General features: G+C 72.6%; 178 protein-coding genes and 3 pseudogenes. 80 read left to right on the forward strand and 101 right to left on the reverse strand.

All coding sequences use genetic code 11. From position 1 onward, the window contains the following. Window positions 1-330: 330 nt before the first annotated feature. Window positions 331-951, forward strand: coding sequence for a dihydrofolate reductase family protein (locus BSB02_RS19190; protein WP_143590884.1), 621 nt, complete (start codon window positions 331-333; stop codon window positions 949-951). Between the two features lie 176 nt (window positions 952-1,127). On the opposite strand, the gene BSB02_RS19195 is transcribed toward BSB02_RS19190, so the two are convergent. Beyond that, window positions 1,128-3,167, reverse strand: a complete 2,040-nt coding sequence (locus BSB02_RS19195; RefSeq protein WP_084960379.1) for a cellulose binding domain-containing protein — start codon at window positions 3,165-3,167, stop codon at window positions 1,128-1,130. A gap of 223 nt (window positions 3,168-3,390) precedes the next feature. Between BSB02_RS19195 and BSB02_RS19200 the strand changes: the two genes are divergently transcribed. The 3 genes from BSB02_RS19200 (at window position 3,391) to BSB02_RS19210 (ending at window position 5,942) form a co-directional block, all read left to right on the forward strand. Then, a complete protein-coding gene (locus BSB02_RS19200) occupies window positions 3,391-3,990 on the forward strand; it encodes a hypothetical protein (RefSeq protein ID WP_084960380.1) in 600 nt (199 codons plus the stop codon). A gap of 81 nt (window positions 3,991-4,071) precedes the next feature. Then, window positions 4,072-5,265, forward strand: coding sequence for an aspartate aminotransferase type Ic (locus tag BSB02_RS19205; protein WP_084960381.1), 1,194 nt, complete (start codon window positions 4,072-4,074; stop codon window positions 5,263-5,265). A gap of 68 nt (window positions 5,266-5,333) precedes the next feature. Continuing rightward, complete coding sequence (locus tag BSB02_RS19210; RefSeq protein WP_240506539.1) at window positions 5,334-5,942, forward strand: Uma2 family endonuclease; 609 nt, start codon at window positions 5,334-5,336, stop codon at window positions 5,940-5,942. Window positions 5,943-5,946: 4 nt separating this feature from the next. On the opposite strand, the gene BSB02_RS19215 is transcribed toward BSB02_RS19210, so the two are convergent. Then, on the reverse strand, window positions 5,947-6,456 hold the full coding sequence (locus tag BSB02_RS19215; RefSeq protein WP_084960383.1) for a hypothetical protein: 510 nt from the start codon (window positions 6,454-6,456) through the stop codon (window positions 5,947-5,949). Window positions 6,457-6,557: 101 nt separating this feature from the next. On the opposite strand from BSB02_RS19215, the gene BSB02_RS19220 reads away from it, so the two are divergent. The 10 genes from BSB02_RS19220 (at window position 6,558) to BSB02_RS19265 (ending at window position 19,619) form a co-directional block, all read left to right on the forward strand. Further along, entirely contained in the window at window positions 6,558-7,919 is a 1,362-nt protein-coding gene (locus tag BSB02_RS19220) for an FAD-binding oxidoreductase (protein ID WP_240506515.1), read from the forward strand. Then, a complete protein-coding gene (locus BSB02_RS19225; protein WP_240506516.1) occupies window positions 7,916-8,431 on the forward strand; it encodes a chloramphenicol phosphotransferase CPT family protein in 516 nt (171 codons plus the stop codon). Before BSB02_RS19220 ends, BSB02_RS19225 begins: the two co-directional genes overlap by 4 nt. 86 nt (window positions 8,432-8,517) lie before the next feature. Continuing rightward, window positions 8,518-10,419: a serine/threonine protein kinase gene (locus BSB02_RS19230; protein WP_158088676.1), complete on the forward strand. Its 1,902-nt coding sequence runs from the start codon at window positions 8,518-8,520 to the stop codon at window positions 10,417-10,419. 95 nt (window positions 10,420-10,514) lie between these two features. Continuing rightward, window positions 10,515-12,200 (forward strand): serine/threonine-protein kinase, encoded by a 1,686-nt coding sequence (locus BSB02_RS41525; RefSeq protein WP_084960386.1) that lies wholly within the window; start codon window positions 10,515-10,517, stop codon window positions 12,198-12,200. 45 nt (window positions 12,201-12,245) lie between these two features. Further along, window positions 12,246-12,899, forward strand: a complete 654-nt coding sequence (locus tag BSB02_RS19240; RefSeq protein WP_206184780.1) for a TetR/AcrR family transcriptional regulator — start codon at window positions 12,246-12,248, stop codon at window positions 12,897-12,899. A 29-nt stretch (window positions 12,900-12,928) separates the two neighbouring features. Then, window positions 12,929-14,461 (forward strand): acyl-CoA carboxylase subunit beta, encoded by a 1,533-nt coding sequence (locus BSB02_RS19245; protein ID WP_084960580.1) that lies wholly within the window; start codon window positions 12,929-12,931, stop codon window positions 14,459-14,461. Further along, window positions 14,458-16,413 carry an ATP-binding protein gene (locus BSB02_RS19250; protein WP_084960387.1) on the forward strand — a complete coding sequence of 652 codons (1,956 nt, stop codon included), beginning with the start codon at window positions 14,458-14,460 and terminating at the stop codon, window positions 16,411-16,413. Before BSB02_RS19245 ends, BSB02_RS19250 begins: the two co-directional genes overlap by 4 nt. After that, entirely contained in the window at window positions 16,410-17,180 is a 771-nt protein-coding gene (locus tag BSB02_RS19255) for an enoyl-CoA hydratase-related protein (protein WP_084960388.1), read from the forward strand. Before BSB02_RS19250 ends, BSB02_RS19255 begins: the two co-directional genes overlap by 4 nt. A gap of 7 nt (window positions 17,181-17,187) precedes the next feature. Beyond that, window positions 17,188-18,975, forward strand: a complete 1,788-nt coding sequence (locus BSB02_RS19260; protein WP_084960389.1) for an acyclic terpene utilization AtuA family protein — start codon at window positions 17,188-17,190, stop codon at window positions 18,973-18,975. Between the two features lie 17 nt (window positions 18,976-18,992). Beyond that, complete coding sequence (locus BSB02_RS19265; RefSeq protein ID WP_084960390.1) at window positions 18,993-19,619, forward strand: GNAT family N-acetyltransferase; 627 nt, start codon at window positions 18,993-18,995, stop codon at window positions 19,617-19,619. A 13-nt stretch (window positions 19,620-19,632) separates the two neighbouring features. Here BSB02_RS19265 and BSB02_RS19270 read toward each other — a convergent pair whose 3' ends face one another. From BSB02_RS19270 to BSB02_RS19290, 5 genes are all read right to left on the reverse strand, one after another. Continuing rightward, window positions 19,633-20,754, reverse strand: a complete 1,122-nt coding sequence (locus BSB02_RS19270) for a hypothetical protein (RefSeq protein WP_084960391.1) — start codon at window positions 20,752-20,754, stop codon at window positions 19,633-19,635. A gap of 101 nt (window positions 20,755-20,855) precedes the next feature. After that, window positions 20,856-21,209 carry a DUF6406 domain-containing protein gene (locus BSB02_RS19275; RefSeq protein WP_084960392.1) on the reverse strand — a complete coding sequence of 118 codons (354 nt, stop codon included), beginning with the start codon at window positions 21,207-21,209 and terminating at the stop codon, window positions 20,856-20,858. Continuing rightward, a complete protein-coding gene (locus tag BSB02_RS19280; RefSeq protein ID WP_143590886.1) occupies window positions 21,206-21,442 on the reverse strand; it encodes a DUF6406 domain-containing protein in 237 nt (78 codons plus the stop codon). Before BSB02_RS19280 ends, BSB02_RS19275 begins: the two co-directional genes overlap by 4 nt. Continuing rightward, on the reverse strand, window positions 21,439-22,860 hold the full coding sequence (locus tag BSB02_RS19285) for a C2 family cysteine protease (RefSeq protein ID WP_084960394.1): 1,422 nt from the start codon (window positions 22,858-22,860) through the stop codon (window positions 21,439-21,441). The genes BSB02_RS19280 and BSB02_RS19285 overlap by 4 nt, the downstream gene beginning before the upstream one ends. After that, complete coding sequence (locus BSB02_RS19290; RefSeq protein WP_143590888.1) at window positions 22,857-23,207, reverse strand: hypothetical protein; 351 nt, start codon at window positions 23,205-23,207, stop codon at window positions 22,857-22,859. Before BSB02_RS19290 ends, BSB02_RS19285 begins: the two co-directional genes overlap by 4 nt. Before the next feature lie 140 nt (window positions 23,208-23,347). Here BSB02_RS19290 and BSB02_RS19295 point away from each other — a divergent pair, with 140 nt between their 5' ends. From BSB02_RS19295 to BSB02_RS19310, 4 genes are all read left to right on the forward strand, one after another. Then, window positions 23,348-24,352: a phosphotransferase family protein gene (locus tag BSB02_RS19295; protein WP_206184781.1), complete on the forward strand. Its 1,005-nt coding sequence runs from the start codon at window positions 23,348-23,350 to the stop codon at window positions 24,350-24,352. Window positions 24,353-24,448: 96 nt separating this feature from the next. Beyond that, complete coding sequence (locus BSB02_RS19300) at window positions 24,449-24,655, forward strand: hypothetical protein (protein ID WP_084960397.1); 207 nt, start codon at window positions 24,449-24,451, stop codon at window positions 24,653-24,655. 65 nt (window positions 24,656-24,720) lie between these two features. Then, window positions 24,721-25,572, forward strand: coding sequence for a helix-turn-helix domain-containing protein (locus tag BSB02_RS19305; protein ID WP_084960398.1), 852 nt, complete (start codon window positions 24,721-24,723; stop codon window positions 25,570-25,572). A gap of 73 nt (window positions 25,573-25,645) precedes the next feature. Next, window positions 25,646-25,909 carry a hypothetical protein gene (locus tag BSB02_RS19310; protein ID WP_084960399.1) on the forward strand — a complete coding sequence of 88 codons (264 nt, stop codon included), beginning with the start codon at window positions 25,646-25,648 and terminating at the stop codon, window positions 25,907-25,909. A 31-nt stretch (window positions 25,910-25,940) separates the two neighbouring features. On the opposite strand, the gene BSB02_RS19315 is transcribed toward BSB02_RS19310, so the two are convergent. The 7 genes from BSB02_RS19315 to BSB02_RS19345 form a co-directional block, all read right to left on the reverse strand. Continuing rightward, the gene (locus BSB02_RS19315) at window positions 25,941-26,555 is read right to left on the reverse strand and encodes a TetR/AcrR family transcriptional regulator (RefSeq protein WP_084960400.1); all 615 of its coding nucleotides are present in this window, start codon (window positions 26,553-26,555) and stop codon (window positions 25,941-25,943) included. Between the two features lie 56 nt (window positions 26,556-26,611). Beyond that, window positions 26,612-28,495 carry an ArnT family glycosyltransferase gene (locus tag BSB02_RS19320; protein WP_084960401.1) on the reverse strand — a complete coding sequence of 628 codons (1,884 nt, stop codon included), beginning with the start codon at window positions 28,493-28,495 and terminating at the stop codon, window positions 26,612-26,614. Continuing rightward, complete coding sequence (locus BSB02_RS19325) at window positions 28,492-29,661, reverse strand: bifunctional glycosyltransferase family 2/GtrA family protein (protein WP_084960402.1); 1,170 nt, start codon at window positions 29,659-29,661, stop codon at window positions 28,492-28,494. The genes BSB02_RS19320 and BSB02_RS19325 overlap by 4 nt, the downstream gene beginning before the upstream one ends. 81 nt (window positions 29,662-29,742) lie before the next feature. After that, a complete protein-coding gene (locus BSB02_RS19330; RefSeq protein ID WP_084960403.1) occupies window positions 29,743-31,155 on the reverse strand; it encodes a sensor histidine kinase in 1,413 nt (470 codons plus the stop codon). After that, complete coding sequence (locus tag BSB02_RS19335; protein ID WP_084960404.1) at window positions 31,152-31,844, reverse strand: response regulator transcription factor; 693 nt, start codon at window positions 31,842-31,844, stop codon at window positions 31,152-31,154. Before BSB02_RS19335 ends, BSB02_RS19330 begins: the two co-directional genes overlap by 4 nt. A gap of 51 nt (window positions 31,845-31,895) precedes the next feature. After that, window positions 31,896-33,380, reverse strand: a complete 1,485-nt coding sequence (locus BSB02_RS19340) for a phytoene desaturase family protein (protein WP_084960405.1) — start codon at window positions 33,378-33,380, stop codon at window positions 31,896-31,898. Between the two features lie 19 nt (window positions 33,381-33,399). Next, entirely contained in the window at window positions 33,400-34,290 is an 891-nt protein-coding gene (locus BSB02_RS19345; protein WP_084960406.1) for a LysR substrate-binding domain-containing protein, read from the reverse strand. Between the two features lie 11 nt (window positions 34,291-34,301). Here BSB02_RS19345 and BSB02_RS19350 point away from each other — a divergent pair, with 11 nt between their 5' ends. The 4 genes from BSB02_RS19350 to BSB02_RS19365 all read left to right on the forward strand — a co-directional run bounded on the left by BSB02_RS19350 (window position 34,302) and on the right by BSB02_RS19365 (window position 39,155). Beyond that, the gene (locus tag BSB02_RS19350) at window positions 34,302-35,366 is read left to right on the forward strand and encodes a YeiH family protein (RefSeq protein WP_084960407.1); all 1,065 of its coding nucleotides are present in this window, start codon (window positions 34,302-34,304) and stop codon (window positions 35,364-35,366) included. A 69-nt stretch (window positions 35,367-35,435) separates the two neighbouring features. Further along, on the forward strand, window positions 35,436-36,353 hold the full coding sequence (locus BSB02_RS19355; protein ID WP_084960408.1) for a pseudouridine-5'-phosphate glycosidase: 918 nt from the start codon (window positions 35,436-35,438) through the stop codon (window positions 36,351-36,353). Next, window positions 36,350-37,279: a carbohydrate kinase family protein gene (locus tag BSB02_RS19360; protein WP_084960409.1), complete on the forward strand. Its 930-nt coding sequence runs from the start codon at window positions 36,350-36,352 to the stop codon at window positions 37,277-37,279. Before BSB02_RS19355 ends, BSB02_RS19360 begins: the two co-directional genes overlap by 4 nt. Window positions 37,280-37,343: 64 nt before the next feature. Continuing rightward, window positions 37,344-39,155: a hypothetical protein gene (locus tag BSB02_RS19365; protein ID WP_084960410.1), complete on the forward strand. Its 1,812-nt coding sequence runs from the start codon at window positions 37,344-37,346 to the stop codon at window positions 39,153-39,155. A gap of 13 nt (window positions 39,156-39,168) precedes the next feature. On the opposite strand, the gene BSB02_RS43040 is transcribed toward BSB02_RS19365, so the two are convergent. From BSB02_RS43040 to BSB02_RS19395, 6 genes are all read right to left on the reverse strand, one after another. After that, window positions 39,169-42,102 (reverse strand): ATP-binding protein, encoded by a 2,934-nt coding sequence (locus BSB02_RS43040; RefSeq protein ID WP_084960411.1) that lies wholly within the window; start codon window positions 42,100-42,102, stop codon window positions 39,169-39,171. A 95-nt stretch (window positions 42,103-42,197) separates the two neighbouring features. After that, the gene (locus tag BSB02_RS19375; RefSeq protein ID WP_084960412.1) at window positions 42,198-42,632 is read right to left on the reverse strand and encodes a GNAT family N-acetyltransferase; all 435 of its coding nucleotides are present in this window, start codon (window positions 42,630-42,632) and stop codon (window positions 42,198-42,200) included. Window positions 42,633-42,695: 63 nt separating this feature from the next. Beyond that, the gene (locus BSB02_RS19380) at window positions 42,696-43,844 is read right to left on the reverse strand and encodes an acyl-CoA dehydrogenase family protein (RefSeq protein ID WP_084960413.1); all 1,149 of its coding nucleotides are present in this window, start codon (window positions 43,842-43,844) and stop codon (window positions 42,696-42,698) included. 2 nt (window positions 43,845-43,846) lie between these two features. Continuing rightward, a complete protein-coding gene (locus tag BSB02_RS19385; protein ID WP_084960414.1) occupies window positions 43,847-44,755 on the reverse strand; it encodes a hydroxymethylglutaryl-CoA lyase in 909 nt (302 codons plus the stop codon). Further along, complete coding sequence (locus BSB02_RS19390) at window positions 44,752-46,680, reverse strand: acetyl/propionyl/methylcrotonyl-CoA carboxylase subunit alpha (RefSeq protein WP_084960415.1); 1,929 nt, start codon at window positions 46,678-46,680, stop codon at window positions 44,752-44,754. Before BSB02_RS19390 ends, BSB02_RS19385 begins: the two co-directional genes overlap by 4 nt. 7 nt (window positions 46,681-46,687) lie before the next feature. Beyond that, the gene (locus tag BSB02_RS19395) at window positions 46,688-48,256 is read right to left on the reverse strand and encodes a carboxyl transferase domain-containing protein (RefSeq protein WP_084960416.1); all 1,569 of its coding nucleotides are present in this window, start codon (window positions 48,254-48,256) and stop codon (window positions 46,688-46,690) included. A 47-nt stretch (window positions 48,257-48,303) separates the two neighbouring features. Here BSB02_RS19395 and BSB02_RS19400 point away from each other — a divergent pair, with 47 nt between their 5' ends. Together BSB02_RS19400 and BSB02_RS19405 are read left to right on the forward strand one after the other, a co-directional pair. Then, entirely contained in the window at window positions 48,304-48,897 is a 594-nt protein-coding gene (locus BSB02_RS19400; RefSeq protein WP_143590891.1) for an SACE_7040 family transcriptional regulator, read from the forward strand. Between the two features lie 92 nt (window positions 48,898-48,989). Then, window positions 48,990-51,902, forward strand: a complete 2,913-nt coding sequence (locus tag BSB02_RS19405; protein ID WP_084960418.1) for an ATP-binding protein — start codon at window positions 48,990-48,992, stop codon at window positions 51,900-51,902. Here BSB02_RS19405 and BSB02_RS19410 read toward each other — a convergent pair. Continuing rightward, window positions 51,790-53,100, reverse strand: a complete 1,311-nt coding sequence (locus tag BSB02_RS19410; protein WP_084960419.1) for an MFS transporter — start codon at window positions 53,098-53,100, stop codon at window positions 51,790-51,792. The two genes, BSB02_RS19405 and BSB02_RS19410, sit on opposite strands and share 113 nt — an antisense overlap. Before the next feature lie 150 nt (window positions 53,101-53,250). Between BSB02_RS19410 and BSB02_RS19415 the strand changes: the two genes are divergently transcribed. From BSB02_RS19415 to BSB02_RS19425, 3 genes are read left to right on the forward strand one after another with little or no spacing between them, the layout of a single operon-like run. Beyond that, window positions 53,251-53,754 carry a PadR family transcriptional regulator gene (locus tag BSB02_RS19415; RefSeq protein WP_084960420.1) on the forward strand — a complete coding sequence of 168 codons (504 nt, stop codon included), beginning with the start codon at window positions 53,251-53,253 and terminating at the stop codon, window positions 53,752-53,754. A gap of 5 nt (window positions 53,755-53,759) precedes the next feature. Then, window positions 53,760-54,734: an ATP-binding cassette domain-containing protein gene (locus BSB02_RS19420; protein ID WP_084960421.1), complete on the forward strand. Its 975-nt coding sequence runs from the start codon at window positions 53,760-53,762 to the stop codon at window positions 54,732-54,734. Then, complete coding sequence (locus BSB02_RS19425; protein WP_084960422.1) at window positions 54,731-55,585, forward strand: ABC transporter permease; 855 nt, start codon at window positions 54,731-54,733, stop codon at window positions 55,583-55,585. The genes BSB02_RS19420 and BSB02_RS19425 overlap by 4 nt, the downstream gene beginning before the upstream one ends. Window positions 55,586-55,651: 66 nt before the next feature. Here the strand turns inward: BSB02_RS19425 and BSB02_RS19430 are convergent, their stop codons facing one another. Then, on the reverse strand, window positions 55,652-57,010 hold the full coding sequence (locus BSB02_RS19430; RefSeq protein ID WP_143590895.1) for a hydroxyisourate hydrolase: 1,359 nt from the start codon (window positions 57,008-57,010) through the stop codon (window positions 55,652-55,654). A 193-nt stretch (window positions 57,011-57,203) separates the two neighbouring features. Between BSB02_RS19430 and BSB02_RS19435 the strand changes: the two genes are divergently transcribed. Together BSB02_RS19435 and pulA are read left to right on the forward strand one after the other, a co-directional pair. Beyond that, a complete protein-coding gene (locus BSB02_RS19435) occupies window positions 57,204-59,423 on the forward strand; it encodes a thiamine pyrophosphate-dependent enzyme (RefSeq protein WP_206184782.1) in 2,220 nt (739 codons plus the stop codon). Between the two features lie 194 nt (window positions 59,424-59,617). Then, complete coding sequence (gene pulA, locus BSB02_RS19440; protein ID WP_240506517.1) at window positions 59,618-65,185, forward strand: pullulanase-type alpha-1,6-glucosidase; 5,568 nt, start codon at window positions 59,618-59,620, stop codon at window positions 65,183-65,185. Here the strand turns inward: pulA and BSB02_RS19445 are convergent. The 7 genes from BSB02_RS19445 to BSB02_RS19475 form a co-directional block, all read right to left on the reverse strand. Continuing rightward, the gene (locus BSB02_RS19445) at window positions 65,180-66,226 is read right to left on the reverse strand and encodes a dienelactone hydrolase family protein (protein WP_084960426.1); all 1,047 of its coding nucleotides are present in this window, start codon (window positions 66,224-66,226) and stop codon (window positions 65,180-65,182) included. The two genes, pulA and BSB02_RS19445, sit on opposite strands and share 6 nt — an antisense overlap. Before the next feature lie 49 nt (window positions 66,227-66,275). Further along, complete coding sequence (locus tag BSB02_RS19450) at window positions 66,276-67,544, reverse strand: Gfo/Idh/MocA family protein (protein ID WP_084960427.1); 1,269 nt, start codon at window positions 67,542-67,544, stop codon at window positions 66,276-66,278. 57 nt (window positions 67,545-67,601) lie between these two features. Next, window positions 67,602-68,858, reverse strand: a complete 1,257-nt coding sequence (locus BSB02_RS19455) for an ABC transporter substrate-binding protein (protein WP_158088677.1) — start codon at window positions 68,856-68,858, stop codon at window positions 67,602-67,604. 35 nt (window positions 68,859-68,893) lie between these two features. After that, window positions 68,894-69,664, reverse strand: a complete 771-nt coding sequence (locus BSB02_RS19460; protein WP_240506541.1) for a carbohydrate ABC transporter permease — start codon at window positions 69,662-69,664, stop codon at window positions 68,894-68,896. Window positions 69,665-69,752: 88 nt separating this feature from the next. Continuing rightward, on the reverse strand, window positions 69,753-70,718 hold the full coding sequence (locus BSB02_RS19465) for a carbohydrate ABC transporter permease (RefSeq protein ID WP_084960583.1): 966 nt from the start codon (window positions 70,716-70,718) through the stop codon (window positions 69,753-69,755). 200 nt (window positions 70,719-70,918) lie between these two features. Next, a complete protein-coding gene (locus BSB02_RS19470) occupies window positions 70,919-71,860 on the reverse strand; it encodes an aldose epimerase family protein (RefSeq protein ID WP_084960430.1) in 942 nt (313 codons plus the stop codon). Further along, a complete protein-coding gene (locus tag BSB02_RS19475; RefSeq protein WP_084960431.1) occupies window positions 71,857-72,819 on the reverse strand; it encodes a LacI family DNA-binding transcriptional regulator in 963 nt (320 codons plus the stop codon). Before BSB02_RS19475 ends, BSB02_RS19470 begins: the two co-directional genes overlap by 4 nt. Window positions 72,820-73,010: 191 nt before the next feature. On the opposite strand from BSB02_RS19475, the gene BSB02_RS19480 reads away from it, so the two are divergent. The 5 genes from BSB02_RS19480 (at window position 73,011) to BSB02_RS19500 (ending at window position 79,405) form a co-directional block, all read left to right on the forward strand. Beyond that, window positions 73,011-73,898, forward strand: a complete 888-nt coding sequence (locus BSB02_RS19480; protein WP_084960432.1) for an NAD-dependent epimerase/dehydratase family protein — start codon at window positions 73,011-73,013, stop codon at window positions 73,896-73,898. Window positions 73,899-73,905: 7 nt separating this feature from the next. After that, window positions 73,906-74,781 carry a 5-dehydro-4-deoxyglucarate dehydratase gene (locus BSB02_RS19485; RefSeq protein WP_084960433.1) on the forward strand — a complete coding sequence of 292 codons (876 nt, stop codon included), beginning with the start codon at window positions 73,906-73,908 and terminating at the stop codon, window positions 74,779-74,781. A gap of 5 nt (window positions 74,782-74,786) precedes the next feature. Beyond that, on the forward strand, window positions 74,787-75,830 hold the full coding sequence (locus tag BSB02_RS19490; RefSeq protein WP_084960585.1) for a mandelate racemase/muconate lactonizing enzyme family protein: 1,044 nt from the start codon (window positions 74,787-74,789) through the stop codon (window positions 75,828-75,830). Further along, the gene (locus BSB02_RS19495) at window positions 75,827-77,689 is read left to right on the forward strand and encodes a DUF6807 family protein (protein WP_084960434.1); all 1,863 of its coding nucleotides are present in this window, start codon (window positions 75,827-75,829) and stop codon (window positions 77,687-77,689) included. Before BSB02_RS19490 ends, BSB02_RS19495 begins: the two co-directional genes overlap by 4 nt. A 90-nt stretch (window positions 77,690-77,779) precedes the next feature. Beyond that, the gene (locus BSB02_RS19500) at window positions 77,780-79,405 is read left to right on the forward strand and encodes an RICIN domain-containing protein (RefSeq protein ID WP_206184783.1); all 1,626 of its coding nucleotides are present in this window, start codon (window positions 77,780-77,782) and stop codon (window positions 79,403-79,405) included. Between the two features lie 67 nt (window positions 79,406-79,472). On the opposite strand, the gene BSB02_RS19505 is transcribed toward BSB02_RS19500, so the two are convergent. Genes BSB02_RS19505 through BSB02_RS19525 form a run of 5 tightly spaced genes read right to left on the reverse strand, consistent with a single transcriptional unit; the run spans window position 79,473 to window position 86,925 of the window. Then, on the reverse strand, window positions 79,473-82,418 hold the full coding sequence (locus tag BSB02_RS19505; protein ID WP_084960436.1) for an endo-1,4-beta-xylanase: 2,946 nt from the start codon (window positions 82,416-82,418) through the stop codon (window positions 79,473-79,475). Between the two features lie 26 nt (window positions 82,419-82,444). After that, window positions 82,445-83,809: a glycoside hydrolase family 5 protein gene (locus tag BSB02_RS19510; RefSeq protein WP_084960437.1), complete on the reverse strand. Its 1,365-nt coding sequence runs from the start codon at window positions 83,807-83,809 to the stop codon at window positions 82,445-82,447. 2 nt (window positions 83,810-83,811) lie between these two features. Further along, window positions 83,812-84,636, reverse strand: coding sequence for a carbohydrate ABC transporter permease (locus tag BSB02_RS19515; protein WP_084960438.1), 825 nt, complete (start codon window positions 84,634-84,636; stop codon window positions 83,812-83,814). Further along, entirely contained in the window at window positions 84,633-85,613 is a 981-nt protein-coding gene (locus BSB02_RS19520) for a carbohydrate ABC transporter permease (RefSeq protein ID WP_084960439.1), read from the reverse strand. Before BSB02_RS19520 ends, BSB02_RS19515 begins: the two co-directional genes overlap by 4 nt. A gap of 7 nt (window positions 85,614-85,620) precedes the next feature. Next, the gene (locus tag BSB02_RS19525) at window positions 85,621-86,925 is read right to left on the reverse strand and encodes an extracellular solute-binding protein (protein WP_084960440.1); all 1,305 of its coding nucleotides are present in this window, start codon (window positions 86,923-86,925) and stop codon (window positions 85,621-85,623) included. A 177-nt stretch (window positions 86,926-87,102) separates the two neighbouring features. Between BSB02_RS19525 and BSB02_RS19530 the strand changes: the two genes are divergently transcribed. The 7 genes from BSB02_RS19530 to BSB02_RS19560 all read left to right on the forward strand — a co-directional run bounded on the left by BSB02_RS19530 (window position 87,103) and on the right by BSB02_RS19560 (window position 93,617). Further along, entirely contained in the window at window positions 87,103-88,128 is a 1,026-nt protein-coding gene (locus tag BSB02_RS19530; protein WP_084960441.1) for a LacI family DNA-binding transcriptional regulator, read from the forward strand. 98 nt (window positions 88,129-88,226) lie between these two features. Beyond that, a complete protein-coding gene (locus BSB02_RS19535; RefSeq protein WP_084960442.1) occupies window positions 88,227-89,630 on the forward strand; it encodes a glycoside hydrolase family 30 protein in 1,404 nt (467 codons plus the stop codon). Window positions 89,631-89,718: 88 nt separating this feature from the next. Continuing rightward, a complete protein-coding gene (locus BSB02_RS19540; protein WP_084960443.1) occupies window positions 89,719-90,762 on the forward strand; it encodes a Gfo/Idh/MocA family protein in 1,044 nt (347 codons plus the stop codon). Between the two features lie 29 nt (window positions 90,763-90,791). After that, window positions 90,792-91,622, forward strand: a complete 831-nt coding sequence (locus BSB02_RS19545) for a DUF6807 domain-containing protein (RefSeq protein WP_084960588.1) — start codon at window positions 90,792-90,794, stop codon at window positions 91,620-91,622. Next, complete coding sequence (locus BSB02_RS19550) at window positions 91,619-92,290, forward strand: cupin domain-containing protein (protein ID WP_240506519.1); 672 nt, start codon at window positions 91,619-91,621, stop codon at window positions 92,288-92,290. The genes BSB02_RS19545 and BSB02_RS19550 overlap by 4 nt, the downstream gene beginning before the upstream one ends. A gap of 33 nt (window positions 92,291-92,323) precedes the next feature. Beyond that, window positions 92,324-93,220, forward strand: coding sequence for a DUF4351 domain-containing protein (locus BSB02_RS19555; protein ID WP_240506520.1), 897 nt, complete (start codon window positions 92,324-92,326; stop codon window positions 93,218-93,220). A gap of 34 nt (window positions 93,221-93,254) precedes the next feature. Continuing rightward, window positions 93,255-93,617 (forward strand): hypothetical protein, encoded by a 363-nt coding sequence (locus BSB02_RS19560; RefSeq protein WP_084960444.1) that lies wholly within the window; start codon window positions 93,255-93,257, stop codon window positions 93,615-93,617. Here BSB02_RS19560 and BSB02_RS19565 read toward each other — a convergent pair. Genes BSB02_RS19565 through BSB02_RS19575 form a run of 3 tightly spaced genes read right to left on the reverse strand, consistent with a single transcriptional unit; the run spans window position 93,595 to window position 96,112 of the window. After that, complete coding sequence (locus tag BSB02_RS19565) at window positions 93,595-94,722, reverse strand: magnesium and cobalt transport protein CorA (protein WP_084960445.1); 1,128 nt, start codon at window positions 94,720-94,722, stop codon at window positions 93,595-93,597. The two genes, BSB02_RS19560 and BSB02_RS19565, sit on opposite strands and share 23 nt — an antisense overlap. After that, the gene (locus BSB02_RS19570) at window positions 94,710-95,186 is read right to left on the reverse strand and encodes a nuclear transport factor 2 family protein (protein WP_084960446.1); all 477 of its coding nucleotides are present in this window, start codon (window positions 95,184-95,186) and stop codon (window positions 94,710-94,712) included. Before BSB02_RS19570 ends, BSB02_RS19565 begins: the two co-directional genes overlap by 13 nt. Window positions 95,187-95,233: 47 nt before the next feature. Next, window positions 95,234-96,112, reverse strand: a complete 879-nt coding sequence (locus tag BSB02_RS19575) for an amidohydrolase family protein (protein ID WP_084960447.1) — start codon at window positions 96,110-96,112, stop codon at window positions 95,234-95,236. 34 nt (window positions 96,113-96,146) lie between these two features. Between BSB02_RS19575 and BSB02_RS19580 the strand changes: the two genes are divergently transcribed. Continuing rightward, window positions 96,147-96,866 carry a M50 family metallopeptidase gene (locus BSB02_RS19580; protein WP_084960448.1) on the forward strand — a complete coding sequence of 240 codons (720 nt, stop codon included), beginning with the start codon at window positions 96,147-96,149 and terminating at the stop codon, window positions 96,864-96,866. A 52-nt stretch (window positions 96,867-96,918) separates the two neighbouring features. Next, window positions 96,919-98,910 (forward strand): serine/threonine-protein kinase, encoded by a 1,992-nt coding sequence (locus tag BSB02_RS19585; protein WP_084960449.1) that lies wholly within the window; start codon window positions 96,919-96,921, stop codon window positions 98,908-98,910. A gap of 9 nt (window positions 98,911-98,919) precedes the next feature. On the opposite strand, the gene BSB02_RS19590 is transcribed toward BSB02_RS19585, so the two are convergent. The 5 genes from BSB02_RS19590 to BSB02_RS19610 all read right to left on the reverse strand — a co-directional run bounded on the left by BSB02_RS19590 (window position 98,920) and on the right by BSB02_RS19610 (window position 106,538). Next, a complete protein-coding gene (locus BSB02_RS19590) occupies window positions 98,920-100,329 on the reverse strand; it encodes an MFS transporter (protein ID WP_084960450.1) in 1,410 nt (469 codons plus the stop codon). Window positions 100,330-100,387: 58 nt separating this feature from the next. Further along, entirely contained in the window at window positions 100,388-101,476 is a 1,089-nt protein-coding gene (locus BSB02_RS19595; protein ID WP_084960451.1) for a winged helix DNA-binding domain-containing protein, read from the reverse strand. Between the two features lie 4 nt (window positions 101,477-101,480). Next, window positions 101,481-103,553, reverse strand: coding sequence for a transglutaminase TgpA family protein (locus BSB02_RS19600; protein WP_084960452.1), 2,073 nt, complete (start codon window positions 103,551-103,553; stop codon window positions 101,481-101,483). A gap of 146 nt (window positions 103,554-103,699) precedes the next feature. Next, complete coding sequence (locus tag BSB02_RS19605) at window positions 103,700-104,800, reverse strand: DUF58 domain-containing protein (protein WP_084960453.1); 1,101 nt, start codon at window positions 104,798-104,800, stop codon at window positions 103,700-103,702. A 1-nt stretch (window position 104,801) separates the two neighbouring features. After that, window positions 104,802-106,538: a fibronectin type III domain-containing protein gene (locus tag BSB02_RS19610; RefSeq protein ID WP_084960454.1), complete on the reverse strand. Its 1,737-nt coding sequence runs from the start codon at window positions 106,536-106,538 to the stop codon at window positions 104,802-104,804. 195 nt (window positions 106,539-106,733) lie between these two features. Between BSB02_RS19610 and BSB02_RS19615 the strand changes: the two genes are divergently transcribed. The 3 genes from BSB02_RS19615 to BSB02_RS19630 all read left to right on the forward strand — a co-directional run bounded on the left by BSB02_RS19615 (window position 106,734) and on the right by BSB02_RS19630 (window position 112,309). Continuing rightward, window positions 106,734-107,936 carry a hypothetical protein gene (locus BSB02_RS19615; RefSeq protein WP_084960455.1) on the forward strand — a complete coding sequence of 401 codons (1,203 nt, stop codon included), beginning with the start codon at window positions 106,734-106,736 and terminating at the stop codon, window positions 107,934-107,936. A gap of 32 nt (window positions 107,937-107,968) precedes the next feature. Then, window positions 107,969-109,171, forward strand: a complete 1,203-nt coding sequence (locus BSB02_RS42360; RefSeq protein WP_240506521.1) for a hypothetical protein — start codon at window positions 107,969-107,971, stop codon at window positions 109,169-109,171. A gap of 87 nt (window positions 109,172-109,258) precedes the next feature. Beyond that, on the forward strand, window positions 109,259-112,309 hold the full coding sequence (locus tag BSB02_RS19630; protein ID WP_240506522.1) for a coiled-coil domain-containing protein: 3,051 nt from the start codon (window positions 109,259-109,261) through the stop codon (window positions 112,307-112,309). Between the two features lie 106 nt (window positions 112,310-112,415). Here the strand turns inward: BSB02_RS19630 and BSB02_RS19635 are convergent, their stop codons facing one another. Next, window positions 112,416-113,738 (reverse strand): citrate/2-methylcitrate synthase, encoded by a 1,323-nt coding sequence (locus BSB02_RS19635; protein WP_084960457.1) that lies wholly within the window; start codon window positions 113,736-113,738, stop codon window positions 112,416-112,418. A gap of 56 nt (window positions 113,739-113,794) precedes the next feature. Here BSB02_RS19635 and BSB02_RS19640 point away from each other — a divergent pair, with 56 nt between their 5' ends. Next, window positions 113,795-115,009 (forward strand): LeuA family protein, encoded by a 1,215-nt coding sequence (locus tag BSB02_RS19640; protein ID WP_084960458.1) that lies wholly within the window; start codon window positions 113,795-113,797, stop codon window positions 115,007-115,009. Between the two features lie 41 nt (window positions 115,010-115,050). On the opposite strand, the gene BSB02_RS43605 is transcribed toward BSB02_RS19640, so the two are convergent. The 3 genes and pseudogenes from BSB02_RS43605 to BSB02_RS19650 form a co-directional block, all read right to left on the reverse strand. Continuing rightward, window positions 115,051-115,596, reverse strand: a complete 546-nt coding sequence (locus tag BSB02_RS43605) for an SbcC/MukB-like Walker B domain-containing protein (protein ID WP_420855869.1) — start codon at window positions 115,594-115,596, stop codon at window positions 115,051-115,053. Between the two features lie 2,343 nt (window positions 115,597-117,939). Further along, a pseudogene (locus BSB02_RS43610) lies at window positions 117,940-118,521 on the reverse strand (AAA family ATPase); the annotation flags it as partial. Then, window positions 118,522-119,643, reverse strand: coding sequence for an exonuclease SbcCD subunit D (locus BSB02_RS19650; RefSeq protein ID WP_084960460.1), 1,122 nt, complete (start codon window positions 119,641-119,643; stop codon window positions 118,522-118,524). It abuts the pseudogene before it with no gap. 188 nt (window positions 119,644-119,831) lie between these two features. Between BSB02_RS19650 and BSB02_RS19655 the strand changes: the two genes are divergently transcribed. Beyond that, window positions 119,832-121,322 carry an alpha/beta hydrolase family protein gene (locus tag BSB02_RS19655; protein WP_084960461.1) on the forward strand — a complete coding sequence of 497 codons (1,491 nt, stop codon included), beginning with the start codon at window positions 119,832-119,834 and terminating at the stop codon, window positions 121,320-121,322. On the opposite strand, the gene BSB02_RS19660 is transcribed toward BSB02_RS19655, so the two are convergent. Further along, complete coding sequence (locus tag BSB02_RS19660) at window positions 121,295-122,218, reverse strand: alpha/beta hydrolase (protein ID WP_084960462.1); 924 nt, start codon at window positions 122,216-122,218, stop codon at window positions 121,295-121,297. The two genes, BSB02_RS19655 and BSB02_RS19660, sit on opposite strands and share 28 nt — an antisense overlap. Window positions 122,219-122,389: 171 nt before the next feature. Between BSB02_RS19660 and BSB02_RS19665 the strand changes: the two genes are divergently transcribed. Beyond that, window positions 122,390-123,886: an LCP family protein gene (locus tag BSB02_RS19665; RefSeq protein ID WP_240506523.1), complete on the forward strand. Its 1,497-nt coding sequence runs from the start codon at window positions 122,390-122,392 to the stop codon at window positions 123,884-123,886. 13 nt (window positions 123,887-123,899) lie between these two features. Here BSB02_RS19665 and BSB02_RS19670 read toward each other — a convergent pair whose 3' ends face one another. Beyond that, a complete protein-coding gene (locus BSB02_RS19670) occupies window positions 123,900-124,889 on the reverse strand; it encodes an enolase C-terminal domain-like protein (RefSeq protein WP_084960464.1) in 990 nt (329 codons plus the stop codon). Window positions 124,890-124,969: 80 nt separating this feature from the next. Continuing rightward, window positions 124,970-125,707, reverse strand: a complete 738-nt coding sequence (locus BSB02_RS19675) for a TetR/AcrR family transcriptional regulator C-terminal domain-containing protein (protein ID WP_084960465.1) — start codon at window positions 125,705-125,707, stop codon at window positions 124,970-124,972. 80 nt (window positions 125,708-125,787) lie between these two features. Between BSB02_RS19675 and BSB02_RS19680 the strand changes: the two genes are divergently transcribed. After that, on the forward strand, window positions 125,788-127,230 hold the full coding sequence (locus tag BSB02_RS19680; RefSeq protein ID WP_084960466.1) for an MFS transporter: 1,443 nt from the start codon (window positions 125,788-125,790) through the stop codon (window positions 127,228-127,230). 7 nt (window positions 127,231-127,237) lie between these two features. On the opposite strand, the gene BSB02_RS19685 is transcribed toward BSB02_RS19680, so the two are convergent. The 6 genes from BSB02_RS19685 to BSB02_RS19710 all read right to left on the reverse strand — a co-directional run bounded on the left by BSB02_RS19685 (window position 127,238) and on the right by BSB02_RS19710 (window position 135,627). Then, window positions 127,238-128,380 carry a VWA domain-containing protein gene (locus BSB02_RS19685; protein WP_084960467.1) on the reverse strand — a complete coding sequence of 381 codons (1,143 nt, stop codon included), beginning with the start codon at window positions 128,378-128,380 and terminating at the stop codon, window positions 127,238-127,240. Beyond that, complete coding sequence (locus tag BSB02_RS19690) at window positions 128,373-130,610, reverse strand: DUF5682 family protein (RefSeq protein WP_084960468.1); 2,238 nt, start codon at window positions 130,608-130,610, stop codon at window positions 128,373-128,375. Before BSB02_RS19690 ends, BSB02_RS19685 begins: the two co-directional genes overlap by 8 nt. Continuing rightward, window positions 130,607-131,674 carry an ATP-binding protein gene (locus BSB02_RS19695; RefSeq protein WP_084960469.1) on the reverse strand — a complete coding sequence of 356 codons (1,068 nt, stop codon included), beginning with the start codon at window positions 131,672-131,674 and terminating at the stop codon, window positions 130,607-130,609. Before BSB02_RS19695 ends, BSB02_RS19690 begins: the two co-directional genes overlap by 4 nt. Further along, a complete protein-coding gene (locus BSB02_RS19700; protein WP_240506524.1) occupies window positions 131,671-133,023 on the reverse strand; it encodes a DUF5691 domain-containing protein in 1,353 nt (450 codons plus the stop codon). Before BSB02_RS19700 ends, BSB02_RS19695 begins: the two co-directional genes overlap by 4 nt. Continuing rightward, the gene (locus BSB02_RS19705; RefSeq protein ID WP_240506525.1) at window positions 133,020-134,363 is read right to left on the reverse strand and encodes an SWIM zinc finger family protein; all 1,344 of its coding nucleotides are present in this window, start codon (window positions 134,361-134,363) and stop codon (window positions 133,020-133,022) included. Before BSB02_RS19705 ends, BSB02_RS19700 begins: the two co-directional genes overlap by 4 nt. 148 nt (window positions 134,364-134,511) lie before the next feature. Next, complete coding sequence (locus BSB02_RS19710; protein WP_084960471.1) at window positions 134,512-135,627, reverse strand: RNA-guided endonuclease InsQ/TnpB family protein; 1,116 nt, start codon at window positions 135,625-135,627, stop codon at window positions 134,512-134,514. 204 nt (window positions 135,628-135,831) lie between these two features. Here BSB02_RS19710 and BSB02_RS19715 point away from each other — a divergent pair, with 204 nt between their 5' ends. The 3 genes from BSB02_RS19715 to BSB02_RS19725 are packed head-to-tail and all read left to right on the forward strand — an operon-like array spanning window position 135,832 to window position 141,111. After that, a complete protein-coding gene (locus BSB02_RS19715; protein ID WP_084960472.1) occupies window positions 135,832-139,128 on the forward strand; it encodes an NACHT N-terminal Helical domain 1-containing protein in 3,297 nt (1,098 codons plus the stop codon). Between the two features lie 9 nt (window positions 139,129-139,137). Further along, window positions 139,138-139,542 carry a cupin domain-containing protein gene (locus BSB02_RS19720; protein WP_084960473.1) on the forward strand — a complete coding sequence of 135 codons (405 nt, stop codon included), beginning with the start codon at window positions 139,138-139,140 and terminating at the stop codon, window positions 139,540-139,542. 33 nt (window positions 139,543-139,575) lie between these two features. Next, entirely contained in the window at window positions 139,576-141,111 is a 1,536-nt protein-coding gene (locus BSB02_RS19725; RefSeq protein ID WP_084960474.1) for an aldehyde dehydrogenase family protein, read from the forward strand. A 68-nt stretch (window positions 141,112-141,179) separates the two neighbouring features. Here the strand turns inward: BSB02_RS19725 and glnII are convergent, their stop codons facing one another. The 5 genes from glnII to BSB02_RS41530 all read right to left on the reverse strand — a co-directional run bounded on the left by glnII (window position 141,180) and on the right by BSB02_RS41530 (window position 147,778). Then, complete coding sequence (glnII, locus tag BSB02_RS19730) at window positions 141,180-142,199, reverse strand: glutamine synthetase (RefSeq protein WP_084960475.1); 1,020 nt, start codon at window positions 142,197-142,199, stop codon at window positions 141,180-141,182. 96 nt (window positions 142,200-142,295) lie between these two features. Next, a complete protein-coding gene (locus tag BSB02_RS19735; protein ID WP_084960476.1) occupies window positions 142,296-143,387 on the reverse strand; it encodes a calcium:cation antiporter in 1,092 nt (363 codons plus the stop codon). Window positions 143,388-143,455: 68 nt separating this feature from the next. Beyond that, window positions 143,456-146,416 carry an AAA family ATPase gene (locus BSB02_RS19740; RefSeq protein ID WP_084960477.1) on the reverse strand — a complete coding sequence of 987 codons (2,961 nt, stop codon included), beginning with the start codon at window positions 146,414-146,416 and terminating at the stop codon, window positions 143,456-143,458. An 11-nt stretch (window positions 146,417-146,427) separates the two neighbouring features. After that, window positions 146,428-147,084, reverse strand: a complete 657-nt coding sequence (locus BSB02_RS19745; protein ID WP_084960478.1) for a hypothetical protein — start codon at window positions 147,082-147,084, stop codon at window positions 146,428-146,430. Between the two features lie 163 nt (window positions 147,085-147,247). Next, window positions 147,248-147,778 (reverse strand): hypothetical protein, encoded by a 531-nt coding sequence (locus tag BSB02_RS41530; protein ID WP_206184785.1) that lies wholly within the window; start codon window positions 147,776-147,778, stop codon window positions 147,248-147,250. Window positions 147,779-147,831: 53 nt separating this feature from the next. Between BSB02_RS41530 and BSB02_RS19755 the strand changes: the two genes are divergently transcribed. Further along, on the forward strand, window positions 147,832-148,107 hold the full coding sequence (locus BSB02_RS19755; RefSeq protein ID WP_084960480.1) for a carboxymuconolactone decarboxylase family protein: 276 nt from the start codon (window positions 147,832-147,834) through the stop codon (window positions 148,105-148,107). On the opposite strand, the gene BSB02_RS19760 is transcribed toward BSB02_RS19755, so the two are convergent. Both BSB02_RS19760 and BSB02_RS19765 read right to left on the reverse strand, forming a co-directional pair. Further along, the gene (locus BSB02_RS19760; protein ID WP_084960481.1) at window positions 148,094-148,549 is read right to left on the reverse strand and encodes a flavodoxin family protein; all 456 of its coding nucleotides are present in this window, start codon (window positions 148,547-148,549) and stop codon (window positions 148,094-148,096) included. The two genes, BSB02_RS19755 and BSB02_RS19760, sit on opposite strands and share 14 nt — an antisense overlap. Further along, window positions 148,546-149,703 (reverse strand): PQQ-dependent sugar dehydrogenase, encoded by a 1,158-nt coding sequence (locus tag BSB02_RS19765; protein WP_240506526.1) that lies wholly within the window; start codon window positions 149,701-149,703, stop codon window positions 148,546-148,548. Before BSB02_RS19765 ends, BSB02_RS19760 begins: the two co-directional genes overlap by 4 nt. Window positions 149,704-149,741: 38 nt before the next feature. Between BSB02_RS19765 and BSB02_RS19770 the strand changes: the two genes are divergently transcribed. From BSB02_RS19770 to BSB02_RS19780, 3 genes are read left to right on the forward strand one after another with little or no spacing between them, the layout of a single operon-like run. Next, the gene (locus BSB02_RS19770) at window positions 149,742-150,497 is read left to right on the forward strand and encodes an SDR family NAD(P)-dependent oxidoreductase (protein ID WP_084960482.1); all 756 of its coding nucleotides are present in this window, start codon (window positions 149,742-149,744) and stop codon (window positions 150,495-150,497) included. Between the two features lie 24 nt (window positions 150,498-150,521). Then, a complete protein-coding gene (locus tag BSB02_RS19775; protein WP_084960483.1) occupies window positions 150,522-151,004 on the forward strand; it encodes an RrF2 family transcriptional regulator in 483 nt (160 codons plus the stop codon). A gap of 53 nt (window positions 151,005-151,057) precedes the next feature. Next, entirely contained in the window at window positions 151,058-151,519 is a 462-nt protein-coding gene (locus tag BSB02_RS19780) for a carboxymuconolactone decarboxylase family protein (RefSeq protein ID WP_084960484.1), read from the forward strand. Window positions 151,520-151,652: 133 nt separating this feature from the next. On the opposite strand, the gene BSB02_RS19785 is transcribed toward BSB02_RS19780, so the two are convergent. Further along, window positions 151,653-152,870 (reverse strand): ABC transporter ATP-binding protein, encoded by a 1,218-nt coding sequence (locus tag BSB02_RS19785; RefSeq protein ID WP_084960485.1) that lies wholly within the window; start codon window positions 152,868-152,870, stop codon window positions 151,653-151,655. A 155-nt stretch (window positions 152,871-153,025) separates the two neighbouring features. Between BSB02_RS19785 and BSB02_RS19790 the strand changes: the two genes are divergently transcribed. Next, window positions 153,026-154,111, forward strand: coding sequence for a LacI family DNA-binding transcriptional regulator (locus BSB02_RS19790; RefSeq protein ID WP_084960486.1), 1,086 nt, complete (start codon window positions 153,026-153,028; stop codon window positions 154,109-154,111). Here the strand turns inward: BSB02_RS19790 and BSB02_RS19795 are convergent. The 3 genes and pseudogenes from BSB02_RS19795 to BSB02_RS43045 form a co-directional block, all read right to left on the reverse strand. Further along, window positions 154,108-154,302, reverse strand: a complete 195-nt coding sequence (locus BSB02_RS19795; protein WP_206184786.1) for a hypothetical protein — start codon at window positions 154,300-154,302, stop codon at window positions 154,108-154,110. The two genes, BSB02_RS19790 and BSB02_RS19795, sit on opposite strands and share 4 nt — an antisense overlap. Before the next feature lie 21 nt (window positions 154,303-154,323). Beyond that, window positions 154,324-154,434: pseudogene (locus BSB02_RS43615) on the reverse strand (hypothetical protein); the annotation flags it as partial. A 107-nt stretch (window positions 154,435-154,541) separates the two neighbouring features. Further along, a pseudogene (locus BSB02_RS43045) lies at window positions 154,542-154,634 on the reverse strand (glutathione peroxidase); the annotation flags it as partial. 429 nt (window positions 154,635-155,063) lie between these two features. Between BSB02_RS43045 and BSB02_RS41535 the strand changes: the two are divergent. Then, window positions 155,064-155,612 carry an aggregation-promoting factor C-terminal-like domain-containing protein gene (locus BSB02_RS41535; protein ID WP_206184787.1) on the forward strand — a complete coding sequence of 183 codons (549 nt, stop codon included), beginning with the start codon at window positions 155,064-155,066 and terminating at the stop codon, window positions 155,610-155,612. Window positions 155,613-155,667: 55 nt separating this feature from the next. On the opposite strand, the gene BSB02_RS19810 is transcribed toward BSB02_RS41535, so the two are convergent. Next, window positions 155,668-156,306: a TetR/AcrR family transcriptional regulator C-terminal domain-containing protein gene (locus BSB02_RS19810; protein WP_240506527.1), complete on the reverse strand. Its 639-nt coding sequence runs from the start codon at window positions 156,304-156,306 to the stop codon at window positions 155,668-155,670. A 73-nt stretch (window positions 156,307-156,379) separates the two neighbouring features. On the opposite strand from BSB02_RS19810, the gene BSB02_RS19815 reads away from it, so the two are divergent. The 5 genes from BSB02_RS19815 (at window position 156,380) to BSB02_RS19835 (ending at window position 163,675) form a co-directional block, all read left to right on the forward strand. Continuing rightward, window positions 156,380-157,495, forward strand: a complete 1,116-nt coding sequence (locus tag BSB02_RS19815) for a ferritin-like domain-containing protein (RefSeq protein ID WP_084960489.1) — start codon at window positions 156,380-156,382, stop codon at window positions 157,493-157,495. Between the two features lie 127 nt (window positions 157,496-157,622). After that, a complete protein-coding gene (locus BSB02_RS19820; RefSeq protein ID WP_084960490.1) occupies window positions 157,623-158,264 on the forward strand; it encodes a hypothetical protein in 642 nt (213 codons plus the stop codon). Window positions 158,265-158,400: 136 nt separating this feature from the next. Then, entirely contained in the window at window positions 158,401-160,095 is a 1,695-nt protein-coding gene (locus BSB02_RS19825) for an ABC transporter ATP-binding protein (RefSeq protein ID WP_206184788.1), read from the forward strand. Next, window positions 160,092-161,921: an ABC transporter ATP-binding protein gene (locus BSB02_RS19830; protein ID WP_084960492.1), complete on the forward strand. Its 1,830-nt coding sequence runs from the start codon at window positions 160,092-160,094 to the stop codon at window positions 161,919-161,921. Before BSB02_RS19825 ends, BSB02_RS19830 begins: the two co-directional genes overlap by 4 nt. Window positions 161,922-162,088: 167 nt before the next feature. After that, window positions 162,089-163,675, forward strand: coding sequence for an ABC-F family ATP-binding cassette domain-containing protein (locus tag BSB02_RS19835; RefSeq protein ID WP_084960493.1), 1,587 nt, complete (start codon window positions 162,089-162,091; stop codon window positions 163,673-163,675). Window positions 163,676-163,678: 3 nt separating this feature from the next. Here BSB02_RS19835 and BSB02_RS19840 read toward each other — a convergent pair whose 3' ends face one another. From BSB02_RS19840 to BSB02_RS19850, 3 genes are read right to left on the reverse strand one after another with little or no spacing between them, the layout of a single operon-like run. After that, window positions 163,679-163,990, reverse strand: coding sequence for a hypothetical protein (locus tag BSB02_RS19840; RefSeq protein WP_143590897.1), 312 nt, complete (start codon window positions 163,988-163,990; stop codon window positions 163,679-163,681). Window positions 163,991-164,046: 56 nt separating this feature from the next. Continuing rightward, a complete protein-coding gene (locus BSB02_RS19845; RefSeq protein ID WP_084960495.1) occupies window positions 164,047-164,376 on the reverse strand; it encodes a DUF202 domain-containing protein in 330 nt (109 codons plus the stop codon). A 13-nt stretch (window positions 164,377-164,389) separates the two neighbouring features. Further along, window positions 164,390-164,725, reverse strand: a complete 336-nt coding sequence (locus BSB02_RS19850; protein ID WP_084960496.1) for a YidH family protein — start codon at window positions 164,723-164,725, stop codon at window positions 164,390-164,392. Window positions 164,726-164,790: 65 nt separating this feature from the next. Between BSB02_RS19850 and BSB02_RS19855 the strand changes: the two genes are divergently transcribed. Then, window positions 164,791-165,699 carry a DUF3500 domain-containing protein gene (locus BSB02_RS19855; RefSeq protein ID WP_143590915.1) on the forward strand — a complete coding sequence of 303 codons (909 nt, stop codon included), beginning with the start codon at window positions 164,791-164,793 and terminating at the stop codon, window positions 165,697-165,699. A 60-nt stretch (window positions 165,700-165,759) separates the two neighbouring features. Here BSB02_RS19855 and BSB02_RS19860 read toward each other — a convergent pair whose 3' ends face one another. The 3 genes from BSB02_RS19860 to BSB02_RS40650 all read right to left on the reverse strand — a co-directional run bounded on the left by BSB02_RS19860 (window position 165,760) and on the right by BSB02_RS40650 (window position 167,397). Beyond that, window positions 165,760-166,140 carry a hypothetical protein gene (locus BSB02_RS19860; RefSeq protein ID WP_240506528.1) on the reverse strand — a complete coding sequence of 127 codons (381 nt, stop codon included), beginning with the start codon at window positions 166,138-166,140 and terminating at the stop codon, window positions 165,760-165,762. A 39-nt stretch (window positions 166,141-166,179) separates the two neighbouring features. After that, a complete protein-coding gene (locus BSB02_RS19865; protein ID WP_084960499.1) occupies window positions 166,180-167,040 on the reverse strand; it encodes a class I SAM-dependent methyltransferase in 861 nt (286 codons plus the stop codon). A gap of 171 nt (window positions 167,041-167,211) precedes the next feature. Further along, window positions 167,212-167,397: a hypothetical protein gene (locus tag BSB02_RS40650; RefSeq protein ID WP_084960500.1), complete on the reverse strand. Its 186-nt coding sequence runs from the start codon at window positions 167,395-167,397 to the stop codon at window positions 167,212-167,214. Between the two features lie 254 nt (window positions 167,398-167,651). On the opposite strand from BSB02_RS40650, the gene BSB02_RS19875 reads away from it, so the two are divergent. After that, on the forward strand, window positions 167,652-168,893 hold the full coding sequence (locus BSB02_RS19875) for an MFS transporter (protein ID WP_084960501.1): 1,242 nt from the start codon (window positions 167,652-167,654) through the stop codon (window positions 168,891-168,893). Further along, the gene (locus BSB02_RS19880) at window positions 168,890-169,615 is read left to right on the forward strand and encodes a PIG-L deacetylase family protein (RefSeq protein WP_084960502.1); all 726 of its coding nucleotides are present in this window, start codon (window positions 168,890-168,892) and stop codon (window positions 169,613-169,615) included. The genes BSB02_RS19875 and BSB02_RS19880 overlap by 4 nt, the downstream gene beginning before the upstream one ends. Here BSB02_RS19880 and BSB02_RS19885 read toward each other — a convergent pair. After that, on the reverse strand, window positions 169,602-172,445 hold the full coding sequence (locus BSB02_RS19885; RefSeq protein WP_084960503.1) for an AfsR/SARP family transcriptional regulator: 2,844 nt from the start codon (window positions 172,443-172,445) through the stop codon (window positions 169,602-169,604). The genes BSB02_RS19880 and BSB02_RS19885 overlap by 14 nt on opposite strands. Before the next feature lie 181 nt (window positions 172,446-172,626). Here BSB02_RS19885 and BSB02_RS19890 point away from each other — a divergent pair, with 181 nt between their 5' ends. Next, window positions 172,627-173,673 (forward strand): class I SAM-dependent methyltransferase, encoded by a 1,047-nt coding sequence (locus tag BSB02_RS19890; protein ID WP_084960504.1) that lies wholly within the window; start codon window positions 172,627-172,629, stop codon window positions 173,671-173,673. 116 nt (window positions 173,674-173,789) lie between these two features. Then, window positions 173,790-174,146 carry a tryptophan 2,3-dioxygenase gene (locus BSB02_RS19895; protein ID WP_084960505.1) on the forward strand — a complete coding sequence of 119 codons (357 nt, stop codon included), beginning with the start codon at window positions 173,790-173,792 and terminating at the stop codon, window positions 174,144-174,146. Here the strand turns inward: BSB02_RS19895 and BSB02_RS19900 are convergent. The 8 genes from BSB02_RS19900 to BSB02_RS19935 form a co-directional block, all read right to left on the reverse strand. Continuing rightward, window positions 174,124-174,561, reverse strand: coding sequence for a PIN domain-containing protein (locus tag BSB02_RS19900; protein WP_240506529.1), 438 nt, complete (start codon window positions 174,559-174,561; stop codon window positions 174,124-174,126). The genes BSB02_RS19895 and BSB02_RS19900 overlap by 23 nt on opposite strands. Beyond that, the gene (locus tag BSB02_RS19905) at window positions 174,558-174,758 is read right to left on the reverse strand and encodes a hypothetical protein (protein WP_240506530.1); all 201 of its coding nucleotides are present in this window, start codon (window positions 174,756-174,758) and stop codon (window positions 174,558-174,560) included. The genes BSB02_RS19900 and BSB02_RS19905 overlap by 4 nt, the downstream gene beginning before the upstream one ends. A 113-nt stretch (window positions 174,759-174,871) precedes the next feature. After that, window positions 174,872-176,161 (reverse strand): ABC transporter substrate-binding protein, encoded by a 1,290-nt coding sequence (locus BSB02_RS19910; protein WP_084960508.1) that lies wholly within the window; start codon window positions 176,159-176,161, stop codon window positions 174,872-174,874. 9 nt (window positions 176,162-176,170) lie between these two features. Then, a complete protein-coding gene (locus BSB02_RS19915; RefSeq protein ID WP_084960509.1) occupies window positions 176,171-177,319 on the reverse strand; it encodes a branched-chain amino acid ABC transporter permease in 1,149 nt (382 codons plus the stop codon). After that, window positions 177,316-178,203 carry a branched-chain amino acid ABC transporter permease gene (locus BSB02_RS19920; RefSeq protein ID WP_084960510.1) on the reverse strand — a complete coding sequence of 296 codons (888 nt, stop codon included), beginning with the start codon at window positions 178,201-178,203 and terminating at the stop codon, window positions 177,316-177,318. Before BSB02_RS19920 ends, BSB02_RS19915 begins: the two co-directional genes overlap by 4 nt. Next, window positions 178,200-180,044, reverse strand: coding sequence for an AMP-dependent synthetase/ligase (locus tag BSB02_RS19925; RefSeq protein ID WP_084960511.1), 1,845 nt, complete (start codon window positions 180,042-180,044; stop codon window positions 178,200-178,202). The genes BSB02_RS19920 and BSB02_RS19925 overlap by 4 nt, the downstream gene beginning before the upstream one ends. Next, a complete protein-coding gene (locus tag BSB02_RS19930; protein WP_084960512.1) occupies window positions 180,041-180,805 on the reverse strand; it encodes an ABC transporter ATP-binding protein in 765 nt (254 codons plus the stop codon). The genes BSB02_RS19925 and BSB02_RS19930 overlap by 4 nt, the downstream gene beginning before the upstream one ends. Next, window positions 180,793-181,578, reverse strand: coding sequence for an ABC transporter ATP-binding protein (locus tag BSB02_RS19935; RefSeq protein ID WP_084960513.1), 786 nt, complete (start codon window positions 181,576-181,578; stop codon window positions 180,793-180,795). Before BSB02_RS19935 ends, BSB02_RS19930 begins: the two co-directional genes overlap by 13 nt. Window positions 181,579-181,704: 126 nt before the next feature. Between BSB02_RS19935 and BSB02_RS19940 the strand changes: the two genes are divergently transcribed. Further along, window positions 181,705-181,962: a ubiquitin carboxyl-terminal hydrolase 14 gene (locus BSB02_RS19940; RefSeq protein ID WP_084960514.1), complete on the forward strand. Its 258-nt coding sequence runs from the start codon at window positions 181,705-181,707 to the stop codon at window positions 181,960-181,962. Window positions 181,963-182,137: 175 nt separating this feature from the next. Here the strand turns inward: BSB02_RS19940 and BSB02_RS19945 are convergent, their stop codons facing one another. From BSB02_RS19945 to BSB02_RS19965, 5 genes are all read right to left on the reverse strand, one after another. Then, on the reverse strand, window positions 182,138-186,073 hold the full coding sequence (locus tag BSB02_RS19945; RefSeq protein WP_143590899.1) for an SGNH/GDSL hydrolase family protein: 3,936 nt from the start codon (window positions 186,071-186,073) through the stop codon (window positions 182,138-182,140). A gap of 372 nt (window positions 186,074-186,445) precedes the next feature. Beyond that, window positions 186,446-186,964 (reverse strand): RICIN domain-containing protein, encoded by a 519-nt coding sequence (locus BSB02_RS19950; protein WP_158088679.1) that lies wholly within the window; start codon window positions 186,962-186,964, stop codon window positions 186,446-186,448. Window positions 186,965-187,349: 385 nt separating this feature from the next. Beyond that, window positions 187,350-187,721: a transposase gene (locus tag BSB02_RS39790; RefSeq protein WP_143590901.1), complete on the reverse strand. Its 372-nt coding sequence runs from the start codon at window positions 187,719-187,721 to the stop codon at window positions 187,350-187,352. 26 nt (window positions 187,722-187,747) lie between these two features. Continuing rightward, window positions 187,748-189,301 (reverse strand): Na+/H+ antiporter, encoded by a 1,554-nt coding sequence (locus BSB02_RS19960; RefSeq protein WP_084960517.1) that lies wholly within the window; start codon window positions 189,299-189,301, stop codon window positions 187,748-187,750. 199 nt (window positions 189,302-189,500) lie between these two features. Continuing rightward, complete coding sequence (locus BSB02_RS19965; protein WP_143590903.1) at window positions 189,501-190,412, reverse strand: hypothetical protein; 912 nt, start codon at window positions 190,410-190,412, stop codon at window positions 189,501-189,503. Window positions 190,413-190,669: 257 nt separating this feature from the next. On the opposite strand from BSB02_RS19965, the gene BSB02_RS19970 reads away from it, so the two are divergent. Further along, complete coding sequence (locus BSB02_RS19970; protein ID WP_084960519.1) at window positions 190,670-192,658, forward strand: ATP-dependent DNA helicase; 1,989 nt, start codon at window positions 190,670-190,672, stop codon at window positions 192,656-192,658. 128 nt (window positions 192,659-192,786) lie between these two features. Here BSB02_RS19970 and argG read toward each other — a convergent pair whose 3' ends face one another. After that, window positions 192,787-194,235: an argininosuccinate synthase gene (gene argG, locus BSB02_RS19975; protein ID WP_084960520.1), complete on the reverse strand. Its 1,449-nt coding sequence runs from the start codon at window positions 194,233-194,235 to the stop codon at window positions 192,787-192,789. 152 nt (window positions 194,236-194,387) lie between these two features. On the opposite strand from argG, the gene BSB02_RS19980 reads away from it, so the two are divergent. Further along, window positions 194,388-194,852, forward strand: coding sequence for a GNAT family N-acetyltransferase (locus tag BSB02_RS19980; RefSeq protein WP_084960521.1), 465 nt, complete (start codon window positions 194,388-194,390; stop codon window positions 194,850-194,852). A 10-nt stretch (window positions 194,853-194,862) separates the two neighbouring features. On the opposite strand, the gene BSB02_RS19985 is transcribed toward BSB02_RS19980, so the two are convergent. From BSB02_RS19985 to BSB02_RS20010, 6 genes are read right to left on the reverse strand one after another with little or no spacing between them, the layout of a single operon-like run. After that, window positions 194,863-195,621: an SGNH/GDSL hydrolase family protein gene (locus tag BSB02_RS19985; RefSeq protein ID WP_084960522.1), complete on the reverse strand. Its 759-nt coding sequence runs from the start codon at window positions 195,619-195,621 to the stop codon at window positions 194,863-194,865. Then, window positions 195,618-196,052, reverse strand: a complete 435-nt coding sequence (gene aroQ, locus BSB02_RS19990) for a type II 3-dehydroquinate dehydratase (RefSeq protein ID WP_084960523.1) — start codon at window positions 196,050-196,052, stop codon at window positions 195,618-195,620. Before aroQ ends, BSB02_RS19985 begins: the two co-directional genes overlap by 4 nt. Continuing rightward, window positions 196,049-197,119, reverse strand: a complete 1,071-nt coding sequence (aroB, locus tag BSB02_RS19995) for a 3-dehydroquinate synthase (protein ID WP_084960524.1) — start codon at window positions 197,117-197,119, stop codon at window positions 196,049-196,051. Before aroB ends, aroQ begins: the two co-directional genes overlap by 4 nt. Next, window positions 197,116-197,613, reverse strand: coding sequence for a shikimate kinase (locus tag BSB02_RS20000; protein ID WP_084960525.1), 498 nt, complete (start codon window positions 197,611-197,613; stop codon window positions 197,116-197,118). The genes aroB and BSB02_RS20000 overlap by 4 nt, the downstream gene beginning before the upstream one ends. Beyond that, the gene (gene aroC, locus BSB02_RS20005; protein WP_084960526.1) at window positions 197,613-198,794 is read right to left on the reverse strand and encodes a chorismate synthase; all 1,182 of its coding nucleotides are present in this window, start codon (window positions 198,792-198,794) and stop codon (window positions 197,613-197,615) included. Before aroC ends, BSB02_RS20000 begins: the two co-directional genes overlap by 1 nt. A gap of 48 nt (window positions 198,795-198,842) precedes the next feature. Then, window positions 198,843-199,490 (reverse strand): prepilin peptidase, encoded by a 648-nt coding sequence (locus BSB02_RS20010; RefSeq protein WP_084960527.1) that lies wholly within the window; start codon window positions 199,488-199,490, stop codon window positions 198,843-198,845. Window positions 199,491-199,695: 205 nt separating this feature from the next. Here BSB02_RS20010 and BSB02_RS41095 point away from each other — a divergent pair, with 205 nt between their 5' ends. After that, window positions 199,696-199,836 carry a hypothetical protein gene (locus tag BSB02_RS41095; protein ID WP_169729407.1) on the forward strand — a complete coding sequence of 47 codons (141 nt, stop codon included), beginning with the start codon at window positions 199,696-199,698 and terminating at the stop codon, window positions 199,834-199,836. A gap of 8 nt (window positions 199,837-199,844) precedes the next feature. On the opposite strand, the gene BSB02_RS20015 is transcribed toward BSB02_RS41095, so the two are convergent. Together BSB02_RS20015 and BSB02_RS20020 are read right to left on the reverse strand one after the other, a co-directional pair. Next, complete coding sequence (locus BSB02_RS20015; protein ID WP_084960528.1) at window positions 199,845-200,423, reverse strand: SseB family protein; 579 nt, start codon at window positions 200,421-200,423, stop codon at window positions 199,845-199,847. A 74-nt stretch (window positions 200,424-200,497) separates the two neighbouring features. Next, on the reverse strand, window positions 200,498-201,970 hold the full coding sequence (locus BSB02_RS20020) for an AAA family ATPase (protein ID WP_240506532.1): 1,473 nt from the start codon (window positions 201,968-201,970) through the stop codon (window positions 200,498-200,500). A gap of 144 nt (window positions 201,971-202,114) precedes the next feature. Between BSB02_RS20020 and BSB02_RS20025 the strand changes: the two genes are divergently transcribed. After that, the gene (locus tag BSB02_RS20025; RefSeq protein WP_084960531.1) at window positions 202,115-202,510 is read left to right on the forward strand and encodes a hypothetical protein; all 396 of its coding nucleotides are present in this window, start codon (window positions 202,115-202,117) and stop codon (window positions 202,508-202,510) included. A gap of 48 nt (window positions 202,511-202,558) precedes the next feature. Here the strand turns inward: BSB02_RS20025 and bar are convergent, their stop codons facing one another. Both bar and BSB02_RS20035 read right to left on the reverse strand, forming a co-directional pair. Further along, on the reverse strand, window positions 202,559-203,656 hold the full coding sequence (gene bar, locus BSB02_RS20030) for a barbiturase (RefSeq protein WP_084960533.1): 1,098 nt from the start codon (window positions 203,654-203,656) through the stop codon (window positions 202,559-202,561). Then, on the reverse strand, window positions 203,640-204,584 hold the full coding sequence (locus tag BSB02_RS20035; RefSeq protein WP_240506534.1) for a carbamate kinase: 945 nt from the start codon (window positions 204,582-204,584) through the stop codon (window positions 203,640-203,642). The genes bar and BSB02_RS20035 overlap by 17 nt, the downstream gene beginning before the upstream one ends. 117 nt (window positions 204,585-204,701) lie before the next feature. Here BSB02_RS20035 and BSB02_RS20040 point away from each other — a divergent pair, with 117 nt between their 5' ends. Next, entirely contained in the window at window positions 204,702-205,673 is a 972-nt protein-coding gene (locus tag BSB02_RS20040) for a GNAT family N-acetyltransferase (protein ID WP_158088680.1), read from the forward strand. Between the two features lie 189 nt (window positions 205,674-205,862). On the opposite strand, the gene BSB02_RS20045 is transcribed toward BSB02_RS20040, so the two are convergent. Then, window positions 205,863-207,008 carry a pyridoxal phosphate-dependent aminotransferase gene (locus BSB02_RS20045; protein WP_420855870.1) on the reverse strand — a complete coding sequence of 382 codons (1,146 nt, stop codon included), beginning with the start codon at window positions 207,006-207,008 and terminating at the stop codon, window positions 205,863-205,865. Between the two features lie 67 nt (window positions 207,009-207,075). Between BSB02_RS20045 and BSB02_RS20050 the strand changes: the two genes are divergently transcribed. Genes BSB02_RS20050 through BSB02_RS20065 form a run of 4 tightly spaced genes read left to right on the forward strand, consistent with a single transcriptional unit; the run spans window position 207,076 to window position 209,547 of the window. Continuing rightward, window positions 207,076-207,957: a DUF418 domain-containing protein gene (locus tag BSB02_RS20050; protein WP_084960541.1), complete on the forward strand. Its 882-nt coding sequence runs from the start codon at window positions 207,076-207,078 to the stop codon at window positions 207,955-207,957. Next, a complete protein-coding gene (locus tag BSB02_RS20055; protein ID WP_084960542.1) occupies window positions 207,917-208,708 on the forward strand; it encodes a carbon-nitrogen hydrolase family protein in 792 nt (263 codons plus the stop codon). The genes BSB02_RS20050 and BSB02_RS20055 overlap by 41 nt, the downstream gene beginning before the upstream one ends. Window positions 208,709-208,717: 9 nt before the next feature. Beyond that, window positions 208,718-209,164: a hypothetical protein gene (locus BSB02_RS20060; protein ID WP_240506535.1), complete on the forward strand. Its 447-nt coding sequence runs from the start codon at window positions 208,718-208,720 to the stop codon at window positions 209,162-209,164. Next, entirely contained in the window at window positions 209,161-209,547 is a 387-nt protein-coding gene (locus BSB02_RS20065) for a hypothetical protein (protein WP_084960546.1), read from the forward strand. Before BSB02_RS20060 ends, BSB02_RS20065 begins: the two co-directional genes overlap by 4 nt. On the opposite strand, the gene BSB02_RS20070 is transcribed toward BSB02_RS20065, so the two are convergent. Then, window positions 209,544-211,028: a carboxyl transferase domain-containing protein gene (locus BSB02_RS20070; protein WP_084960548.1), complete on the reverse strand. Its 1,485-nt coding sequence runs from the start codon at window positions 211,026-211,028 to the stop codon at window positions 209,544-209,546. The two genes, BSB02_RS20065 and BSB02_RS20070, sit on opposite strands and share 4 nt — an antisense overlap. Continuing rightward, on the reverse strand, window positions 211,025-212,185 hold the full coding sequence (locus BSB02_RS20075; RefSeq protein WP_084960550.1) for a CaiB/BaiF CoA transferase family protein: 1,161 nt from the start codon (window positions 212,183-212,185) through the stop codon (window positions 211,025-211,027). The genes BSB02_RS20070 and BSB02_RS20075 overlap by 4 nt, the downstream gene beginning before the upstream one ends. Window positions 212,186-212,240: 55 nt before the next feature. Here BSB02_RS20075 and BSB02_RS20080 point away from each other — a divergent pair, with 55 nt between their 5' ends. Further along, window positions 212,241-212,780, forward strand: coding sequence for a uridine kinase family protein (locus BSB02_RS20080; RefSeq protein WP_084960553.1), 540 nt, complete (start codon window positions 212,241-212,243; stop codon window positions 212,778-212,780). The last annotated feature ends 48 nt before the right edge of the window (window positions 212,781-212,828 follow it).

Genomic DNA, 212,828 nt, shown 5'->3' on the forward strand with positions numbered 1-212,828 from the left:
AGGACTTCGGCATCCAGGCGCACGCGGCCGGTCCAAGCCGCCGTCGTCCTGGCCTACGAGACATGCCTCGTCCGTCCCGGCGATGCGGTTCCCTCTCGATTGCCGGCAAAAGACCGGAAATGTCCGGTCGCCGTCCTGGACAGGGTGTATTTCCGGGCTGAGAATCATGAGCTCTTGGCGCTTCGGCCGATGAGTAATTCCACTGTGCCGGGTCTGCTGCAGTGACCGGTTCGGACCGAGACCACCGGAGCCGGAGGTCGAGGTGTCCACATCATTGGAGGTCGTCCGGGTGATCGACACACCGGAGGCCGCCACGAGGAGAAGAGAGCAATGACCAATCGCATGGGCAGCGTGATCTGCGACATCACGATCTCGGCCGACGGGTACGTGGCCGGGCTCAACCAGACCGAGGAACGCCCGTTCGGCGACGACGGCGGTGACGGCTTTGGCGACAAGCTGCACGCCTGGATGTTCGACAATCCCGATGAGAACCGGGCTGAGGTTGAACAGCTTTCCGCCGCGAAAGCAGTCATCATGGGGCGCAACATGTTCGGCCCGGTGCGTGGCGCGTGGGATCGGCAGTGGAACGGCTGGTGGGGCGACAATCCGCCGTTCCACGCCCCGGTCTTCGTGCTCACCCACCACGCGCGTGACCCGCAGCCGATGGACGGCGGCACCACGTACTTCTTCGTCACCGACGGAATCGAGTCGGCACTGGCACAGGCACGCGCGGCGGCCGGCGACGGCGATGTCATGATCCTGGGCGGCGCGATCACCATCAACCAATACCTCGCCGCCGGCCTGGTCGATGAGCTGCGGCTGCACATCGTGCCGCTCACGCTCGGCGGCGGCGCGCGGCTGTTCGAGGGCGTCCCGCCGCTGAAACTCGACCAGGTGAAGTCGCGAGCCGCGACCTCGGTTACGCACGTGACCTACCGCGTGCTGTCCTGAGCTGGAGGGCGGTGTTCCACACACCTGCCGCGGGGCTTGCACCCCGCGGCAGATCAGCGCGGCCGGCTACCAAGCGTCGCCGTCCCACCAAGTCGCGTCCCCGGGCACCGGCAAGGTCGGCGAGGCCCTGCATCCGGCTCCGCTCCGAGTTTCCTGAAGAAGCGGTCAGAACCCCGTCACCGCGCCGAGCACACGCTCCCGTTGAGCGTGAACACCGAAGGCAGCACGTTCGGCCCGCTGTAGGAGGCGACGAAGCCGACCGTGGCCGACGCTCCCGTGGCCAGCGAGCCGTTGTACGACTCGTTGACGACCTTCACATCCCTGCCCGTCTGCGTCCAGATCCCGCTCCACCCACTGCCCAGGCTCTGCCACGGCCGGGGCCAGGCGAAGGTGAGCGTCCAGCCGTCGACCGGCGCCCCGTTGTTGGTGATCTCGATGGCGCCGAGGTAGCCGTTGCCCCAGTCGGACTGGTTGCTGAGCCGTACCGTGCAGGAGCTCGACGCGGGCGTGCCGGTCGTGAAGGTCAGCGGGGGCGAGGCCCACGAGACGCCGCCGCCGCTGTCGCGGGCGATGACGTTGACCGTGTAGCGGGTGCCCGGCCTGAGGTTGGCGACGTCCAGCGAGGTGCCCGCGGTCTCCCCGAGCTGCTCGCTGGTGGCGCCGTGCTGGCGGTGGACCTCGTACTTGACGATCGGGCGGGCGCCCGGGGAGGCGGCGGGCCAGGAGATCGTGGCCGTCCTGTCGGTCACGTCGGAGGCGGTCGGCAGGCCCGGCGCGCCCGGCTGTCCCGCCGGGGCCGAGGCGGGGTGCACGACGAGGGTGGTCAGCGAGAGCGGCGGCAGGGTCTGGCTGGTCGCGCTGCCCGTGGCCGAGCTGGAGATGCTCGTGGCGCCGTTGGTGTGGGTCAGCACGGTGGGCGCGCCGGAGGCCGGGCTGAAGCCGGAGTAGCCGATGGCGACGGGGTAGGACGTGTCGGCCGAGGTGTTGACGAGCAGCACCGCCAGGTCGCCGTTGGGGCGGCGGACGGCGTGCGCGGCGACCTTCGGCTGGTCGGTCGCGGCGCGGACGAACTGGTCGCCGGGGCGCGCGAACCTGCTCATCATCTGCAGGGCGTAGTACGGCGCGAAGGGGGTGTTCAGCGGCGGCTCGCAGACGCTGCCGTCGGAGGTGCAGGCGGCGCTGGACAGCAGTCCGAAGTCGCCGTAGTCGGTGTGGCCCGCCACCTGGGTGACGTTGCCGATGCCGTTGTGGACGTTCCACCAGTCGACCGTGAACACGCCCTGCGCCAGCAGGGTCGCGTAGGCGTCGGCGGCGGCCAGCGCGCCGGGCTGGGTGGTGGTGCCGCCGCTGCTGGTGCCGGTGTTGAACTCGGTCATGGCGATGCCGATCCGCTCCGCCCCCGGCCCGGCGTACTGGGCGATCTGCCGCCGGGTGAGGAAGATCATGTCCTCGACGTGGGCCGCCTTGTCGAGGGCGCCGGGGTACCAGTGCAGGATCACGAAGTCGATCTTGGGTCCGGCGATGGAGAGGACGACCCGGTTCCAGGTGCCCTGGTCGCCCTCGGCGACCAGCCCGTCGGGCCAGTTGGCCGCCGTGGTCAGCACCGCACCGATCTTGATGGTGGGGTCGGCCGCCTTCATCGCGTCGGCGTAGGCCACGACGTGGCGGGCGTACTCGGCCGGGCTCTTGTCGGCGTGGTCGTCCGCCTCCCAGGCGACGCCGTAGTGGCCGTTGCCGTAGTTCTCGTTGCCGATCTCCCAGTACTTCACGCCGTAGCCCTTGGTGACGTTGGCGTGGCGCACCCAGGCCGCTGCCTCCTCGGCGGTGCCGGTGCCGTAGTTGGCGGTCACCATCGGCTCGGCGCCGGTGCGCCGCACGCCCCGCATGAAGGTGTCGAAGTCGGTGCCCGGTGCCACGTAGCCGCCGGGGGCGGTGTGGTCGGCCCAGTGGTAGATGTCGGAGTAGGAGCCGCCGGGGTAGCGCAGCAGCTTCACGCCCGCATCCCTGAGCAGGTCGGCGGTCTGGTCGGTGCCGAGGTTGGCGTCCCAGATGGCATGGTTGGCGCCGATGCCGGTCTCGGGGACGGTGGCGAGGGCGGCGCGTACGTTGACGGTCACCGCGACGGGGGCGGTCTCGTCGGCGTACGCCGGGGGGACGGTGAGGGCGGCGAGCGTCAGCAGGACGCCGCAGACCGCTCGTGACAGGGTTTTCGGCATCGGCGCACCTCGGCGGGGACGGCGGCAGCAGGGAACGCCCCCTCCTGACCAGGCGGCACCCGCGATCATGATGGGCGGCGTGACGCCCGTCAACCGAGGTTGAAACTTTCAGCCCACGTCCGGCCGCGCCGCGGGCTCGTCCACCCCATTGAACGGAACCTTTCGCGCCGGCCGGACATCCAACCCTCCGAATGATCGACAACGGGGGAAGGACACACCGCCCATGCGCCGCCCGCTCACCGCACTCGCCCTCGCCGCGGTCCTCACGGGAGCCCTCGCCGCGCCCGCCGCCGCCGAGCCCGCCGGGATCCCGAGGGACTTCCTGCTCTACGAGAAGGCCGCCCGCCAGGACCCGCGGCACTGGCACTGGAGCGACCACGTCACCGAGCTGTGGAACATCCAGTGCTCAAGCAGGCAGCCGACGGGCTGGGTGGCGGCCCGGGAGGTGAGCTACGACCGGCGCCCCGGCGGCGGCGAGGCCGCCAACGCCCTGCGCGGCGAGCAGGTCCTGCTCTTCGCCGACCAGACGAAGGCCGCCGAGGTCATGCGGCAGTTCCGCGACCGGCTCGCCGAATGCGGCACCCAGGTCAAGAGCCGCACCCCGAAGCTCGGCGACGAGGCCGTCGGCGCCACGAGGAGGATCGAGCCCACCAGGGCCGCCCCGATCCCGCAGACCCAGCGCTTCGTGGCGGTACGGCGGGGCGCCGCCGTCGCCCTCTACTGGGACATGCACAACGACGCCCCCGCGCTGCGCACGATGGCGCGGCACGAGCGGGACGCCAGGCGCATGGCCGCCAAGCTCTGCGACATCGGCGGCTGCTGAGACACGCCCGGGGGCGTGGCCAGGCGTCCATACTGTGGAATCGGGCCTGGCCGGTCCCCCGTATCTCATATCCTGGCCGGCATGACCGCCCAGCGAGACTACGAGGCCCTTGTCAGTCGCGGACTGAAGCTGGACCTGACCCGGGGCAAGCCCTCGCCCCGCCAGCTCGACCTGTCCAACGAGATGCTGAAGCTGCCGACCTCCTACAAGGCCGCCGACGGCACGGACGGGCGCAACTACGGCAACCTGCAGGGCCTGACGGAGCTGCGGGAGCTGTTCGCCGGGCCGCTGCAGGTCCCGGCCGAGCAGCTGGTCGTGGGCGGCAACTCCAGCCTCGCGCTCATGCACGACACGGTCGTGTTCGCGCTGCTCGGCAGGGTGCCCGGCGCCGAGCGCCGGTGGGTGGAGCAGGAGGTGACGTTCCTGTGCCCGGTGCCCGGCTACGACCGGCACTTCGGCGTCTGCGAGCGGTACGGGATCAAGATGGTCCCCGTCCCGATGACCGCCGAGGGCCCCGACATGGACGTCGTCGAGCGCCTGGTCGCCGAGGACGCGAGCGTCAAGGGCATGTGGTGCGTGCCCAAGTACAGCAACCCGTCGGGCATCACCTACAGCGAGGAGGTGGTCCGCAGGCTCGCGTCGATGCCGGCCGCCGCCCCCGACTTCCGGATCTTCTGGGACAACGCCTACGCCGTCCACCACCTCACCGACCGGCCCGACGAGCTGGCCGACCTGCTCCGGTTGTGCCGGGAGTACGGCAACGCCGACCGCGTGTTCGTCTACGGCTCCACCTCCAAGGTGACGCTCGCGGGCGGCGGCGTGTCGTTCTTCGGCTCCTCCCCGGCGAATGTGGAGTGGTTCCTGTCCCACACGGTCAAGCAGTCCATCGGCCCCGACAAGATCAACCAGCTGCGGCACGTGGAGTTCCTGCGCGACGAGGCGGGCCTGGCCGCGCACATGCGCCGGCACGCCGAGCTGATCCAGCCGAAGTTCGAGGTCGTCGACCGGGTGCTGACCAAGGAGCTCGCGGGCCTGGCCGGCTGGACCGCGCCGAAGGGCGGCTACTTCATCAGCCTGGAGGTGCCGCGAGCGAGCGAGGTCGTCGCCAAGGCCAAGGCCGCGGGCATCGCGCTCACCCCGGCGGGCGCCACCTACCCCTACGGCAAGGACCCGGACGACCGCACGATCCGCATCGCGCCGACCTACCCGGACCTGGACGAACTCGAGCAGGCCATCCAGGGTCTGGCGATCTGCGCAAAGGCCGTGAACTGCTGAAACGCCTGCTGAGCGCATGGCGAATCGATAGCCTGGGCGCCCCGCCGTCTACAGTGAGGGGTGTGAAGATGTCGCTCCCGGCTTGGGTTACCGATCCATCCAGCTTCGTCATCACGGAGGAGCAATACGAGGCTCTCCCCTCGGAGATAGCGCGCAGCATCGAGGTGGTCGACGGGCGGGTGATCTTCTGCGAGTCGCCGACGCGCGCCCACCAGCGCGTGGTCGGCAATCTCTTCATTGCTCTCAGGGACGCCCGGCCTCCCGATCCCTGTCTAGAGGTCGTATCCGAGATGGATGTGCGCTTCGATTACACTCACTCCCAAGCCACGGACGAAGGACGTCGTTTCACCTTCCGCCGCCCGGACATCACTGTGCACCGCTGCCTGGATCTGGAAGCACGGCTGACGTCCTCCAGCGTGGTCACTGTCATCGAGGTCACATCCTCCAATGCCCAGACCGACGTCATCGACAAGAAGGGCGAGTATGCGGCCCAACGCATTCCGGCATATCTCATCGTCGTTCTCGCGGGCACCAAGGTCGACTCGGTCGAGGAGTACCGCTTGGACTGGTCCGGGCGGAACTATCAACTGGCAGCCATCCACCGCGAGGAGCTTGACGTCGAACTCCCGGAAGGCGTCAAGCTGAAGATCCCATTGGTCGAGCTGACCCAGATCTGACGGCTCAGCGCCGGAAGCCGAAGATGTACTCCCGCGTCTCGCTCGGGTGGAACGACACCCCGACTCCCGGCTCGAACACGACGTTGTCCCGCGCGCAGTAGACGAGCCTCTCCCACACCTCCAGAGCCCGCTCCCGCGCCGGGGCCTCGGCGACGTCCCGCTTGCGCGCGCCGTACGAGCCGATCACGAACAGCAGCCCGAACCCCCAGAACACGCCCGTCAGGCAGAAGGGCGCCAGCAGCACCTCCGCCCAGTTCGACTCGCGCGCCATCGCCAGCACCAGCGCCACGACCAGGTGTGCCAGGGCCGCGACGCCCAGCATGATGTACCCCTGGTTGCGCGCCCAGGGCGTGTAGTGGCGGCTGGGGAAGGACAGCCAGATGGCCAGCTGGGTGCGGCTCATCATGTGCTTGCGCGTCACCGGCACGGCGGGCAGGTCGGCGACGTCCCGGTCGCGGGGCATGCGGACCCGGCCGATCCGGTAGGTGGTTCCCGCCGCGACGACGCCAGGCACCGATGCCACCTGGTCATCGAGCTTGCACACCGGGCACGTCAGATCCATCCCGGCAAGTCTGGCCGGATCAGACTGTCAGCGCAAACCGTAAAGTTGCTGGCGTGAGCCCGATTGACGCACTTGCCGAAAAACTCCCCACGGGACGGCTGCTGACCGATCCCGACGTCGTCGACTCCTATGCCCGGGACCGCACGTTCCTGGAGCCGGGCAAGGCCCTCGGCGTGGTCCTGGCCACCACGCGGGACGACGTCGTGGCGACGATGCGGTGGGCGAGCGAGCACCGCGTGCCGGTCGTGCCGCGCGGGGCGGGCACCGGCCTGGCGGGCGGGGCCACCGCCACCGAGGGCTCCGTCGTGCTGTCGCTGATCAGGATGAACGCCATCAGGGAGCTGTCGCCGGCCGACGAGATCGCGGTCGTCGAGCCGGGCGTCATCACCGCCGACCTGGACCGCGCGGCGCGCGAGCACGGGCTCATGTACGCGCCCGACCCGTCCTCCTACGAGATCTCCACCATCGGCGGCAACCTGGCCACCAACGCGGGCGGGCTGCGCTGCGTCAAGTACGGCGTGACGCGCGACTCCGCGCTGGGCCTGGAGGTCGTCCTGGCCGACGGGCGCGTGCTCAACACCGGCCGCCGCACCGTGAAGGGCGTCACCGGCTACGACCTGACCGGCCTGTTCGTCGGGTCGGAGGGCACGCTCGGGGTGATCACCGCGGCCACCGTACGGCTGCGCCGCGCGCCCCTCGCGCCGCCCGCGACGTTCGCCGCGGAGTTCGGCTCCCTGCGCGAGGCCGCCGCCGCGGTGTCGGCGATCATCGCGGCCGGGTGCCAGCCGTCCCTGATGGAGCTGCTGGACCGCGCCACGCTGGAGGCGATCGACGACTGGCGCCACATCGGCCTGGAGCCGGCCACGCGGGCCATGCTCATCGGCCAGTCCGACGCGGCCGACGGGCAGGCGGTGGCGCTGCGCATGCAGGAGCTGTGCGAGGCCAACGGCGCCACCTTCGTCGCCGTGTCCTCCACCCCCGCCGAGGCTGAGGAGCTCATCGCCGTGCGGCGCATGGCCTACCAGGCCAAGGAACGGCTGGGCGCCTGCCTCGTGGAGGACGTGTGCGTGCCCCGCTCGGCCCTGCCCGAGATGATCACGGCAATCGAGGCCGCGGCCGCCCGGCACGACGTGAAGATCTGCACGGTCGCCCACGCCGGCGACGGCAACCTGCACCCGGTGTTCATCTTCGAGCACGGTACGGCCGAGCCGCCCGCCGAGGTGTGGGCGGCGGCGGACGAGGTGTTCACCAAGGCGCTGGAGCTGGGCGGCACGCTCACCGGCGAGCACGGCGTGGGCCTGCTCAAGCGGCGCTGGCTGGACCTGGAGGCCGGGCCGGTGGTGTCGGAGGTGCAGCGCGGCATCAAGGCCGTCTTCGACCCGCTGGGCATCCTCAATCCAGGGAAGGCGATTTGACCCAGATCATCGTGCTCAACGGCGGGTCGTCGAGCGGCAAGACCTCCATCGCGCGCGAGCTGCAGGCGATCCTGCCCGAGGTGTGGCTGACCTTCGGCGTGGACACCCTGGGCGAGGCGCTGCCGCCGGACCGCGTGATCGTCTTCGAGCCCGACGGCACGGTGGTCGTGCGCCCGGAGTACCGCGCGCTGGAGGCGGCCTGGATCTCCGGCATCGCGGCCATGGCCCGCGCCGGGGCGAGGATCGTCGTCGACGAGGTCTTCCTCGGCGGCGCGCGATCCCAGAAGCCCTGGCAGGACGGGCTGGCGGGGCTGGAGGTCCTGTGGGTGGGGGTCCGCTGCGATCCCGGGGTGGCCGCCGCACGCGAGCGGGCACGCGGCGACCGGGTCACCGGCATGGCGGCCTCGCAGGCGGTCGCGGTGCACGAGGGCGTCACCTACGACCTCGAGGTCGACACCGGCCACGCGGACGTCCGGGAGTGCGCGGCGAGGATAGCGGCGGCCGTCCGCTGAGTTGAATGCCCCAACTGTCACACTGGTAGCGTTTTGCCCCAACCGTTGGTGATTTCAGGGGGTCAAGGGTGAGTCAGGTCCAGTCGTTGGCGGCTGACGACCCGCGGCGGCTGGGCGCGTACGACATCGTCGCCCGGCTGGGGGAAGGCGGCCAGGGCGTGGTCTTCCTGGGACGGGGGGCGTCCGGTGAGCAGGTCGCGGTCAAGCTGCTGCATCCGGGGCTGGTCGCGGACCCCCAAGCCCGCTCGCGCCTGGCCCGCGAGGTCGCCGTGGCGCAACGGGTCGCCCGCTTCTCCACCGCACCCGTCCTCCACGCCGACCTCGAAGGCGGCCGGCCGTACATCGTCAGTGAGTATGTGCCCGGCCCCTCGCTGCGGGAGCTGGTGCAGCGCGAGGGGCCCCGGCGGGGGGCGGCCCTGGAACGCATCGCCATCAGCACCGCCACCGCCCTGGCCGCCATCCACCGCGCCGGCATCCTGCACCGCGACTTCAAACCCGCCAACGTCCTGATGGGCCCCGAAGGCCCCGTCGTCATCGACTTCGGCGTCGCCCGCGCCCTGGACTCCCCCGGCCTGACCGCCACCGGCCTCGCCATGGGCACCCCCGCCTACCTGGCCCCCGAACAACTCACCGGCGCCCCCATCACCGAAGCCGCCGACGTCTTCGCCTGGGGCGTCACCATCGTCTACGCCGCCACCGGCAAACCCGCCTTCGGCGCCGACACCATCCCCGCGGTCATGCACCGCATCCTCCACCAAGACCCCGACCTCGACGGCCTCGACGGCCCCCTGCGCGACCTCGTCACCGCCTGCCTGGCCAAAGACCCCACCCAACGCCCCACCGCCGACGAACTGATCCTGCGGCTGACCGGCCAGCGGCTCCCGAGCGTCGCGCCCGCCGACCCGACGGTGCCGCACACCGCCCCCGCCTCCGGCACCGCGGGGCCTCCGGCCGACCCGGCGGCCCGGCCCGAGCCCGGCGTGGCGGAGCCGCGCGCCACGGACGTTTCCGGTACGGCGGAGCCGCGGGACGCCTCCGGTGCGGCCCAGCCGTACCCCCGGTCCCAGGGGGCGGCGCCCGTCCCGCCGCCGGTGCCGAACCGGCTGACGCGCGCCCCGGCGGGCCGGCCGGCCGCGGCCAGGCAGGGCCGGACGCTGGTGCTGGCCCTGTCCGGCGTCGCGGTGGCCGCCGTCCTCGGCACGGGCACCACCCTCTACCTCACCGGCGGCGACGACACGCCCGTCCCTCCGGCGGTCGCCCAGGGCACCGGCGGCACCGGCGCCGACCCCGCGGACGGGCAGGGCGCGGGCCAGCCGGGCGAGCCGCCCGCCGGAGAGACCGGCTCCGAGGCGACGCCGAGCGCCACGCCGAGCCTCACCCTGACGCTCACCCCGCCCGGGAAGGCGCGGACCGCCGACCCGGCGGGCACGGGCCACCACCCGCGCCCCACGGCCAAGCCGACCGCCCGGCCGTCCGGCAAGCCTGCCCCCAAGCCGACGCCCAGCGCGAGCAAGACCCCGGACCGGACCCCGACGCCGAGCCCCTCCAAGAAGCCGACGCCGACCAGGACGCCCACGCCGTCCAAGACTCCGACGCCGACCAGGACACCCACGCCCAGCAAGACCCCGACCCCGAGCAACAAGCCGACGCCGACGCCCATCCCGAACCCCTACAAGCCCGCCGCGCTGTGCGGGTCGGGCCACAAGGTGATCGACTCCCGGGCCCTGGGCACGGCGGCGACCGTCTACCTCACCTACAACGCCGCCACGGGCGTCAACTGCGTGGTGACGATCTCCAGGTACGTGCATCCGGCCAAGATCCCGGCCAACGCCGTGCTCCAGGTGAAGGGCGGGGCCACCAAGAGCAACCCCGGCTCCTTCACCTCCTACGCGGGCCCGGTGCGCCTGCCCGCGGCCGGCAAGTGCGTCATCTGGGGCGGCACATGGGGGTCCCAGACGTGGAAGAGCGGCTGGAGCCACTGCCGCTGACCGCATGGGTGATAGATCGGCAGATGTGCGCTACACACCATCCACCACGCTGGTAGCGTTTTGCCCCAACCGTTGGTGATTTCAGGGGGTCAAGGGTGAGTCAGTTCCAGCCGTTGGCGGCTGACGACCCGCGGCGGCTGGGCGCGTACGACATCGTCGCCCGGCTGGGGGAAGGCGGCCAGGGGGTAGTCTTCCTGGGACGGGGGGCGTCCGGCGAGCAGGTCGCGGTCAAGCTGCTGCATCCGGGGCTGGTCGCGGATCCGGAGGCGCGCAACAGGTTCCTGCGCGAGGTCGCGGTCGCCCAGCGTGTGGCGAGGTTCTCGACGGCTCCGGTGCTGCATGCCGATCTGTCCGGGAGCCAGCCGTACATCGTCAGTGAGTATGTGCCCGGCCCCTCGCTGCGGGAGCTGGTGCAGCGGGAAGGGCCCCGGCGGGGGGCGGCCCTGGAACGCATCGCCATCAGCACCGCCACCGCCCTGGCCGCCATCCACCGCGCCGGCATCCTGCACCGCGACTTCAAACCCGCCAACGTCCTGATGGGCCCCGAAGGCCCCGTCGTCATCGACTTCGGCGTCGCCCGCGCCCTGGACTCCCCCGGCCTGACCGCCACCGGCCTCGCCATGGGCACCCCCGCCTACCTGGCCCCCGAACAACTCACCGGCGCCCCCATCACCGAAGCCGCCGACGTCTTCGCCTGGGGCGTCACCATCGTCTACGCCGCCACCGGCAAACCCGCCTTCGGCGCCGACACCATCCCCGCGGTCATGCACCGCATCCTCCACCAAGACCCCGACCTCGACGGCCTCGACGGCCCCCTGCGCGACCTCGTCACCGCCTGCCTGGCCAAAAACCCCACCCAACGCCCCACCGCGGATGAGCTGGTGGTGCGGCTGACGGGCCAGCCCGTGCCTCCGGCCGTCCTGGACCCGGCCCCACCCGCTGCCGCCCCACCCGCTGCCGCCCCGCCCGTGTCGGCCGCACCCGCTTCGGCGCCACCCATTCCCGCACCGGGTCCCGCCCCGATCCCGCCCGCCCCGATCCCGCCCGTGTCGGCCCCTTCCGCGGCCCCGGCGCCCTTCCCGGCCCTCCCCGGCGCGCAGGCGCCGAACCCCTTCTCGCCCGAGGCGTCGCGGTCGTCCGCCCTGCCTCACTTCGGCGGCCCCGGGAGCGCGCCCGGCGCGCCCACGGCGCCGGGCGACCCCCTGACCGCACCCTCCCCCGTGCCCTCCGCCGGGGGCGGCGGGCACGGCCCCGGCCCGCAGCACACCGCCCCCGTACCGCCCCCGGTCCCCAGCCGGGGCCTCACCCGGGCGGCCCCCGGCCGCCGCCCCACGGGCAGGCCCCGCCGTACCGTCATGCTCACCCTGTCCGGCCTCGCCGCCGCGGTGGTGCTGGCCACCGGCGGCGCCATCGTCATCACCAACGCCAAGGACCAGACGGTGAAGCTGGTGGTGGACGCCAACGACCCCACCCCCAGCGACACGGCGGCCAACGAGCCTGCCGAGCCCTCGGACACCCCCAGCCCGGAGCCGACGGTGGAGCCCACGACGGTCCCGGTCCTCACGCTCACGCCCACCCCGACCAAGACGAAGCGCACCAAGCGGCCCACCGTCGTCGTCCCGACCTATCGCCCCAAGCCGACGCCGACGCGCAAGCCCACCCCCAAGCCGACGCCGACCAAGACGAGGAAGCACGGCCTCATCGACCCCTCTCCGGCGCCCACCACCAGCCCGACGTCGGTGATGAGCCCCAGCCCCAGCCGCACGCCGACGAAGCGCTGAGCGCGGGCCTTCCGGAGCGGCGCCGGGCGGCGTACATTTGTTGACGTGATCGTCAAGTCGTCGCCGGAGCCGTTGACGGCGCGTGGCAGGCGGACGCGGGCCGCTCTGGTCCAGGCCGGGCGGGAGGCGTTCGAGGAGCACGGGTTCGACGGCGTGCGGATCGACGACGTCTGCGCCAGGGCCGGGGTCTCGCACGGCACGTTCTACACCTACTTCGACTCCAAGGAGGCGCTGTTCGCCCACGTCGTCTCGGCGGCGGTGGGCGAGATGTTCGCCGCCAGCGTGGTGGGGCGGTCGGCGCCGGAGGACCCGCTGGCCAGGATCGAGGCCGCCAACCGGCTCTACCTGCGCGCCTGGGCGGCCAACTCGCGGCTGGTCAGGATGCTGGAGCAGGCCGCCGTGGGCGACGACCGCTTCCGCACGCTGCTGCTGGAGGTGCGCGAGGTCTTCGTCCGGCGCGGCGCCGAGGGCCTGCGCCGGCTCCAGGAACAGGGCCTGGCCGACCCCGCCCTGGACCCCAGGCTGACCGCCGTCATGCTGGGCGGCATGGTGGAGCACTTCGCCCACGTGTGGCTGGACCTGGGCGAGGAGGCCGACGAGCAGACGGCGGTGCGGCTGCTGACCACGCTGTGGGCGCGGGCGATCGGCCTGACGTCGGCGTCAACTTCCGCGGGCCCGGCGGCGAGGGAGGACACGTGACCGGCGACCACTCCGAGCGGCGCGCCTCGATGCTCGCCAAGCTCGCCGACCTGGAGGCCGAGCTGCGCAAGGCCGTGGCGGGCGGCGGCGAGAAGTACGTCGAGCGGCACCGCAAGCGCGGCAAGCTCCTGGCGCGGGAGCGGATCGAGCTGCTGGTCGACCCCGACTCCCCCTTCCTGGAGCTGTCGCCGCTGGCCGCCTGGGGGACCGAGTTCCCGGTGGGGGCCAGCGTGGTGACCGGCATCGGGGTCGTCGAGGGCGTGGAGTGCGTCATCACCGCCAACGACCCCACGGTCAGAGGCGGGGCGTCGAACCCGTGGACGCTGCGCAAGACGCTCCGCGCCGCCGACATCGCCTTCGCCAACCGCCTGCCGTACGTGAACCTGGTGGAGTCCGGCGGCGCGGACCTGCCGACGCAGAAGGAGATCTTCATCCCGGGTGGCCGGATATTTCGGGATCTGACCAGGTTGAGCGCGGCCGGGATCCCGACGATCGCGCTCGTGTTCGGCAACTCCACGGCGGGCGGCGCGTACGTGCCCGGCATGAGCGACTACGTCGTGATGGTCAAGGAGCGGGCGAAAGTGTTCCTGGGCGGCCCGCCGCTGGTCAAGATGGCCACCGGGGAGGAGTCCGACGACGAGTCGCTGGGCGGGGCCGAGATGCACGCGCGGGTCAGCGGGCTGGCCGACTACCTGGCCGCCGACGAGCACGACGCGCTCAGGATCGGGCGTCGCATCATCAGGTCGCTCAACTGGCGCAAGCTCGGCGTGCGCCCGCATGCCGTACAGGAGCCGAAATATCCGGCGGAGGACCTGCTGGGCATCGTCCCCGAGGACCTCAGGATCCCCTTCGACCCGCGCGAGGTGATCGTCCGGATCGTCGACGGCAGCGATTTCGAGGAGTTCAAGCCGCTGTACGGCACGAGCCTGGTCACCGGGTGGGCGCGGCTGCACGGCTATCCCATCGGGATCCTGGCCAACGCCCGCGGCGTGCTGTTCAGCGAGGAGTCGCAGAAGGCGACCCAGTTCATCCAGCTCGCCAACCAGTCGCGCACACCGTTGCTGTTCCTGCAGAACACCACCGGCTACATGGTCGGCAAGGACTACGAGCAGCGCGGGATCATCAAGCACGGCGCGATGATGATCAACGCGGTGTCCAACTCCACGGTGCCGCACCTGACGGTGGTCATGGGCGCCTCCTACGGCGCGGGCAACTACGGCATGTGCGGGCGGGCCTACGAGCCGCGCTTCCTGTTCTCCTGGCCGAGCGCGAAGTCGGCGGTGATGGGACCGGCGCAGCTGGCCGGGGTGCTGTCGATCGTGGGGCGCGCGGCGGCGCAGGCGCGCGGGCAGGTGTACGACGAGGAGGCGGACGCGGCCATGCGGGCCATGGTGGAGGCACAGATCGAGGCGGAGTCGCTGCCGTTCTTCCTGTCCGGGCGGCTGTACGACGACGGGGTCATCGACCCCCGGGACACGCGGACCGTGCTGGGCATCTGTCTGTCGGCGATCAACAGCGCGCCCGTCCCCGAGCCGGCGGGGTACGGGGTGTTCCGGCCATGATCACGCGCTTGCTGGTCGCGAACCGGGGCGAGATCGCCCGAAGGATCTTCCGGACATGTCGCGAGATGGGCATCGAGACCGTCGCGGTGTTCTCCGACGCCGACGCGGACTCGCCGCACGTGGCGGAGGCGGACCACGCCGTACGGCTGGGCGGGGTCAAACCGGCGGAGAGCTACCTGGACATCGGCAAGATCGTCGAGGCCTGCCGGCGGTCGGGGGCGGACGCGGTGCACCCGGGCTACGGGTTCCTGTCGGAGAACGCGGACTTCGCACAGGCGGTGCTCGACGCGGGACTGGTATGGATCGGGCCCCCGCCCTCGGCCATCGCGGCGATGGGCGCCAAGGTCGAGGCCAAGCGCCTCATGGCCGAGGCCGGGGTGCCGGTGCTGCCGTCCCTGCCGGTGGGCGGGCCGCCGCAGGAGAGCGCCGGGCTCCGCCGTACCCCTCCTCACCGGCCCGGCGCGGGAGAGGCTGCGGCTGAGCACCTCACGCCCACCGATGGCGGCGAGTGGGCCTACCCGCTGCTCGTCAAGGCGTCGGCGGGCGGCGGCGGGCGGGGCATGCGGATCGTGCGGGCGCCGGAGGACCTGGAGCGCGAGATCGCCTCGGCGAGCAGGGAGGCGCGGGCGGCGTTCGGCGACGGGACGGTGTTCGTCGAGCCGCTGCTGGAACGGGCCCGCCACATCGAGGTGCAGATCCTCGCCGACGCCCACGGCACGGTGTGGGCGCTGGGCGAGCGGGAGTGCTCGATTCAGCGCCGCCACCAGAAGGTGGTGGAGGAGTGCCCCTCCCCCGGCATCGGCGAGGACACCAGGCGGCGGCTGTTCGACGCCGCGGTCAGGGCCGCCAGGAAGATCGGGTACGTCGGCGCGGGCACCGTGGAGTTCCTGGTCAGGGGCGAGACGGTGGCCTTCCTGGAGATGAACACCAGGCTGCAGGTCGAGCACCCGGTGACCGAGTGCGTCTACGGGGTGGACCTGGTCCGGCTGCAGCTGGAGATCGCCGAGGGGGCGCGGCTGCCGGAGCGGTCCCCGCCGCCCCGTGGCCATGCGGTCGAGGTGCGCCTGTACGCCGAGGACCGCGCCTACGTCCCCCAGAGCGGGAAGATGGGCCGATTCGAGATTCCGGGCGAGGTGCGCGTGGATACGGGTGTGGAGTCCGGCGGCGAGGTCTCCACGCACTACGACCCGATGCTGGCCAAGGTGATCGCCCATGGCGCGAGCCGTACCGAGGCCGTCAGGAGGCTCGCCGCCGCGCTGCGCCGCGCCAGGATCCACGGCGTCACGACAAATCGCGATCTCTTGCTCGACATCCTGAAAAATCGGGATTTTGTGGCGGGGAACACGCACACCGGTTTCCTCGACGAGCAGGACCTCCGCGGCGAGGACCCGCCCCTGGAGCTGCCCGCCCTCGCCGCCGCCCTCGCCACGGCCGCCGCCAACCGCGCGAACGCCCGGGTCCTCGCCACGATCCCCGGCGGCTGGCGCAACGTCCGCTCCCAGCCGGCGACCGCCCGCTTCGCGGAGATCGAGGTCGTCTACCAGCCCCTCCCGCCGGGCGTCACGGTCGTCAGCGCCGCGCCCGACCGCGTGGTCCTCGAACGCGACGGCCTGCGCCACGCCTTCGACGTCGCCCGCTACGGCTCGGCGGTGTACGTGGACTCCGCCCTCGGCTCGGTGCGCCTGACCGCCCTGCCCCGCCTGCCCGAGCCGGTCGTGGCGGCGGCTCCCGGCTCCCTGTTCGCGCCGATGCCCGGTAGCGTGCTGCGCGTCGAGGTGGAGCCCGGCGACCGGGTGACCGCCGGGCAGGCCGTGGTGGTGCTCGAGGCGATGAAGATGGAGCATCGGATCACCGCCCCGGCCGCCGGCGTGGTGTCGGCCGTCGAGGTCGGCAAGGGGCAGCAGGTCGAGGCGGGAGCCGTACTCGTGGTCATCGAGGAGGGGAAGCAGTGACGTCTCGTTTGGTCCACAAGCAGCTCGAGGGCGGCGTCGCCACGATCACGCTGGACTCGCCGCCGAACCGCAACGCGCTGTCGGTGCGCCTGCTCACCGACCTGGAGGACCGCCTGAACTGGGCGCTGGCCGAGCCCGAGGCCAGGGTGATCGTGCTGACGGCCACCGGGACGGTGTTCTGCTCGGGCGCCGACCTCAAGGAGCAGCGCCAGGAGCCGCAGCGCGGGGCGGGCGACGCGCCGGTGACCGCGTCCTTCCCGGAGATCCTGTCGCTGATCTGGGAGAGCCCCAAGCCGGTCATCTGCGCCCTGAACGGCACGGCCCGGGCGGGCGGGCTCGGCCTGGTGGCCGCGTGCGACTTCGCCATCGCGCCGCTGTCGGCGTCGTTCGCCTTCTCCGAGGTACGGCTGGGCGTCGTCCCCGCGATGATCGCCGTGCCGGTGCTCAGGCGCGTCAACCCGCGCGCCGCGGCCGAGTACTTCCTGACCGGCGAGGTGTTCGACGCCCGCACCGCCCAGGAGATCGGCCTGGTGACCAGGGCCGTGGAGGACGTGCCCGCCACGGTCGCCCACTACGCCGAGATGCTGATCAAGGGCGGCCCCGAGGCGCTGGCGATCACCAAGCGGCTGGTGCGCGAGGTGCCGCAGATGTCCTTCGACGAGGGGCTGCGGCAGATGGCGATCCTGTCGGCGCAGCGCTTCACCTCCGAGGAGGGCCAGGAGGGCATCGCCGCGTTCATGGAGAAGAGGCCGCCCAAGTGGTGCTGATGTCCCGATGCTGAGGATCGCCAACTGCAGCGGCTTCTACGGCGACCGCCTGTCGGCCGCGCGGGAGATGGTCGAGGGCGGGCCGATCGACGTGCTGACCGGCGACTGGCTGGCCGAGCTGACCATGCTCATCCTCGCCGGGAACCGGCTGAAGGGGCGTCCCGGGTACGCGCCGACGTTCCTCAAGCAGCTGGAGGAGGTCCTCGGGACCTGCCTGGAGCGCGGCATCAAGATCGTGTCCAACGCGGGCGGGCTCGACCCGGAGGGCTGCGCGCTGGCCGTACGGGACCTGGCGGCACGCCTGGGGCTCACCGTCAAGGTCGCGCACATCACCGGCGACGACCTGACCGGCCGCGACGCCTCCCTCATCGGCGACCTGGTCAACGCCGACACCGGCGAGCGGCTTGACGCCACGCCGCTGACCGCCAACGCCTACCTCGGCGGGTTCCCCATCGCCACCGCCCTGTCGGCCGGGGCCGACGTGGTGGTGACCGGCCGCGTGACCGACGCCGCGCTGGTGACCGGGCCGGGGATCTGGCGGTACGGCTGGCGGCCCGGCGACCTGGACGCGCTGGCCGGATCGGTGGTGGCCGGGCACGTCATCGAATGCGGCTGCCAGGCGACGGGCGGCAACTACGCCTTCTTCGAGGAGGTCCCCGACCTGGCCCACTGCGGCTTCCCGATCGCGGAGCTGCACGCCGACGGCTCCTCGGTGATCACCAAGCACCCGGGCACGGGCGGGCTCGTCTCCGTCGGCACGGTCACCGCGCAGCTGCTGTACGAGATCGCCTCGCCCCGCTACCCCGGCCCCGACGTGGTGGCGCGCTTCGACACGATCACGCTGGCCCAGGAGGGGCCGGACAGAGTGCGCGTCTGCGGCGTCCGGGGCGAACCGCCTCCCGGCACGCTCAAGGCCGCGGTCACCTTCCTGGGCGGCTACCGCAACACCATGACGCTGGTGCTCACCGGGCTGGACATCGAGGCCAAGGCGCGGGCGGCGCAGGAGGCGATCTGGGCCCGGGTGCCGCGGGAGTCGTTCGACGAGGTGCACGTGACGCTGGACCCGCCGCTGCTGCGCATCACGGTGATGGACGCGGACCGGGCGAAGGCCGGGCGGGCGTTCTCCTCCGCCGTCGTGGAGACCGGCCTGGCAAGCTATCCGGGCTTCTACGGGCTCACGCCTCCCGGCGACGCCTCGCCGTACGGGATCTACTGGCCGGTGCTGGTTCCGGCCTTGGACGTGCGCCCGCGCGTCTTCCTCGACGGCGAGGAGATCTCCCCCGCCGACCCACCACCCACCCCGGAGACCCCGCCACCCTCCCCCGCCGGCCCGGAAGGGCTCGGCCCCACAGCCTCCTCCCCCGCGCCGGGTCGGCGGGAGGGGGTACGGCGGGGCCCGGCGCCCTTGGACGGCGGCCGGCCCACCGTGCGCGCTCCCCTGGGCCGGGTGCTCGGCGCCCGCTCCGGCGACAAGGGCGGCAACGCCAACCTGGGCGTCTGGGTCCGTACGGCCGAGCACTACCCCTGGCTGGAGTCCTTCCTCACCGTTGAGCGCCTCAAGGACCTGCTCCCCTCCCTGCGCCCACACCGCATCGACCGCTACGAGCTGCCCAACCTCAACGCCCTCAACTTCGTCGTCCACGGCCTCCTCGGCAGGGGCGTCGCCGCCAGCCCCCGGCTCGACCCGCAGGCCAAGGCGCTCGGCGAGGAGCTGCGCGCCCAGGCCGCCGAGATCCCCGAGGCCGTGCTCCCCCGGGAACCGCCGGCGGCGCCCGCCCATCTGCCGGCGAGCTGATCTGACGAGGTGTCCCCGTGCTGATCCGCCGGCTCGCCCCGGACGACCTCGACGCCTGCGTCGGCCTCGCGATCGACCGCGGCTGGACCCCCGAGCGGCGCAAGTGGCGGCTGCTGTTCGACATCGGCGAGGTCTACGGCGTCGTCGCCGACGACGGCCTGGCCGCGACCAACGTGCTCACCCGCTACGGCGACGACGCCGGGGTCATCAGCATGGTGCTCACGGCCTCCCGCCACGCTCGGCAGGGGCTGGGGCGCAGGCTGATGGACCACGTGCTGGAGCGGGCGGGCGACCGGGTCCTGTGGCTGCACGCGACCCGGTACGGCCGGCCGCTGTACGAAAAGGTCGGCTTCCGCGTGGCCGGCCAGGTCGACTGCACCTTCGGCGAGTTCGCCGGCGCGCCGTCCGGCCTGTCCAGGCCCGCGACGCCGCCGGACCTCGACGGCATCGCCGAGCTCGACGCCGAGGTCTTCGGCGTGGACCGCTCGGCGGTGCTGGCCAGGATGTTCGACTTCCACGAGCAGGTCCGGGTGATCGAGGACGGCGTGCGTGACGCCTCACGCAACGCCCTCATGGTGCGCGGCGGCGACCTGCCGGGCGACCGCAGCCGGCTGTTCCTCCCGACCATGGTGGCCCTGGGGTGAAGACGGGCCTGGGTCAGGGCCCGGTGCCCGCCCGGACAGCGGCACGCTCCGGGCCGCCCGTGGCCAGGCCGGCCGCGATCACCGCGGTGACCAGCGCGACGGGCACGCCCGCCCAGGCCAGCCAGTACGGCTCGGCCTGCGAGAGATGGTCGTAGTGCCTGGAGCCGACCGTCAGGTAGACGGACCACACCAGCAGCGGCCCCGCCATGCCCGCGACGACCCCCGACCCCACGGCGGCGTCCCGGGACGCCGCTCTCGCGGCCACCCAGGCGACCAGGGCCACCGTGACGGCCACCCGCACGACGTCCTCCACCGGCAGGGGATCCCGCAGCCACCTCGCGGCCGGCGACACGGCCGTGAAGAGCAGGACGTGGGCGGCCAGCCCGAGCCTCGTCCCGGCGTGCCGGAGGCCGGCGGCGGCCGCCGCGGCGCCGATGCTGCCTCCGGCGAGCGAGGCCAGCAGGGCGACGGCCGCCGGCTTGGAAGGGACGCCGAGCGCCTGGGCGTACTGCAGCGGCCCGGCGGTCACCGCGCAGCCGAGCCAGGCGCCGAGGGGAAGCGCCAGGAAGCGGCCGCGCCCGCCGGGGAGCGCGCCCGCGAGCATCGCGGCGATCACCACGGCGGCCGCCGGGTACCACAGGGCGCCGGTGAGGTCGCGGTACCAGCCGGGGGCGTCGTACGGGTGGTACTCCTCCCACGACGTGGCGCCCAGCGCCTTCGCGGCGAGGAGCAGGCCGCACCCGAGCGCGGCGGCGGCGAGGGCGGCGACGCAGACGGGCAGGGCGGCAGGACGGGCGGGGCCGTCTGGCCTGCCCCGCCCGCCGGCTTGCCGGAGCCGCCCACCGTCCGCGAGCAGGTAGGTGAGCACGGCGCCGGCGGGCCAGCCCGGCCAGCCCGCCATCTCGTCGGAGAAGTCCGGCCCGGCTTCGGGACGGATGAGCGAGCCGGCGAAGACCGCCGAGGCGCTGCCGCACAGCGTGGCCATGGCCGCCCGCGCGGGCTCCCCGCAGAGGAGCCACCCCGCTCCCACGCCGGTCAGCACGCCGGCCAGTTCGGGCTGCCCTGACGGCTGGAGCAGCACGGACAGGACCGGGGCGGCGAGCAGGGCGAGAGCCAGGACCCGCATGATCGGCATGCGCCCAGAAAACCACGAACGCACGGGCGTTTCAGGCGCTTTCCCCGGAGATCGCCGGACGGGTCAGGAGGCTGCCGGGGATCCGCGGGCGGATCAGGAGATCAGGAGGCGGTCAGCACCGCCAGGCCGTCGGGTCCGGCGTCGATCCTGGTCACCCGCCAGGTCCGGCCGTCGACGTCGATGGTGTCGTCGATGCCGAGCGTGTGCGTCGTCGTGCGGCCGTTGTCGCGCAAGCCGATGACGACCTTCAGCGGGTCCTCCTCGAAGCTCATGATCGCCAGGTGGCGCTTGCGCGTGGCGTTGTCGAGCCAGTGCGGGACGCCCTGGGTGAGCGTGATCTGCTCGGCTCCCGGGGGGACGGAGGAGCTGGCCGCCGAAGGGGGCTTGGCGGCGCATGCCGTACCGCACGCCAGAGCGACCAGGGCCGCGGCCAGGGCGGCGAGCAGGCCTCTCATGGGGTCTCCTCGAGCAGGACCGAGTCGTCCGGCACGATCTCGGTGACCGTCCAGGTGACGCCCTCGACGTCCAGCCGGTCGCCGACGGCCACGGTGCGGGCGGTGTTGACGCCCCTGTCCATGAGCGCCACGACGGCGGCGCCGTCCTCGAAGCTCATGATCGCCAGACCGCGGTCCCGGGTGGCGTTGTCCAGCCAGTACGGCTGGCCGCGGAACAGTCGCATGCGTGTCATCTGTCCACCACCGTCTGGTCCTGGAAGAGGTCTTCGAACTCGTCCTTGGTGACGACGAGCCGCTCGGTGCTGTGCCCCCACGGGTTGCGCAGGACGACCTTGTCGCCTTCGACCTTCTCCACGAAGTAGGCGTGCCCGGTCACGAAGGAGTTCTTGAGGTGGTCGGGCACCTTCTGCTTGCCCGGCGTGGAGACGATGATGCTGTGGCCGTTCTCCCAGGCCTCCTTCAGGTCGTCGAAGTCGGGGTCGTCGACGTCGGAGCCCTTGCCGGTGAGGAACTTGGCGCCCTTCTCGGGGTAGTCGCCCACGATCGCGCCGTAGCTGCCCTGCTTGTCGTCGTTGTCGTCGTTGTAGAACTGCGCGAACGCCTTCTCGTAGTAGGCGGGCCACAGCTCGCCGTCGCCGGTGGCGCCGCGCGGGTTGCCGTTGGCGTCCAGCGGCAGGTCGGGCGTGACCGTCACCCAGTGCTCGCGGCCCTCCTTGTCGAACAGCCGCACCGAGATCGTGCCGTTGGGGTTCCGGCGGATGCCGGAGCGGATGAACTCGGGGTCGCGCTGGGCGACCGCGCCGAGGTTGGCGATGAACCAGCAGTCGCCCACCGCGCCCTGCGAGACGTCGGAGACGTCGACGCCGTCCTTGAACAGCGGCAGGTTCGGCACGCCCCAGGTGATGCTGCCGGGGCTCTGGGTGCGGTTCTGGTCGTCCTTGGCCACGTCGAAGGGCGGCTGCGCGCCGGGGAAGGCGGCCACGAACTTCGCGAAGTGCTCCGGCTGGACCTTCGACAGCAGGGCGTTGACGTGGTCGCTCCACTCCTCGTGCGGCAGGCCGTTCTCGTCGAACGGGGTCAGCCAGGAGTCCTTGCGGTTGTGGATCGCCTCGCCGTACCTCTTGAGGTCCTCGGCGGGCACCTTGCGCATGAACGCGTCGAGCTCGGCCTGGGTGAGGCCCTCGAGCAGCGCCTTGATCTCGCGCAGGTCGTCGCGGTTGCCGTTCATGCCGCCGTCGAGGTTCTTCAGCGCGGCGAGCCTGTCCAGCGCCTCCTGGACCTTCTTGGGGTCCGGCGGCCGCTCGTCGGAGAAGATCACCTTGTCGCTGACCGGGAAGCCCGCCAGCTGCAGCGGGATGATCTTCTCCAGGTGGTCGGACCGCCGGTTGATCGACTCGCCCATCTCGCCCAGCTTCCGCTCCAGGCTGGCGGGCATGGCGGTGGGGCCGAACAGCGGCATGCTCGGCAGGAACACCCCGAGCAGGGCGGGCGACTGGGTGGCCGGCTTCTCCAGCGCGGTCTCGGCTTTGGCCAGCAGCTTGCCGAGGTCCCTGTGGAGGGCGGGCGCCCCGGCCCCGACGTTCTTCAGATCCCTGGCGAACACCCGCAGCCGCGGGATGTCGAAGCCGCGGTAGGCGGGATCGGGGCTCACTTCAGCTTCTCCCTCTCCCGCCGCAGCCCCTCGGCCTCGGCTTCCAGCCGGTCGGCCTCCTTGGCCCAGCGGTCCCGGTCGCCGATCAGGTCCTCGGCCATCTTGCCCATGTCCCGGTGCAGCCGGGCCAGCTCCGCCGTCGACTGCTGGGCGAACGGCCCGCGCCACAGGTCCTTCGAGGCCGCCGTCTTGACCACCGGCTCCAGGTGCGCGCCGAGGCTGCCGGACAGCTTCGTCGCGGCCCCCACGCACTCGCGCAGCACCTGCACGCGCTCGCGGAGCCGTCTTTCTTCTGCTTCCAGGGCGCTCGCTCGGCGGCGAGCCTCAAGCTCGTCGGGATCTGCCACGGTTGGCGAGCATAGTGGTGTTCATGGTGACACGTCCCACCTTGCCGGATCTTCGGCATCCAGGCCGGGATGTATCGAAGGGAGCACCCGGTTCGTGTTACGGTGACTAGAACGTCATTCGGTTTACGATGAGGGCGCCCATGACCTCCACGCACATCGACCTGACCGCGATCGACTTCGCCGCGCTCAGCGAGTGGATGGACGCCCAGGGCCTGCCGGAGGGCGAGATCGCCGGCGTCGCGCCCGTGCTCGGCGGCACCCAGAACGTGATGGTGCGCTTCAGCCGGGGCGGCGTGCCGTACGTCCTGAGAAGGCCGCCGGTGCACGCCCGCCCCAAGAGCAACGAGGTGCTCCGCCGGGAGGCCAGGGTGCTGGCCGTGCTGAAGGACACCGACGTCCCGGCCCCCCGGCTCGTCGCCGCCCAGACCGAGCGGGAGCCGGTGTTCTACCTCATGGAGCCGGTCGAGGGGTTCAACCCTACGGTGGGCCTGCCCGAGCTGCACGCCAAGGACCCGGCGGTGCGCCACAGGATGGGCCTGGAGGCTACGAGCGCCCTGGCCGCCCTCGGCCGCGTGGACCCGGGGCTGCTGCCCGGGTTCGGCAGGCCGGAGGGCTTCCTGGAGCGGCAGGTGCCGCGCTGGCTGACGGAGCTGGAGGGGTACGGCAGGCTCCCCGGCTACCCCGGCCCGGACATCCCCCGGCTCGGCGAGACGGCCGAGTGGCTGGAGCGCACCAGGCCCCGGAGCTTCGTCCCCGGCGTCATGCACGGCGACTACCACCTGGCGAACCTGATGTTCGCCCACGACGGCCCGCGGGTCGCGGCGATCGTCGACTGGGAGATGTGCACGATCGGCGACCCGCTGCTCGACCTGGGCTGGCTGATCGCCACGCTGCCGGCGAGCCGGCTGCAGATCGACGGCCTGCCCTCGGAAGAGGAGATCATCGCCTGCTACGCGGCCCTGTCCGGCCGGGAGCTGACCGACCTGGCCTGGTACGTGGTCATGGCGTGCTTCAAGCTCGGCATCGTCCTGGAGGGCACCCACGCCCGCGCGTGCGCCGGACAGGCGCCCAGGGACATCGGCGACCTGCTCCACCAGACCACCCTGGACCTGTTCGCGAGAGCGCAGACGTGGATCCTCCGCTAGCGGCTTTCATACCGAATGCCGAGATCCGGATGACCGAAGATCCCTCCATCCCCTACGATTGCGCGCAATTGCGACATCGTTCGGGGAAGGACACCCATGCGCATGCGGTTTCTGGGCTCCACCTCGGAGGCGGGAGCCTGCCCGAGCCTCTACGAGACCGACCGGGGCACCATCGTCGTCCAGGGCATGCAGGTCACCGATCCGGAGGCGCTCGCGGATCTGCGCGACGTCCTCGACGGCGAGACGGCCGTGGAGGTCCCCCGGGAGCTCCTGGTGGACATCGCCCGCAAAGTCCTGAGCTGACGCCGGTCACGATTGCGCCACAACCCCTGGCATGATCGTCGCATCGGCGATTAGCCTCTAGCGCCGTGACGTCCTTCCAGCAGGCCCGCATCGAGCTGGGCACCCTGTTGCGCCGATTGCGCGAGGGCGCCGGGCTCACGGGCAAGGAGCTGGCCGACCGCCTGCAATGGCAGGCATCCAAGGTCTCCCGCCTGGAGAACGCGCGCCAGACGGCCAGCGAGGAGGACGTCCTGTCGTGGGCCGCGGCCGTCCAGGCCGACAGCGAGACCACCCGCCGCCTGGCCGAGCAGGCCGCCACGCTAGGCGCCCGCCGCCTGGACTGGCGGCAGCTGACCACCGGCGGCCTGGCCGCCTCCCAGGAGGACATCCGGGAGCTGGAGTCCAAGAGCCGCAGGTTCCGCGTGTTCGAGCCGGGCGTCATCCCCGGCCTGCTGCAGACCGCCGAGTACGCCAGGAACATCTTCCTGACGCTCAAGACCGAGTACGGCGCGGCCGGCGAGATCGAGGCGGGCGTGCGGGTCCGCATGCAGCGCCAGGAGATCCTCTACGACCTGACCCGCAGCTTCCACTTCGTGCTGCCGGAGAACGCCCTGCGCACCAAGCTGGCCCCCAGCCACGTCATGCAGGGCGTGCTGGACCGGCTGATGGCGATCAGCACGCTGCCCACGATGAGGCTCGGCATCATCCCCTTCGAGCAGCAGCTGCCGTGGGTGCCGCTGACCGGCTTCTGGATCTTCGACGACGCCGAGGTGATGGTCCCCACCCGCACCAGGGAGCTGCGCCTGCGCGACCGTCAGGACGTCGAGTTCTACGTCAAGGTCTTCGACGGCTACGCCGAGGCCGCCGCCTACGGTGAATCCGCGCGATCCATCATCATGCGGGTAAATGACGAGTACGCGAAACAATCGGAAAATTAACCCACGGCAATTGCTTGCTCCCGCCAGCAAGATCGTGCAATCCTGTCGCGAGACGTTGCGGAGGTGACGCACGATGCTGGACACCACGACCTGCCTGGAGCAGTTCGCGTGGTACGCAAGTCGGCACGCCGACCTCAGAGTCCAGACCATTGCCCTGGCCAGCGAGCCGGCCTACGTGCAGGTGCGCAACCGCTTCTCCGCCACCCTCGCGGAGACGGTCACGTGCTCGGAGGAGGGGGCGTTCATCACCTCGTGGGGCTACCGCCTGGGCACCACCCACGATGTCGAGTCCGCCGCCGCCCGCCTCGCCTACCTGCTGGCCGCCCTGCCGGCCTGACACCCGCGCCGGACCGGGCCGGGACGAGCCGTCAGCCGAAGACCGCGGGGTCGACGCCGACCTCGCGGGCGGCGGCCATCCGGGCGTGCCGGAGCAGCTGGGCGCGGGACAGGACGTTCGGGTGGAGGGTGTAGCGGATGATCAGCCCGTCGAGCATGGCGTCGATCCGCTCGGCCGCGCCCGCCGGGTCCTCGCAGGCGAACTCCTCGGCGGCCACGCCGTCCCTGATGACCCGCTCCAGCGCGGCCAGCCACGTGGTCTCCACCTGCAGCACGATCTGCCGCACCGCCGGCTCCCGCAGCGCGGTGTTCCAGGCGTCCAGCCACAACAGCCAGCTCTGGTCGGAGCGCGACTCGGGGATGTAGGAGCGCAGCACCCGGTCCAGCCGCTCCGAGGCGCTGCCCGGGCCCTCGACGATCGAGTCGAGCCCGGCCTTCTCGATGTCGAGCGTGGCCCGGAGCATCGCCGTGATCAGCTCGTCCTTGGTCGCGAAGTGGTAGTGGATCAACCCGCCGCTGACGTTGACCGCCTTGGCGATGTCCGCCACCCGGGTGTTGGCCAGTCCTTTCTCCAGCACCACCCGCCGGGTGGCCTCCAGGAGCTCGGCTCGACGCTGGTCGGCCTGCTCGGCCCTGCTGTTGCGCACCGGCGCATCCTATCCCGGCCGCGTTCCCAGGCAATCACGAGGCAATCATGAGCAGATCATGAGCAATCGTAGAGGCCGTCCTGACCTGTCACCGCCGGGCAGTTCGCCTGCACCCAGGAGGTGACCTCGGAGGAGGCCCCGCCGGGGCCGCCGCCGCCCGTGAGGACGTAGCGGAGCCGGCCGGAGGCGACGAGCTCGCGCAGCCTGTCCACGGTCATCGCCGGGTCCCGGCCGGTGAAGCCGCCCATCGCGATGACCGGCCTGCCGGTGGCCAGGATGATCGAGGAGGCCTGCTGGGCGCTGGGGACGGCGGCGAGCCAGGTCGCGCCGCCCTGGTGGGCCGTCAGGTAGGAGACGAGCCCGCTGCCGGCCTCCCGGCCGGACCGCTGCGGCGGCCCCTCCCCGCCGCGCATCCCGCCGGGGAGGCCCGTCTGCCCGCTCGCCGGGCCCGCCAGCGGGTTGGTGCCGTTGATCGGCTGCCCCACCGGCGTGACCGCGTAGGCCGCGGGCCCCGCCAGCCCCGCGAGGAGCCCGGCGACCGCGCCGGCGGCCGCGAGCCGTACCAGACCTCGCCGGGTCACGCGGGCCGCCACGAGGATCACCACGGCCGCGGCCGTCCCGCCCGCCACGGCCCAGGCCAGCCAGGGCACGAAGTCGGGGGTACGGCGGAGCACCACGAACGCCCACGCCCCGGTCAGCGCCACGCCCAACGGCAGGCCCCACGCCCATGCGCGGGATGCCCGGTAGGCACGCCACAGCTGCACCCCGCCCATCCCCGCGAGCGCCGCGACGGCGGGCGTCATGGCGGTGGTGTAGTAGGGGTGGAAGCCGCCGCTGGAGAAGCTGAACACGGCCAGGTGCACGGCCAGCCAGCCGCCCCACAGCCACCAGGCCGCCCCCGAGCCGGTGACGCGGCGCGTGAGGAGCCACGACAGCGCCGCGACCAGCACGGCCAGCGCGCAGAACGGCAGCAGCCAGGAGATCTGGCCCGCCATGATCTCGTTGAACATGCGCCCGGCCCCGGCCTCGCCGCCGAAGTTGGCGCCGCCGCGCCCGCCACCGCCGGCGCCGAAGATCCGGCCCAGGCCGTTGTAGCCGATGACCAGGTCCCACACGGTGTTGTCGGTCGAGCCGCCGATGTAGGGGCGGGAGGAGGCGGGCCACAGGTCGACGACGGCCATCCACCAGCCGCTGGAGACGGCCAGCACCGCTCCGGCCGCCAGCAGGTGCCCCACGCGCTTCCGCACGCCCGTCCGCGCGCACACCAGGTACGCCAGGGCGAAGGCGGGCAGCACGACGAACGCCTGGAGCATCTTGGTGTTGAAGCCCAGCCCGACGAAGAACGCGCACCACAGCAGCCGGCGCACGCGCCCGGCGCGCACCGCCTCCAGGCAGCACCACGCGGCGGCCACCAGCGTGAGCACCAGCAGCGTGTCGGGGTTGTTGTCCCGGTTGATCGCCACCGTGACGGGCGTCAGCGTCATCGCCACCGCCGCGATCAGCGCCGCGACGTGCCCGGCGACGCCGTCGACGCTGCGCCGTACCGCGGAGTGGACCAGCGCGACGGCGGCCACACCCGCCACGGCCTGCGGCAGCAGCATGCTCCAGGTGGACAAGCCGAAGATCCGCGCCGACAGCGCCATCACCCAGATCGCCAGCGGCGGCTTGTCGACGGTGATGAAGGATCCGGCGTCCAGCGCGCCGAAGAAGAAGGCCTTCCAGCTTTTGGCGGCCGACAGGACGGCGGCGGCGTAGTACTCGTTGGCGTTGCCGCTCAGGCCCCAGGCATACAGGACGAAGGCGGCCAGTAGGACCGCCCACCGGGCGGGACGGGACCAGGCGGGCGAGCCGGTCAGGGCCCGGGTGACGGCACTGGTGAAGGCACGGCGAAGCTTCCCGGCGGGCGCCCGGTGCGCCGGCCGGTGGTCGAGGAGGGTCACCGCACGTGCCTCCGCCTGGGGTTGAACACCCACACGCGCAGCAGCATGAAACGCACGAGCGTGGCCACGGCGTTGGCGACGACCACGGCCAGCAGCTCCACGCCGCGGGAGGCGCCGGCGGGCACCAGGGCCAGGCCGATGGTCGACAGCGTCAGGCCGACGAAGAAGGCGATCGCGCCCTCGAGCTGGTGGCGCAGCGCCCCGGCGGAGCCGATCACGCCGAAGGTGAAGCGGCGGTTGGCCGCGGTGTTGGCCACGGCGGTCACCAGCAGGGCGACCGCGTTGGCGGCGAAGGGGGTCATCATGGCGCGCAGCAGCGAGTAGAGCGCCAGGTAGGCCAGGGTGCTGACGACGCCGACGACCGCGAACCTGGGCAGCTGCCTGGCCATGCCCTGCGGCATGCGGGCCTGCCGCACGCTGTCGGGCATGGGCAGGCGGGCCGCGCCCCACAGGTGCTTGCGCATCACCCGGGCCAGGCCGCGCAGGTCGTCCAGCGCCGTCTTGACGATGTCCACGCGGCTGTCGGGGTCGTCGACCCAGTCGACCGGCACCTCGTGGATGCGCAGGCCGTACCGCTCGGCCAGCAGCAGCAGCTCGGTGTCGAAGAACCACTCCTCGTCCTCGACCGCCGGCAGCAGGGCCTGGGCCACCTCGGTGCGCGCCGCCTTGAAGCCGCACTGGGCGTCGGAGAAGCGGGCGCCGAGCAGGTGCAGCAGGAGGTTGTAGGAGCGGGAGATGAACTCGCGCTTGGGGCCGCGCACCACCCGGGAGGTGCGGGCCAGCCGGGTGCCGATGGCCAGGTCGCTGTGGCCCGACAGCAGCGGGGCGACCAGCGGCAGGAAGGCGTCCAGGTCCGTCGACAGGTCCACGTCCATGTAGCTGACCACGTCGGCGTCGCTGAGCGACCACACGCGCCGCAGGGCGCGGCCGCGCCCCTTCTCCTCCAGGTGGACGGCGCGCACGTGCGGGAGCTCGGCGGCCAGTTCCCTGGCCAGCCGCCAGGTGTCGTCGGTGCTGGCGTTGTCGGCGATCGTGATGCGGAAGCCGTAGGGGAAGGTCCTCGTCAGGTAGTCGTGCAGCCGGGTGATGCTGTCGCGCAGCACCCGCTGCTCGTTGTAGACCGGGACGACGACCTCGACCAGGCGGGTCGTGATGGCTGTCTTCATGGGCTCCACGGTCGCTCCCCGGTCTTCGACGAGGCTAAGTCGATCGTTAACGACGGCTGAGAAATCCTCAAGCGCCAATGGTCACCTCGCCTGCCTGGGCCTGGCCGCCATTGTGCCCGACTCGGGGCCGTGGTGGGACCTGCGCGTGCCGGGAAGCGTGACGGTGGCGACGGCGCCGCCGCCGGGGGCGTTGGCCAGCCGGGCCTGCCCGCCCGCCTCGGCCACGGCCTGCGCGACGATGGCCAGGCCGAGGCCCGAGCCGGGCAGGCTGCGGGCCGAGGGCGAGCGCCAGAACCGGTCGAAGACGTGCGGCAGCTCCTCCTCCGGGATGCCGGGGCCGTGGTCGCGGACGGTCAGCTCGCCGTCGCGCAGCACCACCTCGATGGGGCCCCGGCTGAACTTGGCGGCGTTGTCGAGCAGGTTGAGCACCGCGCGTTCGAGGGAGGCGGAGTGGCCCATGACGTACCAGGGCTCCAGGTCCGCGCTCACCTCGGCGCCGCGCAGCCGGGCCCGGTCGATCGCCGCCTCCACCACCTCGTGGAAGCCCAGCTCGACGTGCGGCTCGTGGTCGGTGTCGCCGCGCGAGAGCTGCAGCAGGTCGCCCACCAGCGTGGACAGCTCGGCGAACTGCGCCTTGACGTTGGCCAGCAGCCGCTGCTTGGTCTCGGGGTCCAGCGGCCGTCCGGTCTGCTCGCTGCGCAGCAGCAGGTCGATGTTGGTGCGCAGGCTGGTCAGCGGGGTGCGCAGCTCGTGACCGGCGTCGGCGACGAGCTGGCGCTGCCGGTCGCGCGAGCCGGCCAGGGCCGTCGTCATGGCGTTGAAGGAACGGCTCAGCCGCGCGATCTCGTCGTCGCCCTCGACCGGGATGGTGGTGTCGAGGTCCTGGGTCTGGGCGATGTGCTCCACGGCGCGGGTCAGGCGGCCGACGGGGCGCAGGGCCGTACGGGAGATGAGCATGCCCGCCGAGGCGGCGCCCACGACGCCCAGCACGGCGACGCCGCCGAGGATGAGGGCGAGCTGGCGCAGGGTGTAGTAGACCTCGTGGGTGGGCAGGCCCATCACCAGCGCGGCCCCGTCGCCCAGGCTGGAGACGCGGACCCACATCGGGGTGCCGGAGTCGGAGACCCCGGGGCGGAACAGGGGCTCCCCGTCCGGGGGCTTGGCCGCCTCCGCGACGTCCTCCGGGGCCACCTTGATGGCGCGCGTTCCGGTGACGCACCGCTGGTTGTCGGCCAGCACGACCTGCCAGACCGGTCCCGGCCAGCGGCGGCCCTCGGCCGAGGGCTCGGGGTCGTGCACGCACCGGTTCGCCACCTCCCGCAGCTCGTGGGGCGGCGGGGTGAAGCCGGTCAGCGAGCGCTCCAGGCTCTCATACAGCTCCCGGCGGACGATGAACCACGAGGCGGCGGCGCACACCGCGATGGCCAGCGCCACGGCCGCCGCCACCAGCAGCGTCAGCCGCGAGTGCAGGCTGCGCCAGCCCAGCCGCCTCATCGGTGGGCCCGCAGGACGTAGCCGACGCCCCTGACCGTGTGGATCAGCCTCGGCTCGCCGCCGGCCTCGGTCTTGCGCCGCAGGTACATCACGTACACGTCCAGCGAATTGGAGGTCGGCTCGAAGTCGAAGCCCCACACGTGGGCCAGGATCTGCTCGCGGGTGAGCACCTGGCGCGGGTGCATGAGGAACAGCTCCAGCAGCAGGTACTCGGTCCTGGTGAGCTCCAGCGGCCGATCGCCCCTGGTGACCTCGCGCGTGACGGGGTCCATGCGCAGGTCGGCGAAGGCCAGCTCGGGCCCGCCGCCGGTGCCGCCGCCCAGCGCGCTGCGGCGCAGCAGGGCGCGCACCCGGGCCAGCAGCTCGTCCAGCTCGAACGGCTTGACCAGGTAGTCGTCGGCCCCGGCGTCCAGCCCGGAGACGCGGTCGCCCACCGCGTCCCGGGCGGTCAGCATGAGCACGGGCACGTGGTTGCCCGCCGAGCGCAGCCTCCTGCAGGCCGTCAGCCCGTCCAGGCGCGGCATCATCACATCCAGCAGGACCGCGTCGTACGGCTCCCGCGCCAGCTCCTCCAGCGCCTCCTGGCCGTCCCTGACGGTCGCCACCCGGTAGCCCTCGAACTCCAGGCTGGACTGCAGGGCCTCGCGCAGGGCGGGTTCGTCGTCGACCACCAGCAGACGTGCGCTCATGGTTGACCACGGTAGGCGGTCAACATGAAAGGCCCATGAACCCCCGGGAGCTCAGCCTCGCAGCACCTTCATCGCGGCGTTGTGGCCGGGGATGCCGCTGACCCCGCCGCCGCGGGCCGCGCCGGCCCCGCACAGCAGGATCCGCTCGTGCTCGGTCTCCACGCCCCACTCGCCCCCCGCGCCGTACGGCCAGGCCAGGTCGCGGTGGAAGATGTGGCCGCCGGGCAGGCCCGCCTCGCGCTCCAGGTCGACGGGGGTCTTGGCCTCCAGGCACGGCTCGGGGGCGCGCAGGAGGCAGTCCTCGATCGGCTCGGCCAGGACGGAGTTGATCGAGCGGAGCGTGGCCTCCAGGGCCTCTTGACGTGATTTATCGGGATTTTCGCGGAAAAGCCGGGCAGGCATGTGGAGGCCGAACAGCGTCATCGTCTCCCCCTCCACGCCGATGATCGACCGGTCGGTGAGCGAGTGGCAGTACACCTCGGCGGGCGGCAGCGACGGGATCCGCCCGGCGGCGGCCTCGCGGTACGCCTGGGCGAGCTGCTCGCGGCTCTCGTTGATGTGGAAGGTGCCGCTGAAGGCGGCCCGGGGGTCCACCTCGGGGTCCTTCAGCCGGGGCAGCCTGGACAGCACCATGTTGACCTTGAGCTGGGCGCCCTCGGGCTGCTCAGGTGCGCGGCCGAGGAGCCGGTCCAGGACGGCGGGCGGCAGGTTGACCAGCACATGGCCCGCGCCGACCGCGTGCTCGCCCCGCTCGTCCCGGAAGGTCACCTCGCCCGAGGGGTCGATGCCGATCACCTCGGCGCCGGTCCTGATCTCGGCGCCCGCCGCGCGGGCCGCCGCCTCCAGCGCCCCCGAGACGGCGCCCATGCCGCCGACGGGGACGTTCCACTCGCCGGTGCCGTCGCCGATGACGTGGTAGAGGAAGCACCGGTTGGCCAGCAGGTCGGTGTCGGGGTCGGCGAAGGTGCCGATCAGCGCGTCGGTCAGGACGACGCCGCGCACGGTGTCGTCGGCGAAGCGCTCGGCGACCGTCTCGCCGATGGGCCGCTCGAACAGGTCCCGCCAGGCCCGCGGGCCGACCAGCTCGCGCATCTCGGCCCGGCCGGGCATGGGCTCCAGCAGCGTGGGCGCCACCTTCGCGGCGACCTGGCCGGTCAGCGCGTAGAACTCGCGCCAGGCCCGGTGGTCGGCGTCGGAGCCGGTGACCTTGCGGAAGGAGGCGGCGGTGCGCTCGGGATCGGCGTTGTCGACCAGCAGGCCGGTGTCGCCGACCGGCGTGTAGGAGGCGTAGCGGCGGCGGCGCAGCTCGATCCCGAGCCCGAGATCCTTGACGATCTTGGAGGGGAGGAGGCTGACGAGGTAGGAGTAGCGCGAGAGCCGGGCGTCCACGCCGGGGAAGGCCCGCGCCGAGATGGCGAGCCCGCCCACGTGGTCCAGCCGTTCCAGCACGAGCACCCGGCGCCCCGCCCGGGCCAGGTAGGCCGCGGCGACCAGGCCGTTGTGCCCCGCCCCGGCAATGACGACGTCGTAGGCCATTCCGGGACCATATCGGACATCACGCCCCGGTCGCGATGGCCAGCAGCGTGGCGGCCGGGCCGGTCGGGGGGCGTCCCCGCCGCCACACCGCGCGCAGGCTCCGCTTCAGGTCCAGGCCGGTCAGCGGCACCTCCACCAGCCGCCCGGTGGCCAGCTCGGCCTCCACGGCCCAGGCGCTGAGCACCGCCGGGGCCACCGCGGCCTGGGCGGCGCCCTTGACCGCGGAGTTGGACCCCAGCTCCAGGCGCGGGCTGGCCTGGTGCAGCCCGCGGAAGGCCAGGTCCAGCGTCTCCCTCGTGCCCGAGCCGCGTTCGCGCACTACGAGCGGGGTGGCCGCCAGCTCCGCTCCCCTCAGCGGCGTACGGCGGCGCGCCCAGGGGTGGCCGGGCGCCACCACCACGACCAGCCGGTCGGCGCCCACGACGCGCGAGGCCAGCCCTTCGGGCACGCTGGGCCCCTCGACGAAGCCCAGCTCCACGTGGCGGCCCAGGATCAGCTCGGCGACCTCCGCCGAGTTGACCACGTCCAGCCCGACCTGCACGTCCGGCTCGCGCGCCTGGAGCTCGCCGAGCCAGCGCGGCACCAGGTACTCCGCCACCGTCATGCTCGCCGCCACCCGCAGGTGGGCCTCCCGGCCGTGCCGTACCGCGGCGGCGCCCTGCATGAGCTCGCGGGCGGCGGCCAGGACGGCCGAGGCCCAGCCCGCGACCATCCTGCCCTGCGCGGTCAGCGTGGAGCCGCGCGGCGTGCGCTCCAGCAGCGGCAGGCCGAGGCGGCGTTCCAGGTGGGCGATCCGCTTGCTCGCCGACGGCTGGGCGATGCCCGCGGCGCGCGCCGCCCGTCCCAGGCTGCCCAGCTCGCCGACGTCGACGAGCAGCTTCAGCGACTCCAGGTCCGGCCAGTCACTCATAGCCGCAGGGTATGACCTGCCAGGCGATCGCCGGCTACCGAGGCAGCGGCGGGGTCACGAGACTCGGCAGCGTGGTCTTCCTCTCGCGGAGCGGCTCGTGGCCGCGCGTGCACCTGCCGGGCGTCGCGGTGGCCGCCGTGGCGGTGGCGGGCGCGCTGGCCGTCAGCCGCGTGGTCCCGGGGCTCAGCCCGGCGGTGGTCGCGGTGGCGGCGGGCGCGGCGCTGGCCAACCTCGGCTGGCTGCCCGCGTGGGCGCGCCCGGGGCTGGGGTTCGTCTCCAGGCGGGTGCTGCGCGTCGCGGTCGTGCTGCTCGGGCTGCAGGTGGCGCTGCCCGAGGTGCTGGCGCTGGGCCCGGCGACGCTGGCGGTCGTCGTCGCGGCGACCGGGATCACGTTCGCGCTCACGCCGGTGATCGGCCGCCGGCTGGGCGTGCCCGAGGGCACCGCGCTGCTGGTCGCCACGGGGGTGGCGATCTGCGGCGCGGCGGCGATCGCGGCCATGCGGGCGTGCCTGGAGGGCGAGGAGCGGGACGGCGAGGCGGGCGAGGCGCTGAGCGTGGTCGTCCTGTACGGCAGCGCCGCGATCGTCCTCGTGCCGCTCCTCGCCTCCTGGCTGGGGCTGCCGGCGCGGGCGCTGGGCGTGTGGGCCGGGGCGTCGGTCCACGAGGTCGCGCAGGTGGCGGCCATTGGAGCGGCCTCGGGGACGGCGGTGCTGACCGTGGCGGTGACGGTGAAGCTCGCCCGGGTGGTGCTGCTGGCCCCGATGGTCGCGCTGACGGCCTATCGCAGGCGCGCCGGAGCCGCCGGGACCGCGGCCTCCGCCGCGCCGCCGCTGCCGCTCTTCGTCGCCGGGTTCCTGGTGATGACGGCCGTGCGGAGCCTGGGCCTGGTCCCGGAGCCGGTGGCGCAGGCCGTCCCCCAGGCGACCGGCCTGCTGCTGGCCGCGTGCCTGTTCGGCCTGGGGGCCGGGGTGGACGTCAGGCGGCTGCTCGCGGGCGGCAGGGTGCTGCTGCTCGGCGGCGTGGCGACCGCGCTGATCAGCGCCGTCGCACTGGCCGGTGCTTGGGTGTTCGTATGATCCTGGAGGAACAAACCACAACAAAAGGGTCGTCCAGCCCTTGCATGTGAGAGAAACGAGATCTCAGTGATGCACAGCACGTTCCTCCAGCCGTCCGACGAGGTGGCGGCGGCGCTGAGCGCGGGCGGGCCGGTCGTGGCCCTGGAGTCCACGATCATCTCCCACGGCCTGCCCAGGCCGCGCAACCTGGAGGTCGCCCGCGAGCTGGAGGAGATCGTCCGGTCCGCGGGAGCCGTACCGGCCACCATCGCGGTCCTGGACGGCGTGGCCCGCGCCGGGCTGACCGACGCGGAGCTGGAGCGCGTGGCGATGGAGGACGGGCTGCGCAAGCTGGGCCAGCGCGACCTGCCGGTGGCGGCGGCGCTGAAGGCGAGCGGCGCGACGACCGTGTCCGCGACGTCCTTCCTCGCGGCCCGGGCGGGCATCCGGATCTTCGCCACCGGCGGCCTGGGCGGCGTCCACCGGGGCTGGACCGAGGACCAGGACGAGTCGGCCGACCTGGACACCCTCGCGCGCACCAGGCTGACCGTGGTGTGCGCGGGCGTGAAGTCGATCCTGGACGTGCCCGCGACCCTGCAGCGCCTGGAGACCCGCGGCGTCACCGTCGTCGGCTACCGCACCGACCGCTTCCCCGGCTTCTACCTGCACTCCTCGGGCCAGCCTGTGGACTGGCGCATCGAGACGCCCGAGGAGGCCGCGGCGATCATGCGCGGGCAGGACGCGCTGGGCGGCCCGCAGACCGCGCTGGTCGTGGCCAACCCGGTGCCCGCCGAGCAGCAGCTCGACCCCGAGCTGCACGACCGCGTGCTGGCCGAGGCGCTGGCCGCCGCCGAGCGCGACGGCGTCACCGGGCAGGCCATCACGCCGTTCCTGCTGGGCTACCTCGTCGAGGCCACCGGCGGGGCGTCGCTGGAGGCGAACCTGGCCGCGGTGCGCGGCAACGCCGCCCTGGCCGCGCGGATCGCGGTGGCCTGGGCCGGGGCATGACCAGGCCGGCCCTCCTGGTGATCGGCGACGTGGTCACCGACGTCGTCGCCCTGCACGGGACGCCGATCGCCGCGGGCTCCGACATCCCGGCCGACATCTCCATGCGGCCGGGCGGATCCGGCGCCAACACCGCCGCCTGGGCCGCGCACCTGGGCGGCGACGTCCGCCTGCTGGCCAGGGTCGGCTCCGACAGCGGCGAGTGGCACACCGCCGAGCTGGCCAGGACCGGCGTGCGTCCGCTGGTCCGGGTGGACCCCGACCACCCCACCGCCGTCGTGATCTCCATGGTGGACGTCACCGGCGAGCGGTCCATGCTGACCAACCGCGGGGCCGGCGGGCTGCTGTCGGTCGAGGACTGGGACGAGCGGGTCCTGGAGGGCGTCGGCCACCTGCACCTGTCGGCCTACACACTGTTCGCCGAACCCGGCCTGCGCCTGGCCCGCCTGGCCATGGCCACCGCGGCCGGGCGCGGCATCCCCATCAGCGTCGACCCGGCCTCCACCGAGCCGCTGCGCGAGTTCGGCGTCGAGCGCTTCCTGGCGGAGACCGCCCCGGCGGGCCTGATCATCCCGAACCTGGACGAGGCGCTGCTGCTCACCGGCGCGCCGACCCCGGAGCGGGCCGCCGCCGCCCTGGGCGAGAGGTACGGCACAGCCGTCGTGAAGCTGGGCGCGCGGGGTGCTCTAGCGGCTTCGCGTGGGCGTGTGGTGGCGCGGGCCGAGGGCGCCGCCGTCCGGGTCGTGGACTCCACGGGCGCCGGGGACGCCTTCGCCGCGGGGTATCTCGTCGCGCGGCTGCGCGGCGCGGACCAGCAGGTCGCGCTGGAGGCGGGGATCGCGGCGGGAGCCGAGTGCGTGGCCCAGGTAGGCGGTCGGCCACGGTACGGTTTGGACAGGAAGCACCTTTACCCTATTCGCACCGATTGATAGCTTGCCTCGTAGGCTGCACCAATAGCCACATGCGCCACATTGGGGAGGGTACAGTCCGCCCATGGACGTCGAGTCATCGATCCGCCTGAGCGACCTGGTCCCGGCCCTGCGCTGGAGCCGACCGCAGCAGGTGGCCGAGGCCCTCGCCGACCCGCGACTCCCGGCGGGCTGGTGGGCCACGCTCGCCCTGTCCCGCGCGCTGGGCACGACCGGCGTGGACTGGCTGTGCGAGCGCCTGGCCCGGCTGGCCGCCTCGCGCTGGGAGCACCTTCCCCTGGCCGAGGTCCTGCCCGCCCTCCAGGTACACCACGTCGACCCCGGCCTGACCGGCTGGCCGGAACCGGTCCGGGCCGCCATCGCCGGCGCCGGGGGGTGGAACCGCCTCAAGCGCCTCAGCCCGGCCGACCTGGCGGGCGCTTCCGAGCAGGTGGTGAGCTCGCTGTTCCGCGAGGTGCTCGGCCGGGCGCAGGGCGCGCCGGCGGCGTTCCAGCCCGGCCCGGTCGCGCAGCAACCCGCCTCGCCCCTCCAGACCGGGCCCGTCGCACAGCCCGCGTCACCCCTCCAAACCGGGCCCGTCGCACAGCAGCCCGCCTCACCCCTCCAGACCGGCCCGGTCGCGCGGCCCGCGCCACCCCTCCAGACCGGTCCGGTCCCGCAGCAGCCCGCCTCGCCTCTCCAGACCGGCCCGGTCGCGCGGCCCGGCGCCGCCGTCCCCGCCCCGTCGCCCGCGCCTGGCCCCGCGCCCGCCCCGGTGCCCGCGGCCTCGCCCGCGCCCGAGCACGTCATGGTGCGGGTCGTCGACGGGCTGTTCAGCAAGTTCGACCGGCTGGAGCTCGCGGTCGCGCGGTACCGCCTGTTCGCCGAGGACCCCGTCAGCCTGCGCGAGCTGGCCCATCGCATGCTCGTCGACCGCGACGTGCTGTCGCTGGCCCAGCGCACCGCCGAGGAGCGGGTGCTGTCGTGGCTGCGCTCCTCGGAGTCGGCCCCCGTCACCGGGCACATGTTCCGCCTCACCGAGTGGCTGGGCGCCGCCGCCACGGAAGACCAGCTCATCGGGGCCGACCCCGAGCACCCGATCATCGTGCCGTCGCTCAACACCCCGCTGTGGCGCGTCCTGGTCACGCTCATGCCCGACCGCCGGCTGCAGGACGGCTGGCTGGTCGTCGGCGACCTGCGCGGGCTGCAACAGCGCACCCGCCAGCTGCTGGCCGCCGCGCCGCGCGACGCCGACCCCGCCGAGCTGCTGGCCGACCTGGGCATCCGGCGGCACTCCGCCCAGGCATGGCTGGAGGCGCTGCCGCCCGAGGCTCCCGCCGCCGCCCACGCCGCCCAGCCCGAGGCCCCCCAGGCGCTGCCCCGCCGTACGCCGGGGGCCAACGGCCACCACCGCGGCGGCCAGCCCATCCCGCAGGTGTCGCCCACCATCGACCCGACGGCCGCGCTCGCCACGCTGTCGGCGCTGTCGGGCGGACGCAACGGCGCGCTGCCCGAACGCACGCCCGGCGCGTCGGGCTTCTCGGGCTCCGGCGTCCCCGGCGGCCTGCACGGGACCCCGCCCGCTCCCCCGGCGCCCCTGCCGAGCCCGGCCTCCGACCCGCGCCGCTGGCAGCGCATCGAGGTCACGCCCGAGCACCTGCGCGGCGGCCCGGTGACCGTCCCGGAGAACTACGCGGCCCAGCTGGGCATGCGCCCCGGCACCCTGCTGTCGGTCACGGGCCCGGGCAACAACGCCGTGGTGCTGGTGTGGCCGGGCGACCGCCAGCCGGTGTTCGACTCGCTGCAGCCGGTGCTGATGCGCCTCAACGCCCGCCCGGGCGACCAGGTCTACGTCACGGTGGACGGCTACCGCCTGGAGGCGCAGCTCACCGCCTAGCCCCGTGCGGCGGTCAGCGGTGCACGGCGTCGGGCGTCACCAGGCGCAGGCGATGGGCCGTCGCCGCCGCCTCGCCCCGGGAGGCGACGCCCAGCTTGGCGAGGATGTTGGACACGTGCACGCTCACCGTCTTCACCGAGATGAACAGCTCCGCCGCGATCTCCCTGTTGCTCCGGCCCGCCGTCAGCAGCTCCAGCACCTCCAGCTCGCGGGCCGTGAGCCCGTGGCGCGAGTCCTGGGGCTGCGGCTCGCGGGCGACCGCGACGCCCGCCCGGCGGGCCAGCTCGGCGATCTCGTTCAGCAGCGGCGCGGCCTCCAGCCGCTCGGCCAGCTCCCGCGCTCTGGCCAGCCGCTCCCCCGCGCCCGTGCGCTGCCCGGACGCGACCGCCGCCCACGCGCCGTCCGTCAGCGCGCGGGCCTCGCCGTACGGCTGGCCGAGCCGGCGCCACGCCTCGGCGGCGGCGTCCCAGGCCGCCACCGGATCCCAGGCCACCCCGGTCGAAGCCGCCCGTTCCCCGGCCGATCCCCCCAGGTCGCCGGTGAGCGCCTCGAAGGTGAGCCTGTGCGCCCGCTGGAGATCCCCGTCGACCTCCAGCCCCTCGGCCATCGCGACGATCTCGCGCAGCGCGCCGGTGTCGCCCGCCGCCCGGCACGCCCGCGCCGCCGCGATCAGCAGGGGCCACGAGTAGCGCGGGTCGTTGCGGAGGTCGGTGTCGCGAAGGTGACGCAACGCCAGCTCGACGGCGTCGCCCAGGCGGCCGTGGGCGGCGGCCAGCTCGATCTCCCGCCGCGCGTGCGGCAGGATCGCCTGCCCCCGGTGGAGCCCGCGCGAGTACACCGCCCGGGTCGCGCCGAACAGCCGGTCCGCCTCCTCCAGCCTGCCCCGGGCCAGCGCGATCTCCATGGCGAAGCCCTGCAGGCTGGCGCGGTTCGGCGCGGGCGGCGACAGCTCCAGGGCGTGCTCGATCACCTCCAGGGCCTCGTCCCAGCGGCCCAGCGACACCAGCGGCTCGGCCAGGTTGATGGACAGGAACGTGCCGGAGGTGCGGGCCAGGCCGTAGCGCTCGGCCTCGGCGACGCCCTTTCCGGCCCGCTCGGCCGCCTGCTCGTGCCGCCCGGCGCCCTCCAGCGCGTCGGTCTCGGAGATGATGGCGCGCATCATGCCGTTGTAGTCGCCGCCCAGGACGGCCAGCCGCCGCGCCTCGGCGAAGGCGGGCAGGTAGGCGTCGATCTCGCAGAAGCGGCAGCTCGCCCAGGTCAGCGTGACGAGGGCGTGCGCCTCGACGTCGTGCTGGCCGAGCCGGCGGGCCAGCTCCATGGCCTCGCGCGCGTTGGCGATCTTCTCCTCCCACATGTCGCGGGAGCTGATCATGACCGCGAGCGTGTGGAGCATCTTGGCGCGCAGCACGCTCGGCTCGTCGGACGGCACGAGCGGGATGGCCCTGCGCAGGTCGTCGAGGTAGCCGGGGCGGCCGAGGTCGAAGCGGATCAGGCCGCGCAGCCGCAGCAGGCGCGCCGCCCTGATCGGCTCCCTGCCGGGGTCGACCTCGTCGATCGCCGTGGAGGCCAGCGCCAGGCCGCGCTCGAACTCGCCCGCCACCCACGCCGCGGTGGCCGCCTGACGCAGCACCTCGACGCGGTCGGCGCCGATCCGCCCGGCCGCGTCGGGCACCTGGTCCCACAGCTCCAGCACGCGCGAGAGCATGGCGAACTGCTCGTCGTAGGCGGCGGCCTTCCTGGCGGCGGCCGCGGCCCGCCAGGCGCTGATGAGCGCCCAGGTGCTGTCGTGGGCGGCGTGCCAGTGGTGGGCCAGCTCGATGGCGCCACGCGGCGCGGGCAGGATCGACAGGTCGCGCTCCAGCGCCTCGGCGAAGCGGGTGTGGAGCCGGGTGTGCTCGCCCGGCAGCAGGTCGTCGTGGAGCGCCTCCCTGATCAGCGCGTGGCGGAAGGAATACCCCTCTCCGTCGACGACCAGGACGTTGCTCGCGACGGCGGGCCGCAGCGCGCTGTCCAGGGCCCCGTCGTCGAGCCCGGCCACCGAGGCCAGCAGCGCGTGCTCGATCCGGGCGCCGCCCGCGCTGGCCACCCGCAGCAGCTCCTTGGTCTCCTCGGGCAGCCGCTCGACGCCGGCCAGCAGCAGGTCCCGCAGCGACTCGGGGATGGCCTGCCCGGCCCCGGCCTCGGTCAGCAGCGCCTCCACGAACAGCGGGTTGCCCTCGCTGCGGGAGTAGATCAGGTCGAGGTCGGCCGGCGACGGCTCGCGGCGCAGGATGCCCGCGGCCTGCTCCACCACCTCCCGCCTGGTCAGGCGGCGCAGCTCCAGGCGCGTCACCCACGCCACCCGGCCCAGCTCGGCCAGGAGCGGGCGCAGCGGATGGGTGCGGTGGAGCTCGTCGGAGCGGTAGGTCACCACCATGAGCAGGCGCGCGTCGGACCGCTGGTAGCGCACCAGGAACGACAGCAGGTCGCGCGTGGACCGGTCGGCCCAGTGGGCGTCCTCGACGACGAGCAGGACCGGCTCGTCCTCGGCCAGCCGTTCGATGAGGCCCAGCATCTGCTCGAACAGGCGCGCCCGCGCCTCGGGCCCGTCGTCGTCGGGCTCGCCGAACTCCGGCAGCAGGCGGGCCAGCCCGCGGGTGGTGCCGCCCGGCACCAGCGCGGCCACCGCGTCGCGCCCCATGTCGCGGACCAGCGCCCGCAGGACCGCGGTGAACGGGGCGTACGGCAGGCCGTCGGTGCCCAGCTCCACGCACCCGCCCAGCAGCACCCGCCAGCCCTCGGCGGCGGCGGCGAACTCCTTGACCAGCCGCGTCTTGCCGACCCCGGCCTCCCCGCCCACCAGCACGGTGGCGGAGCCGCCCGCGCGCGCCCGCTCCAGGGCGCGGCGCAGCGTCGCCAGCTCCTCCGCCCGCCCGACGAACACGGGACTCACCGCATGAACGCTCACGCCCCCAGCATGCCATCGCCCACCGACAGGGATGGGCCGCCGCCCAGCAGGCGAGACGCCGCCGCGGGAGGGCGGCCTTTAGAACGTTCCCAGGCTCAGCGCAGCACCTTCCGGTAGAAGGTGGCCGCCTGCTCATAGCCCAGCGCCCGGTAGAACTCCGGGGCCCGGCGGGTGGCCATCGCGACGTACCCGGCCTGGCGGGAGCGGGCCCACTCCTCGAACTCCTCCAGCAACGCCCGCCCGATGCCCTGCCGCCGCACCCCCGTCTGCACCATGGCCTCCTCCACCCAGGCCACCGGTCCGTTGGCGAACAGCGTCAGGTGCACGAAACCCAGCAGGTACCCGTGCACCCTGCCGTCAACCACGGCGGCCAGCAGCAGGGCGTCCTCGTTCTCCAGCAGCTGGGGCAGCGCCAGGTCGAAGGCCTCCCGCTCGGGCCGGAAGGTCAAGCCGAACTCCCGCGCCAGCGCGAAGATCTCATCGGCGTCGGCCTTCTCGGCCCTCCTGATGAGGAGACTTTCGGAGGTCATGCGTGGGAGCCTAAGCCAGGCCGGATCATCCGGGCAACGCGCCTCATGTGCCGACAAGGTCGCCTACAAGTCGCCCAGGCCCAGCTGGCGGGCGATGAGCATGCGCTGCACCTCGCTCGTGCCCTCCCCGATCTCCAGGATCTTCGCGTCCCGGTAGAAGCGGCCGACCGGGAACTCGTTCATGAAGCCGTAGCCGCCGAAGATCTGCGTGGCGTCCCGCGCGTTGTCCATGGCCGCGTTGGAGGCCACCAGCTTGGCGATGGCCGCCTCCTTCTTGAACGGCCGGCCCGCCAGCAGCAGCTCGGCCGCGTGGTAGTAGGCCAGCCGGGCGGTGTGCGCCCTGGCCTCCATGTCGGCGATCTTGAACTGGATGGCCTGGTAGTGGCCGATCGGGTGGCCGAAGGCGCGGCGCTCGCGCACGTACTTCAGGCACTCGTCCACGCAGCCCTGCGCCAGGCCGACGCTCAGCGCCGCGATGGCGACGCGGCCCTCGTCGAGCGTCTGCAGGAACTGGGCGTAGCCGCGCCCGCGCTCGCCGAGCAGGTTCTCCGCGGGCACCCGGCAGTCGGAGAAGGACAGCTCGCGGGTGTCGGAGGCGTTCCAGCCGACCTTGGAGTACTTCTTGGAGACGGTGAAGCCCGGCGTGCCCGAGGGGACCAGGATCGTGGAGATCTCCCTGCGGCCGTCGTTCTCCCCGGTGATCGCGGCGACGCCGACGACGCCGGTGATGTCGGTGCCGGCGTTGGTGATGAACGCCTTCGTCCCGTTGATCACCCACTCGCCGCCGTCGAGCACGGCGGTGGTGCGCATGCCGCCCGGCACGTCGGAGCCGCCGCCCGGCTCGGTCAGGCCGAAGGCGCCCAGCATCTGGCCGGTGGCCAGCTTGGGCAGCCAGGTCCGCTTCTGCTCCGCCGTACCGAACCGGAAGATCGGCATCGCGCCCAGCGAGACGGCCGCCTCCAGCGTGATGGCCACGCTGGAGTCGACCCGGGCGAGCTCCTCCAGGGCCAGGCACAGGGCGAAGTAGTCGCCGCCCATGCCGCCGTACTCCTCGGGGAACGGCAGGCCGAACAGGCCCATGGCGCCCATCTGGCGCACGATGTCGTAGGGGAACTCCTCCCGCTCGTAGTAGTCGCCGATCACGGGGGCGACCACCTCGCGGGCGAAGGCCTCGACGGTCTTGCGGAGCTCTTCGTACTCGTCGTTGAGCATGACTACCCTTTCCCGGCCAGTGCTTGGACGACGCGGGACGGGCTGGGCCGGCCGAGCAGTCCCGCGAGCCAGGTGCTTGTGGCGATGAGCTTGTCCAGGTCGAGGCCGGTCTCGATGCCCAGGCCGTGGAGCATCCAGACCAGGTCCTCGGTGGCGAGGTTGCCCGTGGCGGATTCCGCGTAGGGGCAGCCTCCGATGCCTCCGGTGGAGGCGTCGACCACGCTCACCCCGGCCTGCAGGGCGGCCAGGGTGTTGGCCAGCGCCTGCCCGTAGGTGTCGTGGAAGTGCACGGCGAGCCGGTCGGGCGCGCCGAAGGCCTCGATGAGGGCGCGTGCGTGGCCGGGGGTGCCGACGCCGATCGTGTCGCCCAGCGACAGCTCGTAGCAGCCCATGTCCAGCAGCCGGCGGCCGACCGTGACCACCTGGTCGATCGGCGTGGGGCCCTCCCACGGGTCGCCGAAGACCATGGAGACGTAGCCGCGGACCTTCAGGCCGTTGTCCAGCGCCCTGGCGACGACCGGCTCGAACATCGCGAACTGGCCCTCCAGGCTGCGGTTGAGGTTCTTGGCGGCGAAGGTCTCGGTGGCGCTGGCGAAGATCGCGATCTCGGTGACGCCGAGCGCCAGGGCGCGGTCCAGGCCGCGCTCGTTGGGCACGAGCACCGGGTAGCGGACGCCGGGGCGGCGCTCCAGGCGGGTCAGCAGCTCCTCGGCGTCGGCCAGCTGCGGGACCCACTTGGGGTGCACGAAGCTGGTGGCCTCGATGACCTGATGCCCGGCGTCGGCGAGGCGGTCGACGAACTCCGCCTTCACCTCCACCGGGATGATCGCCTTCTCGTTCTGCAGGCCGTCGCGCGGGCCGACCTCGTAGACCGTGACCCGCTCGGGCAGGCCGTCGAGCCGGTGCGTCATGGCTCCACCACCGCCAGCACCGCGTCCATCTCGACCGGCTGCCCGGCCCTGACCGGCAGCTCCTTGACCACGCCCGCGATCGGCGCGACCACGGTGTGCTCCATCTTCATCGCCTCCACGACCACGAGCGGCTGGCCCTCGCTCACCTGTTCGCCGAGCTGCGCCTTGACCAGCAGCACGGTGCCCGGCATGGGGCTCCTGACGACGCCGTCGGCGGACCCGGCCGCGCCGGGCCGGTCGCCGGGGTCGCCGATGCGGTGGCGGGTCAGCGCCCAGCTCTCCCCGTCCCTGCCCAGCCACAGCGTGTCGCCGTCGCGGGCGTGGGTGTAGGCGGTCACCTTGCCGTCCAGCGTCACGAACAGGCACTCGCCCGCGAACCGCACCGCCGCGCGCATCGCCGTGCCGTCGTCTGCGACGCGGACCTCGGCGCCCCGCTCCGGCAGCCCTCTGACCTGGACGGCGTGCACGCCGTCGCGCGACTCCAGCCGCCAGGTCGTCCACGCCGGCTCCCCGACGCGCCAGCCGTCCGGCACCTCCCACGGGTCGTCGCCGACGGGCGCGGCGTGGAAGGCCAGCGCCGCGGCGGCCAGCACGTCGCCGGGCACGCCGGTCTCGGGCAGCAGCTCGGGCAGGATGCGCTCCACCAGCCCGGTGTCGAGCCGCCCCTCGGCCACGGCCGGGTGCCTGGCCAGGGCGCGCAGGAACGGGATGTTGGTGGTGACGCCGAGCACGGCGGTCGCGCCGAGCGCCCGGTCCAGCGCGCGCAACGCCTGGTCACGGGTCTCGCCCCAGGCCACGACCTTGGACAGCATCGGGTCGTAGTCGCTGCCGACGACCGTGCCGGCCGCCAGGCCGGAGTCGACGCGCACGTTCAGCGGCTCGCGCAGCGCCATCACCCTGCCGCCGGTGGGCAGGAAGCCGCGCGCGGGGTCCTCGGCGTAGACACGGGCCTCGACGGCGTGGCCGCTGAGCCGTACCCGGTCCTGGGCCGGCGGCAGCGGCTCGCCCGCGGCCACCCGCACCTGCAGCTCGACCAGGTCCAGGCCGGTGACCAGCTCGGTCACCGGGTGCTCGACCTGCAGGCGGGTGTTCATCTCCATGAAGTGGTAGTCGCCGGTGGTGCCGTCGACGATGAACTCGACCGTGCCCGCGCCGACGTACCCGACCGCGCGGGCGGCCTCCACGGCGGCCTGGCCCATGCGGGCGCGCATGTCGGGCGTCACGAAGGGCGAGGGCGCCTCCTCGATGATCTTCTGGTGCCGCCGCTGCAGGCTGCACTCGCGCTCGCCCAGGTGCAGGACCGTGCCGTGGGTGTCGGCGATCACCTGGATCTCGATGTGCCGGGGGTTCTCCACGTACCGCTCGATGAGCAGCGTGCCGTCGCCGAAGGCCGCGGCGGCCGTACGGCGGGCCGACTCCAGCGCCTCGGGCAGCTCGGCGGCCGAGCGCACCAGCACCATGCCCTTGCCGCCGCCTCCGGCCGAGGGCTTGATCAGGGCCGGGAAGTCGTTCCAGGCGAGCAGGTCGTCCCCGGGTTCGGCGCCGCCGGGGACGACCGGGACGCCCGCCGCCGCGACGGTCGCCTTGGCGCGGATCTTGTCGCCCATCGCCTCGATGGCGCCCGGGGGCGGGCCGATGAAGACCAGCCCGGCCTCGGCGCACCGGCGCGCGAACTCCGCGTTCTCGGCGAGGAACCCGTAGCCGGGGTGGACGGCCTGCGCCCCGGCGGAGACCGCGGCGGCCACGATCGCCTCGATGTCCAGATATTTCGGGATCTGGAGGGCGACGTCGGCCTCGACGACGTGGCGCGCGCCCGCGTCGGCCTCGGTGTAGACGGCGACCGCCGCGATGCCCATCGCGCGCAGGGTGCGGATGACCCGGACGGCGATCTCGCCCCTGTTGGCGATCAGGACGCTGTCGAACATCGCTCCCTCACATCCGGAAGACGCCGTAGCCGATGGGCTCCAGCGGCGCGTTGGCCGCTGCCGACAGGGCCAGCCCCAGCACGGTCCGCGTGTCGGCGGGGTCGATCACGCCGTCGTCCCACAGCCGGGCCGTGGAGTAGTAGGGGTTGCCCTGGCGCTCGTACTGGGCGCGGATCGCGTCGGGGTCGGCGTTGCCGACCATGGTGAGCACGGTCGCGGCCTGCTCGCCGCCCATGACCGAGATGCGGGCGTTGGGCCACATCCACAAAAAGCGCGGCGAGTAGGCCCGGCCCGCCATGGCGTAGTTGCCGGCGCCGAACGAGCCGCCGATGATCACCGTGAACTTCGGCACGCGCGCACAGGACACGGCGGTGACCATCTTGGCGCCGTGCTTGGCGATGCCGCCCGCCTCGTAGGCCCTGCCGACCATGAAGCCGCTGATGTTCTGCAGAAACACCAGCGGGACGCGGCGCCGGTCGCACAGCTCGATGAAGTGCGCGCCCTTCAGCGCCGACTCGCTGAACAGGATGCCGTTGTTGGCGACGATCCCGACCGGGTGCCCGTGGATGTGCGCGAAGCCGGTGACCAGCGTCGTGCCGTACTCGGCCTTGAACTCGCGGAAGCGCGAGCCGTCGACGATGCGCGCGATCACCTCGTGGACGTCGTACGGCGTGCGGGTGTCGGGCGGCACGATGCCGTACAGGTCGCGCGGGTCGTACAGGGGCTCTTCCGGCGCGGCCCGCTCCCACGGGCACTCGGCGCGCGGGGCCAGGGTGGAGACGATGTCGCGCACGATCGCCAGCGCGTGGGCGTCGTCCTCGGCCAGGTGGTCGGTGACGCCGCTGACGCGGGAGTGCAGGTCGCCGCCGCCCAGCTCCTCCGCGGTGACCTCCTCGCCGGTCGCCGCCTTCACCAGGGGCGGGCCGCCGAGGAAGATCGTGCCCTGGTTGCGCACGATGACGGCCTCGTCGCTCATCGCCGGGACGTAGGCGCCGCCCGCCGTGCAGGAGCCCAGGACGGCCGCGATCTGCGGGATGCCGCGCGCGGACATGGTCGCCTGGTTGTAGAAGATGCGGCCGAAGTGCTCGCGGTCGGGGAAGACCTCATCCTGCTTGGGGAGGAAGGCGCCGCCGGAGTCGACCAGGTAGATGCACGGCAGGTGGTTGTGCAGCGCGACCTCCTGGGCGCGCAGGTGCTTCTTGACGGTGATCGGGTAGTAGGTGCCGCCCTTGACCGTCGCGTCGTTGGCGACGATCACGCACTCCCTGCCGGACACGCGCCCGACGCCCGTGATGATCCCGGCGGCGGGGGCCTGGTCGTCGTAGAGGCCGTCGGCGGCCAGCGGGGACAGCTCCAGGAAGCGCGAGCCGGGGTCGAGCAGGCCGTCGACGCGGTCGCGGGGCAGCAGCTTGCCGCGCTCGACGTGGCGGCGGCGGGCCTTCTCCGGGCCGCCGAGCGCCGCCGTCGCGAGCTTGTCGCGCAGCTCGGCGGCCAGCCGCTCGTTGACCTCGGCGTTGCTCTTGAAGGCCTCGCCGCCCGGGTCGGCGAGCGACTTCAGGACAGGCCAGGTGCTCATGGCCGAAATGTTAGTCATCATTAACTCGAACGTCTAGCATGGAAGACATGACGACCCCTACCCGGAATCGCGCCAACCGTCGCACGGAAATCCTCGACGCCGCCGCGTCGCTGTTCGCGGCGCGCGGGTTCCACGGCGTGTCGATCGAGGACATCGGCGCGGCGGTGGGGGTCACCGGTCCCGCGCTCTACCGGCACTTCCCCAGCAAGGAGGCCATCCTCGCGGAGACGCTGCTCGCCATCAGCTCCCACCTGCGCGACACCGCCGCCGAGGTGGTCACGCGCGGCGCCGATCCGGCCGCGACGCTGGAGGCGCTGCTGGACCTGCACGTCTCCTTCGCGCTGGACAACCCGGCGCTGATCACGGTGCACGACAGGGAGCTGGGCAATGTGCCCGAGCCGCAGCGGCGGCGGATCCGCCGGCTGCAGCGGCTGTATGTGGAGGAATGGGTCACCGTGCTGGCGGAGCTGGCGCCGAGGTGCCCCTCGGCGCGGCTGCGTGCGGCCACCCACGCGGTGTTCGGCCTGCTCAACTCCACCCCGCACAGCGGCGGGGAGCTGCCGCCGGAGGCGATGCGCGAGCTGCTGCGGTCGATGGCGCGGGCGGCGCTCGAATCGGTGGTTAACGCCTCCTCACTGTGAGCCGCCTGGAGCGGCGCGCCTCTGGCTTCACGGCCTGTCGACGGCGTTAACAGCCATTAACTCATGGTGGATCGCCGCGGACGTGGGCGAGGATGGTCGGCGTGCTGGTGGGCCGGGAAACCGAGCTCGGACGGCTGGCGGAGGCGCTGGAGCGGGCCGCCGCCGGATCGCCGTGCGCCGTGCTGGTCCGCGGCGAGGCGGGCGTGGGCAAGACCAGCCTCGTCGAGGAGTTCCTCGCCCGCCATCCGGACGTGACGCCGCTGGTGGGTCCCTGCCTGGAGCTGGAGGGGCTGCCCTTCGCGCCGGTCACGCTGGCGCTGCGCCACCTCGACGTCTCCCGCCTCCTCCCCTGGGCCGCGGACCTGGCCGCAGTCCTGCCCGAGGTGGGGGTCGAGCCAGGGGTACGGCAGGCCGCTCCGGATCGCGGGCGGCTGTTCCACGCGATCCGGCTCCTGCTCGAACGGCTGGCCGCGGACCGTCCGGTCGTGCTGGTGGTCGAGGACCTGCACTGGGCGGACGGCTCCACGCTGGGCCTGCTGGACTTCCTCGTGCGCGGGCTGCGCCGGTGCCGAGTGCTGATCGTCATGACGTGCCGGACCGACGACGAGCGGGCGCCGCGCGGGTGGCTGGGCGAGCTGGTCCGGGTGCGCGGGGTGCGGCGGATCGAGCCGGCGCGGCTGTCGATGGAGGAGACGGGCGCGCTGATGGCGCACCGGCTCGGCGTCAGGCCCTCGCGTTCCCTGGTGGCGCGGGTCCACGAACGGTCGGGAGGCAATCCGTTCTTCGTGGAGGCGCTGCTGGAGGAGCACGGCGCCGAGGGCCGGGGGTCGGTCGACGACCTGCTGCTGGAACGGATCCGGCGGCTCCCGGCCGCCTCCCGGGCGGTCGTCGCGGCGGCCTCCGTGGGCGGCCGCCGGGTGGGACACCGGCTGCTCGCCGCGGTGACCCCCTCGCTCCCGGGCTCGGCGTCTCCGGCGGACCCCTCGGCGGCGGGTTCCACGGCGGCATCGGCGGAGGTCTCCGCGGCCTGGCCGGTCGCCGGGGGCGCCGCCCAGGCGGTGGAAGAGGCCGTTCGCGCGGCCGTGGACGCCCACGTGCTCGTCGTCGACGCCGACGGCTACGCCTTCCGGCACGAGCTCGTGCGCGAGGCGGCGGAGCTGGCGCTGCTGCCGGGCGAGCGGGCGCGGCTGCACCGGGCCTACGCAGAGGCTCTCGAGCGCGACCCCGGCCTCACCTCGCGGGAGCGGCTGGCCGCCGAGCTGGCCCACCACTGGCACGCCGCCGGGGCGCCGGGCCGCGCCCTCCCGGCGGCGCTGCGGGCGGCCCGGGCGGCGGAGGAGCGCCACGCGCACGCCGAGCGGTACGCCATGCTCCGCCGGGCCCTGGAACTGTGGCCGCAGGCACAAGAGGCCGGGGCTGACCGGCCCACCCTGCAACTGCGGCCGCGAGAGGCCGAGCCGAACCGGCCCACCCTGGAGCCGCGGCCACGGGAGACGCAGGTGGACCTGCCGACCTTGCTGGAGGCCGCGGCCGATGCCGCCTGGCTGGCCGGACGGCAGGAGGAGGCCGTCGAGCTGGTGGACCGGGCGCTGGCGGCGGACCCCATGAGGGCGACGGCGCTGGCCCGAAGGGCCCGCTACCGCCTGGCGCTGGGCACCGGCGACCCGCTGGCCGACGCCGAGCGTGCCGTGCGGGCCCTGCCGGCGGGCCCGCCGACACCCGACCATGCCCAGGTGCTGGCCGTCCTGGCGGCGGCGCGCAACCGCGCGGGCGACGTGGCCTCGGCGCTCGCCGTCAGCGCGCGGGCCGTCGAGGCGGCGCGGTCGCTGGGGGACGTCTCGCTCGAGATCCAGGCCCGTACGGCACGCGGGCTCACCCTCCTCAAGCGCGGCGAGCACGACGCCGCCCTCGCCGACCTCGGCGTCGCCGGGGAGCTGGCGCGCGGCCGGGGCGACCTTCACGCGCTCACGCGCATCCACCTGGCCCTGGCCGCGCTCCACTGGCCGATGAGCCGCGAGGAGACCGAAGCGCAGGCCGTACGCGGGATGCGGGTGGCGGCCGAGGCGGGGCTGGCGCACACGATGGGCGCGCACCTGGCGGCCTTCGCCGCCCTCGCGCTCCTGGCCTCCGGGCGGTGGCGGGAGGCCGAGCGGCGGCTGGAGGAGGCGCTGGAGCCGGACCCGCCTGGCCTGTACGGCGTGCTTCCGCTGGTCGTGAGCGGGGAGCTGGCGCTGCTGCGCGGCGACCTGGTCCGTGCCGGGGAACGGCTGGCTGAGGCCAGGACGGCGCTCGGCGCGCGCGTGGAGGAGGGCGGGCTGCCCATGGCGCGGCTCGCGGCCGAACTCGCGCTGGCCTACGGTGACGTGGAGGGGGCGAGGGCGGCGTGCCGCCCGCTGCTGAACCTCCTCGACGCGCGAGGGGACACGACGGCGGCGTGGCTGCTGCTCATGACGGCCGCCAGGACCGGGGACGGCATCGTCGAGGTGGCGGACGGCCTGCCGGACGGCCTCCCGCTGTGGCGCGCGGCCTCGGCGCACGTCCGGGCCGAGGGTGGCGAGGCCGCCTGGGGCGAGGTGGTGCCGTTGTGGGAGGCGGCGGGGCACGACTACTTCGCGGCGGTGGCCAGGACGCGGACGGCTCAGGCGTCGGGCAGCCGGGCGGTGGCCCGGGAGCTGCTGCCGGTGGCCTGGCGGGAGGCGCGGCGGATGGGCGCGGCGCCGCTCCAGGAGGAGATCGAGGCGACCGCGCGCCGGGCCGGGGTGCCGGTGGCGGGGGAAGCCGCCGAGCGGGGCCGGCCGGAGCGGAAGGCGGGGCTGACCCCGCGTGAGAGCGAGGTGCTGGGGCTGGTGGCGGCGGGCCGTACCAACCGGCAGATCGCGCGGGAGCTGTTCGTCAGCGAGAAGACGGTCGCCGTGCACGTGTCGAGGATCCTCGCCAAGCTCGGGGCGGCCACCCGCGGCGAGGCGGCCGCGCTCGCCCATCGTCTGGGCCTGGTCGGCGACTGAGGGCGCGCACGGCCAGGAGGGCGAGAAGGGAGGCGGCGGCGCCGGCGGCCATGACGGCGGCCAGGCCGCCGCCGGCGGCCAGCAGGCCCGCGCCGGGACCGGCGACGGCGGCGCCCGCTCCCATCGCGACCTCGCCGACGCCTTCGACGGCCGGGCGCAGGCGGCCGGGGACGGCGCCCGCCAGCAGCGTGCTGGCCCCGACCGCGCCCGCGTTCCAGCCCGCGCCGAGGACGGCGAGCACCAGCGTCATCGCGAGCGCGTCGCCCTGGTCGAGCACCAGGCCCAGGACTCCCGCGATCCCGAGAACCACGATGCCCGCGCAGGCCACGGCCGCGCCGCCGTACCGGTCGGCCGCGCGTCCGGTGAGCGGCGAGGGCAGGAACATGCCGAGGACGTGGACACCGATCGCCACGCCGATGAGGCCGGGCCCGTGGCCGTGCGCGCTCAGGTGCACCGGCGCGACGGCCATGACGCCCACCATGACGAGGTTGACCGCTCCCAGCGCCGAGACGCCGGCCACGGCGGCCCGCCCGCGCAGCGCGGGCCCGATCTCGCGCCACGTGACCTGCTCGGCCCGCCCTCCGCGAAGGGGCAGGAGCAGCAGCCCGGCCAGCGCGAAGGCGGGGACCGCGACGAGGTAGAGGCCGGTGGGGTACGGCAGGCCGAGGGCTTGGGCGACCGCCCCGGCCGGTCCCAGCAGGTTCGGCCCGGCCACCGCCCCGACGGCGGCCGCCACGAACACCGCCCCGATCGCCCGCCCCGCCCACGCGTCCCCGCGCCGCTCCCCATGGGTAGGAAAAAAGCCGGGATCCGCGGACCCCCGGCGGGGGGCGGCGAGCGCGGCCGCCGCGTAGCGGGCGAGGAAGACGGCCGCGTTCGCGACGCCCATGAGGAGGCTGCCTGCCAGCACCAGCGGGAAGCTGGCCAGCCACGCCGCCGCGACCACGACGGCCGCCCCCGCCGCGCCCCCGGCGTAGGCGAGTGCGAGAGCCGGCCCGCGGCCCCAGCGGCCGGTGAGGCGCGAGACGGCCAGGGCGCCGGCGGCCGAACCCGCCACGAGCAACCCGAGCGGCAGGCCCGCCGTCTCCGGCCGCCCGGTGACCTCGACCGCCAGCAGGGCGCCCGACACGCCGCCCGCCGCCAGGCCGAAGCTGCCCACGGCCGTCGCGGACGCCAGCCGTACCACGAGGAGATCCATGGCCGCATCGTCCGGCCACGGCCCGGGTCCGGGCATCAGCAATCTTCCTTACATGAGCCGCGAACGATGCGTATGTCGGAGAAAGTCCCTTGCTCTGCCAAATATCTAGATATATCGTTGAGACGTCTCGATAGTTGAAAGGAGCCCGACGTGGACGAGCACCTGCCGTTCTCCGCCGCGCTCCCCCCGGCCGACCTCTCCCCCCGGGTCAGGCGAGGCGACGTCCGCGTCGCCCTGCTGAGCCTGCTCGCCGAGGAGCCCGCGGAGCCCAGGAACGGCTACCAGATGATCCAGGCCATCGAGGAACGCAGCCGCGGCGTGTGGCGGCCCAGCCCGGGGTCCGTGTACCCCGCGCTCCAGCAGCTGGAGGACGAGGGGCTGGTCAAGGGCGTGGAGTGCGGCGGCAGCCGCGCCTACCGGCTCACCGAGGCCGGGCGCGAGGAGTGCGCCCGGCGGGCGGGGGAGGCCGCGCCCTGGGACGAGGTGGCCAGGTCGCTGCCGGAGGACCGGCACGAGCTGCGCCTGCTGTGGGCGCAGCTGAACGACGCCTTCGCGCACCTGGTGCGCACGGCCGACGACCGGCAGGTCGCCGCGGCCAAGCAACTGCTCAGGCAGACGCGCAAGGCGGTTTTCAGGATCTTGGCGGAGGACTGACGTCTATGGCAACAGAACCAGCGGTAGCCGTACATGAGCTGAAAAAGACCTATGGAAAGGTCGAAGCCGTCAAAGGGGTGAGCTTCGAGGTCGCGCCCGGCGAGGTGTTCGGCTTCCTCGGGCCGAACGGCGCGGGCAAGACCACCACGATCAACATGCTCTGCACCCTGGTCAACCCCACCGGGGGCAGCGCGAGGGTGGCCGGCCACGACGTGGTCGCCGAGCGCGACGAGGTGCGCGGGAACATCGGCCTGGTCTTCCAGGACCCGACGCTCGACGGATACCTGACCGCCGAGCAGAACCTCCGCTTCCACGCCGAGCTGTACGGCGTGCCGAAGAGCGTGGTCGGCGACCGGATCCGGCAGGTCATGGAGATGGTCGCGCTGTGGGACCGCAAGGACGCCAAGGTGATGACGTTCTCGGGCGGCATGAAGCGACGCCTGGAGATCGCCCGCGGCCTGCTGCACTCGCCGCGCGTGCTGTTCCTCGACGAGCCGACGGTCGGGCTGGACCCGCAGACCCGGGCCGCCATCTGGGGCTACATCAACAAGCTGCGGCGCAGGGAGGACATCACGATCTTCATGACGACGCACTACATGGACGAGGCGGAGTACTGCGACCGGATCGCGATCATCGACCACGGCGAGATCGTGGTGATCGACTCCCCCGAGGCGCTGAAGGCGAGCGTCGGCATGGACCGCGTGCAGATCCACACCGGCGACGACGAGGCGGCCATCGCCGCGCTGCGGGAGAGGTTCGGCCTGGAGGCGGCCGTCCGCGAGGGCGCGGTGACCTTCGCCGTGGCCGGGGGCGAGCAGTTCGTCCCGCGCCTGTTCGCCGAGCTGGGCCTGCCGATCAAGTCGGTCAGCGTGTCCCGCCCGTCCCTGGACGACGTGTTCATGTCCTACACCGGCACGACCATCCGCGACGCGGAGGCCGGCGGCGGCAACGAGTGGATGAAGGCGATGGCGAGGCGATGACCGGCGAGGCGATTTCCGTACGGGTGCCCCGGCGCAGCGCCGGGCACGACCTGCGCGCGGTCAAGATCGTGCTGCACCGGGAGATGCTGCGGTTCGTCAACGACCGCACCCGCATGGTGTCCATGCTCATCCAGCCGGTGCTGTGGCTGTTCGTCATGGGCACCGGCCTGGGCACGCTGGTGCGGGGCGCCATCCCCGGCGTGGACTTCCGCACCTTCATGTACCCGGGCATGATCTCGATGACCGTCATCATGACGGCGATGTTCTCGGCGGGCTCGATCGTGTGGGACCGCGAGTTCGGCTTCCTGCGCGAGATGCTCGTGGCACCGGTCAGCCGGGGCGCGATCGTCGTGGGCAAGTGCCTGGGCGGCGCCGTCGTGGCGGTCGGGCAGGGCGTCGTCATCCTGGCGATGGCCGGGCTGGTGGGCGTGCCGTACTCGCCGGGCCTGATGCTGACGCTGCTGCTGGAGATGTTCCTGGCCGCCTTCACGATCACCGCGTTCGGCGTGACGCTGGCGGCGCGCATGAAGAACATGCAAACGTTCTTCGGCCTCATGCAGATGGCGATCATGCCGATGATGTTCCTGTCGGGGGCCATGTTCCCCCTCGGCAACCTGCCGAGCTGGCTGCACGTGCTCACCACGGTCAACCCGCTGACCTACGCGGTGGACCCGATGCGGCAGGCGGTCTTCTCCCACCTGTCGGTGCCCGCCGAGGTGAACGCCATGCTGAACCCGGGCGTGCAGTGGTTCGGCTGGCAGGTGCCGGTCGCCCTGGAGCTCGGCCTGGTGGCCGCGATCGGGGCCGTGCTGCTGGGCCTGGCGATCGCCCAGTTCAGGAGGGCCGACTAGGCGAGGAAAGGGGCTTCCCCGCAGGCGGGGAAGCCCCTTCAGCCGGACCGGCTGTGAGCGGACCGGTTACCTCTTGACGCGGACGTAGTCCTTGCGGCTGTAGTCGCCGTAGGCGTCCTCGTCACCCTTGAAGTAGAACCGCCAGGTGCCCGACTTCCAGGCCTTGGCCTTGGTGTGCAGGTACCCGTTGTCGTTGGACCAGGTGGTCTTCACGAAGTACCACTTGCTGGACCCCTTGGGCCGGAAGTACAGGCCGACCTTGGCCTCGTAGCCTTCCCAGCTCCCGTCGTGGACCAGCAGCCTGCCCTTGAAGTGCAGGTACTTGCCGCGCTTGACGGGCTCGGGGTAGGCGTTGAACTTCACCAGCCAGCTCTTCATCTTCTCCGGCGGCGGGGCGGGGGCGACGACCCTGACCCAGTCGGCGTCGCTGCCGGTGCCGCGGACGCCTCTGACGCCCGCGAACTCCGCACGCCACCAGCCGGAGGTCACCGCGGTGGCGCGGGCGGCGTAGTCGCCGTCGCCGTCGGTGGTCGCGCTGGTGACGTACTCCCACCTGTCGGAGCCGTCGGCCTTGAACAGGATGGCGACCCTCAGGCCACCGTGCCCGTCCCAGCCGTGGCGGCCGAGGATCTGCAGGGTGCCCTTGAAGTTGACCTTGTCACCCTTGGTCACCGGCTCGGGGTAGGCGTCGAAGCTCAGCCGGCTCGGGCGCGGCCTGGATCCGACGTCGACCCGGTCGGTGTCGCTGACCGAGCCGTTGGCGTAGGCGGTCTCGGCGAACTCGGCTCGCCAGTAGCCGGTCTCCTCGGCCTTGACGTGCGCGCGGAACCAGCCGTGCTTCCCGGTGGTCGTCTTGGTGACGTGCCGGTAGGCGTCGGTGCCCTTGGCGCGGAAGGTGATCGTGACCGTCTGGCCGCCACGGCCGGTCCAGCCGCCCCTGTCGAACAGGAGCCGCCCCGTCACGGTCAGCGTGTCGCCCTTGTCGGCCCTGTCGGGCCGGGCGTCGAAGTCCACGATCTTGGTGTCGAGCTTCTTGCTCACCGAGACGGTGAAGGTGCCGGTCTCGTGGCTGCCCGCGGCGTCGCCCTTGAAGGGGATCGCGCGGTAGGACCAGGTGCCGACGTCCTCCAGGTCGAAGGTCTTGCTGCCCTTCCAGGTGTTGTCACCCGTCTTGGACAGCGCGAGCGGCGTCCAGACGCTGACGTCGCCCGGCGCCTTGAGGGCGAACTCGACACGGGTCGTGTCGGTGGCGGTGACGGTGAAGGTCACCTCCACCGCCTTGGCTGTCACGTCGGCCGAGGCGGGACTGACGTCGACCTTGGTGACGTCGGGGTCGGCCGCTGCGGTCGCAGCCGTGGGCGCGAGGGCTAATACCCCTGCTCCCACCGCAAGCGCGACGGCGGCGGCCCGGATGCGTCGAAACATCGGGTTCCGTCCTTCCCTTGGGAGATCCCTTGGGTTGAACGCGGCATTGAGGGTGCCACGTCTTTACCTCTAGTAGACGTTCGCTACCCCGATATGGTTGAAAAATCTGACAACCTGTTATTAATCGGTGTCAAACTCAGGCGGACGCAACATGTCACCTCACGAGCACCCTCCGGGGAGGCATAATCGCCCTGTGGCGCGCGACACAGTTGAGACACACTTCATCGAGGCGGTTGAGGCGCTGACCCCGGGCCGGCCCCGGGATCCACGGCAGCCGGTCCGCGACGGCACCACCCTCACCGGCGAGCTGTGCCGCACGCTGTTCCAGCGCCAGCTGGCCAGCCGCCTGCTGGACGTCGCCGCCCGCTGGCTGCGCGAGCAGAACGAGGGCTTCTACACCATCGGGTCCTCCGGCCACGAGGGCAACGCCGCCGTCGCGGCCGTCCTGCGGGTGGACGACCCGGCGCTGCTGCACTACCGCTCCGGCGCCTTCTACCTGACCCGCTCGGCGATGGCCGACCGGCTGCCCGAGCAGGGACTGCGTGATGTGCTGCTGGGCCTGGTCGCCTCGGCGGAGGAGCCGATCGCCGGCGGCCGCCACAAGGTGTTCGGCCACCCCGACCTGGCCGTCATCCCGCAGACCTCGACGATCGCCAGCCACCTGCCGCGCGCCGTGGGCGTGGCCTTCGCCATCGAGCGGGCCCGCGCGCTGGGCCTCCAGTGCGCCTGGCCGCACGACGCGATCACGGTCTGCAGCTTCGGCGACGCCTCGCTCAACCACGCCAGCGCCCAGACGGGCCTGAACACCGCCGCCTACGCCACCTACCAGGGCCAGGCGATGCCGATCCTGTTCGTCTGCGAGGACAACGGCCTGGGCATCAGCGTCAGGACGCCCAAGGGCTGGGTCGCCGCCGCGGCCCAGCGGCCGGGCATCGCCTACTTCGCCGCCGACGGCTGCGACCTGCCCGCCGCCTACGACGCCGCGGCGCGGGCCGCCGAGCACGTCCGCTCCACCCGCACCCCGGCGTTCCTGCACCTGTCGACCGTGCGGCTGATGGGCCACGCGGGCTCCGACGTCGAGTCGGCCTACCGCACCCAGCGGGAGATCCGCGCCGACCTGGAGCGCGACCCGCTGGTCGCCACCGCCCGCGTGCTGGTCGAGGCGGGGCTGGCCACGCCCGAGGAGCTGGTGCGGACGTATGAGTCCGAGCGCGAGCTGGTGCTGCGCATGGCGCTGGAGTGCACGCGCCGCCCGCGGCTGTCCTCGGCCGGCGAGGTGATGGAGCCGCTCGCGCCGCGCGACACCGACATGATCGCCAGGATCAGCCCGGTGGCGGCCGAGACGTCGGTCAGGGAGAGGGCGTTCGGCGGCGCGCTGCCCGAGAAGGACAAGCCGCTGACGCTCTCGCAGGCCATCAACCGCACGCTGGCCGACGCGCTGGCCGTCTACCCGGAGATGATGGTCTTCGGCGAGGACGTGGCCAGGAAGGGCGGGGTCTACGGCGTCACCCGCGGCCTGCAAAAGCGCTTCGGCGGCGGGCGGGTCTTCGACACGCTCCTGGACGAGCAGGCCATCCTCGGCCTGGCGCTGGGCGCCGGGGTGTCGGGCATGCTGCCGGTGCCGGAGATCCAGTACCTCGCGTACCTGCACAACGCGCTCGACCAGATCCGCGGCGAGGCGGCCACGCTGTCGTTCTTCTCGCGGCACGCCTACGTCAACCCGATGGTGGTGCGGGTGGCCGGGCTGGCCTACCAGAAGGGCTTCGGCGGCCACTTCCACAACGACAACGCGGTCGGCGCGCTGCGCGACATCCCCGGCGTGGTGATCGCCGCCCCGGCCCGCCCCGACGACGCCTCGGCGATGCTGCGCACCTGCCTGGCCGCGGCCCGCACCGAGGGCTCGGTGTGCGTCTACCTGGAGCCGATCGCGCTCTACCACACGCGCGACCTGTTCGAGGACGGCGACGGCGGCTGGCTGGCCCCGTACGCGCCGCCCGCCCGCTGGCCGGAGACCCACGTGCCGATCGGCCGCGCCCGCTCCTACGGCGACGGCCGCGACCTGACGATCGTGACCTTCGGCAACGGCGTGCGCATGAGCCTGCGCGCCGCCGTACGGCTGACGCAGGAGGGGTACGGCGTGCGGGTGCTGGACCTGCGGTGGCTGGCCCCGCTCCCGGTCGAGGACCTCATGCGGGCGGCCGAGCTGACCGGCAAGGTGCTGATCGCCGACGAGACGCGGCGCACCGGCGGGGTGTCGGAGGGCATCATGGCCGAGATGATCGACGCCGGGTTCACCGGCGACATCGCCCGCGTCGCCTCCTGCGACAGCTTCATCCCGCTCGGCGACGCGGCGAACCTGGTGCTGCTGTCGGAGGAGGAGATCGAGCAGGCCGCGCGCAAGCTCCTGTCCTAGCAGGTTTGCCGCAAGCTTGCTGAAACCTTCCGGAAAGGATTGCAAAGCGCCCGCGGGATGAGTACCTTCCGGGCATCACCCCCCATCTCATCCCGTGGAGGCCCCCGGTGCTCCGCTGCGCGTCCGTCCTGTTGGCAGGCGTCCTGTTAGCCGCCACCGCGTTGTCCCCCGCTTCCAGCACGGCGTCGGCGTCGGTGCCGGCCCCGGTGGCGGCGCTGAGCCGTACGGCCGAGCCCGGAGACGCCGAGCTGGCCCGCGACGCGCTCCGCGCGGACCTGTCGCGGGAGCGCTTCTACTTCGCCATGACCGACCGGTTCGCCAACGGCGAGGCCGGCAACGACACCGGCGGCCTGGCCGGCGACCGCACCCGCACCGGCTTCGACCCGGCCGACAAGGGCTTCTACCACGGCGGCGACCTCAAGGGCCTGCTGGACAGGCTCGACTACATCCAGGGCCTCGGCGCCACCGCCCTGTGGATCACCCCGGCGTTTCAGAACAAGCCCGTCCAGGGCGACTCGGCCGGGTACCACGGCTACTGGATCACCGACTTCACCAGGATCGACCCGCACCTGGGCACCAACGCCCAGATGAAGCGGCTGGTCGACGAGGCGCACCGGCGCGGGATGAAGGTCTTCTTCGACATCATCACCAACCACACCGCCGACGTCGTCGACTACGCGGAGAAGACGTACTCCTACCGCTCCAAGGCCGCCTACCCTTACCTCGACGCCGACGGCGTGCCCTTCGACGACCGCACGGCCGACCCGTTCCCCAAGGTGAGCGCCGAGTCCTTCCCCTACACGCCCGTCGCGCCCAAGGACGTCAAGACGCCGAAGTGGCTCAACGACCCGACGATGTACCACAACCGGGGCGACTCCACCTTCACCGGCGAGAGCTCGGAGTACGGCGACTTCTTCGGCCTGGACGACCTGTGGACCGAGCGGCCCGAGGTGCGCCAGGGCATGATCGACATCTACCGGACCTGGGTGCGGGAGACCGGCGTCGACGGGTTCCGCATCGACACCGCGCGGCACGTCGACATGGGGTTCTGGGAGAAGTTCTCCCCCGCCCTGCGCGGCTACGCGGCCCAGCTGGGCAACAGCCGCTTCTTCATGTTCGGCGAGGTCTACTCAAGCGACCCGGCCTTCACCAGCCGCTACTCCACGCGCGGCGGCATGAACGCCACTCTCGACTTCCCCTTCCAGGAGGCCGCGCGGGCCTTCAGCGGCGGCACGGCCGGAGCCGCCAAGCTGGCCGCGCTGTTCGCGGCCGACGACTACCACCTCGACGCCGACTCCAACGCCGCCTCGCTGCCGACCTTCCTCGGCAACCACGACATGGGCCGCATCGGCCACTTCCTGGCCCGCGACAACCCCGGCGCGGGCGACGCCGAGCTGCTGCGCCGCGACCTGCTCGCGCACGGGCTGATGTTCCTGGTGCGCGGCCAGCCGGTGGTCTACTACGGCGACGAGCAGGGCTTCACCGGCGAGGGCGGCGACAAGGACGCCCGGCAGGACATGTTCGCCTCCAAGACGCCGGACTACCTCGGCGACGACCTCATCGGCACCGACGCCACCCACGCGGTGGACAACTACACGCCCGCGCACCCGCTCTACCAGGGGATCGCCGAACTGGCCAAGCTGCGCGACGACCATCCGGCGCTGGCCGACGGCGCCCAGATCGAGCGGCTGGCCAGCGGCTCGGTGTACGCGCTGTCCCGCATCAACGCCCGCGAGCAGGTCGAGTACGTCGTCGCCGTCAACAACGCCGAGACCGCCGCGCAGGCGAGCATCCCCACCTACTCGCCGTCCATGGCGTTCACGCAGGTGTACGGCGGAGCGGCCACGGCGACGTCGGGAACGGACGGCAGGCTGGCGGTGACGGTCCCCGCCCTGTCCGCCGTCGTCTACAAGGCGTCGGCCAAGGCCGCGCCGCCCGCCGAGGGCCCGGCGATCTCGATCGCCCTGCCCGGCACGCAGATCCGCGGCACCGCCGAGGACGGCCGCGTCCCCGTCACGGCCACCGTCCCCGGCACCGGCTTCGCCCAGGTGACCTTCGCCGCCAGGGTGGGCGACGGCGGCTGGCGGGTGCTGGGCACCGACGACGCCCCCAACGGCCGCACCTTCCGGATATTTCATGATCTGGCGGGCATCCCGGCGGGCACGACGATCACCTACAAGGCAGTCGTGAAGGACGCCGCCGGCCGGATCGCCTCGGCGAGCGCGCAGGCCACCGTGGGCCCCGACCCCGCCCCCGAGCCGCCCGGCGCGGTCAAGCGCGACTGGCTCGTCGTCCACTACAACCGCCCAGGCGGCGACTACGACGGCTGGGGCCTGCACGTGTGGGGCGACGTCGAGCAGCCCACCGACTGGGCCGGCCCCCTGCCGCTCCGGGGCGAGGACGGCTACGGCCGCTTCGCCTGGATCAAGCTGAAGCCCGGCGCGACCAGCGTCGGCGTCATCGCCCACAAGGGCGACGAGAAGGACGGCGGCGACCGGATCGTCAACCCGGCCAGGACCGGCGAGGTCTGGATCGCCCAGGGCAGGCCCGACACCTACGCCTCGCGGGCCGCCGCCCAGGGCTACGCCACCGTCCACTACAGCCGTCCCGACAAGCAGTACGACGGCTGGGGCCTGCACCTGTGGGGCGAGGCGATCGCCGACGGCGCGGGCACGGACTGGGCCAACCCGCGCATGCCCGACGGCGTCGACTCCTTCGGCGCGTTCTGGAAGGTGCCGCTGAAGAACCCCGACGCCCCGCTGAACTACATCATCCACCGCGGCGACGCCAAAGATCCCGGCCCCGACCAGGCGTTCGTCCCGTCGGCCCAGCCCGAGGCGTACGTCAACTCCGGCTCCGACGTCATCCACCCCACCCTGGCCGCCGCCCAGAACACGGCCGTGCTCCACTACCACCGCCCGGACGGCGACTACGACGGGTGGGGGCTGCACGTGTGGGCCGGCGCCGCCACCCCCACCGAGTGGAACGCGCCGCTGATGCCCGCCGGGAGCGATAGGTTCGGTGTCTACTATCGGGTCCCGCTGGCCGCCGGGGCGAAGAGCCTGAGCTACATCATCCACCGCGGCGACACCAAGGACCTGCCCGCCGACCAGGCGCTCGACCTGGTCACGACCGGCCACGAGGCCTGGCGCCTGGCGGCCACGGAGGGTTACGTGCTGCCCCAGCCCACGGCGACCGGCGCGGACGCCGACCTGTCCAAGGCCCGGGCGCACTGGATCGACCGCGACACGGTGCTGTGGAAGGTCCCCGCCTCCTCACGCCACTTCCTGGCCTTCTCCCCCAAGGGCGACATCGCCTACGAAGACGGCGACCTGACCGGCGACGTGCGCCTGATCCGGCTGGTCCCCGGCACGCTGACCGACGCCCAGAAGGCCAAGTGGCCGCACCTGGCCTCCCACGGCGCGCTCAAGGTCGACCCGCGCGACGCCGAGCTGGTCAAGCAGGCGCTGCGCGGCCAGGTCGTCGCCGTCGAACGCAGCGCCTCCGGCGCGCTGCTCACCGCCACCGGCGTGCAGATCCCCGGCGTCCTGGACGACCTGTACGGCAAGGCCGTCACCGCCGCGCTCGGCCCGACCGGGAAGGCCCTGCCGAGGCTGTCGCTGTGGGCGCCCACCGCCCAGCAGGTCAGGCTCGTCCTGTACGGCGGCGGCCGTACCGAGCACAGGATGCGGCGCGACGACGAGACGGGCGTCTGGTCGGTCACCGGCAAGCCGTCCTGGATGGGCCGCGACTACACCTACCTCGTCACCGTCTACTCCCCCGCCGCGGGCAAGGTCGTCACCAACGAGGTGACCGACCCCTACAGCCTGGCCGTGGCGCCCGACGGCGTACGCAGCCGCCTGGTGGACCTGGACAGCGCCCAGCACAAGCCCTCCGGGTGGGACAGGCTCGCCAAGCCGAGGGCCGTGCCCCAGGACCGGGCGTCGATCTACGAGCTGCACGTGCGCGACTTCAGCGCCTCCGACGCGAGCGTCCCGGCCGCGCAGCGCGGCACCTACGCCGCCTTCGCCGGCGACGGGACCGGCATGCGGGAGCTGCGCGCGCTCGCCAAGGACGGGCTCACCCACGTCCACCTGCTGCCAGCCTTCGACTTCGCCACCGTCCCCGAGCGCAGGGCCGACCGCACCGAGCCCGACTGCGACCTGGCCGCCATGCCGCCCGATTCCGAGCAGCAGCAGGAGTGCGTGGCCAGGACCGCCGCCAAGGACTCCTTCAACTGGGGCTACGACCCGCTGCACTACACGGTGCCGGAGGGGTCCTACGCCACCGACCCGGACGACCGGATCAAGGAGTTCCGCGGCATGGTGGCCGGGCTCAATCGGGCCGGGCTGCGCGTGGTGATGGACGTGGTCTACAACCACACCCACTCACTCGACGTGCTCGACAGGATCGTGCCTGGCTACTACCACCGGCTGCTGGAGGACGGCGCCGTGGCCACCTCCACCTGCTGCGCCAACACCGCGCCCGAGCACGCCATGATGGGCAGGCTCGTCGTCGACTCGGTCGTCACATGGGCCAGGCAGTACAAGGTCGACGGGTTCCGGTTCGACCTCATGGGCCACCACCCCAAGGCCAACATCCTGGCCGTCAGGAAGGCCCTGGACCGGCTCACCCTCGACAGGGACGGCGTGGACGGCAAGTCGATCATCCTGTACGGCGAGGGCTGGAACTTCGGCGAGGTCGCCGACGACGCCCGCTTCGAGCAGGCCACCCAGGCCAACATGGCCGGGACCGGCGTCGGCACCTTCAGCGACCGGCTGCGCGACGCCGTGCGCGGCGGCGGCCCCTTCGACGCCGACCCGCGCATCCAGGGCTTCGGCTCCGGGCTGGCGGGAGCCCCGAACGGCTCGCCCGCCAACGGCACGCCTGAGCAGCAGCTGGCCAGGCTGCGCAGGTATGCCGACATCATCAGGATCGGGCTGACCGGCAACCTGAAGGACTACGTGCTGCCGTCGGGCAAGAAGGGATCGGAGATCGACTACAACGGCCACCCGGCCGGGTACGCTGCCACGCCGGGCGAGGTCGTGACATATGTGGACGCGCACGACAACGAGACCCTGTTCGACGCGCTGGCCTACAAGCTGCCCCAGGCCACGGGCATGGCCGACCGCGTGCGCATGCAGACGCTGTCGCTGGCCACGGCGGTCCTGTCGCAGGGCACGACGTTCGTGCACGCCGGGAGCGAGCGGCTGCGGTCCAAGTCGCTGGACCGCAACTCCTACGACTCCGGCGACTGGTTCAACCGGCTGCTGTGGGACTGCTCGGCGGGCAACGGGTTCGGCTCGGGACTGCCGCCCAAGGCCGACAACGGGCCCAAGTGGGAGTACGCGCGCCCGCTGCTGGCCGACCCGGCGCTGAAGCCGGACTGCGCGGCGATCGGCGCGGCCCGGGCCCGGTACGGCGAGCTGCTGCGGATCCGCTCCTCCTCCCCCGCCTTCGCGCTCGGCTCGCCGGCCGAGATCCAGAAGCGGGTGACCTTCCCGGACTCGGCCGACGGCGTGATCACCATGCACATCGACGCGACCGGCGTCGATGCGCGCTGGAAGTCGATCACGGTGGTCTTCAACGCCACGCCGGTCGCCCACACCCAGGCGATGCCCGCGCTCGCCGGGCAGCGGGTCGGGCTGCACCCGGTCCAGGCGGCCTCGGACGACGAGGTGGTCAAGCAGTCGGCCTTCGACGCGGCGACGGGCACGCTGACCGTCCCGGCCAGGACGGTGGCCGTGTTCGTACGGTCATAGCCAGCGGGCCAGCCAGTCGAAGGCACGCTCCTGCATGGGGACCGTGAAGCTGTGGGGGGCGTCGACGAAGACGCCCTCGTAGGCGCCGGGCGCGTCGCGGTAATGCTCGGCGACGCGCCCATGGGCCCGGCGCATACCGCTTTCCGGGAAGAGGTGGTCGCCCGTGGCGTACTGGACCATGAGCGGGGCGGGCGCGCGGGCGGCGGCCAGGTCGGGCCAGTCGCCCAGCCGCGACAGGCCGGGCGGGTAGAGCATCCAGGTGTGGTTCTCGACGTGGCCGTCGAGCATGTCGCGGGAGGAGGACAGCATCGCGGCGACGACGACGGCTGTGATGCGCGGGTCGAAGGCGCCCAGCATGGCGGCGCGCAGGCCGCCGCCGGACAGGCCGAGGCAGGCCACCGAGGTGACGTCGGGCCTGGAGCGCAGGTAGGCCGCGGCGGCCAGGTCCTCGGCGGCCACCACGCCGGCGAAGGAGGTGCCGAGCAGGGTGCAGTACTTGGCGAGCACGTACTCGTGGGCGGAGGCCGCCTCGTCGTAGGCGCCGGGCGTGGTGGGGGCGATCGGCTCGAAGCGGCGGCTGCCCCAGGCGAACACGTCGTGGGCGAGGACGGCGAAGCCCCGGCGGGCCAGGGCGTTGGCGTAGGCGCGTCCGCCGTAGATCCTCTCGCGCAGGCCCCGCACCTCCGGGGAGGGCGGCTCGGGGCCGTCGGCGATCTTCTCCTTGCCGTGCCATTTCATGCCGGAGTGGCAGTGCAGGGCCACCACGCCGGGGAGGGGTCCGGCGTGGTCGCGGGGGCGCAGGAGGTAGGCGCGGGTGCGGGGGCCGAAGCCGACGGACCACGACAGCTCCTCGCCCGCCAGGTCGCCGTCGGTCCAGGTGCGCTCGACCTTGACGCCGGTGGCCTGGAGGTCGAGGACGCCGATGGCTTCCCTGGCCTGTTCGCGGAAGGCCGGTCCGGGGTCGGGGAAGAGCCCGCGTTGCCTGGTCGCGATGTCCACGAGCCCGGCGAAGGCGCCAAGGCCGCGCGGTATCCCGGTCATGAACCTCCTTGACGTCGCGGCGCCGCCCGCCGCGAAACGCGGCAGCGTGTCAGGCCAGGCGGGTGCCCTCGGCGGCCAGGTGGACGGGAGTTCCCGAGGCGGCGGACATGTTGGCCGCCACGCCCACCAGCACGCTGCGGATCCCGTCACGGTAGCCCGCCTGGCGAGCCAGCGGATCGTCCCCCGGGCCGCGGAAGACGTCGTCGAGCAGCAGGGCGTCGCCCCCGCCGTGGCCGCCGGAGCCGCCCTGGATCGGCACCTCCTCCGGCTCCCGCCAGTGCCGGTGCAGCCGCAGCCGCTCCCAGGCCCCGGCCGCGTGCTCCTTGGCGGCCGCGCTGGGGTCGATGGCCGCGTGCGGCGGGGTCCAGGCGCGTTCGACGACCTCCAGCTCCAGCCGCCCCGCCGTGCCGTTGAAGGCCACGCGGTACCCCTCCCAGGGCGCGTGCGCGTTCAGCGAGTAGGTCAGCAGCGCCCCCTGGGCGTACCGCACCAGCACGGCCATGTTGTCGTCGATGGTCACCCCGGGCGCGAAGACGTCCTGGTCGCGGAGGTAGCCGTCCTCGTGCTCGGCGTCCAGGTAGAGCCGCTTGAGCCGCGGGTCGGCCGAGATGTCCAGCAGGAACGGGTCGGTGCCGAGGCCGGGCGCGCCGTGGGCGCGGGGAGGCCGCGGTCCTGGCGCGTTGTCCGGGCCGTAGAACCGCAGCGAGGTCTGCGCGAACACCAGCGACGGCGCGTCGGCCAGCCACCAGTTGACCAGGTCGAAGTGGTGGGTGGACTTGTGGACGAGCAGCCCGCCGGAGTTGGCCCTGTCGCGGTGCCAGCGGCGGAAGTAGTCGGCGCCGTGGATGGTGTCCAGCGTCCATTCGAAGTGGACGGAGGTGACCTCGCCGATCGCGCCGTCCATGATGAGCCGCCGCACCGCCGAGTTGCGCGGCGCGTAGCGGTAGTTGAAGGTGACGATCAGCCTGCCGGTGCTGCGCTCGGCCGCCTCGGCGATGCGGGCGCAGCTCCCGGCGTCGACGGTGAGGGGCTTTTCGCAGATGACGTCCCGCCCGGCGTCGAGGGCGGCGCAGACGTAGTGGGCGTGCGTGGCGTCCACGGTGGCCACCACGACCGCGTCGGCGAGCTCGAGCATCTTGTCGAACTCCTCGGGCGCGAAGCACGGCACCTCCCGGCCGATGCGCTCGGCGTAGTAGCGCATGCGGGTGCGGTTGGTGTCGCACAGGCCGGTGATGGTCCCGGCGTCGCTCCACTCGCCGAGCAGCGCGTCGACGTACATCTGCGCGCGGTGCCCGAGCCCGACGAAGGCGTATCTCATGTGGTCTCTCCCGAAGGGGCGGGGCCCGGCCCGGGGCCCCGCCGTACCGTGATCAGGTCAGCCGGCGAGCGCGGCGTTGGCCTCTTGCAGGAACTTCTGGGCCCCGGCGTCCGGGGTGGTCTTGCCGAACATGACCTCCTCGGAGTTGCGCTTGAGGATGTCCTCCATCTGCATGGCGCCCTTGGGCGGCACCACGGTCGGGACCAGCTCGCTCTTGACCGAGTCCATGAAGGCGAGCACCTTCTGGTCGGCGGGCGGCAGCTTGTCCTTGATGGCGGCCAGCACCTTGGAGTTGATCGGCAGGCCGCGGTCGGACAGCACGATCGCCCCGGCCTCGGGGTCGTTCAGCATGAAGTCGATGAACTTCTGCGCCTCGGCCGAGTGCTCGGTCTTGGCCGAGATCGCGTAGTGCATCGCGGGCTGCAGGAACATGCCGGAGGTGGTCGCGCCCTGGGCCTTGGGCACCCGCATCAGGTCGAGCTCCTGGCCGGAGCCCTTGGTCAGGGCGCCGAGCTGGTTGCTCCACCACAGGCCCATCGCGCCGGTGTTGGTGGCCAGCAGCGCCTGGTCGACCTTGGTGCCGACCTCGGCCATCTTGGCGGCGTCCGGCGCGCCCTTGGTCTCGATCAGCTTATGGATGACGGCCCACCAGTCCTTCACGGTCTGGGCCGAGACGCCGATCTTGCCGTTGTCGTACAGCTTCTCCCCGCGCTGGGCCGCGAAGATCTGCAGGAAGGCCGGGTTGTAGTTGTACTCGGCGCCGTAGATGGTGCCGCCGCCCTTCTCGGAGATCTGCTGGGCGAGGGAGACGAAGTCGTCCCAGGTCCAGGAGGCGTCGTCGGGCAGCTTCTGGCCGGCCTTCTCGATGGTGGACTTGTTCACCACGAGGGAGAAGGAGTTGACGCCGGTCGGGAGGGCGTACTGCTTGCCGTCCACCTGGCCGGCGGGCAGCACCGAGGCGTCGAGGTCGGCGGTGTCGACCTTGCCCGACAGGTCGGCGAGGGCGCCGCGCCCGGCGTACTCGGCCAGGCCGCGGATCTCGATGGTCATCACGTCGGGCGCGTCGCCCGCGGCGACCTTGGTGGCCAGCTTCTCGTAGTAGCTGTCCCAGTCGGAGAAGTCGCCCTCCACGTCGATGGCCGGGTTCTTCTGCTCGAACTTCTTGATCGCCTCCTCGGTGAGCTTCTGGCGGGCGTCGCTGCCCCAGTAGGAGAAGGTGATCTTGGTCTTGCCTCCGGCGGACTCGCCGTCGTCGCCGCTTCCGCACGCGGTCACGGCCGCCGCGAGCAGGGCGACCGCCAGTATGCGCTTCACTGCGATTACCTCCTGGGATAAGGGGGGTGGGAGGACTACTTGAGGCCGGTGGTCGCCATACCGCGGATGAGGTACTTCTGGCCGGCCAGGAAGAAGCCGAAGATCGGTCCGAGCGACACGATCGACATCGCGAACATGGGGCCCCACGAGGACTCGCCGCTGGAGTCGAGGAACTGGCGCAGCGCGACCGGGACCGTGAGGTTGTCGGAGTTGGTCAGGTACAGGTTCTGGCTGAAGAAGTCGTTCCAGGTCCAAATGAAGGTGAAGATGCCGGTGGTGGCCAGGGCCGGCATGCACAGCGGGATGATGACGCGGAAGAAGGTCTTCCAGTAGCCGGCGCCGTCGATGGCGGCGGCCTCGTCCAGCTCGCGGGGCAGGGTCCTGATGAACTGCACCATCAGGAAGATGAAGAAGGCGTCGGTGGCCAGGAACTTGGGCACGACCAGCGGCCAGATCGTGTTGATCCACTCGAACTTGGCGAACATGATGTACTGCGGCACGACCGTGACGTGGTGCGGCAGCATGATCGAGCCCAGCATGACCGCGAACCACACCTTCTTGAGCGGGAAGTCCAGCCGGGCGAAGGCGTAGGCGGCCAGCGAGCAGGCCACGAGGTTGGCGACGACCGACAGGGCGGTGATCACCGCCGAGTTCCACAGGTAGTAGCCGAAGGAGTGCTTCAGCGCGACCCAGCCCTCGGTGTAGTTGTCCAGCGTCACCTGGCTCGGCCACAGTCCCGGCTCGCGGAAGATGAGCTCCTCCGGCTTGAAGGAGCTGGAGACCATCCACAGCAGCGGGTAGAGCATGACCAGCCCGAAGGCGATCAGCAGCAGGTGCTTGACCAGTCGCGGGGCCGGGCGGAACAGCGGGAAGGCAGCCTTGCCGCGGACCGCGTTACTTGGTGTCGCCATAGAAGACCCAATACTTCGACATGAGGAAGTTGACGCCGGTCAGCCCGGCGATGATGACCAGCAGCACCCACGCCATGGCGGCCGCGTAGCCCATCTCGAAGCTCTTGAAGCCCTTGAGGTAGAGGTAGAGCGTGTAGAAGAGCGTGGAGTCGACCGGGCCGCCGGTGCCGTTGCTGACGATGAACGACTGGGTGAAGGACTGGAAGGACTTGATGACCTCCAGCACCAGGTTGAAGAAGATGATCGGCGTCAGCAGGGGCAGGGTGATCGAGCGGAACTGGCGGAACCTGCCGGCCCCGTCGACCGCCGCCGCCTCGTAGTAGCTCTGCGGGATCTGGCGCAGCCCGGCCAGGAAGATGACCATCGGCGCGCCGAACGTCCACACGTGCAGGAGGATCAGCGTGCCGAGGGCGGTGTCGGGGTCGGTGACCCAGCCGGGGCCCTGGATGCCGAAGATCGCCAGCACGGAGTTGACCAGGCCGTCGGTCCCGAAGATCTTCCGCCACAGGATCGAGATGGCCACGCTGCCGCCCAGCAGGGACGGCAGGTAGTAGATCGAGCGGTAGATGGGCAGCCCGCACAGCCCCCGGTCCAGGGCCAGGGCCAGCGCCAGGGCGAAGGCGAGCTGCATGGGCACCGAGACGACCACGTAGATCGTCGTCACCTTCAGCGAGGTGAGGAAGCGGTCGTCCTCGGTGAACATCTCCGCGTAGTTGGCCCAGCCCACCCACTTGGGGTCCTCCAGGAGGTTGTACTCGGTGAAGGACAGGTAGAGCGAGGCCAGGATCGGGCCGATCGTGATCGCGAACAGGCCGAGGAACCAGGGCGCCAGGAAGACGTAGGCGGTGCGGGCCTCCCGGCGCTTCCACGGCTGCTTTTTCTCCCGGCGGTGGGCCGGTGGGCGCAGCTGCGCCGCCCGCGGCTCCACCGCCACCGAGTCAGTCGTCATCACGTGCCCTTCCGGCAGGTCGTGAACGGATAGCGCTTTCCTATAGCTATCCCGCAGAGGCGTCAACCCTTTGCAAGCCGTTATTTCGCCGTTACCGATATATCGATAACGCATCCACACATGTCAGCGCGGCTTGCTTCAGGATCACGAGCCTAAAGCTCGCGATGCCGGGAAGGCTTGTTTGTACAACCGATTGCAGCTCATCCGAACCGGTAGACCGTGGTCGAGACGTACTCCTCGCCCGGCCGCAGCACGGTCGAGGGGAAGGCGGGCCGGTTGGGCGAGTCGGGGAAGTGCTGCGTCTCCAGGCACAGCCCCGCGAACGGCCCGTACGGCGTGGCCTCGCCGTCGAGCATGTGCCCGGTGTAGAACTGCACCCCCGGCTCGGTGGTGGTCACCTCCATCACCCGCCCGCTGACCGGCTCCTCGACCCGGATGCCGCCGGAGAGCACGAAGCAGTGGTCGTAGCACCCCTCCAGCCGGTCGCCGACCCGCGCGGGCGAGGTGAAGTCGTACGGCGTGCCCGCGACCGGGGCCAGCTCGCCGGTGGGGATCTTGCCCTCGTCCACGGGCAGGTAGCGCTCGGCCGCCATGGTGACCACGTGCCCGAGCACGTCGCCGGATCCGGCCAGGTTGAAGTAGGAGTGGTTGGTCAGGTTGACCACGGTGGGCGCGTCGGTCGTGGCGCGGTAGTCCATGCGCAGCGCGGTGTCCTCCAGCGAGTAGGTCACCTCGGCCGTCAGCGTGCCGGGGTAGCCCTCCTCGCCGTCGGCGCTGACGTACCTCAGCGTGATCGCGGTGCCGGTGACGGCCTCGGCGCTCCACACCCGCTTGTCGAAGCCGCGCAGCCCGCCGTGGAGGCTGTGGTCGCCGTTGTTGACCGGCAGGCGGTACTCCACGCCGTCGAGGGTGAACCGGCCGTAGGCGATCCGGTTGCCGTAGCGGCCCACGACCGCGCCGAAGTAGCGGCTGCGCTCCAGGTAGCCCTCCAGGGTGTCCAGGCCCAGCACGACGTTGGTCCCGTCGGGGACCTGCAGGCTCTGGACGGTCGCCCCGTAGGTCAGCACGGCGACGCGCAGCCGGCCGTTGTCCAGGACGTGGCGCTCGACCGGTTCGCCGGAGGGAGTGGTGCCGAAGTTCACGTGAGGCCTTTCGGAGGTGCGGTGGATTCTCTGACGACGAGCTTGGTCTCGAGGGTGGTGGAGGCGGTGACGGACTGGATGAGCAGCTCGACGGCCAGCCGCCCGGCGTCGGCGGTGGGCATGGCGACGGTGGTGAGCTTGGGCCGGTTCAGCCGGCCGGGGACGATGTCGTCGATGCCGACGACGCTGACGTCCTCCGGCACGCTCACGCCCCGCTCGGCCAGGCCCTCGATGAGGCCGATCGCCACCAGGTCGTTGTAGGCGAGCACGCCGGTCACGCCCGCCTCGGCCACCGCCGCGGCGGCGCGGATGCCGGCCTGCTCGGTGGGGGCGTTGGGGCCGATGACCACGAGCTCCACCCCGGGGACCTCGGCGGCGGCCTGCTTGATCTCCCCGCTGGTCCACGAGCCGGCGGGGCCGGAGACCAGCGCCACGCGGCGGTGCCCGAGCGCGGCCAGGTGCTCCACGGCCGACCGGGCGCCCTGCGCGACGTCCATCAGGACCGTGGCCACGCCCCGCAGCCGCCGGTTGACCAGCACGAACGGCACACGTTCCGCGAGCTTGTCCAGCGCCTTGTTCGACAGGCGGGGACTGCACAGGATCACCCCGTCCACCTGCTTGGAGAAGGCCAGCACGAGCTCCTCCTCCACGGCGGGGTCCTCGTCGGTGTCGGCCACGAACAGGTGGTAGTCCCGCTCGCGGGCCGAGGACTGCGCGGCCTTGATCAACGGGGGGAAGAAGGGGTTGGCGATGTCCGCCACGATCAGCCCGATGTTGTGCGTGCGCCCCGTCGTGAGAGCGCGCGCGGCCCGGTTGGGCCGGTAGCCGAGCTCCTCCGCCACCGCCAGCACCCTGGCGCGGGTCTCGGCGTTGACCAGATGCGGAGCCGAGAAGGTCCGCGACACGGTGGACACATGCACGCCCGAAGCTCGTGCGACGTCCCGAATCGTCACTGTCACGACCTCAAACCCTAGCGCAACCGGTTGCAATGAAATAGGGCCACCTGCTATCGGTTGTATCGGTCATGGCAGACGGTCTGCCAGCAGAATTCCAGATGGGAGCCGGATCGGGAGATCGCCCCTTGACGTTTCCCGGTTTACCCACGAGGGTTTACTGCAACTGATTGCAGCACTCCGAAGGAGTCCACACGGTGAGCAGAGTGCTCGTCACCGGCAGCGCGGGCAGGCTCGGCCGCAGCGTCGTCACCGCCCTCGCGGCCGCCGGACACGAGGTGATCGGCGTCGACACCGCGCCTGGCACCCCGCAGGAAGCGGCCGCCACCCTCCCCGCCGACCTGACGGACCTCGGCGAGGCCTTCGAGGCGGTCACCCGCTTCCGCCCCCAGTCCGTGGTCCACCTGGCCGCCATCGCCACCCCGTTCAGCCGGTCCGACGCGGTGACCTTCCGGGTCAACACGCAGCTGGCCTTCAACCTCTGCGAGGCGTCCGTCTCGCTCGGCGTCGGCAACCTGGTGGTGGCCAGCAGCCCGACCGTGATCGGGTACGGCGCGCCCGGCGGCTGGCGGCCCGCCTACCTGCCCATCGACGAGGAGCACCCCGCCCAGCCGTGGCACGCCTACAGCCTGTCCAAGCTGGTGGCCGAGCAGACCATGCAGGCCTTCGCCCGCACGGCGACCGCCACCCGCATGGCCGCGATCCGTCCCTGCTTCGTCATCGCCCCCGAGGAGTGGGCCGGCGCCCCGACCCAGTCCGGCCACACCGTCGCCGAACGGCTCGAGCGCCCGGAGATCGCCGGGGCCTCGCTGTTCAACTACATCGACGCCCGCGACGCGGCCGAGATGGTGATCGCGCTGCTGGACCACCTGCCCTCGCTGCCGCGCAACGGCGAGGTGTTCTTCGCCGGCGCGGCCGACGCGCTGGCCACCGAGCCGCTGGCCGACCTGCTGCCCAAGACCGTCCCCGGCACCGAGGGCCTGGCCTCCTCGCTGACCGGCACCACGCCCGCTTTCTCCTCCGCCAAAGCTGAACGCCTGCTCGGCTGGCAGGCCAAGCGCAGCTGGCGGACCGAACTCTCGTGAGGAACCCATGAAGCTCAGCGGTGTGCTGTTCTTCCCCGTGACCCCCTTCGCCGCCGACGGCTCGCTGGCCGAGCGGGTGCTCGCCGAGCACATCCGCCAGGGGCTGGAGCACGGCCCCGGCGCGGTGTTCGTGGCCTGCGGCACCGGCGAGTTCTCCGCGCTCTCGCAGGCCGAGCACGCCCGCGCGGTCCAGGTCGCCGCCGAGGCCGTCCGAGGCCGGGTGCCGCTGCTGGCCGGCGCGGGCGGCCCGCTCGGCGCGGCGCTGGAGCAGGCCCGCGCGGCACGCGAGGCCGGCGCGGACGGCCTGCTGCTCATGCCGCCCTACCTGGCGCAGGGCCCCAAGGCGGGCTTCGCCGCCTACGTGCGCGCCATCGCCGCCGAGCTGCCGGTCATCGTCTACCAGCGCGGCTCGGTGGTGCTCGACCCGGCCACCGTGGTGGAGCTGGCGCGCATCCCCGGCGTGATCGGCCTGAAGGACGGCCTGGGCGACATCGACCGGATGCAGCGCACCGTGCTCGCGGTCCGCCGGGAGATCGGTCCCGGCTTCACCTTCTTCAACGGCCTGCCGACCGCCGAGCTGACCATGCCCGCCTACCGCGGCCTGGGCGTGGAGCTGTACTCCTCGGCCGTCTTCGCCTTCGCCCCCGAGATCGCCCTCGCCTACTTCAACGGCGAGGACCGGCTGCTGACGGAGTTCTACGCGCCCCTGGTGGAGCTGCGCAGCAAGGTCCCGGGCTACGCGGTCTCCCTGGTCAAGGCCGGGCTGCGGCTGCGAGGGCTGGACGTCGGCCCGGTGCGCCCCCCGCTGACCGACCTGACGCCCGGGCACGAGGCCGAGCTGGACGCCCTCATCAAGCACGGGCTGTCGCTGGTCGCGGCGTGACCGCCATGATCAAGGACGTGACCACGACCCTGCGGTCGGTGCCGCTGCGCCGGCCGTGGGGGCCGGACGTGCCGGCCAACCACGTGATCTTCGTGGAGGTCACGCTGGAGGACGGGCGGAGCGGCACCGGGATCTCCTGGACCCCGCAGATCGGGGCCGGGGCCGTCCAGGCTCTGCTCGACACCGACGTCCGCGAGGCCGTCGCCGGCCTGCCCGCCCACCCCGAGCTGGTCTGGGACGCCCTGTCCCGGCACCTGAGCGAGGCCGGGCGCGGCGGGCTGGTCACGATCGCGATGGCCGGGATCGACCTGGCGCTGTGGGACCTGCGCTGCGCCGGGCGCTCCCTGGCGGAGGTGCTGGGCGCGCGCCGCGAGAGCCTGCCGGTGTACGGCAGCGGCGTCAACCTCCACTACTCCCTGGAGGAGCTGGTCGCGCAGGCCGGGCGGTGGAAGGCCGAGGGGCTGCCGGCCGTCAAGATCAAGGTGGGCCGGCCGGACCTGGCCGAGGACGTCGAGCGCGTGGCCGCCGTCCGCGAGGTCATCGGGCCGGACACCGTCCTCATGGTCGACGCGAACCAGCGCTGGGACCTGCACCGCGCCCGGCGGGCGATGGCGGCGCTGGAGCCGTACGGCCTGCACTGGATCGAGGAGCCGCTGCCGGCCGACGACGTGGCCGCCCACGTGGAGCTGCGCCGGAGCATCGGCGTGCCGGTCGCGGTCGGCGAGAACGTCTACACCGTCCACGGCTTCCGCGACCTGCTCGTGGCCGGGGCGTGCGACGTGGTGCAGCCCAACGTGGTCAGGGTCGGCGGGATCACCCCGTTCCTGCGGATCGCCGAGCTGGCCCGGGCCTTCGACGTGCCGGTGTACCCGCACCTGCTGACCGAGCTGTCCGGGCAGCTGGCCCTCGCCCTGCCCCATCCCGCGATGGTGGAGAAGGTGGAGGACGCCTCGCTGGCCGAGCTGGGCGTGCTGGCCGAGCCGTACCCGGTGGCGATCGAGGGGGCGCGGCTGCGCGCCACGGGCCATCCGACGAGGTGGGCACGATGAGGATCGTCGTCGCGGGAGTGCACGGCTACGGCCGCCACCACCTGCAGAACATCGGCCGCCTGCCGGGCGCCGAGCTGGCCGGCGTCTGCGACACCCGGCCGCTGGACGGCGTGGACGTGCCGCAGTCGGCCGACCTGCCCGCGCTCATCGAGAAGACCGGCGCGGACATCGCCGTGATCGCCACGCCCATCCACACCCACGCCGGGCTGGCCGAGGCCGCGCTGCGGGCGGGCGCGCACGTGCTGCTGGAGAAGCCGCCCGCGCCCTCGACGGCGGAGTTCGAGCGGATCCTGCGCGCGGTCGCCGAGACCGGGCGCGCCTGCCAGGTCGGCTTCCAGTCGCTCGGCTCGCTGGCCGTGCCCGCCGCGCGCTCGGCCGTCGGGCGGATCCGCGGCATCGGCGTCGCGGGCGCGTGGGAGCGGACGACCGGCTACTTCACGCGCTCGGCGTGGGCGGGCAGGCGGCGGCTGGACGGCGTCGACGTCATGGACGGCGCGATGACCAACCCGTTCGCGCACGCCGTCGCCACCGCGCTGGCCGTGGCCGGCGCGCGGTCCGCCGACGCGATCGAGGACATCGAGCTGGAGCTGTACCGGGCCAACGCCATCGAGTCCGACGACACCTCAAGCGCCCGGCTGCGGCTGGCGGACGGCACGGTCGTCACCGTCGCCGTGTCCCTGTGCGCCGAGCGGCGGTATGAGCCCTACCTGCACGTCCACGGCGAGGACGGCCAGGCGCGGCTGTTCTACACCACCGACGAGATCGAGGTGGACGGCGTGCGGACCGGCTACGGCCGCGTCGACCTGCTGGCCAACCTCCTCGCGCACGTCCGCGACGGGGAGGAGCTGCTGGTGCCGCTGGCCGCGACGGGCGCCTTCACCCGCTTCGTCGACGCCGTACGGCTCGCGCCCGACCCCCGGCCGATCCCCGGCGAGCACCAGGTGATCGAGCCGCACCGCAGGCTGCTGCCCGGCATAGCCGGCCTGGCGGTACGCAGCGCCGCGGAGCTGAAGCTGCTGTCGGAGCTGGGCTTCCCCGGAGCGCGGGCCGACGCCGAGTGGCCGGAGGTCACCCTCGACGGGCCGGCCGCCTACGTCTACCGCGGCGACCTGCAGGCCACCGACGCGCCCCGGCCGTACCTGCATCCGGTGCGCACGCTCGGCGGCACCGTGGTCACCGAGGCCCAGCCCGCCGACCACGTCCACCACTTCGGCGCCGGGGTGGCCGTCGCCGACGTGGACGGCGTCAACTTCTGGGGCGGCTCCACCTACGTGCCCGGCCGGGGCCCGGTGATCCTGCCCAACCACGGCAGCCAGCGGCGCCGCCGCCTGGAGCCGGTGCCCGGCGGCTACGCCGAGCATCTGGACTGGGTCGGCCCCGACGGCCGGGTGGTGGTGCGCGAGGGCAGGAGGCTCACCGCGCGGCGGCTGGACGGCGTCTGGGCCCTGGACTTCGCCTTCACGCTGTCCGGCGGCCCGCTGGACATCCAGAGCTCGGCCTGCAAGGGCCGGACCGGCGCCGGCTACGGCGGGTTCTTCTGGCGCGCCCCCAAGGACTCCCCCGGCCTGGACGCCTTCACCGCCGAGGCGCACGGCGAGCAGGCCGTCCACGGCAGCCGCGCCCCGTGGCTGGCGCTGGTGTCCGACGCCTGGAGCCTGCTGTTCCTCCAGCGCGGCGCGGTCGATCCGTGGTTCGTGCGCGTGGCCGAATACCCGGGCGCCGGGCCCGCCCTGGCCTGGGACACCCCGCTGCGCCTGGACGGCGAGCTGTCCAGGGCCGTCACGGTGGTGGTCGCCGACGGGCGGCTGTCCCCCGAGGCGGCGGCCGAGCTGGCCGCCCGCGCCGGGCGCGCCCGCTGAGAAGCGTACGGCCCGCGCGGACCGGGCGCGGGCCGTACTCCTGCCGCCGGGGGCGGTCCCCGGCGGGACCATCGTATGAGGAGAAACCACATGCGACATGTCGGCAAGGTTTCCGTTGCCGCCGTGGCCGTGCTCGCCGGCGGCCTGTTAGCGGGCGCCGCGCAGGCGGCCGCCGTCCCGGGCCCGGGAACGTACGTGATCAAGAACCTGGCCAGCGGCCTGTGCCTGACCGCCCCGGCGGGCGGCGCCGGTGCGCAGCTCCAGGAGACCGCCTGCGACGGCGGCTCGGACCAGAAGTGGACGCTGGCCTCGTCCGGCGCCCTGACCAACGGCTCGCTGTGCGCCGGGGTGATCGGCGCCTCGACCAGCGCGGGCAAGGCCGTCGTGCAGGAGGCGTGCACCGGGGCGGCCAGCCAGCGGTGGACGGTCCAGGCCGCCAGTACGGCGTACCGGGTCGTCAACGCCAACAGCTCGCTGTGCATGAACACCGGCAGCGGCCTGATCAAGCAGAACTCCTGCGACAACGCCACCACCAAGCAGTGGACGTTCACCTCGTCGGGATCGAACCCTTCCCCGTCCCCCTCGGCGTCCCCCTCGCCGTCGCCGACGGTGACGCCGACCGGCACCCCGACCACGCCGCCGCCCTCGGGCGGCGCGCTGTACGTGGCGCCCAACGGCACCGACGGCGCGGCCGGGACGGTGTCGAACCCGACGACGCTCACCTCGGCGATCACCCGCGTCGCCCCCGGCGGGACGATCTACATGCGCGGCGGGACCTACAACCTCTCCCAGACCGTCACCATCGCGCCGGGCAACAACGGCACCTCCAGCGCCCGCAAGAAGCTGTCCGCCTACCCCGGCGAGACGCCGGTGCTGAACTTCTCGGCCCAAAGCGAGGACCCGGCCAACCGCGGCCTGGCCGTGAACGGGTCGTACTGGCACGTCTACGGCCTCGTCGTGCAGCGGGCCGGCGACAACGGGATCTTCGTCGGCGGCAGCAACAACATCATCGAGCGCACGGTGACCCGCTACAACCGCGACACCGGCCTGCAGCTGTCGCGGATCGCCTCCGACACCCCGCGCGCCCAGTGGCCGGCCGACAACCTCATCCTCAGCGCGCTGTCGCACGACAACGCCGACTCCGACGGCGAGGACGCCGACGGCTTCGCCGCCAAGCTCACCGTCGGCTCCGGCAACGTCTTCCGCTACTGCGTGGCCCGCAACAACATCGACGACGGCTGGGACCTGTACACCAAGACCGACACCGGCCCCATCGGCCCGGTGACCATCGAGGACTCGCTGGCCTACAACAACGGCACGCTCAGCGACGGCAGCCAGGCCGGCGCCGGCGACCGCAACGGCTACAAGCTCGGCGGCGAGGACATCGCGGTCAACCACGTCGTCCGGCGCAACTTCGCCTACCGCAACGGCAAGCACGGGTTCACCTACAACCGCAACCCCGGCACGATGACGGTGTCCGGAAACGTCAGCATCGACAACGCCGAGCGCAACTTCTCCTTCGACGCCGGCACGTCGGTGTTCACCCAGAACACCTCCTGCCGCAGCGGCAGCGGCACCAACGACAAGATCGTCGGTAGCGCGGACGGCACGAACCAGTTCTGGACCGGCTCCAACGGGCCCCGGTGCTCCTCCTACGCCGGCGCCCTGAGCTGGCACTTCGCCTCCGACGGCCGCCTCGTGGTGACCTTCGGCTAGCCTCACCCGCCCTCGGCGTACACCCCGGCATACGCCGAGGGCGGGGTGGCACCCCGGGATGACCGGTTCAACGCGACAGCCTCAGCACTCCCCACCGCGAGGTGTTCAGGTAGGACTGCCCGGTCGGGTCGTTCCAGGTCACGGCGGCGGTACGGCTCGCGCCGGTGGCGTCGTTGACCTGGACGTCGAAGCCGAGCAGGGTCCCGTCGGCCAGCGTGACGGTCGGCAGCTCGATCGCCGCCTCGATCACGTAGCCGCCGTCGACCACCTTGGCCGCACTGGTCAGGTTGTCGCGCACGGCGAAGGCGTCGAAGGTGCCGCCGACGGTCTGCCTGCCGGTGAAGCTGATCCGGTACTGGCCGTCGTCATCGTCGTAGCCCTTGGTCTTGTTGTTCTCCGGGTCGACGAAGATCTCCACCGAGTCCTGCTCCCAGGCGTTGGGCGACTGCTCGCTCAGCTCGGGGTCGGTGACCTGGGCCAGCACGTACAGCGTGCCGGGCTGCCAGAGCGCGCGGACCCGGGCGGTGGCGCCGCCACTCCCGGCGATCTGCGTGGCGGTCCTGATCTCCTGGCCTCTGGCCCAGACGCGGTCCACGACGCCGTCGATCGCCGGGGCGCCGCGGGCGGCCTTGGCGAGCTTGACCGCGGGCACGGCCGTCAGCCTGCCGGTCCACGAGGTCTCGCCGCCCGCGGAGTCCTCGACCTTGACGGTGACGTCGCTGCCCTCCGGACTGTCCGCCGGCATCTCGGCCTCGACCCGGTACCCGTCCGGGGTCCTGCCGACCCCGGAGGCGGTGCGCTTGACGGTCTTGGTCCGGCCGCCCGCGGTGAAGGTCACCGAGTCGCCGGAACTGAAGGTCCGGTCGGTCACCTCGGCCAGCAGGACGAGGCCGCCGTCGCGGGTGCGGGCCTGCAGGCCCGCCGAGACGTCGCCGACCCTGGCCAGCGGGGCGTCGGGGAGCTTGTCCCACTCCAGGTCCCGCCTGCCGTCCACCCTGATCGCGCCTTCCGGCGCGATCAGCTTCCTGACCGGCGGCGGCAGCCGGCTCGGGTCCACGATGCCCCAGTAGGCGGGCTTGGCCTGCAGCTCGTCGTCGAACGGCAGCGGCGGGTTGAGCCGGTTGATCGGGAAGTTGGACAGCCAGGTCTCGTCGTCGGCCACGCCCCAGATCGTCACCGACGACAGGCGCCCGGCCTGGCGGCGGAAGACGTCGAAGATCTCCTTGTAGCGGTGGCCCTGCTCGACGAGCACCTCCTGCGGCACCTCGGGGTAGGAGCTGACGAAGTCGGTGTAGACGCTCACGTCCAGCTCGGTCACCTGCTGGTCGACGCCGAGCGTGGCGAAGCGCTCGATGGTGTCCTCGATGAAGGAGGCCGGGGCCTGCTCGATGTTGACGTGGAGCTGGTGGCCGACGGCGTCGATCGGCACGCCCTCGGCGAGCAGCTGCCTGACCACCTTGTACAGCGCCTCGCGCTTGCGCGGGTACTCGGTGTTGTAGTCGTTGATGACCAGCTTGGCCTGCGGGTCGACCTCGCGGGCGACGCGGAAGGCGGTCCTGATGTAGTCCAGGCCGGCGATCTGGAACCACGGCGAGCGGCGCAGGCCGTCGGGTTGGTTCTCGTCGATGACCTCGTTGACCACGTCCCAGGTGCCGATCTTGCCCTTGTAGCGGCCCATGACCGCCCTGATATGGTTCTCCAGCCGCCGCAGCAGCGTGGCCTTGTCGGCCTGGCCGCCCTCGGCGTCCTCGAACACCCAGTCGGGCACCTGGCTGTGCCAGACCAGCGTGTGCCCGCGGAACCGCAGCCCGCGGTCCAGCGCCCAGTCCACCAGGTAGTCGCCGTCCTCGAAGCGGAACTGCCCTTCGGCCGGCTCGGTGGCGTCCCACTTCAGCGCGTTGCCCGGGGTGACGCTTTCGTAGTGCTTGGTGACCAGCTTGCCGTGCTCGCCCAGCGTGACGGTCCGGTTGACGGCGGTGCCCACGGTGAAGGGCAGCACGTCCTTCAGCGAGGGGATGTCGGTCTGGATGGGCTTGGGCGGGATGTAGGTCAGCGAGAAGTCGTCCAGGTCGTAGTCGAAGGTCCCGGTGTCGGACTCGACGTAGACGGCCAGGAAGTCGGCCTCGTGGGCGAGGGTGTAGGTGGCGCGCAGCCGCACCCACTCCCCCGCGGGAACGGCCTTGGGCGCGACGACCTGCTGGTAGGTGGGCGTCCCGCCGGAGCGGCGCTCGATCGACAGGCCCAGGTTGCCGCCCTGGGCGGTGCGCACCCAGACCGACAGCTCGTACTTCGACCCCAGCGCCATCTTGCCGAGGACCGAGCGCGAGGCGCCGTCCCAGGACGCCTGCCGGCCCGTGACGGCCAGGCCGTAGGAGCCGGAACGGGCGGCCCCGGCCGTGGCCGCGAGCGCAGCGGACGCGCGCGGCGACCAGCCCTGCGTGCTGCCGCTCTCGAAGTCGGTGACCAGGCCGGACTGGGTGGGGTCGGAGTCGGAGGCGATCACGACGTCGTCGACGAGGAACTCGACCGCCGCGCCGGAGCTCTCGACGTACAGGTTCAGCGTGGAGTCCTCGGAGTACAGGTAGGTGCCGGTCAGCTCCACCCAGGCCGCGTCGGTGACCGTCGCCGCCGCGACGCGCTCGTAGACAGCCGACCCGCCGGCCGGGGTGCGCTCCACGGTGAGCGCGACGGTGGAGGACGGCTGCCCGGGCAGTGCCCTCACCCAGCCGGTCACGGTGTAGGTGACGCCCTTCTCGAAGGGCGGGGTGATCGACGCGCCGTGCCAGGTGGCCGTCCGGCCCCGCACCGCGAGGCTGGAGGCGCCGCCGTGCGCGGCGTCGGCGGTCACGGCGACGGTGACGCCCGAGCCCCGGGCGGCCCACCCCTGGGTGGTCCCGTCCTCGAAGTCGTAGGCGGCGATCACGGTCGGCGCCGCCGCGGCGGGCGGCGCCCCCACCAAGGGCGCCACCAGTAAGGAGGCGCACAGCGCCAGGAGGGCGACGAGGGCACGCATCGGGGGGTTCTCCAAGGAGGGTGTGCTCAGCGGAGGTTCGCGCGAAGCAGGTCGATGAGAGGCTCGCGGCGCGCGCAGGACTCGAACGCAAAGGAGTCGGCCAGCGCGATCAGCTCCTCGTCGTCCAGGCCGCGGAACAGCTCGGCGTACTCCGGCAGCAGCGCCTGGGCGATGAGGATGTGCCTGATCAGGTCGTCGGTCTGATAGCGGGCGCCCCACGGGTAGGGGTCCCAGCCGGGGAACTCGGTCTCGATCAGCTCGTGCAGCGGGCGCAGCACGTCGGCGGTCTCCTCCATCGTCGAGCCCCACCGGTCGGCCCCGAGCCTGCGCTTCTTGGCGACGAAGCCGCCGAACCGCTCCATGTACGGCCCGCCCGCCACCAGCAGCCCCTGCAGCCCGACGTCCTTGTAGGTCCACAGCGACCAGCCGGCCTCGTGCTCGTCGTAGATCTCCAGCTGGTCGCGCAGGATCTGGTAGCGCTGCTCGTCGACCTCGGGGTCGCCGGTGTAGACCGGCCCGAACTCGCCCACCCACAGCGGCGTGCCGGTCTCCCGCTGGAAGCGGGTCCGCTTGGCGAAGGTCCGCTCCAGCTGCCCGCGGTCGACCCACTCCCCGCGCGTGTAGCCCGGGTACGGCCCGCCGTGCGCGAACCCGGCCAGCGCGTAGTCGTGGCAGACGAAGACGGTGTTCTCGTACACCTCGCGGAAGACCGAGAAGTCGGTGGAGTAGGTGTTGCCGTCCAGGAACAGCACGTGGTGGGGGTCGGCGGCGCGCACCGCCTTGACCAGCCGGTCGTAGAAGGGCCCGACCACCTTGCCGGTCGGGTCGCCGGGCTCGTTGATCGGGTTGTAGCCGGCCACCCAGGGGTTGTCCTTGTAGCGGTCGGCCATGGCCTCCCACAGGGCGACGACGCGGTCCTGGAAGTGCCGGTGCCGCCAGAAGGAGGCGACGTGGGTGGGGTTGTCGGAGTGCCAGTGCTGGTTCTGCGCCCCCGGCACGGCGTGCAGGTCGATCACGCTGTAGATGCCGTGCCGGCCGAGCAGGTCGATGACGCGGTCCAGATGGCGGAAGCCGCGCTCGATGATCTCGAAGGGGCGGGCGTCGGACTCGAAGTGGCGGTAGTTGACCGGGATGCGCACGCAGTTCATGCCGAGCTCGGCGAGCAGCGCGGCGTCCTGCGGTCCGAAGAACGAGGTCAGCAGCCGGTCGAAGAAGAGCTCGGCGCGGTCCTCGCCCAGGACCTCCTGGACGGCCTCGCGCATCGCAGACTCGTTGGCGGGGTAGCCGGTGATGAAGTTCTCCATGTTCATCCAGCCCCCGAGGCCCACCCCGCGCAGCCGGACCGGGGTGCCGTCGGCTGTGATGAGGCGGGTTCCGGACACGTGCAGCATGTTCACCCTTTCGTAGCGCCTGCGGTGAGCCCGCTGATCAGCTGCCGCTCGGCGACGGCGTAGAAGGCCAGGGCCGGGATCAAGGAGATGACCACGTAGGCCAGGATCTTGGCCGTGTCCGAGCTGTACTCCCCCTGGAACTGCTGGACGCCGAGCGGCAGCGTCCACAGGCCGGGGTCGTTGAAGACCACCAGGGGAAGGAAGAAGTTGTTCCAGCTCGCCACGATCGCCAGCACCGACACCGTGGCGAGCGCCGGTCTGGCCATCGGCAGCAGCACCCGCCAGAAGAAGCCGAACGGGCTGCAGCCGTCGATGATCGCGGCCTCTTCCACCTCTCGAGGGATCTCGCGGAAGAACCCGCGCAGGATGACGATCGTCAAGGGAAGGCCGTAGGCCGCCTGCGGCAGGATCACTCCCAGCGGGTTGTCCAGCAGGCCGTAGTTCCGCAGCAGGATGAACAGCGGCAGGATCGCCACCGCGAACGGGAACAGCAGCCCGACCGTGAACAGCGTGAACAGCAGCTCCCTGCCGCGAAAGGCGAACCTGGCGAAGGCGAAGGCGGCCAGCGCCGACAGCGCGACCGTCAGCAGCGTGGTGAGGACCGCGATGACGACGCTGTTCCACAGCTGCCGGTAGAACGAACCGGCGGCCAGGATGTCGGTGTAGTTCTCCGGCACCCACGGCGCGGGCAGCCCGAACGGGTTGACCGACAGCTGGCCGGTGTCCTTGAACCCGCCCAGCACGGCGTACGCCAGGGGCAGGACGACGAAGATCCCGGCGATCCAGATGAGCACGTGGGTCGGGACGGTGCGGAGCCTGCGGATCATCGGCCTCCTCCCATCGTGGTCAGCGCGCCCTGGACGTCCCGGCGCATGACGGTCCGCTGGTAGCCCAGCGCGAAGACGAGGGCCAGCAGGAACATCAGCACGCTGATCGCGCTGGCGTAACCGATCTGGGTGCGGCGGAAGCCGTAGTCGTACATCGTCACGGCGAGAGTCTCCGAGGCGTGCGAGGGGCCGCCGCCGGTGAGGATCCAGACCAGGTCGAACAGCTGGATGGCGCCGATCACCGACAGGAACACGCTGATCCGGATCGTGGGCGCGAGCAGCGGCAGCGTGACGTGGCGGAACACGTTCCACGGGTTGGCTCCGTCGATGCTGGCGGCCTCGGTGAGCTCCTTGGGGATGCCCTGCAGCCCGGCCATGTAGATGATCATGTGGAAGCCGAAGTACTTCCACGTGATCACGAGGAACAGCGAGATCATCACGGTGTCCGGGTCCGACAGCCAGGGCCACCCCTCCATCCCGAAGGCGGAGAGCAGCTGGTTGGCCATGCCCGACTCAGGCGACAGGATCAGCGAGAACAGCACTGCCGTGATCGCCTCGGAGATCACGTACGGCGCGAAGAACATCACGCGGTAGAAGGCCCGGCCGCGGATCTTCCGGTTGAGGAGCAGCGCGAGCCCGAGCGAGATCGGCAGCTGCACCAGCAGGGACAGCGCCACGATAATGAGCAGGTTGCGCAGGTCGCCGAGGAAGATCTGGTGCCGGAAGGCGCGGAGGTAGTTGTCCAGCCCGATGAAGTTCGTGGGCGGCCCGACACCGTTCCACCGGTACAGGCTGAGGTAGGCCGCGATCAGGATGGGAGCCAACACCAGCAGGACGAACAGCACCAGCGCGGGCAGCACGAACGCGAACGCCGTCAGGAAGCGGCCTCGCGGGGCCGCCGGGCGGCGCCGGCGGCGGCTCGGCGAGGCGGGGAGGGCCGGACGGCGGGCGTCCGGCCCTGTGAAGGTCTTCGTCACGTCCCGGCTACTCCATCTCGGACTTCGCCGTCTCGGTGATGTCCTGGACGACCTCCTGCGGCGTCTTGGTGCCGTTGATCAGCTCCGCCACGCTGTCGTTGACCTGCTGGCCGACCGCGGGCGGGTAGGCCTGGTCGAGGTAGAGCTGGAAGGCGGTCGCCTGGGCGACGGTCTGGGCGACCTGCTTGAGCAGCGGGTCGGCCACGGCCTCCTCCTCGCCCTTGTACACCGGCAGCGCGGCGCCGACCTGGACCATCTTCCGGTGGTTCTCCGGGCCCAGCGCGAACTTCAGGAAGTCGAGCGCCTCCTGCGGGGCGTCCTTGCCGAGGGAGAACCCGCCGCCGCCGCCGAACGCGTCGGTGGCCGCGCCCTTGCCGCCCTCCACGACCGGGAAGGTGAAGAAGCCGAGGTCGTCGCCGAGCCCCTTCTTGGAGGAGTCCTTCTGGACGCTGGGCGCCCACTGGCCCATCAGCTCCATGGCGGCCTTGCCGTTGCCCATGGTGGCCGCCTGGCCGTCGGGCGTGGAGTAGTCGGCGCCCTGGAAGCCCTTCTGGAAGGGCTGCAGGTCGGCCAGCTCCTTGAGCCGCTGGCTGGCGGCGACGAAGTCGGGGCCGGTGAAGTCGGCGTTGTCCGCGGCCTGCTGGAGCCCCGGCACGCCCGCGATCCGCATGGCGAGGTAGGACCAGTAGTAGTGGCCCGGCCACTTGGCCTTGCCGGCCAGCGCGATCGGGGTGACGCCGGCCGCCTTGAGCTTCTTCACCGCGTCGATGAACTCGGTCCACGTGGCGGGCGGCTGCTGGATGCCGGCCTTCTCGAACAGCGCCTTGTTGTACCAGAAGCCCACCATGCCGATGTCGGCGGGCAGGCCCCAGGTCTTGCCGTCGAACTGATAGGCGGTCAACGCGGCGGTCGTGAGGTTCGGGATCAGGTCGCCCACGTCGGCGGTCAAGTCACGCACCAGCCCGGCGTCGACGTGCTGCTTGAGCACGCCGCCACCCCAGTGCTGGTAGACGTCGGGGGCCTTGCCCGACTGGACGGTGGTGGCAAGCTTGGGCTTATAGGAGTCGTTCTCGATGGCGACGTTCTTGATGGTGACGTTGGGGTGCATCTTCTGGTACGCGGCGATCGTGTTCGCCCAGAAGCTCTTGCCCGGTTCGCTCGTGGCCAGGTTCCAGAACTCGAAGGTCACCTTCTTGGGGCCGGCCGGCGCGCTGGACTGGCCCGCCTGGCCCTGGCCGCCTCCTCCTGTGCCGCAGGCCCCCAGGAGGAGGGCGGCGGCCGCGAACGCCACGACACTTCGTCGACTCTGCATGGGGGGTCCCTTCTCGGAGTGGGGTCTGAAAGTTTCGGACCTATCCCCGAATGTTTCGTGACCCGGAGAATAGGAAATCTCCACGTCACGCGTCAATGGCTTCGTTGGGAGCGCAACCAAATCGCGTCCTACGCGGCGCCGCCAGAGGATCCGAAAAGTTTCGGCTAGACTTCCCCCATGCCGAGCTCCACGCCCGCGAGGAAGCGCGTGACGATCGCGCTCATCGCCCAGGAGGCCGGGGTCTCCGTGCCCACGGTCTCCAAGGTCATCAACGGCCGCCCCGAGGTGGCCCCCGAGACCCGCCGCAAGGTGGAGCGGCTGCTGCTCAAGCACGGCTACACCCGGCGCACCACGCTGGGCGACGGCCCGGTCGGCCTGATCGACCTGGTCTTCACCGAGCTGGAGAGCCCCTGGGCCATGGAGCTCATCCGCGGGGCCGAAAGCGCCACGCGCGAGGTCGGGGCGGGGATCGTCATCTCGGTGATGCACACCCACGCCGGCCCGGGGCGCGACTGGTTCGACCGGGTGGCCGCGCGCCGCACCGACGGCGTGATCATCGTCAGCTCGCGGCTGTCGGCCAGCCAGTACGGTCACCTGAACGCCCGCTCGATCCCCTTCGTGGTGGTCGACCCGGAGGGCGAGCCCGCCCCCGACGTGGCCTCGGTGGGCGCCACCAACTGGCACGGCGGGCTGGCCGCCACCCGCCACCTGCTGGAGCTGGGGCACCGCCGGATCGGCATGATCGGCGGGCCGCCCGACATGCTGTGCAGCAGGGCCCGCATCGACGGCTACCGGGCGGCGCTGGAGACCGCCGGGATCCCGGTGGACCCGGCCCTGATCCACTACGGCGACTTCCTCGTCGGCTCCGGCCACGACCGCGCCCACGACCTGCTGTCGCTGCCCGAGCCGCCCACCGCCATCTTCGCCGGCAGCGACCTGCAGGCCTTCGGCGTCTTCGAGGCGGCGCGCCAGCGCGGGCTGCGTGTGCCGGAGAACCTCAGCGTGGTGGGTTTCGACGACATCCCGCTGGCGCGCTCGGCCTGGCCGCCCCTGACGACCGTGCGGCAGCCCCTGCAGGAGATGGCCGCGCTGGCCGCCCGGATGGTGCTGGCGATGTCGCGGGGGGAGCCGCTGGAGACGCGCCGGGTCGAGCTGGCCACCTCGCTCATCGTGCGGGACAGCACGGCGGCCCCCCGGCCGTGACGGCATCCCCGCACCGTTGACGGTCTCCGCCGGAGCATCTACGGTCATGGTCTCGAAACATCTCGGCAATATATCGAAAAGTTTCGGAGGCCCGTGTCATGACCCGGTCCCGAGTGGTGCTCCTCGCCGGCGTTCTGGCGTTACCGCTCCTGGCGGCGCCCGCCCAAGCCGCCTCGGCCACCGTCACCGTCGACTACGGCAAGATCCTGCGGCGGATCGACGGGCTGGGGTTCGCCCAGCCGTTCCGCCGCAACGAACTGGTGCTGGCGCTGCCGGAGCGGCAACAGCAGGAGATCCTCGACCTGTGGCTGAGCCGCGACAAGGGCGCCGGGGCCAGCATCCTGCGCTTCGGGATCGGCTCCTCCCCGGCCGGCGCGCCGTACGACCAGATGGTCTCCATCCAGCCCGAGGACCCCGGCGGGCCCGACGCGCCGCCGAAGTACGTATGGGACGGCCAGGACAACGCCCAGGTGTGGCTGGCCAAGATCGCCAAGGAGCGCTACGGCGTCGACCGGTTCTTCTTCGACGCCTGGAGCGCCCCCGGCTACATGAAGGACAACGGGACCGACTCGGGCGGCGGCACGCTGTGCGGGCTGAGCGGCACCAGCTGCGCCGGCGGCGACTGGCGGCGTGCCTACGCCCGCTACCTCATCGATTACACCCGCTTCTACCGGCGCGAGGGCATCAAGATCACCGACCTGGGGTTCACCAACGAGCCCGACTACACCGCCACCTACGCCTCCATGCGCTTCACCCCCGAGCAGGCCGTGGAGTTCATCAAGATCATCGGACCGATGGCCGGGAAGGAGGGCGTCAAGCTCGTCTGCTGCGACTCCTTCGGCTGGACCGAGGCCAAGGCCTACACCGCCGCCATCGAGGCCGACCCCGAGGCCCGCAGGCTGGTCAAGGTGCACACCGGGCACACCTACGCCAGCCCGATCGACAGCCCGCTGCCGACGGACCGGCCGACCTGGATGTCGGAGATGACGCCCAACGGCAACACCTGGAACGAGAACTGGGACGACGGCAGCGGCTACGACGGCTGGTGGATGGCCAACCACATCCACGACTCCTTCGCCCTGGGCAACGTGAGCGCCTACGTCTCCTGGTTCGGCGCCTCCCGCGGCGCCACCCGCGCCTTCCTCCAGATCGACGAGGTCAACAAGACCTACCGGGTCTCCAAGCGGCTGTGGGCCTTCGCCGCCTACAGCCGGTTCATCCGCCCGGGAGCCGTCCGGGTCGAGGCCGCCTCGGCCGATCCGGCGCTCAAGGTCACGGCGTTCCGCAACCCCGACGGCAGCCGGGTCATCGAGATCATCAACACCGCGGCCACCGCCGTCCAGGCCGAGGTCCCCGGCCACGGCAGGAGGGCGACCGCCTACGTGACCGACACCACGCGGTCGCTGGAGCGGGCCGACATCCTCCGCGGGCACGGGGCCGCGCTGACCGCCGACCTCCCGCCGCGCTCGCTCACCACGATCGTGATCCCCGGCCGGCACTGAACCCGGCCCGGCCCCTGGTGCGAAGGCGGGCTTTGGCCGTACGGTGGGACACTGCGGGAAAGCGCTTACCAACTTCCGAGGAGAACGCATGATCCGCGTAGCGGTCGTCGGGGCCGGCGGCATCGCCGGTGGCTGCCACATGCCCGCCCTGCAGGCCGAGGCCCACCGCGCCCAGGTGGTCGCCGCCGTCGACGTGGACGGGGACAAGGTCAGGGCCTTCTGCGCCGAGCACGGCATCCCGGCCGCCCACACCTCGCTGGAGGAGATGCTCGCGGCCGAGCGTCCCGACCTCGTCCACGTCTGCACTCCTCCCTTCCTCCACGCCCGGCAGGTGATCCGGTGCCTGGAGGCCGGCGCGTGGGTGTGGTGCGAGAAGCCGCTGTGCCTGTCGCTGGCCGAGTTCGACGAGATCGCGGCGGCGGAGGGAGCGGCCGGGCCGTACTGCTCGGTGGTCTTCCAGCACCGCTTCGGCTCCGGCGCCGAGCACCTGCGCTCGCTGCAGGCCGCGGGGAAGCTGGGCCGGCCGCTGGTGGCGCAGTGCGTGACGGCCTGGTACCGGGCGCCGGAGTACTTCGCCGTCCCCTGGCGGGCCAGGTGGACCACCGAGGGCGGCGGGCCGACCATGGGACACGGCATCCACCAGTTCGACCTGCTGCTGTCGATCTTCGGCGAGTGGGAGGAGGTCCGCGCGATGGCCGGGCGGCTGGCCCGCGACACCGAGACCGAGGACGTCTCGATGGCGATCGTGCGCTTCGCCAACGGCGCGATGGCGAGCGTCACCAACAGCCTGCTGTCCCGCCGCGAGGAGAGCTACCTGCGCTTCGACTACGAGGAGGCGACGGTCGAGCTCAGGCACCTGTACGGCTACGCCAACGAGCACTGGAGCTCCACCTCCGAGCTCTGGCAGCCGGGCGAGGACCGGCCCAGCGGCCACCACGCCCAGCTCGCCGTCCTGCTCGACGCCTTCGAGCGCGGCGAGCGGCCCCCGGTGAGCGGCGCCCAGGCCCGCTCCACGCTGGAGCTCGCCGCCGGGCTGTACGCCGCCGCCTTCACCGGCCGGCCCGTCCTGCGCGCCGAGCTGACCCCCGGCCACCCCTTCTACCGGAGCATGAATGGCGGCCACTCGCTGTGAGCGCCCACGACGCCCTATTGGAGATCGACATGAGCACCCTGAAGGACACCGGCACGGAGCTGGTCTGCGAGGCGGGCGGGGTCGAGCTGTTCCGGTACGTCTACCGCCCGGACATGCCCGTCTTCGAGGCGCCGAAGCCGTACTTCCACCCCATGCGCACTTTGGCCGGAAATATCGTGACTTGCTACCGGCCCCATGACCACCGCTGGCACAAGGGCCTGCAGTTCACCGCCTCCTGGGTGTCGGGCGAGAACTTCTGGGGCGGCGGCACCTATGTCGACCCCGAGCGGGAGTACGTGGACCTGCCCAACAACGGCACGATGCGGCACGAGGAGTGGGCGTCGGAGGGCGTGGAGCGGCTCACCTGGCACACCCAGGCGGGCGAGCACTGGATCGACGAGACCCGCGCCATCGGCGTCTCGGTCGCCGACGACCACTGGAGGCTCGACTTCGCCACCTCGCTGACCAACGTCCGGGGCGAGGAACTGGTCTTCGGCAGCCCCACCACCAACGGCCGCCCGATGGCCGGGTACACCGGCCTGTTCTGGCGCGGCCCGCGCGCCTTCACCGGCGGCCGGGTCCTCTCCCCCGGCGGGCCCGATATGATGGGCCGCCAGGCTCCGTGGCTGGCCTTCGTCGGCACGCACGACGAGGTCGACGCCGCCTCGACCCTGCTGTTCGTCTCCGAGCCCGGCCAGGTGTGGTTCGTCCGCAGCGAGCCGTTCGCCGCCGTCAACCCCTCCTTCGCCTTCTTCGAGGAGGTACGGCTCGCGCCGGGCGCCACCATGGACCTGCGGTACCGCCTGGTGGTCGCCGACGGCGCCTGGTCCCGTGAGCGGCTGGAGGAGGCGGCCAGGTGACCCACGCGGGCGCGGTCGGCATCTCCGACCTGCGCGTCTACGACTGGCTCGCCGCCGACGGGCGCTGCGGCGGCTCGCCCCACATGCACCTGGCGTGCGCCGAGACCTACGTCGTGGTGGAGGGTTCGGGCGCGGTCCAGACGCTCACCTGGTCCGGGTACGCCGAGACCCCGCTCTCCCCCGGCTCGGTCGTCACGTTCACCCCCGGCACGATCCACCGCCTCGTCAACGACGGCGGGCTGCGGATCGTGGTGGTCATGCAGAACAGCGGCCTGCCCGAGGCGGGCGACGCCGTCTTCACCTTCCCGCCGGACGTCCTGGCCGATCCGGTCCGGTACGGCGAGGCCGCCGGCGCCCCCGACGAGGAGGCGGCGCGGCGGCGCAGGGACCTGGCGGTCGAGGGCTTCCACCGCCTCCGGCAGGGCCCGCCCGAGCTGCTGGCCGACTTCCACCGGGCGGCGGCGCGCATCGTGGCCGACCGGCTCGACGCCTTCGAGGAGCGCTGGCGCTCGGGCGCCCTGGCCGCGGCCCTGGCCACCGGCGACCACCTGGCCGCCCTGCGCCGGGGGGACGTGTCCCACCTTCGCGCGGCAACGGTGAGTGCGACCCCTTCGGTGCCGCGCCTGGGCATGTGCGGCCACCTGATCGCCTATCCGCCGAATCGGTAGCAGCTCCGTAGTTGATCCGCTACGGTGTGCGACATGCCCACCCTCCCTCATGATCTCGTGACGATGCTGTTCCATCACCAGCCCCGGCTGGCCGTCGAGATCCTCAACGATGTCTTCGGCGCCGGGCTGCCGGAACACATGCCGGTCAACCTGGAGAACGCGACCCTCAACACCCGTCCTTCCGACGATCTCAAGCCCGACGCGATCGTGGTCGTGGGGCCGCAGCCACGCGGCGCCCAGCACTCCATCGTCGTGGAGGTCCAGCGTGACAAGTCGAAGGACCCCCGCCAGTTCGCCCGGTACGCCGCCGCTCAGTGGCTCATGCTCCAGTGCGACGTCACGGTCCTCGTCGTCTGCCAGGACCAGGCTGTGGCCGCCCACTACGCCCAGCCGGTCGAGACCGGCCTGAGCGGCTACCGCTTCCAGGCCCGCGCCCTGGGACCGGCCGACATTCCCGCCATCACCGACGCCGGCTACGCCGCCGCGCACCCCCAGCTGGCTCTCATGTCCGTACTCATACACGGTCATGATCGCGCGGTGGCGAAGGCGTTCATGATGGGGCTCGATAGAGCGGACAACGAACACGCTCCGAAGTACCCTGAATACGCTTACAACACGTCCGCGCCCGAGATCCAGCGCATCCTGGAGGAGTTCATGAACGCAACCGAATGGCCCGTCTACACCCCCTTCGCCAAGGAGCACTTCGGCCACGGCGTGGAAGTCGGCAAGGCGGAGGGCAAGGCCGAGGGCAAGGCCGAGGGCAAGACCGAAGAGGCGGCACGGCTCGTCCTTCGCATCCTGAGGGCCCGCGGCCTGGATGTCTCCGAGGACCTCAGGAACCGCATCATCGCCTGCACCGACCTTGAGCAGCTCGAAGCCTGGGTCGTGCGTGCGGCGACCATCGAGACCATCGACGAGCTGACGGCATGACCTACTCCCCCTCCGGCGCATCCTGGAGGAGTTCATGAACGCGACCGAATGGCCCGTCTACAGCCCCTTCGCCAAGGAGCACTTCGGCCACGGCGTGGAAGTCGGCAAGGCCGAGGAGGCTGCCCGGCTCCTCCTCCGCATCCTTAAGGCCCGCCACCTGGATGTCCCCGAGGATCTCAAAACCCGCATCACCTCCTGCACCGACCTTGAGCAGCTCGAAACCCTGGTGACGCGCGCGGTTCTCGTCCGCTCCGCGGAGGAGATGATCCCCCGCCTCTCCAAGCGGTGGCGGTGGGAAGGACGGCCTCGCGTCCTCGGCGATCGAGGCCGCGACGCCGAGGACGCCCCGGCGGAGGGCCGGTCGCGCGCGTTCTTCACAGCCAGTCGCGGCTCTTGAAGACGAAGTAGAGGACGACGCACACCGCCGCCATGAGCAGCAGGGCGAAGGGATAGCCCCACACCCAGTGCGTCTCGGGCATGTGGTCGAAGTTCATGCCGTAGATGGTGCCGACGAGCGTGGGCGCGAAGAGGATGGCCGCCCACGAGGAGATCTTCTTGACCTGCTCGTTCTGCTGGATGCTGACCTCCGTCATCTTCGCGATCTCCTCGTTCTGCGCCTGGCTGACCAGGGTCGAGTTGACCAGGAGGATGTCCTGGAGGTTCTGGCGGAAGGCCGCGACGCGCTCGGAGACCGTGATGGCGTGGTCGTTCACGTCCCGCAGGTAGCTGCGCAGGTCCTCGTTCAGTCCGTACTTGTCGGCGCCGGCGATGAGCCCGTCGATCATCGGCACGAGCGGCCTGGTGGCGCGCTGGAACTCGATGACCTCCCCCGACAGCTCGTAGACGCGCCGGGACACGCTCGGGTCGCCGCCGAAGACCTGCGCCTCGATCTCGTCGATGTCCTTCTGCAGCCCGGCCACGACGGGGGCGTAGCCGTCGACCACCGCGTCGAGGATGGCGTAGAGCACGGCCTGCGGCCCCTGGGCGAGCAGGTCGGGGTCGGACTCCATGCGCCTGCGCACCACCCCCAGGTCGGGGGACTCCGCGTGCCGTACCGTGATCACATAGTTGGGGCCGACGAAGACGTGGACCTCGCCGAAGGCCACCTCCTCCTTCTCGTCGACGTAGCGCGCGGCGCGCAGCACGACGAACAGCGTGTCGCCGTACCGGTCGGCCTTGGGCCGCTGGTGCCCGACGATCGCGTCCTCAAGAGCCAGCTCGTGCAGGTCGAACTCCTCGGCGAGCTTGGCCAGCTCCCGTTCCCTGGGCCGGTAGAGCCCGATCCAGGCCATGCTGTCGGGGGTGTTCTTCAGCATCTCGAAGGCGTCGGCCAGCGAGGAGGGCGTGGCGACGCGCCGCCCTTTGACGTAGAGGGCGTTGTCGATGACGCTCAGCCGGTACGGCGGAGCCTCCTCGGCCTCCTCCGCGCGGGGGTCCATCGACTCCTCGGGCGACTCCGCCCGAAGCGTGCTCCCGCGCAGGAAGTCTCTCATCCGTGCCATGCCACCTCCTCCAACGCCTGGCGTGCGCGATCTCTGATGGTCTTGCGAAAGCCCGGCATCCAGCCCAGGACGAACCCCACCGGCCTGCCCAGGGCGCGGCGTGACCAGCGGCGGAAGTCGAACTCGTCGCGATGCCCGACGATCAGCCCGTCCTCGAAGCGGAAGAACGACTCGATCTCGCTGTCCACGACGCGGCCGGTCCCCCTGTAAGTGTAGTGAGCGGTCCAGCGGGCGGTCGCGGTGCGATCATCGCCGGTCACCTCGTGGAAGCCGGCCTTGAACTCGCCGCGGCCCCGCAGCTGCGACGTCCACATGGCCATCACGCGATCGCGGCCCTCCACCTCCGGGAAGATCGGATCGGCGAAGCTCACCTCCGGGTGGTAGCAGGCGGCCATGGCGTCGAGGTCCCCGCGGCTCAACGCTTCGAAGAAGGCGCTCACGAGCGCCACGTCGCGGTCTTTCACGGTGTCGCTTTCACGGTGTCGCCTTCACGCGGTCTTTCACGGTCCTATCAGACCATGGCCACGCCGTTGTCCCAGCACACGGCCCGCAGCCAGGCGTCTGCGAGGCCGAGCCGGTCCAGCGCGTCCAGTTGGTGGGCGTAGGGATGGGGGATGTTCGGGAAGTCGCTGCCGAGCACGACCTTCCCCGCCAGGCCCAGGTCAAGCAGGACGGGCGTCAGGGATTGCGGGAACGGCATGCCGAGCTCGGCGAAGTCGGTGAAGGCCATCGTGGTGTCGAGCGCCACCCGCTCGTAGCGCAGGGCCAGGTCGAAGAACTCGGCGTACTCGGGCATGCCGAGGTGGGCGATGACGACGCGCAGCCGGGGGTGGCGGCGGAGCACGCCGCCGATCGGCTCGACGCCGACGCACCCGCCGGGCACGGGGACCGAGCTGGCGTGCACCACGACCGGGATCCCGGCCTCGGCCAGCAGGCCCCAGATCCCGTCGAGCTCGGGCAGGCGCGGGTCGAAGCCGCCGACCTGGAGGTGGACCTTGAACACCCGCGCCCCCGCCTCCAGGGCCCGCCGCACGTAGGCGGGCGCGGACGGCTCCGGATAGAACGTGGCCGACGGCAGGCACTCGGGGGTGCGGCGGGCGAAGTCCAGCGCCCACGAGTTGAGGTCGGCGGCCATGTCGGGCCGGTGGGCGTACGGCAGGGCCGTGAAGTGCCGCACGCCCATGTCGCGCAGGCGCGCCACCCGCTCCTCGACGGGCCACTGGTAGGTCACCTTCCAGCCGTGGCCCATGAGCGGCCCGCCGTGGGCGAAGTGGTGCCACACCCGGCGCTCCATCCGCTCCGGCAGGAAGTGCGTGTGGATGTCGAACAGGCCGGGAAGACCGAGCGCCCGCCACCAGGCCGGAACGTCAGAATCATGTTCTAGTGCCACGCGGGGGACTCTACCCCGCTAAGGTCAAATCACGATGGACAAGCTTTGGGCCTACCTGACGGCGGTCCAGCCGGACCCTGACCCCTGGGTGGGGTTCGCCTCCGCCGCGGCCGCCCTCCTCATCGTCGGCTCCCGCCGTACCTGGGCGGTCACCCGCGGCCTGGTCACCATCGCCCACGAGGGCGGGCACGCGCTGATGGCGCTGCTGACCCGGCGCAAGCTCGAGGGCATCAGGCTGCACTCCGACACCTCCGGCGTGACCGTCACGCGGGGCAGGCCCACCGGCCCCGGCATGGTGCTCACGGCACTGGCCGGGTATCTCGCGCCCTCGCTGCTGGGGCTGGCCGCCGCGTGGCTCACCGCGCAGGGGCGCGTCACGCTGCTGTTCTGGGCGGTCCTGCTGTTCCTGTTCTGCATGCTGCTGCTGATCCGCAACCTGTACGGCGCGCTGGTGCTCCTGGCCACGGGCGGCGCGGTGTTCGCCCTGTCGATGTACCTGCCCGAGCAGGGCCAGCAGTTCGCCGCGCACCTGGGGGTGTGGTTCCTGCTCTTCGGCGGGGTGCGGCCGATCGTCGAGCTGCAGCGCAAGCGGCGGCGGCGCATGGCGCCCGACTCCGACGCCGACCAGCTGGCCCGGCTGACGCTCCTGCCCGGCGGCTGCTACGTCTTCTTCTTCCTGATGGTGGCGGCCGCCTCGGTGCTGGGCGGCGCATGGCTCATGATCGTGCCGGTTTTGGCAACACATTTCCCCTGAGTCCCACACTAAACTCAGCCGGGACAAGGGGGCCGGCACAGGGGGACGTGGAGTGCAGCCAGCCGACGACGCGCCCGGGTACAGGGTTCTCGACGAGGCGGGCCGCGGCGGATTCGCCGTGGTGTACCGGGCCTACCAGGAACGCCTGGACCGCATCGTGGCGCTCAAGGTGCTGTCGGTCGACCGCGTCGACCAGCGGACCATGCGCAGGTTCCAGCGGGAGCTGCAGCTCGCGGGGCGGCTGACGGGCCATCCGAACGTCGTGACGGTCTTCGACACCGGCATGACCCGCTCCGGCAAGCCGTACATCGCCATGGACTACTGCGACGGCGGCTCGCTGCGCGACCGGGTCAGCCGGGAGGGGGCGCTGCCGCTCGCGGACGTGCTGCGCGCGGGGGTGAAGCTGGCCGGGGCGCTGGCGGCGATCCACGAGGCGGGGGTGCTGCACGGCGACATCAAGCCGCAGAACATCCTGGTGTCGCGGTACGGCGAGCCGGCCATCGCCGACTTCGGCGTCGCACGGGTCGTGGACTCCTCGGAGATCTCGGCCACGTCGCAGGCGTTCACGCCGCTGCACGCGGCGCCCGAGGTGCTCAGCGGGCAGCCGCACAGCGCCTCGACGGACATCTACTCGCTGGGGTCGACGCTCTACCACCTGCTGGCGGGGCGGCCCGCCTTCCACGACCCCACCGACTCCTCGATCGCGCCGCTGATGTTCCGCGTGCTCAGCAACGAGCCGCCGCCGATCGGGCGTCCCGACGTGCCGCCGGCGGCGTCGGAGGCGATCCTGCGGGCGATGGCCAAGCAGCCGAGGGAGCGGTACGGCACGGCGCGGGCGTTCGCGCAGCGGCTGCAGCGGGTGCAGGCGGAGCTGGGGCTGCCGGTGACCGACCTGATCGCGGCCGACCGCGGCCCGGGATCGGCCACCGTGCCGCGCAAGGAGGTCTCCCAGCCCCCGACCACCCCCTCCTCACCCGCTCCCACCACCTCTCCCGGCTCCGCCGCCCCCGCCCCACCCACTTCCGGCACCTCTCCCGGTTCGGCTGCCCCCTTCCCATCCACCCCCATCGCTTCCCCGGGCTCGCCCACTCCCTTCCCGGACTCTCCGGTCACCGCCCCCGGTGCGCCGGGGGCACCGGGACGACCGGGAGCACCGCCGGGCTCCTTCGGCGCGCCGGACACCTCGCCGCCGGGCACCTCGCCGCCGCTTACCTCGCCCGCCCAGGCGGCATCCGCCCCTTCTCCACCCCCGGAAACGTCCGCCCCCTCTCCCCAGTCGCCTTGGGGAAGCACAGGAGACCGGATGGCGATGCCCGGCGTGAGGGACGTGCCGGGCACCAGGGCCTCGGACGAGGCCGCCTGGCCAGGTCGCGGCGCGCATGCCCCCCGCGGAGCGGAGCCGCTGCCTGGCGGTGGTGGGCAGCCGCCGGCGAGCGGCGCCTCGCGCGCCGCGGCGGGCGACCCGCTCGGCGCGCCCGTGCCCGTGACGCCCGCGCCTCCCACCCTTCCGCCGCGTGCCTCGCGGCTGGTGCGGGCGACGCCCGGCTCGGCGGGCCCGTCCAGCGGCCGCCTCAAGCTCGTCGTCGGCGCGTCCCTCGCGGCGGCGGGCGTCGTGGGAGCCGCCGCGGTGATCTTCATCGTCCGCCGGCCCGACTCACCCCCGGCGCGGCTGCCGGTCGCGGGCGAGTCCGCCCGGCCCTCGCGAAGCGACCCGGCGGCCGAGGCCACGATCGACCCGCAGACCCTCGCCGCCCTCAAACCCCGCCGGCTCCGCGTGGTGGCCGACCACGGCAGCGTGGTGAGCCTGCGCTGGGCGCTCCCGGCCGCCGCCCGCGAGTACCCCCTGGTCCTCCAGCGCGAGCCCGCCGACGGCCAGCCCCTCACCACCCTGGAGTCGGGCAGCACCACGGCCCGGGTCGTGGGCCTGAGCGAGAAGATGGGCTACTGCTTCGTCCTCGGCGTCCCGCTCAGGATCTCGGAAAGCAGCGCCGTCGCCTGGTCCGACCCGCTGTGCATCCGCGGCGCCGTCCCGAGGCGGAACTGACCGGACCGCTCACTTCCCCAACGGCGTCCGCCGGGGGACGACCATGACCGCGACCACGCCGAGCGCCGCCAGCACCAGCATCGCCAGGAAGACGTTGTGCACCGCCCCGGCCAGCGCGAGCCGTACCTGCTCCACCTCCGCGCCGCCGCGCTCCAGCGCCCGGGCCGCCTCGTCGACCGACGCCCGCCCGTCGAGCCGGGCCGCCAGCGTCAGGTTCGCCACCCCGGCCAGGACGGCGGTGCCCAGCGCCCCGCCCGCGATGCGGAAGAACACCACGCCCCCGGTGACCACGCCGCGCCGGTCCCAGCCGACCGTGTTCTGCGCGCCGACCAGCATGGACATCGACAGCAGGCCGAGCCCGGCGCCGTTGACGAACGAGCACGTCCCGGCGTACCACAGCGACGAGCGCTCGGTCATCAGCGCGAACAGCACCGCCGAGACCGCGATCAGGGCGAGCCCGACCAGCGCCGTGTCGCGGAAGCCGTACCGCATGTAGAGCCGCGGGGCCAGGTTCACCGAGAGCGGCCAGCCGACGGACTGCACGGCCAGCGCGAACCCGGCGGCCACCGCGCCCGCGCCCAGCACGCCCTGGGCGTAGGTCGGCAGGTAGACGGTGGGGCCGACCAGCACCATGCCGACGATCGCGCTGCCGAGGAAGGAGCCGAGCAGCACCCGGTCGCGCCACACCCACGGCGGGATCATGGGCTCGGCGGCCCGCCGCTCCCACCAGGCGAAGCCCGCCAGCAGCGGCACCCCGGCGGCGATCGGCCACCACAGCGCCTCCTGCAGGCCCAGCATGACCGCCACGACGCCGGACACGAGCAGCAGCCCGCCGGGGACGTCCACGCGCCCGGGACGGCGGTCCACCTTCTCGTCGAGGAACACCGTGATCGCGGCGATGGCGGCGGCGCCGACGGGCAGGTTGATCCAGAAGATCAGCCGCCAGGTGGCCAGCTCCGACAGCAGGCCGCCCACCGCCGGGCCCACCACCGCCGACACGCCCCAGACCGACGACAGCAGGCCGCTGATCCGGCCGCGTTCCTCCAGCGAGTACAGGTCGGCGGCGACCACCTGGACGATCGACTGGATCGCCCCGGCGCCCACGCCCTGGACCACGCGGGCCACGATCAGCATCGGCATGCTCGCCGACACCGCCGCCAGCAGGGAGCCGACCAGGAAGACGGCCATGCCGGTGGCCAGCATGGGCTTGCGGCCGTAGACGTCGGCCAGGCGGCCGTAGATGGGCGTGCAGACGGCCTGGGCCAGCATGTACCCGGCGATCACCCACGGGAACAGGGAGAAGGAGCCCAGGTCGCGGACGATCGAGGGGACGGCGGTGGCCACGATCGTCTGGTCGATGGCGGCCAGGGCCATCGCCAGCATGAGCCCGGCGGCGACCGGGCCGCGCCTGCTCGTCATGCGCCCGCCCGCCCCGTGTCTCCCTGTCTTGCGGCTCCCCGTGCTGGATCGTCCCGTCTCATGTCTGCCCACCCTGGGTCTTCCGCCCGGGGTCTTCCCGCTCCGTGTGTCCTCGTCCTGGGTCTCCTTCCCGCCTCGTGTGCCGGCCCAGGAAACGGCGGACATCGGCGATCTCGCGGGCGAGGTGGTCCCGGGCGGGGCCGGCCAGCTCGGCGAAGGCGGTGACCGTCACCTCGTCGCCGCGCCTGGCCCAGGTGCCGCCGATGACGCCGTCGACCAGGACGACGGGGCGCAGGATGCCGCCGCCCGGGAAGACGGCGCGGACGTGCTCGGCGGGCAGGAACGGCTCGCGGCTCTTCCAGCCGAGCAGGTACTCGTCGAAGGACGGCAGCAGCCGTACGGGCACCTCTGGGGCGTGCCGTCCGCCGGGATCCGCGGGACGACCCGTGCCTTCTGAATCCGGCGCGGGCCGGGGGGCGGGGGCGGCGCGCCAGGCCGTACGGGCCTGGCCGAGCGGGAGGCCGGACCAGGCGGCGAGGTCCTCCGGCCCGGCCGGGACATGCGCGCGGCGGTAGCGCACGGCCAGCTCCCGCAGGGCACGGTCCCGATCGGGCTCGAACGCGATCGGCCCGCCCAGCCAGTCGTCGGCGTGGACGTAGGTGGGCTTGCCGTTCCTCGGCGGGCCGAGCACGGCCAGCCCGCAGGCGGCGGCCAGCGCCACCAGGTGGACCACGCCCTGGCCGCGCGCCCGGCCGCCGAGCCGTTCCTCCAGCTCGGCCTTGGTCAGCGGGCCCTGGCCGTGGAGGGCCCGCCCGATCAGGGCCGGCAGGTCGTCGCCGGTCACGCCCTCCTCGGCGAGGCGGCGGAGCGTGCCGGTGCGGCGGGCGGTCAGCGCCAGGAGCCACGGCAGGTCGTCGCGGTGGACGTAGTGGAGGGTGCCGCGCGGCCCCCACGTGCGGACGATCTCCCGGGCCTGGACCGCCGCCTCGACGTCGCCCAGGGTGACGGTCGCGGAGCGGGCGCGGAAGGCCAGCGGGGCGGCGGCGAGGTCCTGGGCCTGGACGGCCAGCAGGTGGCGGACGATCCCACCGGCGCCCGTCCCCGGCGGCCGGTGCAGGAGCTGGGCGGCCATCCGTGCCTGGTTCATGGTCTCATTTCAGCAGCAGGCGGCGCCGCAGCCGGAGGGGGAGGGGGGTGGTGCGGCGTACGGCGTGGCGGACGGCGTCGCTGTGGCGCCATGCCTCCTCCGCCGCCTGCTCGGCCACGCCGTCAGGGGCGTAGCGGACGAAGTTCGAAATATCGGCCAACGGCTGGAGGTGGCGGGAAATGGTGGACGGATGCCGGGCCACGACCTCGGCGGCGGTCAGCGGCGCGGCCTCGCGCAGCCCCAGGTCGTCACAGGTCTGCCGCCACGCGCCCAGCACCCGTCCCTGCGGGTCCGCGGCCCGGCGGCGACGGCGGCGCCGCCACCACGGGAGCACCACGGCCAGCGTCCCATAGCCCGCCGCCAGCAGGCCCGCGCCCGCCACGCCGAGCACCCAGCCGGGCGGCCCGGCGGCCTCCCGCTCCCCGGCGGTCTCGCGCCCGCCCTGCGTGTCCTTCGGCCGGTCGGCGCTCCCCTGGGTGAACTCCCCCTCCAGCTGCTCGCTCTCCTCGATCGCCTGGGAGACCACCTCGTGGTCGTCCTTGGCGCCGCTGCGCCCGGGCGTGGGGTAGAACGGCCGCCAGCCCAGCCCCTCGAACTTGATCTCCGCCCACGCCACCACGTGCCCCGACCTGACGTGGTAGACCCCGTCGCGCAGGTCGCCGGGCCGGAAGCCGACGACCACGCGCGAGGGCAGCCCCAGCGTCCTGGCCATGAGGGCGAAGGCCGAGGCGAACTGCTCGGAGGTGCCCCGGTGGGTGGTCTCCAGGAAGAACTCCAGGCTCTTCAGCGAGTGCCCGGGCGGCGCGGTGACGTCGTAGTCGGCGTTCTCCCGCAGGTACTTCTGCAGCCGGTAGGCCTGCCTGATCGGCAGGTCCGCGCCCCTGGTGGCCTCCTGGGCCAGCTCGCGGAACAGCTTCTCCTGCGGCCCGGCCGGGAAGGCCAGCAGCGCGGGCTCGTCGGCGGGGGCGGCGCCGAGCAGGTCGGCCTTGGACGGCTCGGGCACCTGGGAGGTGACCTGGTACGACGAGCCCTTGGCCGGTTTGGCGGCGGCCAGCAGCGCGCCGCTGGCGGGGTCGGCGCCCAGCCCGGCGACGCCCCGCACCTCGGCGGGCCGGTCCGCCGCGGGCAGCCAGGCGCCGGGCAGGCCGTCGATCGTGATCGTCTGGCGGACGGTCGCCGCCTTGCCGGTCCACTCCCCGGCCGGGACCCGGCCGCCGGTCGGCTGGAAGCGCGCGCTGGAGGTCCAGCGCACCCCGTCGTACCGGTCCAGGACGGCCAGCCGCCAGTTGAGCGGCTTGCCGGCGCGGACGGTGAACAGCGGGCGGTCGGGGATCTGCAGCCAGGCGGAGACCCGGTCCAGCGGGCTGACGCTGTTCACGCGGTGCGGCGGGGGCAGCTCGGCGTCCTTTCTGGGGTCGTACGGCTCGGCCGCCACGGGCAGCAGCGGGGCCAGGCCGTACGCGACGAGGGCGACGACCGCGGCGACGGGCAGGCCCGCCAGGAGCCAGGCGGCGGGGCGGCCGGAGCGCACGAGGAGGAGGGCGGCGATCAGGACGAGGAGGGCGGCGGCCAGCGGCAGGGTGGCGCCGTCGCCGTCCACGCCGAGCGGGAGCGCCACGCCATACAGGACCACGGCCGGGACGGCCGGGGCGGCGGTCGCGGCGGTGCGGGTCAGCGTCTCCGCGGCGGTGAGCGAGGCCGCCCACGTCAGGGCGTGGACCAGGACGAGCAGCCGTGGCTCGGGCTGGGCGGGCAGGAGCGTGGTGAGGAGGGCACGCCAGGCGTTGACCAGGTCGGCGGCCACGCCGGGGGCGAGGCCGCCGTAGAGGGGGACGGTGGCCGCCAGCCACAGCACCAGGTTGAGCAGCAGCGACAGCCACAGGGGGCGTCTGCGGGCCAGCGCGGCCACCAGGACCGGCACGAGCGCGGCCGGGGCGATCACCCGCAGCAGCTCAGGGCCGGGGAAGACGCGGTGGAAGGCCCACGCGCCGGTCGCCGCGAGCGCCGCGGCGAGAAGCAGGCCGACGCCGAGCCGCCACGCCCCCGCCGACGGCTCCGGCCTCCCGGCACCCGTCACACCCGACCCCGGCCTCCCGGCACCCGTCACACCCGGATCCGACGTCCCAGCACCCGTCACACCCGGATCCGGCGTCTCGGGAGGTGCCACCCCGGAGCCGGTCGCGGCACGGCCGGTGGCTGCCGTGCCTCTCGTACGGCGGCGCGTCATCGGCGGCTCCACACGGCTGGCAGCGCCTCCAGGTCGGCGATGCGGGCCATCGTCACACCTGGGGCGCTGATGGGCTGGTCGCCCACGAAGACGCAGATCACGCGGTCGAACCGGCGGCGGGCGGCGGCCAGGCGGCCGGCCTCGGCCGGGTCCGCCGTCACCAGCACGAGCGACCCGCCGCCGCGCGCCAGCCGTACCGTCTCCCCGACGCCCTGCCCCACGCCCGCCTCGGGCGCCGAGGCGGCGGTCACCAGCGCCAGCCGGTCCAGCAGCAGGTCGGCGTCGGCCCTGGTCTCCGCCAGCGGGCCCGCGCCGGTCAGCACCCGCACCGGGAAGCCCGCCCGCGCGGCGGCCACGGCGACCGACGCCGCCGCGTCCACCGCCGGTTCGGTCAGCCCCCGCGTGTCGAGCACGACGGTGGTGGTCGGCAGGCTCGCGTCGATGAGCTGGCGCACCATCAAGGTGCCCGTGCGGGCGCTGGAGCGCCAGTGGATGTGCCGCAGGTCGTCGCCGACGACGTACTCGCGCAGCGTGTGGAAGGTGGCCGTGCCCGCCGGGGCGTTGTCGCTGGTCGGCCCCTCCAGGTGGTGCGCCCGGCCGGAGGGCGGCACGGGCAGGTCGACCGTGCGGGGCCGCACCAGCAGCGTGACGGCCTCGCCGTACTCCCTGACCCGCCGGGTGAGCCCCAAGGGGTCGGCCCGCACCAGGCGCAGCGGCCCCACGGGGATCTCGCCCCGCCGGTCGGTCGGCAGCGGGTAGGAGATCACCTTGGGCGTGTTGCGTGGCAGGCGCGGCAGGTCGACGGTGTGCTCGACGGCGCCGAACCGGTCGTGCGCCCGCACCCCCGACAGCCCGAGCCTGCCGAGGTTGCGCACGTGCAGCACCGCCACGGCGGCCTCGCCGCGCGGCACCTTCAGCGGCGTGACCTCCCGGTGCACCTCCAGGCGCGGCCTGGGCGCCGTCCACGCCAGCGCGAGCGCCAGCGCCAGCAGGCCGCCGGTGGCCAGCACGACCGGCTCGGGATAGCCGAGGAGGAAGCCGGCGGCGTACAGCAGCACGGAGGCGGCCAGCGTCCCCCAGCCCAGCGGGGTGAGCACGCTAGGCCGCCTGCGGGATCGGGAGCCCGGCCAGGATCTCGCCCAGCACGTAGGTGACGTCCTGGCCGGCGTTCTCCGGCGCCTTCCAGGTCAGGTCGGCGCCACGGTTCTTGGGCTTGGCCGCGAAGCCCGACGGCGCACCGGGCGCCACGCACGGCCGGGCCCCGGCGCTGGCCTCGGACTCCACCTCGCCCTTCTCCCAGTGCGCGACCACCGTGAAGGTGTACTCGGTGCCGCAGTCGCCGCCCCTGAACTCGAACTGGAAGGGCCCGTTGGCGTCCACCTGCGACGGCGTCACCTGGCCGCCGGAGGGCGAGACCTTCAGCGTGTAGCGGTCCACCTTGCCGCCGGCCGACGGGCTGAAGCTCACGTCGACCCTGCCGGGGCCTGAGCGGGCGGTGACCGGTCCCGGCTTGCCCGGCGGCGAGGCCGTGGGTGAAGGCGAAGGCGAGGGTGAGGGGGACGGGCTGGGGCTCCGGGTGGGCGAGGCGCTGGGCGTCGGCTCCTGGCTGGGCGTGGGCTTCTTGCCCGGCTTGCCGGTCGGCTGCGTGTCGCCGCCCTTGGTCGGCGCCGGGTCGGGCTCGGGACGGCCGGTCGGGTTCGGGTCGTCCCTGGTCGGCTGGAGCTTGGGCGTCTGCTTGGGCTTGGGGGTGTTCGTCGGCCCCGGGACGTCGGTGTCGTCCTTCTGGATCGGGTGCTTGCGCCCCTCGGGGTCGATGACGACCGCGCGGTCGCCGTTCTGGTCGTTGGCCCACAGCAGGCCGTCCTTGACGAACACCTCCAGCGGCCCGGGGCGCTCGGCGACCTGCAGGGTGGTCGGGCGGCCGGGCGCGGCGCTGTCCCACACGATCAGCCCGCCCCTGCCCTGGTCGGGGACGTACACCTTCGAGCCGAGCACCTGCGGCACGCCCAGCCTGCCGGAGGTCCCGGCGCCCAGCTTGGTGGTGAGCACCTGGTTGGACTGGGTGTCGATGACGACCAGCAGGCCGTCGGGGCCGGGCGCGAGGATCGGCACGAGCGAGCCCTCGGCGGCGGCCGGGGTGAGGACGCCGCCCCTGCCGGCCCGCGCGACCTCCTTGGGCAGGGTGATCTCGCCCGCTCCGCCGTCCGTGCCGATGATGACGGCGGTGGCCGCGCGGGTGTTGACGATGACGGGCAGGCCGCCGGCGATGGTGATCGCCAGCTCCTCGCCGGGCTCGCCGACCTTGACCGGGCGCTCCGCCGTACCGGCCGAGACGGGCACGGCCTCGCCCTTGGCGGTCACCGGCACCCACAGCCTGCCGCCGCCATCGATGCGGGCCGGGCCCAGCGGTCCCGGCAGGGCGAGGGGCTCGCCGACGGAGTTGAGCGTGGCGGGGTCGATCTGCTGGACCTTGCCCGCCGGGTCGACCGCGTAGGCGGCGGTGCCGGAGACGACCAGTTGCAGCCCGGCCGCGCCGAAGTTGCGGGTCTGGGCGACGGTGAGCTGGCTCGGCTCGATGCGGCTGACGAACCCCGTGGCCTCGTCGACGAGCATGACGTTGCCGCCGTCCTGCACGACCTTCAGCGCCTTGCCCGCCGTGTGGTCCAGGTAGCCGTCGACCTCGCCGGACAGGCCGTTGACGTGCACGACCTTGCCCCTGACCTTGGTCCACAGCCACGCGCCCACGTCGGCCAGCTTGGGGTTGGCACTGGAGACCCCCACGCCGAACACCGCGGCGGCCCCCACGAGCGCCGCCACGGCGACAGCGGCGATCACAGCTGTGGCTCGATCGCCACGAAGCACGCGGACGCCCACCCGTCACTCACCCCGTATGCACCGTTACTAGGTGTCTATCCCCCATGTATCGGACATCACGATAGCGCTATTTCGTCCCTCCGGACAGGAAACTCACACCCGTACGGCCTCGCCGCCGGTCCGAGATTGTCGGGCGGAAGCTCTACCTTAGAGCGCGTGTCTGAGGAGCCGCTCACCCTCGACGCCGCCCTGTCCGACGAGGCGGTCCTGTCGACCTACCGCAGGATGTTCGCCGCTCTGGCGCGTGACAGCGGCGCGGTCGTCGACGACCCGGTGCTGGTCGACATCGCCGAGACGCTGTTCACGGCGTTCGCCGAGGCGGGCGAGGAGTGGCTGACGCACGAGCAGATGCGCCACGCCTGCCGGGCCTATCCCACCGACCTGTTCGAGAACAGGCTGCGCGTGCTCAAGGGCCTGGGCGCCATCCGTGAGGTGTTCCCCAAGCCCAACCAGCTGCGCTACCGGGCCTCCTTCACCAGCGTCGTGGGGCTGATGTTCATCCGGCGGATGATGGACGACGGCGGGCAGTCGGAGATGCACCGGCTGCTGGCGCTCGAAGACCTCAACGTGGCCGATCCCCGCACCACCATGGAGGAGGCGCGCCAGTCGGCGGTCAACCTGGCCAGGGCGTTCCGGCTGTGGGCGCTGGAGCTCATCACGCTGACCACCGGCACCATCGAGGAGCTGCGCGAGCAGGCGCCCAAGCTGTGGGGCACCGAGGAGATCGCCCGGCGCGCCCAGGGGCTGCACGCCACGATCCTCACCCGCTGGCCCTCGCTCGACCGGGTGTGCACCGACCTGCGGGCGGCGATCTACGCCTACAGCGACGCCTCGCGCCGCGCCGCCGGGCGGCTGGCCGAGTCGGCGGGCACCACACGCAACCTCACGCTGCTGCCCACCGAGACCTGGCGCACCTTCGCCCAGACCGCCTCGCGCGAGACGCTCGCCTCGGTCCTCGACGGCTTCCTGTTCGACGCGCCCGCGCCGTGGCACGATCCGGCCGCCATCGCGCGGGCCGTCGACGAGGCCCCGCGCCCGGCCCCCGCCCAGCCGACGCCGCCCCGCTCGGCACTGCCCGACCCCGGGCCCTCCAGCGTGCTCGCCGAGCCGCCCGAGGCCGCCGTCCAGCGGCTGCGTGAGGTGGCCGAGTCGGTGCTCGGCGGGGCGGACCGGGTGGCGCTGGCCGACGCCTTCGGCGGCGACTGGCCCGCCGCGCGCCGCCTGCTGGCCGACCTGACGACCATCGACCTGCGTCCGGACCTGCCGTATCGGCTGGTGTGGAGCGAGGAGCTGTCGATCGATCCGGAGCGGGAGCCGGCGTGGCTGTCGCACGGGTTCCTGGTGCGGGAGTGTTCGTGAAGGCCGGCGGTACTGCTGCCGCGGGAAGAGCTGTGGGCGCCGGTGACGCGGCCGTCGCGCACGCGCGGGTCCGGGCGCACGGGCCGTTGCGCCTGCCCGCCGGTGCGCCGGCGCCCGAGGGGATGGCGCGGCTGACCTTCCCCGACTCCACCGGGCTCGCGCTGGGCGTCTGGCCCGACGGGGCGACGCCCGCGCTGCTGGAGGAGCACCAGGTGCCGCCCGTTCCCGTCGAGCGGGCCGGGGAGACCCGGCGGGTGCTCGCGGCGTGCCTGAAGTGCTGCTGGACCGACCTGTCGGCGGACCCGTGGCCGGGCTCGCCGGCGCCGCTGGAGCGCGTGCTCGGCACCTACCGGGCGTTGATCGGGCGCACCGACGACCTGATGCGCAACTGGGCGATCGGCGCGCTGCGGCGGTTGCACGACTCGGCGTGGATCGTGCTGTCCGACGGGCTGGTGCGCCTCGGGCCGCGCTGCGCCCTGTGGCCGGTCTCCGCGCACGCGCAGCTGAAGGAGCTCGTCCGCCGCCTGCCGGAGCCCGCCGGTGACGACCTGACCGTGGTGGCGGACTCCGACCTCGTCGAGACCGCCCCGGATCCCGCGGGCGGGCGCGTCGAGGGCGGCGAGTCGGCGGGCCTGGAGGACCTGCTGGAGGGCTACGACGAGCGCCACCGGGCCGAGCTGGTGGCCGCCTTCATGGCCGTCGAGCACGCCGCCGAGCCGGTGCCCGAGGCGAGGTTCGCGGCGTTGCGCGACCCGGCGCTGCGGCGTGCGCTGGCGCAGATGCTCGCGCGCCGCGGCCGGGTCCTCATCCAGCATCGCGAGCGCTGGATCTCCGGCTACGACGACGGCGTCGCGGCCCGTCTCGACGGGCCGCTCAGCGAGAGCGAGCGTGCCGTGCTGACGCTCGTGCTGGTCCACTCGGTGGCGATCCCGCGAGCCGAGGGCGTGCTGCCCGAGGACACCTGGCTGTCGCCGCACCCCACGCCCGTCGAGGAGCTGCGCCGCCACACCCAGGTGCCGATCGGCGAGCTGGAGGCCGCGCTCAGGTCGCTGCGCCACGCGGGGCTCCTCACGCAGGTCAAGGCCGGCGAGGAGGCGGGCGGCTACGTGCCGGGGCCGCAGTTCCACCGCCTCACGCCCGCGGCGCGGCGGCGGCTGCAGGAGGAGCTGATCCTCGCCGCCGGGCCGCAGACGCCGCTGGCGGCGGCCGTCCGCGCGAGAAGGGCGGCCGGGTGAGCGCGGCCAGCGGTCCCGGCCCGGGCGACCGGTGGACGGACGGGCAGCACACGGACGAAGGACGACGGGGGTAGATCGGTGTCGCAGATGGAGAACATCGTCGGGGATCGGGTGCTGATCGCCGTACAGGCGGTCAACATCTCCCGCTTGTCGACCCACGCGGTGCCGATCGTCCCCGGCACGCTCATCGTGGTCGCCGGGGCGGGACCGAAGGACTCCAACGGCGCCGGCAAGTCGTCGTTCATCGCCGCCATCACCGCGTTGCTGGGCGACGAGCAGTGGCGGTTCGCCTCGGGCGCGAAGGCCGTGTCCGAGCTGCTGTTCAACGCCGAGCTGGCCAGCGGCTCCGGCGCCCGCCAGTGGGCCAGCGCGAGCCACGGCTACATCGTCGGCGTCTTCGGCCCGGCCGCGCCCGGCGCACTGGCAAGCACGACAAGCACGACAAGCGCGGCACCCGCGGCGAGCGCCGCCGACGACGAGCCGGAGCCGCACGACGGCGGCGCGCTGTTCGGCGCCCCGAAGGCCGAGACGGTCACCGTGTGGGTGCGGGTGAACCAGGAGGCGCCGCACCTGGAGATCCGCTGGCGCGAGGGCGTCCACCTGGCCGCCGCGCCGTCCGAGGCCGAGCGGGTGGCCAGGGCGGACGAGCTGTGGGCGGCGATGCCCAGGTCGGCCGGGCGGCGCGACGTCGTGGCCCGCGACCTCACCAAGGTCCTGTACGGCGACCGCGTCCGGTGCGTGTCGTTCCTGTCGACGTCGGTGCGCAGCAAGGTGGCGACGAACCTGCTGTCCCAGCCGCTCAACGAGATCTCGCCGGAGCGGGTGTTCGAGGCGATCGCCGCGCTCACCGGCCTGGACACCGAGCTGGAGCAGGAGCGGGAGGCCCGCCGCGACGAGCACGCCAAGCGGGTGCGCGCGGCCGAGGCGGCCGACCGGCTGGCGGAGTTCGAGGCGGAGTCGCGGGCGTTGCTGGCCGCGTTCGACCGGCGCGACCAGGCCAGGGTACGGCTGGCCGAGGCGTTGCGCTGCTGGCGGGGCAGGCAGACCCGCCGGCTCGCCGACGCGGCGGACCGGGACGAGCAGCTGGCCGCCGAGCTGGAGCGGCACCGGCTGGCGGGCGAGCAGGCGGCCGAGGCGATCGCCATGACGAAGGCGGAGATCGCCTCGCTCAAGGACGACACGCTCGACCGGCGGCTGGCCGAGGCCCGCAGGACCCTGACCGAGCTGCAGGCCAGGGCGGCCAAGCTGGAATCGGACCGGGCGGTGGCGGAGAACTCGGCCGACGAGCTGCGCGGCCTGATCCCCGGCCTGGAGGAGACGCGGCGGCTCGCCGACGGGCGCGACGTGCCGGCCGCCGAGCGCGAGCTGGCCGAGGCCAGGGCGGGCCTGACCGAGGCGCTGAAGGCGCTGGGCGTGGCCGACCGGGAGGTCGCCTCGGCGCGGGCGGCGCTCGACGACGCCGAGGGTGGGCCGGCGGCGGCGCAGCTCAACGCCCTGGCGGCGGGCGGCGTCAAGGCGACCGGGCTGCTCGACGCCCTGGACGTGGCCGAGCAGGCGCGCGACCACTCCCGGGAGCCCGGCGATCCCCCGGCTGCGGGCATCGACCTGGACGGGCTGCGCGGGTGGCCGACCGAGCACGCCGTGATCGTCGACGCCGCCGACCTCGACGCGGCGGCCGCCGCCCTCGCGGACCTGCCCGGGTCGGTCCTGGTCAGCGCGGCCGGCGTGAGCGTGGTGGGCGCGTTCGGGGGCGTGGCGACCGGGCGGGAGGCCCGCATCAAGGCCGCCGAGCTGCGCCTGCATCGCGCCAGGGACGCGCAGGAGGAGGCGGCGCGAGCCGTACGGCAGGCGGAGGAGTCGGTCGCGGAGGCGCAGCGGCGGCTGGAGGGGGCCAGGGCGGCGGTCCAGCTGGCCGACGTCGAGCGGAGGCTGGCCGAGCGCCGGAGCAGGCTGGCGGAGCTGACCGAGGCGCTGGAGGAGCTGGCGCCGCAGGTGGCGGCGGCCGAGCAGGAGGTCGGCGGCCTCGACTTCCGCGCGCGGACACGGAACATGGAGATCGAGCGCCTGGAGGGCCGCCGCCAGCGCCTGGAGGCCGAGCGGGCGCGGGCGCGCGAGCAGGAGGTGCAGGTCGCCAGGGAGCGGGAGGCGCTGAAGCTGGAGGAGCTGGTCCAAGACTGGGGCGGCTCGGTGGAGGGGGCGCGGGAGTGGATCGCCGCGCTGCCCGAGGAGGAGCGCGGGCGCACCGCCGAGGAGTGGTGGCGCATCGCCGAACGCCACCTCGACCAGGCCTACCGCGACACGTTCGGCGAGGACGACGAGGTGCCGGAGGAGCTGCGGTTCCTCATGACCGAGCGGGCCGGGCGCAGCGGCAGGGAACAGGCCACGTTCGCGGCGGTGTGCGCGTCGCTGGCCTCCTACCTGCGGGGACAGGAGGAGTACGAACGCCACCAGCGGCGGCAGATCGAGACCCAGCTGGCCGGCAGGCAGCGTGACCTGGCGGCGGCGGCCAAGGGCGCGGAGGAGGCGGCACAGTCCACGGCGGTGCACCGGGCGGCGCTCACCGCGGCGATCAAGGCCAGGCTGACGCGGGTGGCAGAGGAGTTCGACAAGCTCGACACCTCCTACGGCGGTTACGGCGCGACGCTGGAGTTCCCGGTGCCGCCGGCCCCGGCCGACCCCGAGCAGCGCTGGCAGTGGCGTGTCACGCCCAAGTGGCGGCGCGGCGAGGGGCAGGCGTATGTGCCCTACAACCGCAGGGCCAACACCGCGCTCATGGACGAGAAGGCCGTCAAGCTGGTGTGCGCGGCGGCGATCGCGTCCTCGGGGGGTGGGCACCTGTGCCTGGTGCTCGACGAGCTGGGCCGCAACCTGGGCAAGGAGCACCGGCGGGAGGCGGTGGCGCTGTTCCGCAGGATCGGCGAGACCTACGGCATCACGGTGATCGGCGCGCTGCAGGACGACATGGAGCCCTACGCGATCGACGCCTGCGGGCAGTACATCAAGCTGCGCCGGTCGAGCGACGCCATGCCGTACAACGAGCCGCCGGTGATCGTGGGGCACGACGAGCACGCGGAGCGGGTGAGGATGCTGGCGGCGTACGTGGACCGGACCGCGGCCGCCGCCGCCGAGAGCGGGTGAGCGGGAAGCGCCGGCGCCGATCGGCCGCGGCGCGCTGCGAGCTCGTCCCGCCCGTCCGCCGGCGTCATCCGAAGACGCCGCGAGTTCCCCTGCGCGTCCGCCGGCGTCACCCGGGGGCGGTGGGGCGGGGCGGTGGGCCGGTGTAGGAGGCGCGCGGGCGCAGCAGCGTGCCCTTGGCGTACTCCTCCATCGCGTGCGCCAGCCACCCGGCCGTCCTGGCCACGGCGAAGATCGCCTCTCCCGCGCCGGGCGTCATCCCGCTCACCGCGGCCAGGGTGGCGAGGGCGAAGTCGACGTTCATCGCGGGGAGCCGCCTGCGGGCCATCTCGCGTTGCACGGCCCGCGCCGCGGCGATGCGCCCGTGGCCGGGGGCGGCCGCCTCCACCAGCTCCATGAGCAGGACGGCACGCCCGTCGCCCTTGCGGTAGACCGTGTGCCCGAATCCGGGGACGCGCTCGCCCCGCCGTACCCGGTCGGTCACCACGCGGGAGGCCTGCGCGGGGTCGGCGACCTCGGCCAGCAGGCGTTCCGCGGCGTAGGAGGCGCCGCCGTGCAGAGGGCCGCCGAGGACGCCGAGCCCGGTCAGGACGACCGCGTAGGGATCGGCCTTGGCTGAGGCGGCCACGCGGGCGGCGAGGGTGGAGGCGGCCAGCTCGTGGTCGGCCAGCAGGACGAGAGCGGCCTGCAGGGCCCTCAGCAACGCCGGGGTGGGCGGATGCGGCGACAGTTTCGGCCAGAGCCGTTCGGCGATGGGCCCGGCGGGAAGCGGCGCCCCCGGCCGGATGGACAGGCCGTCCCCCGACTGAGCAGGCGACCCGTCCTCCGGCCGGGCGGGTAGGCCATCCTCCGGCCGGGCGGGCGGTACGTCCTCTGTGCCCTGCGCGGGCGACTCGCCCACGGGCGGCAGCGCGTCGACGAGGCCCGCGATGAGGCGGCGGCCGGTCGCGGCGGCGGAGACCGGGTCGAGCTGGTAGCGCAGCGAGTCGGTGGCGCCCAGGACGGTGACGACCACCTGGAGCCGGTCGAGCGGCAGCAGGCCGGCGGGCAGCCCGCGCTGCGCCTCGGCGGCGGCGCGCAGCGCCTCGGGGTCGCTCTCCCACCGGCCGCCGCCGGAGGCCCCGGTCCCCCACAGCGCCTCGGCCACGCTCTCGAAGTCGCGCGTCCTGGCCAGCTCCAGCGCGTCGGTCCCCCGGTAGTACGGCCGGTCGGCGCCCAGCGCGGTGACGGCCGACTCGATCACCAGCTCCGGCGGGCGGTGGCGGGGACGCCCGCGGCGGGCCAGCCGTTCGACCTCCTCCGCGTCGAACAGGCTGCGCCGCCCGTCCTCGGCGCGCCGCCGCCGCAGCACTCCCCTGCTGACGTACGCATACAGCGTCGCGGGCTTGACCCCGAGCCGCCGGGCCGCCTCGGAGGCGTCGATCCACTCCATGAATGTTGACTATAATCAACATTGATCCATATTGCCAGAAGTGTCAGGGTGGACTCATGCCACGAGTTCACTTCCTCGACGTGACCAACCGCGACGGCGTGCAGACCGCCAGGACCGGCCTGTCGAAGTTCGGCAAGACGATGGTCAACTTCTACCTGGGCAGGCTCGGGGTGGCGCAGTCGGAGATCGGCTTCCCGTTCCTGTTCCACGAGGTGCCCTACGTGCGGGCCCAGGTCGCGCTGGCGGAGGCGGGGGCGTTCGGCGACCTGCGCCTGTCCGGCTGGTGCCGCGGTGTCACCGCCGACGTGGACAAGGCCCTGCCGCTGGGACTGAAGCACTACAACCTGTCCATCTCGACGTCCGACTACATGATCCAGAACAAGTTCCGCGGCAGGCTCGACCGCGACGCGATCATCCGCGAGATGACCGCCGCCGTGCGGGCGGCCAAGTCGGCCGGGGTGGAGACCGTGGGCGTCAACGCCGAGGACGGCTCGCGCACCGACGACGCCTTCCTGCTGGAGTTCGCGCTGGCGGCCAGGGAGGCGGGCGCCGACCGGGTGCGCTACTGCGACACCATCGGCGGCGACACGCCCGAGCGGATCCGCGAGCGCTTCGCCAAGCTGGCCGCCGCGACCGGCATGCCGATCGAGACCCACTGCCACAACGACCTGGGCATGGCGGTGGCGAACTCGGTGTCCGGCGCGCTCGGCGACCTGGAGGCCGGTCAGGACGCCTGGATCAACACGTGCGTCAACGGCATCGGCGAGCGGGCCGGGAACGCCGACCTGCTGTCCACGATCCTGGCCTGCCGGCACGGGTTCGGGCTGGATGTGGAGATCGGCGACCCGCTGGACCTGTCCTGGGCGCGCCGCTTCGCGCTGTGGGCGAGCTACGCGCTCGGCCAGCCCCTGCCGTACAACCAGGTCGGCGTGGGACGCAACGCCTTCGCCCACGAGTCGGGCATCCACGCCGACGGGGCGCTCAAGGACCACGGCAACTACGAGCTGTTCGACGAGGCGACGCTCGGGCCCTTCCCCGACGACTGGCACGCGCGGCGGGGCCGGGTGGTGCTGACCGGGGAGTACGGCGGCAAGGCCGGGTTCCGGCACGTCATGGAGGGGCTCGGCGTCGAGGTCGAGGACGAGGAGCAGGCCTTCAAGCTGGTGCAGCTGTGCAACGCGGCGACGGGACGGCCGCTGACCGACGACGAGCTGCGCCTCATCGCCGCCTACCCCCGCGAGCTGTCGCTGCTGTTCCCCGGCTACCTCTAACCCGGCTACCTCTAACCCGGCTACCTCTGACCCGGCTACCTCTAACCCGGCGCGGACACCGACAGGGTCGAGCCGGTGCGGGTCTTGGTCACCTTCAGCTGGGCCGGGATCCTGGTGCGCAGCTCGCCCACGTGGCTGACGATGCCCACCGCGCGGCCGCCGTCGCGCAGCCCGTCGAGGATGTCCAGGACGCCGTCGAGCGTGTCCTCGTCCAGGGTGCCGAAGCCCTCGTCGACGAACAGCATGCCGATCTCCGCGCCGCCCGACTCGGCGGCGACCACGTCGGCCAGCCCGAGCGCCAGGGCCAGCGAGGTGATGAAGCTCTCGCCGCCCGACAGCGTCGCCGGGTCGCGGTCGACGCCGGTCCAGCCGTCGGCCACCCGCAGCCCGAGCCCGCCGCCGGAGCGTGCCCGGCTGCCCGCGGTCTTGCGCAGGTCGTGCTGGAGCTGGTAGCGGCCGGCCGACATGTGGTCCAGCCGCTCGTTGGCCGCGTCGACCACCTGCCGGAGCCGCTCGCCCAGCACGTACGACGACAGGCTCATGCTCCACTGGTTGTCGGTGGAGGTGCCGCCGGCGAGCGAGGCCATGCGTTCGGCCAGGCGGTGCCGTTCGGCGGCCGGACGCCACCGCTCCAGGCACGCGCCGAGCTCGTCGTGGAGCTCGCGCAGCCGCCGTTCCCGCGCGGCGGCCCTGTCGCGGGCCGACACGAGCGCGGTGTGCTCGCGCTCGGCCTCGGCCAGCGCGGCCTCCAGGGCCTGCAGGTCGGGGGCGGGCCGGGCCGCCGCGGCGGCGAGCTCGAGGTCGGCCAGCGTGGCGGCGACGGCCGCGTGCCGGGCGTCCAGCTCGCGTAGCAGCTCGGCCTTGGCCTCGCGTTCGGCCGGCGTCCTGGCCGCCGCCTCGGCGTGGGCGGCGTCGTCGAAGCCCGCCTCCAGCGCCGCCTCCTCCGCCTGCCGTACGGCTTTCGCGTGCTCCTCGGCCGCCGTGTCCGCCGCCGTCGTGGCCTCGACGGCCTCGCGCAGCAGCTCGGCCTCGTCGCTCAGCCTGGACAGCCGTTCGGCGATCGTGGGGTCGTCTCCCCGGGCGGCGTCGAGCCTGGCCGTGAGCCGGGCGACGTCGCCGCTCAGCTCCTCCCGCCGGGTACGGCAGGCGGCCAGCCGGGCGGCGATCCGCCTGGCCTCCTCCTGAAGGCGGGTGCGCTCGGCGTCCAGGCGCGCGGCCTCGGCCGCCAGGTCAGGCTCGGCCGAGGCGGCCTGCCGCAGCCGGTCCAGCTCGGCCCGCGCCGCGGCCAGCAGCTCGTCCGGCCCGCCATCCGTACCCCCGGGCAGCGCCTCCAGCAGGCGGGACACCAGGCGGTCGCGCTCGGCCCCCAGCTGGGACCGGCGGGTGCGGCAGGCGGCCAGCGCCTCGCCGAGCTCGCGCGCCTGCTCGCGGGCCTCCTCCCGGCGCCTGTCCACGCGCTCGGCCTCGGCCGCCAGCGACGGCTCCAGCGCCGCCGTCGCCTCCAGGGCCGCGAGCTCCTCCTCGGCGGTCCGCAGCGCCGCCTCCGCCGAGGCCACGTCGAGCCCGCCCGCCGCCGCCTCGGCGTCCGTCAGCCGCGACTCCAGGGTGGCGGCCAGCCGTTCGGCCGCCTCGCGTTCGGCGAGCGCCGCCTCGTGCGCCGCCTCGGCGGCCCTCTCGTCGTCGGCGGAGGGCGCGGCGGGCGCCGGGGTGGCCGGTCTGGGGTGCTCGGCCGAGCCGCAGACCGGGCAGGGGGCGCCGTCGGCCAGCTCCCGCGCCAGCTCGGCGGCCATGCCCTCCAGCCGCGCCTGGCGGATGTCCAGCCAGCGTTCGCGGGAGGCCTGGGCGCGGTCGACGAGCGTCCGCAGGTCGGCGGTGGCCGCCGCGAGCTCGGCGGCCAGCGTGTCGCGGCGCCGGGCGGCCTCGAGCACGGCCTGCGCCGAGGAGCGGGCGGCGGCCGCGGCGGGCACGGCGGCCGCGCGGGCGCGCACTTCGGCCAGCCGCCCGGTCACCTCGGCGAGCTGCGCGGGGAGATCGGCTTCGAGCGTCGCGACCTCGGCCTCCCGCTCGGCGAGCCGGTCGAGGTCCCGGTCCAGGGCCGCCAGCTCGGCCTCCACGCCGGCGAGGTCCTCGGCCATGGCGACGACCGCTTCGGCGGCCGGGACGCGGGCGGCGGCCAGCCGTACCGCCGCCAGCTCCCGCTCGGCCTCCTCCAGCGCGGACGGCAGCTCGGCCAGCCGGGCGTCCACCTCTTCCCCGGCGGCGGCCAGCTCGGCGAGCTCCTCCTCCACGCGGGCCAGGTCACGGCGCACGACCGACTGCCTGGCCTCCTCGGTGAGCAGCTCCGACAGCCGGGCGATCTCGCCGCGCCGGTCGCGCTCCAGCCGTGCGAGGCAGGCGGCGTCCGGGACGGCTCCGCCCGCCCGCCGGGCCTGCCCTTCAGGATCTGAGGGGAGGCCGGCGAACAGCGGCCGGGCCCGCGCGATCGCGTCGGCGGCCAGCGCCCGCGTCTTGGCCGCCGCCTCGGCCCGGTGCCGCGCGCCCGCCACCAGCGGCAGCACCCGGTCCGCCCGGGCCGCCTCGTCCAGGATCGCCACGAGCTCGGCCCGCTCCTCCGCGCGCTCGTCGAGGGTACGGCGGAGCGTCAACGCCTCGGCATGGCGGCGCTGGAGCTCGGCCAGCGCCGCCCCGCGGTCGAAGGCCGCACGCGCCTCCCGCAGCGCGGCCGCCGCGGACTCGCACTGCTCGCCCGACCGCTCCGCCACCGCCCCGGCCGCGTCGAGCAGCGCCCCCGACCACGCGGGAAGCGCCTCGTCCTCGGGCGGGGGCACGGCCGCCACCAGCTCCTCCCCCGCCGCCTCCGCGACCCTCTGCACGGCGAAGTCGACCTGCCGGCGCAGCTCTTGCTGGGCCCGCCACGCCTGCTTGCGATGCTCCGCGAGCCACGCCTCCGCCTGGGTGAAGACCTTGACGGTGAACAGCCGCTCCAGCAGCTTGCGCCGTTCCTCCCCGTCGGCGCGCAGGAACCGGGCGAAGTCGCCCTGCGGCAGCATGGCCACCTGGCAGAACTGGTCGGCGTTCATCCCGAGCAGCCCGCCGATCAGGTCGCCCGCCTCGTCGATCCGCGTGGTGAGCCCCTTCCAGGTGGAGCCTGCCAGCTCCGACAGCACGACCTTGGCCTTCTCCTCGGTGAAGCCGCTGCCGCGGAGCTTGGGCCGCTGCCAGGCGGGCGAGCGCTCGACGCGCAGCCGCCGGCCCCGGATCGTCACCTCCAGCGTCACGGACGGGCCGGCCCCGGCCGGGGCGTGGTCGCAGCGCAGCGAGCGGGCGCTGTTGCGCTGCCCGGGCACCTGCCCGTACAGGGCGAAGCACAGCGCGTCGAGCACGGTGGTCTTGCCCGCGCCGGTGGGGCCGTGGACGAGGAACAGCCCGGCCTCGGCCAGGGCGTCGAAGTCGACCCGCTCGGTGCCGGGGAAGGAGCCGAAGGCGGTCAGCGTCAGCAGGTGGGGCCGCATCTAGGCGGTGGCCTCCTTCAGCCTGGCGGCCTCGACGGCCTCGCGCAGCAGCGCCTCCTCCTCCGCCGAGGCGGGCTCGCCGCGCACCTCGCGCACGAAGTCGAGGGCGACCTCCGCCTCCGGCCGCCCCGCGAGCCGGGGACGGGAGGCCGCGGCGGGCCCGCCCGAGGGCTCGAAGGACAGCGCGAGCGTGTGGGGGAAGCGGGCGCGCAGCCGGTCCATGGCCGCCTTGGGGCGGACGGGGTCGGTGAGCACGACCTGGAGCCAGTGGTCGCGGTAGGTCTCGTACCGGGGCGAGGTCAGCAGCTCCTCCAGCGTGCCGCGCAGCCGCCCGATCGGCCGCGGGACCGGGGCGGGCACGAACTCCGCCGAGTGGAGGCCCTTGGCGTCCAGCGTCACCAGCCATGAGCCCTTGACGTGGCCGGTCTCGGAGAAGGAGTACGCCAGCGGCGAGCCGGAGTAGCGCACGGTCTCGCTCATCCGCTGGCGGCCGTGCAGGTGCCCCAGAGCCACGTAGGTGACGCCGTCGAAGGTCGACAGGGGCACGTGGGCCACGCCGCCCACGCTGATGTCGCGCTCGCTGTCGCTGGCCTCGCCGCCGGTGACGAAGGCGTGGGCGAGCACGACCGAGCGGCTGTGCCGTACGGCGTCGGCGCGGACGCGGTCCATCGCGTGGCCGAGGGCGGCGGCGTGGCTGCGCGAGTCGAGCTCCCACGGGCCGCGCACCAGCTCGGGCTCAAGATAGGGGATGCCGTAGAAGGCGACGTCGTCGATGACCACCGGCTCCCAGGCGAGGGCGGGGTCGGTGCGCAGGTGGACCCCGGCGGCGTCGATCAGCGAGGCGCCGAAGCCGAGCCGCCGCGCCGAGTCGTGGTTGCCGCTGATGATCACGACCCGCACGCGCGCCGAGACCAGCCGCATGAGCGCCTCGTTGCACAGCGCGACGGCGTCGACGGGCGGCAGCGCCCGGTCGTAGACGTCGCCGCACACGGCCACCACGTCGACCCGCTCGGCGCGGACCGTCTCGACCAGGTGATCGACGAAGGCGGCCTGGCCCTCCAGCAGGCTCTCGCGGTGGAAGGACCGCCCCAGATGCCAGTCGGAGGTGTGCAGGACGCGCATGTCCCAGCAAGCTAACACGTCTCACGGGCAAATGCCGCCCCACTGCCCCAGCCCGCATGAACGAGTATGGAGAGCGAACATGGAGACATGGACGCCGCCGTCCGGCAGGCGAAACGCCGTCCCGGCAGGGCGCGCGGCGGGAGTAGCCTGAAGATCGGCGGGCGATCCTACGCACTTGGGGGAGGCCGATGCGCACGGGCCGTGGCACCTTGGGGGTGGCCGCCGGTTTGGTGCTGGTGGCCCTGGCCGCCCTCGGGTACGTGCTGCCGCCCGCCTTCGACCCACCGCCGCTGCAGGTGGACCCCGCCTTCCGCGCCCTGCCCGCGCAGCCGCACGCGGAACTGAAGCCGGTGGTGGCTGCCGACCCCTACAGCTCCGAGGAGATCACCATCCCGGCCCGCGGCCAGCAGCTGCGCGCCACCGTCCGGGCCCCGGCCACGCCCGGGCGGCACCCCGCGATGGTGTTCGTCTCCGGCTCGGGCAACGGCTCGCGCGAGGAGTTCACCCCGCAGGCGGAGTTCCTGGCCGCCGCCGGGGTGGTCACGCTGACCTTCGACAAGCGGACCGTCGGCTACAACTTCCGCGACCGCGACTTCGGCCTGCTGGCCGACGACGCGCTGCGCATGGTGAAGTACCTGCGCAGCCGTCCCGACGTGAACCCCGACCTGACCGGGATCTGGGGCGTGAGCGAGGGCGGCTGGGTGGTGCCGATCGCCGCGTCCAGGAGCCGCGACGTCGGCTTCGTCGTGCTGGTCTCCTCCCCCAACGTCTCCCCGCTGCGCCAGGTCGCCTGGGCGCTGAACGAGCAGCTGCTGCGCCTGCGGGCGCCGATCGGGGTCCGCGACCTGCTGACCAGGGCCATGGGCGGGGTGGGCTTCGAGTTCCTGCGCCACGACCCGATGCCCGCGATGCGCGGGATCACCCAGCCCGTCCTGGCGCTGTACGGGACGATGGACCCCTCGATCCCGTTCGTGGAGAGCACCAAGGCGCTCACCACCGCGCTCACCGAGGCCGGCAACGACCGCTACACCATCAGGTTCCTCGACAAGGCCGACCACGCGATGCGGGTCAACGGCGGCCCCTTCGCCGCCGGCTACCTGGAGACCCTGACCAACTGGATCAAGGGCCTGCCGGGCACGGCCAGGCCGAGCCTCCACATCGCGGGCGCCACGCCGGTCCAGCGCTTCGCGGCCGCCGACGTCCCGGCCGCCCCCTGGTACGCCGGGGGCACCATGCTGGGCCTGACGATCTGCCTGGCCGTCGTCGGCTACGTGGCCGGCCCCGTCTCCGAGCTGATGGTACGGCTGCGCGGGCGGCCCATGCCCCTCCAGACCAACGCCGCGCTGTGGGCGCCCATCAGCCGCAGGCTGCGCCGGATGGCGCTGACCGGGCTGGGGCTGCTGGCGTCGGTCGTGGCGTTCATCACGCTGCTGGTGCTCTTCTCGGTCAACCAGGCGGGCGCCTGGCCCGCCGTGCTGGCCGGGTGGCTGGTGGTGCGGGTGCTGGCCATCCTCATGCTCCTGCAGGAGGTGACCGCGGTGGCGACCGTGGTCAACGCCCTGCGTGAGGGGCTGCAGCCCAGCAGGGGCCAGCACGTGGCCATCGCCGGGGTGCTGGGCGGCACCGGCCTGCTGCTGGTCGCCGCCGCCTACTACGGGTTGTTCTCGTTCCCCTGGTAGACGTAGGCGGCCATCCAGCGGTCGATCTCGGCGAAGACCTGCTTGCGCACCGGCTCGGCCGACAGCACCAGGTCGTGCACGCCGTCGGGGATGCGCACGCACGTCACGTGCGGCCCGATCGAGGTGGACCAGCGGGCGATCTGCCGGGGATCGAGGACCACGTCGGCCTTGCGCGCCTCGGGCACGAAGTCGCGCACCCGCAGGCCGCGGCTGGAGGCCAGCACGAGCACCGGCACGTCCACGGCCAGCCCGCGGTGCAGGCGGCGCTGGGCCCGGCGGATCGCCGCGAGCCACATCGCGTGGACCGCGAAGCCGCCGTGCGGCTTGAGCCGCAGGTCGTAGTCCCACTCGCCGCCGTGCTCGCGGTGCAGGCTGTGGCCGTACACCGTGCTCACCCCGAGCGGCAGCGTCCACGCCGAGCGGGCGAACGGGCCCTTCAGCACGTCGGCCGCCAGCCGCAGCGGCGCGGGCACGTTGAGGTCCAGGAACGGGCTGTTGAGCACCAGCCCGTCGATCAGCCCGCGGCCGCGCACCCGGTCGGCCCACAGCGCGGCGACGAGCCCGCCGGTGGAGTGGGCGTTCACCGTCAGCCGGTCGTGGTCGCGCCGGATGATCCGCACCGCCTCGTCGATCTCCGGGAAGTAGTCGGTGACGCTGCGCATCAGGCCGCGCGTCTGGTGCGGCAGCAGCGACCGGCCGTACTTGCGCAGGTCCAGGGCGTAGAAGTCGATCCCCTGGCCGGTGTAGTGCTCGGCCAGGTGGTCCTGGAAGAAGTAGTCGGTGAACCCGTGGATGTAGAGCACGGCCCTGCGCGAGCCGACGGTCCTGGCCACCAGCGTGGCGACGACCTCGCCCTCGAAGTCCGGCGGCATGGGCAGCACGGTGATCTCGTACATGCGCAAACGGTATTCCATCCGGGCGGCCGATCCGGCGACGGTCGGCTATCGTGTGCGGGCGGCGGCGTTCGCCGGATGTTAACTCTCCCCTTAAGCCATATTTCGGAGGCTGTCCGTAGGCTCCTGATCCAAAACGGCCTACCGTAGACCAATCGGGGAAGCAGGGGTGACGTGGGGCGCAGAACGGAACCGGTGAGCGCGGGAGGAGTCCTGGGCTGGACCCTCCTGTCGGTGGTGGCCCCCGGAGCCGCCCATCTTCGCGCCGGCTGGCGCCGGACCGGCCTCGCCCTGCTGATCTGCTACGCCGTCGGCGTGTTAGCGCTGCTCGCGCTGGTGCTGGCGCAGGGCGTCGACCTGGCGGGCACGCTGTCGGCCGACAGCACCTGGCTGACCGCCGCCACCGTGGCCGCCGCCCTGCTCGGCGTGGGCTGGTTCGCGCTCGTCGTCCACTCCTTCATCGTGCTCAGGCCGGGACGGCTGCCGCAGACCGCGCAGATCGTCACCGGTTCGCTGGCCGGGCTGCTCGCCGTGGTGGTGCTCGTGCCGTTCGCCGTGACGACGCAGTCGCTGTGGGTCTCCAACGACACGCTGGGGGAGCTCTTCGGCGCCCCGCCCGAGGACATGGCGCCCATCAAGCGCGAGGACCCGTGGGAGGGGCGCGAGCGCGTCAACATCCTCCTGCTGGGCGGCGACGCCGACGACCACCGGCCCGGCGTGCGCACCGACAGCATGCACGTGGCCAGCGTGCACGTGAAGACCGGCAACACCGTGCTGCTGAGCCTGCCGCGCAACCTCGAGTACGTCCGCTTCCGTCCCGGCACCCCCATGGCCAAGCGCTTCCCCAACGGCTTCAGCCTGCCGCCCGACGGCCTGGGGGGCCGCAGCGACCTGCTCAACAGCGTCTGGGAGTACTCCGACGCCCACCCGGAGATCTTCGGCGGGCGCAGGAACCAGGGCCCGGCCGTGCTCATGGACACCATCGGCTACACGCTCGGCCTGGACATCGACTGGTACGTGCTGGTCAACATGTGGGGCTTCGCCCGGCTGATCGACGCCATCGGCGGCGTGGTCCTCACCGTCGAGGAGGACGTGATCTTCGGCAAGTACAACGAGGGCCTGGTCAAGGCCGGCACCCGCCGCCTGAAGGGCGCCGACGCGATGTGGTACGCCCGCTCCCGCACCAACAGCGACGACTTCACCCGCATGCGCCGCCAGCGGTGCGTGATCGGCGCGCTGCTGGAGCAGGCCGACCCGGCGACGGTGCTGACGCGGTTCACGCAGGTGGCGCGGGCCACCCGGGAGCTGGTCAGGACCGACATCCCGCGGCCCTGGCTGGAGCACCTGGTGCCGCTCGCGCTGAAGGTCAAGAGCGCCAAGGTCACCAGCGTCCAGTTCGTGCCGCCGCTGATCAAGACCTACGACCCCGACTGGGACAAGATCCGCGCCGTCACGGCCAAGGCGATCAGGGACTCCGAGGCCCGCACCCCCGTCATGGCGATGGGCACGCCGACACCCGCGCCGTCCGCGTCCCCGTCAGTGTCCCCTTCCGCGTCCCCTTCCGCGCCCCCGTCGCGGTCGGCGAGCCCCGGGCACAGCCCGACCGGCAGCCCCACCGGCAGCCCTGCGGCGGCCAAGGACCTGTCCGACGGGTGCGGCAAGCCCTCCTAGGCCCGCGCCCGTCTCAGACGCGGATCGACTCCTTGGCCAGGCGCCGCACCCTCGACTCGTCGATGTCGTGGCCCAGCCCCGGCTGGGTGTACGGCACGGCCACCACACCGCCGGTGGCGCCGACCGCGGGCGTGACGATCTGGGCGTGGCGGGGCGGCTGGGTGACGTCGCACGGCAGCGTGCAGCCGGGCAGGCTCGCCACCGCCACTGCCGCCGCCCTGGCCAGGCCGGTCCCCCGGCCCCCGGCACACACGATGTCCCACCCGGCCGCCCGCACCCGGTCGTGCGCCCGGCGCGCGTCGCTGAGGGAGGAGAAGGCGGCCGGGCGCAGGCGCAGCGCCCGGGCGGCGCGCAGGGTGAGGTAGTCGTCCAGCGCGGCCGTGGAGTGCACCTCGACGGCGACGGCCGCGGCCACCTGGTCCTGCAGCGAGGCGTGGGCGCGCACGTCGGCGACGTCGAAGGGCCGCTCGATCACCTCGACCCCGTAGGCGTCGAGGGCGACGAGCTGCGTCTCGGAGGCGTAGGCGCCGCCGCCGTCCACGGCCAGCGTCAGCGCCGGGAACGCCTGCCGTACGGCACGCACGGGCTCGACGTCCCAGCCGGGCCGGATGTCGAGCGTCACGTGGGTGTAGCCGCCGCACACCACCTGGTTGACGCGGGAGACGAGGCTGTCGGGCGAGACGTCGGGGCCCAGCCGTACCGTGGCCACCAGAGAGGTACGGCTCCCGCCGAGCGCGTGGGCCAGGGGCACGCCGCGCATCCGGGTCCACAGGTCCCAGCAGGCCATGTCCACCGCCCCGTGGCCGGTCGGCACGGAGTCGGGGTGCTCCCAGTCCATGCCGACGAGGCGCTTGGCGGGCTCCAGCGGGGCCTCCGGCGGGTCGACCAGCTCTCCCCAGCCCGTCATCCCCCCGTGGTCGGTGAGCTTCACGAGCAGGCTCTCCACGCGCCTGCCGTACGGCAGGACGACGCGGAAGACCTCCAGCTCACGCACTCGCGGCATGTGTCCCCCTATGTGACCGGTTCCTCCCCAGGGTACGGCGTGCCGGGACGAACCCCCAGCGCGCGCACCCGCCGCCCCCTTCAGCGGGAGGGCCGCAGCCGCGCCTCGATCCCCGCGATGATCAGGTCGAGCCCGAAGTCGAACCGCTCCTCGTCACCGCCCTCGAGCAGATCGTCGACGTGTGCCGCGATCGTCGGGAAACGGTCGGGCGGCAGCTGCCGCAGATACGTCTCCACCTGCCCGAAGTACTCCCGCAGGTACTCCTCCACCGACCACCCGCTCGCCCGCTGCCGGGCGAAGTGCAGGGACCCCTCGAAGGTGTCGCCCGCGATGTAGAGGGACAGCCGGTCCATCGCCAGGGACGCCGCCTTGGGCGTCAGACCCGCCTCGATGAGGAGCTTGAACATGTACTCCGCCAGGCGGAGCGAGTTGGGCCCCGTGGGGACGTTCGCCAGCGCCGCCCGGGCGATGTCGGCGTGGGCGGTCAGCACCCGGCGCGACTCCCAGGCCAGGGCGCGCAGCCGGTCCTGCCAGGGCGCGCCGGCGTCCTCGGGCAGCCGGACCTCCTCGATCACCTTTTCGTAGATGAGCTCGATCAGCTCTTCCTTGTTCGCCACGTGCGCGTACAGCGACGCCGGGCCGGTGTCGAGCTCCTGGGCCACCCGCCGCATGGTCAGCGCGTCCAGGCCCTCCTCGTCGAGGATCCGCAGCCCGGTCTCGATGATGAGCTCCTGGCTGAGCTGGCGCCGCGGAGCCGCCGGCTTGCGGGGCTTGCGCCACGGCGGCGCCGGCACGCCCGCCGCCTCACTTCTCTCCATGCGAACACTGTACTTGACACGAACAGCGTTCGCTAATAAAACGGTGTTCGCTAACGAACACTGTTCGCCGAAGGAGTCCCATGACTGCCGTGTCGCACTCCGCGCCACCGGCCGCCCAGCCGTACAGGTGGCGCTGGGCCGCCCTGTTCGTCATCCTCGCCGGAGAGGTCATGGACCTCCTCGACGCCCTCATCACCCAGATCGCCGGGCCCTCGATCATGAAGGACCTCGGCGGCTCGGCCGGCATGCTCCAGTGGCTCGTGGCCGGCTACACGCTCGCCATGGCCGTCGGGCTGATCACCGGCGGCCGCCTCGGCGACCTGTACGGCCGCAAGCGCATGTTCGTCATCGGCGCGGCCGGCTTCACCCTGGCCTCGCTGATGTGCGGCCTGGCCGTCAGCCCCGAGATGCTGATCGCCGCCCGCGTGCTGCAGGGCCTGTTCGGCGCGCTGATGCTGCCCCAGGGCCTGGGGCTGATCAAGGACATCTTCCCGCCCGAGGAGATCGGCAAGGCGTTCGGCGCCTTCGGCCCCGTGATGACCATCTCCTCCGTCGGCGGCCCGGTGCTGGCCGGCTGGCTGGTCCAGGCCGACCTGTTCGGTCTCGGCTGGCGCATGATCTTCCTGATCAACCTGCCGATCGGCCTGGCCGCCGTCCTGGCGGCGATCAAGCTGCTGCCCGACAACCGCGCCTCCGACGCCACCCGGCTCGACGTGGCCGGCATGCTGCTGGTCTCCGCCGCCGCGTTCCTGCTGATCTTCCCGCTCATCCAGGGCCGCGAGCAGGACTGGCCGGCCTGGGCGTTCGTCTCGATGGCCGCCTCGATCGTCATGTTCGCGCTCTTCGGCCGCTACGAGTCCCGCCGCGCCGCCGCCGGGCGCGACCCGCTGGTGACGCCCAGCCTGTTCCGCAAGCGCGCCTTCACCAGCGGCCTGGTCGCCGGGCTCGCCTTCTTCACCGGCATGATCGGCCTGTCGCTGGTCTTCATGCTCTACATGCAGGAAGGGCTCGGCTTCAGCCCGCTGAAGGCCGGCCTGACCAGCCTGCCCCAGGCGATCGGCGGCGTGGCGGGCTTCGGCCTGGCCATGGCCGTCCAGGAGAAGCTGGGCCGCGGCCTGCTGCAGATCGGCACCGGCGTCATGGCGGCCGGCGCGGTCGTGCTCGGCCTGACCGTCCACCTCGCCGGGCTCGACGTCGGCCCCTGGCAGCTCGCCCCCGGCCTGGCCCTGGTGGGCATCGGCATGGGCCTGACCATGGCGCCGTTCTTCGACATCATCCTGGCCGGGGTGGACGAGAACGAGTCGGGCTCGGCCTCCGGCACGCTGACCGCCGTCCAGCAGCTCGGCAGCGCCCTGGGCGCCGCCGTCCTGCTCACCGTGCTGTTCAACCTGCTGAAGGCGCGGTGGAGCTTCGGCGACGCCCTGCTGGCGGTGATCGGCGTGGAGATCGCGCTGCTGGGCGTGACCTTCCTGCTGAGCTTCCTGCTGCCCCGCAAGGCCCGCCCGGAGGCCTCAGCGCACTGACCTCCGCCTACCGTTTCTGCAGTTCCACCCACCGGTTGATGTCGCGCCGCTCGATGGCGGCCGCCATCAGGTCGGGGAAGGCGTCGGGCGTGCAGGCGAAGGCCGGCACGCCCATCGCCGCCAGCGCCGCCGCGTTGTCGTGGTCGTAGAAGGGCGCGCCCTCGTCCGACAGCGCGAGCAGCACGATCACCTGCACGCCGGACTGCGTCATCGACGCCACCCGGCGCAGCATCTCCTCCCTGATCCCGCCCTCGTACAGGTCGCTGATGAGGATGAAGATCGAGTCGGTGGGGCGGGTGATGAGGCCCTGGCAGTACGCGATGGCCCGGTTGATGTCGGTGCCGCCGCCCAGCTGGGTGCCGAACAGCAGCTCCACCGGGTCGTGCAGCTGGTCGGTGAGGTCGACCACGGCGGTGTCGAACACCACCAGCGAGGTCTTCAGCGACCGCATGGAGGCCAGGACGGCGCCGAACACGCCGGAGTACACCACCGAGGCGGCCATCGACCCGCTCTGGTCGATGCACAGCACGACCTCCCGCTGGACCGCCCGCTGCCGCCGGGCGTAGCCGATGAGCCGCTCCGGGACCACCGTGTTGTGGTCAGGCAGGTAGTTCTTCAGGTTCGCCCGGATGGTGCGGTTCCAGTCGATGTCGGCCACCCGCCGGGGCCGGTGCGTGCGCGCCGACCGGTCCAGCGCCCCGGCGACGGCGGCGCGCGTCTTGTGCTTGAGCCTGCGCTCCAGCTCCTCCACGACCTTGCGCACCACCGCCCGGGCCGACTCGCGGGCCTGGTCCGGCAGCACGTTGTTGAGCGACAGCAGCGTGCCCACCAGGTGCACGTCGGGCTCGACCGCCTCCAGCATCTCCGGCTCCAGCAGCAGCCGGGTCAGGTTGAGCCGCTCGATGGCGTCCTTCTGCATCACCTGCACGACCGTCGCCGGGAAGTAGCCGCGGATGTCGCCCAGCCAGCGGGCCACCCTGGGCGCGGAGGCCCCCAGCCCGCCGCGGCGCTCCTCGCCCTGGCCACCGTCGCCGTAGAGCGCCTCCAGCGCGCCGTCCATCCGCAGGTCGGCCCCGGCCAGGCCGACCCCGGTGCCGTCGGCCTCCCCGCCGCCCAGCACCAGCCGCCAGCGGCGCAGCCGCTCATCCATCGCCCCTCCCCAGGATGGCCAGCACGGCCCGGACGGCCGGCGCCGCCCTGCCCTCGTCGATCTCGGTCTCCTCGTGGCCGGCCCGCAGCTCGCCCTTGACCCGCTGCCCGATCGCCCGCCGCTCGGGCGCGGCGAACGTGCCGAAGGTACGGCGCAGCAGCGGCAGCACCTCGGTGAACTGCTCGCCGCCCAAGCCGGTGAGCCAGCCGTCGACCAGGCCCAGCAGCCGGGGGTCGTGCACCAGCAGCAGGCCGCCGCCGGACAGGAACCCCTCGATCCAGGCCGCCGCCCTGGCCGGGGGATGGCCGCGCGAGGTCGCCCTGGCCATCCGGGCGTCGGCGTCGTCGAGCTCTCCGGCGTCGAGCAGGATCCTGGTCAGCCTGCCCTCGATGAGGCCGTGCAGGTCCTGCCGGTCGCAGACGCCGCGCAGCGTCACCAGCCAGCGGCTGGCCGGGCTCGGCTCCTCGGCATCGGGCCCGGGCGAGGCGCCGGGCTCGGGCGAGGCGCCGGGCTCGGGCGAGGCGCCGGGGCCGAGCAGGGCGACCGCCGCGTGCACGCCGTCGACGTGCTTGAGCAGCGCGGCCGCCGCCTCGTCGTCGAGCCCGGACACCGCCACGGGCAGCCCCACGCAGATGCGGTCGAGCATCGAGCCGACGATCGCCGCCAGCCCCTCGGCCGGGGTGCCGCGAACGTCGCCGTAACGCTGGGCCCGCACCATGGCTGGCAGGGCGGCCATGAGGTGCGTGACGTCGGTGTCGAGCGCCGCCTTGGCCGACAGCGCGTCGAGCACGCCCGGCAGGGCGCCGGGCAGCTCGGCGAGCAGGCACTGCTCCACCAGCCCCGTCAGGTCCGCCAGCGACGCGCCGCCGGCGGCCAGGTCGCGGGCGTGCTGGGTGGCCGCCGCCACCACCGTCGTGCCCAGCGCCGCCGCCTCGATGAGCCGCAGGTCGAACTCCGGCCGCCAGCCGAGCATCCAGCTCTCCCTGAACGTGCCGCGCCCCCGCGCCTCCCGCACGGTGCCCCAGTCGACGCCCAGCAGCCGCAGCCGGTGCAGCAGGTGGCTGCGTTCGAGGTCCAGCGGCTTGCGCAGGTCCAGGTCGAGCTCGCGCTCCAGCGCCTCCGGGCGCAGCCGCAGCCGCCGCTGCTGCTCGCGCAGGTCGCGCTGGAGCGGGACCATGGGCACGCCGTCGCCGACGTGCCCCATCCGGTCGCCGACCACCATGCGGCGCTGGATGAGCTCCAGCGGCAGGTCGTCGCCCTCGCACAGCACCGCCCTGGCCGCCTCGGTGACCTCCCCCAGCCCGGCGAGGGGCCGGCCGCGCAGCAGGGCCAGGCCGTGCGCGAGCCGTACGGCCTCGATGACGTGGGCCGAGGAGACGGCCAGGCCCTCCTCGCGCAGCACGCCGGCGGCCTGGGCCAGCCAGCGCTCGACCGGGCGGTCGGGGGCGGCGAACAGGTGGTGGTACCAGCCCGGGGAGGTGACGCCCGCGCCGTAGCCGCTCCAGGAGGCCAGCCGCCCGTACGTCCACGGCACCCAGGTGATCTCCACCTTGACCTTGGGCGCGCCGCGCAGCAGGGCGGTGTCGGCCGAGGCGGACGGCAGGCCCTGCCAGGACCCGCCCGCGGGCAGCGCGGGCACGTGCCAGGCGCCGCAGACCACCGCGACGGTCTCAAAGCCCTCCTTGACCGCCGCACGGACGGTCTTGCGCATGTACGCCTCGCGGCGCGCCTCCCGCTCGTCCGGCTCGTGACCGTCGCGCACCGCCGCCATGGCCTCGGCGATCACCTCGAACGGGGTGTCGCCGCGGTGCTCGACGACGTCCTCCCACCAGCGCTCGGGGTCGTCGTACCCGGCGGCCTCCGCCAGGCTGGCGATGGGGTCGACGCGCAGCGCGTCATCGGGCTCCGCGGCCGGCTCGGCCAGCGCGTGCGCCGCGGGCAGGTCGCAGAAGCGGACCGGGACGCCGCGGGCCGCGCCGTACGCGACGGCCTGCCACTCCGGCGAGAACGCGGCGAACGGCCAGAACGCCGCCCGCGACGGGTCGCCCGGCACGTGGGCCAGCAGCGCCACGGGCGGCTCCAGCTCCGGCAGCGGCGACACCAGCGCGTCGGCCTCGGGCGGGCCCTCGATGAGGATCACGTCCGGCCGCAGGCGCTCCAGCTCGGCGCGCACGGCCCGCGCCGAGCCCGGCCCGTGGTGCCGCACCCCCAGCACATGGACGACGCTCATGACACCTCGCGGCAGGCGCGGTAGAAGTCGCGCCAGTCGGCCCGCTCGCGGACCACGGTCTCCAGATACTCCCGCCACACCACGCGGTCGGAGACCGGCTCCTGCACCACCGCGCCGACGATCCCGGCCGCCACGTCGGAGGGCCGCAGCACCCCGTCGCCGAAGTGGGCCGCCAGCGCGATGCCGTTGGTCACCACGGAGATCGCCTCGGCCGTCGACAGCGTGCCGCTGGGCGACTTCAGCTTGGTGCGGCCGTCCTCGGTCATGCCGCCCCGCAGCTCGCGGAAGACCGTGACGACACGGCGGATCTCGGCCAGGCCGGTGGTGGTCTCCGGCAGCTGCAGCGCGGTGCCCAGCTGCGCCACGCGGCGGGCGACGATGTCGACCTCCTCCTCGGCCGTGGCCGGGACCGGCAGCACGACCGTGTTGAAGCGGCGGCGCAACGCGCTGGACAGCTCGTTGACGCCGCGGTCGCGGTCGTTGGCCGTCGCGATCACGTTGAACCCGCGCTGCGCCTGCACCTCGACGTTCAGCTCGGGGATGGGCAGCGTCTTCTCCGACAGCACGGTGATCAGCGCGTCCTGCACGTCGGAGGGCATGCGGGTGAGCTCCTCCACGCGGGCGATGCGGCCCTCGGCCATCGCCCGCATGATCGGGCTCGGCGTCAGCGCCTCCTGCGAGGGCCCCTCGGCCAGCAGGCGCGCGTAGTTCCAGCCGTAGCGGATCGCCTCCTCGGCGGTGCCGGCCGTACCCTGCACCAGCAGCGTCGAGTCGCCGCTGACGGCGGCGGCCAGGTGCTCCGACAGCCAGGTCTTGGCCGTGCCGGGCACGCCCAGCAGCAGCAGCGCCCGGTCGGTGGCCAGCGTCGCCACGGCCACCTCGACGATGCGCCGCGCGCCGACGTACTTCGGCGTGATCCGCTCCCCGTCGCCCAGGATGTAGGTGGTCACCGCCCACGGCGACAGCTTCCAGCCCGGCGGCCGCGGCCGGTCGTCCTCCTTGGCCAGCAGCGCCAGCTCCTCGGCGTACTGCTGTTCCGCGTGCGGCCGCAAAACTGTGGTCACGTCAGTTCCTCTCTCATCTCGGCGCGGAAGCGCAACAGGGCGGCGACCTCCTGCACGGCCGGCTCCGGCGAGGCCCGCTCGGCCAGGCGGTGCAGCGAGGGGTCGATGCGCTCGCCGGCCAGCCTGGACAGCTCGCCCAGATTCCACGGCTGGCTGCCCGCCACCCTCACGATCTTGTTCAGTACGGCTGTCGCCAGCCCGGCCTGCCACGGGGCCGCGACCCCGCCCAGCACCATGATCAGCTGGCTGTCGAGGTCGCGGCGGTCGGTGAACTCGGCCGCCAGCGCCTGCTGCTCCCAGGCGGGCAGCGCCACGAGCAGGTCGGCGATCGGGTCCCACTCGAACATGGCCCGCGCCCACTGCGCGTCGCGCTGCAGGATCGCCGCCCGCACCCAGCCCATCTTGACCTCGGCGTCCCAGTCGGGGATCTTCCTGGCCAGCAGCTCGGCCGGCGGGTGGGTCCAGAACGACAGCGGCGTGCGGGCGACCAGCTGCTGCAGCCACCACGCCCGCTCCCCCGTGCCCGCCGGGGGCTTGGCCCGGACGCCGTCGCGCTCCATGGCCTTGTCGCATTCCAGCAGCGGGATCACGACGATCTCGTTCCTGCCCACGGTCACGCAGCGGGCGGCGCGCTCGGCCATCCGGCGCGCGAGCCTCGACTCCGGCAGCCGGGTGAGCAGGTTGGCCGCCTGCTGGCGCACCTCCCGCCTGCGGTCGTCGAGTGCGGCCTCCAGGAACGGCTCGTCGTCCATGGACAGGCCGAGCTCCAGCACCTCCAGGAAGGCGGCCCGGTCGTCGGGCGCCTCGCGCTCCCACGACTCCTCCAGCAGCCGCCTGGCCTCGGCCGGATCGCGCTCCCGCAGCGTGCGCAGGTAGGCGCGGCGGTCGGCCGGGCCGCCCAGCTCCCAGGTCTCGCCGGTGGGCTCGTCGAGCAGGTAGGCCCAGGCCGGATTGCGCGCGGCCAGCCACCTGCCGCGCTGCCCGGCCAGCACGCCCAGGCAGGCGCGCAGGGAGCTGTCCCTGGCGCCGCGGTCGAGCAGCTCGGGCAGCAGGTGCGGCGACACCCGACGCCCCGCCTCGGCGGCCAGCCGCAGCCATTCGGGCAGCAGCCTGGCGTGCTCGCCGCCCAGGATGCGGCCCAGCCGGCCAGCCGCCCGCCTGCCCACGGCCGGCCGCTCCTCGGGCGCCGCCCGCTCCTGCGCGGGCTCCTCCGTCTCCTCCGTGCCGGGCCGCTGTCCCGCGCGCCGCCGTACGACCTCCACGGCCGCGTCACCCAGCAGATCCCCTTCGTACGGCCGGCGGTCGGTGCCGACGAGCGCCGTGGAGACCAGGTCCTCCCAGGTGTTCACAGGATCACCGTCTGCCCTTCCTCGTCCCAGGTCGTCAGCGGGCGCAGCCCCTGGGGCGTCCACTCGGCGGCCACCGTCACGGGGTGGCCGCCGGAGACGGCCAGCAGCCGCCACGGGTCGCGGTGACGGTGATGGAGCGGCAGCCCGCCGACGGCCGCGCGCCGCGGCACCACTCCGGCCAGCACCAGCGGCCACGACTCGGTCCACGGGTCGGCCGCGACCGCCGAGGCCACCTCCGCCAGCGCCTCCTCCACCGTGAGCCCGGGCGGCTCGCGGTCCAGCGGCCGCACGCCGTGGCGCACGGCGACGAGCGCCCGCAGCGGCGCCGCGCCCGGGTAGAACACCAGGTCGGCGTCGACGGTCGTGCCCGTGACGAGCGAGGCGTCGAGCGGCTGGCCGGGCGGGGCGAAGGACAGCACCAGCGCCGCCCGGCCCGTCCGCCGCCCCCGCAGCCACACCCGGCGCGTGGTGAGCCGCTCCTGCGGCTCGTCTCGCATGCCGAGCACGTCCCACTCGTCGCGCACCGGCGGCCCGCTCAGCACCTCCTCGCGGCCGACCGTGAAGCCCACGCGCTGCATCACCGTCTGGGCCAGCTCGGGCGGCAGCTCCTCCAGCCTGCGGTACGCCACGGCCAGCAGGTGCAGCAGGGAGTACTCCGCCAGCAGCCGCCCCGGCCACTCGGCCTCGCCGCGGACCCACGGCAGCCGCCCGACCAGGCCCGCCACCCCTGGCGCCTGCGCGTCGACCAGCCGCTTGGCCAGCCCCTCCCACTCCGCCGCGTCGGCCCCGGCCAGGCCGTGACGCACCTGGTCGGCCAGCCACAGCTCCAGGTCGGCCAGCCCGGCCGCGACCCGGGCCCGCCGGGCGCCCTCCGCGCCGCCGCTCCCTGAAGTGGACGGCCCGCCGGCCGCGCCCGCGCTCCCCGCGTCGCCCTCCGCGTCGCCCTCGGTGCCGCTTGCCTCCCGCCCGGCCTTCTGCGCCGCCTCTTGCCCGGCCTTGGCGCGGGCCGCCTCCAGCTTGGCCGCCGCCTTGGCGGCCCGCTCGGCCCGCTGGACCGTCCACTCGGTCACCCACACGGGCGGCGCGGCCTCCTGGACCCCGTCGGCCGACCACAGCAGCAACAGGCCCAGAACGTGCTTGCACGGGATCTTGCGGCTCGGGCAGCTGCACCGGTAGGCGGGCTCGGACAGGTCCACACACGCCTGGTACGGCTTGGCGCCGCTGCCCTTGCACTCCCCGAAGAGCACCTGCTCGCTCACGCCCCGCACCTGCCACTTGGCGGGCGAGGCCACGCCTTGGGCGGCCTTCTGGGAGGAGGCGTCGGGGGCGAGGGCGAGCACCTGGTCTCGGCTCCACCTTTCGTTGACTTCCTCCCCACGCCGGAAGGCGGGGGACTCCAACCCGTCGCCAGGTCGGTGTTCCTGTTTCATCGGGCCGTGCCTCCCCGGAAGCCTCCGAGGCCGGTCTTACCAGCCCTCCGCAGGCGTTTTACCTCTCGGCCAGCCCGGCCGCGAGGATGTTGCGTGCCGCGTTCACGTCCCGGTCGTGCACCGTCCCGCAGGCGGGGCAGGTCCACGATCGGACGTTCAGCGGTATCGGCTCGTGGATGTGGCCGCAACCATGCGCCGAGCACAGCTTGGAAGAGGGGAACCAGCGGTCCACCACTACCAGGGCGCGGCCGTACCAGGCGGCCTTGTAGGTCAGCATGGACCGCATCTCGTACCAGGCCGCATCCGAGACAGCGCGGGCCAGGAAGTGGTTGCGGACCATATTCCGCGCGGTCAGATTCTCGATGCAGAGCGTTTGGTTTTCGCGCACCAATCGAGTGGTGACCTTGTGCAGGAAGTCCCGGCGCCGGTCGGCGATCCGGGCGTAAATCCGGGCGACCTTCCGCCGGGCTTTGGCTCGGTTGGCCGAGCCTTGCTGCTTGCGCGCCAGCGCCCGCTGTGCTTTGGCCAACTTGCGCCGGTCGGCCCGCTCGTGACGCGGGTTGGAGATCTTCTCCCCTGTGGACAGCGTGACCAGGGCTGTGATCCCGGCGTCCACCCCGACCGACCGGTCCACGGGCGGCAGCGGAGCGATCTTTTCCTCGACCAGGATCGACACGAACCACCGCCCGGCCGCGTCCCTCGACACCGTCACCGTGGACGGTTGGGCGCCCTCGGGCAATGGACGCGACCAGCGGATGTCCAGCGGCGCGTCCATCTTCGCCAACCTGAGCACGCCATCCCGGAACGAAAACGCGTTGTTCTGGAAGGTGGCCGATGCCCGCGACCTGTGCTTGGACTTGAACCGGGGATAGCGGGCACGCTTGGCGAAGAAGTTGTTGAACGCCACCTGCTGTTGCCGAAGCGCCTGTTGGAGCGGCACGTTCGACACCTCGCGCAGGAACTCCAGGTCGGGGTCCTGCTTCCATGCGGTGAGCCACTTGGCCGTGTCCACATACGAGGTCGAGACGCCCTCGTCCTTGTAGCGGCGATTCCGCTCGGCCAGGGCTTTGTTCCAGACCAGCCGCACGCACCCGAATGTGCGGGCCAGCAGCCGCGCTTGTTCGGGGGTGGGGTAGAAGCGGTACTTGTAGGCCCGCTTCACGGTCTGGGGCACGCTTAGCATGATATGGCTTGATCATGTTAAGCCAGCGCCGCTCCCGCCTGTCCCCAGGGTGGGAGCCCAGGGTCTGCGGCTTGTACACGGTCACGATCACGTGCGGCACACTAGCCACCCCGCCCGACACTTTCCCGGCTCTTGGGGGCGCCCGATATCTCGGATTGGATACGGCTTGCCGGATGCATGCGCGATGATCGCCTCATGCCGACGATGGAGACGGCCCTGCTGAGCGCGGGGCGCGCGATCGCCCAGCGCGCGGTGGGCGTGTGGCTGGCCGGCAAGACGGCGCGGGAGGAGCGGAACGCCGACCTGAAGGAGCTGATCAAGGGCTCCTTCCGGGACCAGGTGGCCAGGCGCAGGTTCGAGCACCAGGTCCAGGGCATCGCCATGGCGGTCGAGGACCGGCTGCGCGTGCTGGTGGAGCAGGAGTTCCGCGGCCTGGACGAGCCTGCGCGCGCCGCCGTACTCCTGGAGGTGGTCGCCGCGGTCCAGCGGGCCGACCTGTCGGATGAGGCGCTCATGGCCGACGACGCCGACCCGGTCAAGGTCGCCGAGCGCGTCATGAGCGCGCTTCCCGCGCCGCGCCTGGGCGAGGCCGAGGATCGCCTGTACGAGGTGCTGCTGGCCGAGTCGGTCGAGTGCGTGGTGCGCATGATCAGGCACCTGCCGCAGTTCGCGCCCCGCGCCGCCGCCGAGACCCTGGGCCGCCTGTCCGGGCTGGCCGACCAGGTCGAGCGGCTGCTGGAGCGGGTCCCCGTGCGCACGCTGGACGCGCCCGAGGGCGCCCAGGACGACGCGGCCTTCGAGCACCGCTACCTCACCCACGTCAGCCAGGTGCTGGACGAGGTGGAGCTGTTCGGGGTGCGGCTGGAGAACTATCGCCCGACCACCTCACTCAGCGTCGCCTACATCAGCCTCAGCGCCTCCACCACCGCCTCGCGCCGACCGCGTGAGCTGGACCGCCTGCCGCCGGCCTCGCTCACCGAGCCGGACCGGCCGTCCGCGGGCGCCATGCGGGTGGAGGCCGCGCTGGGCCGTTCGGTCCGCACGCTGGTCCGTGGCGAGGCGGGATCGGGGAAGAGCACGCTGCTGCGCTGGCTCGCCGTCACCGCCGCCCGGGGCCGGTTCTCCGGCGACCTGGCGGACTGGGACGGGTCCGTGCCGTTCGTGATCAAGCTGCGGAGCCACGGCGGCGGGCGCTTCCCCGAGCCGGAGCGGTTCCTCCACGACGTCGCCGGGGCCGTGGCCGGGAGCATGCCGCGCGGCTGGGTGGAGCGCGTGCTGGCCTGCGGGCGCGGGCTGTTGCTCGTGGACGGCGTGGACGAGCTCGTGGCCGGGCACCGTACGGCGGTGCGGCAGTGGTTGTCGCGCCTGCTCGCCGCGTACCCGTCGATGCGTGTCGTGGTCACCTCCCGGCCGGCGGCCGCCGATGCCCGCTGGCTCGTCAACGAAGGTTTCGAGACGGCGCTGCTGGAGCCGATGACGCCGGGCGACCTGCGGGAGCTGGTACGCCAGTGGCACGAGGCGATGCGCGGCTGCCCATCGCTGCCGTGCACGGCGGACGAGCTGGAGTCCTACGAGCGGGCTTTGCTGGCGCGCATGGAAAGCAACCCGCACCTGCGCCTGCTCGCCGCGACGCCGCTGCTCGCGGCGATGCTGTGCGCGCTGAACCTCGACCAGCGCAGGCAGTTGCCGCGCAACCGGATGGGCTTGTACGAGGCGGTGCTGTCCATGCTGCTGGAGCGCCGCGACGTGGAGCGGGGCATCCAGGCGGAGATCACGCTGGAGCCGGAGCAGAAGGTGTGGATCCTGCGGGAGCTGGCTTGGCGGCTGGTTTCGATGGGCCGCTCGGAGATGTCGAAGCAGACGGCCATGAAGCGGATCGAGGACAAGCTCGCCGCGATGACGCGGATGCCGTACTCCGCCGAGCAGGTGATGGAGCATCTGCTGACGCGCAGCGGCGTGCTCAGGGAGCCGGTGCCCGGGCGGATCGACTTCGTGCACAAGACCGTGCAGGAGTACCTGGCGGCCGGGCAACTGGTCGAGGACGAGGACGTCGAGGTCGCGGTGGAACGGGCGCATCTCGACCAGTGGCGCGAAGTCGTGATCATGGTGGCCGGGCACGCCACGGGACGGCTGCGCAGGGAGCTGCTGCGCGGACTGCTGGATCGGGCCGATCAGAAGGGAAGGCACGCGCGTCGGATCAAGCTGCTGATCGCGTCGTGCCTGGAGACCATCCAGGAGATGCCGGTGGAGCTGCGCGACCGCCTGGAAGCGTGCCTGGCCGAGGTCATCCCGCCGCGCAACGAGGCGGAGACTCAGCTCCTGGCGGCCGTCGGCTGGGAGGTGCTGCGGCGGCTGCCCGACGACCTGTCCGGTCTGCCCCTACGGCAGGCGTCGCTGACTGTCAGGACGGCGTGGCTGGTCAACGGACCCGAGGCGATGGCCAAGCTGTCTCACTACAGCTCCGACCGGCGCCAGCGCGTGCTCGACGAGGTGGTGGAAGGCTGGAACTACTTCGACGCCGAAGGCTACGCACGCGAGGTGCTGGCGGGGATGCCGCCCGAGCAGGACATCACCGTTCGCGACCTGCGTCTTCTGCGCGGTCTACGGCAACTGCCACGGCTCAAGGGCCTGAGCGTCGTGGCGGAAGAGCCGATCACCGATCTGGGGTTCGTCGCGGGACTGCCCGAGCTTCGGAGCTTGGTCGTCTATGACACCAGGGCGGACGAATCGCATGTCGGCTCCGGTACCCGCCCTCCGCTGCCCCTGGATCCTCTGGGAGAGCTTCAACTGCTCGAGACGCTGGTCCTCGACGATGTCCATCATTCAGGCGATCTGTCGTTCCTCGACGGCCTGCCACGGCTGACGCATCTTGCCCTCCCCCTCCCCCGCCATCCAGGGCCGGACCTCCGCCCCCTCACGCGACGACGCTCGCTGCACGTTCTCGAGCTCATGGGTAGCGGACAGGGACTCGACCCAGGACTCTTCACGGATATGAACCGCCTGAGCTCCCTGCGACTCAAGGACTTCGGCGAGCTGATCGGCGGCATCACGGCACTCGCCGCGGCCTGTCCGTCTTTGTGGCGTCTCCACATCGGCGCCATGGATCTGCCCGACCTCGATCAGCTTCACCGTCTCCCGCTCCACGGCTTCGGCCTATTCGACAACCCGAATCTGAGAAATCTCACCTTCCTGAACGGGCTGACCTCCCTCCAACGCCTGTGGCTGAGGCGCCTCCCCATCAGCGACCTGACGCCGATCGCCCGCCTTCGCGAACTCACCTTGCTCAACCTCAATGGCTGCACGGAGATCGAGGATCTCTCGCCTGCCGGGCAGCTGCCACAGCTCAAGCACCTGGACCTCATAGGCGCACGGGAAGATCTCGACCTGGCTCCTCTCGCGAACTGCCGGAACCTCGTGATCACCGTCACGCGCGGTCAGCAGGTCCGCAACGAGCACCTTCTGCACCCGACCACCAAGATCGAGCGGATCTAACATGCCCTCATGACCCGACCACCCCTTGCCGAAGCCCTCGACCTCCTCCCCCACCCCGAAGGCGGCTGGTACCGCGAGACCTACCGCAGCCCCCACACCTTCACCCCCACCGGCTACCCCGGCGAGCGGTCGAGCGCCACCGCCATCTACTACCTCCTCCTCCCCGGCGAGCAGTCCATCCCCCACACCGTCCGCTCCGACGAGCTGTGGCTGTGGCACCGCGGCGGCCCGCTCCACCTCACCATCGGCGAGCAGACGATCACCCTCGGCCCCGACGTCGAGCGCGGTCACGTCCCCCAGGCGCTCGTCCCCGGCGGCGTCCGCCAGTCCGCGAAACCGGCAGCGGACCAGGAGGTGCTCGTCTCCTGCATCGTCTCCCCGGGGTTCGACTTCACAGATTTTTCGACGGAATGATTGGCTAGGCGAAGGAACTACAAGGAGGTCGCGGTGGCCCGCCATATCGTTTCCGTCGTCGGGGGCAAGGACGCCCCCAGCACGTCCACCTACGAGTCGCTCAACCCCGCACGCCTGACCGAGACGGTCGCCACGGTCGGGCTGGCCGACGCCGAGACGTTCGCGGCGGCCTGCCGTACCGCCAGGGACGCCCAGCGGGAGTGGGCCAAGGTGCCCGCGCCGGTCAGGGGGCGCGTGATCGCCTCGATCGGGCGCCTGGTGGAGGCCAACGCCGAGACGCTGGCCAGGCTGGTGACGCAGGAGATCGGCAAGCCGTACGGCGAGGCGCTGGGCGAGGTGCGGGAGATCGTCGACACCTGCGACTTCTTCCTGGGCGAGGGGCGCAGGCTGTACGGCCAGACCGTGCCGTCGGAGATGCCCGACAAGAACCTGTTCACCTTCCGCAACCCCGTCGGGGTGGCCGCCGTGATCACCGCGGGGAACTTCCCGGTGGCGGTGCCGAGCTGGTATCTGGTGCCCGCGCTGCTGTGCGGCAACGCGGTGGTGTGGAAGCCGGCCGAGTACTCCGCCGCCTCGGCGCACGCGCTCTACCAGCTGTTCGCCAGGGCCGGGCTGCCCGACGGCGTGCTCAACATCGTCTTCGCCGACGGCGCGGCCACCTTCGAGGGGCTGGACAAGGCGCTGGGCGAGGGCACGGTGCACAAGGTCGGCTTCACCGGCTCCAGCGAGGTCGGCCGCAGGATCGGCGAGCTGTGCGGGCGCCACCTGCAGTCGCCGTGCCTGGAGCTGGGCGGCAAGAACCCGATGGTGATCATGCCGGACGCCGACCTCGACCTGGCCGTGGAGGGGGCGCTGTTCTCCGGCTTCGGCACGGCGGGGCAGCGCTGCACGAGCCTGGGCACGCTGATCGTGCACCGGGACGTGCACGAGGAGTTCCTGCGGCGCTTCACCCGGGCGCTGGAGGAGGCCAGGATCGGCGACCCGACGGGCGACGTGCTGGCCGGGCCGCTGCTGGACCAGAAGTTCGCCGACCGGTTCGAGGAGTTCCTCACCTGGATCGAGCCGCACCACCGGGTCGTGTCGGGCAGGACGGGGCGCATCACCGAGGACAACCCGCGCCACGACTTCGACGGCGAGGGCGGCCTGTACTACCACCCGGTCGTGGTCGACGGCGTCCGGCCCGGCGACCGGCTGTTCATGGAGGAGACGTTCGGCCCGCTCGTGGGCGTGACGACCTTCCAGACCCTGGATGAGGCCCTGGAGCTGGCCAACCTGCCCGGCTACGGCCTGTCCAGCTCCATCTACACCACTGACCCCAAGTCGGCCTTCCGCTTCCGCGAGGGGATCTCGGCCGGCATGGTGTCGGTGAACAACTCCACCAGCGGCGCCGAGGCGCACCTGCCCTTCGGCGGCAACGGCAAGTCGGGCAACGGCAGCCGCCAGTCCGGCATGTGGGTGCTGGAGCAGTTCACCCGCTGGCAGGCGATGAACTGGGACCACTCCGGCCGCCTGCAGAAGGCCCAGATGGACGTCGCCGAGATCGTGCCGGACCTGGACTTCCGCCTGTGAACGGCTGAGCGCCGCAAACGGCGAGGACCCCGCCGGCCACCGGCGGGGTCCCGCGCGTCAGGTGACGGTCAGGCCAGGCCCTTCTTCTCCAGCGCCGTGCACACGGTGTCGACGAGGAGGCGGGTCACCACGTAGGGGTCCATGTTCGCGTTCGGGCGACGGTCCTCGATGTAGCCCTTGCGCTCCTTCTCGACCTGCCACGGGATGCGGACCGAGGCGCCGCGGTTGGACACGCCGTAGCTGTACTCGTTCCACGGGGCGGTCTCGTGGTGGCCGGTGAGGCGGGACTCGATGTCGGCGCCGTAGTTGCGGACGTGCTCCAGCGGCTTGTCGCCCTCGCCCAGCGCCTCGCAGGCGGCGATGATGGCGTCGTAGTTCTCGCGCATCGCCTTGGTGGAGAAGTTGGTGTGCGCGCCGGCGCCGTTCCAGTCGCCGCGGGCGGGCTTGGGGTCGAGGGTGGCCTCGACGCCGAACTCCTCGGCGGTGCGGTAGAGCAGCCAGCGGGCGACCCACACGTGGTCGGCGACCTCGATCGGGCCGGCCGGGCCGATCTGGAACTCCCACTGGCCGGGCATGACCTCGGCGTTGATGCCGGAGATCTTCAGCCCGGCGGCCAGGCAGCGGTCCAGGTGCAGCTCGACGATCTCGCGGCCGAAGGCGGCCTCGGCGCCCACGCCGCAGTAGTAGTGGCCCTGCGGGGCGGGGAAGCCGCCCTCGGGGAAGCCGAGCGGGCGGCTGCCCTTGAAGAAGGTGTACTCCTGCTCGATGCCGAACCACGGCTCCTGATCGGCGAAGCGCTCGGCCACCTCGCGGGCCAGGGCCCGGGTGTTGCTCTTGTGCGGCTCGCCGTCGATCTCCTCGACCTCGCACAGCACGAGCACGTTGTCGCCGCCCCTGATGGGGTCGGGGCAGGTGAACACCGGGCGGAGCACACGGTCGGAGGAGTGGCCCTCGGCCTGGTTGGTGCTGGAGCCGTCGAAGCCCCACACCGGCGGCTGCTCGCCATCGGCGACGATCTTCGTCTTCGAGCGCAGCAGAGCCGTGGGCTCGGTGCCGTCGATCCAGATGTACTCAGCCTTGTAGCTCACGGCGGTCCTTTCAGCGCGTTTTCCAGCCACGCCGAGGTTGCCAGTGAGCCATTTCCGCCTTTTTGCCCATGTGTGAACGGCGTGTTACGTATGGCGCTATGGTGTGACGGCCAGGAAAAGGAAGGCGCCGAAAATCGTCAGGTGGACGGTGCCCTGCATGAGCGTGGCCCGGCCGGGCGCGACCGTCAGCGTGGTGACCACCACGGTCAGCGCGAGCAGCACCATCTCCTTGGGGCCCAGCCCGAGCGTCAGCGGCCCCTCCAGCCACCGCGAGGCCAGGGCGATCGCCGGGATGGTCAGCCCGATGCTGGCCAGGGCCGAGCCCAGCGCCAGGTTGAAGCTGGTCTGGACCCGGTTCCTGCGGGCGGCCCGTACGGCTGCCGCCGTCTCCGGCAGCAGCACGAGCATCGCGATGGCCACCCCCACGACGGCGCGGGGCGCCCCGGCGGCGGCCACGGCCTGTTCGATGGCGGGCGAGGCGGTCTTGGCGAGGCCGACGACGCCGACCAGGCAGACCAGCAGCAGGCCGAGGCTGGTCCAGGACTGCCGGGCGCTCGGCGGCGCGGCGTGGACCTCCTCGCCGTCGGCGCCCGGCGGGAGGAAGTAGTCGCGGTGCCGTACCGTCTGCATGAACACGAAGACGGCGTAGAGGGTGAGCGAGGCGATCCCGGCGAAGGCCAGCTGGGGCGGCGAGAAGGTCGGGCCCGGCGAGGAGGTGGTGAAGGACGGCAGCACCAGCGACATCGTGGCCACCGCGCTGAGCGTGGCCAGCGCCGCGGTGACGCCCTCGACCTTGAACTCCACCACGCGGTGCCGCAGCGCCCCGGCCAGCAGGCACAGCCCCACCACGCCGTTGCAGACGATCATGAAGGCGGCGAAGACGGTGTCCCTGGCCAGGGAGCCGGCCTCCGGGCCGCCGGAGGTCATCAGCATCACGATGAGCCCGACCTCGATCACGGTCACCGCGATCGCCAGGATCAGCGTGCCGAACGGCTCGCCCACCCGGTGGGCGACGACCTCGGCGTGGTGCACGGCCGCCACGACCGCGCCGACCAGCGCCAGCGCCACGGCCGCCACCACCAGGCCCGAGTCCGGCGGCCGTCCCCACGTGGCCGCCAGCACCACGGCCGCCACCGGCGGGACCATCACCTCCCAGCGCGTCCACGCGCGACGCCTCATGCCGATCATGGGCTCAGCCTAACCGCGCGACCTGGACGTTCCCTGGAACCCCGGGCGGTCCCGGATTGACGGCCTCCCTAACGGTCGCGCGGCCCGTCGTAGCCCAGCAGCCGCATGGCGGTCTCGGGGTCCATCGCCGCCGCCAGCAGCTGCGCCCTCGCGTTGGCCCGGTCGCGGTCGTTTTCCGCCCTGGCCTGGGCGGCCCGCATGCCCCTGATCGCCACGGCGGCCACGCCGACGCCCACGATGATCGCCACGACGATGACGAACAGCAGGATCAGCAGCCCGGGCGAGGCGATGCCCGGCGCCTGGGCCTGCGCTGCCGGGGGCGACAGCGCGCCGGTCGCCACCAGCGCGCCGGCCAGCGCGAGCGCCACCAGGGCGAGCAGGCTGCCGACGACCACCCACACCCCGCGGCCCCCGCCGCGGGCCGGTGCGGCCTCACGCGGGTCGGGCGCCGCCTCCGAGGGTTCGGGCGGCGTCCACGGGACGAACTCGGGCGGCCCGGCCTCGACCTCGGGCAGCGCGTTGCGTGCCGCCGCGGTGGCGGGCAGCCCGTTGGGCGGCGCCGCCGTCCTGGTCGCCGTGGCGTGGGGCGCCGTGCCGGCGGGCAGCGTGTCGATCACCTCGCCGGCGATCGGCCGCTCGGCGGGGACGAGCGCGGCCTGCTCGGGCTCGCGCAGCTCCGGCTCCACGCCGGGCAGCTCGCGCATGACCCTGCTGTGCTCGCGGTGGGCGCGCGCCGCCTCCTCGTGGTACTCCTCGATCTCCTGGTAGAACTCGTCGGAGGCGTAGATCCCGCCGTCGACGAGCGGGCCCCGCCGCTGCTCGATGACCGCCACGACGTCCTCGCCGTTGAGGGTCTTGTGGACCTCCAGGGCGTGGGCCACCGCCAGCACGTCCCTGCGGTGGCGGCGCAGCAGTTCCTCGGTCTTCTCCATCAGCCGCACGAGGTTGAACTCGATGCGCTCGCCCAGCATGTCGGGCGCGTAGTCGGGCGAGCGCCGCTTGGGGTCGCGGTCGGTGATGGAGATCGGGCCGCCGGTCGGGCGCTGGCGCGGCATGGCCTTGCCGCCCATGATCTCCAGCTGCTGCAGCGCGGGCAGCGAGGCGACGCCCGTGCCCATGCCCCAGTGGGACTCCATGAGCGCGGTGAGGAACGTCGCCGAGTGCAGGTCGCCGGAGACGCCGGAGGAGTTGTCGTCGCCGAAGAACATTCGCTCCCCCGCCAGCGAGGCCAGGGAGACCATGATGTCGGCCTCGTACTCCGACTTCCACCGGGTGAACTGGTCCTCCGGCTTGATGGAGGCGACCATGCCCAGGTAGTCGGCGCCCTTCTCGATCGTGGCGATGTCGATCTCGAGGTGGTAGCGGGTGCGGTAGGCGATGACCGCGTGGCAGGCCTCGTGGACGGCCACGGCGTGCCGCTCGCGCTCGATGTACTCCACGTCCTCGGGCGGGCCGAGCTGCTTGAGCCGCTTGGCCTTCAGCACGTCCGACCAGGTGATCACGTCGCGCCCGTCGCGGATGGCGGTGATGAGCGCCTCGTTGACCAGGTCCTTGATGGTGGCGCCGGTGGCGTAGGGGGTGATGGTGGCCAGCTTGTCGATCTGCTCGTCGGTCAGCTCGTGGGCGACCTTGCCGAAGTAGCCCTGGTAGGTGCGCACCCGCCCGGCCTTGGAGGGGTAGCCGACCTTGTAGATGCGGTCGATGCGGCCCGGCCGCAGCAGGGCCTCGTCCAGCGCGTCCGGCATGTTGGTGGCCATCATGACCAGGATCCGGTACTTGGGCGGGGGCTTGGGCCGCATGCCCAGGGCGCGCCGTACCAGCCGGTTGAAGAAGCCGCGCGGCTTCTTCAGGCCGGACAGTTCGGTGAGCAGGGCCTGCAGGGTGCCCATGTCGCCCATGCCGCCCATGTTGCCGCCCATGAAGAAGCGGTTGCGCGGCTGTTCGTCCTCCACCGGCCGCCGGGCGCGGAAGGCGAGCGTGGCGCGGGTCTCCTCCGACAGGTAGTTCATCCCGTGGCAGCCGGAGAAGCCCTGGCCGGGCTGAGGCTGGCCGGCCAGCCGGCCGCGCCGGCCGAGGGAGTCGGCCTCGTCGAAGAAGACGATGACCCCGCCGTACCGCAGGGCGAGCTTGCGCAGCTTCCTGAACAGCGACTTGACCTTCAGGATGCCGATGCCCATGAACATGTTGATGAACGCGCCGGGGTCGACGAAGACGTACGGCTTGCCGGTCTCGCCGGCCACGGCCTCGGCCATGAGGGTCTTGCCGGTGCCGGGCGGCCCCCACAGCAGCAGGCCGCCGGGCACGTAGCCGCCCTTCTCCTCGATCTCCTCCGGCCGCTCCAGGAAGACGATGTTCTCCCTGACCCGCTCCACCACGTGGTCCTGGCCCCACACGTCCTTGAAGCGCGTCTTGATGTCGTCGGGGAAGTAGGTCTCCACGCCGCCGCGCGACAGGAACCAGAACAGGCCGATGAACTGGAAGACGATGAAGAAGAAGGCGAAGGCCAGCTGGGCGACGAACGGCAGCGCCATGAACAGCAGCGCCGGGGCCTGGAACAGGGCCACGAACGGGCTGGTGTCGAGCACCGCCCCCAGCACCATCGCCAGCAGCGCGACGAAGAAGGCGATCTTCAGGACGCGGGAGATGCGGAACCTCGTCCAGTCGCTGAACCGGCGGTGCGTCCAGCGGTCGAACCCGCCGAAGACGCCCTTGCTCCAGAAGCGGTGGTAGCCGGCCCAGTGCTCGCTGATCAGGAAGTGGACCTGCCGCACCAGCTCCAGCCCGATCAGCCAGAAGATCCACTGGTAGGCGCCGGCGATGGAGCGCATCGCCTCGGGGAAGGAGATGATGCCCTCGAAGTCGGCCATGGTCTTCCAGGTCAGCACCAGGAAGGCCACGCCCAGCAGGAGCAGGAACTTGACCCGGTCCCACAGCGGCAGCGACTTGCGGGTCTCCGGCCCCTGATCGTCGGGACCGCTTCCCGGAGCGCGCAGTCCCTCGTGGTAGGAACGGTTGGTGCTTGGCTTCACGTGCGCCCCTCTTAACCTGGCAGCCGGAGCAGCTTGAAGGAATCCTTGATGCGGTCGAACTCAGCGGCCCTGGCGCGGAAGCAGTCGGCCCGGCAGCTGATGACCAGGGCGGAGATCGTCGAGCCCCGCTCGTCCAGCAGCGCCGTCAGGTCGTAGGTCTGCACCTCGCCCTCGTACCGGTAGTTGAAGCGGACGTGCACGCCCCTGGCGCCGTCGTCCAGGTGGATCGGCTCGTCGATCAGCAGCTCGAAGCCGGTGAACCTGAGCTGCTGGCCGTAGGCCTGCGCCTGCTGCTGGATGAGCTCGCGCAGTTCCTGGGTCACCGGCAGGAAGAAGTCGCGCAGCCGGTTCATGGAGACGACGGCCTGCTGCTCCTCCGTGAGCCTGTGCACGGTCGCGTAGACGAACGGGTCCGGCGAGCTGAGCAGGTGCTCGGGCGAGGGGTTGTCCGACTGGTCGAACGCGGTCGACCAGACCCGCTGCCTGGTCAGCTGGGCCGCCGCGGAACCCGGCTCCTCGCCGGTCAGGAACAGGTCGATGGCCGTGGACTCGACCGGGGTGAAGGTACTGGGAACCTTGAAGTAGGTGGTGCCCTCCCTGTCGCGGACGTAGATGAACTCGTTCTGGCCGCACGCCGTCAGCCCCGCGACCATCAGAGCCGCGATCACGCCTGCGGCCGTCCTCAGCCAAGCCCGCGCCGCTTTCACTAGGGCTTACCTCCGCTTTAGGGCCAACGAGGTCTTTGTGCCCAATTTGGCGGGGAATCCTGCTTCTAGTTTCCTGAAAATCTTGACCAAAGAGTCGCCGAAGCTTGGCTTTACTTGTGACAGATCACGAAGGCGTCGGGGACGGCGAGGGAGTCGGAGACGGCGAGGCGGGCGACGGGGCCGGGGACGGCGAGGCGGGCGGCGAGGCGGGCGGCGACAGGGTCGCGAAGATCCCGATCGGCGGCTTGACGTCGGCCGTCAGCCGGATCTGGGGTCCCGAGGCGAACCGGAAGGTCAGGGGCACGAAGCTGCCCTGGATGCCGGTGACCGTGGCCAGCGGGCGCAACCCCGCGCCCACCGGCTGGTTGGGCGGCAGCTCCGGCGGCACGAGCACCTGCACGCCGCCCGCGCCCTGGACCTGCTCCAGCCGGTCGGGCCGCTCCCCGGAGTTGATCAGCACGCCGTACAGGGTCGCCCGCCCCTGCCCGGCGTCGACCAGGAAGACGTTGCGCAGGTGCAGGTCGCCGAAGCTGGTGTTGGCGCCCTCGTTGGGCGGGTGGTACAGGCGGGTGACGTCGTCGATGTCATGCGGGGAGAGACCGGTACATCCAGCAAGGAAGCCGACCAACGCGACAGAAATCAGCAGCCTGCGCATGTACCGGATCTACCCCATGTAACGTGTGACACGCCCAAAAGCGACTTCAAGGTATGGATCCCCTCGCTGAACGCCGCTTCCTGGAGGTGTGGTCGGGCGCCGCGATCAGCGGCCGGGACCGCAGGCTGGTCCTGCTGGGCCTGCTGACCGGCCTGGGCCTGGAGGAGGCGATCGACGTGCAGGTGGACGCCGCCCTGCGCACCGGCGACCTGACCGCGGCCGAGCTTCGGGAGGTGGTCGCCTTCCTCACCCACTACGCGGGCTGGGCGCGCGGCGCCCGGCTGTCGGCCCAGGTGGAGGAGCTGATCGAGCGGGTCACGAAGGGCTGATCGTCGCCGCCAGGGTGGCGCCCAGCTCCCAGCAGGCCTCCAGGTCCGCCTTCGTCACCGCGCCGATGACCACGACCGGCCTGGCCGCCGGCTCCCAGCCGAGCCCCCCGGCGATGGCCTCCACCGCCCGCACCGCTCCCGTCGCGTCGTTGTTGCCGTGGACGTACAGCCCGTACGGCAGGCGCCGCGTCTCCTCCAGGCACGGGTAGTAGACGGTGTCGAAGAAGTGCTTGAGCGCGCCCGACATGTAGCCGATGTTGGCCGGGGTGCCCAGGACGATCCCGTCGGCGGCGAACACGTCGCTGGCGGTCGCCTGCAGCGCCGCCCTGGTGACCACCTCGACGCCCTCGATCTCGTCGGTCGTCGCACCCTTCCTCACGCTCTCGAACAGCTCGTGGGTGGCGGGTGAGGCGGTGTGGTGGACGATCAGCAGGCGGCTCACGAGGCGGCCTCCACGCGGTAGAGCGGGCCCTGGAGGCTGAGCGCGTACAGCTCGCCGTCGTGGTCCTCGCCGAAGGACGACAGCTGCTCGACCGTGCCGACCCTACGCCCCTCCCCCGGGTCGTCGGCCGGGGTGGCCCTGATCCAGCCGGCGCAGAAGTCACCGTAGAGGAACCGTCCCCGCAGCCAGGGGATCCGGGCGCCGCGGTAGACGAAGCCCGCGATGACCGAGCAGTTGCCGTCCCGGCCGAGGGGGTAGACGATGGCGGGCTCGGTCAGGCCGCGCGCCTGGCCGTCGCGGAAGCGGGCCCTGCCCTCGCGCAGGTTCCAGCCGTAGTTCTGCCCGCCCTTGGCGGCGGCGCGCTGGACGTCGACCTCCTCCCAGGCGTTCTGCCCCACGTCGCCGATCCACAGGTCGCCCGTCTGCCGGTCGAAGGTGAACCGCCACGGGTTGCGCAGGCCGTACGCCCAGATCTCCGGCCTGGCACCCCGCCTGCCGGCGAACGGGTTGTCCTCCGGCACTTCGTACGGCCTGCCGCGCGGGTCGATGCGGAGGATCTTGCCCAGCCAGGTGCCGAGATCCTGCCCGTTGCCCTGGGGGTCGCCCGCGCCGCCGCCGTCGCCCAGGGCGATGTAGAGGTAGCCGTCGGGGCCGAAGGCGAGCTGGCCGCCGTTGTGGTTGGCGTACGGCTGGTCCTGGGTGAGGACGTCGCGCCTGGCGGTGGCCCGGCGGCCGTCGTAGGCCCACTCGGTGACGTGGGTGTCCCCGTCGGCGTCGGTCCAGTCGAGGTAGAGCCAGCGCCCCGAGGGGTGGAAGGCCACGCCGAGCAGGCCCTGCTCGTTGCCGCCGCTCACCTCCCCCGACAGGTCGACGACGGTCCGGCTGCGGCCGTCCCGCAGGACCTTGAGCCTGCCGGTCTGCTCGGCGACGTAGAGGCCGTCGTCGCCCGCGCGCACGGCGAAGGCCACCGGCCGGTCGAACCGCGCGATCTCGGTGAAGCGCAGCTCGCCCCAGGTGGGTGCCGGTGACGGGCTCCGTGTCGGCGGCGTGGCCTGTGGTGATGCGGCCTGCGGGGATGCGGCCGAGCAGGCGGTCACGGCGGCCAGAGCGGCGGCCAGGACGGGGACCAGGGCGGGGATCGGCGGGAAGCGCACGCCTTCGATACTGGCACGGAGGGCCTAAAGTTCTTGGCATGCCCACCGCATTGATCACCGGCGCGACCGCCGGCCTCGGCGCGGCCTTCGCCCGCAGGCTGGCCGCCGACGGCTTCTCGCTGGTCCTCGTGGCCCGCGACGCCCGGCGCCTGGCCGAGTCCGCCGAGACGCTCAAGCTCGCCTACGGCGTGGCCGTCGAGACGCTGCCCGCGGACCTGGCCACCGACGAGGGGCTGCGGCGCGTCGAGGCCAGGGTCGGCGACGGCGTCGACCTGCTGGTCAACAACGCCGGCTTCGGCCATCCCACGCCCTTCCTCCAGACCCCGGTCGAGGAGGAGGTCAAGATGCTCAAGGTGCACTGCGAGGCCGTGCTGCGGCTCACCCTGACGGCCGTGCCGGTCCTGCTGCGGCGCGGCAGGGGCGGCGTGATCAACGTCGCCTCGGTGGCGGCGTTCTTCAACCGGGGCACCTACAGCGCCTCCAAGGCGTGGGTGGTCAACTTCAGCGAGTCGGTGGCGGCCGAGATCCGCAACCCGCGCGTGAAGGTCATGGCGCTGTGCCCGGGCTTCGTGCGCACCGAGTTCCACCGGCGGGCCGGGATGGACATGTCCGGGACCCCCGAGCCGCTGTGGCTGGACGCGGACGAGGTGGCCCGGGTGGCGATGCGCGACCTGGCCAGGGGCGTCACGGTGAGCGTGCCGGGGCTGCTCTACAAGGCGATCGTGGCCGTCGGCACGCTGGTGCCCAAGAGCGTCCAGCACGCGGTGAACGCCCGGCTGAGTCGACGCCAGTAATCCTGGAGGTGTAGTATCCAGGATATGAGGATGAGCGAGGGCGTCGAGTGGGCGCTCCACAGCTGCGTCAACCTGGCCTGGATGGAGGGCCAGGCCGTCACGGCGGCCAAGCTGGCGGCCATCTACGGCCTGCCGGCGGCCTACCTCAACAAGCAGCTGCAGGCCCTGGCCAAGGCCGGCATCCTCACCTCGACGTCCGGCCCGCGCGGCGGCTTCCGGCTGGCGCGCGAGCCCGACCGCATCACCCTGCTCGACGTGGTCACCGCCATCGAGGGGGCCGAGGACGCCTTCCGCTGCGAGCAGATCCTCCGCAACGGCCCGAGCGCCGACCCGGAGATCGACTACCGCAGGACCTGCGCCATCTCGATCGCCATGCGCAAGGCCGAGCTGGCCTGGCGGCGCGAGCTGGCCGGGCAGACGATCGCCGACATCCTCGCCCAGGTCGGCCGCACGGCGCCGGCCGCGGCGTCCAACGTCCGATCCTGGTTCGCCAACGTGCGACCCTAGGGTTTTCCATCGAGCAATTCTGGATATCTAAAGTCAACAATGGAGAGGAAGTCATGCAGCCACGGATGAACGTCAAGAAGCACGCTCCCGCCCTCTACGAGGCGATGCTCAACCTCGAGGCCGCCATGGGGCGCAGCAGCCTCCCCCACGTCACCTACGAGCTGGTCAAGCTGCGCGCCAGCCAGATCAACGGCTGCGGCTTCTGCGTGGACATGCACGCCTACGACCTGAAGAAGTCCGGCGAGAGCGACGAGCGCATCTGGTCGGTGGCCGCCTGGCGCGAGGCCCCCTACTACACCGAGGCCGAGCGGGCCGCGCTGGCACTGGCCGAGGCGGCCACGCGACTGGCCGACAACCCGCACGGCGTGCCCGACGACGTCTGGGAGGAGGCGGCCAAGCACTACGACGAGGAGACGCTGGCCGCGCTCGTCATGGCCGTCGCGGTGATCAACGCCTGGAACCGCATCTGCGTGACCACCCGCCAGGTCGCCGGCTCCTACCGCAGGACGGCGTAGGCGGCCTTCTCGGCGCCCGCCCGTCCGGCGAGGTCACCGCGGCGGGCCGGCGGGCGCCGCGCCGAGACGGCACCGGGCCCTCGCCGTGGGAGGGGGTCGCGGCGAGGGCCCGGATGGCTTTCCCGGAAGGGAACTAGCGGCCGATGTTGGCCTCGTGGCCGATGGCCAGGCCGGAGTCGGTGTCGAAGAAGTGCAGGTTGTGCGTGTCGACGACCAGGTCGATGCTCTGGCCGGGACGCACGTGGCTGCGGGCGTTCACGCGGGCGGTCCACAGGGACTTGTCGCCCGTCAGCGGCAGCGTGGCCTCTTCCTCGTCGGTGGTCTCCTGCGCGGCGACGGTGTCCTTGTGCTCCACCGGCGGGGCGTCGATGAGGAACAGGACGTTGATCTCCGAGCCCAGCTCCTCGGTGACCTCGGCCTTGACCGGGATGGTGGCCCAGCCGTTGGCGTGCTGGCCGGCCGAGCCGGCGTCCTCGAAGTCGGAGGGCCGGATGCCGAGGATGACCTTGCGGCCGATGTACCTGTCCAGGCCGGGCTTCTCGGTGAAGGTCGTCTCGGGGATCGGCAGCTTGTAGCCGGCGAAGGCCACGTGCGCACCGCCCTCGCGGACGAGCTCGGCGGTGACGAAGTTCATGGCCGGCGAGCCCATGAAGCCGGCGACGAACAGGTTGACGGGCTTGTCGAAGAGGTTCTGCGGGGTGTCGACCTGCTGCAGGACGCCGTCGCGAAGGACGCAGACGCGGTCGCCCAGGGTCATGGCCTCGACCTGGTCGTGGGTGACGTAGACGGTCGTGGTGCGCAGACGCTCGTGCATCTGGTTGAGCGAGGCGCGCATCGACACGCGCAGCTTGGCGTCCAGGTTCGACAGCGGCTCGTCCATGAGGAAGGCCTGCGGGTTGCGCACGATCGCGCGGCCCATCGCCACGCGCTGGCGCTGACCGCCGGACAGCGCGGCCGGCTTGCGGCTGAGGTACTGCTCCAGGCCGAGCATCTTCGCGGCTTCCTGCACGCGCTTTTCGATCTCCGGCTTGGGCATCTTGCGGAGCTTCAGGCCGAAGGCGAGGTTCTCCTTGACCGTCATGTGCGGGTAGAGCGCGTAGTTCTGGAAGACCATCGCGATGTCGCGGTCCTTGGGCGGCAGGTGGTTGACCACCTTGTCGCCGATGAGGATCTCCCCGGCGCTGATGTCCTCCAGGCCCGCGATCATCCGGAGCGCGGTCGACTTGCCGCATCCAGACGGGCCGACGAGCACCATGAACTCGCCGTCCTTGATCTCAAGGTTGAGTCCGTTCACGGCCTTCACGCCACCGGCGTAGACCTTGTCGACGTTGTTGAGAACGATGGATGCCATTAACTATCCTTCGCGCTACCGGGAGTGGCCCGGCGTGGATACGTTTTCATGCATCTCACCCGAAAGGGACATCGGTGTCAAGACCTCGGAGCTGAGCCGCTTCTCCGGTGCCCACTGGCTTCCCTTCCTGTGAAACATCTGATGGAATCGTTTCCATGCAGCGGGTGACCATCAAGGACGTGGCCGAGGCGGCGGGTGTCGGCGTCGCCACCGTCTCCCGGGTGTTGTCGGGCGGCTCGGCCAGCCCCGAGACGCGCGAGCGCGTGCTGGCGGTGGCCGCGCAGCTGGACTACCGGCCCAGCGCGCTGGGGCGCAACCTGCGCCAGCGCCGCACCGGCGGCATGGGCCTGCTGCTGCCCGACCTGACCGACTCCTTCTACGGCCAGCTGGCCGAGGGCGTGCTGGCGTGCGCCCGCGCGGCGGGCGAACCGGTCATGGTCGGCTCGACCGGCGACGACGCCGAGCAGGAGGCCGAGCTGGTCGGCATGCTCGTCGAGCAGAGCGTCGACAGGGTGATCGCGGTGCCGTCGGGAGGGGCGGACGTGTGGCTGCCCGCCGTCCGGGCGGGCATGACGGTGGTCTTCGCCGACCGCCTCCCGCCGGAGCCGGCGCCTGCGGCCGGCGGCGGCGACATCGACGCTCTGGCCGACCTCATGCGGCTGGACGGGGTGGCCCCGCCGCGGCAGGGAGAGGCCCCCCGCACGACGGCGCGCGGCCTGGACGTGCCCGCCGTGCTGGCCGACGACCGCGCCGGCGTCCGTACGGCGGTGCGCTACCTCACCGGGCTGGGCCACCGGCGGATCGCCTACCTGGGCGTGCCGGGCCACTCCCGCCGGGTCGCCGCCTTCCGCGAGGCGCTGGGCGGCGCGGTGGAGGAGGACCTCATCGTCTACGCCGAGGGCAGCCGCGACTCCGCCTACGCGGCGGCCTCCGGCCTGTTCCAGGCCCGTCCCGACCTGACCGCGGTGATCGCGGGCGGCAACGTGCTCGGCGAGGCCACCGTGCTGGCCGCCCGCGAGCTGGACCTGCGCGTGCCGCAGGACGTGTCGCTGGTGATGTACGACGACGTGCCGTGGGCCGAGCTGTGCTCGCCGCCGCTGACGGTCATCGCCCAGCCCGGCCACGACATCGGCTACCGGGCAGCGGAGCTGGTGCTGCGGGGCGGCGGCCGCCGCCCGCGCACCGTGCTGCTGCCCACCGAGCTCATCGTGCGGGGCAGCTGCGGCCCGCGCCGGCGCTAGAGGAGCTTCTCGATCGCCGCGGTGACGGCCGGGTCCTCCGGCTCGGTGCCCGGGCGGAAGCGGGCCGCCACCGAGCCGTCGCGGTCGAGGAGGAACTTCTCGAAGTTCCACTGGATGTCGCCGGCCTGGCCGTCGGCGTCCGGCGTGTCGGCGATCGCGGCGTAGAGCGGGTGGCGGCCGGGGCCGTTCACCTCGCTCTTCTCCAGCAGGGGGAAGTCGACGCCGTAGGTGGTGGCGCAGAACTCCTGGATCTCCTCGGCCGTGCCGGGCTCCTGGCCCTCAGATCCAGCGAGGGGACTGCCGGGTTGACCCGGCAGGGGAATCGCTTCCCTGTTATAGTTCTCTTGTTCGAAACGGGCAGGGCTTGTCCGTCGCCTACCTCAGCAGAGGGAAGCGAGAAGCCGCTCCCTTCAGGGAGCGGAGGAGTCACGAACTGGTTGCACGGCACGCCGACGACGGTGAACCCGCGCGGGCCGTAGGCGCGCTGGAGGTTGGCCAGGCCGGCGTACTGCGGGGTCTGGCCTCCCTCCGGAGCCGGTACGGCTCGCCGCGGCGAGCATGGGCCCGCTTCCCGGCGCGCCGCCGGCACCAGGCCGGGGCCAGGACGTTTCCCGATCCCGGTAGATCACCGGCCGGAGGGGGTCAACGCGACGCAGCGAGAAGGCCAGAACTGCCGAACGATCACGCAAACATCCGTCCGCGGCGTGTCGCGATGGCGGGCCCGCGGCGCGGCGCCGTATTAGAAACCGCCTTGGGACACGTCGCGGGCCTGCCGGGCCGCCTGCCTGTCAGGCGGTATGGGATCCCGGCCAGGCCGCGGACCTCCCCTCGCCGCAGCCGGCGGCGCGGGGCGAGCAGGTGCCGCAGGAAGAACCGGCGCCCGTCCGCACGCGACCGGATAGCAAGGATCGAGTTGGACAGCAAACGCGCCCTATGCGGCACGCTCCTGACGGTGACCTTCACCTGGGGGAGCACCGTGACCGCCTGGGCGGACTCCGAGTCCGCCGCGGCGGTACGGCCAAGCACCAGGGGCTCCGACGCCGGCACGGTGGACCACCGGACCTGGCGGAACACGACGGGCCCCCACATCATCCACCGGCGGACGTGGCGCGCCGGCTCCACGACCACGGTGGTCCACGCGGGGACCTGGCGCACGGGGGCCAGGCCGCAGCAGCCCAGGGTCATCATCAGGCCGACCAAGGTGGGGAACAAGCGGATCGCCCGGAGCCTGCTTCAGCGGCGGGACTGGCCGTCACGGGAGTTCCAGTGCCTGGACAGCCTCTGGACCCGGGAGAGCAACTGGAACCATGAGGCCTACAACCGCTCGTCCGGCGCCTACGGGATTCCGCAGGCGTTGCCGGCCGGCAAGATGTCCGGCGCCGGCAAGGACTGGCGGCACAATCCGGCCACGCAGATCCGATGGGGCCTGAAGTACATCAAGGGCCGTTACGGCCGGCCGTGCGGCGCCTGGGGCCACTTCAGGTCACACAACTGGTACTGATGCAGCGACTGCCCAGGGGAAGGGGCGGAGGCTCGCAGGGGGAAGGGCACCCCGGTCACGGGGTGCCTTCCTTTCTGCTGAGGTGGCCGGCGATCGCCCGGATCAGCAGCTCGATGCCGAACTCGAACTCCGCCTCGTGGTCGCACGAGCGCAGCAGCGGGGCCAGCGCGCTCACCTCGGGGAAGAGCGCCTGGTCGAGGTCCTCGGCCCTGACCGTGTGGTGCTGGACCGGCGCGAAGGTCGGGGTCACCCCCACCTCGCGCAGCAGCGACCCGACGATGAAGGCGATGAACAGCCGCAGGATCCGCACCGCGTCGGCGCCGTCGAAGCCGGCGCTGCGCAGCGTGGCCAGGGCGCGCTCGACCGGCAGCAGCCCCGCGGTGGAGTGGAGCTGGCGGCTGACGACGAGCATCGTGCAGCGCGGGTAGTGGTGGGCGATCTGTCGGAAGGCGTGGGCCTGCATGCGCACCCGGTCGGTCCAGTGCGCCCCGGGGTCGTCGGTGAACTCGATCTTCGACAGGACGGCCTCGGCCACCCCGTCGAGCACGGCCGCCTTGTTCGGCACGTGGTTGTACAGGGACATCACGCCCACGCCCAGCTCGGCGGCGATGCGGCGCATCGACACGGCGTCGGCGCCCTCCCGCTCGATGAGCTGGATGGCCGCCTCGACGATGCTGGTGCGGGAGAGTGCCACACCTCATTGTATTGACGGACGTACACCGTACGTGCAACCGTTGCACGTACGGTGTACGTACCTGGGAGGCCGCATGTCGACGCACGACCTGTACACGATCCCGGCCGAGCTGGCCACATGGGACGTCCAGATGACCGGATCCACGCGCTTCACGTGGGAGTACGACGACGGCAGAGACCGCATGCTCGCCCTCTACCAGAAGGGCAAGGACAAGCAGTGGGACTCCACCAAGCGCATCGACTGGTCCCTGGAGGTCGACCCCTACGACGTGCTCGGCGTCCCCGACCAGACCATCGCCATCTACGACACGCCGCTGTGGCACCGCATGGACGACCAGACCAGGAAGGAGGTCAGGCGGCACGGCGCGGCCTGGCAGTTCTCCCAGTTCCTGCACGGCGAGCAGGGCGCGATGATCTGCTCGGCCAAGATCGTCGAGACGGTCCCGGACCTGGACTCGAAGTTCTACGCGGCCACCCAGACCATGGACGAGGCCCGGCACGCCGAGACCTACGCCCGCTTCCTGCAGGAGAAGGTCGGCCTGGCCTACCCCATCAACCCGCACCTGAAGTCGCTGCTGGAGTCGACGCTGACCGACTCGCGGTGGGACATGCCGTACCTGGGCATGCAGGTGCTCATCGAGGGCCTGGCCCTGGCGGCCTTCGGCGTCATGCGCGACGTCACCACCAAGCCGCTGCCCAAGCAGATCCTCGCCTACGTCATGCAGGACGAGGCCCGGCATGTCGCCTTCGGCCGGATGGCGCTGCGCGACTACTACAAGAATCTGTCGGAGGCCGAGCTGCGCGAGCGGGAGGACTTCGTCATCGAGGGCTGCTACCTCATGCGCGACCGGCTGCGCGGCAAGGAGCAGTGGGAGAACCTGGGCCTGTCCCCCGCCGAGGTCAAGGAGGCCATGCGGGCGGTCGACCAGTCGGAGTACCTGCGGCTGTTCCGCTCCTTACTGTTCAGCCGCATCGTGCCGTGCGTGAAGGACATCGGGCTGTGGTCGCCGCGCCTGCAGCAGGCCTACGCCGACATGGGCGTGCTGGAGATGGCCGGGCAGTCGCTCGAGGCGCTGATGCGGCAGGACGAGGAGATCGCCGAGAAGCTGGACGCCGAGCGCTTCGCCGCCGAGGAGGCCGAGCGCGCCGCCGAGGTCGAGGAGACCATCGAGCTCGGCATGTCGTCGTGAGACGGCTCTAGCCGGGGAACCGGCCGGAAAATGGCCCCCCTTTGGGTGGGCGGCGCCGTACCCGGGTGAGACAGTGGATGGACCGTCACCTCTCGTCAGGCGTCCCCCGGCCGGAACAGGGGTCGCCATGGCCCGCATCCTCGCCCTCCTCGTGGCCTGCGCCGTGCTGGGCGTCCTCGGCGCCCGGCACGTCACGGCGGCGGCGCCCACGACCTGGCGGCTGGTGGAGATCCGCTGGCACCGGACCGACCGGACCGCCGTTTTCGAGGAGGTTCGCAAGCCCGACGCCCGGGGCGGTGAGATCCGGGTCAGCATCCCGGGTGACCGTTACGGGCTCTGCCCAGGCGGCAAGGAGAAGCTCCGCTTCAAGTGGACCTTCACCCGCTCCCTCCGCACCTTCACCAGTGGCGACTACCTCACCGCCGGCATGCGCTTCCGTACGGAGTCGGTGGCCGCGCCGTGCGAGGGGGAACTGGGCGCGCGCACCTCGGGGACCTTCGTCGGCGCCAACGGCATGGGCAACCCGTTCGGCGCCCGGGAGAGCCTGGAGATGGACGCCGGGTTCACGCGGTCGGTTCACAAGCCGGGGACGGGCGTGCCGTTCGTCCGGCCGGTCCCCAAGTCGATGTGCTGCGCCACCGGCCGGGTCAGCATCGCGCCCAGCTCCTACGTGCCGAACCGGCCGCGCACGTGGTTCGCCATGCTCATCGAGACGCCCGGGGCCACGAACCTGGTCATCTACGTCTACGAGGTCGTCCGGCGCCAATGACGCGCGACGTGACATCGACGCGGCATCGACGTGGCATCACTGAAAACGATTTGATCGCCGGGTTAGCCTGGAGGAGATGCCTCCTGATACCTCATCCCCCAGTCGTCCCCTGCTCGCATCCAACTCCCTGTGGCGCATGAAGTCCTATCTGCGCCCCTACGCCGGCAAGCTGGTGGTCAGCTGGCTGGCCGCCCTCCTCGGCGTCTGCGCCGGCATCGTCTTCCCCCTGATCGGCAAGGAGGTGGTCGACGGTCCCGTGCGAAGCGGAGACGAGGGCGCGCTCGTCTCCCTGGGGCTGGTCGCCTTCGGCGTCGGCGTGGCCGAGGCGCTGATGATCTTCCTGAGGCGGTGGAGCCAGGTCGGCCCGGTGCTCGGCCTGGAGACCCGCATCCGCGACGACCTCTACGCCCACCTGCAGCGGCTGCCGATGCGCTTCCACGGCGAGTGGCAGTCCGGCCAGCTGCTCTCCCGCGCCACCACGGACCTGTCGACGATCCGCCGCTTCCTCGGCTTCGGCCTGCTGTTCCTGGTGATGAACGTCATCCAGCTGACCACCGTCACCGTGGTGCTGCTGAACATGTACTGGCCGCTCGGCCTGCTCGTGGCCGGCTCGGCCGTACCGATCATCTGGGTCAGCCTGCGCTTCGAGAAGCAGTACATCAAGATCTCCCGCCAGGTCCAGGACGAGCAGGGCGACCTCGCCACGCTCGTGGAGGAGTCGGCCATCGGCATCCGCACCGTCAAGGCGTTCGGCCGCAGGCGCCACGTCTATGAGACGTTCGTGAAGAACGCGGAGAAGCTGTACGACTCCTCGATGCGCCGGGTGGACCTGTCGGCCAGGTTCTTCACCTTCCTGGAGGTGATCCCGAACTTCACCCTGGCCCTGGTGCTGCTGCTGGGCGCGCTCGCGGTGGGCACGGGCGGCCTCACGCTGGGCACCCTCGTGGCCTTCACCACGCTGATGCTCCAGCTGGTCTGGCCGATCGCCAGCATGGGCTACATCCTGGCGATGGCCCAGGAGTCCATGACCGCCGCCGACCGCGTGATGGAGGTCATGGACACCGTGCCGGAGATCCGCGGCGGCACCCGCACGATCGACGACCCCCGCGGCCACCTGCGCTTCGAGGGCGTGGGCTTCCGCTTCGACGGCAAGCCGGTGCTGCGCGACGTCTGGCTGGAGGTCCGGCCCGGCGAGACGGTCGCCGTCGTGGGCGCCACCGGCTCGGGCAAGACGACGCTGACCGCGCTCGTCCCCCGCCTGCTGGACGTGACCGAGGGCCGGGTGACGATCGACGGCCACGACGTGCGGGACCTGGACCTGTCCGTCCTGCGGGCCGTGGTGGCCACCGCGTTCGAGGAGCCGACGCTGTTCTCCATGAGCGTGCGGGAGAACCTCACGCTCGGCCACCGGCAGGCCACCGACGAGGAGCTGCGCGAGGCGCTGGAGGTCGCGCAGGCCACCTTCGTCTACGACCTGCCGTGGGGCCTGGACACCCGCATCGGCGAGCAGGGCATGTCGCTGTCCGGCGGGCAGCGGCAGCGCCTGGCGCTGGCGCGGGCGGTCCTGGCCAAGCCGAAGATCCTCGTCCTGGACGACACGCTGTCGGCGCTGGACGTGGAGACCGAGGCGCTGGTGGAGGAGGCGCTGCGGCACGTGCTGCGCGAGGCCACGGGCATCGTGGTCGCCCACCGCGCCTCCACCGTGCTGCTGGCCGACAAGGTGGCGCTGCTGTCGGGCGGCACGATCACCCACGTCGGCCGCCACCACGACCTGCTGGAAGAGGTGCCCGAGTACCGCGAGCTGCTGGCCGCCGAGGAGGTGCTGGCGTGACCGTCACCACCACCACGCAGAGCTGGCGCGGGGTCGCGGCCGAGGACAAGGACGAGATCCCCGAGAAGGTCACCGTCCTGCTGCGGGCCCGCTCCCGCCGGCTGCTGCGCGACCTGCTGCGCCCGCACCGCCGTACGATCGCCCTGCTGACGGGCATCATCGTCGTCTCCAACGCCGCGGGCCTGGCCATCCCCTACCTCGTGGCCGTGGGCATCGACGCCGGCATCCCGCCGATGACGCGCGGCGAGGCCCCGAGGACGCTGCTCGTCGTCGTCGCGGCCATCCTCGGCGCGGCGGTCGCGCAGGCCCTGACCCGGCAGGCCTTCCTCAAGCTGGCCGGCCGCATCGGCCAGGACATCCTGCTGGAGCTCAGGCGCCGCGTGTTCGACCACTTCCAGCGGCTGTCGCTGTCCTTCCACGAGAAGTACACCTCCGGCCGCGTCATCTCCCGCCTCACCTCCGACGTCGAGGCGATCGCGGAGATGCTGCAGTCGGGCTTCGACAGCCTGGTCACCGCGGTGCTGACGCTGTTCGGCACCGCCGCGCTCCTGCTGCTGCTCGACCTGCACCTGGGCCTGGTCGCGCTGATCCCGCTGCCGGTGCTGCTGGTGTTCACCCGCTGGTTCCGCCGCCAGTCGGCCCTCGCCTACCGCCGCACCCGCGAGACGGTCGCCCTGGTCATCGTCCACTTCGTGGAGTCGATGACCGGCATCCGCGCCGTGCAGGCCTTCCGCCGCGAGCCGCGCAACCAGGAGATCTTCGCCGCGCTGAACGACGACTACCGCGCCGCCAACGCCCGCAGCATGCGGCTGATCGCGGTGTTCATGCCGGGCGTCAAGCTCATCGGCAACCTCACCGTGGCCGGGGTGCTGATGTACGGCGGCTGGCTGGCCTTCCACCAGGAGGTCAGCGTCGGCGTGCTGGCCGCCTTCCTGCTCTACCTGCGCCAGTTCTACGAGCCGATGCAGGAGATCAGCCAGTTCTACAACACCCTGCAGTCGGCGGGCGCGGCGCTGGAGAAGCTGTCGGGCGTGCTGGAGGAGGAGCCGGACGTCGCCGACCCGCTGCGGCCCGCCGCGCTGCCCGCGCCGCGCGGCGAGGTCCGCTTCGAGGGCGTCCGCTTCGCCTACGTCGAGGACCGGCCGATCCTGCCGGGCCTGGACCTGACCGTGCCGGCCGGGCAGACCGTGGCGCTGGTGGGCGCCACCGGGGCGGGCAAGACCACGCTCGCCAAGCTCATCTCCCGCTTCTACGACCCCACCGAGGGCCGCGTGCTGCTCGACGGCGTGGACTTACGCGACTTGGAGGAGCCCGTCCTGCGCCGCGCGGTGGTCATGGTGACGCAGGAGAACTTCCTGTTCACCGGCACGGTCGCCGACAACATCCGCTTCGGCCGCCCCGACGCCGCCATGGACGAGGTACGGCGGGCCGCCGAGGCCATCGGCGCCCACGAGTTCATCTCGGCGCTCCCCCAGGGGTACGACACCGAGGTCGGCAAGCGCGGCGGGCGCATGTCGGCCGGGCAGCGGCAGCTCATCGCCTTCGCCCGGGCGTTCCTGGCCGACCCGGCGGTGCTCATCCTGGACGAGGCCACCTCGTCGCTGGACGTGCCCAGCGAGCGCCTGGTCCAGCGGGCGCTGCGCACGATCCTCGCCGACCGCACCGCGCTGATCATCGCGCACCGGCTGTCCACGGTGGAGATCGCCGACCGGGTGCTGGTCATGGAGCAGGGCAGGATCGTCGAGGACGGGCCGCCGCAGGAGCTGATCGGCGCCGAGGGCCGCTTCGCCGGGCTGCACCGGGCCTGGCTGGAGAGCCTGGCCTAGTAGCTCCTTCCCGGCGCGGGGCCCGCGCCCCGCGCCGGGAAAACCGGATGCGGGACGGCACGCCGCCCGCCTACCATGCGTTCCATGCCGACCATCCGGACTTCTTAGCCAGGACACCCGCTTCCACGCCATCCGTGTGTCCTTGAGCTTGTCCGGAGCGTCACTTCATGATTACTTTCCGCGACGTCGACGTGCGCGTCGGCGCCCGTATGCTGCTGTCGGGCATCACCGCCCACATCGCCCCCGGCGACCGCGTCGGCCTGGTCGGCCGCAACGGTGCCGGCAAGACCACGCTGCTGAAGGTCCTGGCCGGGCAGGCGGCCCCGGCCGCGGGCGCCGTCACCCGCACCGGCCCGGTCGCCTACCTGCCGCAGGACCCGGCAGCCGCCGACCCCTCCCTCACCGTCACCGCCCGCATCCTGTCGGCCCGCGGCATGGACGCCGCCGTCCGCGCGCTGCGTGCCGCCGAGCTGGAGCTGGCCACGGCCGGCGAGTGCGCCATGGCACGCTACGCGCGTGCCGAGGCGGAGTTCCAGGCGCGGGGCGGATACGCCGCCGAGGCCAAGGCCGCCAGGGTCGCGGCCGGGCTCGGCCTGCCCGACCGCGTCATGGACCAGCCCCTCGGCGCCCTGTCCGGCGGGCAGCGGCGCCGCGTCGAGCTGGCCCGGGTGCTGTTCGCCGAGGCCGGCACGCTGCTGCTCGACGAGCCGACCAACCACCTGGACGGCGACTCGGTGGCCTGGCTGCGCTCGTTCCTGTCCGGCTACCCCGGCGGGCTGGTGGTGATCAGCCACGACACCGGGCTGCTCGCCGAGGTCGTCAACCGGGTGTGGCGGGTCGACCCCGGCCTGCGCACGATCGAGGTGCACAACACCGGCTGGGAGACCTACCTGGCCGACAGCCGGGCCGCCGAGCGGCGCAGGGCCCGCCAGCGCGCCACCGCGGAACGCAAGGCCGCCGCCCTGCACGCCCAGGCCGACCGGATGCGGGCGCGCGCCTCGACCGCGACCCGGGCCAGGGACATGGCGCGCCGCGCCGACCGCATGCTGGCCGCCGCGGGGCCCGCCCGCCGTACCGAGAAGGTGGCCAGGATCCGGCTGCCCGAGCCGGCTCCGTGCGGGCGGATCCCGCTCGGGGCGGTGAGCCTGGCCAAGTCCTACGGCCCGCTGCGCGTGCTGTCCGGCGTCGACCTGGCGGTCGACCGGGGCGCGCGGATGGCGGTGCTGGGGCTCAACGGCGCGGGCAAGACCACGCTGCTGAAGATCCTGGCCGGGCTGCTGGCCCCCGACTCCGGGCGCGTGGTGCACGGGCCGGGGCTGCGGCTGGGCTACTTCGCGCAGGAGCACGACACGCTCGACCCGGCGCGGACCGTCGGCCGGCACCTGGCCGAGGCCGCCCCGCACCTGACCGACGGCGAGGCGCGGGCGATCCTCGGGTCGTTCCTGTTCTCCGGGGAGGACGTCGACAAGCCGGCCGGCGTGCTGTCGGGCGGCGAGAAGACGCGCCTGGCGCTGGCCGGGCTCGTCAGCTCGCGGGCGAACGTGCTGCTGCTCGACGAGCCGACCAACGACCTGGACCCCGCCTCGCGCGAGGAGGTCCTGGCGGCCGTCGGCGCCTACCGCGGCGCGATCGTCATGGTCACCCACGACGAGCAGGCCGTGGAGGCCCTGCGGCCCGAGCGGGTGCTGCTGCTGCCCGACGGCGTCGAGGACCTGTGGAACGCCGGCTACGCCGAGCTGGTGGGGCTCAGCTGACGCTCACGTGATCCACGGCATGCGGCGGGGGACCGGGCTGCGCAGCCTCTCGTCGTCCAGCGGGCTCGGCTCCCCCGGCATGGCGGCCTCGGGGTGGCGCGTCAGGTACCCGTCGGGGAAGGTGGTGACCTTGGCGGAGCCGCACTTGACGCAGGTGGCCTCGGCCGACGGCGGCGGCACCCGCACCCCGTCGCGCAGCCACACCTCGATGTCGTTGCCGTGCCGGTCCGCCGTGTGCTGGACGACGTAGTCCTCCTGCCAGACGTGCCAGCACCGCTGACACTCGAAGGGAACGGTTCTGCGTTCTTGCTCCACGTTCCTCACCCCCATGTCGAGTGTCCGCCCCTCCCCCGCGGCATTTCAAGCTCGGCTCACGCCCGGACCAGGACGAAGATCGCCGCACCGGCCACCAGGGACAGCGTGCCCAGCCAGGCGAGCAGCACGTCGGCCTGCTCGTCGAGCGGCTCGCCGTTGTGCAGGGCGCGCTGCACCCGGCGGAACCGCGTGCCCGTCCTGGCCAGCAGCACTCCCCCGCACAGCGCGGTCAGCACGAACGCCGCCACCGCGACCGGCGGCAGCCCGGCCCTGGCCGCCAGTCCCGCCGCGCTGATCCCCCCGGCGGCCATGGCCACCGCGCTGCGCACCCACGCCAGGCGGGTGCGCTCGCTCTGCAGCCCCGGATCCCAGATCTGGGCCGACATGCCTCGCCGCCCTTCACGCCGCCATGATGATCATGACGAGCGCGACCACCGCCACGGCGGCCACGCCGTACCCGAAGACCGCGGCCAGGGCGGGCGGCGGCAGCGGCGCCTCGTGGCGCAGGGCGCGCTGGATGTGGCGCCAGCGCGGGTAGGCCATCCCGGCGGCCAGCGCGGACAGCGTGACCAGCATGACGGCCAGCGCCGTGCGCATCCACGGCACGAACACCCCGGCGGGCACCGCCGCCATCGCCACGCCGCCCGCGCTGAGCGCCAGCGCGGTGCTCAGCCAGGTGAGGAAGGTGCGCTCGTTGGCGAGCGTGAAGCGGGGATCCGGCTCCTTTCCATCCATATCGGCAACGCTAGTTGGGCCCCTTTTCCCCTCGAGAACGCGGGATTGGCATGCTGGAAGGCGTGATGCCGACGACCGCCGCCGAGTTCCTCCGCTCGCTGACCGATGCCCAGCGCGAGCGCGCGCTCCACGCCTTCGACGATCCGCGTCGGCGGCAATGGACCTACCTGCCGGGGACGCGGCCCGGGGTGCCGCTGCACGAGCTCGGCGTGCGGGCGCGCAAGCTGGCGCACCGGCTGCTGTCGTCCGCGCTGGACCGGCACGCCTTCGCCCAGGCGGTCACGATCATGGCGTTGGAGGAGGTGCTCGACCTCGACGAGGGCGGGCGGCGCTTCCGGCACAGCGGCGACTACTTCGTGGCGCTGTTCGGGACGCCGGACTCGCCGGCCTGGTCGTGGCGCTTCGAGGGGCACCACCTGTCGGTCACGGCGACGCTGGTCGAGGGGCGCGTGGAGGTGGCGCCGCTGTTCCTGGGGGCGCGCCCGGCGTCGGTCCTGTACGGCGGGGCGGCGGCGGTGGTGCGGCCGTTGCCGCTGGAGGAGGAGCTGGCCAGGGCACTGCTCGGGGAGCTCACCGCGGCGCAGCGGGCGGTGGCGATCGTCGACGGCACGGCGCCGCCGGACATCCTCACCGGGACGGACGCGGCGGTGGAGCGCTCGCTGGAGCCGGTCGGGGTGCGGGGGGCCGACCTGGGGGTCGGCGCCCGTGACCTGCTCGGGCGGCTGGCCGCCGTCTACGCCGACCGTGTGGCACCGGAGGCGCGTCCGGCCTTCGACGTGCGGGAGCTGGCCTTCGCGTGGGCGGGTCCGGCCCGCCGGGGGCTCGGGCACTACTACCGCATCCAGGGCGGGGACCTGCTCGTCGAGTACGACAACACGCAGAACAACGCCACCCACGCGCACAGCGTGCTGCGCCGCCCGGGCGCCGACTTCGGCTCGGGCCTGCTGGCCGCCCACCTCGCCGACGAGCTGTGACGCGGCGCGAGGACGGGACCTATGCCGGTCCCGTCCTCGAGTGGAGAACCCCGGCCGTGCTCAGCTGCAGGCCTTGGCGATCTGCTCCAGGTAGGCGGCGCTCTCGCTGCCGACCTTCTGGACCGCGTCCACGGCCTCGTTCGCCGTGGTCACATTGATCTTGCTCAGCTCGCCGGCGAGGTTGTCCGTCGCCTCCTTGAGCGTGGTGTTGGACGCCTTGTCGGCCAGGTTGTTGAGCTTGGCGGCCGCGTCGTCGATCGCCTTGTCCATCGCCTGGGGGTCGTCGCGGAGCCGGGCGATCTCGGCGCCGAGCTCCTGGAGGATCTTGGGGGCTTCCAGGCACGCCTGCGCCTTGTCGATCGTGCTGTTGACCTCGCTGCAACCGCCGGCCAGGAAGGCCGCCGCCGCGACGAGTATGAGGGACGCACGCATTCGCTTCATGCCCGGACACTACCCAACGGCCTGCCGGACAGGCGCGATCTACGGCCGCGCCACCACCGCGCGGACGAGGCGGCACAGGTCGGCCGGGCGAAGGGCGTCCTTGCGCGCCCACAGCGCCGGGTCGACGGCGTCGGCCTGCCGTACGTGCTCGACGGTCCTCAGCCCGTGCCGCTCCAGCAGCGCCGACAGCTCCCCGGGCGTGAAGAAGCTCAGCCAGGGCTCGCCGCGCTCCTCCGCGGCGGGCAGGGCGAAGGCCGCGTACTCGGCACCGCGGGCGTCGCGCAGCTCGGGTGGCAGGGCGTACTCGGCGATCAGCTCGGTGCCGGGCGCCAGCCCGCCGAGCGCCGCGAGCGTCGCATCCAGCGCCTCGCGTGTGAGGTACATGCACACGCCGAGCCAGCTCACCACCGCGGGCCTGCCCGGGTCGAACCCGTCCGCCACCAGCCGCTGGACCAGGTCGTCCGTCTCGAAGTCCACGCCGGTGAAGGCCAGGCCGGGCGGTGGCGCCAGGCCCGCCGCCGCCAGCAGGGCGCGCTTCCACGCCTGGGTCGCCGGATGGTCCACCTCGTAGATCGCCGGCCCGGCGGCGGGGGTGGTGCGGTAGGCGAAGGTGTCCAGGCCCGCGCCGAGGATGACGTACTGCGCCACGCCCTCGCCGATCCTCGCGGCCAGGTGGCGTTCGGCGTAGGCGCTGCGGGCGGTCACCTGCGCCCGGGTGCCGGCCAGCACGATGTGGTCGCCGTAGGCGCGGTGGTAGCCCACGACCTCCTCGCCCCGCTCCCCCAGCAGCCGCAGGGCCACGGTGTCGTGGAACAGGTGGGGTTCCTGGTCGACCAGCAGGTGGGCGGCACGTCCCCCGGCGGCCATGAGCGCGGTCTGGCTGGGCTGCTCGTCATGCATGAGCCGGAATTCCCTTTCGTCGCCGTCGTAACGAAAGGACTTTATCCAGCAATTCCGATTTATGCTGACAGCATAGCATAAAGAAATAAATTTCCGATTACGAATTCTCGCTTATTCTGTCGCGAATGCTCGCGCCGATGCTTCCGCATGCCGTACGGCGGGGCGGCTTCGCTACTTGGCCGTGCGCGCACGGCGGCGCAGGCGCCGCTCATGCAGGACGTGACTGATCACCATGACGATCCCGCAGAGCACCAGGAGCGCCGCGAAGCCGAAGCCGATCCAGGGCACGAAGGGCTCGACGATCGACCACAGCGACGGCGACTCGATCGCCACGGACGCAAGGCAGGTGATGGGCATGGGAACCTCGCCCGGGGATGGGTTCATTATCACGCGAAAAGCCGCTTGGGGCTGGGCAAAATGTTGGAAGATCTCCGCACCGGGAGGGGCTCGGTGATCGCTTGGAGCCCGCCCCTCCCGGCGGCGCTCCCTGGCTCGCCGCGTTCCCGCGCCTTCGCGGCGGGCGCCCGCGGCACCTGGACGGGACAGCGCCGTGGTAGCGCGCTGCGACCCGGCACCCGGACGATCGAACCCGTCGAGAGCGGGAGGGCCGGATGCGCGGGAACGCGGGCGGCGCGGTGGCACCGGCCACCGGCGACCGAGACACAGGAGACCGAGACACAGGCGACCGGCACGCAGGCCGGCACATAGAGAACCGGCACGCCGGGGGCCGTCGTGGGTGGGCGGCCGTCGCGGCGCTCGCCGCCGGTGCGTTCACGACCGGGACGGACATGTTCGTCGCCGCCGGGATCCTCGGCGGCATCGCCCGCGACCTCGGTGTCACGGCGGGCGCCGCCGGGTTGACGGTGACGGTGTTCGCCGTGACGTACGCGACCGGTGCCGTACTGCTCAGCGCCCTGCTGAGCGCGCGGCCCGCGCGGCGCGTGCTGATCGGCTCCATGGCCCTGTTCGGGACGCTGAGCGTCCTGTCGGCCCTGGCGCCGTCGTTTCCCGTCCTGCTGGCCGCTCGCGGGATGGCGGCGCTCGCCGCGTCGGTCTACGTGCCCGCCGCCGGAGCCGCGGCCGTCGAGGCCGTGCCGCCGAGCCACCGGGGCCGGGCGCTGGGCGGCACGTCGGCCGCCATGGTGGCCGGCACCCCGCTGGGGATGCTGCTGGCCTCGGCGCTGTCGTGGCGCGCGGCGTTCGGGTTGGTCGCCGCGCTGGCGGCGGTCACCGTCCTGGCCCTGCTGCGCACCGGAGCCGGCGGATCCTGCCGCCTGACGCGGGCGAGCCTGCGCGAGCGGCTGCGCCCCCTGGGCTCCCCGGCCGTCGCCGGAGTGCTCGGCGTGACGTTCCTGGTGATGACCGCCTCCTTCGGCATGTACACCTACCTCCCGTTGCTGCTGGCGGCGGCGCCGGTCGCGCTCGGGGTCGCCGCCGGGGCGTTCGGCGTCGGCGGCATGGCCGGCACCTGGTGGGGCGGGGCCGCGGCCGACCGCAGCGGCGCCCGGCGGGTGGTCGTGCTGACGGTGTCCCTGCTGGCGACCGGCTTCTGGGCGCTCCCGCTCCTCGCCACCTCGGCGGCGGGCACGCTGGCGGTCGTGGCCGGGTGGGGGCTGGCGGCCTGGGGGTTCATCCCCGCGCAGCAGCACCGGCTGATCGGCTCGGGCGGCGGCCCGCCGCCCCTGCTGCTCGCGCTGAACAGCTCGGCGGTGCACCTGGGGTCCGCCGCCGGCGCGCTGTTCGGCGGCCTCGTGGTCGACGCCGCCGGAGCCGGCGCCCTGTGGTCGCTCGCCGTCACGTGTTGCGCCGCGGGGCTGGCCCTGCACACGATGCTCACCGGGAAGGCCGGATGATGAGGGATCTGGGCACCGTCCTGGGGATCTGGGCGCACCCCGACGACGAGGCGTACCTGTCGGGCGGCCTGATGGCGATGGCGCGCGACCACGGATCGCGGGTGGTCTGCGTGACCGCCACCCGCGGCGAGCTGGGCACGCCGGATCCCGTCGAGTGGCCGCCGCACCGCCTGGCCGCGGCCAGGACCCGGGAGCTGGCGCGCTGCCTGGAGATCCTCGGCGTCACCGAGCACCACTGGCTCGGCTACCGGGACGGGGCGTGCGCGGAGGTTCCCCCGTCCGACGCGGTGACGCGGCTCGGCGAGATCATCGACCGGGTGCGCCCCGGCACCGTGGTGACCTTCGGCCCGGACGGCATCACCGGTCACCCGGACCACCAGGCGGCCTCGGCCTGGGCCACCGCGGCGTTCGAACGCGCCGCGCCGCCGGGAGCGCGCCTGCTGTACGCCACGTTCTCGCGGCGGCGGGCCGCGCGCTGGCGCGAACTCAACGCGAGCCTCGGCGTCTTCCCGCCCGGCTACCCGATCGCGACGCCCGACCACCGGCTCGCGCTGGACCTCGAACTCGACGCCGAGACGGCTGCCCGGAAGGTGCGGGCGCTGGCGGCGCAGGAGACCCAGACGGCCGGGCTCATCGCCGCCCTGGGGATCGGCCTCTACACGGCGTGGGTGTCCTGCGAGTCGTTCGCCGAGGCCTGCCGGTCGCCCGTCATGAGCCGGTGAGGTGCCGCTCGATCGCCTGCCTGGCCGCATCGAGGATCGCCGCCCGGTCGACAACCGGCACGGGCGGCGGCGGCTCGGCTGCGGGCGGCCGGTCCACGGCGGGAGCGTCCGGAGCCTGGTCGGCCGCGGCGTCGATGAGCGCCGCCGGCTCCTCGTCGCCGAGCCGGCGCAGCAGGGCGGCGAGGTTGCGCAGGGTGGTCCACAGGTGGGTCCAGTTGCCGCTGCGGGCGAAGTAGTCGATCACCTCGCGGTAGCCGCGCAGCGCCTGCGGGACGTGCCCCGCCGCGCCGCGGACCGAGACCAGGCCGACGGTCGCGATGCCCACCAGGAAGGGGGCGCCCGCCGTACGGGCCAGGTCGATCGCGCGGATGTAGTACTGCTCGGCCGGCTCGCTGCGGCCGGCGAGGCTCTCGATCTCCCCGGCGACGTAGCAGCTCCACGACCGCATCGAGGGTGAGGCGGCGCCCGCCAGCCCCCGGTCGTTCAGCCTCCGGGCCTCCTCCAGGTCTCCGGCGTAGGCGGTGGCGAGGGCGGCCAGCCCGAGGTTCTCGCGGGGCCGCTCGGCCACGACGCTCGCCGCGATGGAGTGCTCGACGGCCTCGGCGTAGGCGCCGCGGGCCAGGTCGGCGTTCGACAGCACGGTCAGGCAGTGCCACAGCCCTTCCTTGTCGCGCGCGAGCTCCAGCCCCGCCCGGGAGAGCCGGTCGGCCCGCCGGTAGTCGCCCCGGTGGTAGGTGGCCTCCGCCGCCGTGCCCAGCACGGCCGCCGCGCGCGGATGGGCGGGAAGGGCCGGATCGGCGGCCAGCTCCTCGGCCCAGGCGCGGATCTCGATGAGGTCGCGGTAGGCGATGGCCGGGAACAGCCCGACGATCATCGAGACGGCCTCGTCCAGACGGCCCCGGCCGCGCGCCAGCCGCCAGGCCTCCCGCAGGTTCGCCAGCTCCCGGCGCAGCACGGCGTCGGCCTCGGGCTCGCGGTCGGTGGTCATGGCGTCGCCGAGCCACCCGGCCAGCTCCACGGCCCACCGCAGCATGCGCTCCGCGGCCGCCTCGTCCTCACCGGCCGCTGCCAGCCGGTCCAGCCCGTAGGCCCGCAGGGTCTCCAGCATGTGATAGCGGGTGCCGCACTCGCCGAACCGGGCGTCGATCATGGAGGCGTCGACCAGGCGGGCCAGCGCGCTTCCGGGGTCGCCGTCCAGGCCGAGGTCGGCGGCGAGCCGTTCGGCGGTCTCCAGGCCGACGCCGTCGACGAAGACCGCCAGGTTCCTGAACAGCCGCCGCTCGCCGTCCGTCAGGAGCTGGTAGGACCACTCGATGGTGGCGCGCAGCGTCCGGTGCCGGGCGTCACCGCTGGGCCGGCCGCCGCCGAGCAGGTCGAGCAAGCGGTCGAGGCGGTTGCGCAGGTCGGTCAGGGAGAAGGTGGACAGCCGGCCGGCGGCCAGCTCGATGGCCAGGGGCATGCCGTCCAGCCGGCACACGATGTCGGCCACCGTGCCGAGCTCGTCGGGGGTGGGCGGGTGGCCCGGGCGGACGCGGCCGGCGCGATCGAGGAAGAGCTCCACAGACGGCACCCGGGACGGCTCCTCGCCGGCGCGCGGCAGGGGGAGCGGCGCGAGCCGGGAGACCCATTCGGCCGCCAGGCCCAGCGGTTCCCGGCTCGTGGCCAGCACGGTCAGGCGGGGGCAGGAGGCCAGCATCGCGTCGACCGTGTCGCGGACCGCGTCGAGCAGGTGCTCGCAGTTGTCGACCACCAGCAGGCCGGGGCGGTCCGCCAGTACGGCCAAGCACGCCGCCAGCACGTCCCCCCGCACGACCTTCAGGTTCAGCGCCGCGGCCAACGCGTGCGGGATGGCGGCGGGATCGGTGACGGGGGCGAGGAGGAGCACCGCCGCCTCGTCGCTCTCCCTGGCCACCTCCAGGGCGACCCGGGTCTTGCCCACGCCGCCCGGCCCGACGAGCGTGACCAGCCGTTCGGAGGCCAGCAGCCGGTGCAGCGCCCCCACCTGGGCCTCGCGGCCGAACAGCCGGGTCGAGGGCCGGGCCGGCGCCTCGCGCCTGGCGGGCGCGGGGCCGGCGGCGCCGGTGAGGACGTCGCGCTCGAGCTCCCCCAGGGCCGGGGTCGGGTCGAGGCCGGTCTCCTCGGCCAGCCTGCGCCGGTACTCGCGCGCGACGGCGAGGGCCTCCGGCGGCTGCCCGGCGGCGGCCAGCGCCCTCATCAGCAGCAGGACCGAGGGCTCGCGCAGCGGGTCGGCGGCCAGGGACGCGGCGGCCAGGTTCAGGACCTCCTCCGCCCGGCCCGCGGCGACCGCGGTGTCCACCAGCGCGTCGGTCACCTCGCGGCGCAACTGCGCGATGCCCTCCACAGCCGTGGCGATCGGCACGACGTCGGTGAGGTCGGCCAGGACGGGGCCGCGCCACAGCCCGTGGGCCTCCCGCAGGAGGGCGAGCGCGCCGGCCGGGTCGCGCTGCCGTGCCGTACGGGCGCCGGAGAGCAACGCCCGCGCGCGGGTCACGTCCAGGTCTTCGGGTTCGAGCTGGAGCCGGTAGCCGTCGTGCCGCCTTTCGAGCCGGGCCGCCGCCGGGCCGAGGTGGGCCCGCAGCCGGGACACGTGGTTGTGCAGGGCCTGGCGGCCCGACTCGGGCACCTCCGAGGGCCACAGCGCGTCCACGAGGTCGTCGACGGTCACGACCCGGCCCTCGGCGAGGGCGAGCAGGGCCAGCACCGCGCGGCGCTTCGGCCCCGGCACCTCCACCGGGGCGTCGTCGACGACAAGCCGCAGCGGCCCGAGCGCCTCCACCCGAACCGACGGCGGCGCGTGCCCGGTTCCCATCGTGTCCCTCCGTCGTCCAGCATGCCCCGCGACGGGGACCCGGCGGAAGCCCGGCCGCCCCTGTCACGGCGCCGGCAGTACCGCAAAGCACCACAACAGCGCCGGAACAGCGCCGTGACAGGGCCGGCGGCGAGCGTGTCTTCGAGGCCGGCACGAGCCGGCAGATCGAAGGAGACCGAAGATGGACCATAACAAGGTCATGGAGTTCCTGGGGCAGGTCACCGCCGACCTGGCCGCGACCGACGCCGCCGGCTCGGTGGTGGTCGGGCAGCGGCTCGGGCTCTACCGCGAGCTGGCCAAGGCGCCGGCGACGCCCGAGCAGTTCGCCGAGCGCACCGGGTGCCACGTGCGCTACCTCACCGAGTGGCTGCGCGGCCAGGCCGCGGGCGGATACGTCGGCTACGATCCGGCGACCGGCGAGTTCTCGCTGACCGAGGAGCAGGCGTTCTGCCTGGCCGATCCCAACGGACCCAACGTCCCGGCGGCCTTCCTCTCCGCGCTGGGCGCGCTGCGTGCCGAGCCGCGCATCACCGAGGCCTTCCGCACGGGCGCCGGCGTCGGCTGGCACGAGCACCACGAGGACGTCTTCGTCGGCGTCGACGCCTTCTTCCGTCCCGGGTACGTGGCCGAGCTGGTCCCGACCTGGATCCCCGCGCTGGACGGGGTGGAGGAGAAGCTCACCGCAGGCGGCCGGGTGGCCGACGTCGGCTGCGGCCTCGGCTCCTCCTCGATCCTCCTGGCCGAGGCCTATCCGCGCACCAGCGTCGCGGGCTCGGACTACCACGCCGAGTCGATCGCCCTGGCGCGCCGGCGGGCCGCGGAGGCCGGGCTCGGCGACCGGGTGACCTTCGAGGTCGCCACCGCCCAGTCCTTCACCGGGACCGGCTACGACCTGGTTGCGATGTTCGACAGCCTGCACGACATGGGCGACCCGCTCGGCGCCGCCAAGCGGATCCGCCAGGCGCTGGCTCCGGACGGCACGTGGCTGCTGGTGGAACCGTTCGCCTCCGACAAGGTCGAGGAGAACTTCACCCCGGTGGGCCGCCTGTACTACAGCGCCTCCACGTTCCTGTGCGTGCCGAACGCCCTGTCGCAGCCGGGCGGCTACGCGCTGGGCGCGCAGGCCGGTGAGGCGGCGGTCCGCGAGCTGGTCACCGAGGCCGGTTTCACGCGCTTCCGCGTGGCGACGCGGTCGGCGTTCAACCTCGTCTACGAGATCCGGCCGTGAGGCGTGAGCACGGTGAGCGGCGGCCGCCCACGGCGGCCGCCGCTCTTTCATGTCCGGAGCTCAAGCCGGATGGAAGGCATTTATAACCAGAAGTCGGTAAAAATCGGTCACCAGAGATGGTCTTCACCACGATCGTCTCGGAGCTGCGGGCGGCCATCGGAGCGCTGCGCGACGGCGACCCGGAGACCTGCGCGGCGCGCGTCGACCGTGCGGTCGCGGTCTTCGAGCGTGCGGCGTCGCTGTTCCGGATGGTCGCCACGATGCGCCCGGCGCAGTTCGCCGGGTTCCGGCAGTTCACCGACGGCGCCAGCGCGATCCGGTCCGAGCAGTACAAGCGGTTCGAACTCCTGTGCGATCCTCCGCCCGCCGCGCGCCTGCGGTCGGCCGCCTTCACGAGCGTCCCGGCGGTACGCAGTGAGCGAGTGTTCTCTCGCCCTGCCGCGAACCTCGCTAGACCGGAACGAATCCGATAGGCGAGTCCCGGCGAAGCCGGGCGGCCGCCACAAGCTTCGGAATGTGCGATCCGTCGCTCGAAGCCACCTTCGCCGGACCGGGACCCGCCGCCGCGCACGCGACCACCAGGGCGTCGACCACGCACTCGTGCCCGTCCAACCCGGCATCCTCCAGCAGGAGGCCGGCCAGGTCGGCGACCACCTCCGTGACGGGAAGCACCGTGAGATGGGCTCGCTGCCAGATGAGCCGCCTTGCCACCTTCCCGGTGCGGCGCACTTCGGCCAGCGTCACCGTGCTGATAGCCGGAATAAATCCTTCCTCCCGCGCCACGGCAATGCGTGCGACGACACGGGGATCGTCCTCACCGAGCAGCGAGAACGGCTGGGCATCCAGGACGAACAGCGGGGCGGGAAACGGGACGTCGGCGAACCTCACTCGCCGGACCACGCTCTCCTCGCCTCCTCCATGACCTCCTCGCTCAAGGGGCCGGCCCTGCGCTCGTGGTCGGCGACGATCTCCTCGGCCTTCAGGAGCGCCAGGCCGTACTCGGCCGCCTGATCGACGAACCGCGAGAAGCCACGAGGACCGGTTCTCCGCTCGATCTCTTCAGCCAGCGAGCGACGCAGCGTCACAGATTTCTTGACGGTAGGGTCATCGGGCTGCGAGAGGGCCATGACCAGAGTATGCCACTTCTTATCGCATAACGGAGCGGGTGGGCGGGTAGTCGCCCGCCCACCCGGACCGATCAGAGCTTCTCGAAGCAGGGCCCGTCCATGGTGTACGCCTGCGCCGTCGGCCCGGTGAAGAAGTCCTTGACCGTCCGGACGCCGGTGGGCGCCGTCTCGTCGACCTTGTTGATCAGGGTCTGCCGGAACGTCGCCGCGTTCGGGTCGCCCGCGAAGTTCCCCGCCTCCGGCGGCAGCATCCCCTCGTAGTCGACCGTCGACAGCGACTTGACCGCCGCCAGCAGCCCCTTGCGGCTGATGTCCCCGCTGGCGACCATCTTCTCCAGCGCCGCCTTCATCGGGTAGGACCACGCCCATCCCGAGGTGTAGCCGTCGTTGGGGGTGACGTTGCCGAGCGCGTCGCGCATCGCCTTGTGGCCCGGGGTGTCGGCGTCCCACGGCTTGCCGGGCGAGGACTGCTCGTACAGCTCCTTCATCGCCTGGGCGGCGGGCGACTTCAGCAGCGCCGGGTTCCAGGTGGGCCCCGTCCCGATGAACCGTCCCCGGTAGCCGGCCGCGTAGGCCTGGCCGATGATCGTCGCCGCGTCCGCCGGCCCCGTGGTGAGGATCACCAGGTCCGGCTTCTTCTTGGTGATCTCGTTGATGGCGCGCCCCTGCTCGTTGGCGCCGGGCGGGGTCTCCACGTCGGTGAAGGTCAGCCCGTTCTTCTCCGCCGCGGCCTTGGCCCCCGCCGCCGCGTCGGCGCCGTAGTCGCCGGCGAGGTGCACCGCCATGACGCTCTTGGGCTTGTAGACCTCCATCGCGTAGTCGACCGAGTTCATCGACTCGACGCAGTAGTTGGACCCGGTCTCGATGATGACGTCCTCGAACTCCCACGCGGAGGTCCAGGAGGCCGGAGCCGAGACGACGTTGTTGGCGCGCAGGTCGCCGATGATCGCGGCGGTGGTGGGCGAGCCGAGGGTCTGCGCCAGGCCCAGCACCTTGTCCTTGATCTCGTTGTAGACCTGCCGGTGGACCTCTGGGTTGTACTTGTTGTCGCGGACGTAGGCCTGCACGTCGACCTCGTACTTGCCGCCGATGCCGCCCGCCTGGTTGACCCGCCTCCAGAAGGCCTTCTGGGCCTCGGTGATGGGGACGGCCAGCGCCGCGAAGGGCCCGGAGGTGAGGTCGGAGACGGTGCCGAGGTAGATGCAGCCCTTGTTCTTGTCGACGGCCATCGGGCAGGGCTCCCTGGTCACGCCCGTGGTCACCGCGCCCGTCCTGGCCTCCTCGTCGCCTCCCCGCAGGGCGCCGCATCCGGACAGAAGGGCCGCAATGGCGAGATATCCGACTAGAGCGCGGCTTTTCATTGAGATCTCCTAGTAAGAGAAGGGCCAGCTCTTCCAGTAGGTGCGCGCGCGGATCCAGATGCCGAAGAGCCCGCGCGGCTCGAAGACGAGGAACAGGATGATCAGCAGGCCGTACAGCACGGTCTCGACCTGGTAGACGTTGGGCGTGACGGTGGTGTCGGAGCTGATCACCGGCAGCAGGGCGGGCAGCGACCTGGTCAGCGGCTGGATGAGCACGATGAACAGCGCGCCCATGATGGACCCCGACACCGTCGCGACGCCCCCGATGAGCACCATGGCGATGAACTGCACCGACAGCAGCAGGCTGAAGGAGCCCGGCTCGACGTACCCGGTGATGCTGTACAGCAGGGCCCCGGCGCATCCGGCGTAGAACGACGAGATGCCGAACGCCAGCACCTTGTACCGCGTCAACGGCACCCCCATGACCTCCGCGGCGATGTCGCGGTCGCGGATCGCGGCGAAGGCGCGGCCGATGCGCGAGCGGGCGAGGTTGCGCGCGGCCAGCGCGAAGACGATGAGCAGCGCCAGCGTGAGCACGTACATGGTCTGCTCGCCGGTGCCCAGCGGCCCGTCCTCGTTCAGCCGGATGCCGAACAGCTCGGGGACGGCCGCCTCACGGCCCACGCCCGGCCCGCCGGTCAGGGACTTCCACTCCTTGAAGACGTGCTCGCCGAGGAAGACCAGGCCGAGGGTGACGACGGCCAGGTACAGCCCGCGCAGCCGGGCCGCCAGCGGCGCCACGATCACGCCGAAGACGGCCGCGACCACCCCGGCCGCGGGCAGCCAGATCCAGATCTCGGCCAGCCCGAACCCGATGGTGCGCCCGTCGACGGGCCCGGACAGCGCGGCGGCGGTGTAGGCGCCGATCGCGACGAAGAAGGCGTGCCCGAGCGAGATCTGCCCCGCGTAGCCCGAGACGATGTTGAGCCCGATGGCGCCGATGGCCATGACGTAGGCCCCGGCCAGCACCTCCAGCGACCGGTCCTGCAGGATCGCGGCCAGCGAGAAGGCCAGCACCACCAGCACGAACGTCCACGCCCGCTTGGCCGTGGTGTCCAGCAGCGCCATGTCCTGGGCGTAGGAGGTGTACAGCAGGGGCCTGCCGCGGACCCGGCGCGCCCGAGACCGGCTGGTCGGTATGTCACGGGCGACCGTCATACCCGTTCCACCTCCCTGGTGCCGAACAGCCCGTAGGGCCGCACCAGCAGCACCAGCAGCATCACCACGTACGGCGAGACCACGGCGAAGTTCTGGCCCAGCCACGGCGCGTACTCACCCTGGTAGCTCTGGAACAGCGACTCCACGATCCCGATGGTCAGCCCGCCGACGACCGCGCCGCCGAGCGAGTCGAGGCCGCCCAGGATGATCGCCGGCAGCGCCTTGAGCGCGATGATCCAGCTCGTCTGCTCGACGCCCTGCCCGGTGCCGACGAACATCCCGGCGATGGCGGCCAGGAACCCGGCCAGCGCCCACGACATGGCGAAGACCGCCCCCACCGACACGCCCTGGGCGAGCGCGGTCTCCTGGTCGTAGGCCGCCGCCCGCATGGCCAGGCCGTACCTGGTGTAGCGGAAGAACGCGAACAGCAGCGCCACCAGCACGGCGGTCACCCCGAACATGGCCAGCCAGCGCTGCTGCACCACCAGCGGCCCGAGCGAGACCTGGTCGAAGCCCCACGGGTCGCCCATCTGCCGCACGTCGCGCCCGATGAAGGCGTTGACCACCACGCGGACCACCACGTCCACGCCCAGCGTGATGATCGCCACGACGAACACCGGCCGCCCGACCATGGGCCGGATGCACACCCGCTCGATCCCCAGCGCCAGCAGCGCGATCATGAGCGCGGCCAGCGGCACCGCGAGCCAGAACCCGGTGACCTCCACCAGATAGCTGACCGCCACCGCGCCGGCGAGCATGAGCGCGGGCTGCGCGAAGCTGATCACCCGCGTGGCCTTGTAGATGATGACGAAGCCCAGCGCCAGCAGGGCGTAGACCGAGCCGTTGCCCAGCCCCCTGACCAGGGTCTCCAGCAACCCCTTCACCTGTACATCCCTTCGACCTGCTCCTCGAAGAGCTTGGCGATGGCCCGCCGCTTGACCTTCTGCGTGGCGGTCAGCTCGCCGTCCTCGTGGTCGAGCTCCTTGGGCAGGAAGGAGAAGCGCTTGATCTGCTCCACGCGGGCGAAGCGCGAGTTCACCGAGTCGACCACGCCCTGCACCAGCTCCCGCACCTCGGGCTTGTCCGACAGGTCGCGGTAGGTCGTGTACGGCAGGCCGCGCCGCCGCGCCCACTCCCCCACCGTGTCCATCTCGATGCCGATCAGCGCCGTCAGGTACGGCCTGCGGTCGCCGACGACGATGGCCTCCTTGATGTACGGCGAGGCCTTCAGCGCGTTCTCGATCTCGCTGGGCGCCACGTTCTTGCCGCCCGCGGTGATGATGATGTCCTTCATCCGGTCGGTGATGCGCACGTGCGTGCCGTCGACCCATTCGCCCACGTCGCCGGTGTGCAGCCAGCCGTCGGCGTCGACGACGTCGGCGGTGGCCTCGGGCTTGCCCCAGTAGCCGGCGAAGGTGCCGGGGTGCCGGGTGAGGATCTCGCCGGTCTGCTCGTCGATGCGCAGTTCCACCCCCGGGTGGGGCTCCCCGACCGTGCCGAGCTTCACCCTGCCCGGGCGGTTGGCGGTGGCGATGGCGGTGTTCTCGCTCATGCCGTACACCTCGTGCATGCGCACGCCGATGCCCATGAAGAACTTCAGCACGTCGGGCGCGATCGGCGCGGCGCCGGAGGCGGCGTAGCGGACGCGGCGCATGCCCAGCCGCTCGCGCAGCGCGCGGTAGCACAGCAGCCAGCCCACGGCGTACCGCACGCGCGTCCACGCGGTGTGGGTGCCGCCGGTCCGCACCAGCTCGTCGCCGATCCGGTCGGCGACCCGCAGCCAGAACCGCGTGGTCACGCGCTTGAGCCAGGAGGCCGACTCCAGCTTGATGGTGACCTGGGCGAGCACCTTCTCCCAGATCCGCGGGACGCCGAAGAGGATGGTCGGCTGCACCTCGCGCAGGTTGGCCTGGACGGTCTCGATGGACTCGGCGAAGTTCACCTGCACCCCGGCCGCGGCGTTGAACCACACGGTGAAGGCGCGTTCGGCCACGTGGCACAGCGGCAGGTAGCTGAGGATGAGGTCGCGCTCGGAGGGCGGCGGCGAGGTGAAGCCGCCGCCGAGGATGAGCGTGCGGATCGCGAACTCGACGTTGTCGACCGTGAGCATGACGCCCTTGGGCGGCCCGGTCGTGCCGGAGGTGTAGATGAGGGTCACGACGTCCGACCCCTGTGCCTGGGCCATGCGCTCGGCCAGGGCGTCGGGGTGGGCGTCGCGGTGCTCCAGGCCCAGGAACAGGAACTCGTCCCAGTGCAGCAGCCTGGGGTCGGTGTAGCGGCCGCGGATGCCGCGCGGCTCGATGTAGACGATGCGCTCCAGCGCGGGGCACTCGTCGATCACCTCCAGCGCCTTGTCCACCTGCTCCTGGTCCTCGGCGATGAGGATCTTCGCGCCGGAGTCCGACAGCAGGTAGGCGACCTCGGCCGCCGGGTTGGTGGGGTAGAGCCCCACGGTGATGCCGCGGACGGCGACCGTGCCGAGGTCGGCGTACAGCCACTCCGGCCGGTTCTCCGAGTGGACGGCGATCCGGTCGCCGGCCTCCACGCCCAGCGCGAGCAGCGCGTGGGCGACCAGCTCGACGTTGGTCCAGTACTCCGACCAGGCGATCTCCTGCCAGACGCCGTAGTCCTTGTGCCGCATCGCGACCGCGCCGGGCGTCCGCCGCGCCCGCTCCTGGATCCGGGTGACGATGGTCTGTGAACCGGTGATCGTCGCGGTGGTCATGCCGCCCCTCCCAGGTACGCCTCGATGACCTTGGGGTCCTGCTGCACCTGCGCCGGTGTGCCCAGCGCGACCGGGCGCCCGAAGTCGAGCACGAGCACCCGGTCTGCCAGGTCCATGACCAGGCCCATGTCGTGGTCGACGAGCACGATGGGGATGCCCAGCTCGTCGCGGATGTCGAGGATGAACCGGGCCGTGTCCTCGGTCTCCTCCAGGTTCATGCCGGCGACCGGCTCGTCCAGCAGCAGCAGCTTGGGCTCCATGGCCAGCGCGCGGCCGAGCTCGACACGTTTCTGGATCCCGTACGGCAGCAGCCGCACCGGATGGCGGCGCCAGGCCTCCAGCTCCAGGAAGTCCACGATGTCCTCGACCCTGGCGCGCGCCTCCAGCTCGGCCCGGCGGGCTCTGCCGTACCACAGGACGGCCGACAGCGCGCCGTACCGGAAGTGGTGGTGGCGGCCGAGCATGAGGTTGTCCAGGACGGTGAGGTTGTGGAAGAGCTCGACGTTCTGGAAGGTGCGCGCCATGCCGAGGGCGGCGATCTCGTGCGGGCGCCTGCGCAGCAGGTCCTGGCCCAGGAAGGTGACCTGGCCCTCCTGCGGCCGGTAGACGCCGGACAGCACGTTGAAGATCGAGGTCTTGCCCGCGCCGTTGGGCCCGATGACGGCGAACAGCTCCTTGTCGTCCACCTCGAAGGAGACCCCGTCGATCGCCTTCACCCCGGCGAAGCGCAGGGAGACTTCACGGAAGGTCAAGACAGCCATCTTTTCCGCCTCTTGTAGTGCTTGACCTCGCGAAAGGACCGTGCGGCCCCCTCGGCGCCCAGGCCGAGGTAGAACTCCTTGATGTCCTCGTCGGCCAGCAGCTCGGCGGCCGGCTTGTCCATCACGATCTTGCCGGTCTCCATGACGTAGCCGTGTCCCGCGATGGCCAGCGCCATGGTGGCGTTCTGCTCGACGAGCAGGACCGTGGTGCCCTGCTTGTTGATCTCGACGATGAGGTCGCGGATCTGGGCGACCATCGCGGGGGCCAGGCCGAGGCTGGGCTCGTCGAGCAGCAGGCACTTGGGGCCGGCCATGAGCGCCCGGCCCACCGCGAGCATCTGCTGCTCGCCGCCGGACAGGTAGCCCGCGACGCTCTTGCTGCGCCGCTTGAGCACGGGGAACAGGCCGTAGACCCGCTCGAGGTTGGCGGCCAGGTCCTTGGGGGCCGTGTGCCCGCCCACGCGGAGGTTCTCCTCCACGGTGAGCTCGGCCAGGATGCGGCGGCCCTCCATCACCTGGCTGACGCCCCTCTTGACGATCTCGGCGGGCTTGAGGTGGTGGATCGGCTCGCCGTCGAACGTGATCGACCCCTTGGTGATCTCACCGTCGTGCACGTCCAGGAGCCCGGAGAGCGCGCGCAGGAGGGTGGTCTTGCCCGCGCCGTTCGCGCCGAGGAGGGCCACGATCGAGCCCCGCGGCACCGTGAGGCTGACGCCCCGCAGCACCAGCATGACGTCGTCGTAGACGACCTCCAGGTTGCGCACGTCGAGCACGGGGCAGCTCCTCGCAGACTGTGGCCTACATCACTCCCCCGTAGAGGAAAGAGTCCACGTCAGCAGTCCCCCGATCAATAGGCGCGACCGAATTGGAATCTAGCTCTAGTGCGTAATCTTCTTCTCATGACAACTTGCGAGCATCTTTCCAAGGCCGGGGACCCGCCCGCGCGGACTCCGGAGGGCTGCCAGGAGTGCCTGGCCATCGGGAGCAAGTGGGTGCACCTGCGGCGCTGCCTGGACTGCGGGCACATCGGCTGCTGCGACTCCTCGCCCAACAAGCACGCCACCGCCCACTACCGCGCCGAGGGGCACCCGGTGGTGCAGTCGTTCGAGCCGGGCGAGTCCTGGCGCTGGTGCTATGTGGACAACCAAATCGGCTAGGAGTGTCCTGAAGATCTTGACGGGCTGGTCAGGCGAATGCCGGGGTTCAAACTCGGGCCATGATGGGTCGTCGGAGGGTTCCGGCCGGGCCCTGAGGTGTGGGTCGTGTGCCGGGAGATGATCGTGTGGCGAGCCGCCGGGCGGGGCGGGTGACGGCGCCCGGCGGCTCGGGTCGTTACGGACTGCGGTATCCGGCCTCGTCCAGGCCGGCGCGCAGGGCCCGGGCGTAGGCGGACGTGCCCGCGTCGTTGGGGTGGAAGGATTCCCTGCTCATGCAGATGACTTCCTGGATGATGCACAGCGGGCTCGGATCGTCACCGACGTGGAAGTCGCCCTCGCCGCGCGGGCCGGTCGTGATCCCGTTGATGTAGGGGTCAGAATCGCAGACGCCGTGCAGGAGGAACTCGTTGCCGGGCTGCGCGAAGTACACCGGGATGCCTTCGGCGCGCAGCGCGTCGACTCTCTCCTTCTGCTTGGCGCCCATGTGTGTCACGAGATCCGCGATGGCCTTGGCATCATCCGGGGTGATCAGTGTGGAGAGCACCGCGCATTCGCGGGTGAGGCTGATCGGCACGGGGTACCCGAGCAGTACGATCTTGGCGTTCTGGGCCCTGGTCCTGATCTCCCTGATCACCCCTTCCACGTTGTCCACCATGACGCCGATCATGGCCTTCTGCCCGCTCGTGGCCGAGGCGCAGTACGGGTCGGTGCCCGGGGCGAGGCAGGCGGAGACGACCTTGGAGAAGATGCCCTGGGCCCCGCCGTCCACCACGTCGTTGCCACCCAGCGTGAGGGTGACCAGCGTGGTGTTCCCGTCCAGCACTCCCGACTTGACCTGCGCCATCTCGTGGAACTGTCCCTCGCCCGTCTTGTAGTTGCCCGGCGAGTCCCAGGATCTCGGAGTGTCCCAGCCTGCCGCGTTCCAGGTCATCGCTCCCGAGCAGGCCACGAAGCCGAGCTCGTGGTTGGCGTCGAACCGATCGGCGAGCGTGCCGAGGTTCGTGGTGCCGCCCGGCAGGACCACCTTGCGCGAGTAGGCGTCGTTGCTGCGGCGGCAGGCGTTCCACCAGGCGGTGCCGTGGTCGGCGTCGGAGGAGGCGAAGTAGTCGCCCGCGCCCTCACCGGAACTGTAGGAGTCGCCGAGCGCGGCGACGATGTGCTTGGGTTTGGCGTTGAGCATCTGGATCGCGATCGCGTCCCAGGCGACGCGCACGGTGCCCTTGCCGTCGTCGGTCACGTTGCTGAGCCGGATGCTGGGGATGGTGCCGTTGAAGTTGTACACCCCCAGCGACACCCAGCCGTTGCGGCCGATCTGTTGCGGCAGGTAACGCTTCTTGCCGTAGGTGCGGTCGCCGTTCAGGTCGATCTCGTAGCGGGCCTGCTGGGTGCGTGCTCCGATGACCGGCAGATGCACCAGGACGCGGGCCCATCCGGCGGTCTGGTTCAGCGTCCAGGTGCCGACCGCTCTGGGGGCGTCGCTCGGGATGGTGTTGCTCATCCAGAACTGGCCGGCGAAGCCCGAGCCGATCTGGTGGACGTCGATCTTGCCCGGGTAGTTGCCGTGCAGGTCGTGTTGGAAGGTGAACTGGAAGGAGCCCACGTCGGCATACTGCGGGTCGCAGTTCGGTCTCACCGACGGGACCGAGGAGTGCAGGTTGTCGACGATCAGGGCGCCTTGTGGCAGCCCGGTGAGGCCGCAGTTGGGGGCGTAGCTGGTGGCGTCCTCCTGATAGGGGTATCCGGGGTCGAAGCGCAGCAACTCGCGTCCACAGGTGGTCTGGCAGTCGTCGATCCACTGGGACCGCTGGTGGTACCAGCACTTCAGGTCGTACTTGCCGTTGCTGTCCTTGTGCGCGCACGGGCCGGCCGGCTCGCCCTCCAGGCCCGGCGCGTCCGGCTCGAAGTGCCCCTCAGGCCAGTAGCACTGGTTGCTCTCGTCGCAGAACTGGTGCACCGGCGGTCGGACGTTCGTGCGGTCCGCTTCGGTCAGCCACCATGCGGCCCGGTAGCCGTGCACCAGGTTGCCAGGGGTCTCGATGAGCTCGATCGGGTGACCCGCCCAGCCCATCACCTTCTCCGGGTACGGCCACTTCTGCGGCTCGGCCGCGTCGGCGTAGGACGTCTCCAGGAACGGGTTGCGGTCGGCGGGATAGCGCGGATTGACCGGGTTGTTGAACCAGCCCACGCCCCAGGGGGAGCCGTCGTGCGTATTCGGGTGGAAGCCGGAGTTGTAGGCCCACACGGCGAAGAACCAGTTTTCGATCCGGTCCGCCGAGCCGTTGTTGATGATCAGCCCGGCGCGCCGGGTCTCGTTCCACTTGTCCTGCAGCATCTGCAGGCCCCTGGCGATGTTGGCGGCGAAGTCGAGGGCGATGGCCTTCTGGTGGTCGGAGGGCAGCGCGACCTCGCCCGGCTTCTCCTTGCCGGCCTTGCGCATCCCGTCGGTGATCTGCATGACGCCGTACCCGCAGTCGGCCTTGTCCCAGCGGATGTGCCAGTCGTCGCTCTCGTCGTCGTTGTAGTAGTCGATGCCGTAGTAGTTGCCGATCAGGGGGTTCGCCGTCATGCCGGGCACCGCGAAGCGGGCGGCCTGCCACATGTTGGACTCCTGCGCGGCGATTCCCAGCAGCACCTGAGCGGGGACGTAGCCGCCGCCTTCGAGCGTCCGGGGCGGGAACAGGCCCTGCGGGGTGTAGGCGGGCAGGGGGAGGTTCTTCCAGTTCGCCGGGCGCTGCACGGTCAGCACGCCCCTGACGGCCTGGTCCACGGCCCACTCCACCTGGCGCGGTTTGGGCTGCATGGCCTGCATGCGCGGGTCGTTACGGGGCACCGAGCAGTACGCCCGGTCGTCGTCGTCGGGCTGGTTCGGGCCGCCGGCCGTCGCGGCCGATCCCAGGCCGAGCGCGGGACTCGGCTCGGCGCCACCGCCGGCGCCGGGGGTCGGCGTCACGGCCAGCGTGAACGTCTTGTTCGTCACCAGCGACGTCGCGGTGATGTCCACCCGCTGCGCGTCGGTCGGATCGGCCGGCGCCACCCGCGGATCCGGGGTGTGCGTCCGCAGGACCGAGGTCACCGCCAGCCGGCCGGACAGCGACGGCCTGGCCTCGTGCCCGACGTCCGCCAGCATGACGCCGGCCGCGTTCGTGCGGGCCTGCGGCGTCTTGCCGGTGCCGGTGACGACCACCTGGCCGCCGCGGGCGGCGCGCACGCTGAGCTCGGTGAGGGCTCCGGTGGCCAGTGTCGTGACCGTGCCCGTGCCCTTGTCGGGCAGGCTGACCCTGCGCACCGCGGCCGAGTTCTCGCCCTCGACCTCGGCGTACACGAGACCGCCGTCGGCGTCCGGGGTCAGCCGGTACGGCACGCCCTTGGCCCGGGCGAGCAGCGTCCGCTTCCCGGAGGGGGCGACCCGGACCAGCGCGGCGGCGTCGGCGGCCACGATGCCGATCGGCGTGGGCACCGCCGACGTGAGCTGTCCCGGCACCTGGATCGGCTTGTCCAGGGTGCCCTTGGCCGTGTCGAGCGCCAGCAGGCGCGTGGCGGCCGGCTCCTCGGCGCTCTGGGTCAGGATCGCGGTCTCGGACGGCCCGCAACCAGGGTTGAAGTAGGCCAGCGTGGTCTGTACCGCCAGCTTGCGCACGGGGCCGCCGTCGAGATCCACGATCGCGGTGAAGCCGCCGCGATCGGCCAGGTCGGGTTTGTTGGTGAACGTGCGCGGCGCGTACACGACCACCGCGCGCTTGCCGGAGGCGGTCACGCACATGTTGCCGATCCACGCGTCGGTATCGAAGCCCGGCTCGGACAGCGACGCGGCGGTCCGCCACCGGTAGCCGTCCTTGGCGTCGGCGACCAGCACGTGGAAGCCGCTGGCGTCCCCGCTCGTGGCCACGGCCCGGTCGGCGGAACTCTCCCATCCGGTGCCGAGCAGTCCGGCGCGCTCGCCGGTGGGGACCTGTTCAGGGGCGGCGGACTTCGTGGGCGGCACTGCGATGTCGGCGTGGGCGGGCGGTGGCGTCGGCGTCGGTTCGGCGGATGCAGGGGGTGGCGCGGACAGCTGGCCCAAGAACAGGGCCGTGACGGCCGCGGCAGCGGCGAGGGGTTTGAAACTGCGCATGATCTTCCCAGGTGGCGGAGGGGAGGGGGGATGGGAGGGTTCGTCAGCGGCGGTGACGCGCCCGCCCGTCAGTTCGCTCAGGCGCCGACATGCTCCCCGCCTCCGTGGGGGGCACCGTCGACTACAGGCTGGTCAGCGCCTTCAGCTTGCGTACCGGACCGCCGTCGAGGTCTACGGTCGCGGTCGGCCGGCTCGGCCTTGCCGGTGTACGTGCGCGGCCCCTACCGCGGCTCGGCCCGTTCGGCAGGGCCGGCGGGTGACCGGCCGCGACCGTGCAGTCTCGGCCGGGCGGCGGCGGGGCGCTCGCGGGAGGCGGCGTGGTCGACGACATCGAGACCGACAGATCGCTGCGCAGGCTCCCCGGCCGAAGGGTCAGGCGTTGTAGCGGAGCCAGACCTGGTGGCCCCGGTGGTGGCAGTCCCACTGAACGATCTTGGTGAGGTCGGCCAGCGACGCTCCCTGAACCTCCATGCAGTAGTTGGAGGCGTCGTTCACCTGGATGTTGGGGTAGGTGCTGGTGTTGCGCCAGACCTGGTTGTCCAGGCCGAGGTAGCAGGTGTACTGCAGGAGCGGCGCTCCCCGCGTCAAGGTCGGGATGGGCTCCAGGCACTTGCCGCTGTTGCCGTTGCCGATCAGATGGAAGTCGATGGAGCCGTCGCCCTCGGTGTGCCACAGGAACCACATTTGCGAGGTCCTGCCGGCGATGCACCGGTACTGCACCGCCTGCGCGCCGCTGTCCTTGGAGGCGCCCCGGATGTCCAGGCACTTGCCGGTGTAGAGGTTGCGGTACGTGTAGGGCCCGATCCACGAGCCCTGGACCTGCACCCCGTCCTTGGTGACCGGTGGAGGCGGCGGCGCTACGTCGCCCGCGACGGCCAGGACCGCTTCCATCCGGGAATCCGACGGCTGCGCGTTCGCCGCACCGGACAGGCCGCCGATTAACAAGGCGACGGCTGAGATGAGCATGGCCAACTTTCTGACACGCACGATGGGTCTTCCTCTCGTCCTGGGAGTGTTCAACCGAATGGTCGCAGCGCAGAAGATTGCCGGACAGGCCATCAACGGGACATCTGCCGGGCATTCCAGGACGTCGACCTGCGTTTTTGCGCTGGCGGCCGAAACGGCGTTCCCGGCGGTCGGTCAACGGGGCCGCACACGGGCGTTCACGGATCCGGGAAGTCGGCCAGTTCGTGCACGACCGCTGTGTCCGGGCGAGCGGGACTGCCGATGGTCGTTTCGACAGCGAGACGGCAGCGGTCCACGCCGCCGCCAAGGATCAATACCCCGGCCTGCTGGTGCGAGAGTGGGCTCGGGCCGCTGGCGGCAGCGGCCCGAGCCACAGCCCGACCATGCTGCCGCCGGCATCCTCGCCCCCGCTCCGCATCGCCACCCCGCCGAGCAGCCAGGTGAGTCGCGGCCCGGGTGGAGGATCATGGGGGAGCCCGGCTCCGGCGACCATGGGCGGGAAGAGGGACATCCGGAAAGCCTGGAACAAGACCCCGTTGATCACCGTGCGGTGGTCGGCCCACTGCCCGCCGGGCCTGACGTTGGCGGGCAGCAACGGAGCGATCTTGTTCCACAGCGCATCGCTCAGCTCATGTCGTCCCACCATGCCGGACCCCTGCCCGGCTGGCAGCAGATCCAGCATCACCTTCAAGAGCCATCAGACACGTCCTAGCGCTCCAGGATCGCCTCCTCGAAGTCCAGCTCGGCCATCACCCTGCGCAGCACCTCGTCGTCGATGCGCCGCTCGTCGCGCAGCCGCACGAACACCTCCCGCTCGGCGGCCAGCATCTCCTGGCGCAGCCTGCGGTACAGCGCGCTGGGCGTCTCGGCGCCGTCCATGGCGGTGCCGCCGCCTAGCCGTTCCCACGCCGTCAGCGCCCGCCGCTCGGTCTTGGTCTTCAGCTGGTCCAGCACGTCCTGGTAGATCTCGTCCGGCGGCCCCTCGCGGGCCACGATCCGCTCCAGGGCCTCCATGCCCGCGGCGATGGCCTGCTGCTTGGCGGCGGCCTCGGCCAGGTCGTCCTCGTAGGCCTCCCGCTCGTTGGACACCCGCAGCCTCCTGATGAGCAGGGGGAAGGTCAGGCCCTGGATGAGCAGGGTGCCGATGACGGTGGTGAACGTCAGGAAGACGACCAGATCCTTGTCCGGGATGGGCGTGTCGACCAGGGCGAAGGCGGCGGCCAGCGACACCACGCCGCGCATGCCCGCCCACGCGACGACGATCGCGTGCCTGACCGGCGGGCGGTCGCGCCGCAGGTAGGAGAAGGCGAACACCCACACGAAGCGGGCCAGCACGGTCGCGGCGAAGACGGCGGCCGCGTACCCGGCCAGCCGCCAGGGGCCGTACCCCTGGGGCAGCACGGCCGGCAGCTGCAGGCCGATCAGCGCGAAGACGATGCTCTCCAGGAAGAAGTCCAGCACCTTCCACACGCCGGCGGCCACCAGGCGGGTGCCGAACCCCATGCGGTGCATCCGGTTGCCCAGGTAGAGGCCGACGATCACCACGGAGATGACGCCGGAGGCGTGGACGAGCTCGGCGGCCAGGTAGGCGGCGAACGGGATGAGCAGCATCGCCGTGTTCTCCGCCAGCGAGTCGCGCATCCGCTCCAGCGCCCAGCCGAACGCCACCGCCAGCGCCACCCCGACGAGGGTGCCGCCCGCCGCCGAGAGCAGGAACTGCCAGGAGCCGTCCAGCAGGTCGAAGGCCGCGCCGGTCGCCGCCCCGAGCGCCACCCGGTAGGCGGTCAGCGCCGTGGCGTCGTTGAACAGGCTCTCGCCGACGAGGATGGTGACGATCCGGCGGGGCAGGCCGAGCCGGCGGGCGACGGCCACGGCGGCCACCGCGTCCGGCGGGGCCACGATGGCGCCCAGCGCGAAGGCCGCCGCCAGCGGCAGGGACGGCACGAGCAGGTGCACGACCCAGCCGACGACGAGCATGGTGAACAGCACCAGGCCGACCGACAGCAGCGCGACCGGCCGCTTGACGTCGCGCAGGCGCAGGTAGGAGCTGTCGAGGGCGGCCGAGTACAGCAGCGGCGGCAGGAACACCAGCAGCACGATCTCGGGTTCGAGCGTGAACCTGCCCGGGAACAGCGGCGAGGCCAGCATCCCGGCCAGCACGAGCAGCAGCGGCGCCGGCCAGCCCAGCCGTCGGGACAGCGCCGCCACCCCCAGCGCCCCCGCGGCCAGGAGCAGCAGGCTCAGGCCGGTCATCTCGTCCATGGACCCCCCTCAGCCGGTCAAGGGCGGCCGCCCGTCCGGCGTTGATCGTCGTGGACGCCAACACCGGGCGCGCCCGCCGGCCGTCCCCGGTTCGCTGCGGGCGCAATACGGGCGCGGCGGACGGCCACAGGGGCATGATGCCCGACCGCCGGGCGGCGGGGTCGCGCCGGCCCGGCTCAGGAGGTGCGGGGCGGGGTCCTCACCAGCGGGGGTCGTCGTGGCGCTGCTGGTCGGGCCGCAGCCGCTCGCCCGTCACGTACATGTCGTCGGGGACGTAGGGGCGGGTGATGCTGGGCTCGGGCTGCTGGGGCGTGCCGAGCCCGAGCAGCGGGTCGACGGGGTTGGGCTGCCGGCGGCGCCGTCCGGCGCCGGGGATGCCGTGCATGGGCGTGCCGAGCCCGGCCGCGGCCGGCGCCGGCTCCTGCGGCTGCGCGATGTGCTGCCCGGTGTACGGCGGGGCCGAGCCGTACTGCTGGGCGCCCTGGTAGGAGTCCTGGTAGGAGGCGGCCGAGCCGTACTGCTGGGAGGTCTGGTACTGCGGGCCCAGGCCGAGCGGGTCGGCGCGCAGCTGGGACTGGTCGGCGGGCAGCTGGTAGACCGGGTCGCCGGCGCCGGCGGCGACGGGCTCGGCATACTGGGGCCGGCGCTCGGTGTACTGCGGCTCGGTGTACTGCGGCGCGGCGTAGGACTCGCGCGGCGCGGTGGTCTCCCCGAAGGAGGCCACGAGCTTGTCGGGCGGCGGCGTGCCGCGGGCGACCAGGACGTCGCTGGGCGCCATGGCGGCGGTGGGCCGTTCGTCGGTGAGCGGCTGGGCGGGCGGGAAGTTCTCGGGCGGCCGGTTGTACTGGCCCGTGCCGGGGATCACCGGCGGCTCCCCGGCCGGCTGGGCGGCGGGCTCGCCCCCGGTCACCTCGGCGTAGCCCTCGTCGAGGGTGTCCAGGAGGCGGCCGACGTCCTCGATCGGCATGCGGAAGCTCGCGGTGCACATCTCCCCGCGCCACAGGCTCAGGACAAGGGTTCCCTCGTGCCAGGTGACCCGGAGACACCGCTCCTGGCCTCGGGCATCGAAGAATACTTCGCCGAACGACGGCAGCGGCACAACTTCCGACATGGAGGACATTTTTCTTTAACCAGCCTATATTCGTCCACTCAGCCTCTAAAAACCCAGGTCAGCAAGTGTTTACCATGCGCCCCAGAAGCCCCCTCGGGAAGATCGTCGTCTACCCTCTGCGTCCGGTCGTCAGTGTGCCACGCGGATGCCGATGCGTCCGGTGAACGCCGGGATGCACATATCGCGTCACCCCTCGCACAGGCCCGCGGTCATGGGTTATCCACAATCCGGGTGATCGCCGGCCGCCGGGCGGCCGGATGCGGGTAGCGTTTGCTTCCGTGCCGGATTCCCTCCTCCCCCCCGTCGAGTCCCTCCTCAAGACCGCCGTCAGTGCCCTGGGCGGCACCGAGCGGCCCGGTCAGGTGACCATGGCGCGTGCCGTCCAGCACGCCATCGAGGCGGAGGAGCATCTGGCCGTGCAGGCCGGCACCGGCACCGGCAAGTCGCTGGCCTATCTGGTGCCCGCGCTGCGGCACGCCATGGAGTCCGACACCACGGTGGTCGTCTCCACGGCCACCATCGCGCTGCAGCGCCAGCTGGTCGACCGCGACCTGCCCCGGCTGGCCGAGTCGCTGGCCGACGAGCTGCCCCACGAGCCGACGTTCGCGATCCTCAAGGGCCGGCGCAACTACCTGTGCCGCCACAAGCTGACCGCCGCCTGGCCGGAGGAGGACGAGCCGGAGCAGCTGTTCGACCCGCGCGAGGTGAGCGCCACCGGGCGGATGGTCCAGCGCATCCAGGAGTGGGCCGAGCAGACCGAGACCGGCGACCGCGACGAGCTGGTCCCCGGCGTCAACGAGCAGGCCTGGCGGCAGTTCTCGGTCAGCGCCCGCGAGTGCCTGGGCGCCGCCCGCTGCCCCAGCGCCGGGGAGTGCTTCGCGGAGCTGGCCAAGGCCCGCGCGGGCGAGGTCGACATCGTCGTCACCAACCACGCGCTGCTGGCGATCGACGCCATGGAGGAGATGTCGATCCTGCCCGAGCACGACGTGGTGGTGGTCGACGAGGCCCACGAGCTGGTCGACCGCGTCACCTCGGTGGTCACCGACGAGCTGTCGGAGACGTCGGTGTTCCTGGCGGTGCGGCGGGTGGCCAGACTCATCGAGCAGCCGGTCGCCGACCGGCTGCAGGAGGCGGGCGAAGACCTCAAGGCGCTGCTGGCCGCCGCGCCGCCCGGCCGCGTCGACGACCTGCCCCCGGTGCTCGCCCAGACGCTCGCCCTGGTGCGCGACGCGGCGCACGCCTGCATCACCGCGATGGGCTCGCGCAACGCCGACAAGGACGACCCGGACAAGAGCGGCCAGCGCAAGATGGCCTTCGCCGCGCTCGACGAGGTCCACGACACGGCGGTGCGCATGCTGGAGGCGTTCGGCCACGACTCCGAGGCCGACCGGGCCGAGGTGGTGTGGCTGGAGGCCGGCACCGACCGCCGCCCGCCCACCCTGCGGGTGGCGCCGCTGACCGTCGGCGGCATGCTGCGTGACAAGCTCTTCGGCGACCGCACGGTGGTGCTCACCTCCGCCACGCTGGCCCTGGGCGGCACCTTCGACGCGCTGGCCCGGCAGTGGGGCCTGGCCGACGGCGAGTGGCAGGGCATCGACGTCGGCTCGCCCTTCGACCACCAGCGCTCGGGCATCCTCTACGTCGCCAAGCACCTGCCCCAGCCGGGCCGCGACGGGCTGCCCCAGGCCTACCTCGACGAGATCGCCGAGCTGATCGAGGCGGCGGGCGGGCGCACGCTGGGATTGTTCTCCTCCATGCGCGCCGCCAAGGCCGCCGCCGAGGCGCTGCGCGACCGGCTGGAGGTGCCGCTGCTGTGCCAGGGCGACGACTCGACCATGCTGCTGGTCAAGCAGTTCGCCGAGGACGAGGCCACCTGCCTGTTCGGCACGCTGTCGCTGTGGCAGGGGGTCGACGTGCCGGGGCCGTCGCTGCGCCTGGTGATCATCGACCGGGTGCCCTTCCCGCGGCCCGACGACCCGCTCACCTCGGCCCGCCAGCGCCACGTCGCGGCCAAGGGCGGCAACGGGTTCATGGCGGTGGCGGCCAACCACGCCGCCCTGCTGCTGGCGCAGGGGGTGGGGCGGCTGCTGCGGTCGCAGGACGACAAGGGTGTCGTCGCGGTGCTCGACCCCCGGCTGGCCACGGCCCGCTACAGCGGCTTCCTGCTGAGCTCGCTGCCGCCGTTCTGGCGGACGACCGACCCGGCCGTTCCGCGTGCGGCGCTCAGGCGGCTGGCCTCGCAGTAAGTTCGCGGGCTCTCCGGCCCGCACGCCGGCGCCACCGGGACGGCGGGCCCGCAACCCCGCCGGTGACGAACCCGGCGAGCGTCGCCCGAGCAGCGGCGGTGGCGGCGGTCGGTCGTGCCCGTTGCGGGTCAGTCGGTGCCGGCCTCCATCGCGGCGTGGTCGAGCAGCTCGTCGTCGACGGAGACCGCGCCCCGGGAGGCGATCGCCTCGGCCCCGCCCTCGGGCATCGCGCCGATCAGCCCGGTCGAGGCCGCCTGGGCGGCGCCCACCAGCGGCGGCTGCGGGGCGCCGACCATGCCGAGCCTGGCGTACTGCTCAAGCTTGGCGCGGGAGTCGGCGATGTCCAGGTTGCGCATGGTCAGCTGGCCGATGCGGTCGACCGGCCCGAAGGCGGAGTCCTCGGTCCGCTCCATGGACAGCTTGTCCGGATGGTAGCTGAGCGACGGCCCGGAGGTGTCCAGGACCGAGTAGTCCTCACCGCGCCGCAGGCGCAGCGTCACCTCGCCGGTGACCGCCATCCCGACCCAGCGCTGCAGCGACTCGCGCAGCATCAGCGCCTGCGGGTCCAGCCAGCGGCCCTCGTACAGCAGCCTGCCCAGCCGCCGTCCCTCGGTGTGGTAGATGGCGAGGGTGTCCTCGTTGTGGATGGCGTTGACCAGCCGCTCGTACGCGACGTGCAGCAGCGCCATGCCCGGCGCCTCGTAGATGCCCCGGCTCTTGGCCTCGATGACCCGGTTCTCGATCTGGTCGGACATGCCCAGGCCGTGCCGGCCGCCGATGGCGTTGGCCTCCAGCACCAGGTCGACCGGGGAGGCGAAGTCCTTGCCGTTGATCGTCACCGGCCGCCCGCGCTCGAAGCCGATCGTGACGTCCTCGGCGGCGATCTCGACGGCGGGATCCCAGAACCGCACGCCCATGATCGGCTCGACGATCTCGATGCCCGTGTCGAGGTGCTCGAGCGCCTTGGCCTCGTGCGTCGCGCCCCAGATGTTCGCGTCGGTGGAGTAGGCCTTCTCCGTGCTGTCGCGGTACGGCAGGCCGCGCTCCAGCAGCCACTCCGACATCTCCTTGCGCCCGCCGAGCTCCCTGACGAAGTCGGCGTCCAGCCAGGGCTTGTAGATCCGCAGGGAGGGGTTGGCGAGCAGGCCGTACCGGTAGAACCGCTCGATGTCGTTGCCCTTGAAGGTCGAGCCGTCGCCCCAGATCTGCACGCCGTCCTCGAGCATCGCGCGCACCAGCAGGGTGCCCGTGACGGCCCGCCCGAGCGGGGTGGTGTTGAAGTAGGTGCGGCCGCCGGAGCGGATGTGGAACGCCCCGCAGGCCAGGGCCGCGAGCCCCTCCTCCACGAGCGCGGCCCGGCAGTCGACCAGCCGTGCGACCTCCGCGCCGTAGGCCGTGGCGCGCCCGGGCACCGAGGCGATGTCGGGCTCGTCGTACTGGCCGACGTCGGCGGTGTAGGCGCACGGCACCGCGCCCTTCTCGCGCATCCACGCGACCGCTACCGAGGTGTCGAGGCCGCCGGAGAAGGCGATCCCGACTCGTTCGCCGACAGGGAGGGAGGTGAGGACCTTGGACACGAGTAGAAGTATATACACACCAATGCATGGCTATGCAAAGCGGTGGCGGCGCTCAGGTGTGATCACTCCACCGGTACGGAGATCACGGGGCGGACGGCTACGGTGGGATGCGGCCTGCCGGACGGCACATCCCGAGACGTGAGGAATCCGTGATGACGAGCGAGAGCCCGCGGCTGCGGCCGGCCGTACCCGGCGACTACGACCGCATCGTCGCCGTCGTGGACGACTGGTGGGGGCGGCCGGTCCGGTCGAACCTGCCGCGGCTGTTCCTCGACCACTTCCATCGCACCAGCCTGGTCGCCGAGAACGCCGGCGAGCCGGCGGGGTTCCTCGTCGGCTTCCTGTCGCCGTCGATGCCGGACTGCGCCTACATCCACTTCGCCGGCGTCGCGCCGCCCTTCCGCGGCGGCGGGCTGGCCCGCCGCCTTTATGAGAGCTTCTTCGCTCTCGCCGCGGCCGGCCACCGGACGAGGGTGCGGGCGATCACCTCGCCGCGCAACAGCGCCTCCATCGCCTTCCACACCGCGATGGGCTTCTCTGTCACCGGCCCCGTCGCCGGCTACGACGGCCCGGCGGTGGACCGCGTCGTCTTCGACAAGCGGCTGCCGCGCCCCTGAGCGGGCGGCTTCACCAGGGCAGCAGGTCGGGCCGCTTGGGGGTGAGCCCGTCGCCCGAGGAGCGCCCGCGGAGGCGGCGCGTGATCCACGGCATCAGGTGCTCGCGCAGCCACTGGGCGTCCTCGCGGCGCCTGACGCGCGGGTCGACCGACTCCCGGGGCGGCCAGGTCTTGCGCCACGTGTCGTCGCACGGCACGCCCAGCACGTCGAGCACCCTGGCCGCGACCAGGCGGTGCCCCTCCTCGTTCATGTGGAGGCGGTCCTCGCTCCACGCCCGCCAGTCCCGCAGCCCCTGCATCGACCACTGGTCGACGACGCGGCAGCCGTACAGGTCGGCGATGGACCGGACGTGCAGGTAGAAGACCGCGAACTTGCCGCGCATGCGCCGCATCAGCGGCGTGTCGCGCGGGTCCACGCCGGTGAACACCAGCACCTCGGCGCCGGTGGAGCGCAGCTCGCGCACGGCCGAGGCGAACTTCTTGGCCATCGCGTCCGGGTCGCTGCCCGGCCGCAGCAGGTCGTTGCCGCCCGCGCAGAAGCTCACCAGGTCGGGCGCCATCTTCACGGCCAGCGGTACCTGGTCGGCGATGATCTGGTCGAGCAGCTTGCCGCGCACGGCCAGGTTGGCGTAGCGGAAGGACGGGTTCCCGGCCGCCAGCCGTTCGGCCACCCGGTCCGCCCAGCCGCGGAAGGAGCCGCCCGGCCCCGGGTCGTTGAGCCCTTCGGTGAAGCTGTCGCCGAGCGCGACGAAGGAGCTGTAGCGCGTCATGACCTGGCCAGCTCCGCGATCGCCTGCAGGGCCAGCACGTAGGACCGCAGGCCGAAGCCCGCGATGGTGCCGGTGGCCACGCCCGCCACCACGGAGGTGTGGCGGAACTCCTCCCGCGCGGCCGGGTTGGAGATGTGCACCTCCACCAGCGGCGCGGTGCGCTGGGCGATGGCGTCGCGCAGCGAGTAGGAGTAGTGGGTGAACGCCGCCGGGTTGAGCACGACCGGGATCCTGCCGTCGGCCGCCTCGTGCATCCAGCGCACCAGCTCGGCCTCGTCGTCGGTCTGGCGGACCTCGACGTCCAGGCCCAGGGCGGAGCCGGTCTCCTCGCACAGCTTGACCAGGTCGTCGAAGGTGTCGGCGCCGTAGACCGACGGCTCGCGGGTGCCGAGCCGGCGCAGGTTGGGGCCGTTGAGGACGAGCACCTTCATCGCGACACCTCCCGGTAGGCCGCCTCCAGCAGCTCCTCGCTCGGATCCTCCAGGCGTGCGGGCTTGGCCAGGTCGTCGAGCACCACGAACCGCTGCCTGGCGCCGCGGTTCTTCTTGTCCAGCCGCATGTGGTCGCGCAGCTCCGGCCAGGCGTCGCGGCGGTAGGCGGTGGGCAGGCCCACCGAGGACAGGATCGAGCGGGTGCGGCCGACCAGGTCCACGCGGCCGGTCAGCCGGCCCAGCACGGCGGCGTAGACCATGCCGATGGAGATGGCCTCGCCGTGGCGCATGCGGTAGTGCTCGGCCCGCTCGATGGCGTGGCCCAGCGTGTGGCCGTAGTTGAGGATCTCGCGCAGGCCCGCCTCGCGCAGGTCGGCGCCGACCACGTCGGCCTTGACGCGGATCTTGCGCTCGATGAGCTCGCGGGTGTGCTCGCCCTCGGGCCGGGTCGCCGCGGCGGGATCGGCCTCGATGAGCGTGAGGATCGCCGGGTCGGCGATGAACCCGCCCTTGATGATCTCCGCCAGGCCCGCGACGTAGTCCTCGCGCGGCAGCGACGGCAGCGTGGCCAGGTCGCACAGCACCCCGGCGGGCGGCAGGAAGGTGCCCACCAGGTTCTTGCCCTCGGGGGTGTCGATGCCGTTCTTGCCGCCGACGGCCGCGTCGACCATGGCCAGCAGCGTCGTGGGCACGAGCACCACCTTGACGCCGCGCAGCCAGGTGGCGGCGACGAACCCGGCCAGGTCGGTGGTGGCGCCGCCGCCCACGCCGACGACCGCGTCGGACCGCGTGACGCCGTGGCGGCCCAGCGCGGACCACAGCTCGGCGGCCACCTGGACCGTCTTGGCCCGCTCCCCGTCGGGCACCGGCAGCGCCACGACCTCGAACCCGGCCTCCTCCAGCGCGTGGCACACCGGGCGGGCGATCTCCGGCAGGCCCACCGGGTGGATCACCGCCACCGTCCGCACGCCCGCGCCCACCAGCCCGGGCAGCTCGCCGAGGACGCCGGTGCCGACCACGACGTCGTACGGCTGGTCGCCGCGCACGGCGATGCGTGTCACGGTCACGGCGCGAGCCCCTTCACGATCTCCTCCACCAGCTCGTGCGGCTCGCGCCCGTCGGTCGCCACGGTCAGGACGGCCAGCCGCTCGTAGATGGGCCTGCGCTCCTCCATGAGCCGCTTGAGCTGGCTGCGCGGGTTGAGCACCAGCAGCGGCCGGGCCGCCCCCAGCCCCACCCGCTGCACCGCGGCGGCCAGCCCCACCTGCAGGTAGACGACGGGCTGGCCCTGGAGCAGATCCTGGGTCTCCGCGCGCAGGATCGCGCCGCCGCCCAGGCTGAGGACGCCCTCGTGCTCGGCCAGCGCCCGCCGTACGGCCTGCGCCTCCAGGTCGCGGAAGCGCTCCTCCCCGTCCTCGACGAAGATGTCGCTCACCGGCTTGCCGGCGACGGCCTCGACGTCGGCGTCGGTGTCGCGGAAGGCGACGCCGAGGTGGTCGGCGAGCAGGCGGCCCACGGTGGTCTTGCCCGAGCCCGGCGGGCCGATCAGCACGGCCTTCATCACTTGATCACCATCGCAGACAGGTATCCGGACAGGTTGCGCGCGACCTCTTCGACCGAGTCGCCGCCGAACTTCTCCAGCGCCGCGTCGGCCAGCACCAGCGCCACCATGGCCTCGGCCACCACGCCCGCGGCGGGGACCGCGCACACGTCGGAGCGCTCGTGGTGCGCCTTGGCCGCCTCGCCGGTCTTGACGTCGATGGTGGCCAGCGCCCGCGGGACGGTGGAGATGGGCTTCATCGCGGCGCTTACGCGCAGCACCTCGCCGTTGGTCATGCCGCCCTCGACGCCGCCCGCGCGGTTGGTGACGCGCCTGACGCCGTCGGCGGTGGTGTACTCGATCTCGTCGTGGGCGCGGGACCCGGGCCGGCTCGCGGTCTCGAACCCGTCGCCGACGGCCACGCCCTTGATCGCCTGGATGCCCATGAGGGCGGCGGCCAGGCGCGCGTCGAGCCGGCGGTCCCAGTGGGTGTAGCTGCCCAGGCCCGGCGGCAGGCCGTAGGCCAGGACCTCCACGACGCCGCCGAGCGTGTCGCCGTCCTTGTGGGCCTTGTCGATCGTCTCGACCATGGCCGCGCTGCCCGCTGGGTCGAAGCAGCGGACCGGGTCGTCGTCGATGCGCGCCAGATCGGCCGGGGTGGGCAGGTCGGCCGAGGGGGTGCGGGTGCCGCCGATCGAGACCACGTGGCTGAGGATCTCCACGCCCAGCGCCTGCTTCAGGAAGCGCCTGGCGACCTCGCCGAGGGCGACGCGGGCGGCGGTCTCGCGGGCGCTGGCCCGGTCGAGGACGTTGCGCGCGTCGTCGAAGCCGTACTTCTGCATGCCGGCCAGGTCGGCGTGGCCCGGGCGGGGGCGTGAGCGCGGCGCGTTGCGCGCCAGGCCCTCCAGCTCGGCCGGGTCGACCGGGTCGGCCGCCATGACCTTCTCCCACTTGGGCCATTCGGTGTTGCCGACCCGCACGGCGACGGGGCTGCCGATCGTGCGGCCGTGCCGTACGCCGCCCACGATCGTGACCTTGTCCTCCTCGAACTTCATGCGCGCGCCGCGGCCGTAGCCCAGCCTGCGGCGGCGCAGGGCCTCGGAGATCGCCTCGGTGGTGACCTCCACCCCGGCGGGGAGGCCCTCCATGATGGCGACGAGTTCGGGGCCGTGTGACTCTCCGGCGGTCAACCAGCGCAGCATGTGGTCAAGTCTTCCAGACGTGGCCGGGTGCGCCGTCCGGGGTGACCATCAGGCGAGACAGACGGCGGCCAGCGCGCCGATCAGCATGAAAGGACCGAAGGGGAATTCCGTTGATTTGTCCCCCTTTTTCGTGATGAGGAGGCCGATGGCGTAGAGGGCTCCGGCGAACTGCCCGGCCAGCGCGGCGACGGCCCACGCCTGCCAGCCGAGGGCGCCGCCCACCATGCCGATCAGGCCGGCGAGCTTGACATCGCCCAGGCCCATGGCGTGCGGGCGCAGGAACCACAGCACGCCGTACACCCCGGCCAGGGCCACGCCGCCGAGGAGGGCACGGGGCAGCTCGCCGGTGGGGAGCAGCAGGAGGGCGAGGATCGGGTAGGACGGGATGGTGATCACGTCGGGGAGGCGGCGGGTGCGCCAGTCGACCACCGCCAGGAGGACGCCGGCGACGGCGGCGTAGGCCAGGCCCGGCAGGTACGGCGGCGCGGCACGCCAGGCGACCAGGGCGCACACCGTGGCGGTGGCCAGCTCGACGACGGGCGGCCGGCCGGGGCGCGGCAGGCGCGACAGGGCCCCGAAGGCGTATCTGGCCTCCTTGCGCGTGTCCGCGGGGTCCGGCCCGAACCCGGCGGCGACGGCGCGCGCGTAAAGGCCCGCGAGGAACCCTCCCGCGAAGGCCACGACGATGCTGAGCACCCGGCTGAGCCTAATCGCGTACGGCGGGGCGAGGGCGCCGATGTGCGGGACTGTGGATGACGCCGGGGCGGTCCGGCCGGGCTGTGGAGAATCGGCGCCTGCGGAACGGCGGGGCCGATGCGCTAGGCTGCCACGCACTCAGCTGCGTAAACGCCTCACCGCACCCGTGGTGAGCCCCTCCCGATCCCCCCGGCAGGAAGGCCTCATGAGCGAGCACGTCCACGTCCGCGTCAACCACGGCCTGGCCGTCACCGAGGACGGAGACCTGGTGGAGGAGTACCGGTGCAGGTGCGGCGCCACCTGGACCCGCGTCCACCCGGTCCATGAGGGCCGTCCGGAGCACTGAGCGGTCGGTCAGCGGCGGCGGGACAACCAGCGGCGCCACCGCGGAGGAGAGTCACCGGCGGCGGGGCTCGGGGTGGCGGCGGGAGAGCCGTCGGCTTCCAGACGCGCCACCGTCACGCCCGGAACCGGGTGAGCCGCACCGGACTGGACCGCGGCCAGCGCCCGCAGCACCGGTCCCTCGATCACGAAGCTCACCGGGCCCGCCACGTCCACGACGACGGCCGCCGCCCCTTCCTGGACGGCCGCCTGGCACACCCGGGGCGTCGTCGCCTGGATCGGCCGCGCGTCGGGCCGCCAGCGGGCCAGCGCCTCCGTCCCCGTGAAGGCGAGCACCGCCTCCCTGCCGTCCTTGCCCACCAGTTTGGGCAGGGCCATCTCGCTTTCCTTCTCCTGCCTGAGCCCGTGCGCGCCCACCTCGGTCTCGGTGAGGATCGCGACCACCGGCACGAGCAGCCGCGCGCCGCTCAGCGCGGACAGCACGGCCGTGGCGTCAGCCGTACCGGCGGCGAAGGCGGACAGCGCGGCGGCGACGGCGGGGTCGGCGCTGCCGTCGTCGTCGGGACGCAGGGGTTGCGGGATGCTCGGCACAATCCTTCACCGTACCGCCCCAATGCTGTACGGCCGCCGCCGGCGACTCCCGAAGCAGCCGCCAAGACCCACGGTCAGGCGCCGCCGTACAGGCGACGGAGGTCGATGAGCTCCACGTCCGGCCGGGACCGCGCCAGGCGCCTGAGCTCAGGGGTGAAGCCGGAACGGGCGAACAGCAGCAGTTTGGGCAGCCGGCCGACCTTCGCGGCCGGGAGCAGGCCGCGCAGATGCTCCAGACGTTGCAGGTGAGGCAGGTCCATGGGCGCGAGCGTGCCCTTCGCCTCTCCGAGGGCGGTGATCCTCTCTCCTGCGAAAGGGATGCCCTCGGTGACCACGATGTCCACCTCGTGTCCCTGGCGGTGCTCGCGGCAGGCGATCTCGGTGGGCCGTACGGCTGCCGCCGCACCGCCGAGTGTTTCCGGGTCGGCGTGCAGGAAGCACCACTGGCGCGCGAGGTCCTCAAAGTGCGGGCCGTAGATCTTGGCGGCCACGGTGTCGGCGCACGCCTCCCACACGCGGGCCGCCCGTCTGGACACCAGCTCCGGCTCGTGGCGCTGGATGACCAGCTGGTGGAGGCGTACGACCGGCTCGGCGATCCGGAAGACGGTGCGCTTGTCCCGCAGAGCGTCGTCGATCTGCTCGATCAGCCCGATGTCGCACAGGCCCCTCAGCAGATGGGCCACCGCGCTGCTCGGCCGTCCGAGGGCCGCGGCGATCTCCGACCGCCGGTGGTTGCCTGCGCTGATGGCGGTCAACGTGGCCGCGTAGGAGGTCGGATCAACGATCGACGGCTCCTCGCGCAGGAGCAGCGCCCCCTCACGGAACATCGCGGAGGCGGGGCTCAGGAGCCGGCGTGCCACCCAGCTGTCGAACTCCGTCAGGTTGGCCGGACCGGAGCCGCCGCTCATCTCCAGGTAAGCGGGTGTGCCGCCGACCAGTGCGTGCACGCGGAAGGCCAGCTCCGGGTCGTCCGACACTCCCCAGAACGCGCCCGCTTCACGGAATCCGAAGGGCCGGACCACCAATTCCATGGCGGCACGTCCGCGCAACGGCGCACCACCGCCCAGCAGTTGCGCCATCGTGGTCAAGGCGCTGCCGCACAGGATCAACCGGGTGCGGGTGTGCTCCTTGGCGTATCCCAGCGGACTGAGGGCCTGCTGGAGATAGGACGGCAGGGCGGGAGTAGCGGAGACGAGGTAGGGAAACTCGTCGATGATCACAGGTGTCGCGCGATCCTCGCCCAGGCGCAGCAACTCCTCAACGGCCTCCCGCCAGCCGGTGAAGGTGACGGCCTGCCGCAGTCCGCGATAGTCGGCGTACGCCATGCCCAGATCGGCGAGGTTCTGGGCCGCCGTCTGCTGGGTGGCCGCGAAGAGAAACCCCTTCGTCTGCCTGGCCAGCAGTTCGAGCATCAACGTCTTGCCCTGGCGGCGGCGACCGTACACCAGAGCGAGAGTGGCGCCCATGGAGGCGGCAGTGCTGAAGTCGATCAGATCGCGCCACTCGTCGTCGCGGCCGAACAGTCGTGCGGGCTTACCGGCGGTCACGCCGAGAATGATAGCTGAGATTATCATAACTGTAGCTATCATTCTTGGCGCGCACGTGCTTATGACCAGCTCCCGCTCCCAGTGGAACGGCCCGCAGCTCTCACCCCTCGCCGGCACCACGCGCGTCCCAGCTTTCTCGCCCGGGTGGTCGGCCCGCATTTCAAGCAGTTGTGCCGCCAGTTCGCGCTCCGCGAGGGCATCCGGCTGTTCGACGGGCTGCCCGCCGAGGTGGCGGCCGGAGCCGTACCCGACCCGGCGAACCGGACCCGGATCCAGGTGGACGTGGTGGTTCTCGCCCCCGCCGAGCCTGGGCGACGCCGAACAGTTCTGTCGCTCGGCGAGGTCAAGTGGGGCAAGGCGATGGACCCGCGCCACCTGCACCGCCTGCGGCGTGCCCGCGACCTGTTGTCGGCCAGGGGATACGACACCAGCCAGACGGTCGTGGCGTGTTACGGCGGCGAGGGCTTCGACCCGGAGCTGAGGCAGCAGGCGGGGCGCGAGCGGCTGGCGCCGATCGGGGTGGAGGAGCTCTACGGGTGACGCCTCACCGGGTGGCGGGAGCCGTACTCCCGCCACCTCGTGACGAGGTCAGTCGAGGCGGGCGATGGCCGCGACGGGACCGCCGCCCGAAGGGCCCTGGTGGACCGCCGCCACCGACACGAACACCGCCGGGTCGCCCGTGACCGAGGCGGTGACCCCGCCCACGGCGGCCTTGATCTGGCGGTGCCAGTGCACGTCGGAGTCGTCCAGCATGATGTTGCGCCGCCCGCGTACCCGGCCCGACGGGTCGGCCTCGCACTTGAGGAAGACGTTCACCAGGCGTCCTCCCAGGTCGGAGGGGTGGGGCCGGTCGGGCAGCGGGATGCCGGAGGACCGGATGGCCTCCCAGATCCCGTCGGTGTCCAGGGCGTCCTTCATCACCGAGTGCCCGATGCGGTAGCGCCCGCCGATCCCCCGGACGTTGCCGACGACGACGATCTGGGCCCGGTCCAGCTCCACTCCGCTGGAGCAGGAGGCGACGCTGCTGTAGAGGGACAGGTCCTTGAAGATCTGGTCCTCGCGCGGCATCTCGATCTCGCCGAGGGCCACCGCGATGCCCAGGGCCGTGGTCGCGTTGGACAGGTCCATGGACGGGCCCGTCTCCTCGATGGCGGTGTCCTTGCCGCGGCTGCGCGCGTCCTCGATGCTGGCCAGGGTCAGCAGCGGGGTCTTGGTCTGGACGTAGTGCACGTCGGCCGGGTCGTCGATGCCGGCGATCTTCATGGCCTCCCGCACCCCGGCCGCGACCTTCTCGACCATGGCGGGCCGCCCGATGTCCTCGGGCAGGATGATGTCGCTCATGGCCACGCCGACGGACAGGCGCGGCTCCTCGGTGGCCGGCACGGTCGAGGGGTCGACGGTGGCGAAGACGGTCGCGTGCGGGCTGAGGACGCCGTCGGTCCCGCCCGACCACACCAGCGGCACGCTGTCGGGCGCGGGGTGGCCCTTGCGGGCGAGCACGCCCCGGAAGGCCATGTCGGCCAGGATGCGGGTGTAGTCGTTGACTCCCCCGTTGCCCTCGGTCTTGCCGATCACCGCGAGCACCCGGTGCGCCTCGATCACGCCCTCGTCGATGAGCCGTTCGAGCCCGGAGGCGTCGGTCACGCTCTCGATCATGACTTTGCGCACTTCAATCGGATCCGGCATGGTTCTCCGCTTCCTTCGCCAGTGGTTCAACTCTCGTGCCGACGTTCCCGGTGAGGGCCTCGGCCAGGTCGCGCAGCGCCGTGATGACCGCGAGGGACCCGCCGCCGGAGACGAACCGCAGCGCGGCCTCCACCTTCGGACCCATGCTGCCTCCCGCGAAGTGCCCGGCGGCGTGAAGGACACGCAGTTCGCCGGCCGAGATCCGGCCGATCGGCCGCGGGTCCGGCCCGCCGTACCCGACGACGGCGTTGGGCACGTCGGTGGCGATGATCAGGGTCGTCGCGCCGACCGCGCGGGCCAGCAGCGCCGCCGCGAGGTCCTTGTCGATGACCGCCTCGACCCCGGTCAGCGAGCCGTCGGCGCGCCGTACCACGGGGACTCCCCCGCCCCCGGCGGCCACGACCGTGAAGCCCGCGGCCATGAGCGCCCGCACCGCGTCGGCGTCGAGGATCTCCAGCGGCTCGGGCGAGGCGACCACGCGCCGCCAGCCGCGCTCGAAGCGCCGCCAGCTCTGGCCCAGCTTCTCGAAGCGCCGCGCCTCCTGCTCGGTGAAGTAGCGGCCGATCGGCTTGACGGGGTCGGCGAAGGCGGGGTCGGCGGCGTCGACGAGCGTGCGGGTGACGACGGTCGCCGTGCGCCCGCCGAGCGCGTTGAGGACGAGCGTGCCGATCGTGGCCTGCGTCTGGGCGCCGCACCAGTCCAGCGGCACCGGCGGCACCACGTCGGCGGCGATCTGGTTCTTCAGCAGCAGGTTGCCGACCTGGGGCCCGTTGCCGTGGGTGAGCACGACCCGGTGCCCGGCCTCGATGAGGCCGCGCACCGGTCCCATGGCCTGCTCGATCGCGGCCCGCTGGTCCTCGGGCGAGGCGCTGCCGTCGGGCGCGGTCATGGCGTTGCCGCCCAGCGCGATGAGGACTCGTTCACCCACGGTGGCGACGCTACTGACAACACCGGCGCGATTCATGGGCAATGTCTGCCAAACGGGCCGTCGAACGCCGAGGTCCGCCAACGGAAAACCGTTGGACGGCGAAGATACGCTCAGGCCGTGCTGGACATCTCCCGGCTGGAGCCGGACCAGATCCCCGAGTACCACGCCGCCTACCGGGCCGCGCTAGCCGACTCGCCGGTGCCGCCACTCGGCCTGCGCCGCTTCACGGTCGCGGTGACCACCGGCTGGGCCGGCAACCGGGTGGAGACGTGGGCCGCGCTGCGCGAGGGGGCGGTCGTCGGCGGCATCACGCTGGTGCTGCCCACCGCCGACAACACCAGGCTGGGCTTCCTGTCCAGCGCCTTCGTGCTGCCGCGGGCGCGGCGGCAGGGCATCGGCACCGCGCTGGTCGGCCTGGCCAGGAAGCGGTGCCGGGAGGAGGGCCGCGAGGCGCTGGTGGGCGGCTCCCGCGCCGAGGGCCCGGGTCCCGCCTTCGCCCGCGCCATGGGCGCCCGCCCCGCCATGGCCGACTCCCTCCGCCTCCTGACGCTGCCGGTGCGCGACGCCTCCGCGCTGCGTGCCGAGGCGGTACGGCACAGCGCGGGATACGCGCTGGAGCAGTGGACCGGCCCCACGCCCGAGCGCCTGCTGCCCGACCTCGCCACGCTGGTCAACGGCATGAACGACGCGCCGGTCGGCGAGACCGGCATGGAGGACATGGTGTGGGACGCCGAGCGGGTCAGGCGCTATGAGGAGGCGGTCGTCCGCGGCGGCCAGACGGCCTTCACCACGGTGGCCCGGCACGTCGCGACCGGCGCGCCGGCCGCCTACACCAGGCTGCTGGTGGAGGAGGACGCCGACGGGTGGGCCGACCAGGAGGACACGGTGGTGCTGCGCCCGCATCGCGGCCACCGGCTGGGGCTGCTGGTCAAGCTCGCCAACCTCGGCCTGCTGCGCCGCGAGCGGCCGGACGTCACGCGGATCCTCACCGGCAACGCCGACTCCAACACGCACATGGTGGCGATCAACGAGGCGCTGGGGTTCCAGGTGCTCGACCGGCGGATGGAGTGGCGCCTGGACCTCGGCTGAGCCGCCCGCAGGTGGGACTCCGAGCCGTGGTGGCCGGCCCCGGCGGTGATGCTCACGGCCGCGTCGATCGGGCGGTCCAGGCCCAGCGCCCGGGTCCAGCCGGGCGTGCGCAGGCCGGCGGAGACGAAGGTCAGCCGGGGGTGAAGACCGCGGCCTTCCGCGCCAGGGCGAAGACGGGCCGACCCTGCCCTATCGCGTAGACAGGCGCTTGAGGCGGGTCACAGCCTCGTCGATCACCTCGTCCTTCTTGCAGAAGGCGAAGCGCACGAAGTGCCGGCCACGCTCGGGATGGTCGTAGAAGACCTGGGTGGGGATGGCGACCACGCCGGCGAGCTCGGGCAGGCTCCTGGTGAACTCCATGCCGTCGGCGTGGCCCAGCGGCCGGATGTCGGTCTGGACGAAGTAGGTGCCCAGCGGCTTGAGCACGCCGAAGCCCGCCGCGGTCAGCCCCTCCATCAGCCGGTCGCGCTTGCTCTCCAGGCTCTCGCGCAGCGCCGCCACCCACGCCAGCTCGTGCCGCAGCGCGTGGGCCACGGCCAGCTGCCAGGGCCCGCCGGCGGTGAACGTCAGGAACTGCTTGACGGTCTGCACGGCCCGCACCAGCGGCGCCGGAGCGCAGATCCAGCCGGTCTTCCAGCCCGTGACGGAGAACGTCTTGCCCGCCGAGGAGATCATCACGGTCCGCTCCCGCATGCCGGGCAGCGTCGCCAGCGGGATGTGCTCGACCCCGTCGAAGACCAGGTGCTCATATACCTCGTCGGTGATCGCTACCAGGCCGTGGTCCCGGCACACCGCCGCGATCTGCTCCAGCTCCTGTCGCGTGAAGACCGTCCCCGTCGGGTTGTGCGGGGAGTTGACCAGCACGGCCCGCGTGCGGGGCGAGACGGCGGCGCGCAGCTCGGCCGGGTCGAAGGTGAAGCGCCCGCCCTCGGGCCGCAGCGTCACCGCGACCAGCCGGGCGCCCGCCAGCGCGACGGAGGCGGCGTAGGAGTCGTAGTAGGGCTCGAAGGCGATCACCTCCTCGCCCGGCTCGCACAGCGCGAGCACGCTCGCCGCGATGGCCTCGGTCGCGCCGACGGTGACCAGGACCTCCCCGTCGGGGTCGTAGGCCAGCCCGTAGTGGCGCATCCGGTGGTCGGCGACGGCCTGGCGCAGCTCGGGCAGGCCCGGGCCGGGAGGGTACTGGTTCACGCCCGCCCTGATCGCCTCGATCGCCCGCTCCAGCATGGCCGGGGGCCCGTCGGTGTCGGGGAAGCCCTGCCCGAGGTTGATGGAGCCGGTGCGCGCGGCGAGCGCGCTCATCTCCGCGAAGATCGTCGTGCCGAACGAGCGCATCCGCTCGACCAAGGGTTCAGCCACACGCCAAGACTACTGACCTCGTAGGCTGAGATGCCTGACCCCCATGGCGACGACAAGGATCAGACAGCTCGACGCGCTCCGCGGCTTCGCGGTGTGCGGGATCATGCTGGTCAACACCTGGCAGCACAGCGGCACCCAGAACGCCTTCATCGAGTCCGCACTCCAGGGCCGCTTCTACCCGGTCTTCTCGGCACTGTTCGGCGTGAGCTTCGTGCTCATCATGCGGACCAACTCGCGCTGGGTCCTGCTGCGCCGGCTGTTCTGGCTGCTGTGCTTCGGCCTGGTGCAGAACCTCTACTACGACGGCGAGGTGCTGACCCACTACGCCCTGTGGGGCATGGGCCTGCTGCTGCCCGCCTCCTTCATGCCCGGCTTCCTGGTGCTGCCGCTGTCGCTCGGCGTGCTGGCCTGGGGCGTGTGGGCGGGCGGCGGCGCGCTGCTGATCCCGGGCCTGCTCCTGCTCGGCATGGCGATCATGGAGCTGCGGCCCGGCCGGATATGGCTGGCGCCAGCCTTCGCCGTCTCGGCCGCCGCCTCCGTCGCGCTGCTGTGGACGTGGTCGCACAGCGAGAGCGGCTCCTGGACGCTGTACACGCTGGCCTGCCTGACCGGCGCCGCCGCCTACGCCACCGGCTTCCTGCTGCTGCCGGGCACCGGGGTGTTCGAGCCGCTGGGCCGCATGGCGCTGACCAACTACATCACCGGCACGCTGGTCATCGCCCTGACCGACGGGCCGGTGCTGCTCACCGCCGGGGTGACGATCGCCGTCCAGGCGGTCGCGTGCCACCTGTGGCTGGCGCGGTTCCGGTACGGCCCGCTGGAGTGGGTGTGGCGGTGCCTGACGCACCTCCACAGAGTCTCCAACACCCGGATAAAGTCGGACGGTGACGAGCATCGCGCTGTGCCAGATCCCGGTCTCCCCTGACCCCGCCGTCAACCTCAAACGGGCCCGCGAGGCGCTGGCCCGGGCCGAGGGCGCCGAGCTGGCCGTCTTCCCGGAGGCCACCCTCACCCGGTACGGCAAGCACATCACCGAGCTGGCCGAACCCCTCGACGGCCCCTTCGTCACGGGCCTGGCGGAGGCCGCCCGCGAGCACGGCACGGCCGTCATCGCCGGAGTGTTCGAGCCCGGCCCGGGCCGGGTGTACAACACCGCCGTGGCCCTGCGCCCCGACGGCACCCTGGCCGGCGCCTACCGCAAGATCCACCTGTTCGACTCCTTCGGCTCCCGCGAGTCCAGCCTGGTCGCCCCCGGCGGCGAGCCGGCGGTGGTCGAGCTGGCGGGGCTGCGCATCGGGCTCATCACCTGCTACGACGTCCGCTTCCCCGAGCTGGCCAGGGCGCTGGTGGACCGGGGCGCCGAGCTGTTCGCCGTGATCGCGGCCTGGGGGTCCGGGGTGCTCAAGGAGGACCACTGGCTGACGCTGGTCCGCGCCCGCGCGCTGGAGAACACCATGTGGACCGCCGCCGTCGGCCAGGCCCCCAACCCGGCCGAGTCCAATGACGGGTTCGGCATCGGCAGGAGCGTGCTGGTGGACCCGCTCGGCGTCGTGCGGGCCGACCTGGGCAGCGCCCCCGGCGTGCAGGTCGTCCGCGTCGACCACGAGATGACCGCCTCGGCCAGGGCCACCCTGCCCTGCCTCGAACATCGGATCCTGAAGGTCACCGGAAAGTAAAGTGGAAGCGTGAGCAGGACGCAGATGCAGAAGGTGGTGCCGCCGCACCTGCTCGTGCCCTACCTGTCGGGCAAGCGGACCGTGATCTCCGGCTACGTCTACCGGGTGCAGGACTGCGCGCGGCTGACCACGCCACGGCAGCTCTACTTCGGCCTGGACCTGGGCTTCGAGGGCTCCCAGCTCACGCCCGACGTGCCCGAGCTGTACCTCATGCGGTGGTACGCCCGCGACGTCGACACCTACGCCGTGCCGTACGGCCCGCACATGGGCGGCGACTGGAGCGACGTGCCGCCCTTCGCCGGCAACGGGTTCACCACCTCGCGCGAGCACGTCGTGCCGCAGTTCCACACCATGCCGATGCCGATCCCGGCGGGCGCGGAGATCGTGCACGTCACCGCCGAGGAGTGGCGGCCCTTCGCCGAGTACGACGGGCTCACCTGGCGGCGCGCCACATGAGTGTCCCCATCACCAACGGGTTCGTCGCTCGCCTCGGCGAGCACACCTTCCCCGCCGCGGTCGGCCCGGAGGACGACCAGGTCGTGCTGTTCAGCGAGGAGGAGCGGGAGGGCTTCGAGGAGGCCTCCGGCTACTGGCGGCGCACGGTGCGGCGCGAGGAGCTGGAGTGGCTGGTGCTCGTCCGCACGGTCGGCGCGTTCGGCGGCGAGCCGTGCATGGTGCTGGACGAGGACGACAGCGGCCTGCACATCGCCTACACCGGCCACAGCCTGGTCAAGGCCGAGGCGCTGGGCTACTGGATGGTCGACCACGGCGCCTACGAGGTGATCGTCCCGCGCGAGGAGGTCTTCTCGATCAGGATCGAGCGCATCCCGGTCCCCTAACGGTAGCGGGCCAGGCGGGCCGCGAGCCGGTCCTGCTCGCTCATGGCCGACAGCACGGCGATCTCGTGCTCCAGCGTGCGGCTCACCCGGGCGCAGAACTCCCGCGGCTCGTAGGCGGCGTCGGGCCGTTCCGGCACGATGCGGTCGACGATTCCGTCGCGCCGCAGGTCGGTGGCGCGCACGCCCTGGGCGCGGGCGATCTCGGGCGCGAAGTCGACGCTGCGGTACAAGATGGCCGAGGCGCCCTCCGGCGGCAGCGGCGACAGCCAGGCGTGCTGGGCGGCCACCACGCGGTCGGCGGGCAGCAGGGCCAGCGCCCCGCCGCCGGCGCCCTCGCCCAGCAGCAGGCAGACCGTGGGCGCCTCCAGCGTGACCAGGTCGGCCAGGCAGCGGGCGATCTCGGCGGCCAGCCCGCCCTCCTCGGCCGCCTTCGACAGCGCCGCGCCCGCCGTGTCGATCACGGTGACGAGCGGGAGCCGCAGCTCGGCGGCAAGGCGCATGCCCCGCCGGGCCACGCGCAGCCCCGCCGGGCCGAGCGGGGCGACGGTCCGCTGGCGGGTGCGGTCCTGGCCCAGCACCACCGCCGGGGCGGCGCCGAACCTGGCCAGCGCCAGCAGCAGGCCGGGGTCGTGCTCGCCCTCGCCGGTGCCGTTGAGCGGGGTGACGTCGGAGGCGGCCAGCTTGAGCAGGTGCCGCACGCCGGGACGGTCGTCGCGGCGGGACCGGGTGATGGCCTCCCACGCCTCCACCGGGCGCAGCTCCTCCTCGGGCGGCTCGCCGGGGTCGAGCGGGCCGCCGTCGCGGCACAGCACCCGCAGCGCCCGGACGGCGACCTGCCTGACATCGGCGGCGTCGACGACGGCGTCGACCAGCCCGTGCGCGAAGAGGTTCTCGGCCGTCTGCACCCCCGCGGGGAAAGGGTAGCCGTGCAGCGCCTCGAACACGCGCGGCCCCAGGAAGCCGATGAGCGCGCCCGGCTCGGCGGCGGTGATGTGGCCCAGCGACCCCCAGCTGGCGAACACCCCGCCGGTCGTCGGGTGGCGCAGGTAGACCACGTACGGCAGGCCGGCCCGGCGGTGCCGCTGGACCGCCGCGCTGATCTTGACCATCTGGACGAAGGCCAGCGCGCCCTCCTGCATGCGGGTGCCGCCGGAGGCCGGCGCGGCCAGCAGCGGCAGCCGCTCGCTCGTGGCGCGCTCGACCGCGTCGACGAGCCGCCGCGCCGCCGCCACCCCGATCGACCCGGCCAGGAAGGAGAACTCGCACGCCACGATGGCCACCCGGCGACCCTCCAGCAGCCCCTCCCCGGTGAGGACCGCCTCGTCGTAGCCGGACTTGGCCCGGGCCGCGGCCAGTTCCTCGGCGTAGGAGGAGCCGGGCTCGGCCGGATCGGCCACCGGCGCGTCCCACGACCGCCACGACCCAGGGTCGAGGACCGTCTCGATCAGCGTCCTGGCGTCGGCCCTCGCTGACGGGCTCACCGCCGCTCCCGCTCCTCCAGCCAGGCCAGCACCTCGTCCTGATGCTCGCCCAGCATCGGCGGCGGCGCGTGCTCCATCCGCGGGTGGTCGTCGAAGCGCAGCGGCGGGCCGGGCAGCTCGATGCGGCCCAGCACCGGGTGGTCGACCGGGACGAGCAGCCCCTGCGAGCGGGTCTGCTCCCAGGCGTAGACCTCGTCGATCGAGCGGATGGCCCCGGCCGGGACGCCCAGCTCGCGCAGGGCCGCCAGCCAGTGGTCGCGGCCGTGGGCGGCCAGCGCCTTCTCCATGTCCGCGATCAGCTCGTCGCGGTGGGCGAAGCGGTCGCGGTTGGTGGCGTAGCGGGGGTCGTCGGGGTCGATCCCGAGCAGGGTGGCGACCTTGCGCCACTGGGCGTCGTTGGCGACGGCGATCTGCAGCATGCCGTCGGCGCAGTGGAAGGCCCCGTAGGGGGCGATCGAGGCGTGGTGGTTGCCGCCGGCCCGCGGGACCTGGCCGCCCACCGTCCAGGCGGTGCCGTGGTAGGAGTGCACGCCCGTCACCGCAGCCAGCAGCGAGGTGCGCACCACGGCGCCCTTGCCGGTCTTCTCCCGCTCATACAGCGCGGCGGCCACGCCGTACGCGCCGTGGATGCCGGCGAGCAGGTCGGCGATGGACGCGCCGACCCGGTAGGGCTCCTCGGGGCTGGGGCCGGTCAGCGACATCAGCCCGGCCTCCCCCTGGGCGATCTGGTCGTAGCCGGGCCGGCCGCCCTCGGGCCCGTCGTGGCCGAAGCCGGTGATCGACAGGATGACCAGGCGGGGGTTGAGCTCGCGCAGGTGGTCGAAGGACAGGCCGAGGCGGTCCAGCACGCCGGTGCGGAAGTTCTCGATCAGCACGTCGCTGTGCCGCGCCAGCCGTTCCACCAGCGCCTTGCCCTCGGGCGCCTTCAGGTCGACCACGATGGACCGCTTGTTGCGGTTGGCCGCCAGGAAGTACGTCGAGATGTCGCCGGACGGGCCGGCGAACGGCGGCCCCCACCCGCGCGACTCGTCCCCGCCGGCGGGATGCTCCACCTTGATGACATGCGCGCCGAGGTCGCCGAGCATCTGGGCGGCGTGCGGCCCGGCCAGCGCACGGGACAGGTCGAGGACGACGACGCCCTCCAAGGGTCCGCGCAAGTGAACCTCCACGTGGTGTCGGGTCTCCATCATCCCCTATGGGACCATCGGCTCGATGGTCCCCTTGTCCGAGGTCGCCGCTCGCATCCGTGCCCTGCCGCCGTCCTGCGGCCCGGCGCGGCTGGTGGCCGTGGACGGCCCGGCCGGCTCCGGCAAGACGACGCTGGCCCTGCGGCTGGGCGCGGAGCTGAAGGCGCAGGTCGTGCACAGCGACGACTTCCCGGTGCCGTGGGAGGAGGGGCCCGGCGCGTGGTTCGGCGCTTTGGAGAAAGCCGTGCTGGAGCCGCTGTCTCGAGGCCGCGCAGGTGGGTTTCATCGCTACGACTGGGTGCGGGGCCGCTACGCCGAGCACGTCGCCGTCCCGCCCGCCCCGGTGCTCCTCATCGAGGGGGTCGGGACGGCCCGCCGCGGCGCCGACCACCTGCTGGCCTTCCGCGTCTGGATGGAGGCGCCGCGCGAGGTGCGCCGGCGGCGGGTGATCGAGCGCGACGGGCCGCGGCTGGAGGAGCAGTGGCGGGCCTGGTTCGCCGCCGAGGAGGCGTGGTTCGCCGAGGACCGCACCAGGGAAAGGGCCGACCTCGTGGTGGTCACCTAGCCGCAATGCCGTATAGATAGGCGTTGGGTGCTTGTGTCAAGTCGCCTG

This window comes from Thermoactinospora rubra (genome assembly GCF_002093975.1).
Lineage (GTDB): Bacteria > Actinomycetota > Actinomycetes > Streptosporangiales > Streptosporangiaceae > Nonomuraea > Nonomuraea rubra_A.

What these genes read in the sequence shown, in the direction of transcription:
- BSB02_RS19790 (WP_084960486.1), top strand. Translation starts at nt 153,026, where the DNA reads ATGCAGCGGGTGACCATCAAGGACGTGGCCGAGGCGGCGGGTGTCGGC.
- BSB02_RS19345 (WP_084960406.1), bottom strand. Translation starts at nt 34,290, where the DNA reads ATGAGTGACTGGCCGGACCTGGAGTCGCTGAAGCTGCTCGTCGACGTC.
- BSB02_RS19630 (WP_240506522.1), top strand. Translation starts at nt 109,259, where the DNA reads ATGGAGAACATCGTCGGGGATCGGGTGCTGATCGCCGTACAGGCGGTC.
- BSB02_RS19395 (WP_084960416.1), bottom strand. Translation starts at nt 48,256, where the DNA reads ATGAGCACCTGGCCTGTCCTGAAGTCGCTCGCCGACCCGGGCGGCGAG.
- BSB02_RS19200 (WP_084960380.1), top strand. Translation starts at nt 3,391, where the DNA reads ATGCGCCGCCCGCTCACCGCACTCGCCCTCGCCGCGGTCCTCACGGGA.
- BSB02_RS19300 (WP_084960397.1), top strand. Translation starts at nt 24,449, where the DNA reads ATGCGCATGCGGTTTCTGGGCTCCACCTCGGAGGCGGGAGCCTGCCCG.
- BSB02_RS40650 (WP_084960500.1), bottom strand. Translation starts at nt 167,397, where the DNA reads ATGCCCATCACCTGCCTTGCGTCCGTGGCGATCGAGTCGCCGTCGCTG.
- BSB02_RS19250 (WP_084960387.1), top strand. Translation starts at nt 14,458, where the DNA reads ATGATCACGCGCTTGCTGGTCGCGAACCGGGGCGAGATCGCCCGAAGG.
- BSB02_RS19530 (WP_084960441.1), top strand. Translation starts at nt 87,103, where the DNA reads ATGCCGAGCTCCACGCCCGCGAGGAAGCGCGTGACGATCGCGCTCATC.
- BSB02_RS19335 (WP_084960404.1), bottom strand. Translation starts at nt 31,844, where the DNA reads ATGAGCGCACGTCTGCTGGTGGTCGACGACGAACCCGCCCTGCGCGAG.
- BSB02_RS19945 (WP_143590899.1), bottom strand. Translation starts at nt 186,073, where the DNA reads ATGCGCAGTTTCAAACCCCTCGCCGCTGCCGCGGCCGTCACGGCCCTG.
- BSB02_RS19690 (WP_084960468.1), bottom strand. Translation starts at nt 130,610, where the DNA reads ATGAGCGTCGTCCATGTGCTGGGGGTGCGGCACCACGGGCCGGGCTCG.
- BSB02_RS19545 (WP_084960588.1), top strand. Translation starts at nt 90,792, where the DNA reads ATGAGCACCCTGAAGGACACCGGCACGGAGCTGGTCTGCGAGGCGGGC.
- BSB02_RS19875 (WP_084960501.1), top strand. Translation starts at nt 167,652, where the DNA reads ATGCGCGGGAACGCGGGCGGCGCGGTGGCACCGGCCACCGGCGACCGA.
- BSB02_RS39790 (WP_143590901.1), bottom strand. Translation starts at nt 187,721, where the DNA reads ATGCTGGATCTGCTGCCAGCCGGGCAGGGGTCCGGCATGGTGGGACGA.
- BSB02_RS19510 (WP_084960437.1), bottom strand. Translation starts at nt 83,809, where the DNA reads ATGCTGCACGTGTCCGGAACCCGCCTCATCACAGCCGACGGCACCCCG.
- BSB02_RS19260 (WP_084960389.1), top strand. Translation starts at nt 17,188, where the DNA reads ATGCTGAGGATCGCCAACTGCAGCGGCTTCTACGGCGACCGCCTGTCG.
- BSB02_RS19505 (WP_084960436.1), bottom strand. Translation starts at nt 82,418, where the DNA reads ATGCGTGCCCTCGTCGCCCTCCTGGCGCTGTGCGCCTCCTTACTGGTG.
- BSB02_RS19405 (WP_084960418.1), top strand. Translation starts at nt 48,990, where the DNA reads ATGGTCGGCGTGCTGGTGGGCCGGGAAACCGAGCTCGGACGGCTGGCG.
- BSB02_RS19525 (WP_084960440.1), bottom strand. Translation starts at nt 86,925, where the DNA reads ATGCAGAGTCGACGAAGTGTCGTGGCGTTCGCGGCCGCCGCCCTCCTC.
- BSB02_RS19815 (WP_084960489.1), top strand. Translation starts at nt 156,380, where the DNA reads ATGTCGACGCACGACCTGTACACGATCCCGGCCGAGCTGGCCACATGG.
- BSB02_RS19950 (WP_158088679.1), bottom strand. Translation starts at nt 186,964, where the DNA reads ATGGAAGCGGTCCTGGCCGTCGCGGGCGACGTAGCGCCGCCGCCTCCA.
- BSB02_RS19650 (WP_084960460.1), bottom strand. Translation starts at nt 119,643, where the DNA reads ATGCGCGTCCTGCACACCTCCGACTGGCATCTGGGGCGGTCCTTCCAC.
- BSB02_RS19365 (WP_084960410.1), top strand. Translation starts at nt 37,344, where the DNA reads ATGGACGTCGAGTCATCGATCCGCCTGAGCGACCTGGTCCCGGCCCTG.
- BSB02_RS19770 (WP_084960482.1), top strand. Translation starts at nt 149,742, where the DNA reads ATGCCCACCGCATTGATCACCGGCGCGACCGCCGGCCTCGGCGCGGCC.
- BSB02_RS19985 (WP_084960522.1), bottom strand. Translation starts at nt 195,621, where the DNA reads ATGACGCGCTACAGCTCCTTCGTCGCGCTCGGCGACAGCTTCACCGAA.
- BSB02_RS19210 (WP_240506539.1), top strand. Translation starts at nt 5,334, where the DNA reads ATGTCGCTCCCGGCTTGGGTTACCGATCCATCCAGCTTCGTCATCACG.
- BSB02_RS19445 (WP_084960426.1), bottom strand. Translation starts at nt 66,226, where the DNA reads ATGACCGGGATACCGCGCGGCCTTGGCGCCTTCGCCGGGCTCGTGGAC.
- BSB02_RS19755 (WP_084960480.1), top strand. Translation starts at nt 147,832, where the DNA reads ATGGATCCCCTCGCTGAACGCCGCTTCCTGGAGGTGTGGTCGGGCGCC.
- BSB02_RS19245 (WP_084960580.1), top strand. Translation starts at nt 12,929, where the DNA reads ATGCTCGCCAAGCTCGCCGACCTGGAGGCCGAGCTGCGCAAGGCCGTG.
- BSB02_RS19940 (WP_084960514.1), top strand. Translation starts at nt 181,705, where the DNA reads ATGACAACTTGCGAGCATCTTTCCAAGGCCGGGGACCCGCCCGCGCGG.
- BSB02_RS19490 (WP_084960585.1), top strand. Translation starts at nt 74,787, where the DNA reads ATGATCAAGGACGTGACCACGACCCTGCGGTCGGTGCCGCTGCGCCGG.
- BSB02_RS19640 (WP_084960458.1), top strand. Translation starts at nt 113,795, where the DNA reads ATGCCACGAGTTCACTTCCTCGACGTGACCAACCGCGACGGCGTGCAG.
- BSB02_RS19535 (WP_084960442.1), top strand. Translation starts at nt 88,227, where the DNA reads ATGACCCGGTCCCGAGTGGTGCTCCTCGCCGGCGTTCTGGCGTTACCG.
- BSB02_RS19930 (WP_084960512.1), bottom strand. Translation starts at nt 180,805, where the DNA reads ATGGCTGTCTTGACCTTCCGTGAAGTCTCCCTGCGCTTCGCCGGGGTG.
- BSB02_RS19555 (WP_240506520.1), top strand. Translation starts at nt 92,324, where the DNA reads ATGCCCACCCTCCCTCATGATCTCGTGACGATGCTGTTCCATCACCAG.
- BSB02_RS20000 (WP_084960525.1), bottom strand. Translation starts at nt 197,613, where the DNA reads ATGAAGGCCGTGCTGATCGGCCCGCCGGGCTCGGGCAAGACCACCGTG.
- BSB02_RS19775 (WP_084960483.1), top strand. Translation starts at nt 150,522, where the DNA reads ATGAGGATGAGCGAGGGCGTCGAGTGGGCGCTCCACAGCTGCGTCAAC.
- BSB02_RS19895 (WP_084960505.1), top strand. Translation starts at nt 173,790, where the DNA reads ATGGTCTTCACCACGATCGTCTCGGAGCTGCGGGCGGCCATCGGAGCG.
- BSB02_RS19410 (WP_084960419.1), bottom strand. Translation starts at nt 53,100, where the DNA reads ATGGATCTCCTCGTGGTACGGCTGGCGTCCGCGACGGCCGTGGGCAGC.
- BSB02_RS19430 (WP_143590895.1), bottom strand. Translation starts at nt 57,010, where the DNA reads ATGTTTCGACGCATCCGGGCCGCCGCCGTCGCGCTTGCGGTGGGAGCA.
- BSB02_RS19330 (WP_084960403.1), bottom strand. Translation starts at nt 31,155, where the DNA reads ATGAGGCGGCTGGGCTGGCGCAGCCTGCACTCGCGGCTGACGCTGCTG.
- BSB02_RS19855 (WP_143590915.1), top strand. Translation starts at nt 164,791, where the DNA reads ATGCCGACGACCGCCGCCGAGTTCCTCCGCTCGCTGACCGATGCCCAG.
- BSB02_RS19595 (WP_084960451.1), bottom strand. Translation starts at nt 101,476, where the DNA reads ATGAACCAGGCACGGATGGCCGCCCAGCTCCTGCACCGGCCGCCGGGG.
- BSB02_RS19560 (WP_084960444.1), top strand. Translation starts at nt 93,255, where the DNA reads ATGAACGCGACCGAATGGCCCGTCTACAGCCCCTTCGCCAAGGAGCAC.
- BSB02_RS19880 (WP_084960502.1), top strand. Translation starts at nt 168,890, where the DNA reads ATGATGAGGGATCTGGGCACCGTCCTGGGGATCTGGGCGCACCCCGAC.
- BSB02_RS19675 (WP_084960465.1), bottom strand. Translation starts at nt 125,707, where the DNA reads ATGGAGAGAAGTGAGGCGGCGGGCGTGCCGGCGCCGCCGTGGCGCAAG.
- BSB02_RS19325 (WP_084960402.1), bottom strand. Translation starts at nt 29,661, where the DNA reads ATGAAGACAGCCATCACGACCCGCCTGGTCGAGGTCGTCGTCCCGGTC.
- BSB02_RS19360 (WP_084960409.1), top strand. Translation starts at nt 36,350, where the DNA reads ATGACCAGGCCGGCCCTCCTGGTGATCGGCGACGTGGTCACCGACGTC.
- BSB02_RS19465 (WP_084960583.1), bottom strand. Translation starts at nt 70,718, where the DNA reads ATGACGACTGACTCGGTGGCGGTGGAGCCGCGGGCGGCGCAGCTGCGC.
- BSB02_RS19850 (WP_084960496.1), bottom strand. Translation starts at nt 164,725, where the DNA reads ATGGATGGAAAGGAGCCGGATCCCCGCTTCACGCTCGCCAACGAGCGC.
- BSB02_RS20065 (WP_084960546.1), top strand. Translation starts at nt 209,161, where the DNA reads ATGAGTGTCCCCATCACCAACGGGTTCGTCGCTCGCCTCGGCGAGCAC.
- BSB02_RS19425 (WP_084960422.1), top strand. Translation starts at nt 54,731, where the DNA reads ATGACCGGCGAGGCGATTTCCGTACGGGTGCCCCGGCGCAGCGCCGGG.
- BSB02_RS19785 (WP_084960485.1), bottom strand. Translation starts at nt 152,870, where the DNA reads ATGGCATCCATCGTTCTCAACAACGTCGACAAGGTCTACGCCGGTGGC.
- BSB02_RS19890 (WP_084960504.1), top strand. Translation starts at nt 172,627, where the DNA reads ATGGACCATAACAAGGTCATGGAGTTCCTGGGGCAGGTCACCGCCGAC.
- BSB02_RS19670 (WP_084960464.1), bottom strand. Translation starts at nt 124,889, where the DNA reads ATGCCGCGAGTGCGTGAGCTGGAGGTCTTCCGCGTCGTCCTGCCGTAC.
- BSB02_RS19635 (WP_084960457.1), bottom strand. Translation starts at nt 113,738, where the DNA reads ATGGAGTGGATCGACGCCTCCGAGGCGGCCCGGCGGCTCGGGGTCAAG.
- BSB02_RS19515 (WP_084960438.1), bottom strand. Translation starts at nt 84,636, where the DNA reads ATGATCCGCAGGCTCCGCACCGTCCCGACCCACGTGCTCATCTGGATC.
- BSB02_RS19820 (WP_084960490.1), top strand. Translation starts at nt 157,623, where the DNA reads ATGGCCCGCATCCTCGCCCTCCTCGTGGCCTGCGCCGTGCTGGGCGTC.
- BSB02_RS19190 (WP_143590884.1), top strand. Translation starts at nt 331, where the DNA reads ATGACCAATCGCATGGGCAGCGTGATCTGCGACATCACGATCTCGGCC.
- BSB02_RS19655 (WP_084960461.1), top strand. Translation starts at nt 119,832, where the DNA reads ATGCGCACGGGCCGTGGCACCTTGGGGGTGGCCGCCGGTTTGGTGCTG.
- BSB02_RS19310 (WP_084960399.1), top strand. Translation starts at nt 25,646, where the DNA reads ATGCTGGACACCACGACCTGCCTGGAGCAGTTCGCGTGGTACGCAAGT.
- BSB02_RS19720 (WP_084960473.1), top strand. Translation starts at nt 139,138, where the DNA reads ATGACCCGACCACCCCTTGCCGAAGCCCTCGACCTCCTCCCCCACCCC.
- BSB02_RS19685 (WP_084960467.1), bottom strand. Translation starts at nt 128,380, where the DNA reads ATGGATGAGCGGCTGCGCCGCTGGCGGCTGGTGCTGGGCGGCGGGGAG.
- BSB02_RS41530 (WP_206184785.1), bottom strand. Translation starts at nt 147,778, where the DNA reads ATGCGCAGGCTGCTGATTTCTGTCGCGTTGGTCGGCTTCCTTGCTGGA.
- BSB02_RS19280 (WP_143590886.1), bottom strand. Translation starts at nt 21,442, where the DNA reads ATGACACGCATGCGACTGTTCCGCGGCCAGCCGTACTGGCTGGACAAC.
- aroC (WP_084960526.1), bottom strand. Translation starts at nt 198,794, where the DNA reads ATGCTGCGCTGGTTGACCGCCGGAGAGTCACACGGCCCCGAACTCGTC.
- BSB02_RS20050 (WP_084960541.1), top strand. Translation starts at nt 207,076, where the DNA reads ATGGCGACGACAAGGATCAGACAGCTCGACGCGCTCCGCGGCTTCGCG.
- BSB02_RS19960 (WP_084960517.1), bottom strand. Translation starts at nt 189,301, where the DNA reads ATGGACGAGATGACCGGCCTGAGCCTGCTGCTCCTGGCCGCGGGGGCG.
- BSB02_RS19540 (WP_084960443.1), top strand. Translation starts at nt 89,719, where the DNA reads ATGATCCGCGTAGCGGTCGTCGGGGCCGGCGGCATCGCCGGTGGCTGC.
- BSB02_RS19715 (WP_084960472.1), top strand. Translation starts at nt 135,832, where the DNA reads ATGCCGACGATGGAGACGGCCCTGCTGAGCGCGGGGCGCGCGATCGCC.
- BSB02_RS19860 (WP_240506528.1), bottom strand. Translation starts at nt 166,140, where the DNA reads ATGAAGCGAATGCGTGCGTCCCTCATACTCGTCGCGGCGGCGGCCTTC.
- BSB02_RS19275 (WP_084960392.1), bottom strand. Translation starts at nt 21,209, where the DNA reads ATGAGAGGCCTGCTCGCCGCCCTGGCCGCGGCCCTGGTCGCTCTGGCG.
- bar (WP_084960533.1), bottom strand. Translation starts at nt 203,656, where the DNA reads ATGCCGGATCCGATTGAAGTGCGCAAAGTCATGATCGAGAGCGTGACC.
- BSB02_RS19885 (WP_084960503.1), bottom strand. Translation starts at nt 172,445, where the DNA reads ATGGGAACCGGGCACGCGCCGCCGTCGGTTCGGGTGGAGGCGCTCGGG.
- BSB02_RS19680 (WP_084960466.1), top strand. Translation starts at nt 125,788, where the DNA reads ATGACTGCCGTGTCGCACTCCGCGCCACCGGCCGCCCAGCCGTACAGG.
- BSB02_RS19270 (WP_084960391.1), bottom strand. Translation starts at nt 20,754, where the DNA reads ATGCCGATCATGCGGGTCCTGGCTCTCGCCCTGCTCGCCGCCCCGGTC.
- BSB02_RS19400 (WP_143590891.1), top strand. Translation starts at nt 48,304, where the DNA reads ATGACGACCCCTACCCGGAATCGCGCCAACCGTCGCACGGAAATCCTC.
- BSB02_RS19385 (WP_084960414.1), bottom strand. Translation starts at nt 44,755, where the DNA reads ATGACGCACCGGCTCGACGGCCTGCCCGAGCGGGTCACGGTCTACGAG.
- BSB02_RS19580 (WP_084960448.1), top strand. Translation starts at nt 96,147, where the DNA reads ATGGACAAGCTTTGGGCCTACCTGACGGCGGTCCAGCCGGACCCTGAC.
- BSB02_RS19865 (WP_084960499.1), bottom strand. Translation starts at nt 167,040, where the DNA reads ATGCATGACGAGCAGCCCAGCCAGACCGCGCTCATGGCCGCCGGGGGA.
- BSB02_RS19195 (WP_084960379.1), bottom strand. Translation starts at nt 3,167, where the DNA reads ATGCCGAAAACCCTGTCACGAGCGGTCTGCGGCGTCCTGCTGACGCTC.
- BSB02_RS20080 (WP_084960553.1), top strand. Translation starts at nt 212,241, where the DNA reads ATGGTCCCCTTGTCCGAGGTCGCCGCTCGCATCCGTGCCCTGCCGCCG.
- BSB02_RS19590 (WP_084960450.1), bottom strand. Translation starts at nt 100,329, where the DNA reads ATGACGAGCAGGCGCGGCCCGGTCGCCGCCGGGCTCATGCTGGCGATG.
- BSB02_RS19375 (WP_084960412.1), bottom strand. Translation starts at nt 42,632, where the DNA reads ATGACCTCCGAAAGTCTCCTCATCAGGAGGGCCGAGAAGGCCGACGCC.
- BSB02_RS19340 (WP_084960405.1), bottom strand. Translation starts at nt 33,380, where the DNA reads ATGGCCTACGACGTCGTCATTGCCGGGGCGGGGCACAACGGCCTGGTC.
- aroQ (WP_084960523.1), bottom strand. Translation starts at nt 196,052, where the DNA reads ATGAAGGTGCTCGTCCTCAACGGCCCCAACCTGCGCCGGCTCGGCACC.
- BSB02_RS19735 (WP_084960476.1), bottom strand. Translation starts at nt 143,387, where the DNA reads ATGATCGGCATGAGGCGTCGCGCGTGGACGCGCTGGGAGGTGATGGTC.
- BSB02_RS19970 (WP_084960519.1), top strand. Translation starts at nt 190,670, where the DNA reads ATGCGGGTAGCGTTTGCTTCCGTGCCGGATTCCCTCCTCCCCCCCGTC.
- BSB02_RS19660 (WP_084960462.1), bottom strand. Translation starts at nt 122,218, where the DNA reads ATGTACGAGATCACCGTGCTGCCCATGCCGCCGGACTTCGAGGGCGAG.
- BSB02_RS19420 (WP_084960421.1), top strand. Translation starts at nt 53,760, where the DNA reads ATGGCAACAGAACCAGCGGTAGCCGTACATGAGCTGAAAAAGACCTAT.
- BSB02_RS19980 (WP_084960521.1), top strand. Translation starts at nt 194,388, where the DNA reads ATGACGAGCGAGAGCCCGCGGCTGCGGCCGGCCGTACCCGGCGACTAC.
- BSB02_RS19460 (WP_240506541.1), bottom strand. Translation starts at nt 69,664, where the DNA reads ATGCTCTACCCGCTGCTGTGGATGGTCTCCAGCTCCTTCAAGCCGGAG.
- BSB02_RS19910 (WP_084960508.1), bottom strand. Translation starts at nt 176,161, where the DNA reads ATGAAAAGCCGCGCTCTAGTCGGATATCTCGCCATTGCGGCCCTTCTG.
- BSB02_RS19825 (WP_206184788.1), top strand. Translation starts at nt 158,401, where the DNA reads ATGAAGTCCTATCTGCGCCCCTACGCCGGCAAGCTGGTGGTCAGCTGG.
- BSB02_RS19835 (WP_084960493.1), top strand. Translation starts at nt 162,089, where the DNA reads ATGATTACTTTCCGCGACGTCGACGTGCGCGTCGGCGCCCGTATGCTG.
- BSB02_RS43605 (WP_420855869.1), bottom strand. Translation starts at nt 115,596, where the DNA reads ATGGCCTCGCTCGCCGGCGGCACCTCCACCGACAACCAGTGGAGCATG.
- BSB02_RS19355 (WP_084960408.1), top strand. Translation starts at nt 35,436, where the DNA reads ATGCACAGCACGTTCCTCCAGCCGTCCGACGAGGTGGCGGCGGCGCTG.
- BSB02_RS19485 (WP_084960433.1), top strand. Translation starts at nt 73,906, where the DNA reads ATGAAGCTCAGCGGTGTGCTGTTCTTCCCCGTGACCCCCTTCGCCGCC.
- BSB02_RS19780 (WP_084960484.1), top strand. Translation starts at nt 151,058, where the DNA reads ATGCAGCCACGGATGAACGTCAAGAAGCACGCTCCCGCCCTCTACGAG.
- BSB02_RS19845 (WP_084960495.1), bottom strand. Translation starts at nt 164,376, where the DNA reads ATGTCGGCCCAGATCTGGGATCCGGGGCTGCAGAGCGAGCGCACCCGC.
- BSB02_RS19565 (WP_084960445.1), bottom strand. Translation starts at nt 94,722, where the DNA reads ATGGCACGGATGAGAGACTTCCTGCGCGGGAGCACGCTTCGGGCGGAG.
- BSB02_RS19390 (WP_084960415.1), bottom strand. Translation starts at nt 46,680, where the DNA reads ATGTTCGACAGCGTCCTGATCGCCAACAGGGGCGAGATCGCCGTCCGG.
- BSB02_RS41095 (WP_169729407.1), top strand. Translation starts at nt 199,696, where the DNA reads ATGAGCGAGCACGTCCACGTCCGCGTCAACCACGGCCTGGCCGTCACC.
- BSB02_RS19350 (WP_084960407.1), top strand. Translation starts at nt 34,302, where the DNA reads ATGACCTGCCAGGCGATCGCCGGCTACCGAGGCAGCGGCGGGGTCACG.
- BSB02_RS19925 (WP_084960511.1), bottom strand. Translation starts at nt 180,044, where the DNA reads ATGACCACCGCGACGATCACCGGTTCACAGACCATCGTCACCCGGATC.
- BSB02_RS19380 (WP_084960413.1), bottom strand. Translation starts at nt 43,844, where the DNA reads ATGCTCAACGACGAGTACGAAGAGCTCCGCAAGACCGTCGAGGCCTTC.
- BSB02_RS19495 (WP_084960434.1), top strand. Translation starts at nt 75,827, where the DNA reads ATGAGGATCGTCGTCGCGGGAGTGCACGGCTACGGCCGCCACCACCTG.
- BSB02_RS19965 (WP_143590903.1), bottom strand. Translation starts at nt 190,412, where the DNA reads ATGTCGGAAGTTGTGCCGCTGCCGTCGTTCGGCGAAGTATTCTTCGAT.
- BSB02_RS19500 (WP_206184783.1), top strand. Translation starts at nt 77,780, where the DNA reads ATGCGACATGTCGGCAAGGTTTCCGTTGCCGCCGTGGCCGTGCTCGCC.
- BSB02_RS19450 (WP_084960427.1), bottom strand. Translation starts at nt 67,544, where the DNA reads ATGAGATACGCCTTCGTCGGGCTCGGGCACCGCGCGCAGATGTACGTC.
- BSB02_RS19205 (WP_084960381.1), top strand. Translation starts at nt 4,072, where the DNA reads ATGACCGCCCAGCGAGACTACGAGGCCCTTGTCAGTCGCGGACTGAAG.
- BSB02_RS19295 (WP_206184781.1), top strand. Translation starts at nt 23,348, where the DNA reads ATGACCTCCACGCACATCGACCTGACCGCGATCGACTTCGCCGCGCTC.
- BSB02_RS20045 (WP_420855870.1), bottom strand. Translation starts at nt 207,008, where the DNA reads ATGCGCTCGTTCGGCACGACGATCTTCGCGGAGATGAGCGCGCTCGCC.
- BSB02_RS19915 (WP_084960509.1), bottom strand. Translation starts at nt 177,319, where the DNA reads ATGACGGTCGCCCGTGACATACCGACCAGCCGGTCTCGGGCGCGCCGG.